This is a genomic window from Myroides phaeus, from assembly GCF_900099675.1.
GTDB lineage: Bacteria > Bacteroidota > Bacteroidia > Flavobacteriales > Flavobacteriaceae > Flavobacterium > Flavobacterium phaeum.
Genome location: NZ_FNDQ01000002.1, coordinates 57,672 through 232,683, shown reverse-complemented (window position 1 = coordinate 232,683; position 175,012 = coordinate 57,672). Strand labels below are relative to the sequence as shown.

134 protein-coding genes and 9 tRNA genes (1 of these 143 running past the window's edge) are annotated in these 175,012 nt (G+C 33.1%); 37 read left to right on the top strand and 106 right to left on the bottom strand.

Features of this window, described 5'->3' with window-relative positions; translation table 11 throughout:
* Positions 1-118: 118 nt before the first annotated feature.
* The 10 genes from BLT46_RS01970 to hpt form a co-directional block, all read right to left on the bottom strand.
* Complete coding sequence (locus tag BLT46_RS01970) at positions 119-817, bottom strand: YjjG family noncanonical pyrimidine nucleotidase (RefSeq protein ID WP_090405372.1); 699 nt, start codon at positions 815-817, stop codon at positions 119-121.
* 55 nt (positions 818-872) lie between these two features.
* Positions 873-1,565, bottom strand: coding sequence for a RadC family protein (radC, locus tag BLT46_RS01965; RefSeq protein WP_090405369.1), 693 nt, complete (start codon positions 1,563-1,565; stop codon positions 873-875).
* A 53-nt stretch (positions 1,566-1,618) separates the two neighbouring features.
* Positions 1,619-3,106 (bottom strand): potassium/proton antiporter, encoded by a 1,488-nt coding sequence (locus BLT46_RS01960; protein WP_090405367.1) that lies wholly within the window; start codon positions 3,104-3,106, stop codon positions 1,619-1,621.
* Between the two features lies 1 nt (position 3,107).
* Positions 3,108-4,466 carry a UDP-N-acetylmuramate--L-alanine ligase gene (locus BLT46_RS01955; RefSeq protein ID WP_090405365.1) on the bottom strand — a complete coding sequence of 453 codons (1,359 nt, stop codon included), beginning with the start codon at positions 4,464-4,466 and terminating at the stop codon, positions 3,108-3,110.
* Between the two features lie 471 nt (positions 4,467-4,937).
* Positions 4,938-7,256: a hypothetical protein gene (locus tag BLT46_RS01950; protein WP_090405362.1), complete on the bottom strand. Its 2,319-nt coding sequence runs from the start codon at positions 7,254-7,256 to the stop codon at positions 4,938-4,940.
* A complete protein-coding gene (locus tag BLT46_RS01945; RefSeq protein WP_090405359.1) occupies positions 7,216-8,223 on the bottom strand; it encodes a hypothetical protein in 1,008 nt (335 codons plus the stop codon). Before BLT46_RS01945 ends, BLT46_RS01950 begins: the two co-directional genes overlap by 41 nt.
* An 84-nt stretch (positions 8,224-8,307) precedes the next feature.
* On the bottom strand, positions 8,308-10,461 hold the full coding sequence (locus tag BLT46_RS01940) for a S46 family peptidase (protein ID WP_090405356.1): 2,154 nt from the start codon (positions 10,459-10,461) through the stop codon (positions 8,308-8,310).
* 130 nt (positions 10,462-10,591) lie between these two features.
* Positions 10,592-11,599, bottom strand: a complete 1,008-nt coding sequence (gene obgE, locus BLT46_RS01935; protein WP_090405395.1) for a GTPase ObgE — start codon at positions 11,597-11,599, stop codon at positions 10,592-10,594.
* A gap of 91 nt (positions 11,600-11,690) precedes the next feature.
* Complete coding sequence (locus tag BLT46_RS01930; RefSeq protein ID WP_090405353.1) at positions 11,691-12,266, bottom strand: adenylate kinase; 576 nt, start codon at positions 12,264-12,266, stop codon at positions 11,691-11,693.
* Between the two features lie 30 nt (positions 12,267-12,296).
* Positions 12,297-12,833, bottom strand: a complete 537-nt coding sequence (gene hpt, locus BLT46_RS01925; protein ID WP_090405349.1) for a hypoxanthine phosphoribosyltransferase — start codon at positions 12,831-12,833, stop codon at positions 12,297-12,299.
* 655 nt (positions 12,834-13,488) lie between these two features.
* Between hpt and BLT46_RS01920 the strand changes: the two genes are divergently transcribed.
* The 3 genes from BLT46_RS01920 (at position 13,489) to BLT46_RS01910 (ending at position 17,714) form a co-directional block, all read left to right on the top strand.
* Positions 13,489-14,643, top strand: a complete 1,155-nt coding sequence (locus BLT46_RS01920) for a 5-(carboxyamino)imidazole ribonucleotide synthase (RefSeq protein ID WP_090405345.1) — start codon at positions 13,489-13,491, stop codon at positions 14,641-14,643.
* Positions 14,644-14,645: 2 nt separating this feature from the next.
* Entirely contained in the window at positions 14,646-15,125 is a 480-nt protein-coding gene (gene purE / locus BLT46_RS01915; RefSeq protein ID WP_090405342.1) for a 5-(carboxyamino)imidazole ribonucleotide mutase, read from the top strand.
* 558 nt (positions 15,126-15,683) lie between these two features.
* A complete protein-coding gene (locus BLT46_RS01910; protein ID WP_090405339.1) occupies positions 15,684-17,714 on the top strand; it encodes a M3 family metallopeptidase in 2,031 nt (676 codons plus the stop codon).
* Positions 17,715-17,780: 66 nt separating this feature from the next.
* On the opposite strand, the gene BLT46_RS01905 is transcribed toward BLT46_RS01910, so the two are convergent.
* From BLT46_RS01905 to BLT46_RS01890, 4 genes are all read right to left on the bottom strand, one after another.
* Positions 17,781-18,326 (bottom strand): hypothetical protein, encoded by a 546-nt coding sequence (locus tag BLT46_RS01905; protein WP_090405335.1) that lies wholly within the window; start codon positions 18,324-18,326, stop codon positions 17,781-17,783.
* A gap of 113 nt (positions 18,327-18,439) precedes the next feature.
* The gene (locus BLT46_RS01900; protein WP_090405332.1) at positions 18,440-19,315 is read right to left on the bottom strand and encodes a pirin family protein; all 876 of its coding nucleotides are present in this window, start codon (positions 19,313-19,315) and stop codon (positions 18,440-18,442) included.
* Between the two features lie 120 nt (positions 19,316-19,435).
* A complete protein-coding gene (locus BLT46_RS01895; protein WP_176770710.1) occupies positions 19,436-25,489 on the bottom strand; it encodes an alpha-2-macroglobulin family protein in 6,054 nt (2,017 codons plus the stop codon).
* A gap of 138 nt (positions 25,490-25,627) precedes the next feature.
* A complete protein-coding gene (locus tag BLT46_RS01890) occupies positions 25,628-27,193 on the bottom strand; it encodes a M20/M25/M40 family metallo-hydrolase (RefSeq protein WP_090405325.1) in 1,566 nt (521 codons plus the stop codon).
* A gap of 356 nt (positions 27,194-27,549) precedes the next feature.
* On the opposite strand from BLT46_RS01890, the gene BLT46_RS01885 reads away from it, so the two are divergent.
* Positions 27,550-28,449 carry a DMT family transporter gene (locus BLT46_RS01885; protein WP_090405322.1) on the top strand — a complete coding sequence of 300 codons (900 nt, stop codon included), beginning with the start codon at positions 27,550-27,552 and terminating at the stop codon, positions 28,447-28,449.
* 77 nt (positions 28,450-28,526) lie between these two features.
* Here BLT46_RS01885 and BLT46_RS01880 read toward each other — a convergent pair whose 3' ends face one another.
* The 9 genes from BLT46_RS01880 to BLT46_RS01840 form a co-directional block, all read right to left on the bottom strand.
* Complete coding sequence (locus BLT46_RS01880; protein ID WP_090405319.1) at positions 28,527-28,760, bottom strand: hypothetical protein; 234 nt, start codon at positions 28,758-28,760, stop codon at positions 28,527-28,529.
* 47 nt (positions 28,761-28,807) lie between these two features.
* Positions 28,808-29,101, bottom strand: a complete 294-nt coding sequence (locus tag BLT46_RS01875) for a hypothetical protein (protein WP_245722920.1) — start codon at positions 29,099-29,101, stop codon at positions 28,808-28,810.
* A gap of 68 nt (positions 29,102-29,169) precedes the next feature.
* Positions 29,170-29,484 carry a hypothetical protein gene (locus BLT46_RS01870; RefSeq protein WP_090405313.1) on the bottom strand — a complete coding sequence of 105 codons (315 nt, stop codon included), beginning with the start codon at positions 29,482-29,484 and terminating at the stop codon, positions 29,170-29,172.
* 111 nt (positions 29,485-29,595) lie between these two features.
* Positions 29,596-30,141 (bottom strand): HugZ family pyridoxamine 5'-phosphate oxidase, encoded by a 546-nt coding sequence (locus tag BLT46_RS01865; protein ID WP_090405310.1) that lies wholly within the window; start codon positions 30,139-30,141, stop codon positions 29,596-29,598.
* A 186-nt stretch (positions 30,142-30,327) separates the two neighbouring features.
* The gene (locus BLT46_RS01860) at positions 30,328-30,861 is read right to left on the bottom strand and encodes a GNAT family N-acetyltransferase (RefSeq protein ID WP_090405307.1); all 534 of its coding nucleotides are present in this window, start codon (positions 30,859-30,861) and stop codon (positions 30,328-30,330) included.
* 74 nt (positions 30,862-30,935) lie between these two features.
* Positions 30,936-31,136: a helix-turn-helix transcriptional regulator gene (locus BLT46_RS01855; RefSeq protein ID WP_090405304.1), complete on the bottom strand. Its 201-nt coding sequence runs from the start codon at positions 31,134-31,136 to the stop codon at positions 30,936-30,938.
* Positions 31,126-31,533 (bottom strand): hypothetical protein, encoded by a 408-nt coding sequence (locus tag BLT46_RS01850; protein ID WP_090405302.1) that lies wholly within the window; start codon positions 31,531-31,533, stop codon positions 31,126-31,128. The genes BLT46_RS01855 and BLT46_RS01850 overlap by 11 nt, the downstream gene beginning before the upstream one ends.
* A 607-nt stretch (positions 31,534-32,140) precedes the next feature.
* The gene (locus BLT46_RS01845) at positions 32,141-33,532 is read right to left on the bottom strand and encodes a leucyl aminopeptidase family protein (RefSeq protein ID WP_090405299.1); all 1,392 of its coding nucleotides are present in this window, start codon (positions 33,530-33,532) and stop codon (positions 32,141-32,143) included.
* 56 nt (positions 33,533-33,588) lie between these two features.
* Positions 33,589-34,425 (bottom strand): UbiA prenyltransferase family protein, encoded by an 837-nt coding sequence (locus tag BLT46_RS01840; protein WP_090405296.1) that lies wholly within the window; start codon positions 34,423-34,425, stop codon positions 33,589-33,591.
* A 125-nt stretch (positions 34,426-34,550) separates the two neighbouring features.
* Here BLT46_RS01840 and gcvP point away from each other — a divergent pair, with 125 nt between their 5' ends.
* Entirely contained in the window at positions 34,551-37,403 is a 2,853-nt protein-coding gene (gcvP, locus tag BLT46_RS01835) for an aminomethyl-transferring glycine dehydrogenase (RefSeq protein ID WP_090405294.1), read from the top strand.
* 72 nt (positions 37,404-37,475) lie between these two features.
* On the opposite strand, the gene BLT46_RS01830 is transcribed toward gcvP, so the two are convergent.
* From BLT46_RS01830 to BLT46_RS01820, 3 genes are all read right to left on the bottom strand, one after another.
* Entirely contained in the window at positions 37,476-37,964 is a 489-nt protein-coding gene (locus tag BLT46_RS01830) for a hypothetical protein (protein WP_090405292.1), read from the bottom strand.
* An 83-nt stretch (positions 37,965-38,047) separates the two neighbouring features.
* Positions 38,048-42,460 carry an AAA domain-containing protein gene (locus tag BLT46_RS01825; RefSeq protein ID WP_090405289.1) on the bottom strand — a complete coding sequence of 1,471 codons (4,413 nt, stop codon included), beginning with the start codon at positions 42,458-42,460 and terminating at the stop codon, positions 38,048-38,050.
* A gap of 430 nt (positions 42,461-42,890) precedes the next feature.
* The gene (locus tag BLT46_RS01820) at positions 42,891-43,505 is read right to left on the bottom strand and encodes a hypothetical protein (protein ID WP_090405286.1); all 615 of its coding nucleotides are present in this window, start codon (positions 43,503-43,505) and stop codon (positions 42,891-42,893) included.
* Positions 43,506-43,635: 130 nt separating this feature from the next.
* Between BLT46_RS01820 and BLT46_RS01815 the strand changes: the two genes are divergently transcribed.
* Both BLT46_RS01815 and BLT46_RS01810 read left to right on the top strand, forming a co-directional pair.
* On the top strand, positions 43,636-44,706 hold the full coding sequence (locus BLT46_RS01815; protein ID WP_090405283.1) for an alpha/beta hydrolase: 1,071 nt from the start codon (positions 43,636-43,638) through the stop codon (positions 44,704-44,706).
* Positions 44,707-44,869: 163 nt separating this feature from the next.
* Complete coding sequence (locus BLT46_RS01810; RefSeq protein ID WP_090405393.1) at positions 44,870-45,928, top strand: 3-oxoacyl-ACP synthase III family protein; 1,059 nt, start codon at positions 44,870-44,872, stop codon at positions 45,926-45,928.
* Between the two features lie 53 nt (positions 45,929-45,981).
* Here BLT46_RS01810 and BLT46_RS01805 read toward each other — a convergent pair whose 3' ends face one another.
* Positions 45,982-46,161 (bottom strand): hypothetical protein, encoded by a 180-nt coding sequence (locus BLT46_RS01805; protein WP_090405281.1) that lies wholly within the window; start codon positions 46,159-46,161, stop codon positions 45,982-45,984.
* A 403-nt stretch (positions 46,162-46,564) separates the two neighbouring features.
* On the opposite strand from BLT46_RS01805, the gene BLT46_RS01800 reads away from it, so the two are divergent.
* Entirely contained in the window at positions 46,565-47,482 is a 918-nt protein-coding gene (locus BLT46_RS01800; protein ID WP_090405278.1) for a DMT family transporter, read from the top strand.
* Between the two features lie 473 nt (positions 47,483-47,955).
* Here BLT46_RS01800 and BLT46_RS01795 read toward each other — a convergent pair whose 3' ends face one another.
* Positions 47,956-49,422 (bottom strand): lipopolysaccharide biosynthesis protein, encoded by a 1,467-nt coding sequence (locus tag BLT46_RS01795; protein WP_090405275.1) that lies wholly within the window; start codon positions 49,420-49,422, stop codon positions 47,956-47,958.
* A gap of 121 nt (positions 49,423-49,543) precedes the next feature.
* Here BLT46_RS01795 and BLT46_RS01790 point away from each other — a divergent pair, with 121 nt between their 5' ends.
* From BLT46_RS01790 to BLT46_RS01780, 3 genes are all read left to right on the top strand, one after another.
* Positions 49,544-50,398 carry a glycosyltransferase family 2 protein gene (locus BLT46_RS01790; RefSeq protein ID WP_090405272.1) on the top strand — a complete coding sequence of 285 codons (855 nt, stop codon included), beginning with the start codon at positions 49,544-49,546 and terminating at the stop codon, positions 50,396-50,398.
* Between the two features lie 67 nt (positions 50,399-50,465).
* The gene (locus tag BLT46_RS01785; RefSeq protein ID WP_090405269.1) at positions 50,466-51,212 is read left to right on the top strand and encodes an MlaE family ABC transporter permease; all 747 of its coding nucleotides are present in this window, start codon (positions 50,466-50,468) and stop codon (positions 51,210-51,212) included.
* A 3-nt stretch (positions 51,213-51,215) separates the two neighbouring features.
* Positions 51,216-51,992, top strand: coding sequence for an ABC transporter ATP-binding protein (locus BLT46_RS01780; RefSeq protein ID WP_090405266.1), 777 nt, complete (start codon positions 51,216-51,218; stop codon positions 51,990-51,992).
* A 213-nt stretch (positions 51,993-52,205) separates the two neighbouring features.
* Here the strand turns inward: BLT46_RS01780 and BLT46_RS01775 are convergent, their stop codons facing one another.
* The 6 genes from BLT46_RS01775 to pdhA form a co-directional block, all read right to left on the bottom strand.
* Positions 52,206-53,294 (bottom strand): mannose-1-phosphate guanylyltransferase, encoded by a 1,089-nt coding sequence (locus tag BLT46_RS01775; protein ID WP_090405260.1) that lies wholly within the window; start codon positions 53,292-53,294, stop codon positions 52,206-52,208.
* A gap of 7 nt (positions 53,295-53,301) precedes the next feature.
* A complete protein-coding gene (locus BLT46_RS01770) occupies positions 53,302-53,925 on the bottom strand; it encodes a SprT-like domain-containing protein (RefSeq protein ID WP_090405257.1) in 624 nt (207 codons plus the stop codon).
* 12 nt (positions 53,926-53,937) lie between these two features.
* A complete protein-coding gene (locus BLT46_RS01765) occupies positions 53,938-54,615 on the bottom strand; it encodes an SDR family NAD(P)-dependent oxidoreductase (protein WP_090405254.1) in 678 nt (225 codons plus the stop codon).
* A gap of 1 nt (position 54,616) precedes the next feature.
* Positions 54,617-55,549: a M28 family metallopeptidase gene (locus BLT46_RS01760; RefSeq protein ID WP_090405251.1), complete on the bottom strand. Its 933-nt coding sequence runs from the start codon at positions 55,547-55,549 to the stop codon at positions 54,617-54,619.
* A 143-nt stretch (positions 55,550-55,692) separates the two neighbouring features.
* Entirely contained in the window at positions 55,693-57,333 is a 1,641-nt protein-coding gene (locus tag BLT46_RS01755; RefSeq protein ID WP_090405248.1) for a pyruvate dehydrogenase complex dihydrolipoamide acetyltransferase, read from the bottom strand.
* Between the two features lie 9 nt (positions 57,334-57,342).
* The gene (gene pdhA, locus BLT46_RS01750; RefSeq protein ID WP_090405243.1) at positions 57,343-58,341 is read right to left on the bottom strand and encodes a pyruvate dehydrogenase (acetyl-transferring) E1 component subunit alpha; all 999 of its coding nucleotides are present in this window, start codon (positions 58,339-58,341) and stop codon (positions 57,343-57,345) included.
* Between the two features lie 452 nt (positions 58,342-58,793).
* Between pdhA and BLT46_RS01745 the strand changes: the two genes are divergently transcribed.
* Positions 58,794-59,384, top strand: coding sequence for a superoxide dismutase (locus BLT46_RS01745; protein ID WP_090405240.1), 591 nt, complete (start codon positions 58,794-58,796; stop codon positions 59,382-59,384).
* A gap of 1 nt (position 59,385) precedes the next feature.
* Positions 59,386-59,763: a hypothetical protein gene (locus tag BLT46_RS01740; RefSeq protein WP_090405237.1), complete on the top strand. Its 378-nt coding sequence runs from the start codon at positions 59,386-59,388 to the stop codon at positions 59,761-59,763.
* A 178-nt stretch (positions 59,764-59,941) separates the two neighbouring features.
* Here BLT46_RS01740 and BLT46_RS01735 read toward each other — a convergent pair whose 3' ends face one another.
* The 21 genes from BLT46_RS01735 to BLT46_RS01635 all read right to left on the bottom strand — a co-directional run bounded on the left by BLT46_RS01735 (position 59,942) and on the right by BLT46_RS01635 (position 79,694).
* Positions 59,942-60,250, bottom strand: coding sequence for a DUF3467 domain-containing protein (locus BLT46_RS01735; RefSeq protein ID WP_090405232.1), 309 nt, complete (start codon positions 60,248-60,250; stop codon positions 59,942-59,944).
* A gap of 3 nt (positions 60,251-60,253) precedes the next feature.
* The gene (gene rpoC / locus BLT46_RS01730; RefSeq protein ID WP_090405229.1) at positions 60,254-64,549 is read right to left on the bottom strand and encodes a DNA-directed RNA polymerase subunit beta'; all 4,296 of its coding nucleotides are present in this window, start codon (positions 64,547-64,549) and stop codon (positions 60,254-60,256) included.
* Positions 64,550-64,618: 69 nt separating this feature from the next.
* A complete protein-coding gene (gene rpoB, locus BLT46_RS01725; RefSeq protein WP_090405226.1) occupies positions 64,619-68,431 on the bottom strand; it encodes a DNA-directed RNA polymerase subunit beta in 3,813 nt (1,270 codons plus the stop codon).
* A gap of 128 nt (positions 68,432-68,559) precedes the next feature.
* Positions 68,560-68,928 (bottom strand): 50S ribosomal protein L7/L12, encoded by a 369-nt coding sequence (rplL, locus tag BLT46_RS01720; RefSeq protein ID WP_090405223.1) that lies wholly within the window; start codon positions 68,926-68,928, stop codon positions 68,560-68,562.
* Positions 68,929-69,014: 86 nt separating this feature from the next.
* The gene (rplJ, locus tag BLT46_RS01715) at positions 69,015-69,503 is read right to left on the bottom strand and encodes a 50S ribosomal protein L10 (RefSeq protein ID WP_090405220.1); all 489 of its coding nucleotides are present in this window, start codon (positions 69,501-69,503) and stop codon (positions 69,015-69,017) included.
* A gap of 23 nt (positions 69,504-69,526) precedes the next feature.
* Positions 69,527-70,216, bottom strand: a complete 690-nt coding sequence (gene rplA / locus BLT46_RS01710; protein ID WP_090405218.1) for a 50S ribosomal protein L1 — start codon at positions 70,214-70,216, stop codon at positions 69,527-69,529.
* An 18-nt stretch (positions 70,217-70,234) separates the two neighbouring features.
* The gene (gene rplK, locus BLT46_RS01705) at positions 70,235-70,672 is read right to left on the bottom strand and encodes a 50S ribosomal protein L11 (protein WP_090405216.1); all 438 of its coding nucleotides are present in this window, start codon (positions 70,670-70,672) and stop codon (positions 70,235-70,237) included.
* 55 nt (positions 70,673-70,727) lie between these two features.
* Positions 70,728-71,282, bottom strand: a complete 555-nt coding sequence (nusG, locus tag BLT46_RS01700; protein ID WP_090405214.1) for a transcription termination/antitermination protein NusG — start codon at positions 71,280-71,282, stop codon at positions 70,728-70,730.
* 18 nt (positions 71,283-71,300) lie between these two features.
* A complete protein-coding gene (gene secE, locus BLT46_RS01695) occupies positions 71,301-71,498 on the bottom strand; it encodes a preprotein translocase subunit SecE (protein ID WP_090405211.1) in 198 nt (65 codons plus the stop codon).
* Between the two features lie 16 nt (positions 71,499-71,514).
* A tRNA-Trp gene (locus tag BLT46_RS01690) sits at positions 71,515-71,585 on the bottom strand.
* A 63-nt stretch (positions 71,586-71,648) separates the two neighbouring features.
* Complete coding sequence (gene tuf / locus BLT46_RS01685; protein ID WP_090405208.1) at positions 71,649-72,836, bottom strand: elongation factor Tu; 1,188 nt, start codon at positions 72,834-72,836, stop codon at positions 71,649-71,651.
* Between the two features lie 58 nt (positions 72,837-72,894).
* A tRNA-Thr gene (locus tag BLT46_RS01680) sits at positions 72,895-72,966 on the bottom strand.
* An 18-nt stretch (positions 72,967-72,984) separates the two neighbouring features.
* Positions 72,985-73,065 (bottom strand) — tRNA-Tyr (locus tag BLT46_RS01675).
* A 33-nt stretch (positions 73,066-73,098) separates the two neighbouring features.
* A tRNA-Thr gene (locus BLT46_RS01670) sits at positions 73,099-73,172 on the bottom strand.
* A gap of 95 nt (positions 73,173-73,267) precedes the next feature.
* A complete protein-coding gene (gene hpf, locus BLT46_RS01665; protein WP_090405205.1) occupies positions 73,268-73,567 on the bottom strand; it encodes a ribosome hibernation-promoting factor, HPF/YfiA family in 300 nt (99 codons plus the stop codon).
* Positions 73,568-73,591: 24 nt separating this feature from the next.
* Complete coding sequence (locus BLT46_RS01660) at positions 73,592-74,488, bottom strand: tyrosine-type recombinase/integrase (protein ID WP_090405202.1); 897 nt, start codon at positions 74,486-74,488, stop codon at positions 73,592-73,594.
* 65 nt (positions 74,489-74,553) lie between these two features.
* Positions 74,554-74,748 (bottom strand): 30S ribosomal protein S21, encoded by a 195-nt coding sequence (gene rpsU, locus BLT46_RS01655; protein WP_090405199.1) that lies wholly within the window; start codon positions 74,746-74,748, stop codon positions 74,554-74,556.
* A 77-nt stretch (positions 74,749-74,825) separates the two neighbouring features.
* On the bottom strand, positions 74,826-75,569 hold the full coding sequence (locus BLT46_RS01650) for a LytR/AlgR family response regulator transcription factor (protein ID WP_090405196.1): 744 nt from the start codon (positions 75,567-75,569) through the stop codon (positions 74,826-74,828).
* A 2-nt stretch (positions 75,570-75,571) separates the two neighbouring features.
* Positions 75,572-76,213, bottom strand: coding sequence for a sensor histidine kinase (locus BLT46_RS13140; protein WP_176770709.1), 642 nt, complete (start codon positions 76,211-76,213; stop codon positions 75,572-75,574).
* Positions 76,214-76,838: 625 nt separating this feature from the next.
* Positions 76,839-77,459 carry a hypothetical protein gene (locus tag BLT46_RS01640; RefSeq protein WP_090405190.1) on the bottom strand — a complete coding sequence of 207 codons (621 nt, stop codon included), beginning with the start codon at positions 77,457-77,459 and terminating at the stop codon, positions 76,839-76,841.
* Positions 77,460-77,558: 99 nt separating this feature from the next.
* On the bottom strand, positions 77,559-79,694 hold the full coding sequence (locus tag BLT46_RS01635; RefSeq protein WP_090405187.1) for a TonB-dependent receptor: 2,136 nt from the start codon (positions 79,692-79,694) through the stop codon (positions 77,559-77,561).
* A gap of 793 nt (positions 79,695-80,487) precedes the next feature.
* Between BLT46_RS01635 and BLT46_RS01630 the strand changes: the two genes are divergently transcribed.
* A complete protein-coding gene (locus BLT46_RS01630) occupies positions 80,488-81,654 on the top strand; it encodes a dicarboxylate/amino acid:cation symporter (RefSeq protein ID WP_090405183.1) in 1,167 nt (388 codons plus the stop codon).
* A 38-nt stretch (positions 81,655-81,692) separates the two neighbouring features.
* Positions 81,693-82,874 (top strand): dicarboxylate/amino acid:cation symporter, encoded by a 1,182-nt coding sequence (locus tag BLT46_RS01625; protein ID WP_090405180.1) that lies wholly within the window; start codon positions 81,693-81,695, stop codon positions 82,872-82,874.
* Between the two features lie 31 nt (positions 82,875-82,905).
* On the opposite strand, the gene BLT46_RS01620 is transcribed toward BLT46_RS01625, so the two are convergent.
* The 4 genes from BLT46_RS01620 to BLT46_RS01605 form a co-directional block, all read right to left on the bottom strand.
* Positions 82,906-84,048: an acyl-CoA dehydrogenase gene (locus tag BLT46_RS01620; RefSeq protein WP_090405176.1), complete on the bottom strand. Its 1,143-nt coding sequence runs from the start codon at positions 84,046-84,048 to the stop codon at positions 82,906-82,908.
* An 11-nt stretch (positions 84,049-84,059) separates the two neighbouring features.
* Positions 84,060-84,968 carry a ComEA family DNA-binding protein gene (locus BLT46_RS01615; protein WP_090405173.1) on the bottom strand — a complete coding sequence of 303 codons (909 nt, stop codon included), beginning with the start codon at positions 84,966-84,968 and terminating at the stop codon, positions 84,060-84,062.
* A 64-nt stretch (positions 84,969-85,032) separates the two neighbouring features.
* Positions 85,033-85,254, bottom strand: coding sequence for a PspC family transcriptional regulator (locus tag BLT46_RS01610; RefSeq protein WP_090405170.1), 222 nt, complete (start codon positions 85,252-85,254; stop codon positions 85,033-85,035).
* Positions 85,255-85,292: 38 nt separating this feature from the next.
* On the bottom strand, positions 85,293-86,573 hold the full coding sequence (locus BLT46_RS01605; RefSeq protein WP_090405167.1) for a DUF2851 family protein: 1,281 nt from the start codon (positions 86,571-86,573) through the stop codon (positions 85,293-85,295).
* A 75-nt stretch (positions 86,574-86,648) separates the two neighbouring features.
* On the opposite strand from BLT46_RS01605, the gene BLT46_RS01600 reads away from it, so the two are divergent.
* Complete coding sequence (locus BLT46_RS01600) at positions 86,649-88,331, top strand: GLPGLI family protein (RefSeq protein WP_090405165.1); 1,683 nt, start codon at positions 86,649-86,651, stop codon at positions 88,329-88,331.
* Positions 88,332-88,396: 65 nt separating this feature from the next.
* Here the strand turns inward: BLT46_RS01600 and BLT46_RS01595 are convergent, their stop codons facing one another.
* From BLT46_RS01595 to BLT46_RS01555, 9 genes are all read right to left on the bottom strand, one after another.
* Positions 88,397-90,379: a putative porin gene (locus BLT46_RS01595; protein WP_090405163.1), complete on the bottom strand. Its 1,983-nt coding sequence runs from the start codon at positions 90,377-90,379 to the stop codon at positions 88,397-88,399.
* Positions 90,380-90,468: 89 nt separating this feature from the next.
* Positions 90,469-92,121, bottom strand: coding sequence for a SusD/RagB family nutrient-binding outer membrane lipoprotein (locus tag BLT46_RS01590; RefSeq protein WP_090405160.1), 1,653 nt, complete (start codon positions 92,119-92,121; stop codon positions 90,469-90,471).
* A gap of 8 nt (positions 92,122-92,129) precedes the next feature.
* Positions 92,130-95,249, bottom strand: coding sequence for a SusC/RagA family TonB-linked outer membrane protein (locus tag BLT46_RS01585; RefSeq protein ID WP_090405157.1), 3,120 nt, complete (start codon positions 95,247-95,249; stop codon positions 92,130-92,132).
* Positions 95,250-95,514: 265 nt separating this feature from the next.
* The gene (locus tag BLT46_RS01580; RefSeq protein ID WP_090405154.1) at positions 95,515-96,984 is read right to left on the bottom strand and encodes a SusD/RagB family nutrient-binding outer membrane lipoprotein; all 1,470 of its coding nucleotides are present in this window, start codon (positions 96,982-96,984) and stop codon (positions 95,515-95,517) included.
* 12 nt (positions 96,985-96,996) lie between these two features.
* Positions 96,997-100,179 carry a SusC/RagA family TonB-linked outer membrane protein gene (locus BLT46_RS01575; protein ID WP_245722919.1) on the bottom strand — a complete coding sequence of 1,061 codons (3,183 nt, stop codon included), beginning with the start codon at positions 100,177-100,179 and terminating at the stop codon, positions 96,997-96,999.
* A gap of 514 nt (positions 100,180-100,693) precedes the next feature.
* The gene (locus BLT46_RS01570; RefSeq protein WP_090405151.1) at positions 100,694-102,196 is read right to left on the bottom strand and encodes a RagB/SusD family nutrient uptake outer membrane protein; all 1,503 of its coding nucleotides are present in this window, start codon (positions 102,194-102,196) and stop codon (positions 100,694-100,696) included.
* A gap of 22 nt (positions 102,197-102,218) precedes the next feature.
* Complete coding sequence (locus BLT46_RS01565; RefSeq protein ID WP_090405149.1) at positions 102,219-105,425, bottom strand: SusC/RagA family TonB-linked outer membrane protein; 3,207 nt, start codon at positions 105,423-105,425, stop codon at positions 102,219-102,221.
* Between the two features lie 562 nt (positions 105,426-105,987).
* Positions 105,988-107,469 (bottom strand): RagB/SusD family nutrient uptake outer membrane protein, encoded by a 1,482-nt coding sequence (locus tag BLT46_RS01560; RefSeq protein ID WP_090405146.1) that lies wholly within the window; start codon positions 107,467-107,469, stop codon positions 105,988-105,990.
* A 3-nt stretch (positions 107,470-107,472) separates the two neighbouring features.
* The gene (locus BLT46_RS01555) at positions 107,473-110,520 is read right to left on the bottom strand and encodes a SusC/RagA family TonB-linked outer membrane protein (RefSeq protein ID WP_090405142.1); all 3,048 of its coding nucleotides are present in this window, start codon (positions 110,518-110,520) and stop codon (positions 107,473-107,475) included.
* Between the two features lie 344 nt (positions 110,521-110,864).
* Between BLT46_RS01555 and BLT46_RS01550 the strand changes: the two genes are divergently transcribed.
* Positions 110,865-111,464 carry a ribonuclease HII gene (locus BLT46_RS01550; protein ID WP_090405139.1) on the top strand — a complete coding sequence of 200 codons (600 nt, stop codon included), beginning with the start codon at positions 110,865-110,867 and terminating at the stop codon, positions 111,462-111,464.
* 231 nt (positions 111,465-111,695) lie between these two features.
* On the opposite strand, the gene hemL is transcribed toward BLT46_RS01550, so the two are convergent.
* From hemL to BLT46_RS01530, 4 genes are read right to left on the bottom strand one after another with little or no spacing between them, the layout of a single operon-like run.
* Entirely contained in the window at positions 111,696-112,976 is a 1,281-nt protein-coding gene (gene hemL / locus BLT46_RS01545) for a glutamate-1-semialdehyde 2,1-aminomutase (protein ID WP_090405136.1), read from the bottom strand.
* A gap of 1 nt (position 112,977) precedes the next feature.
* On the bottom strand, positions 112,978-113,853 hold the full coding sequence (locus tag BLT46_RS01540; RefSeq protein ID WP_090405133.1) for a glucosaminidase domain-containing protein: 876 nt from the start codon (positions 113,851-113,853) through the stop codon (positions 112,978-112,980).
* Between the two features lie 12 nt (positions 113,854-113,865).
* Entirely contained in the window at positions 113,866-114,744 is an 879-nt protein-coding gene (locus BLT46_RS01535; protein WP_090405130.1) for a 1-aminocyclopropane-1-carboxylate deaminase/D-cysteine desulfhydrase, read from the bottom strand.
* On the bottom strand, positions 114,737-115,072 hold the full coding sequence (locus BLT46_RS01530; RefSeq protein ID WP_090405387.1) for a hypothetical protein: 336 nt from the start codon (positions 115,070-115,072) through the stop codon (positions 114,737-114,739). The genes BLT46_RS01535 and BLT46_RS01530 overlap by 8 nt, the downstream gene beginning before the upstream one ends.
* Positions 115,073-115,252: 180 nt before the next feature.
* Here BLT46_RS01530 and BLT46_RS01525 point away from each other — a divergent pair, with 180 nt between their 5' ends.
* Together BLT46_RS01525 and BLT46_RS01520 are read left to right on the top strand one after the other, a co-directional pair.
* Positions 115,253-117,238 carry a urocanate hydratase gene (locus tag BLT46_RS01525; RefSeq protein ID WP_090405128.1) on the top strand — a complete coding sequence of 662 codons (1,986 nt, stop codon included), beginning with the start codon at positions 115,253-115,255 and terminating at the stop codon, positions 117,236-117,238.
* A gap of 19 nt (positions 117,239-117,257) precedes the next feature.
* On the top strand, positions 117,258-117,806 hold the full coding sequence (locus BLT46_RS01520; RefSeq protein WP_090405125.1) for a DUF4136 domain-containing protein: 549 nt from the start codon (positions 117,258-117,260) through the stop codon (positions 117,804-117,806).
* Positions 117,807-118,155: 349 nt separating this feature from the next.
* Here the strand turns inward: BLT46_RS01520 and BLT46_RS01515 are convergent, their stop codons facing one another.
* The gene (locus tag BLT46_RS01515) at positions 118,156-119,517 is read right to left on the bottom strand and encodes a hypothetical protein (RefSeq protein ID WP_090405122.1); all 1,362 of its coding nucleotides are present in this window, start codon (positions 119,515-119,517) and stop codon (positions 118,156-118,158) included.
* Between the two features lie 357 nt (positions 119,518-119,874).
* Here BLT46_RS01515 and BLT46_RS01510 point away from each other — a divergent pair, with 357 nt between their 5' ends.
* The gene (locus BLT46_RS01510; protein ID WP_090405119.1) at positions 119,875-121,626 is read left to right on the top strand and encodes an aromatic amino acid hydroxylase; all 1,752 of its coding nucleotides are present in this window, start codon (positions 119,875-119,877) and stop codon (positions 121,624-121,626) included.
* Here the strand turns inward: BLT46_RS01510 and BLT46_RS01505 are convergent.
* Genes BLT46_RS01505 through alaS form a run of 3 tightly spaced genes read right to left on the bottom strand, consistent with a single transcriptional unit; the run spans position 121,621 to position 125,898 of the window.
* On the bottom strand, positions 121,621-122,253 hold the full coding sequence (locus BLT46_RS01505) for a DUF4230 domain-containing protein (protein WP_090405116.1): 633 nt from the start codon (positions 122,251-122,253) through the stop codon (positions 121,621-121,623). The two genes, BLT46_RS01510 and BLT46_RS01505, sit on opposite strands and share 6 nt — an antisense overlap.
* A gap of 2 nt (positions 122,254-122,255) precedes the next feature.
* Entirely contained in the window at positions 122,256-123,212 is a 957-nt protein-coding gene (locus BLT46_RS01500; RefSeq protein ID WP_090405113.1) for a GSCFA domain-containing protein, read from the bottom strand.
* Positions 123,213-123,270: 58 nt separating this feature from the next.
* The gene (gene alaS / locus BLT46_RS01495; protein WP_090405110.1) at positions 123,271-125,898 is read right to left on the bottom strand and encodes an alanine--tRNA ligase; all 2,628 of its coding nucleotides are present in this window, start codon (positions 125,896-125,898) and stop codon (positions 123,271-123,273) included.
* 220 nt (positions 125,899-126,118) lie between these two features.
* Here alaS and BLT46_RS01490 point away from each other — a divergent pair, with 220 nt between their 5' ends.
* The 5 genes from BLT46_RS01490 to BLT46_RS01470 are packed head-to-tail and all read left to right on the top strand — an operon-like array spanning position 126,119 to position 129,323.
* On the top strand, positions 126,119-127,096 hold the full coding sequence (locus BLT46_RS01490; RefSeq protein ID WP_090405107.1) for a M23 family metallopeptidase: 978 nt from the start codon (positions 126,119-126,121) through the stop codon (positions 127,094-127,096).
* Entirely contained in the window at positions 127,096-127,425 is a 330-nt protein-coding gene (locus BLT46_RS01485) for a MerR family transcriptional regulator (protein WP_090405104.1), read from the top strand. Before BLT46_RS01490 ends, BLT46_RS01485 begins: the two co-directional genes overlap by 1 nt.
* Positions 127,426-127,438: 13 nt before the next feature.
* Positions 127,439-128,035: a LemA family protein gene (locus BLT46_RS01480; RefSeq protein WP_090405102.1), complete on the top strand. Its 597-nt coding sequence runs from the start codon at positions 127,439-127,441 to the stop codon at positions 128,033-128,035.
* A gap of 2 nt (positions 128,036-128,037) precedes the next feature.
* On the top strand, positions 128,038-128,478 hold the full coding sequence (locus BLT46_RS01475) for a TPM domain-containing protein (RefSeq protein WP_090405099.1): 441 nt from the start codon (positions 128,038-128,040) through the stop codon (positions 128,476-128,478).
* A gap of 5 nt (positions 128,479-128,483) precedes the next feature.
* The gene (locus BLT46_RS01470) at positions 128,484-129,323 is read left to right on the top strand and encodes a TPM domain-containing protein (protein ID WP_090405096.1); all 840 of its coding nucleotides are present in this window, start codon (positions 128,484-128,486) and stop codon (positions 129,321-129,323) included.
* A gap of 83 nt (positions 129,324-129,406) precedes the next feature.
* On the opposite strand, the gene BLT46_RS01465 is transcribed toward BLT46_RS01470, so the two are convergent.
* From BLT46_RS01465 to era, 3 genes are all read right to left on the bottom strand, one after another.
* Positions 129,407-132,124, bottom strand: a complete 2,718-nt coding sequence (locus BLT46_RS01465) for a TonB-dependent receptor (protein ID WP_090405093.1) — start codon at positions 132,122-132,124, stop codon at positions 129,407-129,409.
* Positions 132,125-132,189: 65 nt separating this feature from the next.
* The gene (gene der / locus BLT46_RS01460) at positions 132,190-133,500 is read right to left on the bottom strand and encodes a ribosome biogenesis GTPase Der (RefSeq protein WP_090405090.1); all 1,311 of its coding nucleotides are present in this window, start codon (positions 133,498-133,500) and stop codon (positions 132,190-132,192) included.
* 66 nt (positions 133,501-133,566) lie between these two features.
* On the bottom strand, positions 133,567-134,454 hold the full coding sequence (gene era / locus BLT46_RS01455; RefSeq protein WP_090405088.1) for a GTPase Era: 888 nt from the start codon (positions 134,452-134,454) through the stop codon (positions 133,567-133,569).
* 118 nt (positions 134,455-134,572) lie between these two features.
* On the opposite strand from era, the gene BLT46_RS01450 reads away from it, so the two are divergent.
* A tRNA-Met gene (locus BLT46_RS01450) sits at positions 134,573-134,645 on the top strand.
* A gap of 387 nt (positions 134,646-135,032) precedes the next feature.
* A tRNA-Met gene (locus BLT46_RS01445) sits at positions 135,033-135,108 on the top strand.
* A gap of 127 nt (positions 135,109-135,235) precedes the next feature.
* On the opposite strand, the gene BLT46_RS01440 is transcribed toward BLT46_RS01445, so the two are convergent.
* Complete coding sequence (locus tag BLT46_RS01440) at positions 135,236-136,078, bottom strand: HAEPLYID family protein (protein WP_090405086.1); 843 nt, start codon at positions 136,076-136,078, stop codon at positions 135,236-135,238.
* Positions 136,079-136,348: 270 nt separating this feature from the next.
* Between BLT46_RS01440 and BLT46_RS01435 the strand changes: the two genes are divergently transcribed.
* Both BLT46_RS01435 and BLT46_RS01430 read left to right on the top strand, forming a co-directional pair.
* A tRNA-Met gene (locus BLT46_RS01435) sits at positions 136,349-136,421 on the top strand.
* A 351-nt stretch (positions 136,422-136,772) separates the two neighbouring features.
* Positions 136,773-136,845 (top strand) — tRNA-Met (locus tag BLT46_RS01430).
* Between the two features lie 123 nt (positions 136,846-136,968).
* On the opposite strand, the gene BLT46_RS01425 is transcribed toward BLT46_RS01430, so the two are convergent.
* From BLT46_RS01425 to topA, 8 genes are all read right to left on the bottom strand, one after another.
* On the bottom strand, positions 136,969-138,882 hold the full coding sequence (locus tag BLT46_RS01425) for an ABC-F family ATP-binding cassette domain-containing protein (protein ID WP_090405082.1): 1,914 nt from the start codon (positions 138,880-138,882) through the stop codon (positions 136,969-136,971).
* A gap of 9 nt (positions 138,883-138,891) precedes the next feature.
* Positions 138,892-139,956, bottom strand: coding sequence for an NAD(P)/FAD-dependent oxidoreductase (locus tag BLT46_RS01420; protein WP_090405079.1), 1,065 nt, complete (start codon positions 139,954-139,956; stop codon positions 138,892-138,894).
* Positions 139,957-140,016: 60 nt separating this feature from the next.
* Positions 140,017-140,901, bottom strand: coding sequence for a type IX secretion system ring subunit PorN/GldN (gene porN / locus BLT46_RS01415; protein WP_090405076.1), 885 nt, complete (start codon positions 140,899-140,901; stop codon positions 140,017-140,019).
* A 35-nt stretch (positions 140,902-140,936) separates the two neighbouring features.
* Entirely contained in the window at positions 140,937-142,499 is a 1,563-nt protein-coding gene (gene porM, locus BLT46_RS01410; RefSeq protein WP_090405073.1) for a type IX secretion system motor protein PorM/GldM, read from the bottom strand.
* Positions 142,500-142,528: 29 nt separating this feature from the next.
* Positions 142,529-143,200 (bottom strand): type IX secretion system motor protein PorL/GldL, encoded by a 672-nt coding sequence (gene porL / locus BLT46_RS01405; RefSeq protein ID WP_090405070.1) that lies wholly within the window; start codon positions 143,198-143,200, stop codon positions 142,529-142,531.
* A gap of 34 nt (positions 143,201-143,234) precedes the next feature.
* Entirely contained in the window at positions 143,235-144,635 is a 1,401-nt protein-coding gene (gene porK / locus BLT46_RS01400) for a T9SS ring complex lipoprotein PorK/GldK (RefSeq protein ID WP_090405068.1), read from the bottom strand.
* 122 nt (positions 144,636-144,757) lie between these two features.
* Positions 144,758-145,900: a formimidoylglutamase gene (locus tag BLT46_RS01395; RefSeq protein ID WP_090405067.1), complete on the bottom strand. Its 1,143-nt coding sequence runs from the start codon at positions 145,898-145,900 to the stop codon at positions 144,758-144,760.
* Positions 145,901-145,903: 3 nt separating this feature from the next.
* Positions 145,904-148,453, bottom strand: a complete 2,550-nt coding sequence (topA, locus tag BLT46_RS01390; protein WP_090405064.1) for a type I DNA topoisomerase — start codon at positions 148,451-148,453, stop codon at positions 145,904-145,906.
* An 870-nt stretch (positions 148,454-149,323) separates the two neighbouring features.
* Here topA and miaB point away from each other — a divergent pair.
* From miaB to groL, 7 genes are all read left to right on the top strand, one after another.
* Entirely contained in the window at positions 149,324-150,772 is a 1,449-nt protein-coding gene (miaB, locus tag BLT46_RS01385; protein ID WP_090405061.1) for a tRNA (N6-isopentenyl adenosine(37)-C2)-methylthiotransferase MiaB, read from the top strand.
* A 25-nt stretch (positions 150,773-150,797) separates the two neighbouring features.
* The gene (locus tag BLT46_RS01380; RefSeq protein WP_090405059.1) at positions 150,798-152,081 is read left to right on the top strand and encodes a sigma-54 interaction domain-containing protein; all 1,284 of its coding nucleotides are present in this window, start codon (positions 150,798-150,800) and stop codon (positions 152,079-152,081) included.
* A 2-nt stretch (positions 152,082-152,083) separates the two neighbouring features.
* Positions 152,084-152,587, top strand: a complete 504-nt coding sequence (locus tag BLT46_RS01375) for an LptE family protein (protein ID WP_090405056.1) — start codon at positions 152,084-152,086, stop codon at positions 152,585-152,587.
* A gap of 18 nt (positions 152,588-152,605) precedes the next feature.
* The gene (locus BLT46_RS01370) at positions 152,606-153,586 is read left to right on the top strand and encodes a tetratricopeptide repeat protein (protein ID WP_090405054.1); all 981 of its coding nucleotides are present in this window, start codon (positions 152,606-152,608) and stop codon (positions 153,584-153,586) included.
* A 5-nt stretch (positions 153,587-153,591) separates the two neighbouring features.
* On the top strand, positions 153,592-153,951 hold the full coding sequence (gene secG / locus BLT46_RS01365) for a preprotein translocase subunit SecG (RefSeq protein WP_245722918.1): 360 nt from the start codon (positions 153,592-153,594) through the stop codon (positions 153,949-153,951).
* 154 nt (positions 153,952-154,105) lie between these two features.
* On the top strand, positions 154,106-154,381 hold the full coding sequence (locus BLT46_RS01360) for a co-chaperone GroES (RefSeq protein WP_090405051.1): 276 nt from the start codon (positions 154,106-154,108) through the stop codon (positions 154,379-154,381).
* Between the two features lie 38 nt (positions 154,382-154,419).
* Positions 154,420-156,048 (top strand): chaperonin GroEL, encoded by a 1,629-nt coding sequence (gene groL, locus BLT46_RS01355; protein WP_090405049.1) that lies wholly within the window; start codon positions 154,420-154,422, stop codon positions 156,046-156,048.
* A 140-nt stretch (positions 156,049-156,188) separates the two neighbouring features.
* Here the strand turns inward: groL and rpe are convergent, their stop codons facing one another.
* From rpe to BLT46_RS01340, 3 genes are all read right to left on the bottom strand, one after another.
* A complete protein-coding gene (rpe, locus tag BLT46_RS01350; RefSeq protein WP_090405046.1) occupies positions 156,189-156,848 on the bottom strand; it encodes a ribulose-phosphate 3-epimerase in 660 nt (219 codons plus the stop codon).
* Between the two features lie 76 nt (positions 156,849-156,924).
* Positions 156,925-157,632, bottom strand: a complete 708-nt coding sequence (lipB, locus tag BLT46_RS01345) for a lipoyl(octanoyl) transferase LipB (protein WP_090405043.1) — start codon at positions 157,630-157,632, stop codon at positions 156,925-156,927.
* A 12-nt stretch (positions 157,633-157,644) separates the two neighbouring features.
* Positions 157,645-157,809: a YqaE/Pmp3 family membrane protein gene (locus BLT46_RS01340; RefSeq protein WP_090405384.1), complete on the bottom strand. Its 165-nt coding sequence runs from the start codon at positions 157,807-157,809 to the stop codon at positions 157,645-157,647.
* 190 nt (positions 157,810-157,999) lie between these two features.
* Between BLT46_RS01340 and lysS the strand changes: the two genes are divergently transcribed.
* Positions 158,000-159,700, top strand: coding sequence for a lysine--tRNA ligase (gene lysS, locus BLT46_RS01335; RefSeq protein ID WP_090405040.1), 1,701 nt, complete (start codon positions 158,000-158,002; stop codon positions 159,698-159,700).
* Between the two features lie 50 nt (positions 159,701-159,750).
* On the opposite strand, the gene BLT46_RS01330 is transcribed toward lysS, so the two are convergent.
* From BLT46_RS01330 to ftsA, 15 genes are all read right to left on the bottom strand, one after another.
* Entirely contained in the window at positions 159,751-160,794 is a 1,044-nt protein-coding gene (locus BLT46_RS01330) for a cytochrome-c peroxidase (RefSeq protein WP_245722917.1), read from the bottom strand.
* Between the two features lie 59 nt (positions 160,795-160,853).
* Positions 160,854-161,666 carry an MbnP family protein gene (locus tag BLT46_RS01325; RefSeq protein WP_090405034.1) on the bottom strand — a complete coding sequence of 271 codons (813 nt, stop codon included), beginning with the start codon at positions 161,664-161,666 and terminating at the stop codon, positions 160,854-160,856.
* 84 nt (positions 161,667-161,750) lie between these two features.
* A complete protein-coding gene (locus tag BLT46_RS01320; protein ID WP_143021848.1) occupies positions 161,751-162,113 on the bottom strand; it encodes a hypothetical protein in 363 nt (120 codons plus the stop codon).
* A 101-nt stretch (positions 162,114-162,214) separates the two neighbouring features.
* On the bottom strand, positions 162,215-163,087 hold the full coding sequence (locus BLT46_RS01315) for a helix-turn-helix domain-containing protein (protein ID WP_090405025.1): 873 nt from the start codon (positions 163,085-163,087) through the stop codon (positions 162,215-162,217).
* Between the two features lie 78 nt (positions 163,088-163,165).
* Positions 163,166-163,474: a hypothetical protein gene (locus BLT46_RS01310; RefSeq protein ID WP_090405381.1), complete on the bottom strand. Its 309-nt coding sequence runs from the start codon at positions 163,472-163,474 to the stop codon at positions 163,166-163,168.
* A gap of 140 nt (positions 163,475-163,614) precedes the next feature.
* Complete coding sequence (locus tag BLT46_RS01305; protein ID WP_090405022.1) at positions 163,615-164,478, bottom strand: sigma-70 family RNA polymerase sigma factor; 864 nt, start codon at positions 164,476-164,478, stop codon at positions 163,615-163,617.
* 191 nt (positions 164,479-164,669) lie between these two features.
* Positions 164,670-166,055 carry a trimethylamine monooxygenase gene (locus BLT46_RS01300; protein ID WP_090405018.1) on the bottom strand — a complete coding sequence of 462 codons (1,386 nt, stop codon included), beginning with the start codon at positions 166,053-166,055 and terminating at the stop codon, positions 164,670-164,672.
* Positions 166,056-166,567: 512 nt separating this feature from the next.
* A complete protein-coding gene (locus BLT46_RS01295; RefSeq protein ID WP_090405015.1) occupies positions 166,568-168,730 on the bottom strand; it encodes a polyribonucleotide nucleotidyltransferase in 2,163 nt (720 codons plus the stop codon).
* A 169-nt stretch (positions 168,731-168,899) separates the two neighbouring features.
* A complete protein-coding gene (rpsO, locus tag BLT46_RS01290) occupies positions 168,900-169,169 on the bottom strand; it encodes a 30S ribosomal protein S15 (RefSeq protein ID WP_090405012.1) in 270 nt (89 codons plus the stop codon).
* 154 nt (positions 169,170-169,323) lie between these two features.
* The gene (locus BLT46_RS01285) at positions 169,324-169,779 is read right to left on the bottom strand and encodes a GAF domain-containing protein (RefSeq protein ID WP_090405009.1); all 456 of its coding nucleotides are present in this window, start codon (positions 169,777-169,779) and stop codon (positions 169,324-169,326) included.
* Between the two features lie 663 nt (positions 169,780-170,442).
* Positions 170,443-170,865: a CBS domain-containing protein gene (locus BLT46_RS01280; RefSeq protein ID WP_090405006.1), complete on the bottom strand. Its 423-nt coding sequence runs from the start codon at positions 170,863-170,865 to the stop codon at positions 170,443-170,445.
* Positions 170,866-171,002: 137 nt separating this feature from the next.
* Positions 171,003-171,076 (bottom strand) — tRNA-Arg (locus BLT46_RS01275).
* Between the two features lie 10 nt (positions 171,077-171,086).
* The gene (locus tag BLT46_RS01270; protein WP_090405003.1) at positions 171,087-171,539 is read right to left on the bottom strand and encodes a GatB/YqeY domain-containing protein; all 453 of its coding nucleotides are present in this window, start codon (positions 171,537-171,539) and stop codon (positions 171,087-171,089) included.
* An 89-nt stretch (positions 171,540-171,628) separates the two neighbouring features.
* Entirely contained in the window at positions 171,629-173,722 is a 2,094-nt protein-coding gene (gene ftsZ / locus BLT46_RS01265; protein ID WP_090405378.1) for a cell division protein FtsZ, read from the bottom strand.
* Between the two features lie 13 nt (positions 173,723-173,735).
* Positions 173,736-175,012: the 3' portion of a cell division protein FtsA gene (ftsA, locus tag BLT46_RS01260; protein ID WP_090405000.1), read on the bottom strand. 166 nt of this gene lie beyond the right edge of the window; the window shows 1,277 of its 1,443 coding nt (coding positions 167-1,443); its start codon lies off the right edge, out of view — the gene reads right to left on this strand; its stop codon occupies positions 173,736-173,738.

The following is a 175,012-nucleotide window of genomic DNA, read 5'->3' as shown; positions in this document are numbered from 1 at the left end:
TAAAGTATAATCTCGTTGACTACGCTTTTCCCTTGTGTTTTCTGTCTCTTTCATAAATAAGTCTATTTTGTGTAAACCTATTTTAGGACGGGACAGATATAAAATAAAAGACCTACTATTAAAGTAGGTCTTTTATTTTTATTAATTCATTTACTTGTATAATCTCCGGCGATACTTCTTTATCAAATTGATTATAATAAATAGCATCCATTCCTACACCTAATGCCCCTTTGATATCGGCTAATAAGTTATCCCCCACCATAACCGCTTCGTCCACTTTTGCTTTCGCTTGATTCATAGCAAAGTGAAATATTTGTGGATCTGGTTTATTAACTCCTGCTAATTCTGAATTAGTAACAGTAATAAAATAATCTTCAATTCCCGAATTAGACAACTTCTTTTGTTGAACTTCGCTAAAACCATTTGTGATTATATGTAATCTATATTTTTGTTGTAAATAGTCTAACAATTCTACAGCCCCATCAAATAGATGATTATAGTTAGGTAAAGTGCGAATATATTCATCTCCTAATTTCAGAATTCCCTCTACACTACTTTCATAGTCCAAAGCCTCAAATGTATCTCGAATACGCCCTACCCTTAATTCCTCCTTCGTTACTTGATTTAAGCTATACTTATCCCAGTAAGCAGCATTAATATCAATGTAAAAATTTAAAAATTGTTCACTTGTAAAAGGAAAATTAGACTCAGCTATTACTTGTTCAAACGCCTTTGCTGAATTTGTTTCAAAATCCCATAAAGTGTGATCTAAATCAAAAAATATATTTGTCTTTCCTGAAAAACCTCCAAAACTCATACCTATAATTTCATTGTGTTAGTGACAAAATTAAGTATTCTAAATTTAGTAAGCACTATAACATACCTTCATCTGCAAAACTATAGTAACTATATTCAGTTACAATAACGTGATCTAACACTTGAACATCCATTACCCTCCCTGCTTCCTTTATTTTTTTGGTGATGTGAATATCCGCTTCACTGGGTTTAAGTTTCCCACTCGGATGATTGTGAGACAAGATAATTCCTGTCGCTTTTTGCTCTAAGGCAATTTGAAATAAGACGCGAATATCAACAACAGTTCCTGTCATTCCTCCCTTGCTTAAAGCTGTCTTAAACTTAATTTTATTTGAATTATTTAGAAAGATAACCCAGAACTCCTCGTGATCTAAACTTCCAATAATTGGATTCATAATCTCAAAAACATCTTTACTTGAAGTAATCTTAGACAAATCTAATTGTTCATTCATTCGTCTTCGTTGACCAAGTTCTAAAGCTGCAATAATAGTAATAGCCTTTGCCTCTCCTATTCCTTTAAAAGAAATTAGTTGATTTAAACCTTGCTTAGCTAATACCCCTAAATTATTATTATAGGTAAGTAATATTTTCTTACATAGCTCAACAGCTGACTCTTCTTTATTTCCCGAACCAATAAGTATGGCCAGTAATTCGGCATCACTTAAAGATGCCTTTCCTTTTAAAACTAATTTTTCTCGTGGCCGGTCGTCTTCAGCCCATTCCTTGATAGTAATCCTTTGTTTTTCCATTTTTGATTTTTTAATAGCAACTAAACACTATCAAAAATCAAGCCTTGAATTACTTATTCTTCAACCCCTAAAAAGCCTTCTCCTCTAAAAAAAGCAGTTGTTTTTCGCTTCTCTTCCCGATCACTTGCCAGAAGTACAACCTTGTCCCCTGCCTCAATAACAGTAGAACCACTTGGAATAAAGAAGCGCTTATTTCTTCTTATCATTGCTATAATAACACTTGAAGGCAAATCAATATCAACCAAACTCTTTGAAACAACGGGGTAATGTTCTTTAACATCTACAATAGCCATTAAGGTCATTTCACGATTATCTAAATCGTATGTCAATTGCTCCTTAACCTTATCTTCTTCTGGTAAGTCTAATTTTAACCACTTAGCAAACAAAGAAATTGTACTCCCTTGGAATAAAATAGAGATAAGTGTAATGAAGAAAACTATATTAAAAATAATATCAGCTTGAGGAACGCCAGCTACTAAAGGATATGTAGCAAATACAATAGGAACAGCTCCTCTTAAACCAACCCAAGACACAAATGTTTTGGTGCGAATATCTACTTTGAAAAAAGACAAACATATAAACACTGCAAGTGGCCTCGCTACCAAAATCATAAAGATTGAAACAGCAATACCAATTCCAGCAACATTAATAATTTCAGATGGAAATACTAAAAGTCCTAAAGTCAAGAATAACACAATTTGCATAATCCACGCCATTCCATCAAAAAATCGTATGATTTGTTTCTTATGAACTACTTTAGAATTACCCAAGACAAGTCCTGCAATATAAACAGCTAAAAATCCATTTCCACGAATTACATCTGTAAACGAGAAAGTAAAGAACATTAGCGCAAGTACGATAACCATATAAAGGCCTTCATACCCTAAATCTAATTTATTCAATACATATCTACCTGCTTTACCCATTACAAATCCCATAACAGCACCAACTAACATTTGTAAAACAAATGACTCTAATATGGAAAACCAACTCATATCTGGAATCTGCATAAAGCTCAAAACTGTAATAGTTAGAACATATGCCATTGGGTCATTACTACCACTCTCCAACTCAAGCATCGGCCTAATGTTATTCTTCAAGCCTAATCCTTTAGAACGCAGTATAGAGAATACAGCAGCAGAGTCTGTAGAAGATACAATAGATCCCAACAGTAACGACTCCAAAAAGGTAAATGGAGAAATATAATAAACAAACGTCCCTACCGCAAAAGCAGTAAGTAACACCCCTAAGGTGGAAAGTACTATCCCTTTTGCAGCGACGGGTCGTATATCATCTTTATGTGTATCTAATCCTCCGGAAAATAAAATAAAGTTCAACGATACAATTCCTATAAACTGTGTTAATTGTGGGTTATCAAAATGAATTCCACCAAGTCCTTCCGAACCGGCAAGCATTCCTATAAAAAGGAACATTAAAAGAACTGGAATTCCAAAACGGAATGAAGTTCTACCTGCTAAAACACTAACAAATAAAAGAACAGATCCTACTAATAAAATATTTTCAGGAGTAATAGTATACATATTATGTAATCAAATTATTGGCAAATTCATTTAAGTCTAATCCTCCGTAATTACCAGAACTCATAAATAGTAATACGGTATTATCTAAATCTAAAGCATCTAAATAAGTTCTAAAATCAGCAGCATTAGTATACGTTACAAGATTATCTTTCTTGAATGCATTAACCATTTGCTCTGACGAGATTTCATCAAGTCGCTTAATTTTCAAAGCCTCTAAAGAGTAAAATACAACTGCTTCATCTGCTTTAGCAAGCGCTCCTTCATACTCACTCAAAAAGTTTGCGTTTAAAGAACTGTAAGTATGCAATTCTAAGCACGCAATAACCTTCTTGTTGGGATACTGCATTTTTACAGCTTCAGTAGTAGCAATCACTTTACTTGGAGAATGTGCAAAATCTTTAAATACAACAGTACTTCCATTATCACATAACTTCTCTAAGCGTTTTGATGCTCCTTTAAAAGATGCAATAGCCTCATAGAAATCTTCTTCATCAATACCCATATTTTGACAAACCCACTTAGCCCCACTCAAGTTGCTTAAATTATGTTTGCCAAACACCTCTAAAGGCATTGGACCTTCAGGAGTCTCCAAATAAGTAACCCCTCCATCAATTGAATATTCCGGAGTTGTATAAGGTAATTTGCGAATTGGGTTTTTAGTATTTTCAACTATTTCGTTAATAACAGCATCTTCCTCATTGTAGATTAAAATTCCTCCATTCACGATTTTGTCAACGAAAATTCTGAACTGCTCTACGTAGTTATCAAAAGTTGGAAATACGTTAATATGATCCCAAGCTATACCACTAAGCAAAGCAATATTAGGTTGGTACAAATGAAATTTAGGACGTAAATCTAAAGCAGATGACAAGTATTCATCTCCCTCTATTAGCATAAATTCATTCTCTGAAGTTAAGTTTACCATTCGATCAAACCCTTCTAATTGTGCACCAACTAAATAATCCACTTCTACACCATGATAATGCATAACGTGAAGAATCATAGAGGTAATGGTAGTTTTTCCGTGAGAACCACCAATAACAACACGCGTTTTATTCTTTGAATGTTCGTAAATGAATTCTGGATAAGAATATATTTTTAAGCCTAATTCTTTTGCTTTCGCCAATTCTGGATTATCTCCTTTGGCGTGCATTCCAAGAATTACCGCATCTATATCTGAAGTTATTTTCTCAGGAAACCAGCCTTCTTGTTCTGGCAATAATCCCTGTTGTGTAAGTCTTGTTTTTGAAGGTTCAAAGATAGCATCATCACTACCCGATACAACATCACCTTTTGCATGCAATGCCAGAGCTAAATTGTGCATTGCACTCCCTCCTATTGCGATAAAATGTACACGCATTATTTTCTATTTTGATCAATAAATTCAACTTAGCGTAAAAATACAATTTAAAAAAGAAAACATACTTATTTTTAACCAAAATACAGCTATATTAGGACTAATATGTCTAACTATTAAGTCTTTTCTAATGAACAAACAACTTACAAATTATGAAAGAGCGAATATAACAAGTACTTGTTTTGTATACAATCTCCTATCATTTATCTGTTCATTTATTGCAATTATAATATCATTTATACCAATTGTTAATATAATAGCATTCATCTTAGGCTGTACAGCTTTATTGTTTTCAATTCTCTCTTATAACAAGTCTAAAAAGATCAACAAAAAACTCACACCATCTCTATTTGCAATTGTAATATCACTCTTCCCTATTACAATTTCAATCGGATTAAACCTTGTTATCTTATTAGCTTTAACCAAATAAAAAAACTCTGAATAACCTAAGTTACTCAGAGTTTCTATTATTTATTATTCCATTCCCAGATACTTTCTAAAATAACCACATTCATTGATTACTTCTTTATAGTATTTCGTATCGCTATACTTTGTTTGTAGCTCCGCAAATCCACGCCACTTTTTAAACATCACATCATCTCCCCAAGCTCCGTAGTAATAATTATCTGTGTGATACTTCCCTACGTAGAATGTATTGCGTTCTATTTTAGCATCAAAGTAAGCTAACTTAGCTTTCTGCTCTCTTGTTGTAGCATTAGCTTTAGCAATATTGTAATATTTCTGCGCTAATTTCATACTCAACAAAAACGATTTGTTTTCTGATATAATGCTATTACTTCCATACTCTCCAACAATATTATTGTAATAGAACATTCTTGCATTCCCAAAATAAGTTGTGTTGTAATAAGCATTACCTAACAACATAGCATTATTAAACACATCGTTGCCACTGTTCACATTGTCCTGCATTTCTTTCACCTTTTTCAAGAAAGCAAGTTTGCTGTATTTTACACTTTGCTTAGCAGCGTGATCACAATCATTACAGTCTTTTATCTTACCATTGAATGGGTTTCCATAAAGTTCAGCTTCTCTATACCCTACAATATATTCCTCATTATTATAACTGTCGTATTTCTTGATTGGGGCTGCCTTTTCCATTTCTACAATAGCCTCTTCTAACCTATCTTGATAAAACAAATAAATAGCACGACTTTCATAAATATCACTCAAATTAAAACTGTAATGAGAAGCAAATAAACTTTCTATTTCAGACTTATTCGTTTTCTTAAAAAAGGCTTCCATTTCATTGGAACGCTTTGCATCTTGATAAAAAGAACTACCATTACTAAGTAATAATTCAGACATAATTAAATTACCTTGTTCCTGATAAACAGCAGCTAAAAACTGGCGTATCCAATTTGATGCATATTCATATCTAAACGCTCCTTCTCCATTACCATTTGGCAAATCATTATAAACCCACTTTAAATCTGTTATTAACGATTTTTCAACAGCCTTATCAATCTTCTTAACTTGTGAAACAGTATTTATTAAGCCGAACAATCGCACTTGGTCAACCAATAACTGATCATACCCCTTAACTGAACTTTTGGCCTCTCTAATTAACTTCTCTGCATCGCTATAATTACCTTGAAAAATATCCATATAACCAGCTGCTAACTTCCACAATACAGGATTATGAACGTCTTTTGTATTATTAGCAACTTGTTTTACCCACTTCAACGTATTTGCATCAATCTTCTTTTTAATTGCCTTGAAATACTCATCCTTCGATTTAAAACTACTCTCTGCAAAAACATTCACAGCACTTTCTTGTTCATTCACCCAGCGAGTCAATAAATAATCTATATGTTTACTATTAGGATCTATTGCGTAAACTTCTTTCATTGCTTCAGCCGCACTTTTATAGTGACCTGTAATCGCCCAAATTGCAGCTTTTACTTCCTTATCATTGGTACTACTGATAACATTTTGAAGTTGTTTATTATCTAATGGCTTAAAATTATACAAGGCCACTTGTCTCATTGAGGGCTCAGCATTAAAAACTTCTGCATACAACAAATTAGACTTGGCATAATTAGCTTGTTGATAATAAGCACCTGCTACATATCCTAATGCGCGATAATACAAAGTGTTTTTAACCTGTCCGTTTGCAGTATGCTCAAAATAAGAAATAACAGAGGCTCTATCTTTAGAATAAAACTTAGCTTTCATTACTTGGAACCACATACGATTTGTAAAGAAAGCATCATTTTTACTCAACTTATTATAGTACGACTCTACTTCATTCACGACTCTATCAGAAGCTGTAATAGCAATATGATTTTCGTAATCCCAATAATTAATCGTTTGGGCACTATATATTTCTATTTCTTTTGCAAAATATAAGAATGTAATGAAGTTTCTAACCTTTTCGTCTTTAAGATTTAAACCATAAGTTCCCGTTTTTGCTTTCTTCTTTAATACATCATTATATAAATCGCGTATATTATCAGTGGTATCAGTACTTTCTACTAAGTATTCTTTGATGACGTGCTCTGGCACACTATTCCCTAAATAAGCTTTCCAATCTTCAACAATTTGATTGTTGAACATAGAAACATTATCCATATACCCCCAATTATAAAAGCGCTCATTTGGAGCAAAGAACATTGGCTTATATGAATTATCTACAAAAGCCTCTGGTGTAAATGACGACACAGACGAGTAACTAAACCAATCATCTGCACAGGCATAAGTATAGGCTCCTACTCCTACTATTAAAGAAAAGCTACTTGCATAGAGACAATTCTTCCAAAACTTCTTTCTCATAAAAAGTCACATTTTTTGAATTCAAATCATATAATATTATTTCGGAGGGACATTTACCACTTGCCTGATACAAATCTTGTTTCATTTCTTGCAACTGTTCCGGTTTAATACTTTCAACTTTTACTTGATCTCCCACTTGAAAATACTCCCCAAAATAAAGTCCTTCTTCTTGAACACTAAAAACAAATTCACTGATTTGCTTTAGTCCACTTTTTTCTTTTAAGTCATCTAAGCGTACACGACTTATTAACTTTATTACTTTTCCATTTCTACTTTGAACAACCCAAGAGTAAATTGGAAAAGCATAATCTAATGCAAGAGGATAGTCTTTTAATCCTCCTATATACTTTTTCGCTATGCTTCTATCGTAAATAGAATTCAAACTATCGGAAGCAATAGTTCCCATATTATAATACATCAGCACACCACTATCAACATCAGGTATTCCAGTTTTTGAAGCATACTTAACTTGATGTAATCGAATTGTTGATGTCAACTTCCAATCAATATCTTTCTTTATATACTCAATCAACTTAAAAAAACGATCTTTAGACTGTAAGGTCCAATCACAATCCAATTGAATTTCTTGGCAGTCTATATCATTCACATCATTTACCTGTCTAATGAAATCAACTATTTTTTCTGCCAATATGTACAAATTAGTCTGCTCGTTTATTAAAACCTCATTCTTAATATAAACAACAGGTACAACTTCTAACTGAGGTAGGCTTTCTTTAAAAATGATTGGACTCACAGGTATAGCTTGATTGCCTTGAAGTACAACATCAAAATATCTTATATAAAGTTTCTTAACATTCAATTCTGCCAATGACTTTTTCTCTATACTATCTAACTGAAAAGACGTACGCCAATAATAATACGACAAGGTTGTTTGTGAATGTTTATTGTTTTTAAAATCACATCCGAGCAACAAAAACAAACTAAACAAACAAATTAAATACTTCATTTTATTACCTCTTATTTAGATTAACAAAAGTGCAAAAAAAAATGCCTAATAAATTAGGCATTCTTCATATTTTTTAAAATTGTCTTATTTCACTAAGGTCATTTCGTCAACGATATGTTTCGCATCTGCAAACTTATCAATGATGAACAACACATAACGAATATCAACATTTATTGTTCTTTGTAATTTAGGATCATAGATAACATCTCCTGCCATAGCCTCAATGTTTCCGTCAAATGCTAAACCAATCAATTCACCTTTACCATTTAATACAGGTGAACCAGAGTTACCACCTGTAATATCGTGGTTAGTTAAAAAGTTTACAGGCATATGACCGTCTTTATCAGCATACATTCCATAATCTTTACTATTGTATAAGTCGATCAACTTTTGAGGAACTTCAAACTCCTCATCACCAGGTACGTGTTTTGCTACTGTCCCTTTTAATGTTGTAAACCAATTCTCTTTTGCATCATTTACTTTATTCCCTCTTGGCAATCCAATTACAGTACCATAAGTTAAACGTAAAGTAGAGTTTGCGTCAGGATAGTATTTACCTGTTGGATTACTTTTCTGAACACCATCTACAAATAAACGATATGCTTTTTGGTATTTATCTTCCAAAGTACTTAAAGCATCTGATTTCTCTCTGTATTTATCCATAATAGCAGAAGACAGTTTCAATAAAGGATCACGTGATACAACAATACCTTTTGGATCTTTTAAGAAAGCTTCCATCTTAGCTTTATTAGCAAATACACTCTTATCAAAAGCTTCATTTACAAATTTTTCGAAATCGCCATTATACTCTTTTTCAATCTGAGCAATGTATGGAGCAATAGCATACCCTTCCGATTTAGAAGCATATAATGCTAATTGCTTAGCAAGCATTTCACGCTCTAAAGGCTCACTTACGCTATTGTAAATACTTTCTACATACGCTGTAAAATCTTCACGCATTTCATCTCTTTTCTTATCATCACCTAAAGCGTATGCTTCCATACCTCCAGCTAAACGATAAGGAGCAGCTGCCAAAATAGAAGTACGCATCATTGTCATTAAATAATTATCATGACGAGCTTTTTCATTTGTAGCTGCATAGAAATTATTAATGTCTTGAATTACGTTTCCATATTTTGCTTTATTAGCTTTTTTATTAGCCCATTTGTTAAAAGCATCTTCTGCTTTCGTTTTTGAACCAACTGTATTGTGTTGCGTTAAGGCATCAATCATCCCCTGGCGGTTTTTCCAATAGTTAGCAACACCAGCATATTTAGAAGCATAGTTTAAACGAACTGCGTCATCTAAAGACATATGTTTCTTCATTACATCCATTCCTAATTTAGATCCCTCAACCCAAGCTGGGTAAGCAAACTTAATATTTTGCTCTACACCTTGTGCTGGCATCCAACGATTAGTTCTTCCAGGATAACCTAAAATCATAGAGAAGTCTCCTTCTTGAATTCCTGTTACAGAAACAGGTAAATAATGTTTAGGAGTCATTGGAATATTCTCAGGAGAGTACTCTGCTGGGTTTCCGTTTTTATCAGTGTAAACTCTGAATAAAGAAAAGTCACCTGTATGACGTGGCCATTCCCAGTTATCCGTATCTCCACCGAATTTACCAATGCTATTAGGAGGAGTCCCTACTAAACGTACATCATTGTAATCTTGGTAAACAAAGTAATAGAATTCATTTCCTTGAAAGAATGATTTAACAGATACTGTATATTTACCATCTCCATCATTCTCTTTTTGAATTTTAGCAATTTCTTGATTAATTGCTTTTTCTCTTTCTGCTTCAGTCATTGAATCTCTAACAACGCTCAAGATACGACTTGTCACATTATCCATTCTAACGAAAAAACGCACAGATAAGTTCTTTGCAGAACGCTCTGTATTTTTGTCTTTAGCCCAGAAACCATTTGTTAAGATATCATCTTCTGGAGTAGATAAGTCAGCAATTTTATCGTATCCACAATGGTGATTAGTCAACACTAAACCTTGGTTAGAAATAATTTCTGCTGTACACCCACCATCAAATTGCACAATTGCATCTTTTAATGAGTGATTATTTATACTGTAAATTTCTTCTGCTGTTAATTGCAGTCCCATCTTTTCCATATCACGTTGATTTAAACGATCAATGAACATCAAAAACCACATTCCTTCATTTGCTTTTACCTGAAAAGGTAATGCTAATAAAAATGCAGTTAAAAATAAAATGACTTTTTTCATAAATTAAAATACTGTGTTAGAATTGCGAAGATAGTTTTTTTCTTCAAAAGCAGATGCAACAATTGTAAGAATAAAAAAAACCGACCTGAAACTCAGATCGGTTTTATATGGTAATATTATAAAAATCTATTTATTTAGAGCTGTTAAGCATTTTCCAAAGCTTATCCTTTAACTCTTGCATACCTTGATTTGCGATCGCAGAAATAAACATATAAGGCACACCGTCTAATTCAGCATCCAACTGTTCTTTCATTTCCGCTTTCAATTCGTCATCTAACATATCACATTTAGTAATTGCTAACAAACGATCTTTATCAAGCATTTCAGGATTATAACGTCTTAACTCATCTAAAAGAATATTATACTCTTTAGTAATATCATCAGCATCTGCCGGAACCATAAATAAAAGCGTAGAATTACGCTCAATATGACGTAAGAAATAATGTCCTAATCCTTTTCCTTCTGCAGCACCTTCAATAATACCAGGTATATCAGCTATTACAAAAGATTTAAAATCTCTATAAGCTACAATCCCCAAGTTTGGTTTAAGCGTTGTAAAAGGATAATCAGCAATCTTTGGTTTAGCAGAAGTAACTACTGAAAGAAGAGTAGATTTACCCGCATTAGGAAAACCAACTAAACCAACATCAGCCAATACTTTTAATTCCAAAATAACATCTAACTCAGTACTTGGCATACCTGGTTGTGCATATCTTGGAGTTTGGTTTGTAGAACTTCTAAAGTGCCAGTTACCTAAACCACCTTTTCCACCTTCAGCTACAATTCTCTTTTCACCGTGTTCAGTGATTTCAAACAATACCTCTCCAGTTTCTTTATCCTTTACTACAGTTCCTAATGGAACTTCAATAATTCTATCCTCACCATCTGCTCCTGTACTTCTTGAACTACCACCATCACCACCGTGACCAGCTTTAATATGACGTGCAAATTTCAAGTGAAACAACGTCCACAAACCTTCATTCCCTACGATATAAACGTGTCCTCCACGTCCTCCATCTCCACCATCAGGACCACCTTTTTCAATAAATTTTTCACGGTGTAAGTGTGTAGAACCTCTACCTCCTTTACCGGAAGCTACATATATTTTAACGTAATCGACAAAATTCCCTTCAGTCATTTCCTTAAGTTTTTCCCCCACCCTAAAGCACTATGCCATAGGAATTGGGCGGCAAATGTAATATTTTTTAATGAATATTAAATAGTTTACACTATATTAATGTATCAATAACTTTACTTAATCTCTCAGTAACCTCTTCAATAGCACCTATTCCATCAACAGCAGTATATTTAGATTTCTCTTCATAATACTTGATTAATGGAGCAGTTTTTTCGTTGTACTCGATGTAACGGTTACGGATTTTATTCTCATCTTGATCGTCACTTCTTCCACTTGTTTTACCTCTTTCTAAAATTCTTGAAACAAGAACTTCATCATCAGCATCAATTCCGATTGTCGCAACGAACTTGATATTTTTCTCTTGCAATAATTCTTCAAGAGCTTCTGCTTGTTTAATTGTACGAGGAAAACCATCAAATAAGAAACCTGCTTTATCCATATTATTAGCTACTTCATTAGCAAGCATATTAATTGTGATTTCATCTGGTACTAATTCCCCTTTATCGATAAAAACCTTTGCTTGTTTCCCTAATTCAGTATCGTTTTTTAAGTTAAAACGAAATACATCTCCTGTTGAAATATGAGTAAGATTGTATTTTTCTTTAAGAAATTGAGCTTGAGTACCTTTTCCAGCACCAGGTTTTCCAAATAAAACTATTGCAATCATTATATATGTTTTATACTGTTAGTGTATTAATTATTGTTCTTTTATTTGATAGATCTCAGGTAAGTTACGACCGTGTTTATCATAGTCCATTCCGTACCCTACTATAAATTTATTCTCGATTTCAAACGCTACATAATCTAATGGGATATCTTTTGTGTACGCTTCAGGTTTTAAACATAAAGTACAAATTTTGATATCTTTTGGTCTTTGTTGTTCAAATAACTTCTTTAAAGCTACTAACGTATTTCCCGTATCAACAATATCTTCAACGATTATAACTCTACGATCTGTTACATCAATATCTAATCCCAATAATTGATTTACTTGATTTGTAGATTGTGTTCCAATATATGAAGCCATCTTCACAAAACTCATTTCGCAAGGTGCTGTGTAGTGTTTCACTAAATCTGAAATCACCATAAACGATCCGTTTAAAACACCAATAAAAACAGGAACTTCCCCGTTCATATCTGCAATCATTTGTTGTGCGATTTCTTTTAATCTGTTGTCGATACGTTCCCTTGAAATAAACGGAACAAAAACCTTATCTAAAACTTGTATTTCCATTGTGTTGTGTTATACGTAATTTGCAAATATACAAAAAGAATACACCTTTATTAATTTCTACGCAAAGGAATTGCCTTAAAACGCAAAAAAACTTACCTCGATCTCGTTACAAAACCAAGTATGCTTTTTAAAGATAATGATTAAAATCTTATTCTAAAAGTTAAAATATTTCTCAAGAATTTAATCCCTTTTAAAATAAATATCTTAAGGTATAAACAAAAAACGTAGCGTTATAAAACGCTACGTTAAAACAAACTAATTCAATCTAACTCTAAAACCAAAGTTGATAGTTCTATCGTTGAGATTACTTTTAAATATCATTTATACATCCACTATCTATACAATGATTATCACTCAATCACAATTCAAATATAAGTTAATTTTTTTAACTAAAAAATATTTCGTTAATAAAATATTATATTTTAATTCAAATAATAACATACATTAAATCATCAATAAATAAATTATATTCAAAACAAACACACATATAGTATAAATTAACTAATAAAAGATTAAAATACACTCTGCTAAAAACCTTTTACTCATTAAAACATCATATCTACAATTATTTAACCTTAAATCTAAATTCATTCATCAGAATTCTATTTCATTCTTTTTTAAATTATCTTTGTCGCTATAACTATACAACAACACAATGAATTATTTTTCAACTGATTTCCGTTTGGGAATTTTAGGAGGTGGCCAACTTGGCAAAATGCTCCTTTATGATACTCGAAAATTTGACATTGCAACGAATGTCTTAGATCCAAGTATTGATGCACCCGCACAATTTGGTGCTCACAAGTTCTTCCAAGGAGATCTAATGGATTTTGAAACTGTTTACCGCTTTGGAAAAACAGTAAACACTTTAACTATTGAAATAGAAAATGTTAACCTTGATGCTTTAGAGCAACTTGAAAAAGAAGGTTTAAACGTATTTCCTTCTCCTTCTACCCTGCGTTTAATTCAGCACAAGGGAAAACAAAAAGACTTCTATACTCAGAACAATATCCCTACCGCACCTTATAAAAGATTTGATGACATCGAATCTCTAAAAGAGGCTGTTAATAATAATGAAGCGACTATTCCTTTTGTATGGAAAGCAGCACAATTTGGATATGACGGAAACGGAGTAAAAGTTGTTCGTTCTGTGGCTGACTTAGACAAACTACCTAATGTAGAATGTATTGCTGAACAAATGATTCCTTTTAAAAATGAATTAGCTGTTATTGTTGCAAGATCAGTATCAGGAGAAATTAAAACGTACCCAGTTGTAGAAATGGAATTTCATCCAGAAGCAAATCAAGTTGAATATGTGATTTGCCCTGCCAGAATTCCTTCTGCAGTTTCTGATAAAGCACGCGAAGTCGCTTTAAAAGTGTCAGAAAAATACAACCATGTTGGTTTACTTGCAGTTGAAATGTTTCAAACAGAAGATGATGACATCTTAGTTAATGAAGTTGCACCTCGTCCACATAACTCGGGACACTATTCTATTGAAGCAAGTTATACATCACAATTTGAACAACATATCAGAGCTATCCTTGATTTACCTTTAGGGGATACAGATAGCAAGGTTGCTGGTGTTATGGTTAACTTAGTAGGTGCCGAAGGATATACAGGACAAGTATATTATGAAGGAATGAAAGAAATCTTAGCTATTAATGGGGTAACACCTCATATTTATGGTAAAAGAGAGACAAGACCCTTCAGAAAAATGGGACACGTTACTATCGTTAATCCAGATATGACTAAAGCAAGAGCAATTGCTCAACAAGTAAAAGAAACCATCAAAGTAATCAGCAAATAATTATGAAAATAGCAGTAGTAATGGGCAGTACTTCAGATATGCCTGTAATGCAAGACGCCATTAATATTATTAAAGAATTTGGAATTGACGTTGAAGTAGATATTGTTTCTGCTCATAGAACTCCAGAAAAGTTATTTGACTTTTCATCAAATGCTCATAAAAGAGGAATAAACGTAATTATTGCGGGTGCTGGTGGAGCAGCACATCTACCAGGAATGGTTGCTTCTATGTCACCACTTCCTGTGATTGGAGTACCTGTAAAATCATCTAACTCTATTGATGGATGGGATAGTGTTTTATCTATACTTCAAATGCCAGGTGGTGTTCCTGTTGCCACAGTTGCTTTAAATGGAGCAAAAAATGCAGGTTTATTAGCCTTGCAAATCTTAGGTAGCCAAAACCAAGAAGTACTAAACAAAATGATTGAGTATAAAAATGGATTAAGAGATGCTGTTTTAAAAGCTGCTGAATCTATCAAGTAAACCTTCATTTTACAGCATAATATAAACGCCGAAATAGAGTTTCTTTTTCGGCGTTTCTTTTTTATAAAACATCGATTACATCCTAAAGAAAATAGCAATTTAAAAAATACACGCTACATTATTTATTTTTCTTTTATATCTCCAAAAACACAAATCAATAGGTTCTAAACAAAGACTTAGACGTATCATCTACCAGACAAGTACCACATTCCTACCACACACCTTCGGTAAAAGAGCTTTTTTCCGAACTAATGTGGTACTTGTGTGGTAGATGTCCCGAACATGGTATACACAAAACAATACTAATACTACTTTAAGTATACTATATCTAAGCTTCAACTTTACAGCTCTCTTCTATAGGAACCTATCACATTCTTAAAAACTAAATTAGAATTGGTGGAGTAGTAAAAAGTAATTTCTTGTCTTTTAACTAAAAACACAAGTAACTGATTAAAAAACTATTATAAAATATTCCATTTTATTTAACAACACATTCTTCTAAAAAAACTTACTTTTATCTTTTAAAGACTACGAACATTAAAATTGAACACATATAATATGTCACTATTAAATACTCAATTCAATACAAAACACGGGACTGCTCCCTTTTCTAAAATAAAAACAGAAGATTATAAACCCTCTTTTGAAAAAGCAATCAACGAAACTAAAGAGGAGATTAATGCTATTACTTCAAATACTGAAGCTCCTACTTTTGAAAATACAATAGAAGCTTTAGCATATTCTGGTATGAGTTTAGATATTATCTCTAATATCTTTTTCAACCTAAACTCAGCGGAGACTAATGACGATATGCAAAAGATTGCACAAGAAGTTGCTCCTTTACTTTCTGCTCTTAGCAATGATATTTCTTTAAATGAAGAATTGTTTAAACGCGTGAAAACGGTATATGAGCAAATCGACAACTTGAACTTAAATACAGAACAAAAAACACTATTGACTAAAAACTACAAAAGTTTTGTACGAAATGGTGCTTTATTACCTGAAGATAAAAAAAATAGACTGCGTGAAATTGATGCTGAATTATCTAAGACATCGCTTACTTTTGGAGAGAATGTGTTAGCAGAAACACATAAATACCAACTGAATATTACAGATGAAAAAGACCTTGCTGGTTTACCTGAAGGGGCTATTGAAGAGGCAAAAAGCTTAGCGGAACAAGAAGGGAAAGAAGGTTGGTTATTTACTTTAGACTACCCAAGCTATATTCCATTTATGACTTATGCTGATAATAGAGCATTGAGAAAAGAAATGGCTATTGCGGCAGGTAAAAAGGCTTTCCAAGACAACGAACACAACAATGAAGCTAATGTGCTTAACATCGTAAAATTACGCCACGAAAGAGCTAATTTATTAGGATACAAAACACACGCTCACTTTGTACTGGAAGAACGTATGGCACAATCTCCGGATAAAGTGAATGCTTTTTTAAATGAATTATTAGCAAAAGCTAAACCAGCTGCAGATAAAGAATTTGCAGAACTTACTGCTTTTGCAAAAAGATTAGATAATATCGACCAATTAGAAAAATGGGATGGTGCATACTATTCTGAAAAATTGAAACAAGAACGCTTTAGTTTAGATGATGAGTTATTAAAACCTTATTTTCAATTAGAAAATGTATTGGATGGTGCTTTTCAAGTAGCTAATAAATTATACGGATTAATTTTTACTGAAGTTCAAGATATAGATAAATACCACCAAGACGTGAGAACATTTGAGGTAACAAATGACAAAGGAGAGTTTGTTGCTGTGTTTTACACTGACTTCTTCCCACGTAAAGGAAAGAGAAACGGAGCCTGGATGACGTCTTTCAAAAATCAATATGTTTTAAATGGCGTGAATGAAAGACCTCACATTTCTATTGTATGTAATTTTACTAAACCTACGGCTACAAAACCATCCTTATTAACTTTTAATGAGGTTACTACTTTATTCCACGAGTTTGGGCACGCTTTACACGGAATGTTAGCTAATACAACGTATCCAAGTTTATCGGGAACTAATGTATTCTGGGATTTTGTAGAATTACCAAGTCAGATTATGGAAAACTGGTGTTTTGAAAAAGAGGCTTTAGCATTATTTGCAAAACACTACCAAACAGGAGAGGCTATTCCAATGGAATTAGTTGAAAAAATCAAAGAAAGTGCAAGCTTCTTAGAAGGAATGGCAACAGTACGTCAATTGAGCTTTGGATTATTAGATATGGGATGGCACGGTCAAGACCCTACTACTATTACAAGTTTAAAAGACTTTGAAGTAGCACAATTTGAAGCTACTGCTCAATATCCTGACGTAAGAGAAAATGCGATGAGTACTTCTTTCTCTCATATTTTCCAAGGGGGATATTCTTCTGGATACTACAGCTACAAATGGGCAGAGGTATTAGATGCTGATGCTTTTGCTTTCTTTAAAGATAACGGAATCTTCAATAAAGACATTGCAACAAAATTTAAAGATAATGTATTATCTCAAGGAGGTACAGACCACCCAATGACATTATACAAACAATTTAGAGGTCAAGAACCTACTCCAGATGCTTTGCTAAAAAGAGCTGGTTTGATTAAATAAAACGAAAAGCCCATTGTCAAAAAACAATGGGCTTTCTTATTATTACAATTGTTTTATAAAAACAGTTTATAGAAAACACTCCTCATTATATGTATAATTATCCAGCGTAATTGGCATTTGATTTGCTTCTTTAAGATTTTGTTGCGCTTCATTATACTTATCTACTTCCGAAGCAGCCTTTGGATCTTTTATCGTTCCTAATAAATTGTGAATACGGTCTAATTCTTCTTTTTGTTCTGCTTTTAAATACCCTTCAGCAGTATCACAAACTTGCTTAAATGTCTTACCCCCTACAATCTTTAGAAAGGCAGCATCTGTTTTATAGTTATCTATACCTTCATCTTCCGTATAAAATATATTCATATTTCCGATAATCTGAATTGCTTTTTGTAGACGCAGTTGGTCTTTCTCTACTAAAGAATTCATCATTGCATCTTCTGAATCCATATACGTATCCATCGTTTCACCAGACAATTTCAATTCTTTGGTTTCTACAGTTTCTTGTATACTCTCTACAGTGGCTTCTTCGACTGCTGGAACCTCAACTTTCTTATCTTGACAACTCGCAACACATAGCGCAAAGGTCAATAATCCTAATCCTACTTTTTTCATACTTTAAAAAAAAACAAATGTATAAGAAAAAAGAAAAGGAGAAATAAAAACTTATCTCTCCTTTAACCAAACCAAATCTCTATAAAGACACAACTATCTTTTGTTTAAACTATTTATTCTAAGTCACCAAACTTACCTTCATTGAAGTCATTTACAGCTTCAATTAATTCATCTCTTGTATTCATTACAAAAGGTCCGTAGTGTGCAATTGGTTCGTTTAGCGGTTCTCCTGACAACACTAATACTACTGCGTCTTCTAAAACCTCAACAGTAAACACTTCTCCATCTTTCGCCATATGTGCAACGTGGTCTGTTTTTACAATTGTAGTATCATTAACTTTAATTTCCCCTTCTAAAACTAACAACATTGTAGTGAAATGAGAAGGAAAAGTAAAGCTGGTTTTAGCACCTGTTTTAGCTTTTAAATTAAACATATGCATAGGTGTAAACGTAGAAGCTGTTCCTTTTGTTCCTTCAAATTCACCAGCAATTACCTCAACCAATCCCATATCATTTGGCAATTGATGTTTTGCCATTTTATCATTTTCAATCGCTTGGTATTTAGCAGGTCCTTTTTTATCTTCTCCTTTCAAGTTTACCCATAGTTGTACCATTTGAAACTCACCTCCTGTTTTACTCCACTCTGTTTCGTGAAATTCTTTGTGTAAAACACCTGATGCTGCAGTCATCCATTGTACATCTCCTTGCCCAATGATACCACCTCCACCACTGCTATCCCCGTGTTCAACACGACCTTTATAAGCAATTGTTACTGTTTCAAACCCTTTGTGTGGATGAACACCAACTCCTTTAGGAATTTGAGAAGGTGGGAACACGAATTTTGAGTTATAATCAAACATAATGAACGGATCCATTTGTTGCATACTCATATTTGGCATACTCGGAATAAAGTTATGCACTCTAAAACCATCTCCTACAAAGTGTGCAGGTTGTGGTGCTACTACTTGTTTAATATTTCTTGTTTTCATATCTCTTTGTTTTTTGTACTACAAAGTTACAACCACACCTTCCCTTTTACACTTAACCTACAACAAGAAAAGGCGAACACATTGGTTCGCCTTTCTTTATTTGGTATTCACTTATACCTATTATTTAATCTCTACTTTTATTCCTTCGCTATGCGCACTCATTTCAGGAGCGTACATATTTTGTAATGTAGTAATTCCATTTGAGAAGAAACCAGCTGTATTTGCTCTTAAATCATATTCAAAAACATAACTTCCTTTGTTTAATCGAGAGATAAAGAAATTTGTTGATGCATCACGTGTTTCCTCGTAATAACCAAACTCTCCTCTCCATCTATAACCAGAGAAAACATTTGTTGGTTCAAAACCACTTGCTCTCATATCCTTAATGTGAACAAAGTCCATATCTCTATCAACAACAATTTCTAAACGTACTGCTACTTTATCACCAACCTTAATTGGAGTATCTGTTGTAATCTGTCTCAAGACTTCTCCTTTGTCTGTATTCACACGTAAGAACAATTGTTTATTGAACTTAACTCCTGTATGTGCTGCTGTGATTTTATCTAAATCATCAAAATACTGCCAGTACATTGCTCCCCAAGCCACACCAGGAGAAGTTTTTTCTACCTCAACAGTTGCCAATTGAGGAGTTATTTCTCCTTTAGACCAAGACTGTTTTACGTAACCACTTCCCATTTGACTATCTTTTGTTAAGTCAATTGGCGTACCACCAACTTTTACTGCAATTCCCTTATCAGAATCTGCCCAAGACTTACCAATATTCAATAAAGCATAAATAGCACGAGTAGTAGCCTTTGTTGAGTTCCAAGCTGTTGTTTGTTTATTTTTCAACAACCACACTTTCATTTCCTCCAATGCTTTGTCTTCTTTAGAAACAACCTCACTGTAAGCCTCCATAATCATCACTTGTGTTTCTACTGGCGAATCATACCAGAACCATCCCGGTTTATTCTCTTTCCAATACATACCCATTTCATCCGAATCTACTGATAACTCCATAATGCTCTTAATTGCTGTATTTGCCAACTGGTTTTTACCATATCGTTTAGCTACTACCGCACGCATTGCTTTGCTGTATAAACCTACATTAAGTTTACTATCCTCTAAATTTTTTAAATAGTAATTAAGCATTACACCGTATTCTTCTTTCATTTTAAAGTCATCTTTAAAGAAACTTCTCACATACAAATAATGAAGGTTGATTGGGTTGTAATCCACCACTGCTGTTTTCTTTATTTTCGCATACGCTTTAAACTGCTCTTGGTCTACAAATTGAATTGCTCTATCCAGCATTCCTTTATAAGCAACTCCCATCTCTTCATTTAACATTCCCATCTTTTTCAAGTTTCCAAAACCTTCTACGATAGATTGTGTAATGTATAAATTAGAGTTACTACCACTAAACCAAGGGAAACCTCCATCTGCATTTTGCATTTCAAGCAATTTGTCAAAAGACTCTGTGCGCTCTTGTTGCATTTTATTCAAGTCAAACAATAAAGCAATGCGCTTCATTTGTTCTTCTTCACTTTCTGCTTGCATTAACCAAGGAGTCTCTTCAATCAAGATATTTCTCAATTCTTTATTTTTCTCTAAACGAGATACCAACTCTCCTTTTGAATTCCAATTGTCAAATACACTTTTAATACGAGGATTGCTATTCATAATAGAAGTAGAAACTACATTCCCGTAAAACTTATTGAACATTCCATTGGCATTTGACGAGTGATACTCTCTCAACGACGGAAGCGCAAATACAGCATTCCACAATGGATTTGTTGTCATTTCAAATGTCAATAAGAAATTGTCGCTTGTTGATGAATTACCTTCTTTCAACTTATCTAACGTGAAGAACTTGTTTTGTCCTTCTTTCACATAGATAGGCATTGTTTCTGTTACCATCATACGATTTGAAAGAATTGGTAATGCTGACTCCTCACCATCGCTAAAATCCCCTGCTTTTGCAACCACGCGATAAACCACAGCTTGAATACCATTAGGCACTTTTATAGTCCACGTACTTACCGTTGATTCTCCTTTGCCAATAGCAATTGCTTTTACTTTGTCATCATTAACAAATGAAGCGTCAATTGGTTCCATTGTAAATGCGTCAAAAAGCAATAAAGCAACTGTTCCATTTACTTCCTTATCAGAAAGATTTGTTGTCTTATTAGAAATTACAACCTCATCTCCTTGGCGTAAAAATCTTGGCATATTAGGAACAACCATCAAATCTTTTTGTGTACGTACTTTTTTCTCTATATAACCCGTACGCAAATCTTTACTATGAGCCAAAGCCATAAACTTCCATTGCGTTAACGCTTCTGGCATTGTAAACTCTAACTTGATATTACCCTCCTTATCCGTTTTTAACTGTGGATAGAAAAATGCTGTCTCATTCAGATTAGTTCTTGTTTCCACATTCCCTAATTCTGCCAAAGCACCTTCTTTCGTTGTAATCAATACTGCACCATTAGCACCTCTAACTCCATATAAAGCCGTAGCCTCTTCTGGAGACAATACTTTCATTTCAACTATATTTTTTCTATCTACTTCTACACCTTCTTCTGCAACTACTCCATCTATAATTTGAAGAGGCGAATTATTGGCATCTCCACTTCCAAACGACATTTCACTTTTCCCACGTACTTTTTGTGTACTTGGTGCAGCCATTACAGCACTTTCTCCCATTACATAATTTGCATCAGCACTCTTAGCCATCGTTCTATACATCATACGTTGTGTATTTGCAAATCCAATATTGAAAGTCTCTAACGTAATTGGCATACCAAAATACACAGACTCATAACTAAAGTAGTTTCCTACAGCATTACTTGTATATGTAATATTATTGAACGCATTATTGAAGTTGAATCTATCGTTATTAGTATAGTATTTCTTTCTCTTGTAAAAAGAAGAAGCAAATGAATTAGACGCAAACTCATCTAAAGAAGCATCATACATTCCTGCTAATACTTCCGACAATACTTTGTCTTTGTCTAATCCTGAAATAGTCAATGTCCACGTTTCTTTCTGACCTGGTGCCAACTTATCTCTGAATGAGCCAACCTCGATATTTAGTTTACCTATTTCGTTGTTAACACTAATCAACCTTCTATCATTTTGGTAAAAGTTGTGTTTCACTGCTGAAAAATACACTGAAATAGTATTTTCATCTTTAACAGGCACTTCAAACTTTACAGCCTTCTTACCTACTTTCAGTGTTTTTTGAGTAACAACACTTTCTTTAGAAATGACAGAAACAACAACAATTGTATTCTCTTCTCCCGACTGTAAAGAGTACGTTACCTTATCACCAACTTTGTAAACACCATCGCCTCCTTGTACATCAAGCAAGTCATACACCTGACGATTTTTCTCATTTGTATTTACAACAGTGACTTGTTTATCTACACTTACCTTCTCTCCATCTTTATCATATACAAACCCTTTTACAATGTAAGTACCACTTGCTAACTTAGCAGCATCTTTCCAATTAAGCTCTTTGGCTTGTGCAGTATCAAAACTCGCTTTAAAAACCTGAGCTCCTTCTTTCCAAGTAGCTTGATCTAATTCTTGTGCATAAGGTAAATAAGGAAACAACTTAACAAACTCATCGTATGTATATGCCTCCTCTTTATTTCCAGATCGCAAACCTGTATTTAGCATACGCTTTGGATACGGTGCTTTCAACTCATAGATAGCAACCTCTCCTTTAGCAGGATAATCAACACCATTCAGATTTGTTGTATTTAATTTGATTGTTTCTAAGTCCGTTGCTGTTACATTAGCCCCTACTTTTAAGTCAAGCAATACACCTCTATCTCCTACTGTAACAGAAGACGACTCTGTATGTGTTTCTCCATTGACATCCGTTACCTCAACATTTACCACATAGCGATATGTACGAGGGTTATCTTTATCCTTTTTCTCATTAGCAGGAATAGCAGTAAAGTCTATAACAAACTTACCATCCTTATCTGTGATTGTTTCTCCTTGTGTAATCAACTCTGGTTTTTCATAACGCATAAACATACGTCTATACCAAGGTAAGTAAGGCCATAAAGTAGCACGCGTTACTTTATATGTTACTTTAGCCTTATCGATATTAGCCCCTGAAAAAGCAACAGCACTTCCCTTAACAGATACTTTTTCATTTAACTGAAAACTTTCTGTTACCCTATCCATTGTTACCTCAAACTTTGGACGTTTGTACTCTTCTACTTTAAACATCTTAGAGCCACCTATTCCTTTTACTCTGATATAGAAGTTTCCTAACTTACCAGAAGCAGGCAAAGCAAATGACCCTTGTAATGATCCGAACTCGTTTGAAATAGCGTCAATACTATTGATTACTTCATTGTTTGTATTAACCAATTCAACAGTATATTTCACATTTGTAGACACCTTCTCAGTAAGTCCCTTTATTTCTGTCAATATAGCTTTAAAATAAACTGTTTGTCCAGGTCTATATATACCACGATCAGTAAACAATTTACTTGAAATACTCTCTACATCATCGCTGTATTTATCTTTTCTTGGGTTATAATAATAATTTCTATAAAACACGTCTTCCCCATCAATCGAATAAATACGTTGAGAAGATTGCATATCAAGAGCAAGCGTATGTTCTCCTTTTGAATCCGTAGTAATTACAGTTTCCCAATAATTCTTATCTCTCTTATTAGAAATACTATTTGATACACGAATACGCTTATTCATTAAAGGTTCTCCCGTAGCACGGTTATACGCACGAAGTTTGTTTTCTCCTAAGATGATTACATTAGCAGAAACACTAACTTCTGTATAACTTACAACATCTTTATCTTTCTCCAATCTATCAAAAGGAGCTGTACTTGTCATAATAGCATAACGCCCCATTGTTAATGGTTTCAATGCAATACGCGTACTATGTACTTTGTAATCATCATACTTCTTAACATCAATAGTATAGCTATCTACTACTTTATCTTTCGTAGAAATATATTGATACCCTTCTTTTTCGTGTACATCATATTTAAACACATAATCAGCAACAGGTTCAGTTATTTTAACTACTTGCACATAAACTTTATCTGTATTCTTATAACTGATGTTTAATGGGGCAGTTTCATTAACATCAAGCATTTGAATTGTAGATACACTCAAGTCAGGATTAGTTACAAGTTTTTGATAATCTGTAAACATCTTTAATTGCCCTTTATCTGCTGACAAAGAAAATAGTCTTAATGCCTTTTGAGCATAAGCAATAACCTCTGTTCCTTCTACTTTAAACTCCGAATTTTCACTCGTCTGTTCAAACTGTCTGTACAAAAATTGTAAGTATGCTTTTGATAAATCCAGGTTTAACGGATAGTCTTTTAGCAATTGCTTGTACTTATCGTTTTTAGCAGTTGCTGTCCAATCATATCTAAAGTCTAATTCAAACAAAGCAGTGTAAATCACTAAATCTACATTCTTGTGATTAGCCACTTCTCTCTTAACCTCATCGATTAACTTATACGCCTTATCTCTATTCAAGTCTTGATCTGCTTGAGACACGAAGCCATAAAGTCCATTCAACAAAACTGAAGCGTAATCTAAACGCACAGCCTCATACAAGGTATAATTAGAAAAGTCTACTTTGCTATCTTTGTCATAAACAAACATATCCTTCCAATCCTTTACTAATACAGTAGAATTCTTTTCCAAAAGCGTCAAAGCACTTGAATAGAAGTTATCAATGCGTTGTTCCAACTGACTCAATGTCATAAAACGTACATCAGTTGCACTATCTGTTTCTTGCTCTGTTCTATTTCTAAACTTATATGAGTTTTCACTTTTGTAAATAGCATATAACTGCCCTTGATACGCATCAAGCATAGCAGCATAAACCCCAGTAGCGGTTTTGCGTTCCTTTTCAAATACCTGAAAAACTTCGTTTACATTAAACTCACTATCATCTTTAGTTGCTATATCAATCTTAGCTTGATAAAAAAGAGCTTTTAATACACTTGGGTAGTCTTTTTCTTTACGCGATAAGTCAAGAACCTCCTTAACTTCTGGCGCAAGGCTTTTTACTTCGTAGCCTTGTTCTTTTTTAGCAATACTCTCCCACAATGCCTTTATTTTAGGATTTGATGATTGTCCAAACCCTACTATTGGAGCGAGTATCATTAAAAATATATTTATTTTCCTCATAATTCGTTCAAATTACTTTGAGATAAAAATAAGTCTTTATCTCTACAATACTATACTCTATAAACAAAAAAAGAGGTGCTATAGTATAGCACCTCTCGAATTTTAATATCTTTTTTAATTTACAGTACGCTTTGGACCTTTTGCTTCAGGCCATTTTTGACGTTCTCCTTCACTATTCATTGGCAAGACAATCTTATCTCTATTTACCAATTCTTCTTCCTCACTTGCTTTATAAGCTAAGATTGCAATAAGAATAGCATTGTTCTGTACATCATCATAAACTATTTTATCAGCAGTATCTCTTGTTGTATGCCAAGTATATCCACCATAACCCCAACCAAGAGAACTCAACATAAATCCAGGAATATCTTTACTTACGAAAGACACGTGGTCAGAACCTCCTCCTGATGGAGAACCTGGAAAGTGTGTTTTAATTTCATTCTTATACTTAGCTGGTACTGCGTGTAACCAATCTGTCAAATACTGGTATGAGTTTAGAAACCCTTGTCCTGAAATATTAGCAACACGACCTGTTCCGTTATCTTGATTAAATACCACCTGTATTTTATTGTGCAATTCTGGATGGTCAGCAACAAAAGCACGCGAACCATTTAACCCTTGCTCTTCACTTCCCCAATTACCGATTAAAATAGTACGCTTAGGATTAGGCAATACTTTCTTCAAAATACGCGCAGCTTCCATCATTGTGATAATACCCGTTCCGTTATCAGTAGCTCCTGTTCCGCCATCCCAACTATCTAAGTGTGCCGATAAAATAACGTACTCATCAGCTTTCTCTCCACCTTTTAACTCAGCAATAGTATTATATGTTTTTGCAGTACCCAAATCTTTTGATTGTGCATTCACATTAATCTTTGGAGCTTTACCATTCTCCGCTAAACGGAACAATAATCCGTAATCTTCCACTGACAAGTCAATCGTAGGCACTTTTATTGTTTCTGCTCCAAAAATTCTATTTGCCCCCATTATACCCGTCCAATACGACATAACAATTCCAACAGCTCCTGCTTCTTCTAAAACTTTAGGTAATTCCTTAGCTGAATATCCTGTGTTAGCAATTCGCTGGTACCATTCTTCTGCATCCACTCGGCGTTGCTCCTTCATCTTATCATAAGACTCGGCTGTTGCATACTCTTTCCATTGATAATCAGGTCTACCAGAAAACTGATGTTGAGAAATCATTACAAACTTACCTTTCACTTTTGGTAACCAAGCGTCAAACTCTGCTTTATTCTTAGCATCTACTAAAACAATTACCTCTCCTTCTACACCATTTTTCTTTGTAGCCGGACTCCAAGCCAACTGCGTTCCCTCTAATGACTTTATACGTGGTGATGTCATTGTAATTTGCGTAGTACCTCTTTCCCAAGCTTTCCAAGTTCCATACGCTTCATTACGAGCTTCAAGTCCCATTGCTTGGTATTGATTAACAACCCAATTATGTGCTTCCATCATTTGTGGTGTTCCTACTAAACGAGGTCCAATTACATCCATCAATTCAAAAGCATATTGCTTTAATTGTGAATTTTCTGTTCCCTCTTTCACGATAGCATCTACTATCGGGTCTGCTTTTTGTGCAGTTGCCATAACACTTGTCATAAGTGCAATACCAAGAACACTATGTTTAACCATAGTATTCAAGTTTAAATTAATTCTCATAGTTGTTTGATCTATTAGTTTGAAGGAGGCAAAATACATATTAAAGTTAAGGTGCACAACCCTATTTATTTCAGTATTGTCACTTAAACATAGTGAAAATTATCACCTTAACAATTCTTACAATCATCTTTTATCAATTTAATGACAAACATAGATGTCTAAAAAGACTATTATTCAATCTGAATATAATTCAGAAACTCTTTGCTATTTTATTTTTCAAAACTCTTATTCGTTAATAACGTGAATACCTAAAATCTATATTATTTAAGAGATTCTCAAATATTTACATCATCATTTCTACCGTTATTAGATGCCGTATCTTTGGCTCAAATTTTTAATAAGTAACTTTTAAAACAATGAAAAACCTGAAAGGAATTTTTTTCGCATTAATTTCTTCTGGTACATTTGGTTTGGTGCCTTTGTTTTCCTTGCCATTAATTGTACCTGAATTGCGACCAGAAGGGGTGGCAGCTATCGGCATACCGACCATCCTATTTTACAGATTTCTATTTTCTTCTGCCACAATGGGAGCCGTATGTGTGTATAAGAAAACAAGTTTAAAAATAGCTATTAAAGATTTAGCAGTCGTCTTTTTCTTGGCGTTATTGTATGCCGCAACAGCCAAGTTTATTGTTGACTCCTATGAATACATCGCAAGTGGTTTAGCAACTACTGTTCACTTTTTATATCCAATCTTTGTAAGTATAGTTATGATTCTTTTCTACAAAGAAAAGAAATCAATAGTCTTATTAATCGCTTCTGTACTTTCTCTATTAGGAGTTGGAATGATGTGTTGGCACGGAGAACCATCTCCGGCTTTGTTTAAAGGACTTGTCTTAGCCTCGATAACAATCTTTACATACGGACTATATATAGTCGGTTTAAACAAGTCGAGAATTGCCGATATGAACTTTGATTCTTTAACTTTCTATGTATTGTTAATGGGTTGTTTAATCTTCTTATTCTATTGTTTGGTAACAACAGGTATAGAACCAATCACTTTAAGTAAAGACTGGATGAACCTAATCTTATTGGGCTTCTTTGCTACATTTATATCTGATTTATGCTTAGTATTAGCAGTAAAACACGCGGGATCAACAATTACTTCTATTTTAGGTTCAATGGAACCTGTAGTAGCTGTATTAGTAGGTACATTGTTCTTTGCTGAACACTTTGATTTTATCTCAGGTATTGGACTAATGTTTGTTTTACTATCTGTAACACTTGTTATTCTATTTAATAAAAAGCCTACTTAAGGCAACTTTATATAACAACAAAAACTCCGCTTCAGTACTAAACCGAAGCGGATTTTTTTTATAGGATAATTAAATATTTACTTCATTTCGAGTTGTCCTTTCCCTTTACTTAAAGTAAGTACCAGCCATATTAAAGCACCTTCAAACAATAGTGAAATACCTAAATAAACATAAAAATCTACTGCCTTTAAGTAAGTATTATAATCAAAAACAGATACTCCTTTCCCCTCAAAATAAAATTGATAAAAGCTATATAAAACAAGGAGTACTAATAATAAAATTAGCGCTATTTGGTAAAAAGTCTTTTTCATAAGTTAATCTTCTTTGAATTAAAAATACGAAAAAAAACTATTCTGAATTACTTCTTTGAAGATGGAATGTACTTCTTTTGGATAAAATAAAAAGCAATACCACCTGCGATATAACAAAGAACATCAATGAAATCGCCAGTATATCTGGGATTATGCTGAGGTAAATACCATTCAAAATATACTGAAAAATAAAAGACAATAGTCATAATCATCAAAGGAGATAAAAGAAAGATATATCCTTTCCACTGTTTTAAAACGGCTAAAGTAAGCCACGCAGTAAGAGGTACTGCTAATAAATCGTTGACATAATTATTGACAAAAGAAGGTAGTACTATCCCCAATCGTTGCAGTATATATATTATAACTCCAAGAAGCAACATACCGATAAACAACCTATGTTTTAATATTCTCACGCTACAACCACTCCAATAAACCAAGCAATAAACATCACTATTGCCATAAATACTATCCAAACACCATAGATGAGTTTAAACACTAATCTTACCAATAACCAACGGTGATTAGTCATTGCACTAAAAAAGCGATCCACTTTACTTGGCCCCTTTAATATTTCGATGCGTTCTTTCTCTTTAATGTAATCTTGTCTTTCTTGCTCACGACGCTTTACTAAATCAAGTATAGCACCACAATGTTCACATTCCTCTGCATTAGCATTGAACTCACCACAGTTATAACATCGAATATGAACTTGACCTTTTGACATCTTTTATTTAAATCTGTTCAAAACTACATTTTTACATTAAAATAAAAAAGTCTTTGTACATAACTATACAAAGACTTTTTAGATAAAATATATAAAAGCTAATTACATCTACTATTTTGTATGAGCATTATGAGCTCCGTGCATTCCTCTTCTGTGTTCCATTACTTCTAAATTCTCATCAACGAAGTACGCACTACCAAATCCGTTTACATAAGACCCTTTAACTGGTTTGAAATTAAACATAATAAAGTCTTCTAAGTCACCTAATACCTCAACAACTTTACCGTGTCTTTCTTTTAAATCTATCATCGCCTTTTCATATAATGGATTTTCTTTTTCCACTAATTCTGCAACTGTATCTAAAGTTAAGCGGTGTCTTGCATATAATTGTTTAGAAGCACTCTCATCTTCTACAAACATAAAAGAAACTTGTTTTCTATCTCTCAAATTCTTAGTGTGTTTAGCCATAAAAGAAACTAAGATTTGAAAATCATTTCCAACTCTTGAGTAAGGTGCAGTACTCACCAAAGGAGTTCCATCTTCATTGATTGTAGCCATCATAATTGACTTGCATTCATTGATTAACTCTTCTACTTTTGGAGCTTTTGGTTTCACTTTACTTTGGTCGAAATTTGGGTTTGTTGTATTCGTGCTCATGGTTATGCTATTTAATTATAATGCGAATATAATAAATTATTTAAACTAAATAAAAATAACTATACCTGTATTTATCCAATCCCTTAAAATTTAACTATGTGCTAATTAGCACAAAAGCTTTTAAAACAACAAAAGCGAAGAAATAATTCCTCGCTTTGTTGCATATAAAAATATCTTCAATACCTTTTAAATATTGCACTGATAAATATAATCATCCATTACATACCCATTGCCAATATCAAATGTTTCTGACTTGATACATTTCAACCTATTGCGTTCATAGAAACTAATTGCTTTGGTATTTTGCTTATTTACTGTTAGGTATACAGCGGTAGCCTTTTGTGCCTTAGCATAGTCAATAACACGAGTTAGCATTACTTTACCAATTCCTTTTTGTTGTTGGTCTGTATCTACATATATTTTTGAAAGAAAGACGCGATTATCATCCATTAATTTGTAATCTAAGTACCCTAACAGTTGATTATTTTCAATATACATTTCCCATATATAGCCTTGCTCTATTTCACCAAATATTCTTTCATTACTATACATCATAGGCAACATATAAGCTATCTGTTTTTCTGTAATAATTGTACCATAAGTCTTTGGCCAAATCTTCTCTGCTAACGGGCGAATTAATTGAACATTATTTTTATCAACTAAATGGAAACCGTTGGTTGCACTAATAATAGTACCATCTGCTGTTATATTAAATTGCATAACTATGTAATTGTTATATTAACTCTGAATAACAAGAATACGATTTGTTTGGGAAGTATGAAATACTTTTTTAATCAATCACTCTCCTCCAAACTAAACAATTCCTCTACTTTAGTCTTGAGAAACTTACTCAGTTTTAAGGCTAATACAGTAGAAGGAACATACCGATTCGCTTCTATAGAATTAACTGTTTGTCGAGAAACAGCTAACAAATCAGCTAATTCCTGCTGGGTTAATCCGCAACGAGTACGTTCTATTTTTACGTTATTCTTCATTGTTACTTTTTTTCAATTTTCGCAATTGCAGTTCAAACATTAAAGTTATAAAAACCATCATTGTAAATACTCCCATTCCTGCTGATAGCCGCCCAATCTCTTCTTCGTCTGCAACAAGGCTAAAAATATTATTTATCAACACATATATTATCAAAAAAACAATAGCTCCTGTCATCGTGTTTAATCTCAACTGCACAAACATTTCGTCATCCTCTTTTCTTTTTGTCCAAAACAATATCAACAAAGCTAAACTGATAATTGTAAGCATAATTTCTTTGCTATAATCTCCATATTGTTTTAGAAAATCTCTAAACACAAAAGCTATAATAATGTCTAATAATATTATAGCAATTACTACCCATTTAAAGTAGTTTGGAAATAAAGGTAAGTTTCTCATAAGTTTTAAATTTCATAGTCACAAATGTAAAATAAACTTTACAATTAGACAAACAAACTTTACATCAAAAACAATACATTAATGATGTCACACACAAAACATACTTACTATCTCTAACCCTACGATTACTTGAGAATCCTCCCACAATTGTCCGACTATTCTCCGACAAAAATAATTCTATCTCAGTATTTTCGGGCTATACAGGAGCTATACACAAACAAATGTCGGACAATTGTCGGATAATTGTTGAACAAGCTACTTATATTCCATCTATATATTGGTTATACTAACATTCCGAATCTACCTCTACAAGTGGTTAACAAGCAGTATATCGAAAAAAATAAAGTTTTAAATTCCTAACTAAAAATATCCCATTTCCCTTTATAATCGTTCAAAAACAACTAAAAAAGTAAATATCTACATCAAATTAGCTTCAAAAAAAGATTAAAATAGTTCCCATTACCCTCTCTTTAAACTAAGGTTAAGACAATAATCTATTTTTTTCCTAAACTCAAAACACTACATTATTAAACCAAAAAAAATAAGGGCTGTACTCTCATTTGAGAATACAGCCCTTATCTAAATTATATAACGCTTAACTACAAGATTATCCTTTGTAATTTGTCAAGAAGTCAACTAATGTACGTACTCCACTACCAGTACCACCGTTTCCTTTATAATCTCTTGGAGAATCCATCCAAGCTGGACCAGCGATATCAATGTGTACATATGGATGTTTAGCGAAGTGCTCTAAGAATTTACCAGCTGTGATAGTACCAGCATAACGTCCACCAATATTCTTCATATCAGCTACGTTCGATTTTAATAAATCTTTGTAGTCATCCCAGAAAGGCAATTGTGCTAAACGTTCGTGAACATTGTAACCAGACTTAACGATGTCTTGAATAACTTTTTCTTCATTACCCATAATACAAGAAGCCATATCTCCAGCTACTACTAATGCTGCTCCAGTTAATGTAGCTGCGTCAATAATAACTGCAGGTTCGTATTGGTTAGCATATGCAATAGCATCGGCTAAAATCATACGTCCTTCTGCATCTGTATTCAATACTTCAATTGTCGTTCCATCATACATTGTAATAACGTCACCAGGAGCATAAGCATCTCCACCAGGGCGGTTGTCAGTAGCAGGAATTAATCCAATTACGTGAACGTTTACTTCATTTAATGCCGCAGCATAAATAGTACCTGCCATACAAGCAGCCCCACCCATATCACTCTTCATTGAGTCCATAGATCCAGCTGTTGGTTTTAAACTTAAACCTCCTGTATCATATACAACACCTTTACCAACTAATACGATTGGCTTTTTGTTGATTGGGTTAGCAGGTTTGTACTCCATTACTGTAAATGTTGGTTGCTCAACAGAACCTCTGTTTACAGCTAATAAACCTCCCATTTTCAACTCTTCAATTTCTTTGCGTTCTAAAACTTTTACAGAGAAATTAGCTTCTTTTCCTAACAATTCAATCTCTTTCGATAATTGTGTTGCAGTTAAAAAGTTTACTGGCTCATTTACCATTGTACGTGCCCAGTAAACAGCTTTGATTGTATTGTTTAAGTCAGCGATTTGCTTTGCAGTGAAATCTCCTTTTACCTCAACATTAGTTAAAGCATATTTCATTTCTTCTGCTTCCTTGAAGTATTTCAAGAATTGGTAGTTAGACAACATAAACCCTTCAGTCAATGCTAAAGTAGCTTCGCCGTTACCAACGATGCTTAAGTTATCTGCTTTCTTATCTAATTGTTTGCGGATATTAAATCCTGCTAAACGCATTTTTTCTAAATCTGTATTCTCTTTTATGAAGAAGAAATATTGACTTCCTACTTTAGCGAAGTCCTCTTCTTTTTTGCTTTCTTCAAAGCTTTTTACGAAGTCATTTAAAAACTCAGGAACAACAACAGCTCCTTTATTGTCTTTGCTTAAAACGAAAACTACATTTCCGTTTGTCTTAACGTCATTTACAAGTTGTATCATCTTTGTGTATTTATATTATTGCAAATATACATTTTTTTAGACTCAACTAAAAAACACTATGCTTGAGTTTCAGAAAAGCTTTCCAACACTACTAAAAGCCACCATACAATAGGTACACTTTCCACCCAAAAAAGGGTGTATATCTTCGTTCTCTCTTTCGAAGCATACCAAATAAAAAAAAGAGTTAGCAACACAATAACAAGATTATTCCAAGCTTGTATAGGTTGATAACCTACTTTAAAAAATTCGATTACATAAAAGGGAATTAACAATAATGTCAACAGCCACTTGGTATTGACAACCCCTAAAGTTTGAGGTAAAGTTTTTAGTTTATTATCGTCAAATTGCAAGTCCACTATCTCGAAAATCCCTATTAAAATCAATACCAAGATAAAGCGTTGTACAAACTTAATTCCAATATCCCAACTCAACTCCAATCCTGCATTAACAATCGGAACAATCAAAGTAACTGTTGCCCAGCAAAGACAAACAATATAAACTTTTAACCCTGCCCAATTGCGGAGGTTCGGTATTTTATCATTGATAGGAATAGCGTAAAAAACAGATAGTAATAAGAGACTAATGGTTACTAACTGTGCTTTGAAACTAAGCAAGAAAAAACAGATTGTACCAATGACTAAAGCTAATAAACTAACAGTAACTATCGTCTTGAATTTACGCGATAAACTATACCTGTGATGATATACAAAATCGGCATACTTAATAAAGTTGTATGAAAAAAGTGTTCCCGTAAACGCCATAGTAGAAACAACACCATCAAATGGCAATCGACAAAAGTAAAAGGTCATTTGTACCAGCGCGAAAACAGCAACCGATACGTGAATACTTCCATTTAAATAAAAATCAATTCCCTTGTTCCTCATCAAATCCATAAGTATTCTGAAAATAATTATCAAATAGTATTATAAGTTTTCAAAATTAAAAGTAATAATCGACAAAATGTCAGATTAATGGTTATTTTTGTGTGCTTAAACACAACTAATATTTAATTGTCCAAATGAAAACAAACGCATTTGCTTTAAGACACATTGGTCCTCGTCCTGAGGACTTAGCACAAATGTTTAAGACTGTAAAGGTTGAAAACATCGAGCAACTGATTGACGAAACGTTTCCAAACGCTATTCGTTTAAAAGAAGAATTAAATCTTGCTCCTGCAATGAACGAATATGAATACTTATCTCATATTCAAGCATTGGGTAACAAAAATAAAATATTCCGCTCTTTTATCGGTTTAGGATATAACGAGGCTGTAGTACCTGCAGCTATTATTCGTAATGTATTTGAAAACCCAGGATGGTATACTGCGTACACGCCGTATCAAGCTGAGGTGGCACAAGGTCGTTTAGAGGCTTTGTTAAACTTCCAGACAACTGTAATAGAATTAACAGGAATGGAGATTGCTAACGCTTCTCTTTTAGACGAGGCAACTTCTGCTGCTGAAGCTATGATCTTGTTATTTGACGTTAGAACAAGAGATCAAAAGAAAAACAACGTTGTTAAGTTCTTCGTTTCTGAAGAGATTTTACCTCAAACTTTATCTGTATTACAAACAAGAGCAACACCTTTTGGAGTTGAATTAGTTGTTGGTAATCACCAAGAATTTGATTTCTCTGAAGAATTCTATGGAGCAATGTTACAATACCCAGGAAAACACGGTATCGTAAATGACTACGCTGATTTTATTCACACTGCAAAATCTAAAGACATCAAAGTAGCTGTAGCTGCTGATATCTTATCTTTAGTTACTTTAACTCCTCCAGGAGAAATGGGAGCTGATGTTGTAGTAGGAACTACACAACGCTTCGGTATTCCATTAGGATATGGAGGTCCTCACGCGGCTTATTTCGCTACTAAAGAAGAATACAAACGTAGTATGCCAGGACGTATTATCGGTGTTTCTAAAGACGCTGATGGTAATATGGCTTTACGTATGGCACTTCAAACTCGTGAGCAACACATCAAACGTGAGAAAGCTACTTCTAACATTTGTACTGCTCAAGTATTGTTAGCTGTAATGGCAAGTTTCTACGCTGTGTACCACGGACCAAAAGGATTGCAAGCAATCGCTAACGGTGTACACGCAAAAGCGGTTACTTTAGCTACAAGCTTAGAGAAATTAGGTATTGAACAAACAAATGCTGCTTTCTTTGATACAATCACTGTAAAAGCTGATGCTGAAAAAGTAAAAGCAATTGCTCTTGAAAATCAAATTAACTTCAATTATATCGATGCTAACACAATCTCTATTTCTTTAAACGAAACTGTAGAATTAAAAGACATCAACACAATCGTAGCTATTTTTGCTAAGGCTGTAGGTAAAGATGCTTTTGAAGTTGTTGCATTAGACGAAACTACTGTTAAATACCCAGCTAAATTAAAACGTACTTCTACGTTCTTACAACACGCTGCTTTTAACAGCTACCACTCTGAAACAGAGTTAATGCGTTATATTAAAAAACTTGAGCGTAAAGATTTAGCATTGAATCACTCAATGATTTCTTTAGGTTCTTGTACAATGAAATTAAACGCAGCTGCTGAGATGTTGCCTTTAAGTAACCCACAATGGAATAATGTTCACCCATTCGTTCCTGCTGATCAAGCACAAGGTTACTTAGAAATGTTGAAAGACCTTGAAGATAAATTAAGTGTTATTACTGGTTTTGCAGGTACAACATTACAACCAAACTCAGGAGCACAAGGAGAGTACGCTGGTCTTATGACTATTCGTGCTTACCACCACGCAAGAGGAGATTTCCAAAGAGATATTGCTTTAATCCCTGCTTCTGCTCACGGAACTAACCCTGCTTCTGCTGCTATGGCAGGAATGAAAGTTGTAGTTACTAAAACTACTCCTGAAGGAAATATTGACGTTGCAGACTTAAAAGCTAAAGCTGAACAATACAAAGACAACTTGTCTTGTTTAATGGTTACTTATCCTTCTACACACGGAGTTTACGAATCTGCTATTATGGAGATTACTCAAATCATCCACGACAATGGAGGACAAGTGTATATGGACGGTGCTAATATGAACGCACAAGTTGCTATTACAAACCCAGCAAATATTGGTGCTGACGTTTGTCACTTAAACTTACACAAAACATTTGCTATTCCTCACGGAGGTGGTGGACCTGGTGTAGGACCAATCTGTGTTGCAGAACACTTAGTTGAGTTCTTACCTTCTAACCCAATAGTAAAGGTAGGTGGTAAAAATGCTATCACTTCTATTTCTGCTGCACCTTATGGTTCTGCATTAGTATGTTTAATCTCTTATGGTTACATCGCTATGTTAGGAACAGACGGATTGAAGAAAGTTACACAACAAGCAATCTTAAATGCTAACTACCTTAAAACACGTTTAGAAGAGCATTATTCTATTCTATACACAGGTGAAAAAGGTCGTGCTGCACACGAAATGATTCTTGATGTACGTGAGTTTAAAGACAAAGGAATTGAAGTTACTGATATTGCTAAACGTTTAATCGACTACGGATTCCACGCTCCAACGGTATCTTTCCCTGTTGCTGGTACCTTGATGATTGAACCAACAGAAAGTGAAAGCTTAGAAGAGCTTGACCGTTTCTGTGATGCAATGATCTCTATCCGTAAAGAAATTGAGAATGCTACTATTGAAAACCCAGTGAATGAGTTGAAAAACTCTCCACATACATTAGCTTTATTAACTGCTGATAATTGGGATTTACCATACTCAAGACAAAAAGCGGCTTATCCACTACCTTATGTAGCTGAAAACAAATTATGGCCTTCTGTACGTCGTATTGACGATGCATACGGAGATAGAAACTTAGTTTGTTCTTGTGCTCCTATTGAAGTATATATGGAAAACTAATCCAAACGGATTTATAAATACGAAAAAGCACCATCTAATGATGGTGCTTTTTTTATGCTCAATAGAGATTTTCTAATCTTCAATAATATAATTTCTGATATGATGTTCTTTAGCAAACTCTCGTTGCAAATCTTTCAATTTAATTGCATCGTGATTTAACTCCATAGACAACTCTTCTAACCTCGTATAATAGTGTTGCATATCGCTATTAGTTAAACTATCAGCTTTTGCGCTCATTTCTAAGTAAACATCTAATGTTGCATCACTTCCTCTCATATAAGAGATCAAAGCGTCTCTCATTGGTTTTACATCCTCCTCTAAGTCCATTGCCAGGTACTCTTCCATTGAATTAGCAATATATTCTTTAGCTTCAGTCGCTCTTCCTTTGATTACAACAAAATCTGAAGGTTTCTCAATTCTACTTTCTATGTTATAAACAGCTTCCATTTTAGAAATAGTAGAGTTCCACTTTGAAACACTTAAATTCAAATCAGCTTCTCTATTCTTACAAGAAGTTAATAAAAACAAACCTGCCAATAGGACTATTATAATTTTCTTCATATCTACATATATTTAAACACAAAAGTATCTCATTTGTTTATCGTAAACAAAACTCCCCCTATAATGCAAAAATACTACTGCTACTAAAAACATAAAACTTCATAGTTTAATACTTGTGTTTTCTCTTCTCCAAAAGCAGTATTCAAATAAGTTACGTTCTTAATTTCTTTAGTAACTACGTGATAATCATCTTGTATAATTCGCTTTAATTGTTCTAAGTGAAAACTGCTATTGTATTGCTTTTTATACACGATAATACAACTACTATATTTTAAACTACTAACAGCATTGTTAATAACTTTTATCAACAATTCAAACATTGTAGAATCAGTTGTAAAACAACTCTCGTCAACATTAAAAATCACAACTCCCGATTGTCTCAAAACCAAATTAAACTCTTCTATCCCAGTAAACTCAATACATTCAAGAGACAGATCACTGGTTGAGTATTTACTTGCATACGCATTGATAAGCTCTTTTGCTTTGTTAGTAACTACCTTATACTTATTAACATTGAATACCTTTATACTAACAGCTTGTTCATAGTTATCAACATACTTATCAACAGTATTGTTAATAACTTTAAGCAACTGTTGATGAACCTCAATAGCGTAAATTCCCGCCAATGAACTAAAATCTACAACTGAAATTCCACCATTCGAATTATCTATTTCATTCGCTAAAAATTGTTCAACTCGATTAGAAATTACTTGGTATCCATAATACCCTTCTTCTCCGTGTAATAAATAAAACAAATCAACTTTAGACTCTTCATTTATGGAAACTCCCTCTTCATCATATCCCGTATTAAAATCAGTAGGACCATATGCTAACACATTGTTTTGTATATAAAAAGCTGGTCTATTAAAAATTAAATTATCAGTATATAATCCCTTTTCTTTTAAAGGCAAAACTACTTCACTCTTAAAAAATGCATCAAAAACAAGACAACTTAGTACCTCCTCTTTTATTGCACTTTGTATACTATCATTTGTTTCTTGTAAAAGAATTTCTTGAATAGTATTTTCTACAAAACCTCCTTTTTCTCTGATGAACTCAATCAACTTATAATAAACATCGTTCTGACTCAATATTCCCGCATTACCAATTAAAAAGATTTGCTCTTTTGCACGGGTTAAAGCTACATTCAACTTACGATCAACAGTCTTATCTTCATTCAAGTTTACAACGCTATCTAATTGAGATAAATTATTTACTGCAAACGAATAAATAATTATATCGCGTTGCCCACCTTGAAATCGCTCTACTGTATCTACCGTTATTAAATCAAATCCTGGAATACCTGCTTCCTCCAGTTTGTTCTTAATCAAGGCTATTTGATTTTTAAACGGAGCTATTATTCCAATTCTACTGCTTACATCAAATGATTGCTTATTGTATGCATAAATCTCAATTAATCGTTGAATGATATGCACAACCAAATCTGCCTCACCTTCATTAACCTTTCCAGATTGGTCAGACTGTTCTTCTTCACTATTAAAAAACAAAAGGCGTTTATTTGCAAGCGCAGTATCTAATTGTCTATTACAATCCGCAGGGACATTGAAGGATAATTCACGCACTTGACGAGCTAAACTATTCTTTGCCCCTTCTGATAAATTAGTTAGGTGATAAGCCTCTTTTAACTGTCCGTCATAGAAATTGATATTTGGAAACAAAGCAATGTCTTGGTGCATTCGCCCTTGATAAGTCAACGTATCACAAGCATAATCAAACCCATTGCCCTTACAATAGTTAAACAGTCTTTCAAACAATGAATTTCGTCTATCTGCCAGCCCCATATTTTGTAACAAGACATTATTCGTTTTTGAACTTACCTCATCTTGTACAACAATTGCTGGCAACTGCTTGTGGTCGCCAATCATTATAAATCGCTTACACTTGTGTAGCATTCCGATAATCTGCGGTTCTAATATCTGAGAAGCCTCATCAATGATCAAAGTATCAAATCGCTTTAATTTAAACACATCATCTTTACTTGACATAGAAGCGACAGTAGAAACAAATATCCTATTACTACTTATTATTTTTGCTAAACTACCACGAGTAAACTTCTCCTCCTCTAATGCAAGTTGTTTGCGTTTCTCTATGATAATATTGTCTAACAAACAATTGTGAAAACTACTGTTACAAGATAGCGAGCTCCCTATACGGATAAACTTGTAGTTGTTTGTTGAGGTAATATCACTTAATGCTTCATTAATAGTTTCACACAACTCATCGACTGCCTTATTAGTATAAGCAAGCAGTAAAATATTTTGATTGCTATTCACGTATAACTCCCTCACCAACTCTTTGATGATATGAGACGTTTTTCCAGTACCCGGAGGTCCGTTCAAAACAAAATAATCCTCTGTACTCAATGCATTATTTAAAATGCGGTTTTGTTCTACAGACAATGTTGACTTATCAAAACCATACGGCACACCTAAAGCTGGAGGCAACTGTGTTAGCATCACCTGACGATGTTTAGCTGGAGCATTCATAAATGAATACATTCCCTTATACATACTGGTAAAGGAACTATCCATAAAATCCCGTTCCAATGCCCAATATTTAAATTGTTTAAAATATTCAATACTGCGTTGCATATGTCTAAACACAACCACTACTGTATCCTTCGTAATCTTTCTGATAGAACATTTGAATATCTGATGAGAAACAGCAATATCTGCTTCTGTTTCTCTGGGGTATAAAACACATATATCCCCTTCTCTAAAATTCACAAAATCATCTGTAATTGTTCGATTAAAAACAATCAATTTTTCATCAGTAGATATGCGATTTTCCTTTATCTCTAAGTCAAATAAAATACTGTACTTCTCAATTTTATCATCTAAATCATCTAACCATAAACTGGCTAATCCATTATTCCCTTCATAGTTTCCAATTCCAAGTTTACTGATATATTGTTCTCTTGCAATAAAGCTCACAAAGGAATAGAAATAAGTCAATTCTAACTCACTCGCATTGTATAAAGGATTTAAAAAAGCATTAATCTGCTTGGTAAGTATATCTTTAAACTTACTGTTTATTGGATTGCTAATTAGCCTTGCAGGATTAACCTTACTAATTAACGTTTGTATAGCCTCTAAATCGTCAGACTTTAAGATCTGTTCGTTTAAAATAATTTGATTGCGAACATCACATATCTCCTGCACACGAGCCAGAGTAATGTGGTCTGTACGAAGATTGCCACTTGTTGTTTTACTATAAAAAATAAAACCACTTAAATATTGTTCATTACCGATATCCTGAAAGCTTATATTATTTACAACAGACAACATCAGGTGATATAAATATAACTGTACAGAGTGATTTGGTTTAACACTAAAGCCATCATCAGGAAATGGAGTACTTCCCGACTTTAACTCAACAATTGTAGTCTTATTTGCTTTGGAAGGTATCGTATGCAAGACATCTAAACGTCCTTGTACTCCATAAACATTACTCAAAAAACTCGGTTCTAAAGAAATGTTCCCTTGACTTGATATACCGTATTGGTGAAATTCATTCAAGTAAACACGCTTTATTGTATTAAAATGAGAACGACAAACAAAAGCATATTGTCTAAATTCTTCAGATGAATAAATATCACTACAAGCAGTATGTTCAAATGGATAAGTCTCAAAATGCTTTACAAAGATGCTATCAAATTCAACAGTACGTGCATCTTCAGAACTCACTAATTCATCCATTACAGCGTTGGCAAAATTACCAATCAGCAAGTACTTATTATTTGATATTGGTTCAAACTTCGCTTTTAAAAATAGTAATGGAGAAGCACCAAAATCTTGAAAACACTCGGCAATAGCAGAAACATCGATTAAATAATCTGGTTCAAGTACTACAATTTTTGGATGGTAAATTTGATGATCGTCAATTCCAACATTGATTAAATATAGAGTAGCTCCAACCCACAATTGATTACACGTAGTAAAAACATCATTAACACCAAATTCATTTATACGAACGCGAATATGTTGTTCTGTCGTAGTATTTTCGACTTCACAGATTAAAATATCTGGTTGCTTATGCACAACGACTACTTTCAGCTTATCAACAAAACCACTATACTCCTCTTCTTTTCTCTCTCGTCTTATCTCTTTTTCTGGATAAGCAAGTCGATTTAAATCCGGAACTGGTACATTGTAAACTTGGGATACAAACTCATTGATGTCTTTCCAATAGGTAGGAAAAAACAAGTCTAATTCTTCTGTACTAACTTCTCGAAGTTCATTGCTAATCATTCTGAACGAATGAATATTTTTAGAAACCTGGTATTTATTACAGATAAATGATAAACGAGAAAATAAATTAGAGAACTGAAGTACTTCTTTTGCAGTAATATTCTTTGTAATCTTATTTAACAAGCTTCTCAACACTTTATACTTAGTTATAATTGAAGTGTCTTTTCCTACGTAAACCTGTAATAACGATGTGAAAAAAGAAGTTGTTTGCTTATTATCTAACATAACTATGAAGTAATTCTTATAATACTTTTCAAAGATAATACAGAAATGACTTATACAATAATTCGTACATCAATATAGAATTAAATCACAGCAATAAAAAAAGGGAGAACTCTATTAAAGTTCTCCCTTTACAAAAAATAAATCACCTCTGTATGAATCAAATCACATTCTATATCAAATATAGAAAGTATTATTCTTTTAAAATATCACAAATCAAACACATTGTCTACATAAAATATCACAAATCAACGTAAATCAGAAGTTGTAATTCTAATCATCTTTTTAATTAAAGAATTAAAACATTTAAAAAAATGACAGCTATCATAATTTGACCTAAAATATGGTACTACTTTTACAAAAGCCAAAGGAAGGTATTATTTTATTTTACTAAATTAAAAAAAGAGAGGTTAGTCAGCTTCTCTTTTTTTATTTACTTTACAATCGGTACCTTATTAGATTTTAAAGGCTCTGTGTATAACTTATATCCTTTAGCCTTCACTTGACTAAATATCTTCTCCCCTACTAACTGCTCAACATTTTTAGGGATTAAATTATAACTTACATAATATTCAAAACCTCCTTCTACTACTTTCTCTTTTGGAGCGTACCAAGCAGGGACTAATTCTTTCACAACTTTAAAGGGTAGTCTCAATTGAATATGACTTTTGGGCTTAAGAATTACATAATCATTTACAGTCTTGCTTTTTACCTTCTCTTGCCATTTTGCCAAGATAGCAGAAGAATCGAAATTCGCACTTACTAAGACAGGCTCGTCTACTTTATCAGCAACGTTATAAACTTTTTGTTGCAGTAAAAACACCATATTTTCATAAGTACTTCCAATACTTGCACTATATGCTAAGTCTGAAGTATCCCAAGGAAACCAATAAGTGTCATTTGTGTTGTTTAACAAAACAACTGTAACCAAGCTTTTATCCTTGGCTTTAGAATCTAAAACATTCACCTCAACTTTAGGTCTATTCTGTTGCCCAAATCCCATAAAAGAACAACAAACAAAAATAACCGAAAAAACTAATCTACTCATAATCAACACTAATTTACACACTAACCGTAAAATTACAATTATTTGACCGCATAATTATCAAAAAACACGCCTAATTAATTAGAATGATTTTAAACAAGGGGTTATATTTGTACTCATAACAACCATATTTATGAAATACTTTATTACACTCTTATTTACTTTTTTATTCTCTATTGCCTCAACTGCACAAGAGCCTATTAACATAGGGACATCTTATACTATTTTATCTTCTGTTTTAAACGAAAATAGAACTATACAAATTCATTTACCTAAATCTTATAACGATAGTTCACTAACACCTCAGCACTATCCCGTCATCTATTTATTAGATAGTGAATCTAACTTTAACTACTTATCTGCTTATGTTGAAAAACTATCTAAATATCCTTATCCTTCAATTCCTGAAATGATAATTGTAGGGATTGTCAATACAAATAGGACAAGAGATTTAACACCAACAGTAAAAAACACTTCTTCTATGTCCCAAGAACAAAGCAACAAAATCAAGGGAGACTCCGGAGGAAATGCTTTATTTTTTGATTTCATTGAAACAGAACTATTTCCATATATCAATACAAATTTTAGAACCGTAGGCTACAATATTTTAATAGGGCATTCTTTTGGTGGCATAACAGCTTTAAATAACCTACTGACGAGAACGTCAATGTTTAATGCTTACATTGTACACGATCCAAGTATATGGTGGGACGATAAAATTATCTTACAAAACTATCAAGACGCTAAAAAATATGACTTTCAAAACAGGAAGTTATTCTTAACTCAAGTGGACGAAAAAGAAAATACAGACCATCTTGCTGAACACTATAATGCAATTAAAGAATTTGATAAATTTCTTAAGAATAGTACACCATTAAATCTACAATACAAATACAAACAATATACAGGAGAAGACCACGGTAGTATTCCAATGAAAGGAAATTTAGACGGCTTGCGATATATTTTCGAAGGATACAAAATCAACTTTAAGCAACTTAAAACAAACCTTAACTTGTTAGAAAGCTCCTTTGATGCTTTAAGTAAAAACCTTCACTTTACATTAGTTCCTAATGAGCAATACCTAACAACTATCATAAAATATTTTCAACAAAATAATGAAATTGCAGTCGCTAATTATTTAATTCAGTATAAAGAAAAACATTATCCTAAATGTATGATTATTAACAAAAAAGAAAAGGAATAACCCAACTCAATTATTTATTTTTAAAACTAAATGAAGAAATAAACTACAAAAAAACAATAAGTGCACCTATTTATCCGTTAATATGCTAAAAAACAAAGCAAATTTCTTCATTTTTAAAAATGAAAAACATAAGTTTACTAAGATATTAACCAACAATAACAACATGAATATTAAAATTGTAAGTTCTGGGTGCTATATTCCTACTAAAGTAATAGGCAACCAAGACTTTGGTCAGTTTGATTTTAGAGATGAAAATGGTTTACCATTAAAAGATAATAATGAACGCATAGCTAAAAAACTTCAGCAAATTACAGGAATTGAAGAGAGAAGATATGTAGAAAATAATCTTACAACAACTGACATCGGAACAATTGCTGCTCAACGCGCAATTCAAAATGCAAATATTGACCCTGAAACTCTTGATTACATCATCTTTGCACACAACTTTGGAGATATTAAACACGGTACTATTCAATCCGATATTGTACCAAGCTTAGCAGCAAGAGTTAAACACAACTTGAAAATAGCTAATCCAAGTTGCGTAGCTTTTGACGTTTTATTTGGTTGTCCTGGATGGTTACAAGGGGTAATTCAAGCCTACGCATTTATGAATGCTGGAATGGCTAAACGATGTTTAGTAATTGGAGCTGAAACGTTATCAAGAGTAATTGACCTACACGATCGCGATTCTATGATTTATGCTGACGGCGCAGGTGCTACTGTTCTTGAGCGTACTCACGATGGTGGAGGGATTTTATCTGTTGAAAGTGCAAGTCATACATTAGAAGAAGCTTTCTTTATTCATTTCGGAAAATCGTACAATCCAGATCTTGATAAAGACACAAAGTACATCAAAATGTATGGACGTAAAATATATGAGTTTGCTCTTCTAAACGTTCCTAAAGCAATGAAGAGTTGTGTTGATAAAAGTGGAATTGATATCAAGAGAATTAAAAAGGTTATGATTCACCAAGCAAATGAAAAAATGGACGAAGCCATTGTAAAACGCTTTTATGAATTATACGATATGGAAATGCCTGAATACATTATGCCTATGAATATTCAAAAATTAGGTAATAGTAGTGTAGCTACACTTCCTACTTTATACGATATGATTATTAATAAAGAATTAGAAAACCACAGCTTTGAAACAGGAGATATAATACTTTTTGCTTCTGTAGGAGCTGGAATGAACATCAATGCCTTTACTTATCAGATATAGAAAAAAGCCCAAAAAAGTTAGACACTTTTTTGGGCTTTTTTTATCATTTAATTTCACTTTTCACTATCACTATGTTTTTTGTTAACAAAGAAAAAAGTAGCTCCTGCTATACAAATGACCACATAACAAACAAACCTAATTCCTTTACTTCCAAAAACATCAAATAAATCCAATAATAGTACGATTGTAGATAAAACAATTATTGCCACCATAAACTTTCCTATCTTATTCATACCTCCTATCTTTTTAATTATCTATAAAACAAAGAGCAAGATTAATGCCAATTTCAAAACAGATATACGACACTTATAATAGAGTAACCTTCATTTCCATTCGTATCTAAGCAAAAAAGCATAAAACAATACAAGATTACTCACCACTCCCCTATTTTCTTTTTACAAAAGACTACCAATCAAATTAAAAAAACATAATATCTTAAACAATAAATAAGCATTCCTGATTTACTGCATTAATTCCGTCAAAAAAATAAACCAAAAAATGCATACTAAATAAAACGGCTCATCCACTATATTATCTGAATATTCAGGCTTTTAATTATGTACTTTTGCGCAATATTTCAAATAGAGAATATTTCTTTTTTTTAACTCTTAATGTATTAGACGTACGTTATATAAAATGCAATTAAACAACAAATTTTTAGGCTTTGCATCTGCTATTTTCGCAGCGATGCTTTGGGGTGTATCAGGTACTTTCGCACAATTTCTTTTTACAGAAAAAGAATTCAACGCCGAATGGTTAGTAACCGTTAGATTATTAGTTTCAGGAGTACTTATGCTTATTTTCGGTATTCTACAAAGAAATCCTGATGTGTGGAAAATATGGAAGGATAAAAAAGATGCAATCAACTTAGTTGTGTTTAGTATCCTTGGAATGTTAACGGTCCAGTATACATATTTTGTAACAATCTTGCATTCAAATGCTGCAACAGCAACTGTATTACAATATACAGGTCCGGTATTTATTGCTATTTACTTAGCTTTAAGATTAAAAAAATGGCCTAAACCTATTGAGTTTTTAGCTATTGGTCTTGCTATGTTGGGAACGTTCTTATTAGTTACCCACGGAGACATAACAAGTTTAAACATTACACCAACAGCATTGAGTTGGGGTATTGCTTCTGCTTTAGCATTAGCGGCTTATACAATTATGCCTGTACATTTATTAAACAGATATAGCCCAATTTCAATTATTGGTTGGAGTATGTTAATTGCAGGAACAGCGATGAGTATCATTCACCCTCCACATAAATTGGAAGGGATTTGGGATACAGATACTTATTTAGTAGTTGCATTTATCGTATTTTTAGGAACTTTAATTCCTTTTTATATCTTCTTAAATGCTATTAAGAATATAGGTCCACAACGTGCAAGTCTACTTGCTTGTGCTGAACCATTATCTGCTACGTTTATAGCAATAACTTATTTCGGAGTACAATTTCATACAATGGATTGGATAGGTAGTTTGTGTATTATTGTTACAATTATACTACTTACTATGATTAAGAAAAAAGTATTGCCAGAACCAGAACTTTAAAACAAATCAATTCAATATAGCTCTAAGGCGGTGTCTTCTATAAGACATCGCCTTATTTTTTTCATAAATTGTTATTCCGCTTAGTAGATAGTTAATCTACTTCATCTATAATTCTTGCCTTACCCCTGAATTTACTTTTAACACCCTTCTACCTCATCACTATCTAATTATACTCTCCTTTTATTTACTCCAATAATACAACCTTAATCACACATATATTTTACCTATTTCTTATGGCAGCACTATTGTCTTACACTGAATAAAACAAACAGCACGCCACGCTGAAATCAATTTTTATAGGTGTCAGTACTAAAGATATACTATCTTGCTTTCACCGTACTGTTAGAGTTGATAATCTTGATTTGTATTGTACAATTTTTTATTTAAAATCATATAACAGACATATTAACAACGAAACATAATCTAAAAAAATATAGTGAAACTTTTAAAAACGAAGCTTAATAAATAAATTATCACTTTAAAAACTTGCTAATAAACTTCATTAAAACATGTCTAATTCCAATTACCCAATTGGTGCGGAAGATAAAATACCCGTTGATAACTAAAACAAGTGTTACGCGAATACATAGTTCGAATAAAGGATGAATATCCATCGGTATTGCAAATACTCCTAAAACAACCAACATCATTGTCATCAATAGCTTGAAGAACTGAAGGTCGAAAGGCCATAGTTTCATCTTGTGATAGATGTAGTATGTCTTTGCAATATTAAATAAGGTTAATGACAATAAAGAAGCTAATCCTACTCCAAATATCCCCAGTGTAGTTTGTGTCAACAACAAGTAATTTAAAGCTACATTCAATACCATTAAACTTAGTATTGATACAAGGTTAAAGCGATAGTATTTTGAATAAGAAATTATTTCACTATTAAATCCTGTTGACATATTTATAACCACATTTACTCCCAATAAATAGATTATAGGGATAGATGGAGCTAACTTGTCATAAGTAGGTAGTAATCTAAACAACGGTTCTATTCCGACTGCTACACACGTAAACAATAGCATTCCAATAAAAAATAAGTTACGAGCTACTTCTTTATACTTCTGATTAAGCTCGCGCAATTGAACTCGCTTTATCAAATCTGAAATGACAGGAGCATACAAAGCAAACACCCCTGTAGCTGGAATTGCTAAGGTTGATGCAAGGGTAACTCCGATATTATATGTACCATTAGCTTCGTAAGAAATGAAATATGGTATCATTAGTGAATCTGCTCGAAAAGCAAAAAAAGAACCAAAGCTACCTGCAAAAGCGAATAGGCTATAAGCGTAATATTCTTTTTTACTGAGTGACTGAAATAAGTCATTATAATTCCAATACCATTTGTATTGGAAGTACTTGTAAATATACCCCCCTATTACAAATGCAACGATATAATAGGCAATAATGTAGTATCCTATAGCTTGATTAATTGTATAACCTGCATAAATCACCATTAAAAAAACGGCAGGTAAAGCTATTTTAGGAATTATTTTTTCAAAGAATGTGGGAAAAGATAATTTCTGTAAATTGGTAGCTTGTCTTCTAAATAGCTCAATATAAGCCATTGCTATAGCTAATGGAAATCCCATATAGACATATTTAATATCATCTCCTTTGTAGAAAAAAGAGCCAATATAAATAAGTCCACCTACTAACAAAGCAAGCTTTCCTAAGGATAGTAAACTAAAACTGAATAGTTTTTTCTGTAAGTTTTCGGTTAAATTAGGATAGAAATTAATTAACGCGTGTGTACTTCCAAGTACAATGATAGGAAATAATATTTGTGCACAAGCATCAACAAAGCGAATGATACCAAGCATTTCTTTGTCTTGAGGGTAAATTAATACAGTAGATATTACACCTATTAATACCCCGATGTAATTAATCGCGGTAAACAAAAAGGCTTGTTTTGTAGAAATCTTACTCCCCATTAATTAACTTATTATGCTTACAAATATACTTCCTAATAAATGCTTAACTACTATTTTTTTTAAATTTGTCTTTTGATGGTTATCTTAGACTATCAATCTAAATTTTCAAGACTTAAAGATAATGAACTATATTGTTATTATGCCTGCGTTTAATGAGGCGGATTTTATATCCAAAACATTAGATAGTATAGTACAGCAAACTTTGCCTCCCGTACAACTCATCGTGGTCAATGACAATTCTACTGATAATACAGCGACTATTGTTCAACAATATGCTAACAACTATTCTTGGATTACTCTTGTCAACAAACAATCTGAGGCTATTCATTTACCCGGTAGTAAGGTTGTTCAAGCATTTAACTATGGTTTAAATTCTCTTTCCTCTATAATAGATTATAACTTTATTGTAAAATTAGATGCCGATTTAATCCTACCAATTGACTATTTTGAAACTATTGCTAATACGTTCGCAACAGATAATACAATCGGTATGGTTGGAGGATTTGCATATATAAAGAAAAGTGGACAATGGGTATTAGAAAACTTAACTGACAAAGAACATATCCGTGGTGCGTTTAAAGCTTATAGAAAATCGTGCTTTGAGCAAATTGGTGGTTTGAGAACAGCTATGGGATGGGACACTGTTGATGAATTGCTATGTCGTTTTTACAATTGGAAAGTAGTTACAATTGAATCTCTCAAAGTGAAACATCTTAAACCTACAGGTGCTAATTATGATAAGTCTGCAAGATATAAACAAGGTGAAGCTTTTTACAGACTCCACTATGGTTTAGTTATTACAACAATTGCTGGTTTAAAATTGGCAACTAAAAAGAAAAAAACACTTCTTTTTGTAGATTATCTAAAAGGGTACTTCAAAGCACAAAAAGAAAAACAACCTTATTTAGTGAATGAAGAACAAGGTAAATTCATTAGAAAATACCGCTGGCAGAAGATAAAATCTAAACTGCTTTAGTCTTTTTTTACTCTAATAAACTCAAAACTCATTTGTAATTGGTAATTTAGCCGATATTTTAATTTTTATGATCAAATCTGGATTAACACATATAGGACAGTACTTTCTTATGCTAAAAGAAATCTTTAGCAAGATGACTAAATGGAAGGTTATGAAAGAGCTTATTTTTAAAGAAATTGATGATTTAATCATCGGTTCTTTAGGAATTGTTTGTTTCTTATCTTTCTTCGTAGGAGGTGTAGTTGCAATCCAAACAGCTTTAAACTTAACAAATCCTTTAATTCCAAAATACCTTATTGGTTTTGCAACAAGACAATCAGTAATTCTTGAGTTTGCTCCAACTTTTATATCAATCATTATGGCTGGTAAAATGGGATCTTTTATTACATCAAGCATCGGTACGATGAGAGTTACTGAACAAATTGACGCTTTAGAAGTGATGGGGGTTAGTTCATTAAACTACTTAGTTTTCCCAAAATTAGTAGCTGTTTTATTATACCCATTCGTTATTGGAATTAGTATGTTCCTTGGTATTTTAGGAGGATGGTTTGGTGGTGTAATGGGTAATTTTGTTACATCAGAACAATTTATAATTGGATTACAAGACTCTTTCATTCCTTTCCACGTTGCGTATGCTTTTATTAAAACAGCGTTATTTGGTTTCCTTTTAGCAACCATTCCGTCTTACTTTGGATATTATATGAAAGGTGGAGCTCTTGAAGTTGGTAAAGCGAGTACAACTGCTTTCGTATGGACAAGTGTAGCTATCATTTTGACAAACTACGTATTAACCTCTCTTCTTTTAAGTAATTAAGATATGATTGAAGTAAAAGATATAATCAAATCATTTGATGGTACACAGGTTTTAAAAGGAATCAGTACTACATTTGAAACAGGAAAGACAAACTTAATTATTGGACAGAGTGGTTCTGGTAAGACAGTATTGCTTAAAACACTATTAGGTATTCACACACCTGATAGTGGTCATATTTCTTTTGATGGGCGTATTTATGCTAATTTGACACAAAAGGAAAAAAGAGACTTACGTACTGAAATTGGAATGGTATTCCAAGGTAGTGCTCTTTTTGACTCAATGACTGTTGAAGAAAACATTGCTTTTCCTCTTAAAATGTTTACTACAAAAACAGAGAAAGAGATTAAAATACGTGTTGACGAGGTAATTGAACGTGTTAATTTAATCAATGCTCATAAAAAAAGACCTGCTGAAATATCAGGTGGTATGCAAAAAAGGGTTGCTATTGCAAGAGCAATTGTAAACAATCCAAAATACTTATTTTGTGATGAGCCTAACTCAGGATTAGATCCCAAAACAGCAATTGTAATTGACAACTTAATTCAGGAAATCACTCACGAATATGGTATTACAACAGTTATTAATACACACGATATGAACTCTGTTCTTGAAATTGGAGAACATATAGTATTCCTTAAAAATGGGGTTTTAGCTTGGTCTGGTAACAACAAAGAAATCATTCAAACAAATAATGAAGATGTTGTAGATTTCGTTTACTCTTCTGAGTTATTTAGAATGGTGCGTGAAGCAATTCGACATATTGGTAAAGAGAATAAATAATATATTAAGTAAGAAAGGTTCAGTAAAAACTGAGCCTTTTTTTATTACAAAAGAGAGTCCCCCATTGATAAGTACACTAAAGACACAAGAAGCTTAACAAACTCCTTTTTAAACCACTTTATTTCGTTCACTTAATATATTAGATACAGACAAAACAAAAGGCTTAGAGATACCTCTAAGCCTTTGTTTTAAAATATAATCAATGTTCATCGCTTACTCTTCTGACTTGTTTTTCTTCTCCAATTCAGATTCTACATAACGACTAACATTTTTAATTTCCTGTTCTTTTCTTTTCGGATAAATTAATAAGATATCTTCTTTATCAACTATGATATAATCATTTAAGCCATCAATAACAACCGTCTTATCTTTATCTGTGCGTACTACGTTATTTGTAGCATTATTAAAGAAAGCTTGTGCGTTAACTATAGCATTATCGGAATTATCTTTTGGTAATTTATCATACAAAGATCCCCAAGTACCTAAATCATTCCAATCAAAAGTAGCAGGTAGCACATATACATTGTTTGCTTTCTCCATTACAGCATAGTCAATAGAAATATTCTCTGCCTTTGAATAGTTTTCATCTATAAACGACTTTTCATCAGCTGTATTATACTTTTCAAATCCTTGATCAAAAAGCTCTGACATCGCAGGTTGAAACTCAGAAAACGCATCCAATATTGCCCCTACACTCCACACAAAAATACCAGAGTTCCATAAGAAATGACGACTTTGAACAAATTTACGTGCAGTTGCATAATCAGGCTTTTCACGAAACTGAACTACTTTCTTAATAGGTCTTGAATCTAACTTATTAAACTCAATATAACCATATCCTGTATTTGGAAAAGTAGGTAAAATACCCAATGTCATTAAAACACTATCGCGTTCACAAACATCAAATGTACGTTGTAAATTCGAAATGAATTGTAACTCATCTTCAATCCAATGATCACTTGGCGCAACTACCATTACTGCATTTGGATTGTTCTTTTTAATTTTCATAGCAGCATAAAGAATACAAGGCGCTGTATTTCTCATTGCTGGTTCCAATATAATATTATTGTCAGCTACTAATGGCAATTGTTCCTTTACAATACCCTTGTAATTCTCGTGCGTAAGTATCAAAATATTCTCTTGAGGAATAAGTTGGGACAAACGCTTAAAAGTCTTTTGAATCAGAGTATCCCCTGAACCAAGCATATCGTGAAACTGTTTTGGAAACTCAGGAGTACTAACCGGCCAAAAACGTGACCCTACTCCTCCTGCCATTATAACAGCATAGTAATTTGAACTCATATATATATTATCTATTTACAACATAATGAGTCATTATTTCTACTTCAGCATTCGCTTTAAAAGTGTAAATACGACCCGTTGATACTTCTAAGCATTCAAACCTTTTAACTCTTAAAGGTCCTCTTTTAAATATTTTACCATTATACGTTCTAAAATGACTTCCTAATGGAATCTCATATACAAAACACATGTTATCACTTTTATCCTGAACATCGTACCTTCTCATTGCTATAGACAACCTATCATCTGTATCACTACTCGCTGATGGGTTCCTAAAGTGATTAGCTAAGAGTGGTAATAAAGCATTTGGAAAAACTTGTGGTCTTAAAAAAGGTAACATTAATAGTTGAAAAGTTTTTTTCCATTCAACACCATGTGGCTTTATACGACCTCCATATTTCTGAAAAGCAACTAAATGTGCTATTTCATGAATTAAAGTCATTAAAAAACGATAAGGATTAAGATTTGAATTTACAGTGATCAAATGCTTTCCATCTATATTTCTTGTGTAATCACCGTGCCTAGTAACACGTTCATTTACTATCTTAAGATGAACCTCATAATGTTTAATCAACTCAAACACCCCTCCTAATGCTTGTTCTGGTATGTAAGGTTTTAACTTTTCTATCAATTTTATTTACTTTTAAGGAGTTGTACTTGATACTTGAAGTACTTTCCCATTAAAAAACTTATTACCATTGATAGCAAAATTACAAATATAATCTGCCATCTCTTCTGGAGTGATTGGTGCTTGATAACCTGGAAATGCCTCTTCTAACATTTCTGTTTGCACTGCACCTAAAGCTACAACATTGAAATAAATTCCTTTGTCTTTATATTCTTCAGCTAGTAATTCACTCAAAATCGTAACCGCTCCTTTACTCGAACTGTAAGCAGCTAAACCACCAAATTTCATTACACCTTGAACTCCTCCCATACTACTAATAGTAACAACATGACTGTTTACTTTCATATATGGAATACAAAGCTGAATTAGGCGTGCTACACCAAAAACATTTACTTGGTATACACTATCAAAATCTTGCTTTGTTAATTGTTCAAATGGCTTATTAACAATGGCTCCGGCATTATTTATAAGAACGTCTACATCCTTCCAATTGTCCTCGAGAAAAATAGAAACTTTTTTTAAGTCCTCTTCCTTTGTAATATCTACAGACAAACAAATAACATTAGTCATTCCTAATAACTCTTCAGAAACTTTACGTGAAATAGCTAAAACATTATGTCCTAATGCAGCTAACGTCTTCACAGTTTCTAATCCAATACCTCTACTGGTACCTGTTACAATTATATTTTTCATATTATTTTAATCTTATATCACCTGCAGGTAAATTAACTAATTTACTAACAACAGGTATTAATTTATTAGTAAATGAAGTCATGAAATCTAAGTCCATAAATTGAGCTTCGTCTTTTACATGATGATAATATTCATAATTCTCAAAGTCAAATGAACTAAAGCTTTGACTTGGAATCTTAAATTCTAAATAAAACGGATAGTTATCTGAACGTTTAAATAATTTAAACTCCTCTGCCTTTTCAAGCTTGCCTACCAATGGTTCACCTGCAAGCTCATTCAATTTCTCAGCAAGATTTGACACATCATAACCTGTTAAGTAAGTCATATAATCACGCTTCATTGCTAAACCTAACATCTCAAAGTTAAGCATAGAAACAACATTTACATTTTCACTTTTTAATCGTTTTGCTAAATGTTTCGAGCCCCATAGTCCCTTTTCTTCACCAGTAAAGAAAGCAACTAATATAGTTCTCTTATTATCCATTTTAGTTAGGTTTCTGGCTAATTCAAGCATAATTGCACTACCAGCAGCATTGTCATTTGCTCCATTAGCAATTGAATCACCATCTATTGCTTTTTGAATGCCAATATGATCAAAGTGAGCCCCCAAAACAACTACTTCATCCTTCAAAAATTTATCATTTCCTGGAATAACACCTACAACATTCCAACTATTATTTACATTACTTAAAGTATCATTATATGAGGTAAAGAAAGGAGAAATACCATAACCTGCTAAGTGTTCACTTAAAAAACTTGCAGCTTTTCTATTTCCTTCTGCACCAGTATCACGTCCCTCTAACTCATCTGATGCTAAATAATATAAAGTATTTGAAATACGCTCTTTATCTGCTCTTACTAATTCTGTTGACGATGACTTCATAGTAGAACATCCTACTAACAATAGTCCAACCAGAAAACTATATAATTTCATTTAAAATATTTTTATCAAAAATACAAAAAGCACTTTAACTTAAGAAAACAATTCAAGTTGAAAACGCGTAAAAAGACGAAATCTATAAAACAAAAAAGCCCATTTCGTATGAAATGAGCTTTTAGTAATATTTATAATATTGATTATGCCAACATTGTAACTGGATTCTCAATATAACTTCTTAATGTTTGTAAGAATTGTGCACCTGTTGCACCATCTACTGTTCTATGATCACAAGCTAAAGTTACAGTCATAGTATTACCAACAACAATTTGTCCGTTTTTAACAACTGGTTTTTCAATAATTGCACCAACTGATAAAATAGCAGAGTTAGGTTGATTAATAATAGAAGTAAATGATTGAACTCCAAACATACCTAAATTAGATACAGTAAATGTACTTCCATCCATTTCAGCAGGAGTCAGTTTTTTAGTCTTAGCTTTTACAGCTAATTCTTTTACTTTTCCTCCAATAGACGTTAATGACATTTGATCTGTAAAAGGTAATACAGGAACAACAAGACCATCTTCTACAGCTACAGCAACACCAATAGCAATATGGTGGTTATAAACTGTTGCGTCTTCTCTCCATTGTGTATTTACTTGAGGGTGTTTACGCAAAGCCATTGCACACGCTTTAACTACCATATCATTAAATGATACTTTTGTATCAGGTAAATCATTGATAATTTTACGAGATGCCATAGCATTATCCATATCAATCTCAATAGTTAAATAGTAATGAGGAGCAGTAAACTTAGACTCACCTAAACGACGAGCAATAGTTTTACGCATTTGAGAGTTTTTAACTTCTTCTACACTAACCTCACCAGCAGGAACAAAAGTTTTCACTTCTGTTTTTACTTCAGCTTTTGCAGCAGGAGCTTGTACATTTTGAGCAGGAGCAGCAACTTTTGCATCCGGAACAAAATTCTCAACATCTCTCTTGATGATACGTCCATTCTCTCCCGAACCTTTAACTTCATTTAAGTTAACACCTTTTTCTTCAGCAATTTTCTTAGCTAAAGGCGAAACAAAAATTCTACCAGAAGTAGTTATTGATTCAACAACTGGAGCAGCAGCTACTTCCTCTTTAACAGACTCAACAACAGTTGAAGCCTCTTGTGCTGGAGCTGCTTCAGAAGCAACACCATTATTAATATTATTAAGTACAGCAGAAACATCAGTACCTTCTGGTCCTAAAATAGCTAATACACTATCTACAGGAGCAGTCTCACCTTCTTGAATTCCAACATACAATAAAATTCCAGACTCAAATGCCTCAAATTCCATTGTTGCTTTATCTGTTTCAATTTCAGCAAGAATATCACCTTCTTCTACTTTATCTCCAACTTTTTTGATCCAAGACGCAACTGTACCATCAGTCATAGTATCACTCAAACGAGGCATAGTTACAATCTTAACACCTGCTGGCATTGCTACTTTTGGAGCAGGAGCTGCAACTTTAACTTCTTCTTGAGCGATTACTTTTTCTTCTGTCATTTCAGTTTTAGCACCTCCATTTACTAAAGATGAAATATCTTCTCCTTCATTACCAATAATAGCAAGTAATGAATCTACTGGAGCAGACTCTCCTTCTTGTAATCCGATATACAACAATGTTCCTTCGTAAAATGATTCGAATTCCATTGTTGCTTTATCTGTTTCAATTTCTGCTAAGATATCTCCTTCAGAAATCTTATCTCCAACTTTTTTTAACCATGCAGCCACAACACCTTCTGTCATAGTGTCGCTTAAGCGTGGCATTGTAATTACTTCTGCCATAACTTTTTTTTATAATCTATGAGGTAAAAAAGGATAATTCTCTTGTTCGTATACTACATCATACATAACATTTTTCTCTGGATATGGAGATTCTTCAGCAAAACGCTCACATTCTAAAACGTATTCTTTTACTCTCTGATCCATAGCCTCTATCTCTGCCTCTGTTGCGAACCCTTTCTCTCTAATTATATCTAAAACTTGAGTAATTGGGTCTATTTTTTTGTATTCTTCAACTTCCTCTTTTGTACGGTAGTGTTGAGCATCTGACATAGAGTGTCCTCTATATCTATAAGTTTTCATTTCTAACAATGTTGGACCATCTCCACGACGTGCTCTTTCAATAGCTTCGTACATTGCTTCAGCAACCTTAACTGGATTCATACCATCAACTGGACCTGAAGGCATTTCATACCCTAAACCAAGTTTCCAAATATCAGTATGATTTGCAGTACGCTCAACAGAAGTACCCATTGCATATCCATTATTTTCGATAACAAACACAACAGGAAGTTTCCAATTCATTGCCATGTTAAATGTTTCATGTAATGAACCTTGACGTGCCGCACCATCACCGAAGTAACACATTGTAACAGCTTTTCTATCAAAATATTTGTCAGCAAATGCAAGACCTGCTCCTAAAGGAATTTGTCCTCCAACGATTCCGTGTCCTCCGTAAAAATTATGTTCTTTAGAAAAAATGTGCATAGATCCACCTAAACCTTGAGATGTTCCAGTTCCTTTTCCTAATAACTCAGCCATAATTCTTTTTGGATCCACACCTAAACCAATTGGTTGAACGTGGTTTCTGTATGCTGTAATCATTTTGTCTTTCGACAAATCCATTGCGTGTAAAGCTCCTGCCAAGACAGCCTCTTGTCCGTTATATAAATGCAAGAAACCTCTTACTTTTTGTTGAATATATAAAGCGGCTAGCTTGTCTTCAAACTTTCTCCAAAATAGCATGTCTTCATACCATTTTAGATAAACTTCTTTTGTAATTTCTTTCATATGACTTTACTTTTCGTAAGCGGCTTTTCCGCTCAAAATACAGACTTTCTCAATTCTCCACAATACTGTGGAATAGCAAAAGTAGTACATCTACTTTACAATGGAAAATTTATTTGAAATATTTTGGAATCGATAGCAATAGTTAAACTTTTTTTAAGAAAATATTATATTTAAAACATAAACACATGCAAAAAACACTTAAAACGAAAACTATAAATAGTCTTTTATCCACTAACATCACTCGTACTTAGTCAATAATACACTTAGCCTAAAACCAATTTTGTCAAATACTATTTACACTTCTAAAAAAGCAATTTAAATTTTACCTCCACCTCTCAATACAGCAATTATAACTTAGACTAATGCAGGTTAAAAAAATATTTATTGATTATTATTTTTTTAGCTTAATCTAAAATTATATTTTTACACAACTAATTAAAATAAACAAGACAATGAAATTCAATTTACCAACATTAAATTATTCGAAAGACGCCTTTAAAAATTTCATCACTGAAGAGGGTTTTGATTACCACTATGGAAAACATCACCAAACATATATTACGAACTTAAACAAACTAATAGAAAATTCTGAATGGGAAAGTTATGACCTAGATACTATAATAAAAGAAGCTTATATTAAAAAGCAAATGGCAATATACAATAACGCCGCTCAACACTATAATCATAGTTTTTTTTGGAATTGTATCACTCCTAATTCTACGCAGATACCATCTAAACAAATGTTAGAACTACTACTAAGAGATTTTGGATCTTTAGAAGCTTTCAAAGAAGAGTTTAGTAACACAGCAACCAAACTATTTGGTGCAGGATGGACTTGGTTAGTATTAACACCGGAAAGAAAACTAGAAATTCTCTCTTTAAGCAATGCAGACACACCGATTATATTCAATAAAAAACCATTATTAACTATAGATGTCTGGGAACACGCATACTATATAGATCACCGAAATGCAAGACCTAAATTTATTGAGCAATTCTGGAATCACGTTAATTGGAACTTTGTATCACAAAACATAGAATAACATGAGTGCAGAATGTTTAGTATTAATCGAAAATAGTTGGAAAAATAAAACACAAAAAGCTATACAATTAGTCAATGAAGGACAACATCTAAATGCTATCAACACCTATACAGAAGCATTAATTAGAGCAGAGATACTACAATCTAATATCTGGAATTGCCTAACTAAAAACATTCCCTTCTGTGATTGCTATGTAATTACTTGTATAAGTTTAGCTAAACTATACAGAGAAAGTAAACAATATAATAAAGAAAAAGATATTTTATCAAAAGCTTTAAAAACACTTTCTATTTTGATGCAATACTTGCCTACCAATATGATAATACAATTAAAAATTGACGAGCTGTTCAAACAAATAATTTTAGAAGTAAGAAAATAGTAAGAGACCTCAAGCCAATAGAAAGCAAAGGTATATTCCTTTCTTAATTTTACGAAAGCCATAATAAAACTAAGTCTATTAGCTTACAACCATCAGTATTATTTTATTATTTTATACTCTTACTAAATAAAAAAAGGTCTACTATTTCTAGTAGACCTTTTTCTTTATATCTTAACAATTAAGCCTGTCCTTTGGGACCAAAATTAATAGTTGATAAACTCGGTGATGAATCCACATCCTTTATCTCTCCATTATTCGCCTCGAAACGTTGAATATTATCTTGCAATGCTGTTAATAACCTTTTAGCATGCTCTGGCGTCAAAATGATTCTCGACTTCACTTTTGCCTTAGGCACACCTGGCATGATATTCACAAAATCAACTACAAACTCAGTGTTTGAATGATTAATAATAGCCAAATTTGAAAAAGTACCTTCAGCAGTTACTTCATCCAATTCAATATTGAATTGATTCTGTTCCTCATTCATTTCTTAGAAATTTAATTCGTTTTCTTTATCTAAAAAACCATCGTCTTCCAAACTACTTACAACGATGCTTTCATAAGAGCGCATCCCTGTACCAGCAGGAATTCTATGACCAACAATAACGTTCTCCTTCAATCCACTTAAGCCATCTACTTTACCTGCAACAGCAGCTTCGTTTAACACCTTAGTTGTTTCCTGGAACGATGCAGCAGAGATGAACGATTTAGTTTGTAATGATGCTCTTGTAATACCTTGAAGCATTGGAGTACCAGTAGCAGGCATAACATCACGCGTTACTACTAAGTTTTTATCCTCACGTTTCAATAAAGAGTTTTCATCACGTAATTCTCTCGTTGTAACAATCTGTCCTTCTACAAGGTTATCAGATTCTCCAGCGTCAACTACAACCTTCATTCCGTACAATCTATCATTCTCTTGGATAAAGTCACCTGCGTGAACTAATTGATCTTCTAAGAATAATGTATCTCCTGGATCTTGGATTTTAACTTTACGCATCATTTGACGGATAACCACTTCAAAGTGTTTATCACTAATTTTTACCCCTTGAAGACGGTATACTTCTTGAATCTCATTTACTAAATACTGTTGAACAGCAGATGGTCCTTGAATTCTTAAAATATCGTCTGGAGTAATAGCTCCGTCTGATAATGGTAAACCAGCTTTCACATAGTCATTCTCTTGAACTAAGATTTGGTTAGATAACTTAACTAAGTATTTTCTAACATCTCCTGTTTTAGATTCAACAATGATCTCTCTGTTACCTCTTTTGATCTTACCAAATGATACTACACCATCAATTTCAGATACTACAGCTGGGTTTGAAGGATTACGAGCCTCTAACAACTCAGTAATTCTAGGTAAACCTCCAGTAATATCCCCTGCTTTTGATGTATGACGAGGAATCTTAACTAAAACTTTACCAGCTTTAATTTTATCTCCATCATTTACCATTAAGTGAGAACCTACAGGCAAGTTGTATGAACGTATTAACTCACCATCTTTACCATAAATTAATAAAGTAGGAATTAATTTTTTGTTTCTTGATTCAGTAATAACTTTTTCTTGGAATCCTGTTTGCTCATCGATCTCAACCATGAACGTTTGTCCTTGTTCGATATCTTCATAAGCAACTTTACCAGTAAACTCAGAAACAATCACACCATTATAAGGATCCCATTTACAGATTACAGTATCGTTTTCAACAACGTCACCATCTTTAACGTAAATAGTAGAACCATAAGGGATGTTATTAGTAGTTAATAAAATTCCAGTGTTAGCATCGTATAATTTAGCTTCAGTAGAACGAGAAATTACAATATTAATTGCATTTCCTTCATTATCCTCACCTGCTACAGTTTTTAAGTCTTCCATTTCAAGACGACCTTTAAACTTAGCTTTAATACTTGATGTTTCAGAAATATTACCAGCAGTACCCCCTACGTGGAATGTTCTTAATGTTAACTGTGTACCAGGCTCACCAATAGACTGAGCAGCAATAACCCCTACAGCTTCACCTCTTTGAACCATTCTTGCAGTTGCTAAGTTACGTCCGTAACATTTAGCACAGATTCCAACTTTAGCTTCACAAGTAAGTGGAGATCTAACTTCAACAGACTCAATTGGAGCAGCGTTAATAGCTTTTGCGATAGCCTCAGTAATTTCTTCACCAGCATCAACAATCACCTCAGAATTTAAAGGATTAACTACAGCATTAAGAGCAACACGTCCTAAAACTCTTTCCCCTAATGATTCGATAACCTCTTCATTTTTCTTAAGTGGCTTAACATCAATTCCTCTTAAAGTACCACAGTCAACTGAATTAACAATTACATCCTGTGCAACGTCATGTAGACGACGAGTTAAGTATCCAGCATCCGCTGTTTTTAACGCCGTATCCGCAAGACCTTTACGAGCACCGTGAGTAGAAATGAAATACTCTAAAATCGAAAGACCTTCTTTAAAGTTAGAAAGAATTGGATTCTCAATAATTTCACCACCACCAGCAGTAGATTTTTTAGGTTTAGCCATCAAACCACGCATACCAGTTAACTGACGAATCTGCTCTTTAGAACCCCTCGCTCCAGAATCCAACATCATGTATACTGAGTTAAATCCTTGTTTATCTTCACGAATGTTCTTCATCGCTAATTCAGTTAACATTGCGTTTGTAGAAGTCCAAACATCAATAACCTGATTGTAACGCTCGTTGTTAGTGATAAGCCCCATGTTATAGTTCATAGTAATATGATCTACTTGTTGGTTAGCATCATCAATCAACTCTTGCTTACGTGGAGGAATAATAATATCCCCTAAACTGAATGATAATCCACCACGGAATGCATAACCGTATCCCATGCTCTTAATATCATCCAAGAACGCAGCAGTTGTTGGTACATCAGTAATACTAAGAATACGACCAATAATATCTCTTAAAGATTTTTTAGTCAATACCTCATTAATATAACCTGCAACTTCTGGTACAACTTCGTTAAATAAAATTCTACCTGCAGTTGTTTCTATGATTTGGTAAACTAATTCACCTGCTTCATTATAGTCTTTTGCACGAACTTTAACACCAGCATTTAATTCTAATTTACCTTCGTTAATTGCAATATGTACTTCCTCTACAGAGTAAAAAGTCAATCCTTCACCTAACACAATTTCTTCTGGAGTACTCTTACGTAACTTAGTCATGTAATATAATCCAAGAACCATATCCTGAGACGGTACAGTAATAGGTGCACCATTGGCAGGGTTCAAGATATTGTGAGAAGCTAACATCAATAATTGAGACTCAAGGATTGCTTCTGGTCCAAGAGGTAAGTGAACTGCCATCTGGTCACCATCGAAATCGGCGTTGAATGCCGTACACACTAATGGGTGTAATTGAATAGCTTTACCTTCGATTAACTTAGGTTGGAAAGCTTGAATACCCAATCTGTGTAACGTAGGAGCACGGTTTAATAATACCGGGTGTCCTTTAATCACGTTTTCTAAGATATCCCAAACAACTGGTTCTTTCTTATCTATAATTTTCTTAGCAGATTTTACTGTCTTAACAATTCCTCTTTCGATCAACTTACGAATAACGAAAGGTTTGTATAATTCAGCTGCCATATCTTTTGGCAATCCGCATTCGTATAATTTCAATTCTGGTCCAACAACAATTACCGAACGAGCAGAATAGTCAACACGTTTACCTAATAAGTTTTGACGGAAACGACCTTGTTTACCTTTCAATGAATCAGAAAGAGATTTCAAAGGACGGTTAGATTCAGTTTTAACAGCAGAAGATTTTCTTGTGTTGTCAAATAATGAATCTACAGCTTCTTGAAGCATACGTTTTTCATTACGTAAAATTACTTCAGGAGCTTTGATCTCCATTAAACGTTTTAAACGGTTGTTTCTAATGATTACACGACGATATAAATCATTCAAATCAGAAGTAGCAAAACGACCACCATCCAATGGAACTAATGGACGTAATTCTGGTGGAATAACAGGAATTACTTTCAAGATCATCCACTCAGGTCTATTCTCGCGGTTTAAATTAGACTCACGGAAAGACTCTACAACTTGAAGACGTTTTAACGCTTCAGTTTTTCTTTGTTTAGATGTTTCATTATTAGCAGCATGACGTAAAGTGTAAGATAACTTATCTAAGTCAGTAGTTGCTAATAAATCCATAATACATTCAGCACCCATTTTGGCGATAAATTTATTAGGATCTGTATCATCTAAATATTGATTTTCCATTGGAAGAGTATCGCAGATATTCAAATACTCCTCTTCAGTTAAGAAATCTAAACGATTTAAAGGTTCACCATCAACGTTCTTAGCTATACCAGCTTGAATAACTACATAACGTTCATAGTAAATAATCATATCTAATTTCTTAGACGGAAGTCCTAAGATATAACCAATTTTGTTAGGTAAAGAACGGAAGTACCAAATGTGAGCAATAGGCACAACTAAATTGATGTGACCAACTCTATCTCTACGTACTTTCTTCTCAGTAACTTCAACCCCACAACGGTCACATACGATCCCCTTGTAACGGATTCTTTTATACTTACCACAAGCACACTCATAATCTTTTACAGGACCGAAAATACGTTCACAGAAAAGACCATCACGTTCTGGTTTATGAGTACGATAGTTAATTGTTTCAGGTTTCAAAACCTCACCTCTCGATTCTGCTAGAATAGATTCTGGAGAAGCTAAACCTATTGAGATTTTATTAAACCTTTTTACGGTATTTTTCTCTTTATTTTTATTCATGGTAAACTTACTTGTTAAAGTGTATGATAAAGAGTAAGCAGCGTTAACTGCTTACCCTATAATCTTAGTTTATTCTTCTAATCTGATGTCTAATCCAAGACCTTTTAATTCATGCATCAATACATTGAATGATTCAGGTAATCCTGGCTCTGGCATAGTTTCTCCTTTAACGATTGCTTCGTAAGTTTTCGCTCTACCAATAACGTCATCCGATTTTACCGTCAAGATTTCACGTAGTGTACTTGATGCTCCGTATGCTTCTAAAGCCCATACCTCCATCTCTCCAAAACGCTGACCACCAAACTGAGCCTTACCTCCTAATGGTTGTTGCGTAATCAATGAGTAAGGACCAATAGAACGTGCGTGCATCTTATCATCAACCATGTGTCCTAATTTCAGCATGTAGATAACACCAACTGTTGCTCTCTGGTGGAATCTTTCTCCTGTACCACCATCATATAGATAAGTGTGTCCAAAACGAGGAATTCCTGCCTCATCTGTAAGCGCATTAATCTGATCTAATTCAGCACCATCAAAAATAGGTGTCGCAAACTTTTTACCAAGTTTTTGTCCAGCCCATCCTAATACTGTTTCATAAATCTGACCGATGTTCATACGAGAAGGTACCCCAAGTGGATTCAACACAATATCAACTGGTGTTCCATCTTCTAAGAATGGCATGTCCTCGTCTCTAACGATTCTCGCTACGATACCTTTGTTACCGTGACGTCCTGCCATTTTATCACCTACACGTAATTTACGTTTCTTAGCTATATAAACTTTTGCTAATTTTAAAATTCCTGATGGTAACTCATCTCCTACAGTAATCATAAATTTCTCTCTTCTAAGAACTCCTTGAAGATCGTTCAATTTGATTTTGTAGTTGTGAATCAAGTCTGTGATCATACCATTAGTATCCTCATCAGTTGTCCATTGTCCTTTTGTTAAATGAGCGAAGTCATCAACAGCATATAACATTTTTTGAGTGAATTTCTTACCTTTTGGTAAAATTTCCTCTCCTAAATCATTCAATACACCTTGAGATGTTTTACCATTCACGATGAAGAATAATTTTTCAACTAAACGCTCTTTTAACTCGTTGAATTTAACTTCAAACTTAGTCTCTAATAAAGCCAACTCGTCTTTATCTTTAGAACGTTTACGTTTATCTTTTACTGCTCTTGCGAACAATTTCTTATCTAAAACTACACCTCTTAAAGATGGTGAAGCTTTTAATGAAGCATCTTTAACGTCTCCAGCTTTATCACCAAAGATTGCGCGAAGTAATTTCTCTTCTGGAGTTGGATCTGATTCTCCTTTAGGAGTAATCTTACCAATTAAAATATCACCAGGTTTTACTTCAGCACCGATACGAATCATACCGTTTTCATCTAAGTCTTTTGTTGCCTCCTCACTAACGTTAGGGATATCATTAGTTAACTCTTCATTACCTAATTTAGTATCTCTAACCTCTAATGTATAATCATCAATATGAATAGATGTAAAAATATCTTCACGTACTACTTTCTCAGAAATTACGATAGCATCCTCGAAGTTGTACCCTTTCCATGGCATAAACGCCACTTTCAAGTTACGTCCTAAAGCTAACTCTCCTAATTGAGTAGCATAACCTTCACAAAGCACTTGACCTTTAGTAACTCTATCACCTCTTCTTACGATTGGTTTCAAGTTGATACTTGTACTTTGGTTAGTTTTTCTAAACTTAATTAAGTTGTATGTTTTCTCATCTGGATCAAAACTAATTAGACGTTCTTCATCAGTACGATCATACTTAATAATGATTTTTTGAGCATCAACATACTCAACAGTACCTTCTCCTTCAGCGTTAATTAAAACACGTGAATCAGAAGCCACTTGTCTTTCTAATCCCGTACCTACAATTGGAGATTCAGGACGTAATAAAGGAACTGCTTGACGCATCATGTTAGATCCCATCAATGCGCGGTTGGCATCATCATGCTCTAAGAAAGGAATCAAAGATGCAGAAATAGAAGCAATTTGGTTAGGAGCAACGTCAGTATAGTGAATATCTTTCGGTTCAACTACTGGGAAATCCCCTTCCTCTTTAACAACTACACGCTCGTCAGTCATATTACCAACTGCGTCTACAGGTACGTTAGCTTGTGCAATTAATTTACCTTCCTCTTCTTCAGCACTTAAATATATAGGATCATTTATGATATCCACTTGTCCGTTTACAACAGGACGGTAAGGAGTCTCGATGAATCCCATATTATTTACTTTAGCATAAACAGCTAACGACGAAATCAAACCAATGTTTGGTCCCTCTGGTGTCTCAATAGGACATAAGCGTCCGTAGTGAGTGTAGTGAACGTCACGCACCTCGAAACCTGCTCTTTCTCTAGATAAACCTCCAGGTCCTAAAGCTGATAAACGACGTTTGTGTGTAATCTCTGCCAATGGATTCGTTTGGTCCATGAACTGAGATAACTGATTAGTTCCAAAAAATGAATTAATAACTGACGATAAAGTCTTAGCATTAATTAAGTCGATTGGAGTAAACACCTCGTTATCACGTACGTTCATACGCTCACGAATTGTTCTTGCCATACGAGCTAAACCAACACCAAACTGAGCAGATAATTGTTCACCTACTGTTCTAACACGACGGTTTGATAAGTGGTCAATATCATCAATCTCAGCTTTTGAATTAATCAATTCAATCAAATACTTAACAATAGTGATAATATCCTCTTTTGTTAAAACTTGTTTGTCAATTGGTGTATCAAGATTTAATTTCTTGTTCATTCTATAACGACCAACTTCACCTAGATTGTAACGTTGATCAGAGAAGAACAATTTATCAATAATACCACGTGCAGTCTCCTCATCAGGCGGTTCTGCATTACGCAATTGACGGTAGATGTGCTCTACTGCCTCTTTTTCAGAGTTAGTAGGGTCCTTCTGTAATGTATTATGTATGATGGCATAATCTGCCTGATTATTGTCTTCTTTATGTAAAAGAACAGTTTTAACGTTAGCATCAATGATTTCTTCGACATTGTCTTTATCTAGGACTGTATCACGGTCTAAAACAATCTCATTTCTCTCAATTGACACAACCTCTCCAGTGTCCTCATCAACGAAGTCTTCATGCCAAGTGTTTAACACACGTGCTGCCAGTCTTCGTCCAATGTATTTTTTAAGACCTGTTTTTGATACTTTAACTTCCTCTGCAAGGTCAAAAATCTCTAGGATATCCTTGTCTCTTTCGAATCCAATTGCACGGAATAATGTTGTAACAGGTAATTTTTTCTTTCTATCGATATAAGCATACATCACGCTATTAATATCGGTAGCAAACTCAATCCATGATCCTTTAAAAGGAATTACTCTCGCCGAATATAACTTAGTTCCATTTGCATGGAATGACTGTCCAAAGAAAACACCAGGTGAACGGTGTAACTGTGACACAACAACTCGCTCAGCACCATTGATTACGAAAGTACCGCTTGGAGCCATATACGGTATTGTTCCTAAATAGACATCTTGAACTATAGTTTCAAAATCTTCATGTTCAGGATCAGTACAGTATAACTTCAAACGAGCCTTTAACGGAACGCTATAAGTCAGTCCTCTATCAATACATTCTTCGATTGAATAACGAGGAGGATCAACAAAGTAATCAAGGAACTCCAATACGAACTGGTTTCTTGTATCAGTGATCGGGAAGTTCTCCATGAAGGTATTGTATAAACCTTCCTTACCTCTCTCTTCAGATTTAGTTTCTAATTGAAAGAAATCTTTAAAAGACTTTACCTGAATATCCAAAAAATCTGGATAAGCCGGAATGTTCTTTGTAGAGGCAAAATTTAATCTTTCAGTCTGATTTGTGATCATCAATGGACAAAAAATTTTGATTAAGAATTTAAATAGAATTTTGCGTCCAAAATATATTAGACGCAAAATGGTTTAGGCCTTTGGGACGCATCCCAAGACCTAAACCTAAAATATTATTTGAAAAAAGCTTATTTAAGCTCAACAACAGCTCCTGCTTCTTCCAATGATTTTTTAAGACCTTCTGCCTCATCTTTAGAAACACCTTCTTTGATGTTTGCTGGAGTTGAGTCAACGATATCTTTAGCTTCTTTTAATCCTAAACCTGTTAATTCTTTAACAGCTTTAACTACAGCTAATTTAGAAGCACCAGCCTCTTTTAATACAACTGTGAATTCAGTTTGCTCTTCAGCAGCACCACCTTCAGCTCCACCTGCAACTACTACAGCAGCAGCAGCTGGTTCGATTCCGTACTCGTCTTTTAATATAGTTGCTAATTCGTTAACTTCTTTAACTGTTAAGTTAACTAATTGTTCTGCGAATTGTTTCAAATCTGCCATTTTTCTATCTTTTAATGATTTGTAAAAATATAATTTATTAATGTGCGTTCATCTTGAACATTTAAAAACTTAGTCTAGTACAAGGACTATTCTTCGTCTTTAAATTGGTTTTTAAGAGCTGAAATAACTCTTTGAGCTGGAGATTGAAGTAATCCAATGATTTCTCCAATAACTTCTTCTTTAGATTTAATAGCTACTAATGTTTCTAATAAGTTCTCACCTACATACACTTCTTCCATGATGTAAGCACCTTTGATAGCCGGTTTCTCAGCTTTCTTTCTGAACTCTTTAATAACTTTAGCTGGTGCGTTAGCAACATCAGCAAACATAATAGCACTATTTCCTTTTAAGATAGAAGGTAACTCCTCATAACCTCTGTCAGAAGACTCCATTGCTTTTGCAAGCAAAGTGTTTTTAACTACTTCTAATTTAATTCCAGCTTTGTTACAAGCTTTTCTAAAGTTTGAAGTAACTTCCGCATTAAGTCCTGATATATCAGTGATATAGAAGATGTTTGATTCAGCTAATTTAGCTTTTAACTCTTCAATCGCTACTGCTTTTTGTTCTCTAGTCATACGTGAAATTTTTTATTTACCAATTATACTGCTTTAGGATCTAAAGCAATAGCAGGGCTCATAGTACTAGATATATGAATAGACTTGATATAAGTACCCTTAGCTGCAGTTGGTTTTAATTTGATTAATGTTTGAATAAGTTCAGCCGCGTTCTCAGTAATTTTATCAGCATCAAATGACACTTTACCAACAGAAGCGTGAACAATTCCAGTTTTATCAACTTTAAAATCGATTTTACCAGCTTTTACTTCTTGAACAGCTTTCGCTACGTCCATAGTAACTGTACCTGTCTTAGGGTTTGGCATTAAACCTCTTGGTCCTAAAATACGACCTAAAGGACCTAATTTCCCCATAACAGCAGGCATAGTGATGATAACATCAACATCTGTCCAACCGTCTTTAATTTTTTGAAGGTATTCATCTAGTCCAACATAGTCAGCACCAGCAGCTTTAGCTTCAGCTTCTTTATCAGGAGTAACTAATGCTAACACTCTAACATCTTTACCTGTACCGTGAGGTAAAGTAACTACACCACGCACCATTTGATTTGCTTTACGAGGGTCTACACCTAAACGTACAGCGATATCTACAGATTCGTCAAATTTTGCAGAAGCAACTTCTTTTAATAATACAGATGCACTTTTCAAAGAATATAAAGTATTCTTTTCAATTTTTGCAGCAGCTTCTTTTTGCTTTTTCGTTAATTTTGCCATTTCTTCTTTCTTTTACAATTAAAAAGGAGCATTTCCTGTTACTGTTATTCCCATAGATCTTGCAGTACCAGCTATCATACTCATAGCCGCTTCAACAGTAAATGCATTTAAATCAGGCATTTTGTCTTCCGCAATAGCACGTACTTGTTCCCAAGTAACGCTTGCTACTTTTTTTCTATTAGGCTCACCAGATCCAGTTTTCACTTTCGCAGCCTCTAATAATTGAACAGCAGCAGGTGGCGTCTTAACAACAAAGTCAAATGATTTGTCTTTGTACACAGTAATTTGTACTGGTAAAACTTTACCGGGTTTATCTTGTGTTCTTGCATTGAATTGTTTACAGAACTCCATGATGTTAACTCCAGCAGCCCCCAAAGCAGGTCCAACCGGTGGCGAAGGATTCGCAGCACCTCCCTTAACTTGTAGTTTAACTACTTTACTAATTTCTTTTGCCATTTCTTAAAAAATTTGGCACATCTCAATTGGAAGCAAGATGTGTATGTATGTAACATTATAATTTTTCTACTTGCGTAAAGCTCAATTCCAAAGGTGTTTTTCTTCCGAAAATCTTAACCATTACTTCAAGCTTGCGTTTCTCTTCATTAATGTTTTCGATTGTACCATCAAATCCATTAAATGGTCCATCTGTAACTTTAACAGACTCACCAACAGTGTAAGGAATAGCTCCTTTGTCAACTTTAACAGCTAACTCATCAACCCTACCTAACATTCTGTTTACTTCTGATTCTCTCAATGGAACTGGTTCACCACCTCTGGTTTCACCTAAGAAACCGATAACTCCATTGATTGATTTAATAACGTGAGGAACCTCACCTGTCAAACTTGCTTCAATCATTACATAGCCTGGGAAGTAAACACGCTCTGTAGTTTTCTTTTTACCATCCTTATTAATTGTAACAACTTTCTCAGTTGGTACTAAAACTTGTGATAAGTAATCAGCTAAACCTAAGCGAGAGATTTCAGATTCAATATAATTTTTCACCTTATTCTCTTGTCCACTTACTGCACGAACCACATACCATTTTTTGACACTTGTATCAGCCATAATATTTTTTTTATTTCCTTATGCTCTCGCCCAACTATAAAACACTCCTAAAACTTTACCAAAACCTGAATCCACTCCCCAAGTTGCAAGGGAAAATAAGATAGCAAAGACAGCAACAATTATAGTGTATCGTTGAACATCTGACCACGGAGACCAAGTAACATTACTTTTTAACTCCGTAAAAGCCTCTGATATGTAATTAAAAACTTTTGCCATGATTATATTGTTTTTGCACGGGTGGAGGGATTCGAACCCCCATCAACGGTTTTGGAGACCGCTATTCTACCCTTGAACTACACCCGTTTGTTAATAAAAGTCAGTGGCCTAAACCACTGACTTTCTAATTTATGTTTAATCTCAGAAAGATTAGTCAATAATTTCAGTAACCTGACCAGCACCTACTGTTCTACCTCCTTCACGGATAGCAAAACGTAAACCTACTGATAATGCGATTGGGCTTAATAACTCAACAGTGATAGTTAAGTTATCTCCAGGCATAACCATCTCAGTTCCTTCTGGTAATTGGATTGTTCCAGTTACGTCAGTTGTACGAACGTAGAATTGAGGACGGTAGTTATTGTGGAATGGAGTGTGACGTCCACCTTCTTCTTTTTTCAAGATATAAACCTCAGCTTTGAATTTAGCGTGTGGTTTAACTGAACCTGGCTTACAAATAACCATACCACGACGGATATCAGTTTTGTCAATACCTCTCAATAATAAACCTACGTTATCTCCAGCTTCACCACGGTCTAAGATTTTACGGAACATCTCAACTCCTGTAATAGTAGAAGTTAATTTGTCAGCTCCCATACCGATGATTTCAACAGCATCTCCTGTATTAGCAACTCCAGTTTCGATACGTCCTGTAGCAACAGTTCCACGTCCTGTAATTGTAAATACGTCTTCTACTGGCATTAAGAATGGTTTTTCGTTGTCACGTACTGGCTCTTCGATCCATTTGTCAACTTCTTCCATTAATTCTAATAATGCATCAACCCATTTTTGCTCTCCGTTTAAAGCTCCTAAAGCAGATCCTTTAACTACTGGTCCATTATCACCGTCGTATTGGTAGAAAGATAATAAATCTCTAATTTCCATTTCAACAAGCTCTAATAACTCAGCATCATCTACTAAGTCAACTTTGTTCATGAATACAACAATTCTTGGAATACCAACTTGGCGTCCTAATAAGATGTGCTCACGAGTTTGTGGCATTGGACCATCAGTTGCAGCAACTACTAAAATTGCTCCATCCATTTGCGCTGCTCCAGTTACCATGTTCTTAACGTAATCCGCGTGACCTGGACAATCTACGTGCGCGTAGTGACGATTAGCTGTTTGGTATTCAACGTGAGAAGTATTAATTGTAATACCACGCTCTTTTTCTTCTGGTGCGTTATCAATTGAATCAAACGAACGAGCTTCTGAAAATCCTGCTTCAGCTAAAACTTTAGTAATAGCAGCAGTAGTAGTAGTTTTACCGTGATCCACGTGTCCGATAGTACCGATGTTTAAGTGCGGTTTCGAACGGTCAAAAGTTTCCTTTGCCATGATTTAATAATTTAATCTTAGTTATATAATTAGTGTTCAAATATAATAAAAAAACCTGAGCCAATGACGGGATTTGAACCCGTGACCTCTTCCTTACCAAGGAAGCACTCTACCCCTGAGCTACACCGGCTAATGCCTCTTATTTCTGTGGGGAGAGCAGGATTCGAACCTGCGAAGGTTACCCAACGGATTTACAGTCCGTCCTCGTTGGCCGCTTGAGTATCTCCCCTCAAACATATTGTTTGATGTTTTTTTTCTTTTGAGCCAGTGGAGGGACTCGAACCCACGACCTGCTGATTACAAATCAGCTGCTCTAGCCAGCTGAGCTACACCGGCTTTTTCTTCTCAACAGAAAAAGTCCGCTATTTCTAACGGACTGCAAATGTATATATTTTATTGATTAAAAAAAACAATTTACTTATTTTTTTACATTAATGTGATTTCGTTTTCTCCTTGAATTTCACAACTAAACGCTCTAAGGCATCGGTTCCTGCATCCACACTCTCTTCAAAACTCTTGCAAGTTTTCTTAACAACCATTTCATCTCCTGGTACCAGTAATTTCATCTCTGCTACTTTGTTTTCTTTCTCATTGGTATTTTCCAATTTCAAAAAAACATCTACTGAAATTACCTTATCATAAAACTTTTCAAGTTTAGATAAACGCTCATTTACAAAATCTACTAATTTTCGATCTACATTAAAATTAATGGCTTGAATGTTAACTTTCATAAATAACTAATTAAATGGTTAATTTTACTTTTTCTTCATTCGAGGATGAGCCCCTTGGTAAACTTTTTTCAACTCTTTCAAGTTTATTTGCGCATAACCTTGCGTTGTTCCCAAGCTCTCGTGCCCCATCAACTCTTTTATTGAATTAATATCTGCTCCATTCTCTAATAAATGTGTTGCAAATGAATGTCGCAACACGTGTGGACTTTTCTTCTCCTTCGTTGTTACATTACTAAAGTAACGATTTATAACCCGATAAACAAACATTTCATTGATTTTGTTACCTTTTTCATTAACCAACAAATTGTCATTTTTATCCATATTACTCATAACCAAGCCTCTAACACTAATATATTTTTTTAGTATTTTTTCAACTACCTGAACAACAGGTATAACACGAACTTTATCTCCTTTTCCAAGAACTTTAACTTGATGCTGATAAAAATCCACATCACTTATTTTTAACGCTACTAACTCTGCCCTACGTAAACCTAAACAATAAAGCATTTCTACAATTAGTAAATCTCTGATCGAGTTAAAATCCTCTAACCCATCTAACCTCTCTCTCACTGCATCAATTTCATTTACAGAAAAAGGTAATTGAAGTTTCTTCTCTACTTTCAACGAACGATGAAGTTGCAAAGGACTAACATCTACTTCTTCTATTTTTTGCAAAAACTTGTAATAAGAACGCAACGAGCTCATTTTTCTATTAATCGAACGATTACTAACTCCCTGCTCAGATAATTCTACTATCCACAATCGCACACCATCATACTTAACAGTCAAATAATCTAAATCTTTCGATGCTAAAAAATCCACATAAGTAACTATATCATATTCATAAGCCTTAATTGTTTCAGCAGAATAATTTTTCTCTTTATACAAATACTCGATAAATCTTTCTAAATTTTTATCCATAAAAAAACCGTTACAACAAAGTTAGTACTTTATTATAACGGTTTAGTATAAATTTGTTCACATTACTAGATTTCTACTGAATCACGTAAGTGTTGAACGTATGCAGCTTTCTGCATTTTGTCTCTTTTTAAAACAGATGGTTTTGAGAAGTGTTGACGAGATCTTAACTGACGTAATGTCCCAGTTCTGTCAAATTTTCTTTTGTAGCGCTTAAGTGCTCTATCAATATTTTCTCCATCTTTAATTGGAATGATCAACATGTTTTCATACACCTCCTCTCGTTTGTGGTGCAAAAGTAATCCTTTTTTTATACAGCACAATAAAAAAAACACTTTTTTTAATTATTTGTGAGCCAAACTTTAAATTCAGTTACTCGTTCCCTACTTACAATCACTTCATCTTTATATGATTCTAACACGATTTTGAGTCTTGATGTTGATAGTTGCAAAATCTCTTTTATAAAACTTAAAGCAACTACCTGTTTGCGATTTACACGATAAAACACCTTCGGATCAAGAGTTTCAACGACATTCTCAATAGAAGAATCATCTAATAAATATGAACGTCCTTCATTTGTATGAATATAAATACCTCTATCTTCTCGAAACACACAAACCACGTCTTCAATTGCAACTAATTTAATTTGCATGCCCAATTTAATTACAAATCTTTTTATATAGTTATCCTTTTGGAAGTAATTTTTTATTTCTGACAATCCTGCAATAGTATTCAACCCTCTTGTATGAAGTTTATTAATTGCGCTCTTTAAATCTTCCTTTTCAATTGGTTTTAATAAATAATCAATACTATTGAGTTTAAAAGCTTTCAAGGCATATTGATCATAAGCTGTTACAAATACAATAGGGCATTTAATTTCTACTACATCAAAAATATCAAATGACACCCCATCTGATAACTGTACATCTGCTAATATCAAATCAGGCTCACTATTTTTTGAGAACCACTGGATCGCATCAACTACAGAATAAAGTACTTGTTCTACTTTGTATCCCAACTCCTCCAATATTCTAACCAACAATCTTGCTGCTGGTTTTTCATCTTCTATGATAACAATTCTCATATTTACAACATTTCAATAGGTAACTTAATCATAAAATATTTCTCACTATTTTCTACCAAAACTTCTTTATGATACGCTAAAGCATAACGTGATTTTAAATTCCTCAATCCTAATTTACTTGAATAGGTGTCCTCAACCTTGCTCAGCTTATCATTCTTAATTACTAAAAACTCGTTATCTACTATACTAATACTAACGTTTAATTTGTCTTGTGGTGGTATTGCATTATGTTTTATAATATTTTCTAAAATAGTTTGCATTGCTAAAGCGGGCATTGAATAATTATAGAAATTTTCAACTTCTTTAGATACCACAAAATCTATAGCATTTTCATAACGAACATTCATCAAATACATATAATCACGAGCAAATCTCATTTCCTCTCCTACTGTAGTTTTACTATTTTCGATTTGCTCAAGTACATAGCGATAAATATTTGTAAAAGATCGCGCAAATTGTTCTGCCTTCTGCGGGTCTTCCTGTATAATACTGATCAGTACATTTAAGTTATTAAACAAAAAATGAGGAGAAAGTTGTTCTTTCAAACTATTAATTTCAGCCTGCTTAAGAGCTACTTCTATTTGTTCTTTTCTAATTGCCAAATTCTTAATTCTATCATATAAGATAAATGCCAATACTGTCAACAAAACAAATATAGAGATTAAGATAATATATAGAAAATTCAAAAAAGTGAATCGCTCTGAGGTGAAAAAATCTATAAAACTAACTTTGTAAAACAATTTTAATAAAAGCGCCAAAAAAACATAATAGGAAATAATAGAAACAGTTATCCCACTAAGGACAAAAACAACTTGTCTTTGCCAAAACTGCTTTTTTTTATTTTGAAAAAACACTTTATCAAATAAACTTACGACTCCATAATTTGTCATATAAATCGCAAAACTTAATATCACCCCTAACAATGTATTTGTAGAAAACAAATAGGGACTGAATGAAGTTGCCTTATTACTTTGACTATAAAAAATGTAAGCAAGAAAAGCACTAATACACAGACTTACACAAAAAGCAATTATTAAGTGCTTTCCAAGGGTTACCCCTTGGTTATTTTTAATCTTATCTTTTATTCCTTTCAAAATCTTCTCATTTTTTTATTCAACAATATATTGCTAATTATTAAGTAGATGGTACTATAAGCACCTTAACAATACTGATCCCTAAAACAGCTGTTTTCGCAACTTGAGCATCTCCTCTAATTTAGCAAATACACCTCAAAGAAATATTATTATTTTTTGATATAATATTCACACTTTACTTCCCACAAGCTTCTTTTACTTTTATAGCTTGTTCTTTTCCCCAACTTGGATAAAAGGGTTTCTCTGAAGTTAGGCTGTCAAAATTATTTACAGCACGATTAACTAATTCACAATAAGCAGCAGTATCTATGCCTGTATATTTAGCAGATTGCAGATTAAAGTTTGCTTTCTGAAATAAGGCCCTTGGATTGTTCGGTTCGAGCAACAAGGCTTTGTCATATAGAGCGTTTACTTTACTTGATAGAGTCATTCCCTTATTCATCGGATCAGTTGTAATATCCAATGTCATGTTCAAAGCAGCTAAAACTAACCACTCAGCACTTTCTTTTTTCGCCACTTGAGTTTCAATCAACATAGCGTTTTGTTTTACTACTTTTTCTTTCTCCTCAGCATCTTTAATATTAAAACCTTCCGTTACTTGAATAAATACTTGGTAGTAAAAAGGAATCCAATTATCCTTTTCTGTATTAGCTATTCGTTCAAACATTGCTACAGCTTTTTTAGTATTCCCTTGTTTCCATTCACCAAACGCTTTGTCCATAGCAGCACTATACTTACCCTGTGCGTTGACTACTAATCCTATAAGCAGTAAGACAACTGTGATCTTTTTTTTCATGTTTTTACTTTTATTAATTAATACAGTAAAACTATAGACATCTACACTACAAGAAAAAAGAAGATGCACCAACTGTTGATATCAATGTTTGAATTGCAATTACAGATTGTCCAATTGATTTATTTTTTTATTACTACTAATTGTCCAGAAGAATCCTACGAATAGAAATCGCTTTGCAGCAGATGTTATCCCCACAGGCTGAACAGATGAATACTGAGATGAAAATTCATATGCGTAAACAGGATCTTGTCCAAACAGATTTTCTACAGAAAGAAATAATATCTTTTGGCTTGAAAGCAAATAAGACCAACTCAAACTAATCTTATTTACATCATTTGCTTTATGCTGTATATAGTCTAACTCATAAGGGTTATAAAACTTCCTACCACTCTTAAAAGTATTAGTAACACCAATCATTGATTTCCAATCATCAATCCAATATTTTAAAACAAACGATACATTGTGCTTAGCCACATAATTTGGCTGTATTTGTTTATCCCAATAAAACTCCCTTCGTTCTGAATCTAAAAACGAATAACTAATCCAATAAGTAACATTTTTAATAGACTTGTCATCTCTCCAAAAAACATCTATTCCTTTTGCATAACCACTTCCAGTATTTGCTATTTTGATATCATCAACTGTACCATGGTACTGCATAAGATTTGCATACTTTTTATAAAACACTTCAGCACGAAACGTTTGTTTATTTTTGTTGTAAGTATAGTTTATAGCATAGTGAGTAGACTTAAGCCAGTCGGGCTTCGAAATAGACCTTAAATACTGCAAATCATTAGTTTGATTAAATTGTCCATAAGCCAAAGACACCTGTGCATTATTCGTCATTTGATAAGCAAAGGCAAACCGTGGTTCTATAACGAATTCATTTACTTGATTATTCCAATTAGGACGAATACCGCTTCTTAAAGAAAAACGTGATGAAAACGACCAGGTGTTTTCTAAAAAAGCAGCATAAGTATTATTGACAATATTAAACTCTCGCGTTTTATTTACATTAGAGTCTTCATTACTTGCTTGTTCTAAAAAACCTTCAATTCCAACATTAAACCCAATTTTATTACTCCACTTATAGTACAACTTTACTTTTTGATGTAAATCCCAACCGTTTTCTTGATGAACGAGATCCCTATAGTTATTCTTTAGTTCTGTATAACCAAACCCCGTTCCTATTTCAAGTTTTAGAAATGGATTTAATTTAGTACTATAATGGCTATTCAAGTAAAGATTCTTTCCTGTAAAACCAATTGAATCTATGTCCTGATTAAAATTATTCTCTTTTGCAAATTGAGTCTTCGATAAGTCCATAGATGCATATAACTTATAAATCCCTTTTTTCAATTCCCTTTTAAAGCTTATCTCTCCTGACAAACCCTTATATGGCCTAATCATATCAAACTTCTGTGGAATAATACTCATATAAGGGCGCAAATCTAAATACCCTAAGCTAACCGCTAAAGAATTTTTATTCCACTGATGGCTCTTTGCTAAACTCAATCCTACAGAAGACAAGGACAAGTCCGTTCTATTGTTTTCAATATCATCACTCGTATTCAATTCTAAAATTCCCGAAAGAGCATTTCCATATTCTGCAGAATATGCTCCAGTAGAAAAAGACATTCCTTTAAATAAAAAAGGAGAATACTTGCTTCGTACAGGAAAATCGCCTGTCGAGAAAGTATAAGGCTGCCTTACTCGTAATCCATTGACAAAAATGCCCGTTTCTTCAGCCCTACCTCCACGAATCATTAACCTGCCATCTTCACTATTCACTTGAGCACCTGGCATTGTGCTCATAATAGCCATTATATCACCTGGACTCCCCGCAGTAGTAACAGCATCGAGTGAAGTAAATGCAGTAACCTTATCACGCCCTAAGGCTTTTATACCACCTACCTGAATTTGTATATTCTCTAATACATTGTTTTTAGAAAACAGCACATATATTTCTTTCGTATCATCCGAAAGATTTACCACCGTACTATTATCTAAATACAAGGCATGCCTAAATTGAAGCAAGCCTTCTATACTTTCCTTTTCTGTTTGAAAAACAAACTCTCCTTTTTGATTAGACAATGCCCCGTCATAAGTTCCTTCAAGAAATACATTAACCCCGTGAATAGGTACTTTTTTTTCATTAACTACAATACCCCTTATTTCTACTACTTGTGCAGACATTACTAATGGCAATAACAATAAGACCAACTGTTTTATCATGATTTTTATTTCAAAATAATCCCATTCTTAAAGGGGAATCAATTTTTTAAGCATGAGCTGTTTAAAAAACCGCCTTAACCGTTATCAATCTATCCTAAACCAAAAACCATTTACTTTAAAATAAAATTGGAGTATTTATAATTTGAATACTCCTAAAAGGAACCTTCTCATAAAAACTGTATTGACCTCTCCTGAAAAACTGTAAAGTTTTTAAAACAGTTAAATATGAAAAAAAGCAATGACGCAAGTCAAAAAAATAGAAAACAGAACTTGTACAGCAATAATAGGATTACTGAAATAAGTGTACAGTACAAAATAGGATTATCAACTATAACTGTATAACTATAGTAAGCCAATACGTATCTCATTCTTATATGATACTGTATGATACCATAATATAAACTTAATGCTCCCATAGTGTACCCATAAAACACCATACTTTTTATGGTTACACTATGGGACCACTATGGGAGCACTATGGGAACACCCAAAAGAAGAATAGTATTATGACACTAACTTTTGAAACAAATTCACCTCATCAAAACAATAAAACTCCAAGGATGCACATTCAAATAAAAAATACTTTTGTTTATAAATAACCTTATTCTTTCCCTATCACAAACCATAACTCTCAATCACAGTAAATTATGATCACCCACTATTGATTAACAAAATCGTACTTTCTACCATATATATGGTATTTTCATTATCTACTACCTATAAAAAAATTACAATACTTATTTTTGCACTTAATTAGAAACTCCCCATTAATATAAAACACATTAAAATTCGAATGAAAAAACTACTTAACAATACTATTGTAAGATTACTTTTAGGAGTAATAGTCGGCTTAATCATTGGTCCTTACTTAACAGATGGTTTATTACAAGTATTCTTATCTGGTCGTCATGTACTGGGGCAAATTATCTTATTCTTAGTACCATTAATCATCTTAGGTTTTGTCGTTTCATCAATTACAAAACTTAATACTAATTCGACTAAGGTAATTGGATTCTCCATCGTTATTGCTTATCTATCGAGCATAGGTGCCGGATTCTTTAGCTCGGCTTTAGGATTCAACATTATCCCTCATTTAGAAATAGCTAATAAAGCGAATAGCTTAAAAGAATTACCTGCTATGCTTTTCAAATTAGACATCCCTCCTGTTTTTGGAGTTATGACTTCTCTAACATTAGCACTTATGATTGGTATTGGAATTTTATGGACTCAATCAAAACCGTTAGAAAAAGCTTTCGATCATTTTAAAGATATTGTACTCCTATTGGTAAATAGAGTACTTGTTCCTATTTTACCTTTTTATATTATGGCAAACTTTGCCCTATTAAGTTATGAAGGTTCTATTCAATCACAGCTTCCTGTATTTTTAACAGTAATTATTATTGTAATTATAGCGCATTTTGTGTGGTTAGCATTTCTATACACTATCGCAGGAATCTATTCTAAACAAAATCCATGGGAAGTTATCAAACATTATCCACCTGCTTATTTAACAGCAGTAGGAACAATGTCGTCTGCGGCTTCTTTAGGTATGGCTTTACAATCTGCCCATAAAAGCAAAGTTCTAAAACCAGAAATCACTAACTTTACTATTCCATTCTTTTCAAATATTCACTTATGTGGTTCTGTTCTTACTGAGGTTTTCTTTGTAATGACAGTATCTCAAGTATTATATGGCTCAGTACCTGATATTGGTACAATGATTTTATTTATTGTACTTCTTGGAATATTTGCAATTGGAGCTCCTGGTGTACCGGGAGGAACAGTAATGGCTTCATTAGGAATCATCGCTTCTGTTTTAGGTTTTGATGATGCAGGGATTGCTTTAACATTGACTATTTTTGCATTACAAGATAGCTTTGGTACCGCTTGTAATATCGCAGGTGATGGGGCACTTAGTTTAATGGTAACAAAATATAGTGATAATAAACAAACAGCATAGTCTCTATAAATTACTATGTGGTTTACAATAGACATAAAATGATTAAAAAACTTTTAAACAATACCATATTCAGATTATTAACTGGCGTTGTATTAGGACTTATTGTAGGTCCTTATCTAACGGATGGATTACTGCAAATAATTCTTTCAGCAAAACATATATTAGGCCAGCTAATCTTATTCTTAGTCCCCTTAATCATTTTAGGTTTTATTGTTTCCTCTATTGCTAAATTAGATCAAAACTCTTCGATCATTATCGGATTTTCATTAATCATTGCTTACGCTTCAAGCGTAGGAGCCGGATTATTTAGTGCTTCTTTAGGATATAATATACTTCCATGGATAGATGTTCCTAAATCTACTTCTACATTAAATGAATTACCTGCTATGCTTTTCAAATTAGACATTCCTCCTATATTCGATGTAATGACTTCTTTGGTATTAGCCTTGATGCTTGGTTTAGGAATTTTATGGATACAGTCTAAAGAATTAGAAAAAGCCTTTGATCACTTTAGAGAAATCGTTCTTTTACTTGTAAATAGAGTTCTTGTTCCACTTCTCCCCCTATACATCGCCTGTAACTTTGCATTACTTAGCTATAGAGGCTCAATACAATCACAGTTACCTGTTTTTATCAAAGTAATTGCTATTGTTATTGTTGCTCACGTTGTTTGGATTGGGATCTTATATACTATAGCAGGCTTATATGCGCGTAAAAATCCTTGGGAAGTATTAAAGCATTATGGCCCTACTTACTTAACAGCATTAGGAACAATGTCATCTGCGGCCAGTTTAGGGGTTGCATTACAATCTGCTCACAAAAGTAAAATATTGAAACCTGAGGTATCTAACTTTACAATACCTTTCTTTTCTAACATTCACTTATGTGGAGCTATGATAACAGAAACATTCTTTGTAATGACAGTTTCCTTAGTTTTATACGGCCATCTACCAGATGTAACTACACTAATTCTATTTATAGTATTATTAGGAATATTTGCTTTAGGGGCACCTGGAGTACCAGGAGGTGCGTTAACGGCTTCTCTCGGGTTAATTACTCAATTATTAGGATTTGACGATGCAGGAATAGCCTTAACACTGACCATTTTTGCACTACAAGATAGTTTTGGTACTGCTTGCAACATTGTAGGAGATGGAGCACTTAGTTTAATGGTAACAACATTTCACGATAAACAGCATAAAAAAAGGGAAGCTAATTAGCTTCCCTTTTTTTATGCTGTTTAAAATAAACTTAGTCTTTTAAGATATTACGAGAGATTACTAATTTTTGAATCTCTGTAGTTCCCTCACCAATAGTACATAATTTAGAATCACGGTAGAACTTCTCAACTGGGAAGTCTTTTGTATAACCGTATCCTCCGTGAATTTGTACTGCTTCGTTAGAAACTTTCACACATACTTCAGATGCATACATCTTAGCCATTGCTCCTAATTTAGTAACAGGCTTGTTGTTATTCTTTAAGAATGCAGCTTTGTGTAATAATAACTCAGAAGCTTCAATCTCTGTAGCCATATCAGCTAATTTGAATCCAATCGCTTGGAATGAGCTAATAGGTTTACCAAATTGAACTCTTTCTTTTGAGTATTTTAAAGCAGCTTCATAAGCTCCTTTAGCAATACCTAAAGATAAAGCACCAATAGAGATACGTCCACCATCCAATACTTTCATTGCTTGGATAAACCCTTCTCCTACTTCACCTAAACGGTTAGCATCTGGTACGCGACAATTATCAAAGATAAGCTCTGCTGTTTCTGAAGCACGCATACCTAATTTGTTCTCTTTTTTACCGCTTGAAAAACCTGGAGTTCCTTTCTCAACAACAAATGCTGTCATACCGTGTGAATCTCCTTTTTCTCCTGTACGTACAATTACTACAGCTACGTTACCAGAAATTGCGTGTGTAATGAAGTTTTTTGCTCCATTTAATACCCAATGATCTCCATCTTTTACTGCAGTTGTACTCATACCTCCTGCATCAGAACCCGTATTGTGCTCTGTCAATCCCCAAGCACCAATCCATTCTCCTGTTGCTAACTTTGGAATCCATCTTTTCTTTTGTTCTTCGTTAGCAAAAGTTAAAATGTGATTTGTACATAATGAATTATGCGCCGCTACAGATAATCCGATTGATGAATCTACTTTTGAAATTTCTTCAACTACCGTAATATATTCATGATACCCAAGTCCAGACCCTCCATATTCTTCTGGTACAAGTACACCCATAAATCCCATTTCCCCTAATTTCTTGAACAAGTCTACTGGGAATATTTGTGCTTCGTCCCATTCCATAATATTTGGACGAATATGTTGTTCTGCAAAATCTCTGATTGATTGCGCAATCATTGCTTGAGTTTCGTTGTATTCAAAATTCATAGTTGATAGTTTTAATTCGTGAATTTCAAATATAAACTAATTATATCTACTTTGTCAATAGGGAATTTCTCAATTTTCACTAAATCCTGTTTATTAACAAAATCTCCATTCATACTCCTATACTTTACAACTTCCCTTGCTATAAAGTAATTCATATAAGGTAATTCTTTGATTTGATTAATTGTAGCTTCATTTATATTCAATAAAGTGTATGCCGGATAGGTCTTTAATGTGAAATATTTTGATAATTCTACCACAGTCTCCTCTGGTATACCTTTTACAAATTTTAACTGTTCAATTGACACAAATCCTCCTAAGCTTGCTCTCTCTTTTAATATCCTATCTGCATAGGCAGGACCAATTCCTCTTACTTTTTGTAAATCATCATTGGTTGCAGAATTAATACAAATTGGCTCAATAATCTCTTCTCTATCCTTTTTAGTCACCCCTTTCTTTTCATGCTTTAATTCCCCTTTCTGTTGATTAACCCATTTAGGAAATTTAAAATAAGAACTATATTTTTCTAACCACTCATCTGAAACATTGGTTACATTTTGAAATTCCTTTGCTGAATTCACATACAAATTTTTATCCCTAAATTGATGCAGTCTATCTATCTCTTCTTTACTCATATCAAATAAAAAACCCTTATAGTCACTAATAAAATTAGGATTAAAAGGGTATATAGTATCTTTTTTAAGGTGTTGTGATTGATATAAACTATCTATCAATAGAACTTTAGATAGATAAGATGAGGAAATAAAGGTAGTCTCTTGTTTATTGACTTTATTCTTGTTAATCGACACGAATAAAACAAATAAACTACTTTGAATAATAACCAATAAAACGATTAATATTATTAGTCCTCTTTTTTGAGATTTAGAATAATAGTAAAACTTTTGTTTGACAGAAGATAACATAGGTTTCTTTTTACAGAAAGTTAATCATTCCATCGGTAAAAAAAATACACTAATCAAATATCTTTTATAAATCAAAAACAGATGTTCTCTTAGTGTAGAAAAAATCCTTAATCTTTGCTAAAAAGGCTAATGTAACATATAGCGCAAAGGCTAATCCTAAAGTAAAAAAGGAAAGATATATAAAAAACAATCTTACACTTGTAACCCTCATTCCAAGTCTATCTGCAACACGCGTAGAAACTTTAAATCCGTATCTTTCAAAAAAGTGACGTAGGTTAGTTATCATATCTGTTTTTTTTTAGAATTACATAACAAAAATACAAATTATTGTTTCAAAAACCTCTTCCCTACCACACATTCTAAACATCTCCCTTTATCGCAATACTTTTTCTTCAAATGAACGAGTGCTTGACTGTCAACTATACTCCTAACTTTAATATTGTACTTTGCAAACAAACTTACAATACTATTTTTTTCAGAATTGATATTCATTCCAATATCAATTACCTCAGATAAATCATAATTTTCTATATTCTTACTCCGTTTATAAACTATCTGCATTGGCAAAATGACGTTTACAATTAAAAGATCTATAAAACTTCTTGTCATTCGCTTTGCTTGTTTTTTACTTTCCTTATTCAATACATAATGATTCTTCCAATAATCACTCACCTCAACATTAAAATAACTATACAATTCATCAATGTTATTACTCTCTAAAATTTGTGTAATTAGCGTTTGATAATTATAATACCAACTGGCTAACTGAGCTAGCCGAATAGTTGGAAAGTTTTGAGGACGCAACTGAAAAAACTGAAGTTCACCACTTGGCCTTTCTTTCAAATTATGTTTATGCTTCAAAAATTGCCATTCACTTTTTAACTGCCTTACATACTCATCTTCTACCTCATCATCTGTATGTAATAAGCCTACAACCCCAAAAAGTAACGCTTCTATTTGTATCAATAAATTAGCTTGTTTATAAACAACAGTTACTGGCAATTGACGTATCGCATCAAAAAAAACCTCTCCATTAGAATTTAAACCGAAGCTTCTCGCTAAAAAACAAAAGAATACTTGCTCCCAATGATAATTAGTCTCCTCTAACAACAATTCAATAGGTTTTGCTTTATACTCCAATCGCTCCACAAACAACCTATCTCTCCAAGACATCCAAGTAAACGCATCAACTTCACAAATAAACTCACCACATTTTAAAGGCTTTTTACTCAACAATAATTGACTACTTTTCTCTACAAGTTTACCATCTACATAATTTTCTAAAATCAACACGGGAATCTCTGTCCCATCTTCTCTAAAAACTGGCATATCATAATCCCATACCACATGTAAAATAACATTATTGTAACGATTGTCCTTTTCGTGATTATGAGCATACCATTCTGAAGCACATTTATGAATTTCTACATTACCTGCCCAAACTTGCTCATCTATCATCAACTTAGCATTAAAAAAATCAGGACCATCTAAGCCCGTAAATATTCCAGTGGAATAGATAATTATATTTTCATTATTAGCTGTGCGCAACTCATTTGAGTTAAAAAGTTGATTTGCCCACACGTAGTGAAGGAATGCTTCTTTCATAAAATAAAGGGCTATAATGGTTAATTTAATTCCTTTTAGGTATTTTTATAAAACTATTCCAAACATTTTTATATTATGAGAATACAATTAAGTTTTATTCAAATACTATTTATTTGCCTATCAATCAATTTGTTTGCACAAAAACCTAACCAAAATATACTAGTTGAATATGAAAGCTATTTAAATAACAAACTTGTTAATCAAGACAATCCAATTATGCTTATTAGCAATTTAGAGTATGCTTTTTTATATCAGAAAAAGCACCTTGATGTAGGCTTTGAAGATTATCCTTACGAACAATCTTATATCGATTTTAAAAACCAAGAATACTTATCCCTTGCTCAACTTGATTTAAAGTCAAGAATCAAAACAGTAGCTACTAATAGATATACTAATTTTCAACTGAATAGAGAAACTAAAAAGATTGCTGGATACACTTGTAAAAAAGCAACAATAGAAATAAACTCCAACAAATATACGTTATGGTATACTAATGCAATCAAAGCTAAAGGAAGTCCTTTATTATTAGGTTCTAACTTAGGTCTTGTTCTTGAAATAGACAGAAATGGTACTTATAAAATAACCGCTAAAAAAATAACACAAAACCTTTCTATAGATATTAATCCGTATCTAAAGTTAGAGGGGAGCAAAATGGTAGACCAAAAACTTTACAAAAAGAAAGTATGGGAAAGTCGATTCAAGACAATCCCTCTTTTTGAAAATGACCTTGTCAATTATTCTGACACCCTAATAAACAAACCTAATTTACAACGATTCGCTAAAGGAACACTTCTCGTAACCAAAGTAAAATTCCCTAAAATAAATAACACAGATCAAGTATTTGTAAACCTTACAGAACAATCAAACGGTGATGCTTATGATAGAGCTGGTAGTTTATTTTTGATACCTTATTATCATGAAATATCATTGATGGATGCTTTGGAAAAAGGCTTAGATATTTTACCTGTTTATCAAAACAAAGAGTCTTCTCATAAATATCAAGGGGTTGTTGCTACAAATAACTATACCCCTCCAATTGAGCTAATGCGATTCTTTACTCCCTTTGGAGTAAAAGGCTTTAATCATATTGAAGTATTAGATTACCAATGGCAAGACAAGGCTTTTTACAGACAAGAGATTACAGAGTTTGCCTCACTTATAAGCAATAGTGAATGGTATATTGGTGTATATATTGGAAACTACGACAAGGGGGGACATAAAATAAGTGCAGATATAACAATTCACCCAAACGGAAGTAAACAAACTGAGGTAATTAATATGATGCCTCTTTTCAACACAACAAATGTAATGGAGATGGAAGGGCAGAACTACCCTACAATGTTTGCAAGTTCAGAAGGTCTTAAAATAGAATTCACAGCTACAACAGACATGAAGAATGTGCGTTTACGCTATATTACAACAGGTCACGGTGGTTGGGCAAACGGAGATGAGTTTAATCCTAAACCAAACACAATCCTTTTAAACAACTCAAAGGTTCTTGATTATTTACCGTGGCGACAAGATTGTGGCTCTTACAGAGATTACAATCCCGCTTCAGGTAATTTTGAAACGGGCTTATCCTCTTCTGATTTAAGTAGATCCAACTGGTGTCCTGGTACCATTACCCCACCAATTTGGATTCCGTTAGGAGATATACCAAAAGGAACACATACCTTGCAAATCAAAATTCCAATGGGCAAACCAGAAGGTAAAAATCTCAGTTACTGGAATATATCAGGTGTATTATTTAGTGAATAAAAAAGGGACTTCATAAATGAAGTCCCTTTTTTATATTTTTTTCTTACATCAACGTCAAGAAGTTATTATGTAAAGAAGTTCCAAGCAATTCCAAATCTAAACATAAAGTCGCGGTATGGATTATTCGGTGCTGAATAGTAATTATACCCACTCATACTTGAATTAAAATGCTCAAGTTTCAAGTAAATACGTGCTGTACGCACTTTCATATTCACAAAGAAATCAAACACTGGGTAACCACCAATTTTTACTTTATCCTGAACAAAGAAATCTCCTAACAAAGGATTGTAATCATTACCATAGTATTTAGTAAAGTAACTAAAAGTAATACCAGTTTGGAACTTTAATGCTTTGTCAAAAAAAGCATCAGAGTAATACAATGTATTTCTTGTTACAAAATTAGGAACGTTCAAAATATTATCAGTTTGATCTACCTTTTGATATAAGAAAGTATTATCTAAACCAAACTTACCAACTTGAATATCTTTTGAAAGTTGTAATGACAAATAGTTGATTGTTTTTCCATACTGTTTAGGAGAAACTAACAATTGATTAGCAATTCCAAAATGATTGTACTCCATTGCATCATTTGAAAAATACAATTTATCTTTTAAAACTGAGTAGCTTCCTGATATAGAAACCCAAGGTGTATTAATAGTAGCATCAAATTGGTTTATTTTTTCGTTATTAAACTCTTTATACCAGTTGTATCCTACATAGTCACTTTGATATAAATAATAACTTAAATTACCCATTCTATTCAACTTTTGATATCCAAGATCAAAAGAAATATTATCAGATAATTTATAAAAAACATCAGCTTCTATATTACTTGTATCATCATCTCCCAAAGAAGTACTCAACAATAGATTTGCTTTCCAATTATTCTTGTGATAAGTATACTTACCCCCAATCATATTGATATTCTTCTCTAACTGATCAGGCACAATACCCCCATCAATGTGAGCTATACTTTTATAATAATAGCGGTATTTATAGAAGTCTGTAAAGAATTGAAATCTTCCTACAACATCAGATTGATAGGCAGCTCCAACACGATTAAATAAATTATAATAACGTGTTTTATTACTTATTTCACTTTGAAAAGCATCTCCGAATCTTGTTTTATCATCATACTGACTATTGACATTTCCTTGTTTATACTCAAAGAATTTATCTTCATAAGTAAACTCATGAGTCAACAATAAACCATTCTTAAAAGACTTGTTTAACTGATAATGGTGATTAAGATAAAAGCGTTTCCCTTTTAACATAGTTTCTACGTCGCGGAAATAAACATTTAATCGTTCACGTTTATTGTATGGAGCCTTACTCTCTTCAAATAAATCTAAATCACGAATACCTCCGTTTTCTTGATTCATTATATCTTGAAAAGTAAAGTGCGTTCTCAACAAATATTTTTTATTTGGAGAAATATAACTTGACCCTATTCTAAAATTACCTGTAGAAGATAATTGATTGATATACTTTCCTAAAGATCTCAATCCTTTGTACCCCACAAATAAATTTAAATTCTCACTTGTATTTAGAGTAATAAATGCATCAAGGTTTTGGCCTTGTTTCATAACACTTCTATAATACAAATCAGTATATGGCGTAGGAGAGGAATAATAATTAATATCATCTACATCTAAGTATGCAAATTGTTTCGCTTCAAAACCAAAACCCGGAAGAACATTGTTCTCTTTATAGTTATATTTTAAAACATTATAAGTTTGACCTTCATTTGCAAAAGGCAACAAGCCAAAAATATCTTTTCTTAAATAATTAAACGTATAATATTTCTTTACACTTAATGCAGTGTCAACAGCAATTGTATCATTCTTAATAGAAATAATCTTATAATCTCGAATAGGTGCTACTGAGTCTTTCTTGACTTTCTTTCTTAGACTCCCTATTTCTTTTTTACCATTGTTATCTTGTTCTTCGTCTGGACGATAACTACTTTGTTCTCCCAAGTTTTGGAATTGCCCATAAGAAGTTATAAAACAGAATAGAAACAGAAAAACACCTAAGTACTTTCGCATACAAACTAAATTTGGACAAAGGTAATTTTATTTTTTAATTAAATAAAAAAAGCCATCCGAAGATGGCTTTCTTATTCACATTTGGACACTTATTTTTTAGCCCATATTAATTTTGAATTCATTTTGTCACCACCCATTCGAGCAGCAGCAGCATCTTTATTTGCTTTATTTACAAGATCTAAATCACTTGGATAAGTAATTCTCTCTGGTAAATCAGTTAAGTTTTCTAAAGGCACAAAAGTATAAGACGTTTCTCCATTAGGACCTTTTGCAATCAAATCATGTGTTTGACCTGGTAAAAGTAATGTTTTTGGATACTTTGTTCTTCTATACTCTGCCCAAGCCTCGTAAGGCTGTAAATAAAGAGCAATGTACTTTTGTGTTAAAACTGTCTCTTCACTTGCAGCAGGTAATGAACTCACATAGGTATCAATATCAGCTTGAGCTACGCCCCAACGCGCCATAGAAGCAGCAACACCTTTTCTATACTCTGCATCATCCCAGTTCTTATTTTCAGAAACCAAAAATGCAACCTCAGCATACTCCATTAACACTTCACCATAATCAGCTTTATAAACTGCTGCACCAAACTGAGAAGCAGCTCCTCTTTGTGATCCTGTAAAGTTATCTTGTAATCCGATAGGAAATCCTGTATAAAAACTTGCATCACGATCAACGTAGTTTCCAACCTCAACGCTTGGAGCACTTGTATCTTCAGGATCAGAGTAAAATAAAACTCTAACTTCATTTTCAACACCTGCGTCATCTTTTTTCAGATTAGTTTTAGGTGCAACCATTCTGAATAAACGTGGATCAACTTTTCCTGCAAAAACATTAGTCTCCCCTTTTAATAGTTCGACAAATGTATTAGTCGGTGCAAAATCATTACGATTATCAATAAATGCTGCTGTATAAAATGGTGCAGGATTTATCTTATCATTTTGAAACACTTGAATTACATTATCTTCATTTGATTCCATCACTCCACTTGCAATAGCCTCATTAATATGAACTTGAGCTTCTGGAATAACATTTTTTACACGATTAGCAATTTTTAACCTTAATGAATTTGCAAAACGTTTTAAAACAATTGGTCTTCTAAATAGGTTATCTCCACTTGAAAACACATTATTTGCTTGTAAATTCACAGATTCTGCAGCCTCTTTCAACTCTTTCATCAAATCTTTATAAATTTTTTCTTGAGGAGCAAACTTTGGAGTAGCTTTTTCATTATCAGTTCCAATTGTCATCCCTTCAAAATCAGGATCATCACTACCATAAGAATAGTAAGGAATATCTCCATAAATTTCTAAAGCTTGTAACTGAGCATACGCAATCATAACACGTGCTGCTGCTAATTGATTTTTAGGATCTCCATACGCAGCAATTTTTGCTTCATTTGCTGGATCTTCTAAAATATCAATAATTGTTTTATATTTCTTTACTGCTAAAAATATATCACGGTATAAACTATTATTTACACCAACTCTAAACTGATATCTATCTTCTGCAGTATAGTTTCTTTGTGCTGAATACTGTACCCAAGGTAATGCCATACGAGCAGAAGGAAACCCTCCTCTTGTATTAGTCATTAAAGCCTTGTTAGCTCCATTAAATATTCCCGTTGTACGAACTTCTGTAGGTTTATTTGGGTTTACATTTATGTCTTCTAAATCCTTATCACAACTTACTAAAGTAAGTACACAAGCAATGAAAGACAATTTATATATAAGCTTTTTCATAATACTCTTTAGAATTTAAATTTAACATTCATCCCATATGTTCTTGTAGAAGGTAAAGAAGCTCCTTCAATAGCTTGGATATTTCCACTTCCATATGAAGCCATTTCAGGATCCATACCTTTCCAAGCAAGATTCCAAGTAAATAAGTTACGACCGAACATAGAAATAGTAATTCCTTTAAAAGGTCCAACCCACTTAGTAGGTAAATCATATCCTAAAGATATCTCACGTAATTTCACATAGTCAGCATCAAAAATGTTCTGTGCATCAACTGTAGTTTGATGAGCTTTAGCCCAATCAATTGCATCTACAACTTTATCATTTTTAGTTCCATCTTCTTTAACTCCATCTAAAATCACACCTTTCTCACGGATCCCATCAACTGCAGTTTCTTCTAACATACCAGAGTACATTCCGAACATATGAGAAGTAGAATAATATTTACCTCCTTTTTGAATATCAAGTAAAACTCCTAAACGGAAATTTTTGTACTGGAAGCTGTTACGAATACCCATATTATAATCAGGCAAATATGAACCTAAAGCTTGTACTCCTGTTGATTTATATAAACCATTCGCTCCTACTACTTTATTACCATTTGCATCTCTTACATAATCTTTACCATAAATCTGTCCATAAGCCTCACCTACTTTTCCTTGCAAAGAAACATTAAATGGTGCTCTTGTTATTTCAACTGACTCAACTCCATCAGCTAATCTTGTTAACTCATTTTTATTTTTAGAGAAGTTCCAAGAAATATCCCATGAAAAATCAGGTGTTCTAATTGGAGCTAAATTAACTGTAGCCTCAAGCCCTTTGTTTTTCATATCTCCAGCATTCAACCATTTATAAGCAAATCCTGTAGCTGGGTCATACTGTACTCTTGTAATAAGATCCTTAGTGTCAATTTGGTAATAAGAAACTTCGAAACCTACTCTATTATTTAAGAATGCAGCCTCTAAACCAATTTCTTTAGTAGTCATCATCTCTGGCTTTAAGTCAGGATTGTTAGCCGTAGAACTTAATGAATACGTAGGAGAACCTAAGAAAGGCCCATCTAAATTAAAGTAATCATTTGTTCTATAAGCATCAGTATCATTACCTACTTGTGCCCATCCTAATCTTAATTTACCGAACGATAACCAATCAACTTCTGGTAATAAAGTTGAGAAAATAAATGTACCTGTTACAGAAGGATAAGTAACTGACTTCTTCACTGTAGAGAACCAATCCGTACGCGTTGTACCTTCTAAGAATAAGAATTCCTTATAGTTTAAGCTAACAGAACCAAACACACTGTTTGTTCTCATATGAGTTTTATCATTCGAAGATTGAGCAGGAGAATTACTATTGCTTAAATTATATAAGTTAGGTAAATCTAAACCTCCAACTGTAGTTCCATACAAATAATCTCTTCTTTTCTCACTTCTATTAACTCCAACGAAAGCGTTTAATCCAAAATCACCAAAATGATCATCATAATGCAAACGACCTTCATAGTTATACTCAGAAATATTACGTTTTAAAATACTATAACTTGAAGTAGCTTGAGAACCAACGGCAACTTGCTCTTCTACTGTAAAACTATAACGATCCCCATATACAGTACCTACTGCATATAATTTATCACTAAAGTTATAAGTCAACTTCACATTTCCATAAGTTCTATTACGAACATCTTGAGAAGTATTTTCATGAACTACCCAATAAGGGTTATCAGAATATGCAGGTCTTGCATCATTCCAATCATTTCTATTCCAAGATCTTTGATTGCCATTCTCTAATTTATAGTCTTGAAGCTTTTTAAAATCCAATTGTCTTTGAGACCATTGAAAGAATTTCTGAGCTACAGAATTATCTCCATACCCAACCTCAGGTCTATTAAATCCTTTAGTATAAACATAACTAATGTTTGTTTCCGCTTTTAACTTATCAGTTAACTGAGTAGAAGCATTTACAGTAAAGTTATTTTTCTGTAACTTAGAATTAGGAACAATACCTTCAGTAACATTATTACTAAAAGACATTCTAACATTACTATCTTTATAAGACTTACCTACAGCTACAGATTGATTATGCGTAATACCAGTTCTAAAGAAAGATCTTACATCATTTTTAGATTTAACCCAAGGTACTTCTTTCATATAGTCATTAGAAAATTCAGGATCGAAAGCATACCATGGTAAATACATTGTACCATCTAACTTAGGCCCCCAGCTTTCATCAGTAGAATATTCTGGGATATTATACATTTTCCCGTCAATCTCAACTTGAGACCACTCTGGAGAAGAACCACCTCCATAAGAGTTTTGCATTTTAGGCATAATGTTTACACTCTCAAAAGTAATTCCAGTGTTAACCTCAATATCTGTACGACCATTCTTCGCAGATTTAGTAGTATAAATGATTACACCATTACCCCCTCTATTTCCATATAAAGCAGAAGCAGGTCCTCCTTTTAATACAGTTACAGATTCGATTTCATCTGGATTTATATCTGCAGACGTATCACCATAGTCACGTCCACCAGCACCTCTTTGCATATTAGTATCCCCAAAGTTACTATTATCCAAAGGCACCCCATCAACAACGATTAAAGGTTGGTTGTTTCCTGTTACAGATTTAATACCACGTAAAACGATACGTGCAGAACCTCCCATTGAAGATGGAGAAGTCACTTGTAAACCAGCAACATTACCAGACAATGCATTTACTGCGTTTGTTTGTCCAGCTCCTGATAATTCATCTCCTTTAACTTCCTGAGAAGAATAACCAAGTTTCTTTTTGTCACGCTTAATACCCAAAGCTGTTACTACAACTTCATCAAGCATTTCTTCATCACTTGTCATTGCAACATTAAAAACTGATGCAGTACCGACAGTGTGTTTAACGTCTTTCATTCCCACAAAAGAAAAAACAAGAACATCACCTGTTTTCGCTTTAAGAGAATACTTCCCATCTAAATCAGTTTGTGTACCATTTGTAGTACCACTGATTACAACAGAAACCCCAGGAAGAGGAAGCCCCTCTTCGCTTACAACTCCGCTAAGAGTCTTTTCTTGTGCGAAACCAACCTGTACAAATAGGGTCAGAATACACATAAAGATCCAAGTAAACTTTGATTTCATTATTATTATTTTGATTAGTTAGTATAACAAATCTAACAAAAGATTTTAAATAACATTAACTTTTGAAAGTTTTTTTTAGCAATCACAATATACATAGTTCAATAATAAACCATAATATATATCAAAAAAACAACAATGCAGTGATAAATGTATAAAATACACAATACACAAAATCCTTGCAAACCCTTATAAACATTGATATTTCTAAAAAAAAACATAAAAAAAGCCAATGATGTGCATCATTGGCTTTTTTTTGTTTTAAGTCTTAACGTGTTCCTCCGGCCCACCATACATTTTCTGTATAAACATATGATCCATCTCCGTAAGCAGCTCTTACATTTGGATTATTCGATACGTCACTATTTCCATAAGGATAACGTTTCGGAAATAATTCAGGATTTCTATGTTTCAATTCTATCAAATTCTCACCCATTGCCTTCCATCTTCTAATATCATTAAAAGCTTCTATACTTTCTACTTCAAAGAAAGAAATATACTTTTCTTGTGCAATACGTTTTAAAAGATCTAAACCTGATAAACTAGCAGGAATATTTCTTACATAACCCGGATAAGTAAATGTTTGCTTTTTATTCAATCCAGCTTCAACTGCTAATTTTAGAGTTTCTACCGCATCAGCTGTTTTATTTAACCTTGCTTCAGCTTCAGCTTTAATAAAAAGTAACTCGTGGTAACTCATTAAATAGATAGCATTTCGAGCATTTCTATCATCATTATCTGTAAAATATGACAATCCTGATGGAGAATATAATGCTTGCCCAATCGCAACATCAGTTGAATGGTCAATTAATTTAATTTCCTTAGCTGCATCACCTTCACCTATTTTAACAAAATAATCATTTAATCGTGGATCTTGAGGATCAATTGAGCTCATTAAATCAAATAATGTTTTTGAAGAAGCTAAACCAGCGCGAGAGTCATAAAAATTATAAAAAGTATAATCAACCTTACCATTTTGATATCTAAAATCTTGTGCACTATTTTCAAAAGATAAAGCTACATTATCTAAAACTGCTTGATAATTAGGTTGAACAGCAGAAAGTCTCATTAAATACTTTGCCTTCAATCCATAAGCTGCTTTTTTCCAACTTTTTACATTTCCTCCTGAATAAATAATATCTTGATTTCCTAATGAACCATACTTACTTGTTTTATCAAGATTAGCAATACTTTCATCTAACAATCTAAATATCTCTTTATAAATATCTTCTTGTTTATCCAACTTAGCTTGTGGATTTTCCAAAGGCCTTAAAGCCTCAAAATAAGGAATATCACCAAACAAATCAGTCAAAATACCTAAATTAAATGCCGTCATAATTTGAGCTACACCTAAAGTATGATAATTTCCTGCCTCTTCCCCACCTTCTGAACACTTATTAATAATAATATGAAGGTTACGTAAATTTCTATAAAGTGAATTCCAGTTATTATTATATGTTGTATTGGCAATAGGTTCATTTAATCTAGCTTGCGCATTATGCATTTGGGCATGAGCCCCACCTAACAACTCTGTATAAACAGAAGCATAAAAGGCTAAATCACCTCCAATCCCATTATAAGCGGAACTATTCATAACATCTGTAATAATGTATTTAGATTCCATAAACTCTGGGTCGTTCTGATTTTTATTAATGTCATCCATTTTGTCTTCAGAACAAGACTGAAGTACAAAAGAAGATGCTACTAATCCTAATAAAATATATTTAATTCTTTTCATTTCTCTTAATTATTAAAATGTAACATTTACTGAGAAGCCTAAACTCTTAGCTTGTGGAATAGAATAATGCTCAAATCCACCACTCATATTATTATTTCCTTGAGAAGCCTCAGGATCTAAATTAGGCATCTTAGACCATAATAATAAATTTCTTGCAAATGCAGAAACTCGTAAGTTAATTTTATCCTTCCAAATGTTATTAAAAGAATAACCTAAACTAACATCACGCAATTTTACAAAACTCGCATCATAAACATTACTTTCAGTAATACTACTCATAACGTTCTCATACACTTGTCTACTGCTTGCATCTATCTCAATATCATTTTTAACGAAAGTACCATTTACTTCACGAACACCATCAAAAATGAAAGCTTGCTCTCTATCTCCTGTACTTGCTGCTGTTCCATATAGCTTCATTCCCATATTTGAACCACTATACATTTTTCCACCATTTTTCCACTCAACAGTAGCACTCATGTTCCAGTTCTTCCAACTTACACTTGTAGATCCTCCTAAAATAAACTTTGGAGCTACTTCTCCAATTGCTTTTGCATTACCTGCAATAGGCATACCTTTATCATTAACAATAATCTGACCTTCGTCATTTCTTACAAATGATTTTCCATAAATTACAGGGAAACGATCACCTGCTTGTGCTCTAATTTGAGGTTCAACAAAACCTCCTAAAGAAATATTCTCAACTCCCTCTTTCAATTCATCAACTTTTGAATCAACTTTTGAGAAGTTAGCATTTAAGTTCCATTTCCAATCAGTTGTTTGAACTACATTGAAAAATGCAGTAATCTCATGAGCTACTGTATGTAATTTACCTCCATTTGTTACTAATGAACTTGCTCCTGTAGATCCAGATAATGGCACAGGGAAGATTTGATCCTTAACATCTTGACGAGAGAAAGTATAATCTAAACCAACTCTATTATTAAAAAATCTAAAATCTGCTCCTAACTCCCATGATTTAGTATTCTGAGGTTTTAGATTTGGATCATAAATAGTAGGACTTGCAACATAAGACATTGCTCCATTTACAGGATATAAGACTGGGTTACTTGACCAAAAACCACCAGAATAACTTGGTGTATAGAAATAATTATTTAAGTAATCTCCAGCTTGACCAACTTCTGCATAAGAAGCTCTAACTTTTGCAAAACTTAAGCCCGACATTCCTTTTAACCCTTCTAGTTCAGTTACTACAAATCCTAACGACACAGAAGGATAAACAAAGTCTCTATTTCCTCTTGGCATAGATGATACAATATCTTTACGAATAGTACCATTTAAAAATAACATATCCTTATATGATAAACCTACATTTGAAAAGAAACCTACATTTCTCTTTTTTCTACGAGTTTCTTCTGAAGTTACGTCAACAGCGTTACTAATTGTAGCCCACCCTCCAAAATTGAAACGCGAACCATAATCATTGTAACCTTTATTATTAGTCTCATTTACTTCATTTCCAACCATAACATCTAAACGGAAATTATCTCCTAATAACATGTCATAATTAATTGTAAATAAAGAGTTCATAACAGTACTTGTAACTCCAAATAAATTAATATTTGCAGTAGATCCACTTAAATTATGACCAGTACCAAATTCATATACATTGCGATAATGAGTAGTATAATTATCCAATCCACCTTGATAACGAATAGTTAAGTTCTTAGAACCATCATGGCTAATTTCAGGTGAATAAGCAATATGAGCATTTCCAAAGAAACGACTTGTTTTTTCACTAAATTCATTATGTTCTGCAGCCCAATATGGATTGTTGAATGATCCATTTCTAAAGTGAACTTGTTCATATTCATTAGTAGGTGTAGCAAATGGAATACCTGCTTGATCATAACTTACTGGCGCTCCATAAATACCAGGTAAAACTGAGTTATTAGCAGCTGATGCTTTATAAATATCACTAGTTATATAATTACCCGAAAAACCTGTTGTCCATTCTTTATTTAACTTAGTTTCAGCAGCTAACTTAATAGTAGTACGTTTCATATCTGTACCTGGCATAATTCCATCTTGAGTAGTATTTCCTAAACCAAAAGAATAATTTGTTTTACCAGTATTTTGACTAATATTAAAATTATTTGTCAAAGTACGTCCTGTTCTAAAATAAGCATCAATATTATCATATACACCTGGCTCAACCCAAGGATCTAAACCTGCTTTTAATCTTTGAGGAACATAATACTTACCTGGTCTTAAAATACCTCCATTAAGTTTATTTGCTACATTACCACCATACACAGCGTCGTTTGGCAACTCAGAAATCTTCGGCCCCCAAGACATTGAACTCACTGGATCATATTTTCCGCCAGATCCTTGTGCATATTCTTTTTGTAAATTTGGTTTCTTAGATAACGTTTCAAAACTTGTAGTCGTACTAAAACTAATAACAGGCTTACCTTCTACTAAACCTTTACCACTTTTAGTAGTAATAACAACAACCCCGTTAGACGCGCGAATACCATACAATGCTGAGGCAGCTTGTCCTTTTAAGATATTGATAGTTTCAATATCACTAGGGTCAATATCAACTCCTCTGTTTGCAATATCTGCACCACTTGTACTGTTACCAGTAGAGAATGGAGCTGTTGATTCTACAGGCATTCCGTCGATAACGTATAATGGAGTGTTGTTTCCTGTAAAAGATCGTGCACCACGAATAACAATTTGAGAAGAAGCTCCAGGTGCTCCAGAAGACGGTGTAATTTGTACTCCCGCTAATTTACCTTGTAAAGCACTTGCTAAACTACTATTCTCAGTTTTGTTAATTTCTGAAGCTTTCAGCTCTTGAGTAGCATAACCTAAAGCCTTAGAACTTCTTTTAATCCCCATCGCAGTAACAACAACCTCCTCTAGTTGATTGTCATCAGCTTCCATAGAAACATTAAATACACTCGCCGTAGAAACTTTATGTTTAATGTCTTTCATTCCAATAAATGAAAACACTAAAACATCTCCTGTTTTAACATTGATTGAGTATTTACCGTCAAGATCTGTTTGAGTACCCTCTTGAGTACCTTGAATAATAACAGAAACCCCTGGCAATGGTAAACCATCTTCACTTACAACTCCCGTAAGTGTTTTGTTTTGAGCAAAACCTATTTGAGCTATAACAACAAATAAGAACGTCAAAAACCAATTAAGTCTTGATTTCATCATTTAAAAATTGATTAGTTAGTGGGACAAATCTAACAAATAAATTCAATTTTCAAAGCATTTTAAACCCTTACCAAAACAATTATAATAACGCATATGTAATAAAAACAATTAAAAACTTAAATTAAAATAAAATATTAACCACAAAATAATAAAAATACCAAAACAACATTTGAAAATTATCCAAAAAAAGACTAAAATTTAACACAAGAAATTTAAATAATTTTAATAAAAAGAATTGTTAAAAAAATAAATAATACAATAATAACAACCTATTTATCTAGTAACTTTTTTCAAGAAAACAAAGAGTATTATTCTTCTGAACGAAACCACTTACCAAATAATTTAATAATATAAAGAAGGTTATATCTTATACAAAAGCATTCATATAAGATGTATTATAACAATTATATTATTGCTAAAAAACTTAAAGAAAAAAGGAGCTGTCTTGCTAAGACAGCTCCTTTTCAGTTCTATTATGGTACTATAATAATTCCAGATTATTATTTTTAATATTTTAGTTATTATAAACAGGATTATTTAACATTTCATCTTGCGGAACCATAAAAGTCATCTTTGGATCATCAAAACTAAAATTAGCATTAGGAAAATAAATGTGGTTACTACCATATTTAAAATCTGCTTTATTACGTTTAATAGCAGCATAGGCTTTTCCCTCGCCCCATAACTCAATACGTATTTGCAATAAAATTTCGTCTTTTAAGTTACTACCACTTAAATTATCAACGAATGTTACATCTGCCATTCTTAGAGCTAAGAATTCTTTTAAAATTTCTTTGGCAGCTGCTTCTTGTCCAAGTCTTGCTTTTACTTCAGCATTTAACAAGTACATTTCTTCAACTCTCATAAATACATAATCAGATTCAATTATACGCTGTCCTCCAAAAAGCTTTCCTTTAGCAGAATAAAATTTATTTGCCGGAACATTATTCTCTTTTCCAATATTCATTGTTACTCCTGTAACATCTGTTACAACATTACTAACAAATTGCTGTTTACGAACATCTTTATCTGGTATTGCTTTATACAATTCTGTTGACATACCTTTTGTATCACCAACATATGCATAGCTATATGTATAAACATCCATCTGACCCCACCAAGAAACTAAATCTAAATTATTCTCCGAAGTCAAAACAGCACCCCACATCCAGTTAGGGTTGCTAGACATCTTATTAAATCCACCTAATAGTCCTTCTTTAGAAGCAAGAGGATAAGCACCACTTAAAATAATATCATCTGTTAATTTTGCGGCTTCGATTAAAGCATCATTTGTCCCTTTAGTAGCATAAACATAGGCAAGTATTCCTTTTGTAACTGAGTAATTCAAATTCTTTTCTTTTCCAACAGCACCAACTTCTTCAAACAGCCTCATTGAATCAGTCAAATCTGTAATCATAAATTCAAAAACTTCTTGAGTAGTCTTTGCTGATAAATTTTCCAATACAGGAGCCGGATAAATAGGAAGTAGTTTTTCATTTGCTTCATAGCCTTTTGTATACATAACAACAAGATTATAGTACATATACGCTCTTAAAGCTTTTGCTTCAGCTAAAACCTTTTTTTCCGTATTATTAATTTCTTTACCTTCATATCCGGCAATTATATTATTTGCACCACGTACCATATAATAATAAAACCTCCAAGGCTTATAATTTTCATGACTTGTAAAGTTTATTATATTTTGAAGATTTGAAATTTTATCATACCAACCATATGTAGAAGTATTTAAATTAACATCTCCAGCCAACATATCAGTATAAATATCATATCCTTTTTGTCCAAAATCATCATGCCCTGTTGTACCACCTGAAAACTCTTTAATATTGTATGTATAAAGTCCCTTTATAGTTGCTATTCCCAAATGAGGTGAGTTCTCAGAAATTTTATCTATATCAGATTTTGAAATAGTATCAGTTGCAGATAGTTCTAAGAAATCTTTTGAACAGGCCCCAAACATAAGTCCTACGCTTAAAGCTAATAATATTATTTTTTTCATGTTTTTTTCGATTAATTAGTAATTAAAATTTAACTTTTACTCCACCTGTAATAGTTGTCAAAGGAGCATACTGATAAGTTGAAGATTGTCCAAACTCAGATGTAGCAGGATTAAACCCATCTCTTTTGGTAAATAAAAATAAATTGTCACCAGATACATAAAAACTTAAATCGGCTAATCCTAATTGTTTTACAAATAGCTTTGGCAATGTGTATCCTAAACGAATATTATTAATACTTAAAAAATCTGACTTTGTTAAGAAACGAGTAGACACTCCATTTACACTTGCATCAACATTACTTGAAATACGAGGCACATCAGTAATATCTCCAGGTTTTTGCCATCTGTTATCAATGTCTTTATGCCAGTTATTTCCCCCTATTTTATCGTTATTCATTAAACTTGCATAAGCACTGTCATAAGCATAACCACCAACACTATATAGCATTTGCACAGATAGTTCCCATCCTTTATAGCCTGTATTAAGATTTATACCTCCTCTAAGTTTTGGAATAGCAGATTTACCAACATATTGTTGTGTACCTTTCGCATAATCAAAAGTTTTTTCCTTAGTTAACTGACCTTCTTTATCTGGATTATCTGCTAAGAAATCAGTTAATGAAGCAACATATTGCTTGTCTCCATTACCATCAATATAAGTATATGTATACCATTGTGCTCTTCCTGTCTCACTATCAACTCCAGCCCATTCTCTCATATAAAAATCAGCAATAGAGTGTCCTGATGAACGTCCATACAATCCATCAATATCAAGCACTTTTTCTTGTCCTGTAGAAGGATCAATTGGCATATTGATTAACTTGTTTTTTAAATACTCACCATTGATTGAAATATCAAAATAAGCGTCTTTAGTTTGCAATACGTGTCCAACTACATTAAATTCTACCCCTTGATTTCTCAATTTACCGTCATTCACTGTCATCATAGAATAACCAGCAGAAGGCCCTACTTTACGAGTAAAGATCAAATCATCTGTATCTTTTAAATAATAATCAACCGACACATCTAAATATTTCTTTAAACTAACTTCGATACCTGTCTGAAACATTTTTGATTTTTCCCAAGTTAAATCAGCATTTCCAACAACAGTTTCATAAATTGCTAAATCACCTCCATAGGTACCAACTTGCCACAAATTTTCACCTGGATGGTTACTTCCTACTCCTTGATCTCCAATTACACCATAACTTGTTTTTAATTTTAAATTACTAATCAAGTCCTGATTAAGCATAAACTCTTCTCTTGATGCAACCCAAGACAAACCAACTGACCCAAATGTTCCCCATTTATCATTTTTAAATCTTGAAGAACCATCACGTCTAATTGTTCCTGATAAGAAATACTTCCCAGCATAGTCATAGTTCAGTTGCCCGAAATAACTTTCAATAGCATATCTATTTTTGTACCCTGAAGAAGGACTTGAACTTGATCCATTATTAATCTCAGTACTATTTGGATCAGCCAAATTATTTTTACTTATATCATTATATCTTGATTCATAATAACTATTTTCATGAGCAGCAAGAACTTCAAAACCATGAGCGCCAAAAGATTTTTTATAACGTAATAACTTTAACCAGTTATAAGTAAAAAGTTCTGTTTTTACTTTAAAGATAGACCCTCCCATCGTAGCAGCAGAACCATAATATCTATTATTTAATCTATCTCTAGTATTATTATAATATTGTCCTCCCACATTAGTTTCAAATGTTAACCCTTCAGCAATACTTACAGTAAAAGCTGCATTAGCACTTACTTCATCTCTTGTACTTCTATCCTTTCCATAATTTGCATCACCAACAGCATTAGTTAAAGCACCAAAACCACGTCCTGCCCCATAATCATATTGATTTCCTCCGTAAATATCCTTAACAAAATTTCCTTCTTTATCACGTAAAAATAAAGGATAGATAGATGGAATATTATTGGTAAACCAGAATACACTCCCAGAATCACTTGACTGTCCGGCGTTATTACTTTGAGAATGAGTATAGCCAATATTCATCTTCGCATCTAGCCAATCTTTAGGTTTATGTTGCAAATTTAAACGAGCTGTTAATCTTTCATAATCAGAATTCACAGAATAACCCTCATCTTTTAAATACCCTAAAGAAGAAAAGTAAGATGTCTTATCAGCAGATCCCCCCATATTAACATTAGCTTCAATACGTCTTGAAGATTGAAAAGCATAGTCTCTCCAATTTTCAGGGCTATACTTTCTTGTTACACCGTCACGTACTTTTCCTGTAGCAGGATCAATCAATTCACCTCCATTTGCAACATTCCACATATTATATCGAGGATCTATACCATAACGTTGTCCAAACAAATTATTACCAGCCCAAACATTTGCTTGATCATCTGTTAAATGTTCTTTGACCTTACCATAGTTTGCAAGTCCTTCATAAGAATACTCAATATACTGCTCTGGAGAAGTTACAACATTATAATCAGGCAAAGCTCTCCAGTTAACACCTGTTTTCATATCCACTTCAATAAATGAACCTGAAGCTCCCTTACCTGTCTTAGTATTAATAATAACAACACCATTAGCACCACGTGCCCCATAAATTGCAGTTGCAGTAGCATCTTTAAGTACCGTCATAGAACCAATATCTGCAGGATTAATAGAACTAATGTTACCAAAGTATGGAACACCATCTACAATGTAAAGAGGACTTCTATTACCATTAACAGAACCAAATCCACGAATACGAACAGTAGGCTCAGCACCTGGCTGCCCTGTTGAAGCAATAACTCGTACACCTGCAGCCTCACCAGCTAACGCTGCTACAGCATTAGAGACATTCTTTTTTTCAATTTGTTTCGCTTCTACTTGTGATGCAGAACCAGTAAATGATTCTTTTGTAGCTGTACCATATCCAACTACAATTACTTCATCTAACATATTGTCTTCAGCAATCATAGTTACGTTATGAATAGGTGTCCCACCTACTTTATACGTAACGTCATTCATCCCTATAAACGAAAACACAAGAACATCTCCTGTCTTAACATTTAAAGAATACTTACCATCCAAGTCTGTTTGCGTTCCTTCTTGAGTACCTTGAATTACAATCGATACACCTGGCAATGGTAGCCCATCCTCACTCACAACTCCTGTAAGTGTTTTGTTTTGAGCAAATCCTACTTGCATACTTATTACAAATAGAATAGTCAAAAACCAATTAAGTCTAGATTTCATCATATAAATTGATTAGTTTGTAAAAACTGATAAACAGAAAAAACTATACCAATAAATCCACAACAAGTAAAACCAAATAGTTAAATCACAATATATAAACGAATAAAAACATATACATTAAAACAATAAAATCAATTATTTGTTTAAAAATTAAACAAATAGCAACGACACAAAGCTTAAATATATCTTAATAATCAAAATAGTTAAATTATTAAGCAAAATTAAAATACAAAACCCAAAATACGCCATATAAATCTTATTATACAGAATTTATTCAAAATAAGAGAATAAATAAGAGGCTATAAACTTTATATAATCGCATACTGAACCTTATTTATAATTGTTATAATTATTGGAGAGCTCATTAATATTTAATAAAAATGCCAAAAGCTTCTTAATAAAGCTAAGCAAATTCACATATTAGAAGTGATAATAGTTTGAACATATTAAAAGGGATACCTAAACGAATTTATTTAAAATATAATCCAAAAAAATCCCCTTGCAATAGACTGAGTCTACCACAAGGGGATATATAATTATATGATTTTCTAAATTATATTATAACCTAGTAACCTTTATTTTGATCAATACCTGTTACATTGATTTCCTTTTGAGGAATTGGAAGTGCTAATAAATAACTTCCGTAAGGAATAGTTCCACCTTTAACCTCTGTATTAGTTACAATACCAGGATTAGACACAGATCCTTTCCAACGCATTACATCCTCAAAGTTAAATCCTTCAAACATCAACTCTTTTGTACGCTCAGAACGAATTGTTTTTAAATCTAATGCTTTGAAGATTTGATCATCTTGTTTTTCATCAATCAAATAACGTTTTGCTGCAATTTCATTAACATAAGCCAATGCTTTTGCTTTGTCTCCATTACTTGCTTCTAAAGCTGCTTCTGCGTAATTCAACATAATCTCTTCAATACGCATAATTCTAATGTTAGATGTACGAGCTGTATATTTTTTCATATTACGTAAATTCTTATCACTCGTAACGTCTTCTTCCATTACTGTTCTACGAATATCTTCAACTTTTTTACCTGCCGCAACAGTTTTAGCATCGAAAATTTCATCTACTTTATCAGGCATACAGATTAAGTCACCATACCCTAAAGTACCATCTGTGAAATATACATAGAATAAACTCGCAGTAAATTGGTTATCACTTCCTGTTTGAGTCAACTCAAACAGTGAGTTTGTCATAACCTCTTCACTTTTATATCCGTCGATAAATCCAGCACGTGTTGCAACTTGTCTTTTTGAACTATCAATTGCTTTTTCAGAAGCTGTAATTACAACATCGTAATAACTTTTATCAAACTGAGAAGCAAATAAGGCAATACGTGATTTAAAACCGTAAGCTGATGCTAAATTAATACGTGCACGAACAGAAGATGTAGCTTCTCCTACTTTAGGAGCACTTTCCTCTAATAAAGCAATTCCTTTTTCTAAATCAGCAAAGATCAAATCTAAATTCTCTTTAACTGTCAAACGTGCAATTGCTTCGTTAGCATCTCTAGTAGTCGTCTTATATGGAACACCCATTCCAACTAACCCCTTACCATCAACATATTGTTGACCGTAAATTCTAACTAAATCAAAATGTCCTAAAGCTCTAAGAATATAAGCTTGACCTTTATAATAGTTAACTTTATTACCATCAACTTGATTAGCTTCAATTACTCTATTTGCGTTTGTAATTGTTTTGTAAATCTGTTTCCAAGTATCTACAGAATAATTATGTGTCGGCTGAACAGTACCTTCAGAAATTGAACCAAAACGCCCTGTTGCATTTGTAGAGTACATATATTCAGATCTTGCTTCAGAAAAAGCAATAATGTCTCTTCCATAATAAGCTGAATTAGTCATACGTGCATACGCACCGTTCAACGTCGCTAATAACTGTTCTGAAGAAGTAATTGGTTCCTCACCATCTTGGTAATTAGACTGCTTTGGATCTAACGAACAAGAAGTAAAAGATGTTACTCCAAGCGTAAGAAAACCAGCAATATATAATATTCTAAATAATCTTTTCATTTCTTAAAATTTAACGTTTAAAGTAAACACTACTGATTTTAATGGAGGAGTAGCTAACTCAATATAACCAGAAGAATCAACCTCTGGATCCCATTTCAATCTACTGTCTTTTACCCATACAAATGGATTCATCGCTGCCATAGAAATATTAATAGCATCAACTCCGATAGACTTAACAGCTTGTTTGCTTAAATTATAACCAAATGTTACTTGTCTCAATCTAATATGATCTCCTTTATACAACCATCTTGTACTTGGTGAAGTATATTTAGAAGAACTTGCTGTACTTAATTTAGGAACATCTGTAATGTCTCCAGGCTTTTGCCATCTATCCATTAACTCAGTTGTACCATTGTAAGTATAAATAGATGTTTTTGCATTAGAATTAGTAAAACCTGACCATGAATCATATACAGAATATCCTGTAGCAAATGAGAATAAAGCATCTAAATAGAATCCTTTAAAATCAACGTGAGTATTGAAACCTCCAGTAACTTTAGGTAAAGCACTTGTATTTTGGAAACGTTTTTCAGCATTAGAATAAACAGCTGTTGTGTTACCATCTGCAGCATACCATAAAGCACTTCCTGTTTGAGGATCTACTCCAGCATATTCAGGTAAATACCAAGTAGCATAAGGCTTTCCTTCTACTGTACCTGTGAAACTTGATAATACTTCTAAACGCTCTCCTTTAACAATAGGCATACGCGTTACTTCATTCTTAACTGTACCAACGTTTGCACCAACAGACCAATTAAAATCATCTCCTCTGAAAATATCAACATTTAATTCAGCCTCAAAACCAGTGTTTGTTAAATCTCCAATATTAGTCCATTGTGAATCATAACCAGAAGTTAGAGATAATGGCACTGCATATAATAAGTCTTTACTCTTACTTTTGTAGTAAGTTAAACTACCAGATAATCTATTATTAAAGAAACCGAATTCAACACCTGCGTCAAATTTCTCTTGTTTCTCCCATCCTAATGGTCCTCCGTAACGAGAAGACAATAAAGCTGATTCATTATTATAAGTACCTGCTTCCATTTGTTGCATAAACAAGTTAGGGCTAATAGAAGAGTTACCTGTTGTCCCGTAAGATGCTCTTAAACGCAATAAACTTACAGCAAAAGCATTCTGCATAAATGTTTCTGAACTAATGTTCCAAGCCCCACCTACTGCATAGAAATTACCCCATCTGTCATCTTCAGAAAATCTTGAAGAACCTTCTCTACGGAAAGTAACATCTAATAAATAACGGTTTTGGTAATCATAGTTTAACATACCTAAATAACTAAACTGTGACCAGTCATAAAAGTTACCATATGCACTGTAATTAGCAGCAGCAGTACCTAAACTGTTCATTCCCGGAGGAAGAACCTCACCACGGCCTTCTAATTCGTTCAGTTTATTTTTTTGATACTCTACTAACGCTTTTACATTAAAACGGTGAGAATCTCCTAAATAAAATCTATAGTCTAAAGAGTTTTGCCAAACGTAGTTGAAAATTCTTCTTTCATTTTGACTTGAAGAACCTTTATAAGCTAACCCATCTCCATGTACTGGATTTGCAAACATTTTGTAATTAGCTAAAGTATAATCTAAACCAATTTTAGACTCAAATTTTAAGTTATCTAAAATTTTATACCCTAAACTATTGTTTGAAATAACACGTGTAACATCATTCTCATTTACATTATTTGCCATAGTGTAAATTGAGTTATGAAGACCTGCTGATGTATTTAAATTTGGTGTTCCATCTGCATTATAAATTGCTGTCCATGGACTCATAAACATACCAGTTAAGTTAGGGTTAGAAAAATAAGCCCCTCCTTCTGGAATACCATTTTGTTTAATATTAGAAACATTTGCACCAACCGTTAAATCAAGTTTTTCATTTAATTTACGATTCATAGTAAATGATCCTGTTACTTTTCTAAAGTCAGTACCGATAACAACACCTTCATATTTATCGTGTCCTAAACTTGCGTAATAAGAACCTCTATCATCTCCTCCATTAACACCTAAGCTAATTGAAGACATAATTGCATTTTTATTTTGTACTGCATCTCTCCAGTCATAATTTTGAGATCCATTAGCAACCCATTGAGATAATGCATTCTTTGGCCCGTAACCATCTTCACTAATATACCAATCAAAAGCTTCTTCCTTAGTAAATCCTTCTTTTGCTCCATAAGTATTATAATTAGCCTCTAACCATAATTCTTTTTTCTGTTCACCAGTTAAAAATTTAGGTCCTTTACGAGCAAAATTTTGAATACCTATAGATGATTTAAAAGTATAAGAAGGTTCTCCTCTTTTACCTTTTTTCGTAGTAATTAAGATTACTCCATTACCACCACGTGCACCATAAGCAGCAGTAGCAGCAGCATCTTTTAATACAGTCATTGATTCAATATCATCACTGTTAATTCCAGATAATGCAGATAAACTTGTTCCTTTAGAATCTCCTGATAAGTTATCAGTGATAATAGGCATTCCATCAATCACATATAATGGTTCGTTCGTCGCAGACATAGAGTTACGACCACGAATTCTAATATTTTGTTGCGCTCCTGGTGAACCAGAAGTTGTAGCAATTTGAAGTCCTGCTACACGCCCTTGTAAAGCTTGGTCAACAGATGCTACTGGAGTTTGAGCTACTACATCTCCTTTAACAGCAACAACGTTTCCTGTAACTTCATTTTTAGTTTTAGTTTGACCGTAAGCCAATACTACAACCTCTTCTAACATTTCTTCATCTGATTTCATAACAACATTATGAGTAGTAGAAGCTCCTACCTTATACTCAACATCTGCCATTCCAATAAATGAGAATGTTACAATTTGTCCTTGTTTTACAACAATGGAATATTTTCCATCGAAATCTGTTTGTAACCCATCTTGTGTTCCTTTAATTACAACAGTAACCCCTGGTAAAGGAAAATCACCGTCAGTAACAACACCAGATAGTGTTTTCGTTTGTGCAAAAGAAATCTGCACAAATAGCACTAAGATTAGTGCTAAAGTCCACTTAAACTTTGATATCATTATTAAATTGAATTAGTTAGTACACAAACTTAAAAAAGTAATCTAAAAACTAACAAACCCTTATGTTTATTAACTTTAAGGAGCTTTTCAAAGCATAACTAAATACCAACTAAAACACAAATAATGACAAATAAATACACTTTACTCATTATTCTCATTATAAAGAAAAGAATTCGTTAATTGAGAAGATTAATTTTTTCTAAACAAAAAAAATCTCATGTTGTAATTTTTAACATTAAGATAAAAAAAACTAAAACAACCTTTAACTTTAACAACAAAAGCTTCTAATACGCTTACATAACATTTCATAAAGACTTTTATCTTTGCTACTCCAAATCATAAATATGTTATTAAAGAATTTTTCTGGACTTATACTTGAAGCCGGAACTGACGAAGCTGGCCGTGGATGTATTGCAGGTCCCGTTACAGCTGCTGCTGTTATATTACCAAAGGATTTTGAGAATGAATTTGTAAATGACTCTAAAAAAATCACAGCTAAACTTCGCTATTCTCTTAGAGAGCTGATTGAAGAAAAAGCACTTACTTATAAAGTAACACATATTTCTGAAGCGATTATTGAAGATCTAAATATTTTACACGCTTCAATTAAAGGAATGCAAGATTCTGTATTGGCATTAGATCCACAACCCGAGTTCTTAATTGTAGATGGAAATAAGTTTACGGCTATTCCAAATATTCCTCACGAAACAATTGTTAAAGGAGATATGAAGTATCTAAGTTTGGCTGCTGCCTCTATTCTTGCTAAAACATATAGAGACGATTATATGGATAAAATACACGAAGAATTTCCAATGTACAATTGGAAAAAGAATAAAGGATACCCTACAAAAGAACACAGAGACGCTATTAGAAAATATGGTCCTTGTAAGTATCATAGAATGTCTTTTAAACTTCTACCTGAACAATTAAAATTAGATTTATAAAAGCTTCGTTAAGACCAAATTCGACATTCCTTCGACATTTCTCCCACATTCCTTCGGAAATAAGCCTTTTTTTCGAAGGAATGTGGGAGAAATGTCGAACTTGTGTCGAACTTAATACCTATAACACATAAAGCAATATCAACCATATGTAGCTTTTTATTTAATACATATATCACAAAAAAAGCTCCTCTTAATTAAAAGAGGAGCTTTTGTATTTTATAACTGTAAGGATTAAGAGAAAATCTTGTTTACAGCATTAATTGTATAATCTAAATCTTCATACGTTAATGCATCAGTGATAAACCACGTTTCGTATGATGATGGAGCAATATAAACCCCTTCTGCTAATAAGCCATGGAAGAACTTTTTAAATGTATCATTATTTCCAAAACCAGCTGTTTCGAAATCCACAACTTCTCTTTCATCAAAGAATACAGAAATCATTGATCCTACTCTGTTAATTGTAAATGGTACATTATTATCAGTAAGTACTTTACGCATTCCCTTTTCAAGGTAAGCTGTCTTTTCTTCCAAACGATTAAACAACTCCGCATCTTTATTTATCTCTTGTAACATTGTTAATCCTGCAGCCATAGCTAATGGATTTCCTGACAATGTTCCTGCTTGATAAACTGGTCCTACTGGCGCTAAGTAATCCATAATTTCTTTTCTTGCTGCAAAAGCACCTACTGGAAGTCCCCCTCCAATAACTTTTCCGAAAGTAACTATATCTGCATTTACACCAAATAACTCTTGAGCTCCTCCTTTAGATAAACGGAATCCTGTCATTACCTCATCAAAAATTAAAAGAGCGCCATATGTATTACATAATGCTCTTAGTCCTTCTAAAAATCCTTTTTGAGGAGGCACACATCCCATATTACCAGCAACTGGTTCTACTATGATTGCAGCTACTTCTCCTTCATTAGCTTTTAAGATTGACTCTACATTTGCTAAATCGTTATAATTAGCTAATAATGTATCTTTAGCCGTTCCAGCTGTTACACCAGGACTATTAGGAGAGCCAAAAGTAACCGCACCACTACCTGCTGAAATCAAAAAAGAATCAGAGTGTCCGTGATAGCATCCTTTAAACTTAATAATCTTCTCGCGATCTGTGTATCCTCTTGCTAAACGAATAGCACTCATACAAGCCTCTGTACCAGAGTTTACAAATCTAATTTTATCTATATTAGGAACCATAGAAACAGCTAACTCAGCAATCTTTGTTTCGATTTCTGTTGGCATTCCAAATGAAGTACCCAATTTAGCTTTTTCTATTACTGCCTCTACTACAGGAGCATAAGCATGACCTAAAATCATAGGTCCCCAAGAATTTATATAATCAATTAACCTGTTACCATCTTCATCGTATAAATAAGCACCTTTAGCTTCTTTTACAAAAATTGGAGTTCCTCCTACAGATTTAAAAGCTCTTACAGGTGAATTCACCCCTCCTGGAATTACTTTTTCAGCCTCTGCAAAAAGCTTACTACTTCTTTGGTATAACATATTATTTTAATTTTAAAATTTGTCCGATTGAAAGTGATGTACTTGATAGCTTATTTATCTTTTGTACTTGAGCTACTGTCATATTATATTTTTTAGAAATAGAATATAACGTCTCTCCTTTTTGTACTACGTGTTGATTTTTCTTAGACGCAACCGTAGGTTTATTTGTTTCTTTTACTGGAGTAGTTGGTTCTGAAACTACAACAGCGGCTGTTGATCTTTTACCAACTACCTCAATATCATAATCATATAAAGAATAACGTTCTATTATACTAATTAACTTATCTGCATAGCGTGGATCTGTAGCATAGCCTGCCTTTTTAAGCCCATGTGCCCAACCTTTATAATCATCCTTCTCTAATCTGAATAAATCGTTATAACGTGAACGACCAACTAAGAAAAGTGAATGATCGCGATATGACTCTTCTGGATTAGCATATTTTCTAAAACATTCGTCAGGAGCATCATCTGTATGACGTACTGACTCCCCTTCCCAACCTTGATGGCATTTAATTCCAAAGTGGTTATTTGCATTTCTACTTAATGTTCCTTGTCCTGATCCTGATTCTAACACCCCTTGAGCTAAAGTAATACTCGCAGGTATTCCATGTTCAGTCATATTTGATTTTGCTACATCTTTATATTTAATGATATAATCTCTAATCATGTCAGTTGTTACACTTAATCTCGAAGTAGCTTCTAAAATCTCTCGTTCCTCTTTTTTTCGCTCTACCTCAACTTTCTTCAGTTGTGTTCTATACTGTGTCTTAGACACTAATTCCTTCTCTTTTATTTTTTTCCCTGTTAATGTGCTCTTTTTGCTTCCACAGTTAACAAATAAAACAATACAAAATAAAAAGCCGATTTTTCTTAACATAAATAAATGTTGCTAATTTTTAATTTTACTACTCCACCCTTGTAATCCACCTGTGTGAATTGCAAGTATTTTACTTCCTTCTTTAAAGTAACCTTCTTTAATTTTCTGAATTACTCCAAACATCATTTTCCCTGTATAAATAGGATCTAAAAGCACTCCAGTTTCTTCTTGAAAACCCTTTATAAAAGTGATTAACTCATCTGTATATTTAGCATAGCCTCCAAAGTGATAGTCTATTATTAAGTCCCAATTTGTTCTATCAGTATACAGTTTTATATCGTTATATAAGAATTCTCCTTTCAAAGCAGGAAACCCTAATACAGTTTGATGTGCTTGTGAACTATTAATAATTCCTGCAATAGTACCCCCTGTTCCTACGGCAGTACAAACATAATCAAAATCACAATCTGTTGGTTTTAAAATTTCTTCGGTACCTCTTATAGCCTCCATATTTGTACCTCCTTCAGGCACTAAATAAAAGTCTCCATATTGAGTATGCAAACGATTAATTACTTCTTCTTCGTTCTTTAATCGGTAATCTGAACGCGATAAAAAGCCAAGCTCCATTCCATCATTTACTGCTTTACTTAAAGTATGGTTATCCTTGTACTTCGTTGCCAGCTCTTCTCCTCTAATAATTCCTATTGTATCAATGCCACAAATTCTACCTGCTGCTGCTGTCGCGGCAATATGATTTGAGTAAGCACCTCCAAATGTCAATAGTTTATTATATCCTAACTCTTTCGCTTTAGCAATATTGTATTTTAACTTTCTAAATTTATTTCCAGAAACCTCTTCATGCAATAAGTCTTCTCTCTTAATGTATAACTCTATATTATATGGCAATTCTATTGCGATATGTTGGTTATACACATTTTCATTTTCAAACATTGTTTCTATTTTTATTTAAAAAAGCAAATGATTTTCTGCTTTGTAGATATGTAAAATCACTTTCAAAACTATAAGCCTCTTTTTCAAAACAAATAGATTTATAAGCTTCTATGACATCTTTTTTATTAATTAAATTCCAAAAAAAAGATAAGATATACCAAATGTAAAAAAACACAACTAAAAGCTCCATTTGTTGTTTTAAATGAATTCTCTCGTGATTTAACAACACCGCATCTTGCTTCATCTCTTGAGAACGCAAAAATATAAATGGAAAAAGCGTTATTCCATCATAATTCTTAGGCACCATAAATCGACATACAACAACCATCCTCTTTAATTTAGATTTAAGAATTCTCCTTGCTTTTTTTTCTAACTTTATTACTATATTACCATCACAAAATATGAAGTAAATCACATCAGTAAATTTGTACACAAAAATACTTAATGATTTGCTGTAATAGGTGTACTTACCAAATAAAATACATAAACGAACAAAAAACATATAATAATGACATTTAAAGAGCTTATTCAGCAGGGGATTCCAACGGTACTTCCTGCGAAGAAAGATTATGACACCACAATAAACCATGCTCCTAAACGCAAGGAAATTCTTTCTGATGAAGAGAAAAAATTAGCATTAAAAAATGCATTGCGTTATTTTGAACCTGAACATCACGCAACTTTATTGCCAGAGTTCAAAGAAGAATTAGAAAAGTATGGACGTATTTATATGTATAGATTTCGTCCTGACTATAAAATATATGCAAGACCTATTGATGAATATCCAGGAAAGTCATTGCAAGCAAAAGCTATTATGCTAATGATCCAAAATAATTTGGACTATGCTGTAGCACAACATCCACACGAATTAATCACTTATGGTGGTAATGGAGGTGTATTCTCAAACTGGGCTCAATATTTACTAACAATGAAATATTTATCTGAAATGACAGATGAACAAACATTAGTAATGTATTCTGGTCACCCAATGGGATTATTCCCTTCTCATAAAAATGCACCACGTGTTGTGGTTACAAATGGTATGATGATTCCTAATTATTCGAAACCAGATGACTGGGAAAAATTTAATGCATTAGGAGTTACACAATATGGACAAATGACTGCTGGTAGTTATATGTATATTGGACCTCAAGGTATCGTACACGGAACAACCATTACAGTGTTAAACGGAGGTAGAAAAATAGCGAAAAATGGCGAAAGCTTAGCTGGTAAATTATTTATTACTTCTGGTTTAGGAGGAATGAGTGGAGCTCAACCTAAAGCAGGAAATATTGCTGGCTGTATTACTGTTTGTGCTGAAGTAAATCCTAAAGCAGTTCATACAAGACATTCTCAAGGATGGGTTGATGAAGTGATTACAGATCTTGATGAATTAGTAATAAGAGTTAAGAAAGCACAAGATGCAAAAGAAATTGTTTCTATTGCTTACCAAGGAAATATTGTAGAAGTATGGGAGAAATTTGATGAAGTTGGTTTATATGTAGATTTAGGTTCTGATCAAACTTCTTTACACAACCCTTGGGCAGGTGGTTATTATCCTGTTGGATTATCATTTGAAGAAGCTAATGATATGATGGCTAACAATCCTGTTGAGTTTAAAGAACACGTACAAGAATCTCTTAGAAGACAAGCTACAGCAATTAATAAACATACAGCTAAAGGAACGTACTTCTTTGATTACGGAAATGCCTTTTTATTAGAAGCTTCAAGAGCTGGGGCAGATATAATGGCAGAAAATGGAATTGACTTTAAATATCCAAGTTATGTACAGGATATTATGGGACCAATGTGTTTTGATTATGGTTTTGGTCCTTTCCGTTGGGTATGTGCATCTGGAAATCCGGAAGATTTAGCTAAAACAGATGAAATTGCTTGTCAAGTTTTAGAAGAAATGATGGCTAACTCTCCTTTAGAGATTCAACAACAAATGGCAGACAATATTCGATGGATAAAAGGAGCTCAAGAGAATAAATTAGTTGTAGGTTCTCAAGCAAGAATATTATACGCCGATGCTGAAGGTAGAATTAAAATTGCAAAGGCTTTTAATGATGCTATTGAGGCAGGTAAAATCGGACCAGTTGTTTTAGGACGTGACCACCATGATGTATCAGGAACAGATTCTCCTTACAGAGAAACATCAAATATCTATGATGGTTCTAAATTTACTGCTGATATGGCAATCCATAATGTAATTGGAGATAGCTTTAGAGGTGCTACCTGGGTTTCTATCCACAATGGTGGTGGTGTAGGCTGGGGAGAAGTTATTAACGGAGGTTTTGGTATGGTACTTGACGGTACTAAAGATGCTGAGAACAGATTAAAATCAATGCTGTTTTGGGATGTTAATAATGGTATAGCACGTAGAAGTTGGGCACGAAATGACGAGGCTATATTTGCTATTAAAAGAGCAATGGAAGCTGAACCATTATTAAAAGTTACTTTACCAAATATAGTAGACGAAAAACTTTTATAATATCAAAAATTTAAATCTTATGAAAACATTGAAATTATTACCCGTTGCTTTCATAATCTTGTTTGTAACCGCTTGTAGTAGTATGCAAGTTACTTCTGATTATGACAAAGACGTAAACTTTAATAATTTGAAGACTTACGCTTTTTTTAAAGAAGGAATTGATCATGTTGAATTAAACGACATTGATAAGAAACGTATTCTAAATGCTATAGATCAAGCTTTAACTGAAAAAGGGTTACAAAAATCAGATTCAAATCCTGACTTCTTAATCAATATTTTCACTAAGGCTCAAAAACGAGTTGATATTACAAATAATAACAATTTTTATTCGCCATGGGGTTACTATGGATGGGGACCTTATTGGGGGCCTAACAATACAACAGTAAGTACATCAACGCAAGGAATACTTTATATCGATGTTTTAGATACAAAGAAAAAGTCCCTTGTGTGGCAAGGAATAGGTACTGGTGTATTAGGTAAAAATTATAATACTGAAAAAAAAGAGGCTAAGGTTAAAGAGTTTGCTCAAAAAATCTTAGAAAATTTCCCTCCAACTAAAGGGAAGTAATCTTTAAAATAAAAAAGGTCGGTGTAATAATTACACCGACCTTTTTGCTTTATAAGGTTAATTATATTTTAAAACAAACACAACTAATTATACAATAAAACAACTTAAAATTAAAGCGTTATTCTTTCTCAACAGCCAAAATATTTAATCTGTAAAAAAATTCATCTCATAAAAAACAAAAGTCACCAAATAAAACAACAAAAGAGGGCAATGTAAGCTTTTACATTGCCCTCTTTATATAATATACTCAATTACATCTATAAAAACATAATGAAATAAATCTTAAAAAACAGTAATGAACCATTAAAGCTCATTACTGTTTTTTTTGTTTATATAGTAAGCCTAAAAATTATTCTACTACAGTCAACTTAACAACTGCAGATTTCATAGATCTTAATGTATTTCCTTTAGAACTACCTTTATCCCAGTTAACTTCTTTAGCATCTCCGTTAAAAACTAAGCTAGTCGCCTTGCCTTTTGCAGTGATTGCAGAGCTATTTATAGCAACTTTTTTATATGCTTTAGATGTACCTGCACCTAACACTTTATAGCTTATTTTCAGCTGAGCACTGTCAACAACACCTTTCTCATCTCTCTCTAATTTATCAAATGCACCACCCGCACCTAAGAAATATCCTATTTCAAACTTGATAACTTCATCTTGTAATCCGTCATTTATGATATTTCCATTCGCGTCTAATGTTACCATAGATGCAAAACTTTGTTGAATAACATAAGTAGCAGTCTTAGTTTGAGAAATCCAAATTGCAAAATTTTGTCCATTTATATTTTTAATTTCATCTAATCCATACACCTCAGAAACAACAGATTCAGAAACATCTCCATACGTAAATTTACCACTACCTACAGGCTTACCTCCAGATTTAACAACAATAGTCTGTACATCAGATTTTAATTCCTCAAAAGTAGCATATACTTCATAAGATCCTGCTGGAGCTCCTGTAAGATTAAGTCTACCTGATTTCATAACGAACTCTTGTTTCAAGATATGGAATACCGAATTCTCTACTAAATTTCCATTTTGATCTTTCACCTCAACAGATATAGGAGTTCCTTCGTTCAAATCATTAAGATTTACAATTGTCAAAACTAATTTATTTGGCGCTTTATCCTCAGCAACTACAACACTAACTTCATTACTTTTACCATAACCTTCCTTCTCTGCAACGAATTTAGCTGTACCAACTTTGTCAGCTTTCCATACATCAGATGTTAATGCAGCACCACCTACTTGAGTAATTTTTACTCCAGAAACAGCAGCCTCACCATCAGTTACAGTAAATTTAACTTCCCCTCCAACAAAAACTTCTAATTTATCTGGTGTCAATACCAACGTTTTTTTATCTCCAGGAACTTCTTCTCCTTCTCCTTTAACAGTAATTTTTACAGCAGCACTGTCTTTAGCACCCTTTTTCTTAGCTACAACTTCAAATTCACCAGCTTTCTCAAATTTATGAGGTGTGTAAATTTGCTCATCTCCTATAAAAAGTTCTGATCCTTTTTCTTCCTTACCATCTAAAGTAACAGAGAACTTAACAGAATCTCCAGCGTTAATTTCAGTCTTATCAGCTTTAACAGCTAATTGACCTGCTTCTACTTTAACTGGTTCATCCGAGTTATCATCACTACTACAAGATGCTCCAAATGTAGCTAACCCAGCTACAGCTAAAAACATAAATAATTTCTTCATAAGTATTGGTTTATTAGTTAATTAATTCGATCACAAGATATAAATTATTTTTCTTTTACAAAATATTAAGTTAAAAATTATCTTAACAAAAGATCAATCAAAATATAAAAGAAACAGTATTACTGCATTAATACAAATTAAATTACAATATTGCAATTTAATTAACTTATTAAATACACAAAACACATTTTAAAAAACAGATTAAGATTTAATTGGAAAAAATATTAAATAATCTAATCACTTAATATTATAAATAAAAACATCTCGATTTTTCCTATTGCTCAAAAAAAATAACCAATAAAACTACTACCTATTGTTTTTTACTATATTTACAATGAATATTAACAAATATCACATATGAAATCACAAGAATATGAAAGCAATGAATTAATTGAAAGATTACCTAATCATTTAAAACAATTTATCAAACCACAGAATTATGAGGATTACAATCCAATTAATCAGGCTGTGTGGCGATATGTAATGCGTAAAAATGTTGATTATCTTTCTAAAGTTGCTCACGAATCATATCTTGAAGGTTTAGAAAAAACAGGTATTTCTGTTGAAAGTATTCCAAGTATGTATGGCATGAATCGTATCCTAAAAGAAATAGGATGGGCTGCTGTAGCGGTTGACGGTTTTATTCCACCCAATGCTTTTATGGAGTTTCAAGCATATAAAGTTCTTGTAATTGCATCAGACATTAGACAACTTGAAAATATAGAATATACTCCTGCTCCTGATATTATTCATGAAGGTGCTGGACACGCTCCTATTATTGCAAATCCAGAGTATGCTGAATATTTAAGACGTTTCGGAGAAATAGGCTGTAAAGCCATCTCTTCTGGTCGCGATTACGAAATCTACGAAGCAATACGTCTATTATCTATTTTAAAAGAAGCAGAAGGTGTTGATCAGAAAGAAATTGATGATGCAGAAGAAAGAGTTGAGTATTTACAAAATAATGCAGGAGAACCTTCAGAAATGTCTTTAGTGCGAAATCTTCATTGGTGGACTGTTGAATATGGCCTAATTGGTGAAGTAAACAACCCTAAAATATATGGTGCTGGATTACTTTCTTCTATTGGAGAGAGTGCTTGGTGTATGACAGATAATGTAAAAAAACTCCCTTATTCAATTGAAGCTGCTCAACAAGGGTTTGATATTACAAAACCTCAACCTCAATTATATGTTACACCTGATTTTGCTTATTTAAGTGAAGTTTTGGAAGAGTTTGCTAATAAAATGGCTTTGAGAAAAGGCGGTTTAATGGGAATTAAAAAGCTAATTGATTCTAAAGCTCTAGGGACAATCGAATTAAATACTGGTATCCAAATTTCTGGAGTTTTCACAAGAGTTATTGAGCATGAAGGAAAACCTGCATACGTACAAACAACAGGTAAAACGGCATTAGCATATAGAGAAAAAGAATTAGTGGGCCACGGTACAGAAACACATCCTCACGGCTTTGGAACGGCTTTAGGTAGACTAAAAGGAATCAACCTTGCTATTGAAGATATGAGTCCTCGTGACTTAAAAGCTTATAACCTATATGAAAACAAACCTGTAACCTTAGAATTTGAAGGAGGAATTACTGTTTCTGGAACAAATATTACAGGTATTAGAAATATTCATGGTAAAATCATCTTAATTAGTTTTAAAGACTGTACTGTTAAACATTATGATGAAGTATTATTCCAACCTGAATGGGGAACTTATGATATGGCAGTAGGGGCAGATATTATTTCAGCTTTTTCAGGTCCTGCTGACTATCACAGCTTTGATTTAATAAACCACGTACCATCATCTCATACTATTAAAGCTAAGCGAGGTGAACAAAGAATAAAATTAGAAAACCTATATTTCTCAATTAGAGAATATAGAGAAAAACAAATCTCTTGTGATTTAAACAATGTTTTAGACACAGTTATCAACGAATATGCTAATGATTGGTTATTGTCAATAGAGATATTAGAGCTTGCTTATGCTAACAACAATAAAGAATTAACGGAAAAAACAATGAGCCACCTGAAGTCTTTACAGTTAAAAAGACCTGAGGTAGCTCACTTAATAAAAGATGGTATGGATATTATTTTAAATAATTTATAAAGCTAAATCCATCATTAAATCATTATCTGTACTTATTACATTACCTTGATACTCTAAAGTCCAACCTAATGTATTAGTCAAAATTAATATCTTGGAAAGTTCACTTATTAAACGATTTTCTGCATTCGTTTTTAAAGTGGACTTTTCTATTTTAGTAGCAATATCCTTTTTTATCTTTTGGTTTATTTTGTTATAATCATCTCCTATAAAAGGATTGAATGTACTTTGTTCTACATCATAAATCTTATAATCCGGATAAATCTGGACTTCTGCTTCTGGAATATATAGCAATTGAACTACTTTTCTTTTCTCGTCTATTTGATATTTCAATTGACTTAAATCGTATGCTACAGTTGCTTTTGCATTCACAATGACTACAGCTTTCTTATCAAAAGAGATTAAGTTTAAAAAATATTTCTGCTGATCTTTGTACGTCATTACTTGAGAGTAATGGGCTTCTGTAACAACTAATTTACTTACGTTCTTCAATTGTTCTTGAATCAACATAGAATTATACTGCATATTATCACTGTCCTTTTTAAAAAAAGAATTGTATAATATTGCACCAGAAAACATAAAAAATAATACTATAAATAGTGCATAAATAACTCTTAATAATTTTCTCATAACTATCTAAAACTCATAAAAGGATACTTTTCTAACAAATAATCAATCTTAGCAATCAACGTGTCTAAAAAAACTAAATGTTGTTCAGCAGTAGGGTTAAAAGGTCTATGATTAAGTCCTTTTTGAACCTCTTGAACCTTTTGCATAACAGCAACCATATCAGGATGTATATATGCACTAACAAAGCGCTCCCAAATGTAATCAACAGCTTGCTCATTTGGATGCAACATATCAGCTTTATAAAAACGATAATCTCTCAACTCATCCATCATAATTTCATAAGATGGAAAATAGTTAATACTACTAACTCCTACTTGTTCTATAGCATCGTGCAATGCTGTAAACAATAAAGATTTACTTCTTTGATTTTCAACAATACCATCTTTAAAATGACGTACTGGAGAAATAGTAAAGATTATTTCTATCCCTGGATTAATTTCTTTTACTAATTTAATGATTTTTAAGTAACTATTTAATAACTCTTGGTAAGTCAACAGCCTTTTAGTAAAATTAGATTGTGGTACTTTATGACAATTAGCAACTACAACACCTGTTTCGTTATGTTCATAAACCCAAGCGGTTCCAAACGTAATTGCTATAACAGACGATTCTTTTAAGGCTACTTGTAAATCAAATAATTTGACATTTAACTTAGTAACAATATCTTCTTGTTCTAATTCATTCATATCTGAATGAGCAATAAAAGAACTCCAAACTTCATTATAACAAAACACATCATTTTCAGTAAACTCGTATCCATTGCTTGCATATTCTAAAATACGCTCAATGGCAATAGGATGGAATAAGATTCCAAAAGGATTTACTATACTTTGAAATTGAAATGATTTAAACTTCTCGCTCATATTCACAGCAAAACAAGAACCTAATGACACAATTTTATCATCATATGTTATTTGCTTATTAATCGCTTTTACAGGGACTACAGTACTAAACTTCATAAATCGAAATAATTAAGTATAAAAAAAGATTCTCAGTGAGAATCTTTTTTTTTAGTTTTTATTTTAAATAATCTTTAGCATGTAAAACAGCTTCAGCTATTCCTGCTGGATTCTTACCACCCGCAGTAGCAAAGAAGGCTTGACCACCACCACCACCTTGGATATACTTACCAAGTTCGCGTACTATTTGACCAGCATTTAATCCTTTTGTTTCTACAATCTCTTTTGAAACGTAGCAAGTCAACATTGGTTTATCATTGCTAACACTTCCAAATAACACAAACAGATTAGTGAATTCATTACCTAGCTCATAAGCTAAATCTTTTGCTCCAGATGCATCTAAATCTACCTCAACAGCTAAGAAAGAAACTCCATCTACTTCTTCAATTTGCCCTTTCAATTCTCCTTTAAGGTTTTTAGCTTTCTCTCTCAGCAATTGCTCTACTTGCTTTTTCAACTTAGCATTTTCATCTTGCAAAGAAACTACTGCTTTCAAAGTATCTTGTGGATTCTTTAAAACTATTTTAAGCTCTTTTAACGTATCTTCTTGTTCTGTATAGAAATTACGTGCTGCCTTATTAGTTATAGCTTCAATACGACGAATACCCGCTGCAACAGCTCCTTCACTAACAATTTTAAACTGCCAAATATCTGCTGTATTATTTACGTGTGTTCCTCCACATAATTCCATACTATCTCCAAAACGAATGGCACGAACCTCATCTCCATATTTCTCTCCAAATAATGCCATAGCTCCTTCTGCAATAGCTTGAGCCATAGGAATACTTCTACGTTCAACTAAAGGCAACTGCTCATGAATGCGATCATTTACAAAATCTTCAATTTGTTGTAACTCTTCATCTGTAACTTTAGCGAAGTGTGAAAAGTCAAAACGCAAATGAGAAGGAGATACTAACGAACCTTTTTGCTCAACGTGAGTACCTAATATTGTACGCAATGCCTGGTGTAACAAGTGCGTTGCAGAGTGATTTGCCATTGAAAGCTTTCTTGCCTCTACATCAACTTTTGCTACTAAACTTGCATTTACATTACTTGGTAATTCTTTTACTATATGTAGAATTAAGTTATTCTCTTTTTTCGTGTCAATCACTTTAATAGTTTCATTAGCTGAAACTAAAACTCCACAGTCACCTACCTGTCCTCCTCCTTCTGGATAGAATGGAGTAGCATCTAATATGATTTGGAATAACTTACCATCTTTTTTACTATCAATTTTTCTATAACGAGTAATCTTAACATCATTCTCTAATTGATCATATCCAACGAATTGCTCAACATTTCCAGACACTAACATTGTCCAGTCATCTGTAGATACTTCTGAAGCAGCACGAGAACGATTCTTTTGTTCTGCCATTGCAGCATCAAAACCAGCTTCATCTAGTTCTAAACCTTTTTCACGTAAAATTAACGCTGTTAAGTCAATTGGAAAACCAAAAGTATCATATAACTCAAAAGCTTTAGCTCCAGAAACAACTTTACCCTCAGTTTGTGCAATTACATTATCTAATAAATGTAATCCTTGTTCTAATGTTCTTAAGAAAGAAGCTTCTTCTTCTTTAATCACATTCTTAACTAAGTCTCTTTGGCTTGTAATCTCAGGGAAGAAATCTCCCATTTGAGTACTCAACACATCAACTAATTGGTAAATAAATGGTTCTTTCTTATTTAAGAAAGTAAATGCATAACGAATAGCACGACGTAAAATACGACGAATTACATATCCTGCACCATTGTTTGACGGCAACTGCCCATCTGCAATAGCAAAAGCAACTGCTCTTACGTGGTCAACAATAACACGAATCGCAATATTTACCTTATCTTCTTCCTCATTAGCAGCCTTTATAGTGTATTTAGCTCCAGTTAATTCAGAAACCTTAGCAATTAGTGGCGTAAACACATCTGTGTCATAATTTGATTGAACTCCTTGTAAAACCATACAAAGACGTTCAAACCCCATACCTGTATCCACATGTTGTGCTGGTAATTTCTCTAAAGAACCATCTGCTTTACGATTAAACTCCATAAATACATTATTCCAAATCTCAACTACTTGAGGATGGTCTGCATTTACTAAATCTTTACCTGCTATTTTTGCTTTCTCTTCAGCTGAACGAATATCTACATGAATTTCAGAACATGGTCCACATGGCCCTTGATCTCCCATTTCCCAGAAATTATCTTTCTTGTTACCCAAAAGAATTCTATCTTCAGAAATTAATCCTTTCCAAATATCATAAGCTTCTTGATCAAATGGAACATTCTCTTCTTTGCTACCTTCAAACACCGTAACATAAAGAATATCTTTGGGTATCTTATAAACCTCTGTCAGCAATTCCCAAGCCCAATTAATAGCTTCTTTCTTGAAATAATCACCAAAACTCCAATTCCCTAACATCTCAAACATTGTATGGTGATAAGTATCAATACCTACCTCTTCTAAGTCATTGTGTTTTCCTGATACACGTAAACACTTTTGAGTATCAGCAATACGATTACTTTTTGGCTTGGCGTTCCCTAAGAAATATTCTTTAAACTGGGCCATCCCAGAGTTATTAAACATTAAAGTTGGATCGTCTTTCAAAACGATCGGAGCAGAAGGAACAATTAAATGTTCTCTTTCTTCAAAAAAGCTTAAAAACTTCTGACGAATTTCTTGTGATTTCATATCCTATGGAAACTAAATTTATCTATTCTATTGTTAATATAAAGCTATTCTTATACTTGTTAAACATTTTGTAAATTAGTGAATAACCTTTTTCTTTTATCTATCCTTGTTGCCTTAAAACATCAATAAACCAAAAACATTTTTTAAATTTGTTAGCTAACGACTTTTAAAAACTAAAGGATTAAAAAATTTTAGTGCAAAAATAGTGTTTTTTTAAAATATGGCTAAGGTAAAATATTATTACGACCCCGAAAAATTAGCGTTCCTAAAAATACGCCCAAAAAAGTTTAAACAAATAAGTAATATTTTCTTATTTATCTTGTCTGCAGCTATTTTTGGTGTTTTAGGCCTTTTTGTCATGATCAACACAAACATATTACAAACGCCTAAAGAAAAAAAACAAGAAAGAGAACTTGCTGAGTTTAAAACAAATTATGTTTTACTAAATAAAAAATTAGACCTTGTAGCTGAAGTTCTTGATGAATTAGAAGTTAGAGACAACGATATTTATCGGGCTTATTTTAATACTTCACCAATTCCTGAAGAACAACGAAAATCGGGCTTAGGAGGAATAAACAGATATCGTTCTTTTGTTGGCTTAAATAATGAAAAACTCTTAACAGAAACAAATATGAAGATTGATCAACTAACAAAACAAGTTGCAATTCAATCTGAATCGTTAGATGACATCATTGAGTTAGCTAAAAAGAAAGAAGAATTTCTCGCTTCAATTCCTGCAATTCAACCTGTAAAAAATGAAGATTTGAAAAGAATGGCTTCAGGTTATGGATACCGAAGTGACCCTTTTACAAAGATTAAAAAATTCCACGCTGGTATGGATTTTTCTGCAGAAATAGGCACTCCTATTTTCGCAACAGGAAATGGAAAAATAATTAGAGCAAATAATGAATTATCAGGATATGGTAATCTTATTGAAATAGACCACGGTTATGGATACTTGACAAGATATGCCCACTTAAGCAAATACAATGCAAGAGCAGGACAAACCGTGAAACGTGGAGACATAATCGGATATGTAGGTAGTAGTGGTCGTAGTTCAGGACCACACTTACACTATGAAGTACATTATTTAGGAAATGTAGTAAACCCTCTTAATTACTATTATGGCGAAATTTCGGCTAAAGAATTTGAGCTTATGGCACAAGAGGCTAACCAAGAAAATCAATCACTTGACTAATGGAATTAAATTTACCTGACAAACGTTATTACAGCATTGGAGAGCTTGCAAAAGCTTTTAATGTAAATGCTTCCTTATTGCGCTTTTGGGAAAAAGAATTTGATATAATCAAGCCAAAGAAAAATGCTAAGGGAAACCGTATGTTCACTCCTCAAGATGTTGAGAACTTACAATTAATCTATCACCTTGTGAAAGAAAGAGGATTTACTCTTGATGGTGCAAAAGATTACCTTAAAAGCAAACCAAAAGAAATTGCAGACAATTTCGAAATTATAAAAAAGCTAGAGGGAATTAAGAATGCCCTTATTAATATTAAAAATGAACTTTAAACAGTAAAAACAAATGAAAAAAGCTTTAGTACCTATCGTCGTATTAGTTGTAATCTTTATCGGTCTATTTAGTTATGGAGTTGGTATCAAAAACAACGCTTTAGAATTAACACAAACAGAACAAAAACAATGGGCTGATGTTCAAACAGCTTACCAAAGAAGAAACGACCTTATCGGGAACCTTGTAAAAACTGTACAAGGGGCAGCTAATTTTGAAAAAAGCACTTTAGAAAGCGTTATCAATGCTCGTGCAAATGCTACTAAAGTAACTATTGACCCAACAAATATGACTCCTGAAAACTTTGAGCAATTTAATAAAGCACAAAGTCAGTTATCTTCAAGTCTTTCAAAGTTATTAGTTGTTTCTGAAAACTATCCTGAATTAAAATCAAATACTAACTTTTTGAAATTACAAGATGAAATTGCAAGTACAGAAAACACTATTCAAACACAAAGAATACGTTTTAACGATGCAGTAATGAATTACAATAATTACGTATTAAGATTCCCTAATTCTGTTTTTGCAGGTATGTTTGGCTATAAAGAAAAATCTTTCTTTAATGCTGTTGAAGGTGCTGAAAAACCAGTAGAAGTTAACTTTGAATTTTAATTATGGCTACGATCTCTGATTTTTTATCTACTGATGATGAAAATGAAATCATAAAAGCTATCGAACAAGCAGAGAAAAATACTTCAGGCGAAATAAGAGTTCACATAGAAACTTCTACTACAAAAGAAGCTATGCAAAGAGCGCAGGAAGTATTTTTTGAATTAGACATGAATAAAACATCACAACAAAATGCTGTTTTGTTTTATATCTGTATCAACTCAAAAGCTTTCGTAATCTTAGGGGATAAAGCAATAGACGAGAAAGTCAAAAACGAAAACTTTTGGGAAGGAACTAAAGAACTTGTTATTAATCACTTTAAACAGGGATTGTATAAACAAGGACTTATATACGGCATCCTTAAAGCAGGTAGTAAATTAAAAGTGTATTTCCCTTCACAAGGAGATAACAAAAACGAATTACCAAACGAAATTTCAAAAGCATAGCACTTATGATGCAACTAACAAAAAAAGTATATCATTTCTTTTTTACGGCAGTATTCCTATTACTATCGCAAGTAAACTATGCTCAATTTGATATCCCTGCTAAGCCTTCTCGCTCTGAACAAACTTTAGTCTATGACTATGCTAATTTATTAGATGGAGGACAAAGAAAGCAACTTGAGCGAAAACTAATTGATTATAGCAATGAAACCTCAACACAGATTCTTGTTATTGTCATCCCATCTCTACAAGGAGAAAACATAGGTTTACTTGGTCCTCGTTGGGGACATGAATGGGGAGTTGGTCAAAAAGGAAAAGATAATGGGGTAGTTATTCTAATGGCAGTAAAAGATCGCCAAATAGGTATTTACCCCGGTTATGGAGCAGAAGAGAAAATTACTGCAGGTCAAGGAGGAGACCTTATTAGAAGTAGAGTAATTCCCAATTTTAAAGCTGGAGATTACTACGGAGGTATCAATGAAGCCGTTGATGGAGTAAGTGAGATGCTATTAGGAACATATACTAATGACAATCCTACTCGGTTAGAAGGTGATAACGAAGTTGGAGGATTGGGCTGTTTATTTTTAATCATCATTATCATATTCTTAACCATTATATTCAGTAAAAATAATGGGGGAGGAAATGGCGGTGGCGGTCGTGGGAAAAGAAGCTTTGGAAGTGACTTAGCTGATATTATCATATTAAGTAATATGGGCCGACGTAGTGGCGGAAGTAACTGGGGCGGTGGCTTCGGTGGCGGAGGTAGCTTCGGCGGTGGAGGCGGCGGTGGCTTCGGGGGTTTTGGCGGAGGAGGATTCTCTGGTGGAGGATCAAGCGGAAGCTGGTAACCTAACACAAACAATATATAAAACAACAAAGGGCAGAATTATCTGCCCTTTGTTGTTTTATATATTGTATATCTGTCATTTCACTACATTCTCATTGAGCGCATCGAACGCATCCCTCCTTTTCCTGCAAATTCATTTAATTTATAAGTCAAAGAAAACATTACATATCTCTTTAATACTAAACTCTCTGAATCTACGATTTGCATTGGATCAATTGTTCTTCTTGAACTAGTATTTTGATTTAATAAATCATACACCTTTACTTTTGCTCTAAATTTCTTTTTAAAAAACTCATAAGCCAAACTTACATTCCACATATAGAAATCTCGTTTAAACCCTTTAGCTATCTGTGAATTATAAGTGTATGCAAAATCATTTCCAAAAATAATACTCTTTGGCCAATAAGAAGTCGTCTGCAAATTAAACCTGTGCGTAAAATTACTTGCTTTATCTACAGAGAAGTTAGTATAACTACTCGAATAATGATTGTAAGTATAAGAAGGTCTTAAAGTAAGAAAATCACCATAATCATAAGTCAAATAGACTCTTGGCGAAATAGCATTTGAAGTTGCATCGTAAGTTTCGCCATCTATATATCCTTTACTTATTGATTGATTAAAACGCAATCCTACTCCATATCGTAAACTATGCTCTTCCCACTTATTACTTCGATACCAATCACCTGAAACAGACCATTGATAATTACCTGATATATTTTTAAAAGTAGATATACCCTTTCTATCTTCGTCATACTCGACAGCACTTACAATACTATTATTATAAATTGTTGTACTTGCCGAAATTGTATAACCTGCTCGAGTTTGAAAATCATACGAACGATAACTCATATTAATATTATGAGTACCCGTTGGTTTTAAATCAGGATTACCTATGGACGTATTAAGGGGATTCGAAATATCTGTAATATCTAACAGTTGAGCTGCACTTTGATATGTTACATTGTAATTATAAAATCCAAAAACATTGTTCTTTTTACTAAGTTGATAATTAAACAATGCATTAATATTAGGATCAATATAATACTTATCTAAACTATACGTCTTAGCATTATATAAAGCATTTGCAGAATTCTTCACAATCTTTGTTCGCGTCATTAAATTTGCATTAAACTTACTCTTAACAAGAGTTAAATTTACAAAAGGTACGACCTCATTTTGCACTGTATTATAATGATTTGTCTGTAATGTATTTAATTCGCTATACCCACCAGTAAGTTCACTAAAATCATAAACCTTTAAATCTGAAATAGATTGATTTCGATTCCAATTAGAACCGAATGACACAACCAATGAATCTGTAATCGGTTGACTATACTCTACAGATATTCCATAATTATCTGAGGAATTAATGCTTTTTTGATATTGTTTACGCTCATCATCTTCTTTCTCTGATTGATAAAACTTCGTATCAGATTCAGACAAAATATCATTGTTGCTATTGCTATTAGAATTAGTTAATTCAATACTCAAAAACTGCCCTGTTTTTTTAAAGTTTCTAATATAACGTGCAGAACTTCCAAAATTATAAGAGTCTCCTACGGTATAAGAACGTGAATTGCTTTCATTCAACAATTCTCCTTTTTCATCAAAAGATACTTGATCGCTTATACTATTTGAATAATTATGACTTTTATTAAAAGTAGGACTAAAATAAAAGGCATCTTTATCTCCTGTATAATCTACAGACACATTCCCTCTATGACCTTCAGTCCCACTATTGCTTGATGAATTTGAATTATTCGTAAACTCTCCAGAAGGAAGAAACTTCGTAATTATAGACTTATTCCAATTCTCTACTTCAGCAAAATTATAATTATAACTACCGTTTACATTTAACTTATCCGAAACATTCTCAACAAAATTAATACCAAGCATCCTTGACTCTGTAATACCTCCTGAAGACCTACCAGTGCGCATATTGTCAAAGACTTCATTCATAGAGAAACCACTTGCGTTTATGTTATTTGCAGACCCTACTACGCTTACTTGTCGGCGCTTATTAAAGCTATTTAAGAACAAAGCACTTTCATAACGATCATTTGACCCATATCCTGCAGATACTCGCCCAAAATACCCTTTATTTTTATCCTCGTCAATTGTGATATTAATACTCGCATCATTTGTCTTGCTTCTTTCTTTTGTGAAACGCTCTTTTTTAGACTTTTTATCTGTTACTTGTACTTTTTTAATGATTTCAGATGGTAAGTTTTCAAGAGCAATCTGCCCATCTTCATTAAAAAAAGGTTTCCCATTCACTAGTATTTCGTTGACAGCCTTTCCATTTACTGTAATTTTTTTATTCTCATCTATCTGAACTCCAGGTAACTGTTTTAATAGTTCCTCTAAATTAGCATCTGGTCTTACCTTAAATGAAGAAGCATTAAACTCTAAGGTGTCTTTCTTAATCCGAATTGGTGGTACTTCAGCAACAATTACAAGCTCATCTAAACTTTGTCCATACTCTTTTAAGATAATATTTTTCAGATCAATATCTTGCTCTATTCCTTCTTTAAACGTTCTAGAAAACTCGTAAAAGCCAATCATTGAGGCTTTAAATACAACAGGCGTATTCACCTTATTAAACTTCAAATCAAAATAGCCTTTTAAATCACTTACAGTATATTCAACCAAAGTAGAATCCTTCTCCTTAGATAGGAAAATTGTAACGGCTTCAATAGGATTATTTAACGAATCAACTACTCTCCCTTTAATAGACGTAGTATTCTGAGCTAATAAACTTACAGATGTAAGCATAAACAGGAAACAAAATATATTTTTCATAATAAAAAAAGCGGTCTTTGTATTAACACAAAGACCGCTTAGAATATTGTTCAAGTTGAAACTTATTATTTCTGACGGAAATAAATATCGATTGGCACACCACTAAAGTTGTACATTTCTCTTAACTTGTTTTCAATATATCTCTTATAAGGATCTTTGATATATTGAGGCAAGTTAGCAAAAAATACGAACTGAGGCGTATCTGTAGGCAATTGCATACAGTATTTAATCTTGATATACTTTCCTTTAATTGCTGGAGGTGGAGTATGCTCAATAATTGGCAACATCGCTTCGTTAAATTTCGAAGTAGAAATACGTTGTTTTCTATTTTCAAAAACCTCAACAGCTGCTTCCAACGCTTTTAATAAACGTTGTTTTGTAATTGTAGAAGTAAAAATAATTGGCACATCTGTAAATGGGGCAATCTCTTCGCGAATTTTCTCTTCAAACTGTTTGGCAGTCATTGTATCCTTGTCAATAAGATCCCACTTATTCACTAAAATAACAACTCCTTTTCTATTCTTCTCAGCTAACCAAAAAATACTTTGATCTTGTCCTTCAAATCCACGAGTAGCATCAATCATTAAGATACAAACGTCACTATGCTCAATAGCACGTACAGATCTCATAACAGAATAAAACTCTAAATCTTCTTTTACTTTTGCTTTTCTTCTAATACCTGCAGTATCTACAATATTAAAATCAAAACCAAATTGTGTAAAACGAGTATCAATTGAATCACGAGTAGTACCAGCAATATCTGTAACGATATATCTATCCTCCCCGATTAAAGCATTAATAAAACTTGACTTACCAGCATTAGGTCTTCCAACCACAGCAAATCTTGGTAACTCATCTTCTTCTACTTCAACTTCCTCTTCTACTGGTAATGCCTCTACAACAGCATCTAATAGATCTCCTGTTCCACTACCACTAATACTTGCAAATGGATAAATTTCTCCTAATCCTAAATTGTAGAATTCGAAAGTATCATCCATACGCTTAGCACTATCAACTTTGTTTACAGCAACAAGAATAGGCTTTGTTTCTTTACGTAATAGACGTGCAACTTCTTCATCCATTGGAGTAATTCCTTGCTCCACATCTACTACAAATATAATTACGTCTGCCTCGTCAATTGCAAGACTTACCTGACGTCTAATTTCTCCTTCGAAAATATCCTCAGAACCTTTTACGTATCCTCCTGTATCAATAACAGAAAACTCACGTCCATTCCATTCTGACTTGCCGTAGTTTCTATCACGTGTTACACCACTAACCGAATCTACGATAGCATCTCTTCTTTGAATCAAACGATTAAAAAAAGTTGACTTCCCTACGTTTGGTCTACCAACTATGGCTACTATACTACTCATAAATATCTAAATATGTCGCAAAGTTAGTATTTCAATGCGATATTTTAATTATAATTTTACTATTCCTTATTTCTTTTGATTGTATCCGAAACGACGCAACTGAAAATCGTTTGTTCTCCAATCTTTATTCACTTTCACAAACAACTCTAAGTGTACCTTTTTCAAAAAGAATTTTTCCATTTCTTCTCTTGCGGCAATACCTACTTTTTTAAGTGCAGATCCTTTATGTCCAATGATAATCCCTTTCTGACTATCACGTTCAACCATAATAACAGACTTAATGCGGATAATATTTTCCTCTTCTTTAAACTCTTCCACTTCCACTTCTACAGCATAAGGAACCTCTTTGTCATAGTTTAAAAGTATTTTCTCTCTGATAATCTCACTTACAAAGAAACGCTCAGATTTATCTGTTAATGAATCTTTAGGATAATAAGGAGGTGAAACTGGCAATAATTCTACAATACGATCAAACACAGTTTGTGTATTGAATTTCTCTAAAGCAGAAATTGGAATAATCTCAGCGTTAGGAACCTTAGTTTGCCACATTTGCATTTGTTCTTCTAACTGTTCTTGATTAGATCTATCAATTTTGTTTAATAACAACAGAATTGGCGTACTTGTTTTAGTGATACGATTAAAGAACTCCTCATCTTTCAATTCCTTCTCACCTATCTCTACCATATAAATTAATAGATCGGCATCTTCAAATGCAGACTTCACAAAGTCCATCATAGACTGTTGCAATTCGTATGCAGGTTTAATTATACCAGGTGTATCAGAAAACACAATTTGATGATCATCTCCATTTACAATTCCTAAAATTCTGTGTCTAGTTGTCTGTGCCTTAGAGGTGATAATTGAAAGTCTTTCGCCTACTAATGCGTTCATTAACGTTGATTTTCCTACATTAGGATTGCCTATAATGTTTACAAAACCTGCTTTATGCGTCATATTTAATTTATTTTCTGGCGCAAAGGTAGTTTATATCAACGACATAGGAAAAATAAAAATATAAAAGCAGAATAAATTTGTCATTCTAAATAATCATCTTATATTTGCACCACTATATCGCGGGATAGAGCAGTAGGCAGCTCGTCGGGCTCATAACCCGAAGGTCACAGGTTCGAGTCCTGTTCCCGCTACTAAGTAAGCCACTTCATTCGAAGTGGCTTTTTTTATGCTTATACTTAATATAATCATCTTTCTTGATTCGATCTTTTTCAAAAATAGCATAAACTTCACATTGCTTACTAATATCTACAAGTGTACACTCTACAAGTTTTAGATTTCCATTCAATTTATTTGTCTTTATTTTACATCACTTTTAATTCAATATTAAAGCTAAAATCTATTTAGATTGAACTATATCTTATAAAACTCGCTTTAACATTTAAAAACAAAATCAACCTTACAAACTCCAATACAACCACTTATAAAACAATAAATGTTAAACTTTAACTCTTAAAGAATATTAGTCCCATTAGGTTGTTCTTTTTAGAATTATTCATACTATATTTGCACCACTATATCGCGGGATAGAGCAGTAGGCAGCTCGTCGGGCTCATAACCCGAAGGTCACAGGTTCGAGTCCTGTTCCCGCTACCAAGTAAGCCACTTCATTCGAAGTGGCTTTTTTTATTTTACCATATACCATAAAAAAGCTGTTATATAAAATACAACAGCTTTTACTTAAAACTATATACACAAAAAGGATATATCCTTTATCTTCTTTCTACGGTTCCCAAATAATACGAGTTAAGAAATCCATCTTCATCTCTTTATAACTTGACAATGGTATCCCTGTAACAAAACCTACTGCAAGATTATGCAATAAAGCAACTTTTATCTGTGGGTGTAATACATATTGAAATCTATCTTGTTTGAAATCAATATTATTCTCAATACCAATAAAGTTCTTAGAATTAGGTAAAACATAAAGTAAACTCGCATTAATTGTACCTAACACATGCGTCTCTCCTGTATCAAATGTATTCTCAAATACTGGTCCACCAAATACCATTGCATTGAAATTATTAAACTTCTTAGCAACAACTAAAATAGGATTCATTCGCATTCCTGTAAAAAACTTCCCATCACCATCTAACTTCTTCAAATAGTTCATTTCAAATTCGTGAATATAAGCTACTGCCATCGAAGTCTGAGCTTTTTCATTTACCAAGAAAGTATATTGAGTAGCTAATTTTATTCCTTCTATTCTATTATTAGGAATCATTTGATTTCCTATCCCCTTTTCTTTACTATTAAAAGAAAAGGGAATCTCTACTTCTACTCCTAACCTATTAGCAACAGCCCATTCGTATTCAATAAATCCAAAATACTCGTTATAATGTTTGTGATCTGCAACACCAAACCCCATATTGAACTCTGCCTCCCCTTTGCGGGCACCTAAATCTCTCATCAAATCATTAAACAAAGGCTCTGCGTGCTCAACTTTAGGTAGTAACTTTTTCTCTTCTCTAAGACTATCTTTAGCTTCTTGAGCAATACAGACATACCCTATTAATAAAAAAAGTACTGATAGTACTACTTGTAACTTCTTACTATAATATCTCATTCAAATTATTTTGGCGCAAGTTACAATGCAAACCTACTTACTAAATAGTACTAATCTTTTCTATTCTAATACAAAACTTGAAATTCACAAACCTTAACTAATTATAAATCAACAACACATAATTCTATCCATTTTAAAAATAAGACAAATTACTCTTTTTTAAACAAGAGCTTTCTCTGATTCAAAAACAACACGACTCAAAAAAAAGTAAAATATTTCCTATCAATTCTTGCCAATTCAATTATTCATACTATATTTGCACCAATATATCGCGGGATAGAGCAGTAGGCAGCTCGTCGGGCTCATAACCCGAAGGTCACAGGTTCGAGTCCTGTTCCCGCTACTAAGTAAGCCACTTCATTCGAAGTGGCTTTTTTTATGCTTATATTTTTTTGTGTGCATTGTAAAGATTGATACAATATCAACTACTTTCTTCTTGCTTCAAGGTCAAAATAAACTGGACTGCTCTCATAAATACTCATCCTTTTTAAAAATAAATACACTAATTCTATATTTTATTTTTTAAAACTCAAAAGCTCAAGCACAAAAGTATCTATCTGATTCAATACACTTTACTTCAATTTACACACCTCTCAATTTCTTAAAGGTGTTACTTAACAAGAACAACGCACCATCTCAGACATAGACTTATTTTGTCAATCCAAATAATTATTCTATATTTGCACCACTATATCGCGGGATAGAGCAGTAGGCAGCTCGTCGGGCTCATAACCCGAAGGTCACAGGTTCGAGTCCTGTTCCCGCTACTAAGTGAGACCACTTTCAAAAGAAGTGGTCTTTTTTATTTTTAATAAATAGCTTTATAACGCCTACTAACAACAAAGGGAGTACTTTATAAGTACTCCCTTTGTTATTTTACTATTATGCTATTACATTAACTCTTCTTGGATTTGTTCCCACTCTTCCATTAAGTCGTTAATTCTTTTTTTCTTTTTCTCATAATCACTGAAGAAAGCAGTGTCCTGTATTAACTTTTCATAGTCAACAGCCAAACGCTCGTCATCTTTAGCAACTTTCTTTTCAAGTTCATTAATCTCACTCTCTATTTTGCTAATTCTATTTTGCAAAGACTTTTGTTTCTTTTGCTCTTCATAGCTTAGTGTCTTCTCCTTTTTGACTTCTCTTTTACTTTCTTTAACTGGAGCATCTGATCGCTTCTCAATTTCACGCATATCTTGAGCATTTCTCTCTTCTAAGAAATAATTAATATCTCCTAAATACTCTCTAATACGTTGGTCTTTGAACTCATAAACAAATTCAGTTAAACCTTGTAAGAAATCACGGTCGTGAGATACAAGCACTAGTGTTCCTTTAAAGTTTAAAAGAGCATTCTTCAACACATTCTTAGATTTAATATCCAAGTGGTTGGTCGGCTCATCCATTAAAAGTACGTTAATTGGCGACAACAACATTTTACATAGTGCAAGACGGTTTCTTTCACCTCCAGACAATACTTTTACTTTTTTCTCAACGTCATCTCCCCTAAACAAGAAAGAACCAAGCATATCGCGTACCTTAACACGGTTACTATCCGTTGCAGCATCTAACATTGTATCCAAAATAGTCTTTTCTCCATCAAGGTAATCAGCTTGATTTTGTGCAAAATATCCTATTTGAACGTTGTGACCTAACTTAATACTTCCATCATACTCAAACTCGTTAATAATAGCTTTTATCAACGTTGACTTACCTTGTCCATTTTGTCCTACAAAAGCAATCTTAGAACCACGCTCAACAAGCAATGAAATATCTTTAAAGATTACTTTATCTCCATACTTCTTAGTAACCTTATCTATCTCAAGAACTACTCTTCCTGGGTCAATACTTACAGGGAAAGAAATATTCATTACAGCATTATCATCTTCATCTACTTCAATACGCTCTACCTTATCTAATTTCTTAATTAAAGATTGTGCCATTGATGCTTTAGTCGCTTTATAGCGAAACTTCTCAATTAACTTCTCTGTTTCCTCGATCTTCTTAGCTTGATTCTTCTGAGCTGCCAATTGCATCTCTCTAAGCTCTTCTCTTAATACTAAATACTCTGAATAAGGCTTATTAAAATCATATATCTTCCCTAATGAAATCTCAATCGTACGATTCGTTACATTGTCTAAGAACATCTTATCGTGAGAAATAATAACTACTGCACCAGGGTAAGTTCTAAGGAATTGCTCTAACCAAATAATACTTTCAATATCCAAGTGGTTAGTAGGCTCATCCAGTAATAATACATCATTATTTTGAAGTAATAACTTAGCTAACTCAATACGCATACGCCAACCTCCAGAAAAAGTATCTGTTAGATTATTAAACTCTTCTCTTTTAAATCCAAGTCCTTGAAGAATACGCTCCGTATTTCCAACATAATTATATCCTCCGATTAATTCAAAACGATGCGTTAAGTCACTTAACTTTTCTATTAATTCAGAATAAGAATCAGACTCATAATCCGTACGCTCAACTAAAGCTTTGTTCACTTTCTCTAATTCCGCCTCAACTTTTTTAATTTCAACGAATGCCTGATATGCTTCGTCTAATACAGTACGACCTGGCGTAAATTCAATATCCTGTCTTAGAAATCCAATGCGAAGATCCTTTTCCATCGCTAAACTTCCAGTATCAGGTTCCATATCCCCTGATAACAACTTCATCATTGTTGATTTTCCAGCTCCGTTTTTACCTACAAGACCAACACGGTCACCAGCTCCAATACGGAATGTTACATTCTCGAATAAAAATTCTCCAGAAAAAGAAACTGAAAGATTATGTATATTTAACATACTATGATTCTACTTAAGTTTAAATTTTTTATACCTATGAATTGACAAATTCTCTTCTAAAGGCATTTTATTTTCAATATTATTATATAATTTATCTGCTAAAAACGGCCCTAAAAGTACACCTCTTGTACCCAGACCATTCATCACATGAATTCTATCTGACTGCAAACTTCTTCCTAAAAGTGGTCGTCTATCTTTAACCGTTGGCCTAACACCCGCACTATGCTGTACAACTTCAAAATCTAAATCAACGACTTCTTTTAACCCAGCAATAAGTTCTTCTAAACCTTCTTTACTTACGTCATCAGTTTTATCTTCCCAATTATAAGTAGCACCAACTTTATAGTGATTATCTCCCAATGGAATTAAAAAGACATTTGCTTTTAAGATAAAATCGATATTCAAATCCGGAATCTTTACTACCATAACCTCACCCTTAGTTCCATCTAAAGGCAACTCTTTAAAGAATGGGTTATTCAACATTCCAAATCCTTCTGCAAACACAATATGTTTTGCTTCTATGTCTTTGTAAACTACCTTTTCATTATCAAAACTTAGTTGATCAAAATCAAAAGCTTCTACACGATAGACTCCTTCTTGATGCAATAAAGCCCTATACTTACTTATTAATACTTTTGTATCAACATAACCAGTTTCATTTACGACACCAAAACCATAAGGAGAAAGTACTCCTTTGATTTCTTGACGATCTAAATTAGAAGACAAATAACTCTCTAAATTAGGTCGATCTGCTGCTTGAAACCAATTATTTTGTTCCTCAATAGAAACAAGTCTGCGATACAGTGGTATTTCGTGCATAAATTTAGCACCCAATTTCTCCTCTAATTTAGCATAGAAAGGCTTTGCTATAGCTAATTGCTCACCTACTTTCCAAACTTCTGTAAAGCGTTTTAGCACTACAGGATTGTACATCCCTCCTGCTTGCAATGACGAAGAACGTTTTTCATTATCTATAACAATAAAACTCTTTCCCTCACTTGCTAACTTCTCTGTAAAACAGATACCTGCTAAACCAGTTCCTACTACAATATAATCTACCATAACATAAAGCATTAAAAAAGCTCTTATCTAATTTAATAGATAAGAGCTTTCTAAATTAGAATTACAAAATTACTAATTCCACATATCATCTTCAAGGTTTCGAATCAATTCTTTGATTCTTTCACCTTCCATAAGTGATTTTAACTCGTTGTTTTTAATGTATTCATCTACACGACGGTTTCCATATACATTATCAGACTTATAAATAGTAGAACTAAATCTTCTTGAATTCAATAAATGGTCGAAGTTAATCGGATTCATTGGATTCTTAGGATTAAATGCATAATTCTGGAATAATACTTCACGAGCATCAGCAAAAAGAATCCAGAATAACTCTACATAATTCTCATTTGCAGACCCTTTAGTATATAAATCCGCAACTACAGGAGCGATACCCAATAATCTATATTTTAATTGTCCTTCATTTCTATCGAAATACCACATACCCATAATGTGATATTCTTTTACATCTGAAGCACGTAATTCAACCTTTTGAATGTACTCCTCAGGAATAGCTTCTCCTGCGTTGTAATACTCAATACCAACATCTGTAGTATCAATCTTTACAAATGATGATTCAATATCTTTTAAAGCTCTGTGTACTTTAAATTCACTATCGTCATAAACTTCTGTAATAGTCCCTGATTTAATACCATCAAGTAAAACTTGAAATAATGGTTTTCTACCATCACTATCATACTCGTCAATAGGGTATAAGTAAGCTTCGTTTGATTTTTCAGCTAAAGAAATATTTTCCCAAACCTTAATACCAAATAAGATATCACTCTCCTTAACATGTCCGTAAGGAATTGGTCCTTCAGCTGTGATTAAAATCTCTTCAATTGGTTTGATACCAATCTCACTTGCAGATTTTGCGTTCAAAATATTTGTCTGCGCAAAACTTCCAATTGAAAACAATGAAAGGACTGCATATAGTGAAAAGTTTTTCAAATTCATATTCTTAATATTTATTCGTATAAAATTCGGCTAAATTAATTGATTTCGAAAGTACAAGGAGCTGTTTTTTTCAAAGCATAATTACCTGCTCCTTCTAAACGTACCTTAATATCAGATATCACAACAATATCTCCTATTCTTGCTCTTCTAATCGCTGCTTTAGCTCTGTCATTCATTCTATTACCAGCAACTACAACACTTGGCTCTCCTGGTACTTGAAGCACAAAACTTGTAACAGTTAAGTTTACATCAAAATCAAAATCATCAAGTTTAGCTCCAACAGTAACTATCTCTAAGTTTGACTTAGGTCCCTTAGCAGCATACTCTCCACGTACAGTTCCTCTTGGAGAAGGAATATCTTTAATACGGAAAACTTTGCTATCAGAAACTCTTTGTCCATCAGGTAAAGTTCCAGAAACATTAATAGATACTTCACGTCCTGCTTGAGGATTTAAGATGTACGCTCCAACTCTTCCAGCTTTAGATAAACCAGGAGCTGACGCTACAACCTTATCATCACTAATTCCAGCAAATGAAATAGTCAATGGGTTAGCAACACCACGATACACTACGTTCATTTTATCTGCAGAAATATTAGCAGAGTTTGGTTTTGGTACAACAACGTAATTTCCTTTAATTGGAATCTCAACCGGACTACCTTCTTCCATAAAAGTAAACAATCCTTTGATGTCGTGTTCTCCTACATTTCCTGTATTAAAGTTTAAGTTAACTTGACCTTCACTTAAAGACTTATTCAAGTCAATTGTCTGTCCGTTTACTGTAACTTTAGTAGGTACTGTTGATTTATCGTATCTACCTAATACTACTTTACCTTTGAATGCTTCACCTGCAAAGTATGTAGACTTGTCAGAAATAACAAATGCTTCATAGTTACGCATTGACGCAGCTTGTGTAAGTGTATTTCCTAACAAACTATTATAAATTTCATGCTCAATTACCTTTGCATCATTTTGCATTGTTGACAATTTTGTCAATGTCGCAATTGCAGGGAAACCTTGGAAATTATAATTCAAATATGGTTTAGTGATACCCTGACTATCTTTCACATCGTTAATATCAAATCTATTATCAAGATCAATAACGATTGGTTGAAACTTAGTATCAGCTAAAACAGTTTTAATATCAGTTTTATACTTTTCTATTGCATTGATAAAAGCTTGTCCTTCTTCAGAGTAATTATCCCCTGCAAACCAAGCAGCATCAATCAAATCTCCTTTATCCATACGCTCAGCTGGTAACTTACCATCAGCAGTTCTTTCTCCTTCAAAACTTTCAGTTATTCCAGATTTCAACTGATCAACGTATGCATAAAACTCCTTAGTAATACCAGAAACTTTCTTGGCAATTTCATAAGGCCCCTTAAAACGAGTTGGATCATCTGTTGCTTTTTCACCCAAGCCATTCAACAATTCATCATTGCTTAGAATAGCAGCGCTATTAGCAGACTCAAACTTCTCGTTAACCATACCAAAAGCAGAAAGAACCTCCTTCGACATCTGAAGTGCCATCATTGCGATAAACACCAGATACATCAAGTTAATCATCTTCTGCCTTGGAGTCAATTTTTGTTTTGCCATTACCTTATAATATTTTTACGAATTATAAACTAATTAGCATTTCTATTTCCACCCATAGCAGAAAGCATTCCACCATAAACAGTATTAAGAGATGATAAGTTATTAGTTAATGCTTGCATTTGCTCTTTTAACTTAACGTTATTTTCTGCAACTGCTTGATTGATCTCTGCATTTTTACTTGCACTATCTAATTGTACTTTATACATCGCATTTAATGACTCTAACTGTTTAGCAGCTAAATTCATTTCTTCAGCATATTTCTTAGTAGAAGCAACAGAATCTACAGCAGGTCCCATTTCTCTTGAAGCAGCTTCAAAATTACGAATACTTGTACCTAAACTTTTCATTAACTCACCATCAATCTTAGCTTCTTTCAACATATCATCTAATTTCTTAGAAAGTGATACTTCAGTAGCTTCAGGATTTACTGCTTGAGTTTGTTCATTTTTAAATTTTCTTATTTCTTTTGACTCCCCATCATTTAACTCTGGGAAAACTTTTGCCCAATCTAAATCGTCATCTACTGGTTCAAATGCAGAGATCGCAAAAATAAATGCCTCTACTAATAAACCAACAGTTAACATATTATTACCGTTCAATGGACCAAACTCCATATGCGTAATTTTAAATAATGCACCAATGATTACAACTGACGCCCCCATTCCATAACAGAAGTTCATCACTTTTTTAGGTATTGCCATAGCTTTTTTTTCTTTTTTATTTTTTTCCTTTTAATTAACGAGCCATTCTTGCTGCATTCACTTTTGATAAAGAACCAGATACTGATTGAACTGTTCTAAATCCAACATAACTTCTTGCTGAATCAGCATATTCCTTATCACGCTTAGCAACTTGTAAGAAATAAGCCGGATCTCTCCATGAACCACCTCTAACAACTTTTAAAGGACTATCACTTCTTCTATTTCTTGGTTTTAATGTTGACATATAATCGTAGCTTGAAACATCATATGTAGAGCTTGTCCACTCAGATACATTACCAGCCATATTATATAAATTATATCCGTTTGGAGGATATGCACGAACATCTGCTGTATATAAAGCACCATCAGCTGCATAATCATTTCTTGTAGGTTTAAAGTTTGCCATAAAACATCCTTTTTCATCTACTGTGTAAGGACCTCCCCAAGGATACATAGCTCCTTCAAGACCTCCTCTTGCAGCATATTCCCACTCGCTTTCCATTGGTAAACGGTATTCTTGAATATCAACTGCTTGTTTATTTTGTTTTAAATGAGTGTTTTTATACATTGTTCTCCAAGCAGCAAATGCTTTAGCTTGGTGCCAGTTAACACCTACAACTGGATATTCTCCAAAAGCTTCATGCCAGAAATAATCGTTGTGCATTGGCTCATTATAAGAGTACTTAAATTCTTTAATCCAACGTGTTGTATCTGGATAAATCAATAAGTTTTCTGTCTTAAGGTGTCTTTGTCTTTTTCCTCTTGTATCTGCAGAACGATCACTAATCGCTGCATCAACATCAATATAAGTATATTTAAACTTCAATTTAGACACGTCGAATGTAGTTAAACCATTATAAGTATCTCTTGCAGAAATATATAATGAATCCATTACTTCAACATAATGCTCATCTGGGTATCTGTTAACATCATTTATTAAATTAACTTTCTTATTCAATAAACGTCCTGCATAAATATCATCAGATGCTTGTAAGCTATAGTAATTTTCATACATATATCTTTGGTAGGCTGACATTTTATCTAAATTTTCTTCCGCATCAACGAATGCATAAGCACCGATTCCTCCAGATTCTTTTGTCATTCCCATTTCATCTGCAGCAATTGCTAATTTTGTACGAATGATAGAATCTTTTACCCAGTTAACAAACTTTCTATATTGATTATTAGACACTTCTGTCTCATCCATATAGAATGAACCAACAGTTACTGTTTTTATAGGAGCATCTTGAACACCCAAGATATCTTCATTTGCTTGTCCCATTGTAAATGTTCCCCCAGGAATTTTTGACATCCCTTGTGGTTTTTGAACATCCCATCTCTTTCCAGGATCTCCGCCTAACAATTCACCACGATCTCCAGTTCCACAACTGGCTAACAAGGTTAACATAGCTCCTAATGTAATGATCTTCTTCATATAATTTTAGGTTTTTTATATACTACTCTTAAAAAACTAATGAGTATTTCTTTTATTATTTTTTCACAAAACAAAGCTAAAAATTAATTTAACTAAATTACTTAAAAAAGTTAAAATTTTAATTATAGCAAACTTTTTTTCAATGTACGCCACCATCTTTCGGGTACATTTTGACTTATAGCCAATTCATAATCATCATAACTACAAGGCAACAATACCTTTTTCTCTGTATTATTAAAGAACACAGGCGCTTCTACCCACCATCGTTCTGATACATCACTTTTAAAGAAAATTAAATCATCATATCCCTCAACTGGAACAATATATTTTAAGTAACTTTCTTTACTCACAAATGGATATTCGTTAGATCTAAAATTTACACCTTCTACAAAATACCATAAGATCTGTGCTATTAGTAACGTCTCATTTTTGTTATTATTATAATTAAAAATACCAAAAGATGAAACTCTATCACTTAATCCTGAATAACGAGCTAAGGAACAAATCTCTTTCCCATCAAATCCATTAGGATTGAAAAAATCAAAATTACCTGAATCCCCTGATTTTACAACTCCCATATCAATGCTAATGATATCCGCATCTCGCAAAACAGGTTCTGCTAATTTTATATTCTTTGTAATCTCTCCTACTCTATATGCCTCAAAATATAGGCTCTCAATCAAGTCGATCTCCTCTTGAGCATTAAAATAAGTTTGATATCCTATATTAGAAAAATTAAACAAATTAACAGGTTCTTCCATAATAATGCGAGACAGAAAACTCTCTGCTGGAAAGCTTCCTTCTTTAGCTAAATCTAACTTGGCATCAATAGACACTAAGTTAACCATTTGTTCTAATTTGTCATATCCTCTATAAATAGCATAGGTCATATCTTGTGAGCCTCCGATCACAATTGGAATAACACCATTTTTAACTAAGTCACCAACTAAGGTTTTTAATAAAAAATAAGTGTCTTGCAATTGCTCTCCAGGTAAAATATCACCTAAATCAATCATATTTGTACTCCAGTTTCCCGGAAACAAAGCATAAAAAGCTTTTCTTATTTTAGATAAATCAACAATATCATCATCGTTATTAAAACCACGATTATCAATTACTCCTATAATCGCAATTCGATATCTACTATAGTTTTCAAAATTACCACCAGAAAAAAAAGTAATTTTCTTCCCTAAAGATTGACTTGGCAATCCGTCAATAAAGTTTATTAACTCATCTCCGATAGGTCTTAATAACTCATATAACATATTCTACTTGGTTTTGGTAGTTTTTGTTGTCGTTGCCTTTTTTGTCGTTGCTTTTTTCGTAGCTGTTGTTTTCTTAGCAACAGTCGTTTTTTTAGCAGCCGTTTTCTTAGCTGGTGTTTTAGCCTCAATCATTGCTTTTACTTCGTCTAACGTCAAAGCTGCAGCATCAACTTCCTTGCCTAATTCTATTTTTACTTTTCCTTTTAGAATCACCGAACGTCCCCAACGTGCTTTTTCAACGCGAATTCCTTCTTCTGCCCAATCATGTAAAACTTTTTCCTTCTCTTTTTTGATTTTATCCTCGATTAATTCGTTGATATCGTCATTTGAAAGATTGTCAAAATTATACTTCTTATTAACATTAATAAAAATACCATTCCACTTTAAGTAAGGACCAAAACGACCAACACCTTTTTGAACTGGCAATCCTTGGTAGCTTGCAATTGGAGCATCTGCTTGTTCTTTCTCTTTGATTAATTCAACTGCTCTTTCGTAAGTAACATCCAAAGGTTCTTCTCCTTTTGGCAATGAAATAAACACTTTACCAAAACGAACATACGGACCAAAACGCCCATTATTCACCTCGACTTCTTCTTCTTTATACTGCCCTAAAACTTTAGGCAACAAGAAAAGAGTTAATGCCTCTTCTAAAGTAATTGTACCTATATTCTGGTCAGGTGCTAAACTTGCAAACTGTTTTTCCTCATCTTCAGGATCTCCAATTTGTGCAACTGGTCCAAACTTAGCTAAACGAACTAATACTGTTTTACCACTCACAGGATGTATTCCTAAAATACGCTCTCCTGATTCGCGTTCTGCATTTTCTTCTACATCCTTTACAGTTGGGTGGAAATGGTCATAAAATTCTTTCATCATTTTAGCCCAATCTTCATTCCCAGCAGCAATCTCATCAAAGTCTTGCTCTACTTTTGCTGTAAAGTTATAATCTAAAATAGTTTTGAAATTCTTTACTAAAAAGTCGTTAACAATGATTCCAATATCAGTAGGAACTAACTTCCCTTTATCAGAACCTGTTTTTTCAACCAATTCTTTTTGCTTAATTTCTCCACCTCTTAATACCATCATTTTATAAGGACGCTCTTTTCCTTCTGTCTCTCCTTTTTCCACATAATTACGTGCCATAATCGTAGAAATAGTCGGCGCATAAGTAGATGGACGACCAATACCAAGCTCTTCTAACTTCTTAACCAAAGAAGCTTCTGTATAACGAGCAGCTGGCTTTGTAAAACGTTGTGTAGCAACCAAAGCATTTTGCTGTAAATACTCACCTACGCGTAATGCTGGTAAAATACCTTCTACTTCTTCATCCTCATCATCGTGTCCTTCTAAATATACTTTTAAGAATCCTTCAAAAAGCAATACCTCTCCTGAAGCAGCAAAGTAATCTTTAAATTTATTTGCTTCAATTTTCACGTTTGTACGTTCTAATTTCGCATCACTCATTTGAGAAGCTAAAGTACGCTTCCAAATCAAATCGTATAATCTCGCTTGATCTCTGTCTACTGGTGCTGCATGCAAAGCCATATTAGTAGGACGAATTGCTTCGTGGGCTTCTTGTGCTCCTTTACTTTTTGTAGTATAGGTACGAGGTTTTGAATACTCTGCTCCATATGATTTTGTAATCTCAGCAGCAGCAGCACTCATTGCATCTTTTGACAAGTTTACACTATCCGTTCTCATATAAGTGATTAATCCACTTTCATATAAGCGCTGTGCTAACATCATTGTTTGTCCTACTGAATAATGCAGTTTTCTTGCAGCCTCTTGTTGTAATGTAGATGTTGTAAAGGGAGCTGCTGGAGATTTTTTAGCTGGTTTAGTCTCTAAATCCCCTACTCTATATTCAGCTCCAATATTTAGAGCTAAAAAGTCGTGTGCTTCTTTTTCCGTTGCAAAGTTCTTAGGTAACTTTGCTTTTAACACCTTTCCTTCTGCTGTTTTAAACTCGGCAGAAATGTGGTAAGATGAATTTACTTTGAATTCATTAATATCTCGTTCGCGTTCTACTATCAATCTTACAGCTACAGACTGAACTCTACCTGCAGATAAACCTCCTTTTACTTTTTTCCATAAAACAGGAGATAATTCATACCCAACAAGTCTATCAAGTACGCGTCTTGCTTGTTGTGCATTTACTAAATTATAATCAATTTGTCTTGGATTATCAATTGCTTTTAAAATAGCAGTCTTGGTAATCTCATGAAAAACAATACGTTTTGTATTCTCATTCTTCAAATTTAGCTCCTCTGCTAAGTGCCATGCAATAGCTTCTCCCTCACGGTCCTCATCGGATGCTAACCAAACCATCTCTGCTTTCTTTGCAAGATCTTTTAGTTTTTTGACCACCGCCTTCTTATCACTTGAAACCTCATACTTTGGTTTAAAGTTATTATCTACATCTACTCCTATCTCTTTTGACGGTAAATCAGCTATGTGTCCATAACTTGACTCAACTTGGTAATCTTGTCCTAAAAATTTTTCAATGGTTTTTGCCTTTGCAGGTGACTCAACAATCACTAAATTCTTTGCCATACTTCATTATTTTGTAGAGCAAAAATATATGATTTTTTTGAATATATCTGCTCTCTCCTTTATTAATAGTCCTTTTAAGTAATATGCTCGCATACTAATTTCGGTATAACTTAATCATTTTGCTATAAATACCCCAACTTTACACTGAGATATAAACAAATTTAATATTTTTCCAAACAAACAAACAAACAAACTAAATCTTATAAATTTCAACTATATCCTAAAAAGTTCTAAATTTCAATCTTTATCTGTCTTTTTCAATCTTAAATTACACAAGCATCCTTAAAACTGTATTTATTTACCCCCTTTATATAAAGGTACAATATTCTTGTATATTAACATAGTTCTCTTTTGTTCTAAATATCATCCTTAATTTTACTTTCTGTATTATATATCCATTAATACTTTGCCTTAAAATACAATCTCTTAAAACGTAGTTTTCAATCATTCAAAACTTCTTTTAGTCTTCCCAAGAAGAGAGAATTCCTTTACCACAGATAACCATTTAGAACAGTTTTATTCAGACCTCGTTTCACTCAAATTCGACTCTACGTCGACTCTTCTTCGGAAAAAGCCCCTGTTTTTCGAAGGAATCTGGTACTTGTCTCGAAGTTCTCTCGAACATGGTACAATAGAAACTCCTATAATTCACGTTGTAAACACTTCTATAACGAAAACATTACTTACGAAAAAAAACTCAAAACCTCGTAGAATAGTTATACTTGATGAAGTCTCGCATCAAAAACATCATATTTATATGTCAACTATCACTCCTTTAAAATAGTGTCAAATATATAGCTGTCATCTTGTCAGTTATCTAAAAAAAAGTATCTTTGCCCCATATAAGTAAAACACCCTTAGAGCAATCTTATGGAAAAGGTAATTGACGAAAATAAACAAGGTACAAGCCTACAATTAGAGAAAAAGGAGAACAACGGTAAGAAGCTATTCATTGAAAGCTACGGTTGTCAAATGAACTTTTCAGATAGTGAAATTGTAGCTTCAATCCTTTCTGAAGAAGGATATAATACAACAGATAATTTAGAAGAAGCAGATTTAGTGTTAGTAAACACTTGCTCAATTAGAGATAAGGCAGAACAAACCGTTCGTAAACGTCTTGATCAATACAACCGAATTAAAAAGAAAAACCCAGGAATGAAAGTTGGGGTTCTTGGTTGTATGGCTGAACGTTTAAAAAGTAAATTTTTAGAAGAGGAAAAAATTGTAGATATGGTTGTTGGACCTGATGCTTACAAAGACATTCCAAACTTACTAAAAGATGTAGAAGAAGGCAGAGATGCTATTAACGTTATTCTTTCTAAAGAAGAAACGTATGGTGATATTTCTCCTGTTCGTTTACAGAGTAATGGTGTTACCGCTTTTGTATCAATTACAAGAGGGTGTGACAATATGTGTACATTCTGTGTTGTTCCTTTTACAAGAGGTAGAGAAAGAAGCCGTGACCCTCAAAGTATCTTAACTGAAATTAAAGACTTACAAGAAAGAGGTTTTAAGGAAATTACTCTTTTAGGTCAAAACGTTGATAGTTATTTATGGTACGGTGGTGGTCTTAAAAAAGACTTTGACAAAGCTACTGAAATGCAAAAGGCAACAGCAATGGACTTTGCTCAATTATTAGAGCAGTGTGCTATTTCTTTCCCTAAGATGCGTTTTAGATTTTCAACGTCTAATCCACAAGATATGCACGAAGAGGTTCTTCACGTAATTGCTAAATACCACAATGTTTGTAAATACATTCACTTACCTGTGCAATCAGGAAGTACTCGTATTTTAAAAGAAATGAACCGTCAACATACAAGAGAAGAATATATTGCCTTGGTAGATAAGATTTATGAAATTATCCCAGGTATTTCTCTTTCTCAAGATATGATTACAGGTTTCCCTACTGAGACAGAAGAGGATCATAAAGATACTTTGTCATTAATGGAACACGTAAGATATGACTTCGGTTTTATGTTTGCTTATTCTGAAAGACCAGGTACACTTGCAGCAAGAAAATTAGAAGATGATGTGCCTGAAGAGATTAAAAAACGTCGCCTTTCAGAGATTATAGCTGTTCAAAATAAAATCAGTTTGGAAAGAACACAACGTTTTGTTGGTCAAACGGTAGAGGTATTGATTGAAAAAACATCTAAGCGTTCTGAACAAGAATGGTCTGGAAGAAACTCTCAAAACACTACTACTGTTTTCCCTAAAGAAAACTATAAAGTAGGAGATTTTGTAATGGTGGAAATTACTGATTGTACTTCTGCTACATTAATTGGAAAAGCTGTAGGATATTCTCCTATGCAAGAATAGTTTATTATAATTATCACGTCAAACGATGGAAAACCTTCAAGTTATAAAACAACGCTTCGAAATTATCGGAAACGATATTAAGCTAAACCGTGCGTTAGAAAAAGCTATTCAAGTAGCTCCTACTGATATTTCGGTTTTAGTAACAGGAGAAAGCGGAGTTGGTAAAGAGAGTATCCCTAAAATCATACATTCATTATCGCACAGAAAACACGGTAAATATATTGCTGTAAACTGTGGAGCTATTCCAGAAGGTACAATTGACAGTGAATTATTCGGACATGAAAAAGGTGCTTTTACGGGAGCTATTGGCTCTCGTGAAGGTTACTTTGAAGAAGCTGATGGAGGAACTATTTTCTTAGATGAAGTTGGAGAGTTACCTCTAACAACACAGGTACGATTATTACGTGTGCTTGAAAATGGTGAATTTATTAAAGTTGGTTCTTCTAAAGTTCAAAAATCTGACATCCGTATTATCGCTGCTACGAATGTTAACATGATGGAAGCTATTGACAAGGGAAAATTTAGAGAAGATTTGTATTACCGTTTAAGTACGGTAGAAATAAACCTTCCTCCTCTTCGTGAAAGAGGTGAAGATATTCATTTAATCTTTAGAAAATTTGCTTCTGATTTCTCACATAAATATAAAATGCCTCCTATCAAACTTGAACCGGAAGCTGCTAATTATTTAATGAGATACCGCTGGGACGGAAATATTCGTCAATTGCGAAATGTAGCTGAACAAATATCTGTATTGGAGACAAATAGAGTTATTACATTACCTGTTCTTCAAACTTATTTACCAAATCACGACAGACAATTGCCGTCTTTGGTGAATACTAAAAAAGCAGATTCTGATTTTAGTAGTGAAAGAGAAATTTTATATAAGGTCCTTTTTGATATGAAAGGAGATCTTACGGATCTTAAAAAACTAACTTTAGAGTTATTACAAAACGACAAAGGACAAGTTCAAGAATCTAATAAGAATTTAATTCAACGTATCTACGGACAAAAAAGTAATGAGATTCAAGATATACAATCGACTCCTACGAGCAGTTTTAATATCTTACCAATGGAAAATCATCAAACTCAAAACAACTCATTTCACGAGCATGTTGATGATGATGAAGACGACAACAATTACCTTTTAGCGGAGACAGTAGAGGACATTCCTTTAAATTTAGTTGACCAAGAATTAGAGTTAATTAAAAAAGCATTGGAAAGAAATAAAGGTAAAAGAAAAGCTGCAGCAGAAGAACTTGGAATCTCTGAAAGAACATTATATAGAAAAATCAAGCAATACAACCTATAATTATGAAAATCAAATACTTATTTTCTATTTTACTATGCTCAATAGTACTTCATAGTTGTAAATATTATAACTTTACTGGTACTGGTAAGATAGATGCTAATACGTTTCAGGTTAATACGTTTCAGAATAATGCAAGTTTAGTAGAACCAGGAATTGACAGAACATTTACAATGGCGTTGCAAGATTTAATTCAAAATCAAACAAGCTTGAGCTTAACTAATAATGATGGTGATCTAATCTATGAAGGAGAAATTGTAGATTACAGAATTAGCCCAATGACTGCAACGGCGGATCAAAGAGCTGCACAAAACCGTTTGTATATTGCAATCAATGTCCGTTTCTTTAACAAGAATAAACCGGAAGATGACTTTGAAAAAAGATTTTCTTTCTACTATGACTATGATGCTAACGTTCAATTAATGGGCGCAAGTTTAAGCACTGCTCTTGATGCTATTTATGAAAGAATAACACAAGACGTATTCAATGAATCTTTAGCTAAGTGGTAATTAAAAATTTTAGAACTCTTGAATTTAGATAACTTAGATATATTGTTACACAAGCCTGAAAGCATTGCTGCTAATGATGCCAGTGAACTAAAGGATATACTTCACGACTACCCATATTTTCAGTCAATAAGAAGTTTATATCTTAAAAGTCTCTTTTTGCAAAAAAGCAGTCATTATAATCAAGAGCTTAAAAAAACAGCTGCATATACCTTAGACCGGGATATACTTTTTGAGTTTATCATTTCACCAGATTTTGTCAGTTATAAACCAATTGAACTACCAAGTGATATAGCCGATATACCACAAGAAGAAACAGAAGATAAAAGTATTGAAGAGGAAGTATTGCTAAATACCCCTAAAGAAACTTCTACAGCTATTAAAAGCTTACTTCAATCAATAACACTTCTTGAAAACGAAAAGGAGGAAGAACAAGAGAGTGTGCAAGTAGAAAAACAACAGTTGGTAGAGGAAAATATTATAGACGAGGCAACTTGTATAGAAGCACCAGAGCATTTAGAAGTGATAGAAATACAAGAAAACATTGATGAAAAAGATAATCATCAAAAATTAGAGGAAAAATTAGAAATAGGTAAACCTCTTACCTTCTCTGAAAATGAGAAATTCTCATTCCAAGAATGGCTGCAATTGGCAAAAGCAAAGCCTATTGAAAGAGAAAAAGAGGATATTTTAACAGATACTGAGGTTATAATCGACACCGATAAACAAAAAAAATTAGATTTAATAGATAAATTTATCGAAACAAATCCTAAAATTTTGCCAACAAAAAAAACAACCTCAGCACCTGTAAACATTGAGAATTCAGTACAAGAGAACAATAGTTTGATGACTGAGACATTAGCAAAGATTTACTTAGAGCAAAAAAAATATCAAAAAGCAATACAAGCTTATGAGATATTAATTTTGAAATATCCAGAAAAAAGTAGTTTCTTTGCAGACCAAATATTAGATATAAAAGCGTTACAACAACATAATAGTTAATCACCATGAACACATTTACAATATTTTTAGTATTAATCGCCATTGTATGTTTTTTACTTATCGTAGTAATTATGGTACAGAATCCTAAAGGAGGAGGTTTAGATTCATCTTTCGGAGGATCTACAGTAGTTGGTGGTGTTAAAAATACAAACGATTTCTTAGATAAAAGTACTTGGACTTTAGGTGCAGTATTAATTATCTTAATTTTATTATCTACTACAAGTTTTAGTGGAGGTGCTACAGGAGATTCTAAATTATTAGATCCAAATGCAGTTACTGCACCATTAGCACCAATCTCTCAAGAGACTCAAACACCGGCTGAACAACCTGTGACACCTACTCAAGAGACTGAAACTCAAGAATAATAATTGCATATTATTTATATATTAAAAATGCCAGCTGTCAAGCTGGCATTTTTTTTTGATAAGACTGTCACTTTTTTGCTTTGGCATACTTTATGACTACTCGTTATCTGTATTAATTAAAAATAATTAAATTCAATTTATAAACTATAAGACTATGGCATTAAACATTAAACCACTTGCAGACAGAGTTCTTATTGAACCTCTACCAGCAGAGACTAAAACTGCTTCAGGTATATTCATTCCAGACACAGCAAAAGAAAAACCTCAAAGAGGTATCGTAGTTGCAGCAGGAAACGGAACTAAAGATCACGAGATGACTGTAAAAGTAGGCGATACTGTTCTTTATGGGAAATATGCTGGAACGGAATTAAAGTTTGAAGGTAAAGATTACCTTATCATGCGTGAAGACGACATTCTTGCAATTGTTTAAAAAATTGAATCATTAATAACTAAATCAGAAATTTTAAAATGGCAAAAGATATTAAATTCGACATCGCTGCACGTGAAGGTTTGAAACGTGGAGTTGACGCTTTAGCAAATGCAGTTAAAGTAACATTAGGTCCTAAAGGAAGAAACGTAATTATTGGAAAATCATTTGGTGCTCCAACCGTTACTAAAGATGGTGTTTCTGTAGCTAAAGAGGTTGAGTTAGAAGATACTTTAGAAAACATGGGGGCGCAAATGGTGAAAGAAGTGGCGTCTAAAACAAATGACTTGGCTGGTGATGGTACAACTACTGCTACTGTTTTAGCTCAAGCTATCGTTAAAGAAGGTCTTAAAAACGTTGCTGCTGGTGCTAATCCAATGGATTTAAAACGTGGTATCGATAAAGCTGTTGAGATTATCGTTGAAGAGTTAAAAAAACAAGCACAAGAAGTTGGTGGGTCTATGGACAAAATCAAACAAGTTGCTTCTATCTCTGCTAATAATGATGATTTTATCGGTGAATTAATTGCTCAAGCTTTTGAAAAAGTAGGAAAAGAAGGTGTTATCACTGTTGAAGAAGCTAAAGGAACTGAAACATTTGTTGACGTTGTTGAAGGTATGCAGTTTGACAGAGGTTACTTATCTCCTTACTTTGTAACTAATTCTGAAAAAATGGAGGTAGAATTAGATTCTCCTTACATCTTATTATATGACAAAAAAGTTTCTTCTTTAAAAGAACTTTTACCTGTATTAGAACCTGTTGCTCAATCTGGTAAACCTTTATTAATTATCGCTGAAGATGTTGATGGTGAAGCATTATCTACTTTAGTAGTTAATAAATTAAGAGGCGCTTTAAAAATTGCTGCTGTTAAAGCTCCTGGTTTTGGAGATAGAAGAAAAGCAATGTTAGAAGATATCGCGATCTTAACTGGTGGTGTGGTTATCTCTGAAGAGCAAGGATATACTTTAGAAAACACTACTTTAGAGATGCTTGGTACTTGTAAACGTGTAAGCATTGATAAAGACAACACGACTATTGTTAGTGGAAGTGGTGAGGCTGATATGATCAAAAACAGAGTAAACCAGATTAAAGCGCAAATGGAAGCTACTACTTCTGACTATGACAGAGAGAAGTTACAAGAGCGTTTAGCTAAATTAGCTGGTGGTGTTGCTGTTCTTTATGTTGGTGCTGCTTCTGAAGTAGAAATGAAAGAGAAAAAAGATAGAGTTGATGATGCATTACACGCAACAAGAGCTGCTGTTGAAGAAGGTATCGTTGCTGGTGGTGGTGTTGCTTTATTAAGAGCTAAAGAAGCTTTAGTTGATATTAAAGCTGAAAACGCTGACGAAGAAACGGGTATTCAAATCGTAGCAAAAGCAATTGAGGCTCCTTTAAGAACTATTGTTGAAAACGCTGGATCAGAAGGTTCTGTTGTTGTTGCTAAAGTTTTAGAAGGGAAAGGAAACTTCGGATACAATGCTAAAACAAATGAATACGTTGATATGCTACAAGCTGGGGTTATTGATCCTAAAAAAGTAACAAGAGTTGCATTAGAAAATGCCGCTTCTGTTTCTGGAATGATCTTAATCACTGAGTGTGCATTAGTTGAAATAAAAGACGAAAGTGCTGCTGCTATGCCAATGGGCGGAGGTATGCCTGGAATGATGTAATAAACATCTCGTCTGAAAAACAAAGGGGGTTGTCTTATTAGACAGCCCCTTGTTTTTTTATCTGTATAAAAAACTTTATACAAAAAGAAAGGCTGCTCTATCGTTATAGAACAGCCTTTATTATATTTATAAAAGGAATACTACTTAGTAATCTCTTTTAACTCTGCTATTGTTGCTGTAGGATTCTCAGACTTAAATACAAAACTTCCTGCTACTAATGCATCTGCTCCAGCATCTACTAAAGCTTTTGCATTTTTACTTGTTACTCCTCCGTCAATTTCAATGATTGTAGAAGCTCCTTTTGCCTCAATCATTGCTTTTACCTTGCGTACCTTATCATAAGTGTTTTCAATAAAACTTTGTCCTCCAAAACCAGGATTAACACTCATGATCAACACTAAATCTAAATCTTGTATTATGTCTTCTAATACATTTACATTCGTATGTGGATTTAATGCCACTCCTGCCTTCATTCCTTCAGCTTTTATAGCTTGAATTGTTCTGTGTAAATGTGTACACGCTTCATAGTGCACTGTCAAAATATCAGTTCCTAAATCTTTAAATGTTTTGATATAACGATCAGGATCAACAATCATTAAGTGTACGTCTAATATTTTTTTAGCGTGTTTATTAATAGCATCTAAAACAGGCATCCCATAAGAAATATTAGGAACAAATACCCCATCCATAATATCAATATGAAACCAATCTGCCTCACTATTATTAATCATCTCAACGTCGCGTTGTAAATTTCCAAAATCAGCCGCTAATACAGACGGCGCAATAATTGTGTTTTTCATTATATTGTGTTGTTTGTACAAAGATAAAAAAAAACCTAACAGCACACGCCATTAGGTTTTCTTATGTTGTTTTCAATTACTCAACGGCAACAACTGTTGCTTCAAATAATTCAGAAAAATATTTAATAATCTTATTTCTTATTTCATCTTCATCTACGTAATCAACTCCAAGCTCAACATTCAAAGAAGTAACTCCTTTTCCTTTGATTCCACAAGGAATGATATTGTCAAAATAACCAAGATCCGAATTTACATTTAAAGCAAACCCGTGCATTGTTACCCAACGTGATGCTCTAACTCCCATTGCACATATTTTACGTGGAAATGGTGTTCCTACTCCAAGCCATACTCCTGTTTCTCCTTCACTCCTACCTGCTTCAATTCCGTAATCCTTTAAAACTAAAATAATAGTCTCCTCTAATAAACGAAGGTATTTATGAATATCTGTAAAGAAGTTTTCTAAATCAAGAATTGGATATCCAACTATCTGACCTGGTCCGTGGTAAGTAATATCACCTCCTCTATTAATTTTGTAAAAAGTAGCTCCTTTTGCTTTTAATTGCTCATCATTTAAAAGCATATTGTGAACATCTCCACTCTTTCCAAGCGTATAAACGTGAGGGTGCTCTACAAAAATAAAGTAGTTCTCAGTAGGTTCTGTAGTTTCTTCTCTTCTATTCTTAACTTTTGTAGCTAATATAGATTGAAAAATCTCTTCTTGATAATCCCAAGTATCTTTATAATCCTTTTCGCCTAAATCAATAAGCTTAACTGTTTTGTTCATTTCACTAAATTCTTAGTTATTATATTTTGGATTGTTTAATATTACTAAAGCTCCGATTACACCAGGAACCCACCCCATCAGGGTTAATAGTAAAACAATCAATATAGACCCACATCCTTTATCAAATACAGCCAAAGGTGGTAAAAAAATCGATAATAGTACGCGCCAAAAACTCATTTCTAATTGATTAAAAGTTATACAAATTTCGTGATTTTTTATCACATAAAGCCATCTCCTCCTAAATTTGATTGCTTGTTTCTTTAAAACAAGCATTTAAAAGTAAAATAATGCGTTTTAAGACTCGTAGTAATTGTCGCATTTTCAAAGATTGGCTATATTTGCCTTTTAAAATTAATTCACAATTATTATGCAACTTTCAGAACAAGAAATCATAAGAAGAGAAAAGCTGAGTAAATTACAAGAGCTTGGTGTTAATCCCTATCCTGCAAACCTATTCCCTGTGGATCATACGTCTAAGCAGATAAAGAACGATTTTGAAGAAGGTAAGAAGGTAGTTGTGGCTGGAAGACTTATGTCTTCAAGAATTCAAGGAAAGGCTTCTTTTGCTACTATTCAAGATAGTGAAGGAAAAATCCAATTGTACATTAACAGAGATGAACTTTGTCCTGGGGAAGATAAAACTTTATATAATGAGATTTATAAAAAGTTAATTGACTTAGGTGATATTATAGGAATTGAAGGAGAGTTATTCACTACTCAAGTAGGTGAAAAAACAGTACGTGTTAAGAACTTATCTTTATTAAGCAAATCTTTACGCCCTCTTCCTCTTCCAAAAACAGATGCTGAAGGAAATACTTTCGATGCTTTTACTGATCCAGAATTGCGTTATAGAATGCGTTATGTTGATTTAGTGGTTAATCCATTAAACAAAGATATTTTCGTAAAACGTACTAAGTTATTTAGTGCAATGCGTAATTTCTTTAATGATGCAGGTTATATGGAAGTAGAAACTCCTGTATTACAGTCTATCCCTGGTGGAGCAGCTGCTCGTCCATTTATTACACACCACAATGCTTTAGATATTCCTCTATACTTGAGAATTGCTAATGAATTGTACTTAAAACGTTTAATCGTTGGTGGTTTTGACGGAGTTTATGAATTCTCTAAAAACTTCCGTAATGAAGGTATGGACAGAACGCACAACCCAGAGTTTACTGCAATGGAAATTTACGTTGCTTATAAAGACTATAACTGGATGATGGACTTCACTGAACGTTTATTAGAACATTGTGCTATTGCTGTTAATGGTACAACAGAAGCTACTTTCGGAGAACATGCCATCAACTTTAAAGCTCCTTACAAACGTATCACAATGGCAGACTCTATTAAAGAGTTTACAGGTTTTGATATTACTGGTAAATCAGAAGATGAAATTCGTCAAGCTGCTTTAGGAATGGGTATTCCTGTTGATGAAACTATGGGGAAAGGTAAACTTATTGATGAAATCTTCGGTGAGAAATGTGAGGGTAACTACATTCAACCTACTTTCATTACTGACTATCCGAAAGAGATGTCTCCTTTAACTAAAGCTCATAGAGATAATCCTGAACTTACAGAGCGTTTTGAATTAATGGTTTGTGGGAAAGAGATTGCTAATGCTTACTCTGAGTTAAATGATCCTATCGATCAAAGAGAGCGTTTTGAAGCACAAATGGACTTAGCTGATCGTGGAGATGATGAAGCTATGTTTATTGACCAAGACTTCTTACGTGCATTAGAATATGGTATGCCTCCTACATCTGGTTTAGGTATTGGTATGGACAGATTAATTATGTTCTTAACTAATAATGCATCTATCCAAGAAGTTCTTTTCTTCCCTCAAATGAGACCAGAGAAAACTGCTCCTACTGTAGAGTTAACGGATGAAGAAAAAATCATTGTTCAAATTCTTGAGAATAATGAAAACAAAGTAGAAATTGCTTCTCTTAAAGAGCAAGCTGCTTTAAGTGGTAAGAAATGGGATAAGGCTATGAAAGGTCTTGCTGCTCATAACTTAACAAAAGTAGTTACGGAAGATGACAAAAAATTCGTAGTGTACCAACACTAATCAAATACAAATAAAGGGGCTTTAAAGCCCCTTTGTTATTTTTAATACTCTTATAATTTCAAATTATTGATAAACTCATAGTCTGTCAATGTATGTAAAAATGCTATAATTGCTTTTTGTTCTTCTTTAGATAATACTACCCCCACTTTCCCATCGTTTCTTTTTAATAATGGATCTAAAGTTTCACTATCTTCTACTCCATTCACATAGAAGTTAAGCACCTCTTCAAGTGTTTTAAATCGTCCATCATGCATATAAGGAGCTGTAAGCACAACATTGCGAAGTGCACTTACTTTAAACTTTCTTATATCTTCTGGTTCTCCTGACACATCAATTCTTCCTTGATCTTGCAATATAGGATCCCACGGCAGTCCATTGTTTCTAAAACTACTATCTGAGAATAAATCGGTACTATGACAAGAAGCACAATTCTCTCTAAATAATGACAATCCCTTTTCTTCTAATGCTGTTAAACTACCTCCTACTTCTTTTCTAACGTACTTATCGTACTTAGAATTACTTGATACTAACAACGTCATATACTGTGCTAATGCTTTCATCATACTTGTAGAAGTCATTTTAGTGTCATTATATGCCTTAGCAAACATTGCAATGTATTCAGAATCTAAACGCAATTTCTGTAAGATAGTCGGTAATGTTTCACGCATTTCAACCTCATTGTGAATAGGAACAATTGGAACCATTTCTAAATTATTCGATGCGCCATCGTAAAAGTATTCTTCAAAAAAAGCCATATTCTGAATAGCTGGAGCATTTCTTTTTCCTACCAATCCATCTATTCCAATACTTAATGCTTTACCAGCATCTGAAAACGCAAGTTCTCTAATATGGCAAGAAGCACATGATATTGTATTATCTTCTGACAACCGTTCATCGTAAAATAACTTCTTACCTAATTCAAATCTTGAATGTCGCAATTCATTGTTTTTAAAAGTATATTTTAACGCTGGAAAATTACTTGGCTTTTCCCAATGTAAAACATCATTATCTACTTCTGGAAGTTCTTCATAATTATCTGATGAACAACCAATCAACAAAAAAACTCCTACTAAACTAAAAATAAACTTTTTCATAGAAATAAGTGAAGGGAAGACTGACTAATCTTCCCTTCTTGATAAAATCAAATAATAAACTATTCAGTAATTTTCACTTCTTTCAAACTGAACATATTCACTGCATTCTCCATAATCTTTGGAGCGCGATCTTTGTCCACCATGATATATTGTCTCTCCACTAAAGAAATTTTGTTCTTGTCATCTAATAACTTAGATACCTCTACGTCTAACTCAACCGTTGCAGCATACTTATCACTTACTTTAACAACGTCCTTTGTTGTCAAAACAACTTCTCTATAATTATCTAACTTACTTCCGTGGCTACCAATGTGTAATTGAAAATCATCTGCTTCAGATCCAGCACTTGTAAAGAAACCTTGACAGTTAATAAATTTATACCCAGTAAGCCATCCCCAAGTAAGGTTGTGTTCTCTACATAAATCCCAGAACTCTTGTTGATCTTCTACACCTCTAAGATATTTTTCTTGGTCAACTCCCAATCCAAACTTAATACCTGTATAACGTCCTGCAGGAACATCTTTAAGAACTACTTTAAAATCATTAGATTCTGAATCTACAAAGAAGTAGCCCTCATTTTTAGGATATGTAAACACTTCTCCATTATCATCTGTCAGTTGAAAGTTACTAATGATGTATTTTAAAAATGTAATATTTAGCTCTTCTTTATTTCCATTTGATTTGTAAAAAGTATCGTACTTCAAATCCTCTCCAAACATTTTGTGATCAAAATTGAAAGTAACGGTATTCTTTCCTTCTAATACTTCAAGTTTTTTGTCTAATGCTTCTTCTGTTGCATCATCACTTGTACAAGAAGTTAAAGTAATTGAAGCGCATAAAAATAATGTGATATATGATAAAAATTTGTTCATTTTAATTGTATTTATAAGTTTAAAAAAGTCAATAGGTAATCTGTTCGATATACTCAAACTACCTTAAAAAGCTAATATTAAAACTTATACAATCGGAGGTTGTAATACAAATGAACTATATAAGTAGTTATATAAGTTTAAATAACTACTGTGTTCAAAATCTTTTTTAAATGAATAATCTACGAAGTCAAGCTCTGTTTTGTAAGTAAAAACAGGAATAAAATCCAAAAGTACCGTTGCCTTTTCTAAATGAACTGGGGCTTTTGTTTCTAATGTTTTATCAAGTTCCTTCGCTAAGTGACACTTCCCGTTACACTCTAATTGTGGTTTATCCACATTCTCACATAAAACGGTTGATATATAATCATAATTGACCATATATTCCACTACCGGCATTACCGGACGGAATATAAATACGAGTACTATGATGATATATAATTTTTTCACGTGCCAAAAATATTTAAGTATAAAATCTTATACTAAAGTTATCCCTCTTAAATCTATTGAAATTCACTAATAGTGAAACAAAAGGAATAAATAATGAAATTTTAAGTAAAACTCTTGCGATAGTTTTCTGGTGTTATCCCCTCTTGCTTCTTAAAAAAAGTTACAAAATAAGATGTACTATCAAAACACAACTCCCTTGCAATCTCATTAATATTAAAACTACTAAACTGTAATAATCGCTTTGCTTCTACTACAATACGTTGTCTTACTATCTGACCTGCAGTAACGCCCTTTTCCTGCTTACAAAGTTTATTTAGGTAATTTGGGGTTACACAAAGTTTCTCTGCGTAAAAAGCGGGTGTTTTCGCTTCTTTAAAGTGTTGTTCAACTAAATCTTGAAACATTAGTATACGATTATTAACTGCAGTCTTTATCTGCTTATAATTATCTACAACACATTCTTTGTTTATAGTTTGTAATTCACACAAAAGAATATTTAAGTAAGAACGTAAAACCTTCTCCCGATCTGGTCTTTCAGAAGCATGTTCAATATCCATCAAATCCAACAAAATAGATAACTTTCCTAAAACGCTTGGCTCTATTTGTTGTGAAGGCGAACTATCTGCTTGAAAGAAATCAAAAAAGCGAAGTACATTCTCATGGTACCTCAAAGAAAAAAATGACTCTTCAAAACAAATAAAACTTCCTTTACACTCTTTTAATATATTAAATTTTACAATGTCTCCTGGTTTTATAACAATTACTTTTGAAGAAATACCCGTTAACAAAAAGTCATTTACACTTAAACTATACTCTCCTTCTTTCAACACTAACAACATATAACTATTAGCCCTGAAGTACTCACATAAAATAGGGTGATCTACTAACAATGCATTTATGTTCTTCATATAAAAAGAAGACTGATCTTGAGTAAAATAATTTAAAGCACAAGACTTTACTATCTTACTTGACATAAGAAATTTTGGTTTAATATTATACAATAGTAGTCATCGCTAAAGTTTTAGCAATGAAATTAGTCCGATAAAATAATATTAAACGTAGAGGGGAGGACGAAGTACGCCATTAGAAAAAAGTCCAGCATATAGATTCTTATATCCATCTATAGCTAAACAATTTGAAGTAAAATCAACTTTAGAGTCTTGTTGAGTTTCATTTGTATCAAAAAACAATAAAGAAAAAGCTATTGAACACAGCTTCTTTGTGTCTTTTTCTTTTTGCTCTTCTGCTACCTTAGCCATTTCCTGCATTAAATAACATTTTCCGTTACACTGCATTTCAGGCTTATCTTTATTTATACACAAAACAGTAGCAATATAATCATAGTCCACTAAATAGTTCATTAAAGGAACTATTGGACGAAAGACAACTAATGTTATGATTATAAATAAAAACTGTTTCACATCACAAATATACATACCTAAAGAATAGAAACAAAGCATAAAAAAAAGCGTTACTTGTTAGTAACGCTTTTAATAATTTCTTATCCTAAATATGTTTTCAAGATTTTACTTCTTGATGTATGTTTTAATCTGCGAATTGCTTTCTCTTTAATTTGACGAACACGCTCTCTTGTTAAATCAAAAGTTTCTCCGATTTCTTCTAATGTCATTGGATGTTGATCTCCTAATCCAAAATATAAACGAACAACATCTGCCTCACGTGGAGTCAATGTATCTAATGCTCTTTCAATCTCTGTTCTCAAAGATTCGTGAATCAACTCTCTATCCGGATTTGGAGATTCACCTGAACGCAATACGTCATATAAGTTAGAATCTTCACCTTCAACTAATGGTGCATCCATTGACAAGTGACGTCCCGAGTTTTTCATACTCTCTTTAACGTCATTTACAGTCATATCTAATTCTACTGCAATTTCCTCTGCAGAAGGTGGACGTTCGTTAGATTGCTCTAATAAAGCGTACATCTTATTAATTTTATTAATAGAACCAATCTTGTTCAATGGAAGACGTACAATTCTTGATTGTTCAGCAAGAGCTGATAAAATTGATTGACGAATCCACCATACAGCATATGAAATGAACTTAAAACCTCTCGTTTCATCGAAACGTTGTGCAGCTTTGATTAATCCTAAGTTTCCTTCATTAATCAAATCAGGAAGTGTTAATCCTTGATTTTGATACTGTTTTGCAACAGATACAACGAAACGTAAATTCGCTTTCGTTAATTTTTCAAGAGCTCTTTGGTCACCAGCTTTAATTCGCTGTGCTAATTCTACTTCCTCATCAGCAGTAATCAAATCCACTTTACCAATTTCTTGCAAGTATTTATCAAGAGATGCCGTCTCACGATTTGTTACCTGCTTGGTAATTTTAAGTTGTCTCATATTATTTCTATCCTTATTTTCCGATTAATATCCTTGTGTCACATTTGTTATACGTACAAACATTACAAAAGGTTACAAAAGTTTTATTCTTTTCCTACATTTAACACTCAATTAAGAAAAAAGCTCCAATTTAGATACTCTAAACTGGAGCTTTTTGTTACAATAACTATACTATATTACAGTATAAAAGTTTAATAATTATTTGTTTTACTTAACTCTTCCTCATCTACTTCTACTTCATCTAAGTATCTTTCTAAACTATCATCCAACTCTTTCATCCAAGGCGTATGATGTTCTTCAGCTGTTACACCTGTCATAACCGAAGTATAAACTTTATCACGGTAATGTAAAATATTAACCTCTTTGTCATTCATCCAGCTTTTAAACATCTCTGCTACTTTATCTAAATCGAATGTAGGATAATCAGTTAAATCAATTAATTCTTTAATATATGCTGTTTGAAAATCAACATGTTCAGGTCCCGTACTCGCAGCTTTTACAGCTTTCAACCATTTATTAATATCTTCATCACGTTTCTCTTTTACTGGCAATGCTATTCTACCTAACATATAGTCACGGGCAAACCAAGCTTGGGCATCAAACATATTAAATGTATAATATTGATCTTGCATCCCTAAGAATAACAATCTTTCATTTTCATTGAAAACAACTCCTTTATATAAATTATCAGGATACAAACTATTCTTTGTTTTTAATCGTAATTCATCAGGTAAGAAAGGGAATTTATGTTGATAACCTGTACATAAAATAACCGCATCAAAAGCCTTAGATGAACCATCTTTAAAATAAGCTACATTATCTTCAAAATGTGTTACCAAAGACCTCTCTTCTATACCTTTTGGCCACTTAGCACCAATAGCATTGGTACGATAAGCAATCGTTACCGATTTACTACCATGTTTAAAACATTGTACACCAATATCCTCAGCAGAATAACTACTTCCTATTAACAATACATCTTTATCTATAAATTGATCTGCACCTCTAAAATCGTGCGCATGCATTACTGTTCCAGGGAAATTATCAATACCTTTAAAATATGGCATATTTGGCGTAGAGAAATGCCCTGTACCAACAACTAAATAATCAAAAAACTCTTCAAAAGTTTCATTTTTAACTAAATCATCAAAAACAACTCTGAACTGCTTTTTATCCTCTAAATAATCAACCCATCTTGCCACAGTATTAAACTTAATAAAATCACGCGCTTTACTCTGTTTAATTCTTCCTTCTATATAGTCAAACAAAACCTCTCTTGGAGGGTAAGAAGAAATTGGCGTCTTGAAATGATCCATAAAAGTATAATCGGCAAACTCTAAACACTCTTTTGGTCCGTTTGACCACAAGTATTTATACATACTCCCGTGCAAAGGTTCACCATATTTTCCTACACCTGTTCTCCAAGTATAGTTCCACATTCCCCCCCAGTTATCTTGTTTTTCATAACATTTAATCTCTGGTATGGGATTGCCTTTTTTTTGTTCTGATTCAAAAGCTCTTAACATAGCTAATCCACTCGGACCAGCACCAATAATTCCTACTTTAAAATTTGACATAAATACATAATAAGTTTGTCCTCGTTTTCAATAAACGAAGAAATTAATAAATTAGATTGTTACTGATTACTCAGCCGAGATAGAATACTAACAGAAATAGCATCCTAAATAGGACATCCAAAAACTATGGATGTTAAAACAGAAAGGGATAACGTCTTAGCCCTTATTAGGTGGATCTATATAATAATCCAATTTGAGATAGGTAGCAAAAAAGGTGCTTAAACAAGCATAAATACCTTTTAAAAAAGTATTCGCTACCTTTAGTAACATAGCTAATATATTAAATATTAACCAATTAAAAAAATATAGCGGATTTTTTCAATTTTACACTATGTAGATATTTTATTAAAAACTGCTCAGTATTAGTAATTAAAAAATCACAAACTGTAATTAACATTAATAAGCCAACTGACAACCTATAAAACTACAGAAACCATAAAAATACATCTAAAACAAAAAAAGGGTACCTTTTATCAAGGTACCCTACTTTTTATGATAAAGTGAAATATGAATTATTTCGCTTGATTATCTTTATTTGGAGTTTCGTCTTTTTTCTCTGCACGAGGTGGACGAGGCATTAAAGCTTTTCTTGAAACTTTAGCTTTTTTAGTTTTTGGATCAATACCTAAATATTTAACCTCTAACTCATCACCCATTTTCAATACATCAGAAACATTTTCAACACGCTTCCAATCTAATTCTGATACGTGTAATAAAGTTTCTTTACCTGGTACAAATTCTACAACAGCACCAAAGTCTAACATTTTCACAACTTTTACAGTATATACTTCATTCTCAACTGGAGCAAATGTAGTATTACTAATAGAAGCCAATGCTTTATCCATACCTTCTTGGCTTGTTCCTAATACTTCGATAATTCCGAAGTCTCCTTCTTCATTAATAACGATTGTAGTACCAGTTTCAGCTTGTAAAGCTTGAATGTTTTTACCTCCAGGTCCGATCATTGCACCAATAAATTCTTTAGGAATACTAACAGTAACAATTTTTGGAGCTTTAGGTTTAACTGTTTCATTTGGAGTAGCAATTGTATCAGTTAATTTTCCAAGGATATGCATACGACCATCGCGAGCTTGTTTTAAAGCTTGAACCATAATATCATAAGCTAATCCTTCGATTTTGATATCCATCTGACAAGCAGTGATACCATCTTTAGTACCTGTAACTTTAAAGTCCATATCTCCTAAGTGATCCTCATCACCTAAAATATCAGACAATACAGCCCAACGTCCAGTTTTGCTATCAGAAATTAATCCCATTGCAATACCTGAAACTGGTTTTTCAATTTGAATACCAGCATCCATTAAAGCTAATGTACCAGCACACACAGTTGCCATTGAAGAAGAACCATTTGATTCTAAAACTTCAGAAACCAAACGAATTGTATAAGGACAATCAGCAGGAATCATAGTTTTCAATGCACGTTGTGCTAAATTTCCGTGTCCAACTTCACGACGAGAAACACCTCTTAAAGGTTTAGCTTCTCCTGTTGAGAATGGAGGGAAGTTATAGTGTAAGTAGAATTTCTCTTCTCCTTGTTCACTTGGCAAATCAATAACGTTAGCTTCTCTTGAAGTACCTAATGTTACAGTTGCCAAAGCTTGTGTTTCACCACGAGTAAAGATTGAAGAACCATGTGCTGATGGTAAGTAATCAACTTCACACCAAATAGGTCTAATTTCAGTAGTCTTACGACCATCTAAACGTATACCTTGATCCAAAATTAAATTACGAACAGCCTCTTTTTGAGTTTTGTTGAAGTATTTACTAATTAAATCAGCTTTTTCTTCTCTTTCTTCTTCAGAAAATAAAGCTAAAACCTCTTCTTTTACTTCAGCAAATTTTTCACTTCTTTCGTGTTTAGCACTTGCATGAGATGCAATTTCATATAATTTATCGTAAGCAGCATTATGAACAGCAGACTGGATGTTTTCATCTTCCTCTTCTCCTTCATATTCTCTATACTCTAAATTTAATGCAGCACGCATTTTTTCTTGAGCTTCAATTTGCAATTTGATAGCCTCATGTGCAAATTTAATAGCCTCTACCATTTCAGCTTCAGAAATTTCTTTCATCTCACCTTCAACCATAGCTACAGAATCTTTAGAAGCACCAATCATCATATCGATGTCAGACTCTTCTAATTGAGTTCTACTTGGGTTGATAATAAATTGTCCGTCAATACGCGCAACTCTTACTTCTGAAATGTAATTGTAAAATGGAATGTCTGACACAGCTAATGCAGCAGAAGCAGCTAAACCAGCTAATGCATCAGGCATAACATTTTCGTCATGAGACATCATCTGAATCATAACTTGTGTTTCAGCGTGATAATCATCAGGGAACAATGGTCTTAACACACGGTCTACAAGACGCATAGTTAAGATTTCTTGATCACTTGGACGAGCTTCACGTTTGAAAAAACCTCCTGGAAAACGTCCAGCAGCAGCAAATTTTTCTCTGTAATCTACAGTTAATGGTAGAAAATCAACTCCTGGATTAGAAGTACGTGCAGAAACTGCTGTAGCTAAAAGCATACAGTCTCCCATACGAACAACTACAGATCCATCCGCTTGTTTCGCTAATTTTCCTGTTTCGATAGAAATACTTCTTCCATCTCCAAGATCGATAATTTCTTTGGTTACCTTAGGAATCATAATAATTTAATACTTTAGGGTTTCTGTCTCTCCGAAGAGAGACATTAATAATTGTGTGTTGTGTTGTGTGTTGTTGTGTAGTTGTATGAAACCCAATGAAAAACCAGTCTTTTTTTGCCAAAAGGCTAAAAAGAAAAAGAGGCGCACAAGGGCACCTCTTCACTATTGATTATTTTCTAATATTCAATTCTTTAATAATCTCACGATATCTGTTGATCTCAGTTTTCTTTAAGTAGTCAAGAAGTCTTCTTCTTTTACCTACTAAAAGAACTAATGAACGCTCAGTATTATAATCTTTACGATTTCTTTTTAAGTGTTCAGTTAAGTGAGAAATTCTGAAAGTAAACAAAGCGATTTGTCCTTCAGCTGATCCCGTGTTAGCAGCTTGTCCTCCGTGTTTAGCGAAGATTTCAGCTTTTTTTTCTTTTGATAAATACATGCCAATATTCTTTTTAAATGATTTTTATGCATGAACTATAGACGATCTATATTTCGATTGCAAAGGTAATTTTATTTTTTAATTTAAAGCACTATGTAAAGATTTTTTTTAAAAGATTTTTTATTACTCCACAAGTACTATTTTATAAATCAAATTAAAATATATTAGCCACTTCTAAATTCAGGTTTTCTAAAAACTCTTGGTCTTCAGCTGTAAAAGCTGCTTTAGTATGAGAATCTATATCAATTTGACCAATATTTACCCCTTTTACAAATAAAGGCACAACAATTTCTGATTTCACAGTTATACTACAAGCTATATAATTATCTTGTGCTGTAACATCATCTACTAAAAAAGTTTCGTTACTATTAGCCACTTGTCCACAAATTCCTTTTCCAAAAGGTATTATAACGTGATCTGTTTCGTCCCCTACATAAGGACCTAACTCTAATACTCTTCTATCATGATCGGCAAAATAAAACCCCACCCAATCGTAATAAGGTATAGAATCAAATAACAATTGACAAACTCCTAATAACTTCTGTTCCTTATCTTTCCCACTTTCTTTTAAAATACTTTTTGCTTGTTCTAATAATACTTTATAATCCATACTACAATTAAAATTACTTATGAATTCTAAAAATATAGAAAAACAAGATTAGTAAAGTTTTTTTAACAAAAGTATTTTTTATCTAATTCTGTTTTATGCCCACTAAAAAAGGACACCTACTGGATTAACAACAAAAGTTGAGAACTAAACAAAATCTTAGTTAATCTAAAAAAAAACACTTTATCTCAGTCCGTTCTAAAGTAATTAGTACTTTACAAAAATGTATTTCGGTAGTCTTTAAAACGGTATTAAAGCCTTGTTATTATAAGCTTCTTTGCAACTTGTTTCACACAAGTACCACATTTGTACCACACACTTTCGGAAAAAAGGCTTTTTTTCGAAAGTGTGTGGTACTTGAGTGGGAGATGTCTCGAACATGGTACGTTTAAAACTACACTTTCATATGTTCTTTGTTGCTAGAACAATCCAATGTATTACATTTTAAATCTTTACTTATTTTGCTTCTTAGAAACAAGAGAGTTATATACTTAATCCTTAAGATTTTTACCTGATTCAGTATTATAAAGAGAACTTAGTATGCCTCTTAAAAACAAAAAAGCACTAATGCCAATACATTAGTGCTTTTTTCAAACAACAATATGCAATTTTGTAGCCAAACTCACAAACTACAAAATCTATTTATTTTTATAGCAATTTTTTTTATTAGACATATTGCTTAAGCAAATACTTAATTAAATCTGTTGTAGTTAAAATTCCTACTAACATATCACCCTCCATTACAGGTAAGGATCTAAAATCTTTATCAACTAATATTTCTGCCGCTTCTCTGACGTTCTCATCAGCTTGTATCGTAATAACATCCTTAACCATTACTTGTTCAATAGTAAACATATTATAAACAGTCATATCAATTATTTCATCATTCTCACCCACTGTTTCTGCTAAACTTATTTTCAGTAAATCAGTATAGCTTAAAATCCCTACAAGCTTGTTTCCAGAAACAACAGGTAAGTGGCGGATTTTATGTTTTTTAAACAATCCTTCTGCATAAGTAAGCGAATCTGTAATATTCAGCTTAACTATATCAGAAGCCATAATACTCGAAACTGGAACTCTCTGTTTCATATCAGCACCTTTTTAGAATAGCCCAAAACTACTTCGCAATTAGTTAATAAAATATGATTTTTATCATACTTTGTGATATTTGCTTAAAATAAAAAAAGCGAAGTAAATACTTCGCTTTTCAATTTATATACATTTTGCGTCCGTGGGAGGTTTCGAACCCCCAACCCTCAGAGCCGAAATCTGATATTCTATCCAGTTGAACTACACGGACACTATATAATTTAGTTTGTCAATAATGACTTCACTATAGTTGAAATTGTTTTTCCATCTGCCTTACCAGCTAACTCTTTTGATGCAAGTCCCATAACTTGTCCCATTGAAGCCATTCCACTAAAACCTCCAGCAGAAATAATGTCATTAATAACTTTCTTCACATCTTCTTCTGACATTTGCTCTGGTAAAAATTGCTCAATAACAGCTACTTGTGCTAACTCTGGCTCTACCAAATCCATACGACCTTGCTCTGAAAATATGTTTGCACTATCCTTTCGTTGCTTAACTAATTTCTGTAAAATTTTTATTTCTTCTTCTTCAGTTAGCTCAGTTTGTGCCCCTGATTGAGTTTGGGCTAATAATAACTCAGACTTAATTGCTCTAAGTGCCTCTAAAGCTACAGTATCCTTAGCTTTCATTGCACTTTTCATTGCATCCATAATCTTAGATTGTAAACTCATATCAAATATTTTATTTAAGTGCAAATATATAAAAAAGCCCGAAAAAAGAATAACTTTTTCGGGCTCTATATATAAGGTCTATCCTAATATTAGTCTACATTATCATGTAAAAAAGAATTATTCGATCTTAATTTAGCATCGTTATTACTATCAACACCGAAGCTAACTCTTGATTTTCCAGTTACATCATCAGTATCTTTCAAATCTACTCCACTTCTTTTATAAGCTGGTTCACGCTCTAATTCAGTTAACTGATTATTTGTGTTATTAAACTTATAATTAAAGTCTTTCATCTTTTTTCTTCTTTCAGCAGCACGACTTCTTAAAGTAAACTCTTCAATACTCATTTCCATTGGGTTTACTTCATCCAATTCTTCATCTAAAACAATTTCTGTTTCGTTTACAATTGGTTCAGCTTTTACTTCTGACTTTACAGAAAATTTAAATTCTTCTGCAATATCTTCTTGATGTTTATTTACAGGTTTAGCAGCAGATAACTCACTTTCTTTTTCAGTATAATCTTCTAAAGTAAAACGAATAACCTCTTCTTTTGGAGCAAAAGAATTTTCTACTGTTACTTCATTTGCAGATAAATGTGTTGCAAAAGGTTGTGTGTGTTTTTCTTCTACAGACAAACTTATTGGCTCTATCACTCTCTTTTGAGTTGTATTAACAACAGTTAAAGGTTCTGCTTTGGGTGCTACTATAACAAACTCAGGATCCACAACTTTAATGTCGCGAATATCCTTAGTTTTATTAGATACTTGCTCTACTGATAAATTAATATTCTTTTTAACCTCTTCTTTAGGTGTTACATTTTCAAAAAACACATCTAAATTTGAAGCTTCATTTGTTCTATCAATTATAGTAAAATCATTTTCACCTGTTGGTAAAACTGGATCTCCATCTTCAGGATCATCACCACCATCTAAATAATCATCGTCATTATCATCTTCATCAAAATCATCTTCTAAATTATAGATAGTGATTTTTTCTTCTTTAGGCTCTTCTACTTCTTCTGTTTGACCAAAAGTATTAGCTATATCAGTACTACTTAAAGCTGATAAAGGCTCATTTGGTGTAGAAAAACTAAAAGAACTTAATGGTGCTGCTGAAGATAAATTTCTTACTGCTTTTTGCTCATCATCTAAAGTATGAATAATCATCTTTGGTTCAGATGTAGTAACAATATTCTTTTGTTGTTCAATATTGAAACCTGTAGCAATAATCGTAACAGAAATAGCTTCTCCTAATGTATCATCTTCACCAACTCCCATAATGATATTAGCATTATGACCAGCTTCAGTTTGGATGTGGTCATTAATTTCTCCAATTTCATCAATAGTAATCTCATTTGAACCAGAAACGATTAATAATAATACGTTTTTAGCTCCAGTAATTTTATTATCATTCAATAATGGAGAATCTAAAGCATCTACAATAGCATCTTTTGCTCTTGTTTCACCTGAAGCAGTTGCTGATCCCATTATTGCAGTACCACTATCAGACAATACTGTCTTAGCATCTTTTAAGTCAATATTCTGTGTATAGTGATGTGTAATAACTTCAGCAATACCACGCGCAGCTGTAGATAAGACTTCATCGGCTTTGGAGAAACCAGCCTTGAAACCTAAGTTTCCATATACTTCACGTAATTTATTATTATTGATAACAACTAATGAATCTACTTGCTTACGTAATCGTTCAACACCTTTTAAGGCTTGTTCTTGTCTTACTTTCCCTTCAAACTGAAAAGGAATTGTTACAATTCCAACAGTAAGAATATCTCTCTCTTTTGACAATTGAGCAATTACTGGAGCTGCACCTGTTCCGGTACCTCCCCCCATACCTGCTGTAATAAATACCATTTTAGTATTTACATCAAGCATCTTTTCAATTTCTTCTATACTTTCAAGAGCAGATTGCTGTCCTACTTCTGGATTAGCTCCAGCCCCAAGTCCTTCAGTCAAGTTAACACCTAATTGAATTTTATTAGGCACTGTACTATTTTCTAAAGCTTGTGAGTCAGTATTACAAACTATAAAATCTACACCCTTAATACCTTGCTTAAACATGTGGTTAATGGCGTTACTTCCACCACCTCCAACACCAATTACTTTAATAACGTTTGATTGGTTTTTTGGTAAATCAAACTTTATTCCTCCAAAATCTGTATTCTCCATATACGTAGCGCTTTTATTCTTGCTTTTCAATAAACTCTTTAATCTTTCTAAAAAAATTACCAAAGAAACTGCTTTCAAATTTCTCCGCAATCGGACTATTTAAAGACTCATCTCTTATTTCTCTTGGTTCTTTTGATTCTTCAGAAACTCTTTCTGGTTCATTATACTGAACTGTTTCTGTTTGTTCTCTATTGCTTGCCACTGGCTTCACAACAATCGGCTCTACAACCTCTTGTTTCACTTCTTCTTTTTTAACCTCTTCTTGCTCTTCAACTAAAGAAATTGCTCCCTTAATCTGATTGCGGTTACTCTCCATCACTAAACCAACAGCAGTAGCATACAACGGACTTGATATCTCAGGATTTGAATCTCCTGCTAAATGTTCGTTTGGATATCCAATACGAGTATCTATTCCTGTTATATACTCAACTAATTGCTTGATGTGTTTTAATTCAGATCCTCCACCTGTTAAAACAATACCAGCAATTAATTTCTTTTGTGGATTTTCATATCCATAACTTTTAATCTCAGAAAATACCAATTGAATTATTTCTTCTACACGTGCGTGAATAATTTTCGATAAATTCTTTAAAGAGATTTCTTTTGGTTCTTTACCTCTTAATCCAGGAATAGAAACAATTTCATTGTCTTTATTTTCACCTGGCCAAGCAGAACCAAATCTTACTTTTAAAATCTCAGCTTGACGTTCAATAATAGCACACCCTTCTTTTATATCTTCTGTAATAACATTTCCTCCAAATGGAACTACAGCTGTATGACGAATGATACCATCTTTAAAAATTGCAAGGTCAGTTGTACCACCACCTATATCAATTAATGCAACACCAGCTTCTTTTTCTTCTTGACTTAATACAGCTTCTGCAGATGCTAATGGTTCTAAAGTGATACCACTTAATTCTAAACCTGCATCTTTAATACATCTACCTGCATTTTTAATCAATGCCGCTTGTCCTACAACAACATGAAATGTTGCTTCTAAACGACTTCCATACATTCCTATTGGCTCCTTAATACCTGGCTCACCATCAATTTTAAATTCTTGTGGTAAAACATGTATTATTTCCTCTCCAGGTAACATACTTAATTTTTGAACTTGGTTAATTAACTGTTCAATATCTTTGTCACCGATAACTTCATCAGGATTTTCTCTACTGATGTAGTCACTATGTTGTATACTTCTAATATGTTGTCCTGCGATACCAACAACAACATTCTTAATTTTATAACCTGCTGCTGCTTCCGCATCAGCAACTGCGTGTAAAATAGATT

Bases quoted from the DNA above. Each gene is read 5' to 3' on its own strand.
- BLT46_RS01380 (WP_090405059.1), top strand. From the start codon at position 150,798: ATGGAAAACCTTCAAGTTATAAAACAACGCTTCGAAATTATCGGAAAC.
- BLT46_RS01945 (WP_090405359.1), bottom strand. From the start codon at position 8,223: ATGAAGTATTTAATTTGTTTGTTTAGTTTGTTTTTGTTGCTCGGATGT.
- BLT46_RS01885 (WP_090405322.1), top strand. From the start codon at position 27,550: ATGAAAAACCTGAAAGGAATTTTTTTCGCATTAATTTCTTCTGGTACA.
- rpsU (WP_090405199.1), bottom strand. From the start codon at position 74,748: ATGTTGATCATTCCAATTAAAGATGGAGAAAATATTGATAGAGCACTT.
- BLT46_RS01440 (WP_090405086.1), bottom strand. From the start codon at position 136,078: ATGAGATATTATAGTAAGAAGTTACAAGTAGTACTATCAGTACTTTTT.
- miaB (WP_090405061.1), top strand. From the start codon at position 149,324: ATGGAAAAGGTAATTGACGAAAATAAACAAGGTACAAGCCTACAATTA.
- BLT46_RS01890 (WP_090405325.1), bottom strand. From the start codon at position 27,193: ATGAGAATTAATTTAAACTTGAATACTATGGTTAAACATAGTGTTCTT.
- BLT46_RS01500 (WP_090405113.1), bottom strand. From the start codon at position 123,212: ATGAAGTTTAGTACTGTAGTCCCTGTAAAAGCGATTAATAAGCAAATA.
- BLT46_RS01590 (WP_090405160.1), bottom strand. From the start codon at position 92,121: ATGAAAAAGCTTATATATAAATTGTCTTTCATTGCTTGTGTACTTACT.
- BLT46_RS01850 (WP_090405302.1), bottom strand. From the start codon at position 31,533: ATGAGAAACTTACCTTTATTTCCAAACTACTTTAAATGGGTAGTAATT.
- BLT46_RS01420 (WP_090405079.1), bottom strand. From the start codon at position 139,956: ATGCTTTATGTTATGGTAGATTATATTGTAGTAGGAACTGGTTTAGCA.
- BLT46_RS01950 (WP_090405362.1), bottom strand. From the start codon at position 7,256: ATGAGAAAGAAGTTTTGGAAGAATTGTCTCTATGCAAGTAGCTTTTCT.
- BLT46_RS01740 (WP_090405237.1), top strand. From the start codon at position 59,386: ATGAGTGCAGAATGTTTAGTATTAATCGAAAATAGTTGGAAAAATAAA.
- BLT46_RS01800 (WP_090405278.1), top strand. From the start codon at position 46,565: ATGCAATTAAACAACAAATTTTTAGGCTTTGCATCTGCTATTTTCGCA.
- alaS (WP_090405110.1), bottom strand. From the start codon at position 125,898: ATGAAATCACAAGAAATTCGTCAGAAGTTTTTAAGCTTTTTTGAAGAA.
- BLT46_RS01610 (WP_090405170.1), bottom strand. From the start codon at position 85,254: ATGATAACTAACCTACGTCACTTTTTTGAAAGATACGGATTTAAAGTT.
- BLT46_RS01425 (WP_090405082.1), bottom strand. From the start codon at position 138,882: ATGTTAAATATACATAATCTTTCAGTTTCTTTTTCTGGAGAATTTTTA.
- secG (WP_245722918.1), top strand. From the start codon at position 153,592: ATGAACACATTTACAATATTTTTAGTATTAATCGCCATTGTATGTTTT.
- BLT46_RS01810 (WP_090405393.1), top strand. From the start codon at position 44,870: ATGAATATTAAAATTGTAAGTTCTGGGTGCTATATTCCTACTAAAGTA.
- secE (WP_090405211.1), bottom strand. From the start codon at position 71,498: ATGGCAAAAGTTTTTAATTACATATCAGAGGCTTTTACGGAGTTAAAA.
- BLT46_RS01310 (WP_090405381.1), bottom strand. From the start codon at position 163,474: ATGAACTATTTAGTGGACTATGATTATATTGCTACTGTTTTGTGTATA.
- BLT46_RS01795 (WP_090405275.1), bottom strand. From the start codon at position 49,422: ATGGGGAGTAAGATTTCTACAAAACAAGCCTTTTTGTTTACCGCGATT.
- BLT46_RS01765 (WP_090405254.1), bottom strand. From the start codon at position 54,615: ATGAAAAATATAATTGTAACAGGTACCAGTAGAGGTATTGGATTAGAA.
- porN (WP_090405076.1), bottom strand. From the start codon at position 140,901: ATGAATTTGAAAAACTTTTCACTATATGCAGTCCTTTCATTGTTTTCA.
- porL (WP_090405070.1), bottom strand. From the start codon at position 143,200: ATGGCAATACCTAAAAAAGTGATGAACTTCTGTTATGGAATGGGGGCG.
- BLT46_RS01280 (WP_090405006.1), bottom strand. From the start codon at position 170,865: ATGAAACAGAGAGTTCCAGTTTCGAGTATTATGGCTTCTGATATAGTT.
- BLT46_RS01375 (WP_090405056.1), top strand. From the start codon at position 152,084: ATGAAAATCAAATACTTATTTTCTATTTTACTATGCTCAATAGTACTT.
- BLT46_RS01905 (WP_090405335.1), bottom strand. From the start codon at position 18,326: ATGAAAAAAGTAGGATTAGGATTATTGACCTTTGCGCTATGTGTTGCG.
- BLT46_RS01960 (WP_090405367.1), bottom strand. From the start codon at position 3,106: ATGTATACTATTACTCCTGAAAATATTTTATTAGTAGGATCTGTTCTT.
- BLT46_RS01830 (WP_090405292.1), bottom strand. From the start codon at position 37,964: ATGAAGAAAATTATAATAGTCCTATTGGCAGGTTTGTTTTTATTAACT.
- BLT46_RS01510 (WP_090405119.1), top strand. From the start codon at position 119,875: ATGAAATCACAAGAATATGAAAGCAATGAATTAATTGAAAGATTACCT.
- BLT46_RS01580 (WP_090405154.1), bottom strand. From the start codon at position 96,984: ATGAAAAGAATTAAATATATTTTATTAGGATTAGTAGCATCTTCTTTT.
- BLT46_RS01560 (WP_090405146.1), bottom strand. From the start codon at position 107,469: ATGAAAAGATTATTTAGAATATTATATATTGCTGGTTTTCTTACGCTT.
- BLT46_RS01745 (WP_090405240.1), top strand. From the start codon at position 58,794: ATGAAATTCAATTTACCAACATTAAATTATTCGAAAGACGCCTTTAAA.
- BLT46_RS01525 (WP_090405128.1), top strand. From the start codon at position 115,253: ATGACATTTAAAGAGCTTATTCAGCAGGGGATTCCAACGGTACTTCCT.
- porK (WP_090405068.1), bottom strand. From the start codon at position 144,635: ATGAAGAAGATCATTACATTAGGAGCTATGTTAACCTTGTTAGCCAGT.
- BLT46_RS01540 (WP_090405133.1), bottom strand. From the start codon at position 113,853: ATGTTAAGAAAAATCGGCTTTTTATTTTGTATTGTTTTATTTGTTAAC.
- BLT46_RS01780 (WP_090405266.1), top strand. From the start codon at position 51,216: ATGATTGAAGTAAAAGATATAATCAAATCATTTGATGGTACACAGGTT.
- BLT46_RS01805 (WP_090405281.1), bottom strand. From the start codon at position 46,161: ATGAATAAGATAGGAAAGTTTATGGTGGCAATAATTGTTTTATCTACA.
- BLT46_RS01970 (WP_090405372.1), bottom strand. From the start codon at position 817: ATGAGTTTTGGAGGTTTTTCAGGAAAGACAAATATATTTTTTGATTTA.
- BLT46_RS01470 (WP_090405096.1), top strand. From the start codon at position 128,484: ATGATGCAACTAACAAAAAAAGTATATCATTTCTTTTTTACGGCAGTA.
- BLT46_RS01295 (WP_090405015.1), bottom strand. From the start codon at position 168,730: ATGATTCCTAAGGTAACCAAAGAAATTATCGATCTTGGAGATGGAAGA.
- BLT46_RS01930 (WP_090405353.1), bottom strand. From the start codon at position 12,266: ATGATTGCAATAGTTTTATTTGGAAAACCTGGTGCTGGAAAAGGTACT.
- BLT46_RS01340 (WP_090405384.1), bottom strand. From the start codon at position 157,809: ATGAGTTTTTGGCGCGTACTATTATCGATTTTTTTACCACCTTTGGCT.
- BLT46_RS01475 (WP_090405099.1), top strand. From the start codon at position 128,038: ATGGCTACGATCTCTGATTTTTTATCTACTGATGATGAAAATGAAATC.
- BLT46_RS01635 (WP_090405187.1), bottom strand. From the start codon at position 79,694: ATGATAAAACAGTTGGTCTTATTGTTATTGCCATTAGTAATGTCTGCA.
- rpsO (WP_090405012.1), bottom strand. From the start codon at position 169,169: ATGTATTTATCAAAAGAAAAAAAAGCTGAAATCTTCGCTAAACACGGA.
- topA (WP_090405064.1), bottom strand. From the start codon at position 148,453: ATGGCAAAGAATTTAGTGATTGTTGAGTCACCTGCAAAGGCAAAAACC.
- BLT46_RS01860 (WP_090405307.1), bottom strand. From the start codon at position 30,861: ATGCAATTTAATATAACAGCAGATGGTACTATTATTAGTGCAACCAAC.
- purE (WP_090405342.1), top strand. From the start codon at position 14,646: ATGAAAATAGCAGTAGTAATGGGCAGTACTTCAGATATGCCTGTAATG.
- BLT46_RS01360 (WP_090405051.1), top strand. From the start codon at position 154,106: ATGGCATTAAACATTAAACCACTTGCAGACAGAGTTCTTATTGAACCT.
- tuf (WP_090405208.1), bottom strand. From the start codon at position 72,836: ATGGCAAAGGAAACTTTTGACCGTTCGAAACCGCACTTAAACATCGGT.
- BLT46_RS01630 (WP_090405183.1), top strand. From the start codon at position 80,488: ATGAAAAAACTACTTAACAATACTATTGTAAGATTACTTTTAGGAGTA.
- era (WP_090405088.1), bottom strand. From the start codon at position 134,454: ATGACGCATAAAGCAGGTTTTGTAAACATTATAGGCAATCCTAATGTA.
- BLT46_RS01535 (WP_090405130.1), bottom strand. From the start codon at position 114,744: ATGTTTGAAAATGAAAATGTGTATAACCAACATATCGCAATAGAATTG.
- BLT46_RS01565 (WP_090405149.1), bottom strand. From the start codon at position 105,425: ATGATGAAATCTAGACTTAATTGGTTTTTGACTATTCTATTTGTAATA.
- BLT46_RS01755 (WP_090405248.1), bottom strand. From the start codon at position 57,333: ATGGCAGAAGTAATTACAATGCCACGCTTAAGCGACACTATGACAGAA.
- der (WP_090405090.1), bottom strand. From the start codon at position 133,500: ATGAGTAGTATAGTAGCCATAGTTGGTAGACCAAACGTAGGGAAGTCA.
- BLT46_RS01640 (WP_090405190.1), bottom strand. From the start codon at position 77,459: ATGAAAAAAAAGATCACAGTTGTCTTACTGCTTATAGGATTAGTAGTC.
- BLT46_RS01775 (WP_090405260.1), bottom strand. From the start codon at position 53,294: ATGAGTTCAAATTACTATGCTGTTATAATGGCAGGAGGAGTAGGGTCA.
- rplJ (WP_090405220.1), bottom strand. From the start codon at position 69,503: ATGACTAGAGAACAAAAAGCAGTAGCGATTGAAGAGTTAAAAGCTAAA.
- BLT46_RS01480 (WP_090405102.1), top strand. From the start codon at position 127,439: ATGAAAAAAGCTTTAGTACCTATCGTCGTATTAGTTGTAATCTTTATC.
- radC (WP_090405369.1), bottom strand. From the start codon at position 1,565: ATGGAAAAACAAAGGATTACTATCAAGGAATGGGCTGAAGACGACCGG.
- BLT46_RS01955 (WP_090405365.1), bottom strand. From the start codon at position 4,466: ATGCGTGTACATTTTATCGCAATAGGAGGGAGTGCAATGCACAATTTA.
- BLT46_RS01845 (WP_090405299.1), bottom strand. From the start codon at position 33,532: ATGATACAACTTGTAAATGACGTTAAGACAAACGGAAATGTAGTTTTC.
- BLT46_RS01870 (WP_090405313.1), bottom strand. From the start codon at position 29,484: ATGTCAAAAGGTCAAGTTCATATTCGATGTTATAACTGTGGTGAGTTC.
- BLT46_RS01620 (WP_090405176.1), bottom strand. From the start codon at position 84,048: ATGAATTTTGAATACAACGAAACTCAAGCAATGATTGCGCAATCAATC.
- BLT46_RS01880 (WP_090405319.1), bottom strand. From the start codon at position 28,760: ATGAAAAAGACTTTTTACCAAATAGCGCTAATTTTATTATTAGTACTC.
- BLT46_RS01920 (WP_090405345.1), top strand. From the start codon at position 13,489: ATGAATTATTTTTCAACTGATTTCCGTTTGGGAATTTTAGGAGGTGGC.
- rplL (WP_090405223.1), bottom strand. From the start codon at position 68,928: ATGGCAGATTTGAAACAATTCGCAGAACAATTAGTTAACTTAACAGTT.
- BLT46_RS01550 (WP_090405139.1), top strand. From the start codon at position 110,865: ATGTTATTAAAGAATTTTTCTGGACTTATACTTGAAGCCGGAACTGAC.
- BLT46_RS01650 (WP_090405196.1), bottom strand. From the start codon at position 75,569: ATGAGAATTGTTATCATAGAAGATGAAAAACCAGCAGCAAGATTGTTG.
- obgE (WP_090405395.1), bottom strand. From the start codon at position 11,599: ATGACTGAAGGGAATTTTGTCGATTACGTTAAAATATATGTAGCTTCC.
- hemL (WP_090405136.1), bottom strand. From the start codon at position 112,976: ATGTTATACCAAAGAAGTAGTAAGCTTTTTGCAGAGGCTGAAAAAGTA.
- BLT46_RS01840 (WP_090405296.1), bottom strand. From the start codon at position 34,425: ATGGATTTGATGAGGAACAAGGGAATTGATTTTTATTTAAATGGAAGT.
- BLT46_RS01940 (WP_090405356.1), bottom strand. From the start codon at position 10,461: ATGAAAAAAGTCATTTTATTTTTAACTGCATTTTTATTAGCATTACCT.
- hpf (WP_090405205.1), bottom strand. From the start codon at position 73,567: ATGAAAGTTAACATTCAAGCCATTAATTTTAATGTAGATCGAAAATTA.
- BLT46_RS01585 (WP_090405157.1), bottom strand. From the start codon at position 95,249: ATGAAATCAAAGTTTACTTGGATCTTTATGTGTATTCTGACCCTATTT.
- BLT46_RS01600 (WP_090405165.1), top strand. From the start codon at position 86,649: ATGAGAATACAATTAAGTTTTATTCAAATACTATTTATTTGCCTATCA.
- BLT46_RS01485 (WP_090405104.1), top strand. From the start codon at position 127,096: ATGGAATTAAATTTACCTGACAAACGTTATTACAGCATTGGAGAGCTT.
- porM (WP_090405073.1), bottom strand. From the start codon at position 142,499: ATGGCAAAACAAAAATTGACTCCAAGGCAGAAGATGATTAACTTGATG.
- hpt (WP_090405349.1), bottom strand. From the start codon at position 12,833: ATGGAAATACAAGTTTTAGATAAGGTTTTTGTTCCGTTTATTTCAAGG.
- BLT46_RS01530 (WP_090405387.1), bottom strand. From the start codon at position 115,072: ATGGTTGTTGTATGTCGATTTATGGTGCCTAAGAATTATGATGGAATA.
- BLT46_RS01785 (WP_090405269.1), top strand. From the start codon at position 50,466: ATGATCAAATCTGGATTAACACATATAGGACAGTACTTTCTTATGCTA.
- gcvP (WP_090405294.1), top strand. From the start codon at position 34,551: ATGAAAACAAACGCATTTGCTTTAAGACACATTGGTCCTCGTCCTGAG.
- BLT46_RS01820 (WP_090405286.1), bottom strand. From the start codon at position 43,505: ATGAGTAGATTAGTTTTTTCGGTTATTTTTGTTTGTTGTTCTTTTATG.
- rplA (WP_090405218.1), bottom strand. From the start codon at position 70,216: ATGGCAAAATTAACGAAAAAGCAAAAAGAAGCTGCTGCAAAAATTGAA.
- BLT46_RS01515 (WP_090405122.1), bottom strand. From the start codon at position 119,517: ATGAAGAAATTATTTATGTTTTTAGCTGTAGCTGGGTTAGCTACATTT.
- BLT46_RS01325 (WP_090405034.1), bottom strand. From the start codon at position 161,666: ATGAACAAATTTTTATCATATATCACATTATTTTTATGCGCTTCAATT.
- BLT46_RS01490 (WP_090405107.1), top strand. From the start codon at position 126,119: ATGGCTAAGGTAAAATATTATTACGACCCCGAAAAATTAGCGTTCCTA.
- BLT46_RS01300 (WP_090405018.1), bottom strand. From the start codon at position 166,055: ATGTCAAATTTTAAAGTAGGAATTATTGGTGCTGGTCCGAGTGGATTA.
- BLT46_RS01865 (WP_090405310.1), bottom strand. From the start codon at position 30,141: ATGAGCACGAATACAACAAACCCAAATTTCGACCAAAGTAAAGTGAAA.
- nusG (WP_090405214.1), bottom strand. From the start codon at position 71,282: ATGGCTGATACAAGTGTCAAAAAATGGTATGTGGTTCGTGCAGTAAGT.
- BLT46_RS01465 (WP_090405093.1), bottom strand. From the start codon at position 132,124: ATGAAAAATATATTTTGTTTCCTGTTTATGCTTACATCTGTAAGTTTA.
- rpoC (WP_090405229.1), bottom strand. From the start codon at position 64,549: ATGAATAAAAATAAAGAGAAAAATACCGTAAAAAGGTTTAATAAAATC.
- BLT46_RS01660 (WP_090405202.1), bottom strand. From the start codon at position 74,488: ATGGATAAAAATTTAGAAAGATTTATCGAGTATTTGTATAAAGAGAAA.
- BLT46_RS01790 (WP_090405272.1), top strand. From the start codon at position 49,544: ATGAACTATATTGTTATTATGCCTGCGTTTAATGAGGCGGATTTTATA.
- BLT46_RS01305 (WP_090405022.1), bottom strand. From the start codon at position 164,478: ATGAGACAACTTAAAATTACCAAGCAGGTAACAAATCGTGAGACGGCA.
- BLT46_RS01575 (WP_245722919.1), bottom strand. From the start codon at position 100,179: ATGATGAAATCAAGACTTAATTGGTTTTTGACGTTCTTATTTGTTGTT.
- BLT46_RS01735 (WP_090405232.1), bottom strand. From the start codon at position 60,250: ATGAATGAGGAACAGAATCAATTCAATATTGAATTGGATGAAGTAACT.
- BLT46_RS01505 (WP_090405116.1), bottom strand. From the start codon at position 122,253: ATGAGAAAATTATTAAGAGTTATTTATGCACTATTTATAGTATTATTT.
- BLT46_RS01760 (WP_090405251.1), bottom strand. From the start codon at position 55,549: ATGAAATTATATAGTTTTCTGGTTGGACTATTGTTAGTAGGATGTTCT.
- BLT46_RS01910 (WP_090405339.1), top strand. From the start codon at position 15,684: ATGTCACTATTAAATACTCAATTCAATACAAAACACGGGACTGCTCCC.
- BLT46_RS01855 (WP_090405304.1), bottom strand. From the start codon at position 31,136: ATGAAGAATAACGTAAAAATAGAACGTACTCGTTGCGGATTAACCCAG.
- ftsZ (WP_090405378.1), bottom strand. From the start codon at position 173,722: ATGGAGAATACAGATTTTGGAGGAATAAAGTTTGATTTACCAAAAAAC.
- BLT46_RS01900 (WP_090405332.1), bottom strand. From the start codon at position 19,315: ATGAAAACAAGAAATATTAAACAAGTAGTAGCACCACAACCTGCACAC.
- lysS (WP_090405040.1), top strand. From the start codon at position 158,000: ATGCAACTTTCAGAACAAGAAATCATAAGAAGAGAAAAGCTGAGTAAA.
- rpoB (WP_090405226.1), bottom strand. From the start codon at position 68,431: ATGATCACAAATCAGACTGAAAGATTAAATTTTGCCTCTACAAAGAAC.
- BLT46_RS01520 (WP_090405125.1), top strand. From the start codon at position 117,258: ATGAAAACATTGAAATTATTACCCGTTGCTTTCATAATCTTGTTTGTA.
- rpe (WP_090405046.1), bottom strand. From the start codon at position 156,848: ATGAAAAACACAATTATTGCGCCGTCTGTATTAGCGGCTGATTTTGGA.
- BLT46_RS01595 (WP_090405163.1), bottom strand. From the start codon at position 90,379: ATGCGAAAGTACTTAGGTGTTTTTCTGTTTCTATTCTGTTTTATAACT.
- BLT46_RS01625 (WP_090405180.1), top strand. From the start codon at position 81,693: ATGATTAAAAAACTTTTAAACAATACCATATTCAGATTATTAACTGGC.
- BLT46_RS01555 (WP_090405142.1), bottom strand. From the start codon at position 110,520: ATGATATCAAAGTTTAAGTGGACTTTAGCACTAATCTTAGTGCTATTT.
- lipB (WP_090405043.1), bottom strand. From the start codon at position 157,632: ATGAACAAAACAGTTAAGCTTATTGATTTAGGCGAAAAGGATTATAAA.
- rplK (WP_090405216.1), bottom strand. From the start codon at position 70,672: ATGGCAAAAGAAATTAGTAAAGTAGTTAAACTACAAGTTAAGGGAGGT.
- BLT46_RS01895 (WP_176770710.1), bottom strand. From the start codon at position 25,489: ATGATACTCGCTCCAATAGTAGGGTTTGGACAATCATCAAATCCTAAA.
- BLT46_RS01825 (WP_090405289.1), bottom strand. From the start codon at position 42,460: ATGTTAGATAATAAGCAAACAACTTCTTTTTTCACATCGTTATTACAG.
- BLT46_RS01570 (WP_090405151.1), bottom strand. From the start codon at position 102,196: ATGAAAAAAATAATATTATTAGCTTTAAGCGTAGGACTTATGTTTGGG.
- pdhA (WP_090405243.1), bottom strand. From the start codon at position 58,341: ATGAAAGAAATTACAAAAGAAGTTTATCTAAAATGGTATGAAGACATG.
- BLT46_RS01330 (WP_245722917.1), bottom strand. From the start codon at position 160,794: ATGAAAAAGTTTATTTTTAGTTTAGTAGGAGTTTTTTTGTTGATTGGT.
- BLT46_RS01315 (WP_090405025.1), bottom strand. From the start codon at position 163,087: ATGTCAAGTAAGATAGTAAAGTCTTGTGCTTTAAATTATTTTACTCAA.
- BLT46_RS01270 (WP_090405003.1), bottom strand. From the start codon at position 171,539: ATGAGTTTACAATCTAAGATTATGGATGCAATGAAAAGTGCAATGAAA.
- groL (WP_090405049.1), top strand. From the start codon at position 154,420: ATGGCAAAAGATATTAAATTCGACATCGCTGCACGTGAAGGTTTGAAA.
- BLT46_RS01615 (WP_090405173.1), bottom strand. From the start codon at position 84,968: ATGTTATCTTCTGTCAAACAAAAGTTTTACTATTATTCTAAATCTCAA.
- BLT46_RS01815 (WP_090405283.1), top strand. From the start codon at position 43,636: ATGAAATACTTTATTACACTCTTATTTACTTTTTTATTCTCTATTGCC.
- BLT46_RS01605 (WP_090405167.1), bottom strand. From the start codon at position 86,573: ATGAAAGAAGCATTCCTTCACTACGTGTGGGCAAATCAACTTTTTAAC.
- BLT46_RS01285 (WP_090405009.1), bottom strand. From the start codon at position 169,779: ATGGATTATAAAGTATTATTAGAACAAGCAAAAAGTATTTTAAAAGAA.
- BLT46_RS01395 (WP_090405067.1), bottom strand. From the start codon at position 145,900: ATGTTATATGAGTTATTAAGACCTATCGGAGATGAGTTAATAAACTTT.